Source organism: Haloarcula rubra (assembly GCF_019599465.1).
In the GTDB taxonomy this organism is placed as follows: Archaea; Halobacteriota; Halobacteria; order Halobacteriales; family Haloarculaceae; genus Haloarcula; species Haloarcula rubra.
This window is the reverse complement of sequence record NZ_RKLR01000003.1, coordinates 442,651-637,428: the sequence shown is the minus strand read 5'-3', so window position 1 is coordinate 637,428 and position 194,778 is coordinate 442,651. Positions and strand designations below refer to the sequence as shown.

General features: G+C 67.5%; 218 protein-coding genes, 5 tRNA genes, 1 rRNA gene and 2 pseudogenes (1 of these 226 only partly in view). 136 read left to right on the top strand and 90 right to left on the bottom strand.

Going from position 1 to position 194,778, the window contains the following annotated elements:
- Together rrf and EGH21_RS11655 are read left to right on the top strand one after the other, a co-directional pair.
- A 5S ribosomal RNA gene (gene rrf, locus EGH21_RS11660) occupies window positions 1-120 on the top strand; the annotation flags it as partial.
- A gap of 127 nt (window positions 121-247) precedes the next feature.
- Entirely contained in the window at window positions 248-631 is a 384-nt protein-coding gene (locus tag EGH21_RS11655) for a DsrE family protein (RefSeq protein WP_220618638.1), read from the top strand.
- On the opposite strand, the gene EGH21_RS11650 is transcribed toward EGH21_RS11655, so the two are convergent.
- The 4 genes from EGH21_RS11650 to EGH21_RS11635 all read right to left on the bottom strand — a co-directional run bounded on the left by EGH21_RS11650 (window position 632) and on the right by EGH21_RS11635 (window position 5,527).
- Window positions 632-1,402 (bottom strand): ABC transporter ATP-binding protein, encoded by a 771-nt coding sequence (locus tag EGH21_RS11650; RefSeq protein ID WP_220618637.1) that lies wholly within the window; start codon window positions 1,400-1,402, stop codon window positions 632-634.
- Window positions 1,393-2,199, bottom strand: coding sequence for an ABC transporter permease (locus tag EGH21_RS11645; RefSeq protein WP_220618636.1), 807 nt, complete (start codon window positions 2,197-2,199; stop codon window positions 1,393-1,395). The genes EGH21_RS11650 and EGH21_RS11645 overlap by 10 nt, the downstream gene beginning before the upstream one ends.
- 24 nt (window positions 2,200-2,223) lie before the next feature.
- The gene (locus tag EGH21_RS11640) at window positions 2,224-3,240 is read right to left on the bottom strand and encodes an ABC transporter substrate-binding protein (RefSeq protein ID WP_220618635.1); all 1,017 of its coding nucleotides are present in this window, start codon (window positions 3,238-3,240) and stop codon (window positions 2,224-2,226) included.
- A 181-nt stretch (window positions 3,241-3,421) separates the two neighbouring features.
- A complete protein-coding gene (locus EGH21_RS11635; RefSeq protein ID WP_220618634.1) occupies window positions 3,422-5,527 on the bottom strand; it encodes a beta-glucosidase in 2,106 nt (701 codons plus the stop codon).
- Window positions 5,528-5,618: 91 nt separating this feature from the next.
- Here EGH21_RS11635 and EGH21_RS11630 point away from each other — a divergent pair, with 91 nt between their 5' ends.
- The 4 genes from EGH21_RS11630 (at window position 5,619) to EGH21_RS11615 (ending at window position 8,985) form a co-directional block, all read left to right on the top strand.
- Window positions 5,619-6,458, top strand: a complete 840-nt coding sequence (locus tag EGH21_RS11630) for a VOC family protein (protein ID WP_220618633.1) — start codon at window positions 5,619-5,621, stop codon at window positions 6,456-6,458.
- Between the two features lie 126 nt (window positions 6,459-6,584).
- Entirely contained in the window at window positions 6,585-7,223 is a 639-nt protein-coding gene (locus EGH21_RS11625) for an alpha/beta hydrolase (RefSeq protein WP_220618632.1), read from the top strand.
- Window positions 7,224-7,289: 66 nt separating this feature from the next.
- Window positions 7,290-8,390, top strand: coding sequence for a DUF3179 domain-containing protein (locus EGH21_RS11620; protein WP_220618631.1), 1,101 nt, complete (start codon window positions 7,290-7,292; stop codon window positions 8,388-8,390).
- Window positions 8,380-8,985: a hypothetical protein gene (locus tag EGH21_RS11615; protein WP_220618630.1), complete on the top strand. Its 606-nt coding sequence runs from the start codon at window positions 8,380-8,382 to the stop codon at window positions 8,983-8,985. The genes EGH21_RS11620 and EGH21_RS11615 overlap by 11 nt, the downstream gene beginning before the upstream one ends.
- Here EGH21_RS11615 and EGH21_RS11610 read toward each other — a convergent pair whose 3' ends face one another.
- Window positions 8,986-9,414, bottom strand: coding sequence for a CopG family ribbon-helix-helix protein (locus tag EGH21_RS11610; protein WP_220618629.1), 429 nt, complete (start codon window positions 9,412-9,414; stop codon window positions 8,986-8,988).
- 127 nt (window positions 9,415-9,541) lie between these two features.
- Between EGH21_RS11610 and EGH21_RS11605 the strand changes: the two genes are divergently transcribed.
- Genes EGH21_RS11605 through EGH21_RS11585 form a run of 5 tightly spaced genes read left to right on the top strand, consistent with a single transcriptional unit; the run spans window position 9,542 to window position 15,467 of the window.
- A complete protein-coding gene (locus EGH21_RS11605) occupies window positions 9,542-10,726 on the top strand; it encodes a vWA domain-containing protein (RefSeq protein WP_220618628.1) in 1,185 nt (394 codons plus the stop codon).
- 52 nt (window positions 10,727-10,778) lie between these two features.
- Window positions 10,779-12,008 (top strand): FHA domain-containing serine/threonine-protein kinase, encoded by a 1,230-nt coding sequence (locus EGH21_RS11600; RefSeq protein WP_220618627.1) that lies wholly within the window; start codon window positions 10,779-10,781, stop codon window positions 12,006-12,008.
- A gap of 2 nt (window positions 12,009-12,010) precedes the next feature.
- Window positions 12,011-13,108 (top strand): PP2C family protein-serine/threonine phosphatase, encoded by a 1,098-nt coding sequence (locus EGH21_RS11595; protein WP_220618626.1) that lies wholly within the window; start codon window positions 12,011-12,013, stop codon window positions 13,106-13,108.
- A 48-nt stretch (window positions 13,109-13,156) separates the two neighbouring features.
- Window positions 13,157-14,227, top strand: coding sequence for a double zinc ribbon and FHA domain-containing protein (locus tag EGH21_RS11590; protein WP_220618625.1), 1,071 nt, complete (start codon window positions 13,157-13,159; stop codon window positions 14,225-14,227).
- Window positions 14,228-14,270: 43 nt separating this feature from the next.
- The gene (locus tag EGH21_RS11585; protein WP_220618624.1) at window positions 14,271-15,467 is read left to right on the top strand and encodes a zinc ribbon domain-containing protein; all 1,197 of its coding nucleotides are present in this window, start codon (window positions 14,271-14,273) and stop codon (window positions 15,465-15,467) included.
- On the opposite strand, the gene EGH21_RS11580 is transcribed toward EGH21_RS11585, so the two are convergent.
- Window positions 15,464-15,874 carry an archease gene (locus tag EGH21_RS11580; RefSeq protein ID WP_220618623.1) on the bottom strand — a complete coding sequence of 137 codons (411 nt, stop codon included), beginning with the start codon at window positions 15,872-15,874 and terminating at the stop codon, window positions 15,464-15,466. The genes EGH21_RS11585 and EGH21_RS11580 overlap by 4 nt on opposite strands.
- 52 nt (window positions 15,875-15,926) lie before the next feature.
- Window positions 15,927-16,583 (bottom strand): halocyanin domain-containing protein, encoded by a 657-nt coding sequence (locus EGH21_RS11575; protein WP_236035496.1) that lies wholly within the window; start codon window positions 16,581-16,583, stop codon window positions 15,927-15,929.
- 777 nt (window positions 16,584-17,360) lie between these two features.
- Here EGH21_RS11575 and EGH21_RS11570 point away from each other — a divergent pair.
- The 7 genes from EGH21_RS11570 (at window position 17,361) to EGH21_RS11540 (ending at window position 25,715) form a co-directional block, all read left to right on the top strand.
- On the top strand, window positions 17,361-17,669 hold the full coding sequence (locus tag EGH21_RS11570; protein ID WP_220618621.1) for a hypothetical protein: 309 nt from the start codon (window positions 17,361-17,363) through the stop codon (window positions 17,667-17,669).
- Window positions 17,670-18,133: 464 nt separating this feature from the next.
- A complete protein-coding gene (locus EGH21_RS11565; protein ID WP_220618620.1) occupies window positions 18,134-21,262 on the top strand; it encodes a molybdopterin-containing oxidoreductase family protein in 3,129 nt (1,042 codons plus the stop codon).
- Window positions 21,262-22,437, top strand: a complete 1,176-nt coding sequence (locus tag EGH21_RS11560; protein WP_220618619.1) for a 4Fe-4S dicluster domain-containing protein — start codon at window positions 21,262-21,264, stop codon at window positions 22,435-22,437. Before EGH21_RS11565 ends, EGH21_RS11560 begins: the two co-directional genes overlap by 1 nt.
- Entirely contained in the window at window positions 22,434-23,174 is a 741-nt protein-coding gene (locus EGH21_RS11555) for a TorD/DmsD family molecular chaperone (protein ID WP_236035495.1), read from the top strand. Before EGH21_RS11560 ends, EGH21_RS11555 begins: the two co-directional genes overlap by 4 nt.
- Window positions 23,171-24,244 (top strand): ethylbenzene dehydrogenase-related protein, encoded by a 1,074-nt coding sequence (locus tag EGH21_RS11550; protein ID WP_220618618.1) that lies wholly within the window; start codon window positions 23,171-23,173, stop codon window positions 24,242-24,244. Before EGH21_RS11555 ends, EGH21_RS11550 begins: the two co-directional genes overlap by 4 nt.
- Window positions 24,241-25,164, top strand: coding sequence for a HEAT repeat domain-containing protein (locus tag EGH21_RS11545; protein WP_220618617.1), 924 nt, complete (start codon window positions 24,241-24,243; stop codon window positions 25,162-25,164). Before EGH21_RS11550 ends, EGH21_RS11545 begins: the two co-directional genes overlap by 4 nt.
- Window positions 25,161-25,715 carry a hypothetical protein gene (locus EGH21_RS11540; RefSeq protein ID WP_220618616.1) on the top strand — a complete coding sequence of 185 codons (555 nt, stop codon included), beginning with the start codon at window positions 25,161-25,163 and terminating at the stop codon, window positions 25,713-25,715. Before EGH21_RS11545 ends, EGH21_RS11540 begins: the two co-directional genes overlap by 4 nt.
- Here the strand turns inward: EGH21_RS11540 and EGH21_RS11535 are convergent.
- A complete protein-coding gene (locus EGH21_RS11535) occupies window positions 25,682-25,999 on the bottom strand; it encodes a DUF6199 family natural product biosynthesis protein (protein WP_220618615.1) in 318 nt (105 codons plus the stop codon). The two genes, EGH21_RS11540 and EGH21_RS11535, sit on opposite strands and share 34 nt — an antisense overlap.
- Window positions 26,000-26,083: 84 nt before the next feature.
- On the opposite strand from EGH21_RS11535, the gene EGH21_RS11530 reads away from it, so the two are divergent.
- Window positions 26,084-26,557 (top strand): SRPBCC family protein, encoded by a 474-nt coding sequence (locus EGH21_RS11530; protein ID WP_220618614.1) that lies wholly within the window; start codon window positions 26,084-26,086, stop codon window positions 26,555-26,557.
- Here EGH21_RS11530 and EGH21_RS11525 read toward each other — a convergent pair whose 3' ends face one another.
- Together EGH21_RS11525 and EGH21_RS11520 are read right to left on the bottom strand one after the other, a co-directional pair.
- Entirely contained in the window at window positions 26,558-28,312 is a 1,755-nt protein-coding gene (locus tag EGH21_RS11525; protein WP_220618613.1) for a MutS-related protein, read from the bottom strand. It lies immediately after the preceding gene.
- 56 nt (window positions 28,313-28,368) lie between these two features.
- Window positions 28,369-29,193, bottom strand: a complete 825-nt coding sequence (locus tag EGH21_RS11520; RefSeq protein WP_220618612.1) for a cupredoxin domain-containing protein — start codon at window positions 29,191-29,193, stop codon at window positions 28,369-28,371.
- A 234-nt stretch (window positions 29,194-29,427) separates the two neighbouring features.
- On the opposite strand from EGH21_RS11520, the gene EGH21_RS11515 reads away from it, so the two are divergent.
- Window positions 29,428-30,051, top strand: a complete 624-nt coding sequence (locus EGH21_RS11515) for a zinc ribbon domain-containing protein (protein WP_220618611.1) — start codon at window positions 29,428-29,430, stop codon at window positions 30,049-30,051.
- Window positions 30,052-30,096: 45 nt separating this feature from the next.
- Entirely contained in the window at window positions 30,097-30,834 is a 738-nt protein-coding gene (locus EGH21_RS11510; RefSeq protein WP_220618610.1) for a sporulation protein, read from the top strand.
- 4 nt (window positions 30,835-30,838) lie between these two features.
- Here the strand turns inward: EGH21_RS11510 and EGH21_RS11505 are convergent, their stop codons facing one another.
- On the bottom strand, window positions 30,839-33,673 hold the full coding sequence (locus EGH21_RS11505; protein ID WP_220618609.1) for a DEAD/DEAH box helicase: 2,835 nt from the start codon (window positions 33,671-33,673) through the stop codon (window positions 30,839-30,841).
- Window positions 33,674-33,762: 89 nt separating this feature from the next.
- Here EGH21_RS11505 and EGH21_RS11500 point away from each other — a divergent pair, with 89 nt between their 5' ends.
- Together EGH21_RS11500 and EGH21_RS11495 are read left to right on the top strand one after the other, a co-directional pair.
- A complete protein-coding gene (locus EGH21_RS11500) occupies window positions 33,763-34,533 on the top strand; it encodes a creatininase family protein (RefSeq protein WP_220618608.1) in 771 nt (256 codons plus the stop codon).
- 69 nt (window positions 34,534-34,602) lie between these two features.
- Window positions 34,603-35,448, top strand: a complete 846-nt coding sequence (locus tag EGH21_RS11495) for a class 1 fructose-bisphosphatase (protein ID WP_220618607.1) — start codon at window positions 34,603-34,605, stop codon at window positions 35,446-35,448.
- A 6-nt stretch (window positions 35,449-35,454) separates the two neighbouring features.
- On the opposite strand, the gene EGH21_RS11490 is transcribed toward EGH21_RS11495, so the two are convergent.
- The 3 genes from EGH21_RS11490 to EGH21_RS11480 are packed head-to-tail and all read right to left on the bottom strand — an operon-like array spanning window position 35,455 to window position 39,201.
- On the bottom strand, window positions 35,455-36,204 hold the full coding sequence (locus tag EGH21_RS11490) for a metallophosphoesterase (RefSeq protein WP_220618606.1): 750 nt from the start codon (window positions 36,202-36,204) through the stop codon (window positions 35,455-35,457).
- A gap of 52 nt (window positions 36,205-36,256) precedes the next feature.
- The gene (locus EGH21_RS11485; protein WP_220618605.1) at window positions 36,257-37,921 is read right to left on the bottom strand and encodes a hypothetical protein; all 1,665 of its coding nucleotides are present in this window, start codon (window positions 37,919-37,921) and stop codon (window positions 36,257-36,259) included.
- Window positions 37,918-39,201, bottom strand: a complete 1,284-nt coding sequence (locus EGH21_RS11480; protein ID WP_220618604.1) for a Single-stranded DNA binding protein — start codon at window positions 39,199-39,201, stop codon at window positions 37,918-37,920. The genes EGH21_RS11485 and EGH21_RS11480 overlap by 4 nt, the downstream gene beginning before the upstream one ends.
- Before the next feature lie 235 nt (window positions 39,202-39,436).
- Here EGH21_RS11480 and EGH21_RS11475 point away from each other — a divergent pair, with 235 nt between their 5' ends.
- Together EGH21_RS11475 and EGH21_RS11470 are read left to right on the top strand one after the other, a co-directional pair.
- Window positions 39,437-39,895 carry a hypothetical protein gene (locus tag EGH21_RS11475; protein WP_220618603.1) on the top strand — a complete coding sequence of 153 codons (459 nt, stop codon included), beginning with the start codon at window positions 39,437-39,439 and terminating at the stop codon, window positions 39,893-39,895.
- Between the two features lie 48 nt (window positions 39,896-39,943).
- Window positions 39,944-40,618, top strand: coding sequence for a 2,5-diamino-6-(ribosylamino)-4(3H)-pyrimidinone 5'-phosphate reductase (locus EGH21_RS11470; RefSeq protein WP_220618602.1), 675 nt, complete (start codon window positions 39,944-39,946; stop codon window positions 40,616-40,618).
- 6 nt (window positions 40,619-40,624) lie between these two features.
- On the opposite strand, the gene EGH21_RS11465 is transcribed toward EGH21_RS11470, so the two are convergent.
- The 3 genes from EGH21_RS11465 to EGH21_RS11455 all read right to left on the bottom strand — a co-directional run bounded on the left by EGH21_RS11465 (window position 40,625) and on the right by EGH21_RS11455 (window position 42,596).
- Window positions 40,625-40,912, bottom strand: coding sequence for a DUF7545 family protein (locus EGH21_RS11465; protein ID WP_220618601.1), 288 nt, complete (start codon window positions 40,910-40,912; stop codon window positions 40,625-40,627).
- A gap of 56 nt (window positions 40,913-40,968) precedes the next feature.
- Window positions 40,969-41,445 carry an SRPBCC domain-containing protein gene (locus EGH21_RS11460; RefSeq protein WP_220618600.1) on the bottom strand — a complete coding sequence of 159 codons (477 nt, stop codon included), beginning with the start codon at window positions 41,443-41,445 and terminating at the stop codon, window positions 40,969-40,971.
- Between the two features lie 104 nt (window positions 41,446-41,549).
- Window positions 41,550-42,596, bottom strand: a complete 1,047-nt coding sequence (locus tag EGH21_RS11455) for an NAD(P)/FAD-dependent oxidoreductase (RefSeq protein WP_220618599.1) — start codon at window positions 42,594-42,596, stop codon at window positions 41,550-41,552.
- Between the two features lie 102 nt (window positions 42,597-42,698).
- Here EGH21_RS11455 and EGH21_RS11450 point away from each other — a divergent pair, with 102 nt between their 5' ends.
- From EGH21_RS11450 to EGH21_RS11420, 7 genes are all read left to right on the top strand, one after another.
- A complete protein-coding gene (locus tag EGH21_RS11450) occupies window positions 42,699-42,983 on the top strand; it encodes a DUF357 domain-containing protein (protein ID WP_220618598.1) in 285 nt (94 codons plus the stop codon).
- Window positions 42,984-43,062: 79 nt separating this feature from the next.
- Complete coding sequence (locus tag EGH21_RS11445) at window positions 43,063-44,007, top strand: DUF4397 domain-containing protein (protein ID WP_220618597.1); 945 nt, start codon at window positions 43,063-43,065, stop codon at window positions 44,005-44,007.
- A gap of 113 nt (window positions 44,008-44,120) precedes the next feature.
- A complete protein-coding gene (locus tag EGH21_RS11440; protein WP_166970906.1) occupies window positions 44,121-44,396 on the top strand; it encodes an ArsR/SmtB family transcription factor in 276 nt (91 codons plus the stop codon).
- A 54-nt stretch (window positions 44,397-44,450) separates the two neighbouring features.
- Window positions 44,451-44,756 carry a DUF8036 family membrane protein gene (locus EGH21_RS11435; protein WP_220618596.1) on the top strand — a complete coding sequence of 102 codons (306 nt, stop codon included), beginning with the start codon at window positions 44,451-44,453 and terminating at the stop codon, window positions 44,754-44,756.
- A gap of 206 nt (window positions 44,757-44,962) precedes the next feature.
- The gene (locus tag EGH21_RS11430; protein ID WP_425433303.1) at window positions 44,963-46,969 is read left to right on the top strand and encodes a DUF7282 domain-containing protein; all 2,007 of its coding nucleotides are present in this window, start codon (window positions 44,963-44,965) and stop codon (window positions 46,967-46,969) included.
- 164 nt (window positions 46,970-47,133) lie between these two features.
- Window positions 47,134-48,105 (top strand): transcription initiation factor IIB, encoded by a 972-nt coding sequence (locus tag EGH21_RS11425; protein ID WP_220618594.1) that lies wholly within the window; start codon window positions 47,134-47,136, stop codon window positions 48,103-48,105.
- Between the two features lie 98 nt (window positions 48,106-48,203).
- Window positions 48,204-48,383 carry a DUF7836 family putative zinc-binding protein gene (locus EGH21_RS11420; RefSeq protein WP_220618593.1) on the top strand — a complete coding sequence of 60 codons (180 nt, stop codon included), beginning with the start codon at window positions 48,204-48,206 and terminating at the stop codon, window positions 48,381-48,383.
- Here the strand turns inward: EGH21_RS11420 and EGH21_RS11415 are convergent, their stop codons facing one another.
- Window positions 48,384-48,788: a translation initiation factor IF-2 subunit beta gene (locus EGH21_RS11415; RefSeq protein ID WP_220618592.1), complete on the bottom strand. Its 405-nt coding sequence runs from the start codon at window positions 48,786-48,788 to the stop codon at window positions 48,384-48,386. It lies immediately after the preceding gene.
- Between the two features lie 188 nt (window positions 48,789-48,976).
- On the opposite strand from EGH21_RS11415, the gene EGH21_RS11410 reads away from it, so the two are divergent.
- Window positions 48,977-49,213, top strand: a complete 237-nt coding sequence (locus EGH21_RS11410) for a UPF0058 family protein (RefSeq protein ID WP_220618591.1) — start codon at window positions 48,977-48,979, stop codon at window positions 49,211-49,213.
- A gap of 75 nt (window positions 49,214-49,288) precedes the next feature.
- Here the strand turns inward: EGH21_RS11410 and EGH21_RS11405 are convergent, their stop codons facing one another.
- Complete coding sequence (locus EGH21_RS11405; protein WP_220618590.1) at window positions 49,289-49,732, bottom strand: DUF555 domain-containing protein; 444 nt, start codon at window positions 49,730-49,732, stop codon at window positions 49,289-49,291.
- A gap of 45 nt (window positions 49,733-49,777) precedes the next feature.
- Entirely contained in the window at window positions 49,778-50,758 is a 981-nt protein-coding gene (locus EGH21_RS11400; protein WP_220618589.1) for a DMT family transporter, read from the bottom strand.
- Between the two features lie 226 nt (window positions 50,759-50,984).
- Here EGH21_RS11400 and EGH21_RS11395 point away from each other — a divergent pair, with 226 nt between their 5' ends.
- Window positions 50,985-51,767, top strand: coding sequence for a helix-turn-helix transcriptional regulator (locus EGH21_RS11395; protein ID WP_220618588.1), 783 nt, complete (start codon window positions 50,985-50,987; stop codon window positions 51,765-51,767).
- A gap of 5 nt (window positions 51,768-51,772) precedes the next feature.
- Here EGH21_RS11395 and EGH21_RS11390 read toward each other — a convergent pair whose 3' ends face one another.
- Window positions 51,773-52,396, bottom strand: coding sequence for a uracil-DNA glycosylase family protein (locus tag EGH21_RS11390; protein ID WP_220618587.1), 624 nt, complete (start codon window positions 52,394-52,396; stop codon window positions 51,773-51,775).
- 113 nt (window positions 52,397-52,509) lie between these two features.
- Between EGH21_RS11390 and EGH21_RS11385 the strand changes: the two genes are divergently transcribed.
- Together EGH21_RS11385 and EGH21_RS11380 are read left to right on the top strand one after the other, a co-directional pair.
- Window positions 52,510-54,060: an acyl-CoA carboxylase subunit beta gene (locus EGH21_RS11385; protein WP_220618586.1), complete on the top strand. Its 1,551-nt coding sequence runs from the start codon at window positions 52,510-52,512 to the stop codon at window positions 54,058-54,060.
- Between the two features lie 2 nt (window positions 54,061-54,062).
- Window positions 54,063-54,365 carry a DUF8022 family protein gene (locus tag EGH21_RS11380; RefSeq protein ID WP_220618585.1) on the top strand — a complete coding sequence of 101 codons (303 nt, stop codon included), beginning with the start codon at window positions 54,063-54,065 and terminating at the stop codon, window positions 54,363-54,365.
- Window positions 54,366-54,371: 6 nt separating this feature from the next.
- Here EGH21_RS11380 and EGH21_RS11375 read toward each other — a convergent pair whose 3' ends face one another.
- Entirely contained in the window at window positions 54,372-55,292 is a 921-nt protein-coding gene (locus EGH21_RS11375) for an ADP-ribosylglycohydrolase family protein (protein ID WP_220618584.1), read from the bottom strand.
- 91 nt (window positions 55,293-55,383) lie between these two features.
- On the opposite strand from EGH21_RS11375, the gene EGH21_RS11370 reads away from it, so the two are divergent.
- Complete coding sequence (locus EGH21_RS11370; protein ID WP_220618583.1) at window positions 55,384-57,237, top strand: acetyl-CoA carboxylase biotin carboxylase subunit; 1,854 nt, start codon at window positions 55,384-55,386, stop codon at window positions 57,235-57,237.
- Between the two features lie 71 nt (window positions 57,238-57,308).
- Window positions 57,309-58,250 (top strand): biotin--[acetyl-CoA-carboxylase] ligase, encoded by a 942-nt coding sequence (locus tag EGH21_RS11365; RefSeq protein ID WP_220618582.1) that lies wholly within the window; start codon window positions 57,309-57,311, stop codon window positions 58,248-58,250.
- A gap of 21 nt (window positions 58,251-58,271) precedes the next feature.
- Here the strand turns inward: EGH21_RS11365 and EGH21_RS11360 are convergent, their stop codons facing one another.
- From EGH21_RS11360 to EGH21_RS11340, 5 genes are all read right to left on the bottom strand, one after another.
- Window positions 58,272-58,748 (bottom strand): universal stress protein, encoded by a 477-nt coding sequence (locus EGH21_RS11360; protein WP_220618581.1) that lies wholly within the window; start codon window positions 58,746-58,748, stop codon window positions 58,272-58,274.
- Between the two features lie 59 nt (window positions 58,749-58,807).
- Window positions 58,808-59,209, bottom strand: a complete 402-nt coding sequence (locus EGH21_RS11355; protein WP_220618580.1) for an SHOCT domain-containing protein — start codon at window positions 59,207-59,209, stop codon at window positions 58,808-58,810.
- A 36-nt stretch (window positions 59,210-59,245) separates the two neighbouring features.
- Window positions 59,246-60,268, bottom strand: a complete 1,023-nt coding sequence (locus EGH21_RS11350; protein WP_220618579.1) for an amidohydrolase family protein — start codon at window positions 60,266-60,268, stop codon at window positions 59,246-59,248.
- Between the two features lie 21 nt (window positions 60,269-60,289).
- Window positions 60,290-61,513, bottom strand: coding sequence for an HD domain-containing protein (locus EGH21_RS11345; RefSeq protein WP_220618578.1), 1,224 nt, complete (start codon window positions 61,511-61,513; stop codon window positions 60,290-60,292).
- A 72-nt stretch (window positions 61,514-61,585) separates the two neighbouring features.
- On the bottom strand, window positions 61,586-62,125 hold the full coding sequence (locus EGH21_RS11340) for a protein-tyrosine phosphatase family protein (RefSeq protein WP_220618577.1): 540 nt from the start codon (window positions 62,123-62,125) through the stop codon (window positions 61,586-61,588).
- Between the two features lie 160 nt (window positions 62,126-62,285).
- Between EGH21_RS11340 and cofD the strand changes: the two genes are divergently transcribed.
- From cofD to EGH21_RS11315, 5 genes are all read left to right on the top strand, one after another.
- Window positions 62,286-63,278, top strand: a complete 993-nt coding sequence (gene cofD / locus EGH21_RS11335) for a 2-phospho-L-lactate transferase (protein WP_220618576.1) — start codon at window positions 62,286-62,288, stop codon at window positions 63,276-63,278.
- On the top strand, window positions 63,278-64,024 hold the full coding sequence (locus EGH21_RS11330; protein WP_220618575.1) for a tRNA-dihydrouridine synthase: 747 nt from the start codon (window positions 63,278-63,280) through the stop codon (window positions 64,022-64,024). The genes cofD and EGH21_RS11330 overlap by 1 nt, the downstream gene beginning before the upstream one ends.
- Window positions 64,021-64,860, top strand: a complete 840-nt coding sequence (locus EGH21_RS11325; protein WP_220618574.1) for a triphosphoribosyl-dephospho-CoA synthase — start codon at window positions 64,021-64,023, stop codon at window positions 64,858-64,860. Before EGH21_RS11330 ends, EGH21_RS11325 begins: the two co-directional genes overlap by 4 nt.
- Window positions 64,860-65,444, top strand: coding sequence for a DUF447 domain-containing protein (locus EGH21_RS11320; protein ID WP_220618573.1), 585 nt, complete (start codon window positions 64,860-64,862; stop codon window positions 65,442-65,444). Before EGH21_RS11325 ends, EGH21_RS11320 begins: the two co-directional genes overlap by 1 nt.
- Before the next feature lie 142 nt (window positions 65,445-65,586).
- Window positions 65,587-65,778, top strand: a complete 192-nt coding sequence (locus EGH21_RS11315; RefSeq protein ID WP_166970859.1) for a 30S ribosomal protein S17e — start codon at window positions 65,587-65,589, stop codon at window positions 65,776-65,778.
- Window positions 65,779-65,826: 48 nt separating this feature from the next.
- Here the strand turns inward: EGH21_RS11315 and EGH21_RS11310 are convergent, their stop codons facing one another.
- Window positions 65,827-66,894 carry an Mrp/NBP35 family ATP-binding protein gene (locus EGH21_RS11310; protein WP_220618572.1) on the bottom strand — a complete coding sequence of 356 codons (1,068 nt, stop codon included), beginning with the start codon at window positions 66,892-66,894 and terminating at the stop codon, window positions 65,827-65,829.
- 61 nt (window positions 66,895-66,955) lie between these two features.
- Window positions 66,956-67,267: a hypothetical protein gene (locus EGH21_RS11305; protein ID WP_220618571.1), complete on the bottom strand. Its 312-nt coding sequence runs from the start codon at window positions 67,265-67,267 to the stop codon at window positions 66,956-66,958.
- A 197-nt stretch (window positions 67,268-67,464) separates the two neighbouring features.
- Between EGH21_RS11305 and EGH21_RS11300 the strand changes: the two genes are divergently transcribed.
- From EGH21_RS11300 to EGH21_RS11225, 16 genes are all read left to right on the top strand, one after another.
- Window positions 67,465-67,549, top strand: a tRNA-Ser gene (locus tag EGH21_RS11300).
- Between the two features lie 23 nt (window positions 67,550-67,572).
- Window positions 67,573-68,103 (top strand): 30S ribosomal protein S13, encoded by a 531-nt coding sequence (locus EGH21_RS11295; protein ID WP_220618570.1) that lies wholly within the window; start codon window positions 67,573-67,575, stop codon window positions 68,101-68,103.
- Window positions 68,103-68,615 carry a 30S ribosomal protein S4 gene (locus EGH21_RS11290; RefSeq protein ID WP_220618569.1) on the top strand — a complete coding sequence of 171 codons (513 nt, stop codon included), beginning with the start codon at window positions 68,103-68,105 and terminating at the stop codon, window positions 68,613-68,615. The genes EGH21_RS11295 and EGH21_RS11290 overlap by 1 nt, the downstream gene beginning before the upstream one ends.
- On the top strand, window positions 68,612-69,004 hold the full coding sequence (locus EGH21_RS11285) for a 30S ribosomal protein S11 (protein WP_166970851.1): 393 nt from the start codon (window positions 68,612-68,614) through the stop codon (window positions 69,002-69,004). Before EGH21_RS11290 ends, EGH21_RS11285 begins: the two co-directional genes overlap by 4 nt.
- A 3-nt stretch (window positions 69,005-69,007) precedes the next feature.
- Window positions 69,008-69,787: a DNA-directed RNA polymerase subunit D gene (locus EGH21_RS11280; RefSeq protein WP_220618568.1), complete on the top strand. Its 780-nt coding sequence runs from the start codon at window positions 69,008-69,010 to the stop codon at window positions 69,785-69,787.
- Window positions 69,788-69,890: 103 nt separating this feature from the next.
- Window positions 69,891-69,975 (top strand) — tRNA-Leu (locus tag EGH21_RS11275).
- Window positions 69,976-69,999: 24 nt separating this feature from the next.
- Window positions 70,000-70,350 carry a 50S ribosomal protein L18e gene (locus EGH21_RS11270; RefSeq protein ID WP_220618567.1) on the top strand — a complete coding sequence of 117 codons (351 nt, stop codon included), beginning with the start codon at window positions 70,000-70,002 and terminating at the stop codon, window positions 70,348-70,350.
- Window positions 70,347-70,784, top strand: coding sequence for a 50S ribosomal protein L13 (locus EGH21_RS11265; RefSeq protein ID WP_220618566.1), 438 nt, complete (start codon window positions 70,347-70,349; stop codon window positions 70,782-70,784). The genes EGH21_RS11270 and EGH21_RS11265 overlap by 4 nt, the downstream gene beginning before the upstream one ends.
- Complete coding sequence (locus EGH21_RS11260) at window positions 70,778-71,176, top strand: 30S ribosomal protein S9 (RefSeq protein ID WP_166970843.1); 399 nt, start codon at window positions 70,778-70,780, stop codon at window positions 71,174-71,176. The genes EGH21_RS11265 and EGH21_RS11260 overlap by 7 nt, the downstream gene beginning before the upstream one ends.
- A gap of 12 nt (window positions 71,177-71,188) precedes the next feature.
- Window positions 71,189-71,389 (top strand): DNA-directed RNA polymerase subunit N, encoded by a 201-nt coding sequence (locus tag EGH21_RS11255; protein ID WP_166970841.1) that lies wholly within the window; start codon window positions 71,189-71,191, stop codon window positions 71,387-71,389.
- Window positions 71,386-71,565, top strand: a complete 180-nt coding sequence (locus EGH21_RS11250; protein ID WP_220618565.1) for a DNA-directed RNA polymerase subunit K — start codon at window positions 71,386-71,388, stop codon at window positions 71,563-71,565. Before EGH21_RS11255 ends, EGH21_RS11250 begins: the two co-directional genes overlap by 4 nt.
- The gene (eno, locus tag EGH21_RS11245) at window positions 71,562-72,767 is read left to right on the top strand and encodes a phosphopyruvate hydratase (RefSeq protein ID WP_220618564.1); all 1,206 of its coding nucleotides are present in this window, start codon (window positions 71,562-71,564) and stop codon (window positions 72,765-72,767) included. The genes EGH21_RS11250 and eno overlap by 4 nt, the downstream gene beginning before the upstream one ends.
- Window positions 72,764-73,546 (top strand): 30S ribosomal protein S2, encoded by a 783-nt coding sequence (rpsB, locus tag EGH21_RS11240; RefSeq protein WP_220618563.1) that lies wholly within the window; start codon window positions 72,764-72,766, stop codon window positions 73,544-73,546. Before eno ends, rpsB begins: the two co-directional genes overlap by 4 nt.
- Before the next feature lie 108 nt (window positions 73,547-73,654).
- A complete protein-coding gene (locus EGH21_RS11235; RefSeq protein ID WP_220618562.1) occupies window positions 73,655-74,032 on the top strand; it encodes a DUF5518 domain-containing protein in 378 nt (125 codons plus the stop codon).
- Between the two features lie 54 nt (window positions 74,033-74,086).
- Window positions 74,087-74,467, top strand: coding sequence for a DUF5518 domain-containing protein (locus EGH21_RS11230; RefSeq protein WP_220618561.1), 381 nt, complete (start codon window positions 74,087-74,089; stop codon window positions 74,465-74,467).
- Between the two features lie 58 nt (window positions 74,468-74,525).
- A complete protein-coding gene (locus tag EGH21_RS11225; RefSeq protein ID WP_220618560.1) occupies window positions 74,526-75,863 on the top strand; it encodes a cytochrome P450 in 1,338 nt (445 codons plus the stop codon).
- Here the strand turns inward: EGH21_RS11225 and EGH21_RS11220 are convergent.
- Complete coding sequence (locus tag EGH21_RS11220; protein ID WP_220618559.1) at window positions 75,860-76,690, bottom strand: hypothetical protein; 831 nt, start codon at window positions 76,688-76,690, stop codon at window positions 75,860-75,862. The two genes, EGH21_RS11225 and EGH21_RS11220, sit on opposite strands and share 4 nt — an antisense overlap.
- A gap of 155 nt (window positions 76,691-76,845) precedes the next feature.
- Between EGH21_RS11220 and mvk the strand changes: the two genes are divergently transcribed.
- From mvk to EGH21_RS11185, 7 genes are all read left to right on the top strand, one after another.
- Window positions 76,846-77,829, top strand: coding sequence for a mevalonate kinase (gene mvk / locus EGH21_RS11215; RefSeq protein ID WP_220618558.1), 984 nt, complete (start codon window positions 76,846-76,848; stop codon window positions 77,827-77,829).
- Window positions 77,826-78,572 (top strand): isopentenyl phosphate kinase, encoded by a 747-nt coding sequence (locus EGH21_RS11210; protein WP_220618557.1) that lies wholly within the window; start codon window positions 77,826-77,828, stop codon window positions 78,570-78,572. Before mvk ends, EGH21_RS11210 begins: the two co-directional genes overlap by 4 nt.
- A 43-nt stretch (window positions 78,573-78,615) precedes the next feature.
- The gene (locus tag EGH21_RS11205) at window positions 78,616-80,007 is read left to right on the top strand and encodes a hypothetical protein (RefSeq protein WP_220618556.1); all 1,392 of its coding nucleotides are present in this window, start codon (window positions 78,616-78,618) and stop codon (window positions 80,005-80,007) included.
- Between the two features lie 266 nt (window positions 80,008-80,273).
- Window positions 80,274-81,620, top strand: a complete 1,347-nt coding sequence (locus EGH21_RS11200) for a ribonuclease J (RefSeq protein ID WP_220618555.1) — start codon at window positions 80,274-80,276, stop codon at window positions 81,618-81,620.
- A gap of 4 nt (window positions 81,621-81,624) precedes the next feature.
- Window positions 81,625-82,665 (top strand): geranylfarnesyl diphosphate synthase, encoded by a 1,041-nt coding sequence (gene idsA3 / locus EGH21_RS11195; RefSeq protein WP_220618554.1) that lies wholly within the window; start codon window positions 81,625-81,627, stop codon window positions 82,663-82,665.
- Window positions 82,666-82,727: 62 nt separating this feature from the next.
- Complete coding sequence (locus tag EGH21_RS11190; protein WP_220618553.1) at window positions 82,728-83,657, top strand: ArsA family ATPase; 930 nt, start codon at window positions 82,728-82,730, stop codon at window positions 83,655-83,657.
- A gap of 45 nt (window positions 83,658-83,702) precedes the next feature.
- Complete coding sequence (locus tag EGH21_RS11185) at window positions 83,703-85,436, top strand: glutamate--tRNA ligase (RefSeq protein WP_220618552.1); 1,734 nt, start codon at window positions 83,703-83,705, stop codon at window positions 85,434-85,436.
- Here EGH21_RS11185 and EGH21_RS11180 read toward each other — a convergent pair whose 3' ends face one another.
- Window positions 85,437-87,815, bottom strand: a complete 2,379-nt coding sequence (locus tag EGH21_RS11180; protein WP_220618551.1) for a PAS domain S-box protein — start codon at window positions 87,813-87,815, stop codon at window positions 85,437-85,439.
- Window positions 87,816-88,011: 196 nt separating this feature from the next.
- Here EGH21_RS11180 and EGH21_RS24695 point away from each other — a divergent pair.
- The 8 genes and pseudogenes from EGH21_RS24695 to EGH21_RS11145 form a co-directional block, all read left to right on the top strand.
- A pseudogene (locus EGH21_RS24695) lies at window positions 88,012-88,311 on the top strand (Hsp20/alpha crystallin family protein); the annotation flags it as partial.
- A 43-nt stretch (window positions 88,312-88,354) separates the two neighbouring features.
- Window positions 88,355-89,272, top strand: a complete 918-nt coding sequence (locus EGH21_RS11175) for an alpha/beta fold hydrolase (protein WP_220618550.1) — start codon at window positions 88,355-88,357, stop codon at window positions 89,270-89,272.
- 50 nt (window positions 89,273-89,322) lie between these two features.
- Window positions 89,323-89,652 (top strand): 4Fe-4S dicluster domain-containing protein, encoded by a 330-nt coding sequence (locus EGH21_RS11170; protein ID WP_220618549.1) that lies wholly within the window; start codon window positions 89,323-89,325, stop codon window positions 89,650-89,652.
- Window positions 89,653-89,801: 149 nt separating this feature from the next.
- Window positions 89,802-90,656 carry an electron transfer flavoprotein subunit beta/FixA family protein gene (locus EGH21_RS11165; protein WP_220618548.1) on the top strand — a complete coding sequence of 285 codons (855 nt, stop codon included), beginning with the start codon at window positions 89,802-89,804 and terminating at the stop codon, window positions 90,654-90,656.
- Window positions 90,657-90,658: 2 nt separating this feature from the next.
- Window positions 90,659-92,311: an electron transfer flavoprotein subunit alpha/FixB family protein gene (locus tag EGH21_RS11160; RefSeq protein ID WP_220618547.1), complete on the top strand. Its 1,653-nt coding sequence runs from the start codon at window positions 90,659-90,661 to the stop codon at window positions 92,309-92,311.
- The gene (locus tag EGH21_RS11155) at window positions 92,304-93,962 is read left to right on the top strand and encodes an FAD-dependent monooxygenase (protein WP_220618546.1); all 1,659 of its coding nucleotides are present in this window, start codon (window positions 92,304-92,306) and stop codon (window positions 93,960-93,962) included. The genes EGH21_RS11160 and EGH21_RS11155 overlap by 8 nt, the downstream gene beginning before the upstream one ends.
- Entirely contained in the window at window positions 93,962-94,321 is a 360-nt protein-coding gene (locus EGH21_RS11150; RefSeq protein WP_220618545.1) for a DUF8055 family protein, read from the top strand. The genes EGH21_RS11155 and EGH21_RS11150 overlap by 1 nt, the downstream gene beginning before the upstream one ends.
- Window positions 94,322-94,398: 77 nt before the next feature.
- A complete protein-coding gene (locus EGH21_RS11145; RefSeq protein ID WP_220618544.1) occupies window positions 94,399-95,130 on the top strand; it encodes a GNAT family N-acetyltransferase in 732 nt (243 codons plus the stop codon).
- On the opposite strand, the gene EGH21_RS11140 is transcribed toward EGH21_RS11145, so the two are convergent.
- From EGH21_RS11140 to tmcA, 3 genes are read right to left on the bottom strand one after another with little or no spacing between them, the layout of a single operon-like run.
- Window positions 95,127-95,291: a DUF8014 family protein gene (locus EGH21_RS11140; RefSeq protein ID WP_220618543.1), complete on the bottom strand. Its 165-nt coding sequence runs from the start codon at window positions 95,289-95,291 to the stop codon at window positions 95,127-95,129. The two genes, EGH21_RS11145 and EGH21_RS11140, sit on opposite strands and share 4 nt — an antisense overlap.
- Window positions 95,288-95,782: a DUF456 domain-containing protein gene (locus tag EGH21_RS11135; RefSeq protein ID WP_220618542.1), complete on the bottom strand. Its 495-nt coding sequence runs from the start codon at window positions 95,780-95,782 to the stop codon at window positions 95,288-95,290. The genes EGH21_RS11140 and EGH21_RS11135 overlap by 4 nt, the downstream gene beginning before the upstream one ends.
- Entirely contained in the window at window positions 95,779-98,028 is a 2,250-nt protein-coding gene (gene tmcA, locus EGH21_RS11130) for a tRNA(Met) cytidine acetyltransferase TmcA (protein ID WP_220618541.1), read from the bottom strand. The genes EGH21_RS11135 and tmcA overlap by 4 nt, the downstream gene beginning before the upstream one ends.
- A gap of 271 nt (window positions 98,029-98,299) precedes the next feature.
- Between tmcA and rpl7ae the strand changes: the two genes are divergently transcribed.
- The 5 genes from rpl7ae to EGH21_RS11105 all read left to right on the top strand — a co-directional run bounded on the left by rpl7ae (window position 98,300) and on the right by EGH21_RS11105 (window position 100,021).
- Window positions 98,300-98,662: a 50S ribosomal protein L7Ae gene (gene rpl7ae, locus EGH21_RS11125; RefSeq protein ID WP_220618540.1), complete on the top strand. Its 363-nt coding sequence runs from the start codon at window positions 98,300-98,302 to the stop codon at window positions 98,660-98,662.
- Between the two features lie 11 nt (window positions 98,663-98,673).
- Window positions 98,674-98,901, top strand: coding sequence for a 30S ribosomal protein S28e (locus EGH21_RS11120; protein WP_166970787.1), 228 nt, complete (start codon window positions 98,674-98,676; stop codon window positions 98,899-98,901).
- Between the two features lie 2 nt (window positions 98,902-98,903).
- Window positions 98,904-99,254 (top strand): 50S ribosomal protein L24e, encoded by a 351-nt coding sequence (locus EGH21_RS11115; RefSeq protein ID WP_220618539.1) that lies wholly within the window; start codon window positions 98,904-98,906, stop codon window positions 99,252-99,254.
- Window positions 99,254-99,718, top strand: a complete 465-nt coding sequence (gene ndk / locus EGH21_RS11110) for a nucleoside-diphosphate kinase (RefSeq protein WP_220618538.1) — start codon at window positions 99,254-99,256, stop codon at window positions 99,716-99,718. Before EGH21_RS11115 ends, ndk begins: the two co-directional genes overlap by 1 nt.
- A 63-nt stretch (window positions 99,719-99,781) precedes the next feature.
- Window positions 99,782-100,021 (top strand): glutaredoxin family protein, encoded by a 240-nt coding sequence (locus tag EGH21_RS11105; protein ID WP_220618537.1) that lies wholly within the window; start codon window positions 99,782-99,784, stop codon window positions 100,019-100,021.
- On the opposite strand, the gene EGH21_RS11100 is transcribed toward EGH21_RS11105, so the two are convergent.
- The 3 genes from EGH21_RS11100 to EGH21_RS11090 are packed head-to-tail and all read right to left on the bottom strand — an operon-like array spanning window position 100,012 to window position 102,310.
- Complete coding sequence (locus EGH21_RS11100; protein ID WP_220618536.1) at window positions 100,012-100,692, bottom strand: DUF7978 family protein; 681 nt, start codon at window positions 100,690-100,692, stop codon at window positions 100,012-100,014. The two genes, EGH21_RS11105 and EGH21_RS11100, sit on opposite strands and share 10 nt — an antisense overlap.
- A gap of 41 nt (window positions 100,693-100,733) precedes the next feature.
- Entirely contained in the window at window positions 100,734-101,144 is a 411-nt protein-coding gene (gene msrB, locus EGH21_RS11095) for a peptide-methionine (R)-S-oxide reductase MsrB (RefSeq protein ID WP_220618535.1), read from the bottom strand.
- 50 nt (window positions 101,145-101,194) lie between these two features.
- Window positions 101,195-102,310: an oxidoreductase gene (locus tag EGH21_RS11090; protein ID WP_220618534.1), complete on the bottom strand. Its 1,116-nt coding sequence runs from the start codon at window positions 102,308-102,310 to the stop codon at window positions 101,195-101,197.
- 139 nt (window positions 102,311-102,449) lie between these two features.
- On the opposite strand from EGH21_RS11090, the gene EGH21_RS11085 reads away from it, so the two are divergent.
- From EGH21_RS11085 to EGH21_RS11075, 3 genes are all read left to right on the top strand, one after another.
- On the top strand, window positions 102,450-103,484 hold the full coding sequence (locus tag EGH21_RS11085) for a YhjD/YihY/BrkB family envelope integrity protein (RefSeq protein WP_220618533.1): 1,035 nt from the start codon (window positions 102,450-102,452) through the stop codon (window positions 103,482-103,484).
- A gap of 141 nt (window positions 103,485-103,625) precedes the next feature.
- Window positions 103,626-103,781, top strand: coding sequence for a hypothetical protein (locus EGH21_RS11080; RefSeq protein WP_220618532.1), 156 nt, complete (start codon window positions 103,626-103,628; stop codon window positions 103,779-103,781).
- 261 nt (window positions 103,782-104,042) lie between these two features.
- Window positions 104,043-104,666 carry a plastocyanin/azurin family copper-binding protein gene (locus tag EGH21_RS11075; RefSeq protein WP_220618531.1) on the top strand — a complete coding sequence of 208 codons (624 nt, stop codon included), beginning with the start codon at window positions 104,043-104,045 and terminating at the stop codon, window positions 104,664-104,666.
- 307 nt (window positions 104,667-104,973) lie between these two features.
- On the opposite strand, the gene EGH21_RS11070 is transcribed toward EGH21_RS11075, so the two are convergent.
- The 14 genes and pseudogenes from EGH21_RS11070 to aroC all read right to left on the bottom strand — a co-directional run bounded on the left by EGH21_RS11070 (window position 104,974) and on the right by aroC (window position 113,920).
- Window positions 104,974-105,480, bottom strand: a complete 507-nt coding sequence (locus EGH21_RS11070) for an OsmC family protein (RefSeq protein ID WP_220618530.1) — start codon at window positions 105,478-105,480, stop codon at window positions 104,974-104,976.
- 112 nt (window positions 105,481-105,592) lie between these two features.
- The gene (locus tag EGH21_RS11065; RefSeq protein WP_220618529.1) at window positions 105,593-106,132 is read right to left on the bottom strand and encodes a hypothetical protein; all 540 of its coding nucleotides are present in this window, start codon (window positions 106,130-106,132) and stop codon (window positions 105,593-105,595) included.
- Window positions 106,133-106,948: 816 nt separating this feature from the next.
- Entirely contained in the window at window positions 106,949-107,167 is a 219-nt protein-coding gene (locus tag EGH21_RS11060; protein WP_220618528.1) for a hypothetical protein, read from the bottom strand.
- Between the two features lie 38 nt (window positions 107,168-107,205).
- Window positions 107,206-107,262, bottom strand: a pseudogene (locus EGH21_RS24690) (hypothetical protein); the annotation flags it as partial.
- 83 nt (window positions 107,263-107,345) lie between these two features.
- Window positions 107,346-107,419: transfer RNA gene (locus EGH21_RS11055), tRNA-Thr, on the bottom strand.
- Between the two features lie 30 nt (window positions 107,420-107,449).
- A complete protein-coding gene (locus tag EGH21_RS11050; protein WP_220618527.1) occupies window positions 107,450-107,917 on the bottom strand; it encodes a GNAT family N-acetyltransferase in 468 nt (155 codons plus the stop codon).
- A 46-nt stretch (window positions 107,918-107,963) separates the two neighbouring features.
- Complete coding sequence (locus tag EGH21_RS11045) at window positions 107,964-108,536, bottom strand: CBS domain-containing protein (RefSeq protein WP_220618526.1); 573 nt, start codon at window positions 108,534-108,536, stop codon at window positions 107,964-107,966.
- Window positions 108,537-108,743: 207 nt separating this feature from the next.
- Window positions 108,744-109,082: a DUF7344 domain-containing protein gene (locus EGH21_RS11040; RefSeq protein ID WP_220618525.1), complete on the bottom strand. Its 339-nt coding sequence runs from the start codon at window positions 109,080-109,082 to the stop codon at window positions 108,744-108,746.
- 72 nt (window positions 109,083-109,154) lie between these two features.
- Window positions 109,155-109,454, bottom strand: a complete 300-nt coding sequence (locus EGH21_RS11035) for a DUF5785 family protein (protein ID WP_220618524.1) — start codon at window positions 109,452-109,454, stop codon at window positions 109,155-109,157.
- A 116-nt stretch (window positions 109,455-109,570) separates the two neighbouring features.
- On the bottom strand, window positions 109,571-110,956 hold the full coding sequence (locus EGH21_RS11030) for a PGF-pre-PGF domain-containing protein (RefSeq protein ID WP_220618523.1): 1,386 nt from the start codon (window positions 110,954-110,956) through the stop codon (window positions 109,571-109,573).
- A gap of 214 nt (window positions 110,957-111,170) precedes the next feature.
- A tRNA-Ser gene (locus tag EGH21_RS11025) sits at window positions 111,171-111,254 on the bottom strand.
- Between the two features lie 40 nt (window positions 111,255-111,294).
- The gene (locus tag EGH21_RS11020; protein ID WP_220618522.1) at window positions 111,295-112,035 is read right to left on the bottom strand and encodes a hypothetical protein; all 741 of its coding nucleotides are present in this window, start codon (window positions 112,033-112,035) and stop codon (window positions 111,295-111,297) included.
- Between the two features lie 57 nt (window positions 112,036-112,092).
- Window positions 112,093-112,719 carry a uracil-DNA glycosylase gene (locus EGH21_RS11015; RefSeq protein ID WP_220618521.1) on the bottom strand — a complete coding sequence of 209 codons (627 nt, stop codon included), beginning with the start codon at window positions 112,717-112,719 and terminating at the stop codon, window positions 112,093-112,095.
- Window position 112,720: 1 nt separating this feature from the next.
- The gene (aroC, locus tag EGH21_RS11010; RefSeq protein WP_220618520.1) at window positions 112,721-113,920 is read right to left on the bottom strand and encodes a chorismate synthase; all 1,200 of its coding nucleotides are present in this window, start codon (window positions 113,918-113,920) and stop codon (window positions 112,721-112,723) included.
- 126 nt (window positions 113,921-114,046) lie between these two features.
- On the opposite strand from aroC, the gene EGH21_RS11005 reads away from it, so the two are divergent.
- On the top strand, window positions 114,047-115,117 hold the full coding sequence (locus EGH21_RS11005) for a DUF2891 domain-containing protein (protein WP_220618519.1): 1,071 nt from the start codon (window positions 114,047-114,049) through the stop codon (window positions 115,115-115,117).
- Window positions 115,118-115,135: 18 nt separating this feature from the next.
- On the opposite strand, the gene aroA is transcribed toward EGH21_RS11005, so the two are convergent.
- Window positions 115,136-116,422 carry a 3-phosphoshikimate 1-carboxyvinyltransferase gene (gene aroA, locus EGH21_RS11000; protein WP_220618518.1) on the bottom strand — a complete coding sequence of 429 codons (1,287 nt, stop codon included), beginning with the start codon at window positions 116,420-116,422 and terminating at the stop codon, window positions 115,136-115,138.
- A 75-nt stretch (window positions 116,423-116,497) separates the two neighbouring features.
- Complete coding sequence (locus EGH21_RS10995; RefSeq protein WP_220618517.1) at window positions 116,498-116,818, bottom strand: hypothetical protein; 321 nt, start codon at window positions 116,816-116,818, stop codon at window positions 116,498-116,500.
- A 244-nt stretch (window positions 116,819-117,062) separates the two neighbouring features.
- Between EGH21_RS10995 and EGH21_RS10990 the strand changes: the two genes are divergently transcribed.
- Window positions 117,063-118,238 (top strand): M24 family metallopeptidase, encoded by a 1,176-nt coding sequence (locus tag EGH21_RS10990; RefSeq protein WP_220618516.1) that lies wholly within the window; start codon window positions 117,063-117,065, stop codon window positions 118,236-118,238.
- A 10-nt stretch (window positions 118,239-118,248) separates the two neighbouring features.
- Here EGH21_RS10990 and EGH21_RS10985 read toward each other — a convergent pair whose 3' ends face one another.
- Entirely contained in the window at window positions 118,249-118,398 is a 150-nt protein-coding gene (locus EGH21_RS10985; RefSeq protein WP_220618515.1) for an FmdB family zinc ribbon protein, read from the bottom strand.
- Between the two features lie 200 nt (window positions 118,399-118,598).
- Here EGH21_RS10985 and EGH21_RS10980 point away from each other — a divergent pair, with 200 nt between their 5' ends.
- Together EGH21_RS10980 and EGH21_RS10975 are read left to right on the top strand one after the other, a co-directional pair.
- Window positions 118,599-118,766 carry a hypothetical protein gene (locus EGH21_RS10980; RefSeq protein WP_220618514.1) on the top strand — a complete coding sequence of 56 codons (168 nt, stop codon included), beginning with the start codon at window positions 118,599-118,601 and terminating at the stop codon, window positions 118,764-118,766.
- A 45-nt stretch (window positions 118,767-118,811) separates the two neighbouring features.
- A complete protein-coding gene (locus EGH21_RS10975) occupies window positions 118,812-119,021 on the top strand; it encodes a ribbon-helix-helix domain-containing protein (protein WP_166970745.1) in 210 nt (69 codons plus the stop codon).
- On the opposite strand, the gene EGH21_RS10970 is transcribed toward EGH21_RS10975, so the two are convergent.
- Together EGH21_RS10970 and EGH21_RS10965 are read right to left on the bottom strand one after the other, a co-directional pair.
- Window positions 119,022-119,432 carry a JAB/MPN domain protein-containing protein gene (locus EGH21_RS10970; RefSeq protein ID WP_220618513.1) on the bottom strand — a complete coding sequence of 137 codons (411 nt, stop codon included), beginning with the start codon at window positions 119,430-119,432 and terminating at the stop codon, window positions 119,022-119,024. It lies immediately after the preceding gene.
- Between the two features lie 61 nt (window positions 119,433-119,493).
- Window positions 119,494-120,174, bottom strand: coding sequence for a hypothetical protein (locus tag EGH21_RS10965; protein WP_220618512.1), 681 nt, complete (start codon window positions 120,172-120,174; stop codon window positions 119,494-119,496).
- A gap of 121 nt (window positions 120,175-120,295) precedes the next feature.
- Here EGH21_RS10965 and EGH21_RS10960 point away from each other — a divergent pair, with 121 nt between their 5' ends.
- Complete coding sequence (locus EGH21_RS10960) at window positions 120,296-120,988, top strand: VOC family protein (RefSeq protein ID WP_220618511.1); 693 nt, start codon at window positions 120,296-120,298, stop codon at window positions 120,986-120,988.
- Window positions 120,989-121,003: 15 nt separating this feature from the next.
- On the opposite strand, the gene EGH21_RS10955 is transcribed toward EGH21_RS10960, so the two are convergent.
- On the bottom strand, window positions 121,004-121,303 hold the full coding sequence (locus EGH21_RS10955) for a DUF5779 family protein (protein WP_220618510.1): 300 nt from the start codon (window positions 121,301-121,303) through the stop codon (window positions 121,004-121,006).
- A gap of 111 nt (window positions 121,304-121,414) precedes the next feature.
- On the opposite strand from EGH21_RS10955, the gene EGH21_RS10950 reads away from it, so the two are divergent.
- From EGH21_RS10950 to pfkB, 11 genes are all read left to right on the top strand, one after another.
- Complete coding sequence (locus EGH21_RS10950) at window positions 121,415-122,662, top strand: LeuA family protein (RefSeq protein WP_220618652.1); 1,248 nt, start codon at window positions 121,415-121,417, stop codon at window positions 122,660-122,662.
- 333 nt (window positions 122,663-122,995) lie between these two features.
- Window positions 122,996-124,759, top strand: coding sequence for a biosynthetic-type acetolactate synthase large subunit (gene ilvB, locus EGH21_RS10945; protein ID WP_220618509.1), 1,764 nt, complete (start codon window positions 122,996-122,998; stop codon window positions 124,757-124,759).
- A gap of 14 nt (window positions 124,760-124,773) precedes the next feature.
- Window positions 124,774-125,361, top strand: coding sequence for an acetolactate synthase small subunit (gene ilvN, locus EGH21_RS10940; RefSeq protein WP_220618508.1), 588 nt, complete (start codon window positions 124,774-124,776; stop codon window positions 125,359-125,361).
- Window positions 125,354-126,385 carry a ketol-acid reductoisomerase gene (gene ilvC / locus EGH21_RS10935; protein ID WP_220618507.1) on the top strand — a complete coding sequence of 344 codons (1,032 nt, stop codon included), beginning with the start codon at window positions 125,354-125,356 and terminating at the stop codon, window positions 126,383-126,385. Before ilvN ends, ilvC begins: the two co-directional genes overlap by 8 nt.
- Window positions 126,378-126,629, top strand: a complete 252-nt coding sequence (locus EGH21_RS10930) for a DUF7989 family protein (RefSeq protein ID WP_220618506.1) — start codon at window positions 126,378-126,380, stop codon at window positions 126,627-126,629. The genes ilvC and EGH21_RS10930 overlap by 8 nt, the downstream gene beginning before the upstream one ends.
- Window positions 126,626-128,047 (top strand): 3-isopropylmalate dehydratase large subunit, encoded by a 1,422-nt coding sequence (leuC, locus tag EGH21_RS10925; protein WP_220618505.1) that lies wholly within the window; start codon window positions 126,626-126,628, stop codon window positions 128,045-128,047. Before EGH21_RS10930 ends, leuC begins: the two co-directional genes overlap by 4 nt.
- The gene (gene leuD, locus EGH21_RS10920; protein ID WP_220618504.1) at window positions 128,044-128,688 is read left to right on the top strand and encodes a 3-isopropylmalate dehydratase small subunit; all 645 of its coding nucleotides are present in this window, start codon (window positions 128,044-128,046) and stop codon (window positions 128,686-128,688) included. The genes leuC and leuD overlap by 4 nt, the downstream gene beginning before the upstream one ends.
- 322 nt (window positions 128,689-129,010) lie before the next feature.
- Window positions 129,011-129,652: a hypothetical protein gene (locus EGH21_RS10915; RefSeq protein WP_220618503.1), complete on the top strand. Its 642-nt coding sequence runs from the start codon at window positions 129,011-129,013 to the stop codon at window positions 129,650-129,652.
- 76 nt (window positions 129,653-129,728) lie between these two features.
- Window positions 129,729-130,712 carry an isocitrate/isopropylmalate dehydrogenase family protein gene (locus EGH21_RS10910; protein ID WP_220618502.1) on the top strand — a complete coding sequence of 328 codons (984 nt, stop codon included), beginning with the start codon at window positions 129,729-129,731 and terminating at the stop codon, window positions 130,710-130,712.
- Between the two features lie 85 nt (window positions 130,713-130,797).
- Complete coding sequence (gene glpR / locus EGH21_RS10905) at window positions 130,798-131,559, top strand: HTH-type transcriptional regulator GlpR (protein ID WP_220618501.1); 762 nt, start codon at window positions 130,798-130,800, stop codon at window positions 131,557-131,559.
- A complete protein-coding gene (gene pfkB, locus EGH21_RS10900) occupies window positions 131,556-132,470 on the top strand; it encodes a 1-phosphofructokinase (RefSeq protein WP_220618500.1) in 915 nt (304 codons plus the stop codon). The genes glpR and pfkB overlap by 4 nt, the downstream gene beginning before the upstream one ends.
- A 6-nt stretch (window positions 132,471-132,476) precedes the next feature.
- Here pfkB and EGH21_RS10895 read toward each other — a convergent pair whose 3' ends face one another.
- Together EGH21_RS10895 and EGH21_RS10890 are read right to left on the bottom strand one after the other, a co-directional pair.
- Window positions 132,477-133,604: a hypothetical protein gene (locus tag EGH21_RS10895; protein WP_220618499.1), complete on the bottom strand. Its 1,128-nt coding sequence runs from the start codon at window positions 133,602-133,604 to the stop codon at window positions 132,477-132,479.
- A 2-nt stretch (window positions 133,605-133,606) separates the two neighbouring features.
- On the bottom strand, window positions 133,607-134,389 hold the full coding sequence (locus tag EGH21_RS10890) for a class I fructose-bisphosphate aldolase (RefSeq protein ID WP_220618498.1): 783 nt from the start codon (window positions 134,387-134,389) through the stop codon (window positions 133,607-133,609).
- Window positions 134,390-134,506: 117 nt separating this feature from the next.
- On the opposite strand from EGH21_RS10890, the gene EGH21_RS10885 reads away from it, so the two are divergent.
- The gene (locus tag EGH21_RS10885) at window positions 134,507-134,656 is read left to right on the top strand and encodes a DUF7557 family protein (protein ID WP_188995439.1); all 150 of its coding nucleotides are present in this window, start codon (window positions 134,507-134,509) and stop codon (window positions 134,654-134,656) included.
- On the opposite strand, the gene EGH21_RS10880 is transcribed toward EGH21_RS10885, so the two are convergent.
- Both EGH21_RS10880 and EGH21_RS10875 read right to left on the bottom strand, forming a co-directional pair.
- Window positions 134,653-135,099 (bottom strand): DUF5799 family protein, encoded by a 447-nt coding sequence (locus tag EGH21_RS10880; protein ID WP_220618497.1) that lies wholly within the window; start codon window positions 135,097-135,099, stop codon window positions 134,653-134,655. The genes EGH21_RS10885 and EGH21_RS10880 overlap by 4 nt on opposite strands.
- Before the next feature lie 72 nt (window positions 135,100-135,171).
- Window positions 135,172-135,567, bottom strand: coding sequence for an OsmC family protein (locus EGH21_RS10875; RefSeq protein ID WP_220618496.1), 396 nt, complete (start codon window positions 135,565-135,567; stop codon window positions 135,172-135,174).
- Between the two features lie 107 nt (window positions 135,568-135,674).
- Here EGH21_RS10875 and EGH21_RS10870 point away from each other — a divergent pair, with 107 nt between their 5' ends.
- Entirely contained in the window at window positions 135,675-136,565 is an 891-nt protein-coding gene (locus tag EGH21_RS10870) for an NAD(P)-dependent oxidoreductase (protein WP_220618495.1), read from the top strand.
- A 9-nt stretch (window positions 136,566-136,574) separates the two neighbouring features.
- Here the strand turns inward: EGH21_RS10870 and EGH21_RS10865 are convergent, their stop codons facing one another.
- Both EGH21_RS10865 and EGH21_RS10860 read right to left on the bottom strand, forming a co-directional pair.
- Window positions 136,575-137,294, bottom strand: a complete 720-nt coding sequence (locus EGH21_RS10865) for a metal-dependent hydrolase (protein WP_220618494.1) — start codon at window positions 137,292-137,294, stop codon at window positions 136,575-136,577.
- A gap of 57 nt (window positions 137,295-137,351) precedes the next feature.
- The gene (locus EGH21_RS10860) at window positions 137,352-137,612 is read right to left on the bottom strand and encodes a hypothetical protein (protein ID WP_220618493.1); all 261 of its coding nucleotides are present in this window, start codon (window positions 137,610-137,612) and stop codon (window positions 137,352-137,354) included.
- 81 nt (window positions 137,613-137,693) lie between these two features.
- Here EGH21_RS10860 and EGH21_RS10855 point away from each other — a divergent pair, with 81 nt between their 5' ends.
- A complete protein-coding gene (locus EGH21_RS10855; RefSeq protein WP_220618492.1) occupies window positions 137,694-138,803 on the top strand; it encodes a S1C family serine protease in 1,110 nt (369 codons plus the stop codon).
- Between the two features lie 11 nt (window positions 138,804-138,814).
- Here the strand turns inward: EGH21_RS10855 and EGH21_RS10850 are convergent, their stop codons facing one another.
- The 4 genes from EGH21_RS10850 to EGH21_RS10835 form a co-directional block, all read right to left on the bottom strand.
- The gene (locus EGH21_RS10850; protein WP_220618491.1) at window positions 138,815-139,303 is read right to left on the bottom strand and encodes a TspO/MBR family protein; all 489 of its coding nucleotides are present in this window, start codon (window positions 139,301-139,303) and stop codon (window positions 138,815-138,817) included.
- An 84-nt stretch (window positions 139,304-139,387) separates the two neighbouring features.
- Window positions 139,388-140,287: a DNA replication complex subunit Gins51 gene (locus tag EGH21_RS10845; protein ID WP_220618490.1), complete on the bottom strand. Its 900-nt coding sequence runs from the start codon at window positions 140,285-140,287 to the stop codon at window positions 139,388-139,390.
- Window positions 140,284-141,462, bottom strand: a complete 1,179-nt coding sequence (gene priS / locus EGH21_RS10840) for a DNA primase small subunit PriS (RefSeq protein WP_220618489.1) — start codon at window positions 141,460-141,462, stop codon at window positions 140,284-140,286. The genes EGH21_RS10845 and priS overlap by 4 nt, the downstream gene beginning before the upstream one ends.
- A gap of 39 nt (window positions 141,463-141,501) precedes the next feature.
- Window positions 141,502-141,981 (bottom strand): GNAT family N-acetyltransferase, encoded by a 480-nt coding sequence (locus EGH21_RS10835; RefSeq protein ID WP_220618488.1) that lies wholly within the window; start codon window positions 141,979-141,981, stop codon window positions 141,502-141,504.
- A gap of 90 nt (window positions 141,982-142,071) precedes the next feature.
- Here EGH21_RS10835 and EGH21_RS10830 point away from each other — a divergent pair, with 90 nt between their 5' ends.
- Genes EGH21_RS10830 through EGH21_RS10820 form a run of 3 tightly spaced genes read left to right on the top strand, consistent with a single transcriptional unit; the run spans window position 142,072 to window position 145,736 of the window.
- On the top strand, window positions 142,072-143,115 hold the full coding sequence (locus tag EGH21_RS10830) for a DUF502 domain-containing protein (protein ID WP_220618487.1): 1,044 nt from the start codon (window positions 142,072-142,074) through the stop codon (window positions 143,113-143,115).
- Window positions 143,116-143,139: 24 nt separating this feature from the next.
- Window positions 143,140-144,234 carry a DoxX family protein gene (locus tag EGH21_RS10825; protein ID WP_220618486.1) on the top strand — a complete coding sequence of 365 codons (1,095 nt, stop codon included), beginning with the start codon at window positions 143,140-143,142 and terminating at the stop codon, window positions 144,232-144,234.
- A 47-nt stretch (window positions 144,235-144,281) separates the two neighbouring features.
- The gene (locus EGH21_RS10820) at window positions 144,282-145,736 is read left to right on the top strand and encodes an RtcB family protein (RefSeq protein ID WP_220618485.1); all 1,455 of its coding nucleotides are present in this window, start codon (window positions 144,282-144,284) and stop codon (window positions 145,734-145,736) included.
- An 82-nt stretch (window positions 145,737-145,818) separates the two neighbouring features.
- On the opposite strand, the gene EGH21_RS10815 is transcribed toward EGH21_RS10820, so the two are convergent.
- Window positions 145,819-146,253: a type IV pilin domain-containing protein gene (locus EGH21_RS10815; protein WP_220618484.1), complete on the bottom strand. Its 435-nt coding sequence runs from the start codon at window positions 146,251-146,253 to the stop codon at window positions 145,819-145,821.
- 90 nt (window positions 146,254-146,343) lie between these two features.
- Here EGH21_RS10815 and EGH21_RS10810 point away from each other — a divergent pair, with 90 nt between their 5' ends.
- A complete protein-coding gene (locus EGH21_RS10810) occupies window positions 146,344-147,195 on the top strand; it encodes an eIF2B alpha/beta/delta subunit family protein (RefSeq protein WP_220618483.1) in 852 nt (283 codons plus the stop codon).
- Here the strand turns inward: EGH21_RS10810 and EGH21_RS10805 are convergent.
- Both EGH21_RS10805 and EGH21_RS10800 read right to left on the bottom strand, forming a co-directional pair.
- A complete protein-coding gene (locus EGH21_RS10805; protein ID WP_220618482.1) occupies window positions 147,192-147,386 on the bottom strand; it encodes a DNA repair protein RadA in 195 nt (64 codons plus the stop codon). The genes EGH21_RS10810 and EGH21_RS10805 overlap by 4 nt on opposite strands.
- A gap of 124 nt (window positions 147,387-147,510) precedes the next feature.
- Window positions 147,511-147,687 (bottom strand): hypothetical protein, encoded by a 177-nt coding sequence (locus EGH21_RS10800; protein WP_220618481.1) that lies wholly within the window; start codon window positions 147,685-147,687, stop codon window positions 147,511-147,513.
- 77 nt (window positions 147,688-147,764) lie between these two features.
- Here EGH21_RS10800 and EGH21_RS10795 point away from each other — a divergent pair, with 77 nt between their 5' ends.
- Window positions 147,765-148,778, top strand: coding sequence for a mechanosensitive ion channel family protein (locus EGH21_RS10795; RefSeq protein ID WP_220618480.1), 1,014 nt, complete (start codon window positions 147,765-147,767; stop codon window positions 148,776-148,778).
- Here the strand turns inward: EGH21_RS10795 and EGH21_RS10790 are convergent.
- Window positions 148,748-149,194, bottom strand: a complete 447-nt coding sequence (locus tag EGH21_RS10790) for a universal stress protein (protein ID WP_220618479.1) — start codon at window positions 149,192-149,194, stop codon at window positions 148,748-148,750. The two genes, EGH21_RS10795 and EGH21_RS10790, sit on opposite strands and share 31 nt — an antisense overlap.
- A gap of 32 nt (window positions 149,195-149,226) precedes the next feature.
- Complete coding sequence (locus EGH21_RS10785) at window positions 149,227-150,585, bottom strand: bifunctional metallophosphatase/5'-nucleotidase (protein WP_220618478.1); 1,359 nt, start codon at window positions 150,583-150,585, stop codon at window positions 149,227-149,229.
- A gap of 381 nt (window positions 150,586-150,966) precedes the next feature.
- On the opposite strand from EGH21_RS10785, the gene EGH21_RS10780 reads away from it, so the two are divergent.
- The 7 genes from EGH21_RS10780 (at window position 150,967) to EGH21_RS10750 (ending at window position 154,718) form a co-directional block, all read left to right on the top strand.
- Entirely contained in the window at window positions 150,967-151,206 is a 240-nt protein-coding gene (locus EGH21_RS10780) for a DUF5816 domain-containing protein (RefSeq protein WP_220618477.1), read from the top strand.
- Between the two features lie 78 nt (window positions 151,207-151,284).
- Window positions 151,285-151,593, top strand: a complete 309-nt coding sequence (locus tag EGH21_RS10775) for a DUF7116 family protein (protein WP_220618476.1) — start codon at window positions 151,285-151,287, stop codon at window positions 151,591-151,593.
- A gap of 24 nt (window positions 151,594-151,617) precedes the next feature.
- Window positions 151,618-152,151 carry a mechanosensitive ion channel domain-containing protein gene (locus EGH21_RS10770; RefSeq protein WP_220618475.1) on the top strand — a complete coding sequence of 178 codons (534 nt, stop codon included), beginning with the start codon at window positions 151,618-151,620 and terminating at the stop codon, window positions 152,149-152,151.
- Between the two features lie 86 nt (window positions 152,152-152,237).
- Complete coding sequence (locus EGH21_RS10765) at window positions 152,238-153,152, top strand: metal-dependent hydrolase (protein WP_220618474.1); 915 nt, start codon at window positions 152,238-152,240, stop codon at window positions 153,150-153,152.
- A 42-nt stretch (window positions 153,153-153,194) separates the two neighbouring features.
- Window positions 153,195-153,815 (top strand): hypothetical protein, encoded by a 621-nt coding sequence (locus EGH21_RS10760; protein ID WP_220618473.1) that lies wholly within the window; start codon window positions 153,195-153,197, stop codon window positions 153,813-153,815.
- Window positions 153,812-154,471: a DUF2238 domain-containing protein gene (locus EGH21_RS10755; protein ID WP_220618472.1), complete on the top strand. Its 660-nt coding sequence runs from the start codon at window positions 153,812-153,814 to the stop codon at window positions 154,469-154,471. The genes EGH21_RS10760 and EGH21_RS10755 overlap by 4 nt, the downstream gene beginning before the upstream one ends.
- A gap of 46 nt (window positions 154,472-154,517) precedes the next feature.
- Window positions 154,518-154,718 (top strand): dodecin, encoded by a 201-nt coding sequence (locus EGH21_RS10750; RefSeq protein ID WP_166970634.1) that lies wholly within the window; start codon window positions 154,518-154,520, stop codon window positions 154,716-154,718.
- On the opposite strand, the gene EGH21_RS10745 is transcribed toward EGH21_RS10750, so the two are convergent.
- The 7 genes from EGH21_RS10745 to EGH21_RS10715 all read right to left on the bottom strand — a co-directional run bounded on the left by EGH21_RS10745 (window position 154,715) and on the right by EGH21_RS10715 (window position 165,517).
- On the bottom strand, window positions 154,715-155,086 hold the full coding sequence (locus EGH21_RS10745) for a HesB/IscA family protein (protein WP_166970632.1): 372 nt from the start codon (window positions 155,084-155,086) through the stop codon (window positions 154,715-154,717). The genes EGH21_RS10750 and EGH21_RS10745 overlap by 4 nt on opposite strands.
- 62 nt (window positions 155,087-155,148) lie before the next feature.
- Window positions 155,149-156,417, bottom strand: coding sequence for a histidinol dehydrogenase (hisD, locus tag EGH21_RS10740; protein WP_220618471.1), 1,269 nt, complete (start codon window positions 156,415-156,417; stop codon window positions 155,149-155,151).
- A 48-nt stretch (window positions 156,418-156,465) separates the two neighbouring features.
- Window positions 156,466-157,740 (bottom strand): outer membrane protein assembly factor BamB family protein, encoded by a 1,275-nt coding sequence (locus EGH21_RS10735; protein ID WP_220618470.1) that lies wholly within the window; start codon window positions 157,738-157,740, stop codon window positions 156,466-156,468.
- Window positions 157,741-157,824: 84 nt separating this feature from the next.
- Window positions 157,825-159,858 carry a SpoVR family protein gene (locus tag EGH21_RS10730; RefSeq protein WP_220618469.1) on the bottom strand — a complete coding sequence of 678 codons (2,034 nt, stop codon included), beginning with the start codon at window positions 159,856-159,858 and terminating at the stop codon, window positions 157,825-157,827.
- Complete coding sequence (locus EGH21_RS10725) at window positions 159,855-161,171, bottom strand: YeaH/YhbH family protein (protein ID WP_220618468.1); 1,317 nt, start codon at window positions 161,169-161,171, stop codon at window positions 159,855-159,857. The genes EGH21_RS10730 and EGH21_RS10725 overlap by 4 nt, the downstream gene beginning before the upstream one ends.
- A complete protein-coding gene (locus tag EGH21_RS10720; RefSeq protein ID WP_220618467.1) occupies window positions 161,162-163,444 on the bottom strand; it encodes a PrkA family serine protein kinase in 2,283 nt (760 codons plus the stop codon). Before EGH21_RS10720 ends, EGH21_RS10725 begins: the two co-directional genes overlap by 10 nt.
- Entirely contained in the window at window positions 163,445-165,517 is a 2,073-nt protein-coding gene (locus EGH21_RS10715) for a PrkA family serine protein kinase (RefSeq protein WP_220618466.1), read from the bottom strand.
- A gap of 453 nt (window positions 165,518-165,970) precedes the next feature.
- On the opposite strand from EGH21_RS10715, the gene EGH21_RS10710 reads away from it, so the two are divergent.
- On the top strand, window positions 165,971-166,348 hold the full coding sequence (locus tag EGH21_RS10710; protein WP_220618465.1) for a DUF5820 family protein: 378 nt from the start codon (window positions 165,971-165,973) through the stop codon (window positions 166,346-166,348).
- Window positions 166,349-166,380: 32 nt separating this feature from the next.
- Entirely contained in the window at window positions 166,381-166,833 is a 453-nt protein-coding gene (locus EGH21_RS10705; RefSeq protein ID WP_220618464.1) for a UPF0179 family protein, read from the top strand.
- A 105-nt stretch (window positions 166,834-166,938) separates the two neighbouring features.
- On the opposite strand, the gene EGH21_RS10700 is transcribed toward EGH21_RS10705, so the two are convergent.
- The 3 genes from EGH21_RS10700 to EGH21_RS10690 are packed head-to-tail and all read right to left on the bottom strand — an operon-like array spanning window position 166,939 to window position 168,522.
- The gene (locus tag EGH21_RS10700) at window positions 166,939-167,727 is read right to left on the bottom strand and encodes a M14 family metallopeptidase (protein ID WP_220618463.1); all 789 of its coding nucleotides are present in this window, start codon (window positions 167,725-167,727) and stop codon (window positions 166,939-166,941) included.
- 55 nt (window positions 167,728-167,782) lie between these two features.
- Window positions 167,783-168,262, bottom strand: a complete 480-nt coding sequence (locus EGH21_RS10695; RefSeq protein WP_220618462.1) for a DUF309 domain-containing protein — start codon at window positions 168,260-168,262, stop codon at window positions 167,783-167,785.
- Window positions 168,263-168,303: 41 nt separating this feature from the next.
- Complete coding sequence (locus EGH21_RS10690) at window positions 168,304-168,522, bottom strand: hypothetical protein (protein ID WP_220618461.1); 219 nt, start codon at window positions 168,520-168,522, stop codon at window positions 168,304-168,306.
- Window positions 168,523-168,624: 102 nt separating this feature from the next.
- On the opposite strand from EGH21_RS10690, the gene EGH21_RS10685 reads away from it, so the two are divergent.
- The 4 genes from EGH21_RS10685 to EGH21_RS10670 all read left to right on the top strand — a co-directional run bounded on the left by EGH21_RS10685 (window position 168,625) and on the right by EGH21_RS10670 (window position 171,330).
- Window positions 168,625-168,708: transfer RNA gene (locus EGH21_RS10685), tRNA-Leu, on the top strand.
- A 297-nt stretch (window positions 168,709-169,005) separates the two neighbouring features.
- A complete protein-coding gene (locus EGH21_RS10680; RefSeq protein WP_220618460.1) occupies window positions 169,006-169,203 on the top strand; it encodes a hypothetical protein in 198 nt (65 codons plus the stop codon).
- A gap of 54 nt (window positions 169,204-169,257) precedes the next feature.
- Complete coding sequence (locus EGH21_RS10675; protein ID WP_220618459.1) at window positions 169,258-170,094, top strand: inositol monophosphatase family protein; 837 nt, start codon at window positions 169,258-169,260, stop codon at window positions 170,092-170,094.
- Window positions 170,095-170,181: 87 nt separating this feature from the next.
- A complete protein-coding gene (locus EGH21_RS10670; RefSeq protein WP_220618458.1) occupies window positions 170,182-171,330 on the top strand; it encodes a DUF63 family protein in 1,149 nt (382 codons plus the stop codon).
- 1 nt (window position 171,331) lies between these two features.
- On the opposite strand, the gene EGH21_RS10665 is transcribed toward EGH21_RS10670, so the two are convergent.
- From EGH21_RS10665 to EGH21_RS10650, 4 genes are all read right to left on the bottom strand, one after another.
- Complete coding sequence (locus EGH21_RS10665; protein WP_220618457.1) at window positions 171,332-171,484, bottom strand: hypothetical protein; 153 nt, start codon at window positions 171,482-171,484, stop codon at window positions 171,332-171,334.
- A gap of 82 nt (window positions 171,485-171,566) precedes the next feature.
- Window positions 171,567-173,279, bottom strand: coding sequence for a YcaO-like family protein (locus EGH21_RS10660; protein ID WP_220618456.1), 1,713 nt, complete (start codon window positions 173,277-173,279; stop codon window positions 171,567-171,569).
- 31 nt (window positions 173,280-173,310) lie between these two features.
- A complete protein-coding gene (gene tbsP / locus EGH21_RS10655; RefSeq protein ID WP_220618455.1) occupies window positions 173,311-174,129 on the bottom strand; it encodes a transcriptional regulator TbsP in 819 nt (272 codons plus the stop codon).
- Between the two features lie 209 nt (window positions 174,130-174,338).
- Complete coding sequence (locus EGH21_RS10650) at window positions 174,339-176,411, bottom strand: hypothetical protein (RefSeq protein ID WP_220618454.1); 2,073 nt, start codon at window positions 176,409-176,411, stop codon at window positions 174,339-174,341.
- Window positions 176,412-176,585: 174 nt separating this feature from the next.
- Here EGH21_RS10650 and glyA point away from each other — a divergent pair, with 174 nt between their 5' ends.
- The 4 genes from glyA (at window position 176,586) to EGH21_RS10630 (ending at window position 179,790) form a co-directional block, all read left to right on the top strand.
- On the top strand, window positions 176,586-177,833 hold the full coding sequence (gene glyA, locus EGH21_RS10645) for a serine hydroxymethyltransferase (RefSeq protein ID WP_220618453.1): 1,248 nt from the start codon (window positions 176,586-176,588) through the stop codon (window positions 177,831-177,833).
- Between the two features lie 89 nt (window positions 177,834-177,922).
- The gene (locus EGH21_RS10640) at window positions 177,923-178,354 is read left to right on the top strand and encodes a DUF2391 domain-containing protein (protein WP_220618452.1); all 432 of its coding nucleotides are present in this window, start codon (window positions 177,923-177,925) and stop codon (window positions 178,352-178,354) included.
- Window positions 178,355-178,413: 59 nt separating this feature from the next.
- A complete protein-coding gene (locus tag EGH21_RS10635; RefSeq protein ID WP_220618451.1) occupies window positions 178,414-179,307 on the top strand; it encodes a bifunctional methylenetetrahydrofolate dehydrogenase/methenyltetrahydrofolate cyclohydrolase in 894 nt (297 codons plus the stop codon).
- Complete coding sequence (locus tag EGH21_RS10630; RefSeq protein WP_220618450.1) at window positions 179,308-179,790, top strand: NUDIX hydrolase; 483 nt, start codon at window positions 179,308-179,310, stop codon at window positions 179,788-179,790. It abuts the gene before it with no gap.
- A gap of 6 nt (window positions 179,791-179,796) precedes the next feature.
- On the opposite strand, the gene EGH21_RS10625 is transcribed toward EGH21_RS10630, so the two are convergent.
- The gene (locus EGH21_RS10625; protein ID WP_220618449.1) at window positions 179,797-180,519 is read right to left on the bottom strand and encodes a DUF7117 family protein; all 723 of its coding nucleotides are present in this window, start codon (window positions 180,517-180,519) and stop codon (window positions 179,797-179,799) included.
- Between the two features lie 59 nt (window positions 180,520-180,578).
- On the opposite strand from EGH21_RS10625, the gene EGH21_RS10620 reads away from it, so the two are divergent.
- Complete coding sequence (locus EGH21_RS10620) at window positions 180,579-180,725, top strand: hypothetical protein (RefSeq protein WP_220618448.1); 147 nt, start codon at window positions 180,579-180,581, stop codon at window positions 180,723-180,725.
- Between the two features lie 221 nt (window positions 180,726-180,946).
- Here EGH21_RS10620 and EGH21_RS10615 read toward each other — a convergent pair whose 3' ends face one another.
- Window positions 180,947-181,234, bottom strand: coding sequence for an amphi-Trp domain-containing protein (locus EGH21_RS10615; protein WP_220618447.1), 288 nt, complete (start codon window positions 181,232-181,234; stop codon window positions 180,947-180,949).
- 211 nt (window positions 181,235-181,445) lie between these two features.
- On the opposite strand from EGH21_RS10615, the gene EGH21_RS10610 reads away from it, so the two are divergent.
- Window positions 181,446-181,721, top strand: a complete 276-nt coding sequence (locus EGH21_RS10610; RefSeq protein WP_166970575.1) for a PadR family transcriptional regulator — start codon at window positions 181,446-181,448, stop codon at window positions 181,719-181,721.
- Window positions 181,722-181,729: 8 nt separating this feature from the next.
- On the opposite strand, the gene EGH21_RS10605 is transcribed toward EGH21_RS10610, so the two are convergent.
- Entirely contained in the window at window positions 181,730-183,001 is a 1,272-nt protein-coding gene (locus EGH21_RS10605) for an AI-2E family transporter (RefSeq protein ID WP_220618446.1), read from the bottom strand.
- An 82-nt stretch (window positions 183,002-183,083) separates the two neighbouring features.
- Here EGH21_RS10605 and EGH21_RS10600 point away from each other — a divergent pair, with 82 nt between their 5' ends.
- Window positions 183,084-184,352 carry an MgtC/SapB family protein gene (locus EGH21_RS10600; RefSeq protein ID WP_220618445.1) on the top strand — a complete coding sequence of 423 codons (1,269 nt, stop codon included), beginning with the start codon at window positions 183,084-183,086 and terminating at the stop codon, window positions 184,350-184,352.
- Window positions 184,353-184,358: 6 nt separating this feature from the next.
- Here EGH21_RS10600 and EGH21_RS10595 read toward each other — a convergent pair whose 3' ends face one another.
- Window positions 184,359-184,691, bottom strand: coding sequence for a ribbon-helix-helix protein (locus tag EGH21_RS10595; protein WP_220618444.1), 333 nt, complete (start codon window positions 184,689-184,691; stop codon window positions 184,359-184,361).
- 115 nt (window positions 184,692-184,806) lie between these two features.
- Here EGH21_RS10595 and EGH21_RS10590 point away from each other — a divergent pair, with 115 nt between their 5' ends.
- The 10 genes from EGH21_RS10590 to EGH21_RS10545 form a co-directional block, all read left to right on the top strand.
- Window positions 184,807-185,736: an HhH-GPD family protein gene (locus tag EGH21_RS10590; RefSeq protein WP_220618443.1), complete on the top strand. Its 930-nt coding sequence runs from the start codon at window positions 184,807-184,809 to the stop codon at window positions 185,734-185,736.
- Between the two features lie 41 nt (window positions 185,737-185,777).
- Window positions 185,778-187,532, top strand: a complete 1,755-nt coding sequence (locus tag EGH21_RS10585; protein WP_220618442.1) for an alkaline phosphatase D family protein — start codon at window positions 185,778-185,780, stop codon at window positions 187,530-187,532.
- Window positions 187,533-187,577: 45 nt separating this feature from the next.
- Window positions 187,578-188,156: an NADPH-dependent FMN reductase gene (locus tag EGH21_RS10580; RefSeq protein WP_220618441.1), complete on the top strand. Its 579-nt coding sequence runs from the start codon at window positions 187,578-187,580 to the stop codon at window positions 188,154-188,156.
- 125 nt (window positions 188,157-188,281) lie between these two features.
- Window positions 188,282-188,914 (top strand): YIP1 family protein, encoded by a 633-nt coding sequence (locus EGH21_RS10575; protein ID WP_220618440.1) that lies wholly within the window; start codon window positions 188,282-188,284, stop codon window positions 188,912-188,914.
- 24 nt (window positions 188,915-188,938) lie between these two features.
- The gene (locus tag EGH21_RS10570; protein ID WP_220618439.1) at window positions 188,939-189,202 is read left to right on the top strand and encodes a hypothetical protein; all 264 of its coding nucleotides are present in this window, start codon (window positions 188,939-188,941) and stop codon (window positions 189,200-189,202) included.
- 65 nt (window positions 189,203-189,267) lie between these two features.
- Window positions 189,268-191,508, top strand: a complete 2,241-nt coding sequence (locus EGH21_RS10565; protein WP_220618438.1) for a DHH family phosphoesterase — start codon at window positions 189,268-189,270, stop codon at window positions 191,506-191,508.
- Between the two features lie 41 nt (window positions 191,509-191,549).
- Complete coding sequence (locus tag EGH21_RS10560) at window positions 191,550-192,041, top strand: cupin domain-containing protein (protein WP_220618437.1); 492 nt, start codon at window positions 191,550-191,552, stop codon at window positions 192,039-192,041.
- Between the two features lie 45 nt (window positions 192,042-192,086).
- Window positions 192,087-193,811: a cation:proton antiporter gene (locus tag EGH21_RS10555; protein ID WP_220618436.1), complete on the top strand. Its 1,725-nt coding sequence runs from the start codon at window positions 192,087-192,089 to the stop codon at window positions 193,809-193,811.
- A 106-nt stretch (window positions 193,812-193,917) separates the two neighbouring features.
- On the top strand, window positions 193,918-194,472 hold the full coding sequence (locus EGH21_RS10550; protein ID WP_220618435.1) for an FxLYD domain-containing protein: 555 nt from the start codon (window positions 193,918-193,920) through the stop codon (window positions 194,470-194,472).
- A gap of 81 nt (window positions 194,473-194,553) precedes the next feature.
- On the top strand, window positions 194,554-194,778 hold the 5' end (the start) of the coding sequence (locus tag EGH21_RS10545; RefSeq protein WP_220618434.1) for a tRNA uridine(34) 5-carboxymethylaminomethyl modification radical SAM/GNAT enzyme Elp3. 1,440 nt of this gene lie beyond the right edge of the window; the window shows 225 of its 1,665 coding nt (coding positions 1-225); its start codon is at window positions 194,554-194,556; its stop codon lies off the right edge, out of view.

The following is a 194,778-nucleotide window of genomic DNA, read 5'->3' as shown; positions in this document are numbered from 1 at the left end:
GGCGGCCATAGCGGCGGGGTTGCCTCCCGTACCCATCCCGAACACGGAAGATAAGCCCGCCAGCGTTCCAGGGAGTACTGGAGTGCGCGAGCCTCTGGGAAAGCTGGTTCGCCGCCACCATTCATACTCATATTCATTTCGAGCTTCGCGGAGAGATATCTCTCCGCGGGGCTCGTCGTCCTTGGGGAGCGGCCGCGCTGATGGCGGCGAGCGGAACGTTTTCGACTGTGGTCGGCCACGGCACGGTATGCCCGCGAATCCGACAGCACCGGCGACGGACGGTGGGACAGAGACACTCGGAACCATCGTGCACGTCCCCGAAGGCGACAGCACGTACGGGAAGCGAGCGTTCAGGAACGTCGAGAACCTGCTGGCCGACGAGACGCTGACCAGTGACGTCACCGTCGTCTGCAACGGTGGTGGGGTCGACCATCTACTGCGGTCGGCGCCGACCGCGACCAGTGTTCGGACACTCGTCGAGCGCGGGGTCGACGTGTGCGCCTGCCGGAACTCGCTCGATAGCGGCGGCTACGATGCCGACGAACTCGTCGACGGCGTCAGAGTCGTCCCGACGGCGATGGGAGAACTGACCAAACAGCAAGCGTCGGGGAGCGCCTACGTCAGGCCGTAGTCACTCCTGGATGAGGTCGAGGAGTCGCTGGTAGTGGGTCCCGAAGGCGTCGTCGGAGCGGTTCCGAGGCCGCTCGATATCGACATCGACGACCTCCCGGACGCGGCCCGGTTCTTTGGCCATGACGACGACCCGGTCGGCTAGCTTGACCGCTTCTTCGACGTCGTGCGTCACGAAGAGGATGGTCTTGCCCGTCTCGGTCCAGATGTCGAGCAGTTCGTCCTGTAGCATCTTCTTGGTCTGGGCGTCGACAGCGCCGAACGGTTCGTCCATCAGGAGCAGGCCGGGGTCGACGGCGAGGGCGCGTGCGAGGGCGACGCGTTGTTTCATCCCGCCGGAGAGGTCCCGTGGGTAACTGTCCTCGAACCCGTCGAGGCCGACGAGGTCGACGAGTTCCTGCACCCGTCGCCGGCGCTCGCCCGAGTCGACGGTGTCGGTCTTCTCGAGGCCGAAACCGACGTTTCCGGCGACGGTGCGCCACGGGAAGAGGTGGTACTCCTGAAAGACGAGTCCGAGGTCGGGGCCCGGACCGTCGACGGGGTCGCCGTCGAGTGAGACGGTCCCGTTCGTCGGAGCTTCGAGGCCGGCGATGATGCGAAACAGCGTCGTCTTCCCACAGCCGGACGGGCCGACGATGCAGACGAACTCGCCGGCCTCGACGTCGAAGGTCACGTCGTCGAGGGCCTGCACCGGACCCTGTGCGCTGTCGTACTGCTTCCCGACGCCGTCGATGCGGACCCGCGGCGTCTCGGTGGGGTCCTCTACCGCCATGCCAGCGCCCTCCGTTGGAGTGTGCGGAACGCCACGTCGACGAGCAGGAACATCAGACTCAACACGAGGATGTAGGTGATGACGACGTCGACCTGCAGGTTGTTCGAGGCGCGGAGGATGCGCCGACCGATGCCTGCGACACCGAATATCTCGGAAGCGACGACGAGCATCCAGCAACGGCCGATACCGGTCCGGATGCCGGTGGTAATCTCGGGGAGTGCGGCGGGGAGGACGACGGCCTTGATGAGTTCGAGGTCACCCTGGACGCCGAGACTGCGAGCCACGTCGAGGAGGTCCTCGGAGACGCCTTCGACGCCGCCGTAAGTCGCGTAGAAGTTGATCCAGAACGCGCCGATAGCGATGATGAACGCGGCCCCAGCGTGGTTGATGCCGACCCACGCGATGGCGAACCCGATGAGCGCCAGCGGGGGGACGGGCCGGAGTACGCGGACGACCGGCGACGTGAGGTCGTCGAGCAGCGGGCTCCACGCGAGGGCGACGCCGGCGGCGATACCGAGTCCCGTCCCGAAGAACGCGCCGGGGACCCAGTGGAGGGTGCTGTTCCAGAGTGCGGTCAGCATCCCGCCACTGGTGGCCTCCGTGTAGAACGTTGCGCCGACGGCGACGGGCGAGGGTAACACGTACGACGGTTGCGCGAGCGATGCGAGCCACCAGACGACGACGAACGCGAGGAGACCGGCGGTACCACGGAGCGCTCGCTGGGGGTCGATGTCGGCGAGCGCACCGGCGACGGTGTCGTCGGTGTGGTCGACTTCTTCGGTGACGTCGATAGCCATTGTGTGGTGTGTGAGTGAAGTCAGTCAGAGGCTGTCGTAGACGCTGTAGTCGAATATCTGGTCCAGTGACAGCTGTTGGTCTATCTGACCGTTCTCGTTGGCGAAGCGGGAGAATATCTTGGTTCCGTTCTCGATTTCGCGCGGGTCGGTGACGAAGTTCGAGAGGGGGCCCTGCAGGGCCGAGAGCGCCTGATCGGCGTCCATCCCGATACCTTCTTCGACGATGCTGGCGGTCGGTTCGGGGTTGGTCCGGATGAACTCCGTCGCTCGGACGTGCTGTTCGAGGAACTGGGTGGCGACCGCTGTGCCGCGGACGTCGTCGCTCATGAGCGTCACGGCGGCAGGCTGACCCGGCATAATCTCGCTCGCGAGTCTGAACGTCGAGACCGGGACGTTCGCTCGGTCGGCGCGGGTCGGCACCGGTTCCATGATGGACGAGCCGTCGATTTCGCCGTTGGCGATGGCCTGCCAGACGGCGTTTGCACCGTTGATTTCGAGGATGTCGACGGTCGAGGTGTCGACGCCCTCCTGTTGGAGCCAGTAACGCAGGAGGACGTCGGGCACCGACCCCTGTGGGAAGGTCCCGAAGCGGAACTTGCGCCCCTTCTGCTCTTCCCAGACTGCGAAGGCGTCGGCACCGTGTTCGTCCCAGAGGGCCTGTAAGTCCTCGTGCGCGAGGATGGCCATCGGTTCCTTGATGTTCGCGGCGGTCACCTTCGCCGGGATGCCCCGGTCGATGACGATCATCGAGGGGACGATACCGAACATCGCCACGTCGAGTTCGCCGCCCCCGTAGGCCTGGATAATGGCGGGGCCGTCGGTGAACTCCTGCCCTTCGATGGTCGCGTCCACCTCTTCGAAGTACCCCTCCTGTTCCATCACGAAGTACTGCAGGTCGGGGAAGATGGGCATGTAGGCGACCGAGAGCGAGTCGCGGCCACTGGAGCCACCGATACCGAGGCAGCCGGTCAGGCCGGCAGTCGCGGCGACGCCGCTTCCAGCGAGATACGCACGTCGAGAGAGTGTCGTCTGTTCAGTCACGAGTGCCGACGCTAGCGGCGTCGAACGCTTATGGGCAGAGACTCCGTCAAAATCGTCGGCCACTTCGAACGGCCGGACAGTCGTGAATCGCCGCTATTTACCGTCTCACGGCACTGAGACGGTTACCTATCGAAACTCTCCCGTCGTAGACAGGGGCAAAATACACCGGTAATTGTGTGGGCTACCCGCTCCGGTCGACGTCGACCGACGCTCGGACGTCGCCGGCAGACCGAGCGACGTCGACGGTGTAACGGCCGTCGTCGACGGTCCACCCGTGGCGCGAGTCGTATCGAGAGAACGCGAGTTCGTCGAGCGAGAGCGAGACGGTCCGGGACTCGCCGGCGTCGAGAGAGACGGACTCGAAACCACCAAGCTCCCGAACGGGTCGGTCGACACCGTCGACGTCCGGTGGGCGAACGTAGGCTTGGACCACCTCGCGGCCCGGTCGCTCGGCGACGTTCTCGACGCCGACCTCGACGGTGGAACGGTCGACCGCCACCGCGTCGCGGTACTCGAACGTCGCGTAGGAGTGGCCGTGGCCGAACGGGTACGTCGGGTCGACGCCCGTCGCGTCGAAGTGTCTGTACCCGACGAACAGACCCTCGTCGTAGTGGGCCACGCCGTCGACGCCGGGGAATCGTCGCTCGTCGCTCGTCGGGTAGGCGTCCTCGGGTGCGAACGTGACGGGGAGGCGACCACCCGGGTCACGGTCACCGTAGAGGACCGACGCGAGCGCCGTCCCGTCGGCCTGTCCGGGGTACCACTGTTCGACGATAGCCGCCACGTCGTCGCGCCACGGCGTCTCGACGGGGCCGCCCGAGCGGACGACGACGACGGTCCGGTCGTTCGCGGCGGCGACGGCCGAGACGAGTTCGTCCTGTCGGCCGGGGAGCGAGAGGGAGTCGCGGTCGCGGGCCTCCGTCGTCGCGTCTCGAACGACGACCACGGCCACGTCGGCGTCCGCAGCGGCGTCGACGGCGGCGTCCAGCGAGGGTTCGGTCGCCGGTGTGGTGCTCTCGTCGGCGTCGTGGCCGCTCTCGACGAACGGTAACAGGTCGAACAGCGAGACGTCTTCTATCTCTGGGACGCCGCGGGCGACGGTCACCGTCCCGCCGGCCCGCGTCTCGACACCTTCGGCCGGACTCACCGAGTGGAACGGCGTCGTCTCCGAGGACCCACCGCCGCCCAGTTTCGGTTCGTGGACGTGGGGGCCGACGAGGGCGACGTCTGTGTCGTCATCGAGTGGGAGGACGCCGTCGTTCTCCAGCAAGACCGTCCCGCGGGCGGCCACGCGCTCGGCGAGGTCGCGGTGGCGCTGGCTGTCGAGTTCGCCGGGTCGGTCCCCGTCCGCGAACAGTCCGACGCGGGCCATCTGCCCGAGGACGCGAACGACCATGTCGTCTAGTCGCTCGGGCGGGACCGTTCCCTCGTCGATAGCGGCGGCGAGCGGGGCACCGAACAGGCCCGCGTGGGTCGCGTCGGGGATGCCGTCGGGCCACTCGAACTCTTCTATGTCGCCGTCGTCGTCTTCCACCGGGACGCCCGGCATCTCCACGTCCAGTCCTGCGTTCGCCGCGCCGACGGTGGTCTCCAGCCCGTACCAGTCGGAGACGACGTAACCGCCGAACCCCCACTCGTCTTTGAGGACGTCGCCGACGAGACGTTCGTGGTCGCTCATGTGCGTCCCGTTCACCCGGTTGTAGGCGGTCATCACCGACCCGACGCCGGCCTCGACGGCGGCGCGGAACGGCGGGAGGTAGAGCTCTCGAAGCGTCCGCTCGTCCACGTCGGCGCTGACGGTCGTCCGGTGTGTCTCCTGGTTGTTGGCGACGAAGTGTTTCACCGTCGCGACGACGTCCTCGGACTGGATGCCGGAGACGAGCGCCCGGCCGACGTCGCTCGCGTGGACCGGGTCCTCGGAGAGGTACTCGAAGTTGCGGCCGCAGTGGGGGACGCGGACGACGTTCACGCCCGGTGCCAGCAGCGCGTCTTGGTCGTGGGCGCGCGCCTCGCGGGCCATCGCGGCGCCCTGTGCGTGTGCGAGTTCGGGGTCGAACGCTGCCGCCGTCGCGATGGAGGCCGGAAACGCCGTCGCACGCTCGCCCTCGGCACGGATGCCGAGCGGACCGTCGACCAGTCTGAACGGCAGGACGTCGAGGCGGTCGACACCGGGGAGATAGCCGGTCGCGGTCTCGGCCGGGTCCTCGGTACCGCGGACGAGCGCCAGTTTCTCGGCACGGTCCATCTCGGCGAGGAGTGCGTCGACGTCGGGTGAGGTCCGGACCATCGGATACCGGGTCGTCGGTCCGAAGCGGTAAAGCCGTTCGCACGTCCGCGCGCGGCACAATCGGTATCAGTCTCTCCGGCGAAGGGACAGTATGACGGACGAGACTGGGACGCTGCCGGACGAGACCGGTATCGGACGTGTCGCGCTGACCGTCGGCGACGCGAACGACACCGCCGAGTTCTACGAGACGGTGGTCGGACTGACGGTGCAAGCGCGGCGCGACGACCGGGTCGTTCTCGGTGACGGCGAGACGGCGCTGGTGGAACTCCACGAGGACCCGGAAGCGCCCGAACGGTCCCGGAGGTCGGCGGGCCTGTTTCACACGGCGTTTCGGGTGCCCTCGCGGGCCGCACTGGGGGACGCACTGGAGCGCGTCGACGCGGAGTGGCAACTGTCCGGGGCGTCGGACCACCTCGTGAGCGAGGCGCTGTACTGCCGTGATCCGGAGGGTAACGGCGTCGAAATCTACCGCGACCGGCCGAGAGCGGAGTGGAACGAGACGCCCGACGGCGGCGTCGAGATGGCGACGGAACAGCTCGATACCGCGGGAGTGCGAGCGGACGCGACGGGGGCGAGAACGGTCCCGGAGGGGACAGACGTCGGGCACGTCCACCTCGAAGTCACGTCGCTGGACGCGGCCCGCGCCTTCTACGTCGACGCGCTGGGGATGAACGTCCGGACGACGTACGACGGTGCGCTGTTTCTCGCCGCGGGGGACTACCACCACCACGTCGGCGCGAACGTCTGGAACGGCCGGACGGACCCGGCCAGTGGCCGCGGACTGGCGTGGTTCGAACTGGTCCTGCCGGACGCTGGGGCCGTCGAGGCGGCGACCGACCGACTCTCGGCCGCCGGGTACGAGGTGGCGTCGGCGGGTGAGGCGGCGACGGTGACCGACGACGACGGCATCACGCTTCGCCTCCGGGCCTGAACTGGTTGTGCCAGTGTTACCGGCTACTCAAGAGGACGGACGCGGTAACAGGGGTATGGCAACGAGGGCTGTACACGAGGCGGAGTGGCAGACGACAGACGCGGTCGGCGTCGCGGAGGGGCGGCGATGAGCGGGCCACATCAGGGCCAGCAACTCGTCACCGCCGGCACGCCGCTGGAGGAGGCGGACGCGGCGATGGTGCTCGTCCACGGACGCGGGGCGACGGCCCGGAGCATCGTCCAGATGGGCCAGGAGGTCCACTGGGACGGCCTCGCACTGCTGGCACCGCAGGCCGCCGGCAACACGTGGTACCCGAACTCCTTCCTCGCACCCGTCGAGGACAACGAACCGGGCCGGAGTTCGGGTTTGCAGGCCGTCGGCGACGCCGTCGAGACGGCCACCGACGCCGGTATCGACCGCGAACAGGTCGTCTTGCTGGGCTTCTCGCAAGGGGCCTGTCTCGCGAGCGAGTTCGTCGCCCGGAATCCGCGCCGCTACGGCGGCCTCGTCGCGCTGAGCGGCGGCCTCATCGGCGAGTCCGTCGACCCGACCGAGTACGAGGGTGACGTCGAACGGACGCCGGTGTTCGTCGGGTGTAGTGACGTCGACCCGCACATCCCGATAGAACGGGTCCACGAGACGACCGAGGCGTTCGAGCGGTTGAACGGCGACGTCGACGAGCGCATCTACGAGGGGATGGGCCACGGCGTCAACGAGGACGAACTCGACGCCGTCTCGGAACTGGTCGCCGACGTGCTCGACTGAGGCGTCAGCGACCCGGTTACTGGAGGCTCACCGCGAGGCTTTGAGCGATGCGCTCGTACACCGGGTATGGACACGACACGCCGCGAGTGGCTCCGCGCGGTGGGAGGCCTCGGCGTCGTCGGCGTCGCCGGCTGTAGCGGCACCGGTGGGTCCGGCGGCGCGGCCGAGGGAACCGACCGAACCGACAGTGAGACGGACGAGTCCACGTCGTCGGCCGGACGCCCACCCACGGCGGACCAGTCGCTGTACCTCGGCCACGACGTGGAGACGATATCGGACAACATCGTCAGCGGCGGCGTTCCGAAGGACGGCATCCCGGCCATCGACGACCCGACGTTCGGGCCGCCGGACGAGGCCCCACTCGACCCCGGCGACCCGGTGTTCGGCGTCGTCCGTGACGGCGAGGCGAAGGCGTACCCGCAGCGAATCCTCGTCTTCCACGAAATCGTCAACGACACCGTCGCCGGGGACCCGGTGGCGGTGACCTACTGTCCGCTGACCGGCACCGCACAGGGGTTCGAACGCGGCCCCGTGGAGTTCGGCGTCTCCGGCCGCCTCGTCAACTCGAACCTCACGATGTACGACAGAGGGACCGATAGCTGGTGGCCGCAGGTGCTCGCGACGGCCGTGCGCGGTCAGATGCAGGGCGCGACGCTGCAGGAGTTCCGGGTCGTCTGGACGACGTGGGAGGCGTGGCGCGCCGAACACCCAGACACCGTCGTCCTCACGGAGGATACCGGGTTCCAGCGACGGTACGGGACCGACCCGTACGGCAGCTACAACCCGAAGCGCGGGTACTACGCGAGCGACCGAACGCTGTTCTCGCCGCTGGAGTCGGACGGCCGGGCCGACCCCAAACGGGTGGTCGTCGGGACCCGGACCTCGGAGGGCGCACTCACGTTCGACAAGGAGACGGTGCTCGCCGAGCGCGTCCTGACTGGCGACATCGACGGCACCCAGTACGTCGCCGTCGCCGACGACGTACTCTCGACGGCGTACGTCTACGCGAACCCCGACGCGGTGACGGTGAAGGCCGTCGACGACGGCTACCGGGTCGACGGCGAGACGCACGCACCCGACGCGTTACCACTCGACCGGACACTCGCCTTCGACGGCATGTGGTTCGCGTGGGCGGGGTTCTACCCCGGGGTGGACTATGTCCGCTGACGTCGCCGCCGGGTCACAGTCGACGGTGACTCACGTCGAACGACTGGTCCGACAGACCGCCGTCGCAGTTCGCGGGGCGTTCTCCCGGCGCGACGGCCGCGTGACGTTCGCCGCGACGAGCGTGTCGTACCTCGTGGTGTACCTCGCCGGGTTGCGCCACCTCGGCCTCGGCCCGTGGGGGTTCGAGGTATCCGTCGTCGCAGACCCGCTGGCCCGGGCGACGCGACTGGTCAGCCCGTTCCAGTGGGAACCGGTTGCGCTGGTCGCCGCCGGTCCGGTCGAACTCCTCGTCTCGCCGCTGAACGTCGCACTCGGGGCGATACTCGCGACGCTCGTCGGCGTGAACCTCGCCGTCTCCGTGGTCGCTTACCGGGGTCCGAAAGCCTGCAAAATCGGGCCCGGTGCGGGAGCGGCCGCGGGGCTCCCGGGACTGCTCTCCGGGTTCGCCTGTTGCGGGCCGACGATACTGCTGGTGGTCGGGCTACAGGCCAGCGCCACCGTCCTCACGGTGTTCCAGTGGCTCGTCCCGTTCGCGGGGCTCGCGCTGGTCGGGACGTTGCTGTGGGTCGGGACGAAAGTCGACCCGGACGCCTGATCACTCGACGTCGGCGAGCGTCCCGAACTCGTCGACGGGGACCACCGAGTAGTCGATGTTCAGCGTGTCCTTCGTCGCGCGAATCTTCCCGACGAACGTCGAAATCTCTTCGAGGTCACCCTCCAGAACGAACAGTTCCATACAGCGGTGTTCGCCGACGTGGCTGTGGAAGTTCGATGCGACGAGCCCCTCGTGTTCGTGGCGCAGGCGCATCATCTTCTCCTCTACGGTCGTGGTGTCGTAGTCGAAGAGGACGGTGACGATGCCCATCAGTTCCCGCCCCTCCAGCCGCTTGTCCTCGAACTCGCCGAGCAGGTTCCGACTGGCCTCGCGGATAATCTCGCTCCGGCCCGTGTAGCCGTGCTCCTCCGCGAACTGGTCGATGCGCTCCAGTAGCGACTCCGGCATGGAGACACTGACGACGGTCATATATTAAACGAGCACCCAGTTCCTATTAAGGATTATCGAACGGGGCGGGAACCGACAAACTACGGCGTGTCGCCCGAGTTCACGGTGGGGAAAACTTATAATTAGGTCGTAAGACCCTCTTAACAGTATGACCGCCAACGTCGTGACCGACGTTAACCGGCCGTACGTCCCGGGGACCGGGGCGAAACTCACCGCCGAGATAGAGGTCGAGCCGGGACAGCAGGACGAGCGGCCGACGCGACAGATAGCGCTGTGTATCGACGCGAGCGGGTCGATGGCGGGCGACGAGATAGAGCGGGCTCGGTCCGGCGCCGAGTGGGTGTTCGGACTGCTCGAAGACGACGACTACGTTTCCATCGTCGCGTTCGACAGCGACGTCCACGTCGTGCTGGAGGCGACGCGGTGGGGCGACGTCTCCCGCGAGGCGGCGATGGAGGCGGTCGCCGACATCGCGGCCGGCGGCGGGACGGACATGTACCGGGGTCTCGCGGCGGCGGCGGAGTCGCTCCGGCAGCTCCCGGACGACGGCAACACCGCTCGCCGCGTCCTCCTGCTCTCGGACGGGAAGGACAACACCCACGACACGCCGGAGTTCGAGACGCTGGCCCGCGAGATAGACGGCGAGGGCATCCGCATCAAGTCCGCGGGCATCGGGAGCGACTACCGCGAGGAGACCATCCGGACGCTCGGGAGCGTCGCCCGCGGGGAGTGGACCCACCTCGACGCGGCCGGCGACATCGAGGACTTCTTCGGCGACGCCGTCGAGGAGGCCGGCACCGTCGTCGCTCCCGACGCCCGACTGGAACTGGACGTGGCCGACGGCGTCGAGGTAAGCGAAGTCTACCGTGCGCTCCCCCAGACACAGGAGGTCACGCCGGAGTGGGAAGCCAACACGACGGTCGTCAAACTCCCTGACCTGCTGGACCGCGAGACACAGCGGGTCGTCCTCAAGGTGCACGCGCCCGCCCGCGACATCGGACAGGAAGTCACGCTCGCGGACGTGACGCTGACCGCCGACGGCGAGACGGCCACCGGGGCGATAACCGTCGAGTACACCGACGACCCCGAGAAACTCGGCGAGCACAACGAGGAGGTCGACGTCGACCACCGGCAGACGGTCATCAAGACGGAACTCGGCAAGGGCAACGTCGCCGAGGCCCAGACCCAGATAGAGCGGATGACGCAGGTCCACGGCGCCGACACGGAGGCCGTCGAGGCGGCCGAACGCCAGACGGAAATCGTGATGGAAGGGGGGCGAGAGGAACAGAGCAAGGCGACGAAGATAGTCACCGACGAGGGCCTCCAGAAGTGACGGCGGCCTCGGCGGACGACGGCGGGCGAGGACCGACCGACGGACCGTGACCATGGCGTGGGAACCCGAACCCGGCGACGTCGTCGCCGGCCGCTACGAACTCGCCGAGTTCCTCGGCAAGGGCGGGTTCGCGAAGGCCTACCGTGCACTCGACACCCAGACCGGCGACGACGTCGTCCTGAAACACCCCAACTACAGCGAGTCACAGAACGACCGGAGCGTCATCGAGGAGTACTTCCAGAAGGAGGCCGAGACGCTCGAACGCATCGCTGCCGCGGGTGGCCACGAGAACGTGATGGCGCTGTACGAGACGGTCGAGGACCGCGGGACGCCGTTCCTCGTCGTCGAACTCGTCGTGGGCGGCATCGAACTCGACGAGGTCATCGAGCAACACGGCCCCGTCGACGCCGAACAGGTGCGACAGATAGGCATCGACCTCGCGGACGCGATGGGGTTCATCCACGAGAACGAAATCGTCTACAGGGACCTGAAACCGGAGAACGTGATGCTCACGCCCGACATCACGCCGACGCTCATCGACTTCAACACGGCGACGGGGTTCGACGCGACGGGTGACCCGTCGACGGGCAACACCGGAACGACGATTCTCGGCCCGTTCAAACCCAGAGAGGTCGCCGAAGCGAGTCGGACCGACGTCCGGCAGGGGCCGTGGTCCGACGTCTACTCCATCGGGAAGATTCTGCTCTTCCTGCTCAAGGGCAGTGTGCCGAAGAAAGACGGCGTCAACCCGCAGGACTTCGGCGCGGACTGCCCGGACGACCTCGCGGAGATAGTCGAGCGAGCGACGCAGTCGGACTATCGCCAGCGCTACCGGAACGCGACGGTCCTGAGGGACGTCCTCGAAGCGAGGGACCCGACCCCGCCGGCGACGGCGTCGGTGCGGTACATACAGGCCGACCAGCGGTTCACCGTCGAACCCGGTGACACCATCGGGCGGGCGGGAGCGACTGGGCCGCCGGCATCCATCACCATCGACGACCCGCAGGGCGAGTACATCTCCTCGGTGCAGGTCCAGTTCGACACGGAGGGCGACGACTGGTACCTCGTCGACCGGAGCCTCAACGGCACGTTCGTCCAGAAGGGGTCCGGATGGCAGCGGGTGCTGTGTGAAGCGGGACGTGAACGCCTCCGGAGCGAGGGCGAGGACCCGACCGACCGCCACGGCGACGTGCCGCCGGAGTCGATTCGGCTCCGGGACGGTGACCTCGTCTCGCTCGTCCACCCGACCTACGGCGTCACGTTCGAGTTCGACTCGGAGTAACCATGCGATACGCAACCAACTACGACATCGGCGACCGGAAGCGCGGACAGGGAATCAACGAGGACAGCCTCTCGATGACCGTCTTCGAGGAGGGTCACCGAGACGGCTATCGCGGGCAGACACGGCCACCTGTCGACGGCGGAGACGCGGGCGACGGGCAGGCCGAACGCCCTGTGAACCGCTCGGCCGGCGTGTTCGTCCTCGCCGACGGTGCCGGCGGCCACGACGCGGGCGACGCTGCATCCTACATCGCCACGACAGTCGTCGCCGAACGCCTCGCTCCCGTCGCCATCCGGGCGGTCAGGAGCCATCCCGACGGCTTCGACGTGGACATAGACCCCGCAGTCCTCCCGGACGTACTCGGGCCGGAAGACGTCCAGACGGCCGTCGAGAACGCCGTGGTGGAGGCTCACCGGGAGATACTCCGGTACGCCAGCGAGTCGGGTACCCAGTCGTACACCACCGTCGTCGCCGGCGTCTACGCCGACGGGAAACTCCACCTCGGGTGGGTGGGCGACAGTCGGGCCTATCTCGTCAACCACGCCCGCGAGGAGCTCGTCCGCCTCACGAAGGACCACGCCGTCGTTCAGGAGTGGGAGGACGCCGGCGAGATAGATTCCGTGGAGGCCCACGTCCACCCGAACGGCAACGAGATAACCCGGGCGCTCGGCGGGTCGGGCCACGAGGACCCCGACCGGGCGATGGTCGACGTGGACACCCGGACCGTTCGTCTGTTCGCCGAAGACACGGTACTGGCGACGAGCGACGGTCTCATCGACGCCCAGACGGACGCACCCGCTCTCTACGAGCAGTACGTCGAGGCGGAGAAATCCGAGGAGGCGGCCGAGACGGTCCGTGAGGCCGTCGTCACCGACGACGAGATTCGAGACGTCCTGCTCGATGCCGAGTCGCTCGACGCCGCCGCCGCCGAGTACGTCTCGCTGGCCAACGACCGCGGCGGGAAGGACAACGTCTCGGTGCTGCTGTTCGAGGACGACGCGCTCCCCGAGACGCCGAGTAGCGGCGGCTTACCGATACGGGCGGTCGACCCGGACGTGGACGTCTCCGACCGCGAGACGGTCATCATGTCGGAGGAGTGAGGGGGCAACTGTTTTCTTTCTCCCCGTGAAAACCGCTCACGAACGAGTATGTCAGACGCGAGCACCGGACAGACCGTAGAGTGCCCAATCTGTGGGGAGGCCTTCGACCCGACGGTCGCGGGTGGGTGGTGTACGAACACGGAGTGTGGCGAGTGGCAGTACACCGACGACGAGAGCGAGGCCGACGACGAGACGGCGGCCACCGACGACGGCGACGGCGACTTGCTCTCGGAGGCCACCGAAGCGACCGCGACAGACGAAGATACCGACGAGGCGGCAGAGGCCGGCGACGCCGAATCCGCAGCAGAGGCGGCCGAACAGACGCCGACGGACGACGCCGGAACCGAGGCGGCGACGGAGGCCGACCCAGCGACCGCAGAGGGCGACGCGGCCGCGGGGGAGGACGGTGCGAGCGAGACGGACGCGGAGGCAGCGGACGCGGACGAGACGACCGCTACCGACCACGCCCCGTCGACCATCGACTGTCCGGACTGCGGGACGGAACTGGACGCCGACGCGAACTTCTGTGTGGAGTGTGGGGCCGACGTCCGAGAGGTCGAACCGGCCGCCCCGCTCACCGAGTGTCCCAGTTGCGGCACCGACGTCGACGAGACGGACAGTTTCTGTGTCGAGTGTGGCGAGAACCTCGACGCCCACCGCAACGAGGGCGACGCGGGGGAGGACGACGAGACGGCGACCGACTCCCACAGCGACGACGCGGAGACTGACGCCCCATCCCAGACCGGCACGGCGGCCGAGGACGCCGTCGAAGCGCTCGAAGCGCAGTCCGACGACGAGAGCGGGTCGGACCCGGTGCCCGACTCGCTCGTCCTCGAGGTCCGCGGTCGGGAGATTCCCGTCGAGGACGGCGACACGGTCGGCCGCGAGGTCCGCGCGGCACTGACCGACGCCGGTCGGCCGGAGGACGAGGCGGTTCGCGTCCACCGCGAACACGTCCGGTTCGTCCGCGAGTCCGACGCCTTCTATCTCGTCGACCTCGGCGACAACCCGACCAGCCTGAACGGTCGAACCTTGCAGAAGGGCGACCGCGAAGCGGTCTCGCCCGGCGACGAACTCCAACTGTCCGGCGTCGCCACCGTCACGATTCGCGCGCCCTGACCGGACCACACGAACTAAGCCGCCCCTCGGAGATACCCCAGTAATGGCTGACGGCGTTCCAGTCGCGGAGTTTCGACGGTCGATTTCGTTGCTACGGAGCGAGTCGTGGGTGCTCGTCGGGGGAGTGGTGGGTGCCCTCAGTTACGGCCTCTGGGTACTCGCGACGGGGATAGCGGTCGGGAGCGCCACACCGGGGCTGGCGAACGGCGGTGTGACGACGGTCGGCGGCGCCACCGTGACCGGTCTGTCGGTGATCGGACTGGTGCTGTGGGTTCTCCTCCCTGCCACCGTCGTGTCCGCCCTCGCCGGCCGACGGTTCGTCAACGAACACGGGAACCTCGACAACCGGTACCGACTGGACCACCCGAGTCTCCTCCTCGCACCGCCGGGCTTGGTGCTGTTCGGGAGTCTGGCGGCGACGGTCACTACCGGGCGGTCGGCGGCGCTGACGGCGATAATCCTCGTCGCGAGCGTCCACTTGCTCGTCCGCACCGTCGCGTACGGCTACCGGGTCTACACGCTGTCGGTCCCGCGACTGTTCACGGCGTTGCTCGCCGCCGCCGTCGCGGCGCTGGCCGGTGGAGTGCTCGTCGCGGGGACGCTCATCTCCGACCTGAGTGCGACGGCACGCGGGCCGGTAGCGCGGGCGGGGGTACCGACGGTGGTCGAGACTGGCCTGACACTCGCCGATATGACTCCGGCCGACGCGCTGGCCGGTCTCGTCGCGGTGCCGGCACTCCTCGCGACGGCCTACCTCGCGGTCCAACTCGTCGCTGGAACCGCCGTTCGGATGCGGGCACCGCTGGCGAACCCGACGCGACGCCCGGGCCAGCGGTTCCCGATTATGCCCCCCGTGAGTCACGGCGACAGCGCCGAGAACCACGACGGGACTGCCGGCCACGGGACGGCCGGGAGCGACGCCGCCCCGGTCGGCGACGCGCCGTCGGAGACCGACCCCGACGCGGCGGCCGACGAGTCCGACGACGACCGCTCTCACACCCGGGTGTTCACGCCGGACGAACCCGCTCCCGGCGACAGTGACGCAACGACGGAGGTAGCGACCGTCGACGGGATGGCACCTGACGAGGACGGGACGGACGACGAGTGGGAGGACGATACGGCCGTGTTCTCGTTCGACCGCGAGGACTCGTCGCCGGACGCCTGTGACGCCTGTGGCGAGACGATAGCCGCGGACGCCGAGGTGTCGTTCTGCCCGAACTGCGGCGACCGACTGGACTAGACGTCGAAGACCACGTACGCCCGCCAGCCGTCGTCGGTCGCTTCGAGGGCCATCTCCGAGTACGTGACCGCCTTGACTTCGCGAGCGCTGACTGCCGAGAGCGGGACCCCCCGGGCGCTGGCCGCGACGCGCCACTCGTCGCCGCTACCACCGACCGTCGCGTCGTTGTCGACGGGGAGGACGTTCCGCACGTCTCGCTCGTATATCAACTGGTCGAGGTAGTCGAACAGCAGCGCCTCGCGCGACTCGGCGGTGACGGTCAGGTCGAACCGACTCCCCTCGTCGGGGACCGCGTCGCACATCGCGGCGGCGAGACCGTCGGCGATGGCGGCGAACGTCTCGTCTATCGTCTGGCCGGTCGCTTCGACGGCGACGTCCGCCGTGTGTTCTCGGAGGTCGAACGGCATCACTCGACTTTCGGGACGCCGGGGAGAAAGCGGTACGGGTTCGACCAGACCGTCAGCGGCGTCGGTCCATCTGGTTCGCCTTGCGCCGCATGAGTGCGGCGAAGGCCAGCGGCGAGAGGAACGCCATCGCGATGACGGCCGCGAGCGCGGTGACGGGGCCGCTGGCGGACCCCGTCCGGCCGCCGTCACCGCTCGTCGCGTTCCCACGGCTGCTCTCACTGTCGCCGCTCGCTGTCGCCGTCGCGGTACTGCCACCGCTACTGCCGCCCGAGGCCGACCCGACGACGACGGCGCCCTTCATCCCGAGCCCTGCGTGGGGTTCACAGACGTACTTGTAGACTCCTTCGCTGTCGAACGTGTACGAGTACGTCGTGCCCGCCTCCGAGACGAGGCCGCCGGAGTCGAGGGGGCCGTCGCCGTCGGAGACGACGTTGTGGCCGCCGCCCTCTCCGGTCCACGTCCAGACGACTTCGGTCCCGGGCGAGACGCGGACCGCCGCCGGGTCGAAGGCGAACGCGCCGCCGTTGCCCTCGGCACCGACGGTTATCTCGACGGTGTCCTGTCCCGTCTCGTCGACCGTGCCGTCGAAGTTCCCGACGCCGTCGAACCACCCGCCGTAGTCGGGTCCCTGCTGTGCCGATACCGTCGCCGTCGTAGCGCCCAGTGCGACCGCACCGGCAGTCGCCTGTGCGAACTGTCGTCGTGTCATCGAACCAGTCATGGGTGTGGTGTTGGACGACCCGGCGACCGGGTCACCGGTGACCGGTCGTCCCTGTCTGTGGGTCGGTTACAGACGGGGGTAAAAACTGAGGGGTGTTCTCAGCCGGTAGGAACCGGCGCGATGGTGTTCGAGACGGCGACTGCCCCAGCGTCCCCTGCCGACACCACACGGGATTCGACGACCACGGCGATTCGGTATCGTTCCCTCGACGGAACGAAACCGTGTCAATCGGTCACGAACGTACAATAGATTTAATATGTCACCTCCTGATGGTGTAGATACGTCACGCAGACCGACGAGGTGTTCACATGACCCGTACCACTCCTGCCCCGACGTCTTCGCCCATCGCACGCCGGCCGTTCGCCGGCGGGTGGGCCGCCGGACGCGGCATCGCTGCCGCGTATCCGGTGTCTCTTGCTGGGGGCTGGTGTGGTCGGGTGAGCGCCCGTCCGCTTCACCCCGCAGCGTAGGGGCACAGCGCCACCGTGGGACGGCCGTCCGGTCGCGCGGACACCCACTGCGGTGGAGCCTCGATTTCGAATCCCGACGTCGGCGACGCCGTCGAACGGCTCGACGGTCGCGTCGATTTCGCCGATACCCACGACGGTATCTACGTGGTGTCGGCCATCGACTGCCGCCGGTCGTCGGGAGTCACGCACCGTCACACAGACACGTCTCCACCGAGCGACGCGTCCGTCGCTCCTCCCGACGTGCTCGATTGGCGAGCCCCCGTCTCGGGGCCGGTTCGACTCCGGCCGTCGGCGTATGTCGCTCCATGCGACCGTCCCCGTCGACGCATCGGCCGACGTCTCGCTCCGGGTCCCCCGCGGCGGGACCGAAGACCTGGAGAGCGGCGTCGCCGCCGTCGTCGAGGGCGTCGACGGCGTCTCGGCCGTCACCGTCGACCGCGTGACCAGCGTCCGACCGACGTTCACCGACATCCGCGTGGACGCTGACCTGACCGTCAGCATCGCCGTCCCCGCGGACGCCGACCCAGAGACGGCGGTAGCCGACAGACTCGCCGACGGGTTCGGCATCACCTCGGTGAGCGACCTCACCGTCGAGGCGACCTGACGCGTCGCTCCACCCCTCGGTGCCCCCGCGTCCACTGGCGGACACCGGCACGGTCCGGGACCGGGTTCGACTCCCGGCGGGGGCGGAGGCACTATGCGACCTACGTACCTACTCGCCATCGCCGAACAGCGACGAGAACGGACGGATAGCGACGAGAGACGCCGACGCACCCGCCGTCGGTAACCCCGCGGGCTTCTGCGTATTCACAGTCAAACGACGGATACGAGAGACGTCGCCGCTCGACGCCGTGCCGCAAGAGCGGTAGCGCGACCCAGCGGAAAAACGACCGCAACATTGGGGCTCCGTGTGAACTGTCGTTCCACCCTTCCTAAACGATTGTCCCGGACGTATTCGCACCCGTTCCGAGCGTGCTGGAACGCGGCTCTCGATACAAGACGTCGATGTCCGTACCGACTGGTGATGTACACACGCCACCACCGACAGCGGAACTGGGGTGGTGCCCCGTGACACTGTCACGCCGTGACTTCCTGAGTGCGGCCGGTGCCGGTGCCATCGGCGCACTCGTCGGCAGTGGCTGGGGTGCCTCGCAAGCGACGGACCCGGTGACGAGCGTCGAGAACCCGCTCACGTCGTATCCGAACCGCGACTGGGAACAGGTGTACCACGACATCTACGCCTACGACGCCGTCGACTGGACGGTCTGTCACCCCAACTGCACGCAGTCCTGTGCGCTGAACTTCTACATGAAGAACGGCGTGCCGATACGCGCCGAGCAGGTGTACCACAACGAGGAGCCCTCTGTGGGGCCGTCGGGCTACGAGGACGCCGGCGTCAGCCAGAACTGGAACCCCCGTGGCTGTATGAAGGGACTGACGCTCCACCGGCGCACGTTCGAACCGTCCCGCATCAAGTACCCGATGGTCCGCAAGGGGTGGAGCCCGGACGACCCGAACCCCGAGGGCCGCGGCGAGGACGAGTTCGAGCGCGTCTCGTGGGACGAGGCCATCGACCTACTGGCCGAGAAGATGGCCTCGCTGGAGGACAACAAGCGGTTCCACGTCTTCAACGCCATCAAGGCCGACGGCCTGTTCACCCGCCACGGCGCGGGCCGGCGCCTCGCATCCGTCTTCGGCGGGTGTGAGTGGACGGAGTACGACTGGTACGCCGACCTGCCGCCGGGCCACGTCATCACCACCGGCTACCAGACGAGCGACGCCGACGCGGCCGACTGGCGCAAGTCCGACTACACCATCATCCAGGGGAAGAACCTCATCCACAACAAACTCGCGGACAACCACTGGTTCCAGGAGATGCGCGAGCGCGGCGGGGAGATGGTCGGCATCTACCCCGACTACTCGCCGACGGTCCAGAAGTGCGACCGGTGGCTCCCCATCCGGCCCGGCTCCGACCCGGCGATACCGCTCGGCGTCGCCCACGTCGTCATCCAGCAGGACCTGTACGACGCCGCGTTCATGCGGCAGTTCACGAGTCTGCCGTTGCTGGTCCGCGACGACGACGACAAGTACCTCCGCGCCCACGAGGTGTTCCCGGACCACAGCGAACCCGAGGGCGAGGAAGCGTGGGGCGAGTTCGTCGTCCTCGACCAGTCGGGAGACCCCGTCGCCGTCTCCCGCGAGGAGGTCGGCGAGGAGATGCCCGTCACGCCGACACTAGAGGCCGACACCGACCTCTCGCTGGCCGACGGGTCGACGGTCGGCGTCCGGACGGACTTCACCCGTCAGAAGACGAACGTGCTGGAGAACTACTCGCCCGAACAGGTCGAGGAGATTACGACCGTGCCCGCGGACGCGCTGGCGAAGACGGCCCGGGAGTTCGCCGCCGCCGAGAACGGACAGTGGTTCACCGGCGAGGGCATCAACCACTGGTTCCACGGCAACAGCGCACTCCAGCGCTCCATCTTCTTCGTCCAGTCGATGCTAGGCAACGTCGGCAAGCCGGGGTGTGGGTACTACAACTACTCCGGTCAGTACAAGATAGAACTGCTGGACGGCTATCCGCAGTACGTCAACCCCGACGGCCACTCGGCCCACGGGATGTACCCCGGCTACGCCCTCGCCTTCTTCGGCGGCGAGCGACTGGACCCCCACGAGATTCGCGGGGACTTCGACCGGGAACTGGACCTCGTCCCGCAGGGCGACGCCGAGGACCCGGTGATGCCGAAAGGAGCCGAGTCCTACACGATGTCGAAGCCCTCGGTCCTGTGGACGATGAACTGCAACCTCCTGAACCAGACGAAACACCAGGAGCACGTCATAGAGAACTTCGTGAAACACCCCGAGACGGAGAACGAACTGTTCGTCGTCTCGGACATGCACATGACCTACTCGGCCCGCCACGCCGACATCGTGCTCCCGGTGCCCTCGTGGCTGGAGTGTGACTACCCGGACATCACCGTCGGGCCGGAGAACCCGTTCGTCCAGATGGACCACGGGGTGATGGACCCGCTGTACGACACCAAACAGGACGGCGAGATAATCGCGCTGGTCGCCGAGCGACTCGACGAGAAGATTCCGCCGGAGGAGCGCCGCGTCGACTCCTACCGCGAGTACTTCGCGGAGTTCCTCGACGAGGACGGGGACGTGACCAACTACATTCAGGCGGCGTTCGACGCCGGCATCACCACCCAGGACATCGACGTCGAGGACCTCGAAGACGGCCCCGAGCGGTTGAACCTCAAGACCTACCCGCGAGTCCCGTTCTACTCGCAGATTCACGACGACCGACCGTTCTACACCAAGACCGGACGGATGGAGTTCCACAAGGAGGAAGACCGGTTCGTCGAACTCGACCGGGACGATTTGGACCACATCGAGAGCGTCGAGGGGACGCCGTACGAACCGAACGCGAAGTGGCCCGAGGCCGGCGAGGGGTCCAACGACCTCTACGAGGAGGGGTACCAGTTCTACTACAACACCCCCCACTCGAAGTACCGGACCCACTCGTCGTGGGGCATGACCGACTGGAACCTCGTCTGGTCGGCCCGTGACTTCGGGAGCGTCAGCGCCGACCCCGAGGGGACCGAACGCCTGATAGACGACTTCTCGTTCCCGGAGGGGGAGGGCGACACCAGCGACGCGCCGCCGCTGGGCGAGGCGTTCGTGGAGATGCACCCCTCAGACGCTGCGGATATCGGCGTCGAGAACGGGGACTACGTCCGCATCAGCGGCACCCGGGGCGACACCGTCGTGCGCGTGATGGTCAGCGAGCGCCAGCGACCCGGCGACGCCGGCGACATGGGCCAACTGACCATCTGGCACGGCTGGTGGCCCCAGCACTTCCCCGACGACGAGGCGTCAGAGGACGGCATCAAGGGGTTCAACGTCACGACGAACATCTGGCTGGACCCCGGTCAGGAGACCGACGACCTCGTCCACAAGGGCGTGTTCGGCGACCCGAACGTCTCCGACGTGGTCGACGAGGACGTCGCGTGGCACGGTGCGGAACTCGAACACGGCTACGAGGAGACGGTGTGGGCGCCGACGGGCGTCAACAGGGACGACCTCGTGACCGTCGAGAAGTACGAGGAGGCCGACTGGTGGCCCGGCGACGCCAGACGGGACGACCTGATGCAGGACTACATCGGCGGCAGTCTGCAGGGAGGTGGCAACTGATGGCGAAAACCTACAACCCACAACTCGGTCGCGAACAGCCCTACCCCTACGAACATCGCGAGGAAGAGCGGGACTACCACTGGGGGATGGTCATCAACACGAACCGATGTATCAACTGTAACACCTGCTCGTTCGCCTGCAAGTCGACGTGGACCAGCGGCGAGGGCGAAGAGTACATGTGGTGGATGAACGTCGAGACCGAACCTTACGGCGGCTACCCCATGGGATGGGACATGAAACTCCTCTCGGAACTCGAGGAGGACCAGACCATCTTCGAGGCTGCCGACGCCGACGAACAGGTCAAGGGCTACATCGCCCAGAAGGAGGCGTGGGAGTACCCGGCGCTGGGCGACGACCAGGCCCACGGCGAGTACCCCCGGGGCGACGTCGTCGAGTCCGACCTGGAGAACGACGAGTACCACGACATCTGGCAGTTCTACCTCCCGCGCCTCTGTAACCACTGCAAGAACCCCGCCTGTCTCGCCGGGTGTCCGCGACAGGCCATCTACAAGCGCGAGGAGGACGGCATCGTCCTGCTGGACCAGGAACGCTGTCGCGGCTACCGCCGCTGTGTGAAGGCCTGTCCGTATCACAAGCCGATGTACAACCCCGAGACGGGCATCACGGAGAAACCGGTCGGCTGTTACCCACGCATCGAGGAGGGGAACGTCCCGCGGTGTGTCTCCTCGTGTATCGGGAAGACGCGCTTGCACGGGAACATCAACCGCGGGCCCGACGCGGCGTCGCCCGGCGGCAACGCACCCGGCGGCCGGTCGCCCATCAACTACCTCGTCCACTCCGACGAGAAGGTGGCCCTGCCGCTGTACCCGCAGTTCGGGACCCAGCCACAGGTGTTCTACATGCCGCCGTACCACGTCCCGCCGGAGTTCCTCACGCAGATGTTCACGCCGAACACCGACCAGAAGCGCAACGACTGGCCCGGGTCGACCTACGAGGAGTCCGTTCGAATCGTACAAGAGCGGGTTCGAGACCCGAGCCACCACGTGCTTGGCATCCTCCAGTTGTTCGGCGCGACGACCCGCCTCGTCGAGACGTACACCGTGAAGGAGAACCGCGTGAAAGGGTGGGACCAGAACGGCGAGAAGGTCGTCGACATGCCCATCTACGAGGACATCGAGGTCCGCGAGGGCGAACAGTGGACGAACCAACCATGACGGGGGACAGCATGACCGACACGGACGTCGACACGACCGACCCGGCGTTCCACAGCGCCCGGGCGGCGCTGTACGCCGCCACGGCCGGGGCCTTCGTCTACCCCGACGAGGAGACACTGAGGGAGCTACAGAGCGAAGATGCCGTCGAAGGTATCGAGCAGGCCGCGGACCGACTCGGACTCGCGAGCGAGGCGGCGCGGTTCACCGCGGCCCTCGCCGACGCCGACGCGTCCGACCTCCAGTCGACCTACACCGACCTGTTCGGCCTGCCGACGGACGAGGGGACCTATCCGGTCGTTCCCTACGAAGGCAACTACACGGCGGGCGAGGAGATAGACAAGCAACAGCGTCGCATCGCCGCCGTCGTCGGCCTGCTGGAGACTGTCGGTCTCGAACCGAGCGACTCGTTCGGCGAACGGCAGGACCACGTCGTCACCGAACTGGAACTGCTACAGGTCGCCGCCGGTCAGCGAGCGGTCGTCGCCGACCGGGCCGACGACCCGAGCGAGAACGAGGTGGCCACGGAGATACAGGGCATCGAGGCGGCGGCGCTGGCGAACCACCTCGCGCCGTTCGTCCCCGCGATGGCTCACGACCTGCGGGAGACGACCGACTGTGAGGTGTATCTGGCCGCCGCCGACCTCGCGGAATCCCTCGTCGAGCTAGACGACGCGGTACACCCCGACCCGCCGACGCGGCCCGACGAACTGTCGCCGCCGGGGGTGACGGCGCGATGAGCGTCGCCGGCCCGCTCTCGCGACTCCGCCGCTCCGAACTCGTCGACGGCGAGGCGGCGGTCCGCTCGACGCTGGTCGCCGTCGTCGTGGCCGCCGGCGTCCTCCTCGCGCAGGGCGCGGTGGCCGCCGCGGTCACGAGCGGTGCGCAACCGACCGCACAGGTCGCGACCGCGCCGACCTCGCCGTCGGCGGCGACGTGGGACGACGCACCAGTTCGGACCGTCTCGCTCCAGAAACAGCAGATGGCGGTCCCCTACGGCGGGGGGTCGACCGACGAACTGGACGTGCAGGTGGCGACCAACGAGAGCCACGTCGCCCTCCGCCTCTCGTGGGTCGACCCGACCAGCGACGACGGCATCCGGTCGCCGCGCAACTACAGCGACGCCGTCGCCGTGATGGCCCGCGCCGGCGACCAACCGCCCATCACCATGGGGGCCACTGGCGAACCGGTCAACATCTGGTACTGGCGGTCCAGTTGGCAGTTCGGGAACAAGTCCTCGGAGTGGTCCGGCGACATGTACGCCTACCCGCACCCGGACGCCGAGACCAAGCCCGGCCGGGCCGCCGGCAACCCGCTCTCGCGGGCGGCCTACGAGAACTACGCGCAGAACTACTACGCCGAGGGGTACGGGTCACTGAGCCACGCACCCACACAGCCAGTGCAGGCCCGCGGCGAACGTACGGACGACGGCTGGGCGGTGACGTTCACCCGGAAGCGACAGACCGAGGGTCAGTTCGACGCGTCGTTCGACGGGTCCGAGACTGTGTATCTGGCCTTCGCCGTCTGGAACGGTAGCGCCGACGAGGTCAACGGCAAGAAGTCCATCACGTTGCAGTACTCGACGCTGGACGTCGAGAGCGGCGAACTGCGACCGCCCGAGAGCGGCGGGTCCGGTTCCAGCGGCTCCGGCGGGAGCGGCGCGTCGAGCGCCGGCGACAGTGGCGGAAGCGCCGGTAGTTCCGGTGGCGCCGGCGACTCCGGGTTCGGCGAGTTCGGTGGGATGCTCGGCACCGCCGTCTCCGCCATCGTCGCCTCGTGGCTCGTCGCCTACTGGAGGCTCGCACGATGACCTTAGAGGACTACCACAGCGCCCGCGACGGCGCACCGGCCGAGGACGAACGGTCCCTCCGCGAGTGTCTGACCGACCCGAGCCAGCGGCGCAGCGCCGCACTCGCGCTGGTCGACGTCGCCGAACGGGACGGCCTCGCGGACGAGACGGTCGACGCACTCTCCCGCGTCGTCACGGAGACGGGCGGGCCGGACACCAGACAGTTCGCCGTCGAGGCACTCGGGTTGGCCGGCGCGGGCGGCGACGCGATTCGGCGGGCGCTCGGCGACGACCACGAGTGGGTCCGCGCGGAGGCCGTCGTGGCGCTCTCCCGTGCAGCTCCCGACGACACCGACGCGCTCCGGGCGGCGCTGGACGACGACAGCGGGTGGGTTCGACGCAACGCGACCATCGCGCTGGGGAAACTCGGGGCCGTCGACCACGATCTGCTCGTCGACCGTATCAAGACCGACCCGCACCCGGCCGCGCGTGAGTACGCCGCACAGTTCCTCCCGGAGGTGGCCGAGGACACCGACGAGGCGGTTCGCATCCTCGCCGCGCTCCTCGCTCGCGAACCGAACGCCTACGTCCGGGCGAAAGCCGCCGACGGCCTCGGCGAACTCGCGACCGACCGCGCCGAAGAAGCGCTGGAGCGGCAGGGGCTGTCCGACCGGAGCGACGACGTGCGCCGGACCGCCCGCGTGGCCCTCGCGAACGCCCGCGGCACCGACCCCGAGGACATCGATATTCCCGGGCAGGGAGGCGACGAGTCCGCGCCACCGATGGCCGCTCCCCCCGGTGGGTCGGACGCCCCGAGTCCGGCGGACCCACGCTCGGGCCCGGACCACGACCAGCAGGGACGGCGAGACCAGCACCCGCCGAGCGGTCCCGGGCCGGCCCCGAGTCGTGAGTACGGTCACGACGGGGGTGGGCCGCGATGAGCGAGGCCGACGAGGCGGAGCCACAGCAGTCCGTGGCGCTGTCGATTCCGCCCGAGTACGCCGCGGAGTTCGTCGCCGAGGTGTTCGAGGACGCCGAGCGGTCGACCGACTGGCCGACCGTCGTCGACGCGTACGTGCCGTCGGCTCACCGCGAGGCGTGGGCCGAACTCACGGCGAGAGCACAGGTCACGCAGATTCTCGACCGCGCGGCCGCCTACGACGAGGAGACCGTCGAGGTTCTGGCGTCCATCCCGTCCGACGCGGACCGCTCGCACGCCGAGTCGCGATTCGACGAGGCGCTCCGACGGCGGCGCAACGCCGACGGGTTCCGGAACGCCGTCGCCGACGCCTACGCGTCGGGCCACGTCGGCGACGACGCACTCGTCGGGGCCGTCGAGGACGCGGGGTTCGAGACGGACACGATAGCCGAACGGGAGGAGAAACTGGAACTCGTCGCCGAGAAGCACGGCTTCGAGTTCAGACCCTACGGCGGGACGCTACTGGACGAGGACCGGTATCAGACCGACTCGTCCGACTCGGCGACCTGGTGACCGTCGCCGCGCTCGTCCTCGCTCTCGATTTCCACCGTCTCGACATCCTCGTCGGTGTCGAGGTCCCCCGCGAGCAGACCCGTGAGGCCGGTGACTAGCATCCCGACGCCGGCGATCCGCGTCGCTCGGACGTACCAGTCTTTGGGTTCGAGGTCACCGGGGTTCTCGTAGCCTGCGAGGAGGAACTTCGCGTTCAGTTTGATGGCCTGCCGCGGGAGAAACACGGCGAGCAGTCCCTGGCCGACCATCCACGCGTAACTGAGTGGGAGGAGTCGTCGTATCATCGGGTCCACGTTGGACCCACACCCACGTCAACCCCCGCCCCTACGAGCAGGGGCCGTTTTGTCCGTCGGAACCGTATCTGGCCCATGGCCGTCAGCACCGTCGACGACGTCTGGATAGCCGCACCGGTGTCGGAGGTGTTCGCGTTCATGGACGAACCGACCAATCAGGCCGCCGTGACGCCGAGTCTCCGGACGGCCGAACGTATCGAACGGCGTCCCAACGGCGGTAACCGTGCCCGCTACGTCTACCGGATGTTCGGGCTCTCGTTCGAGGGCGAGGTGGTGGCGACGACGTACGACCCGGACGACCGCATCGTCTACGAGATGCGCGGCGACCTCACGGGGACGATATCGTGGACCTTCACGCCCGAGGACGGGGGCACCAGACTGACCTACGCCGCCGAGTACGACGTGCCGGGGCCGGTGCCCGAGTTCGTCGTCGCGCCCCTCGTCAGGTGGTACAACCGGCGAGAGGTCGCGCAGTTGCTGGCCGACGTCCGGCGTCGACTGGAGGACGACGAGAGCGTCGACCGGCGGGCGGAGCGGGCGTCGCCCTGACTACTCACCCTCGGTCCAGAGCGCGTCCGAGAGGGTCCGCTGGACGGCCTCCTCGCCGACGGCACGGGCCAGCGTCTCGAACCCGCTCCGCTCGACGGGGTCGTTCGCGTTCGCGACGAGTCTGGAGACGATGAACTCCGGCGTGGACTTCCCGACGGTGCCGAAACGCGGTTGGTAGTCCACCAGCAGGTCGAGGTCCTGACTCAACCCCTCGGCGAAGATGCCGTCGGTGCGGGCCTCGTCGGGCAGTGGCTCGAGGTCCGCCGCGAGGTGGGTGACGAACACGCCGAGCGCGTCCCGGTCGACCGTCAGCGTGACGAGGCCGTGCAACAGGTTCGCCGCCGAGCCCGGTTCCGTGATGGCCTCGAACTCGTCGACGAGCATCAGCGCCCGGTCGCCGCCGGTCAACGGCGGGACGACCGACCGGAGCGTCGACTCGAGGACGCCCGCGTTGAACGACGCGTGCCGGCGGTGGAAGACGACGGTGTCGACCAGTCCGACCTCGGCGGCCTCGGCCGGGACGGGGAGCCCCATCTGCGCGAGCAGTTGGACCTGACACAGCGTCTCCAGCAGGGTGGTCTTCCCACCGGAGTTCGCCCCCGTGAGGACGGCCACCCGGTCGCCGCTGGGCGGGTCGTTCGCCGAGTGGACCTCCAGCGTGTGGTCGCCGATCGCGTAGGTGACCGGCTGGACGTCGTCCGTGTCGGCGAGCGCGAGGTTTCGGGCGTTGCGGACGGCGATGGTCTCGCGGTCGACGAAGGTCGGCCGGGTCAGTTCGTAGGCGATGGCGAACCGGGCCAGCGACACCCACAGTGCGATGTCGCCGACGGCGGTGACGGCGGCGTCGACGTCCGCACGCGCCGCTTCGAGGTCGTCTTCGAGGCTGTCGGCGACCGCCTGCTCCCGTTCCTCGACGGCGGTCCGGAGCGAGGCGCGCAGTTCCCGGAGGGCGGCGTCCACGAAGTCCCGTGCGTCGGTCGCTCCGCCGGGCATCGCGTCCCTGACCCGCGTGCCGTCGACGCCCGTCTCGTCAGTGACGTGCCGGACCAGCGCGTCCTGAAACTCGTCGGGGCGGCGCGCGCCCTCCTGTACCGCTTCGACCACGTCGGGCGTCGCCGCGGCGAGGTCCTCTATCTGGCCGAGTTGGGTCCGCAGGCGGTCGAGTTGTTCGTCCGCGCCCTCGCCCACGCGGTCGCCCTCGCCAGCGAGACCTGCGAGGGCGGCCCGAGCGTCAGAGAGCGCGTCGCCGTCGAGACTCGCGACCGCCTCGAACACCCCCTCGGAGACGCCCGTCTCTTTCAGTGCGAGCGCCGTCTCGACGGCCGCCCGTTCGCCACCGGTCTCGTAGCGTTCGAACGCGTCGAGGACGGCCTGCTGGTCGCTCTCCGAGAGGTCAGCCCACGTGTCGCGGGCCGCCAGTACGTCGTCGAGGCGGTCCGTCATCGCTTCCCGGGTCGGCAGCGGCGTCAGGACGCGAATCCTGTCGGCCGCGTCGGCCGTGACGGCGTACTCCTCGGCGAGGTCCAGCAGTTCCTTGTACACGTCGCGCGTGTCCCGGGTGGCCAGCAGGTCCATCGACTCGGCTCCCGTGGCCCGCCGGAGGATGCGTGTCGCCCGCCCTCTGGAGAGGCCGGCCGCCGTGAGTGTACGCGTGTCCGCCGACTCGATGGCTTCGACGGCCCGTTCGACGCCCAGTTCCTCGCTCAACAGGTCGGACGTCTTCGGGCCGATGCCCCAGTACTCCTCCAGTCGCATAGGCGGGCCGACGGACGGCCCGGATTTAGTCGTTTATCATGGCTCTCCGGGCCGTCTCACCCTTCGGACTCCCCGGACTGCGTCTGGTTGGCTTCGAGTGATTGCCAGTCGACGGTGCCCTCCTCGACGATGTCCGACGGCCGGAGCGACGGGTCGGTCAACGTCACGCGGGCGAGGCCGACCGGTCCGGCCCGCGGCTCGGCCAGATTCTCCGGGGTCGACGTCTCGAAGGGCGCTTCGGTCACGTCGCCGACGACGACGCGCATCGCCATCCCGAACCCTTCGTGGGGGGAACAGAGCATGTCGTACACGCCCGGCGTCTCGAAGGCCAGTAGCCACGTGTCCGAGACAGGCTCCGGGGGGCCGGCCTGCTGGTCGTCGCCCTGCCCGCCGGTCTCGGTCTGTCCACCGCCTTCACCATCGTCACCGCCGTCACCCTCACCCTCGCCGCCACCCATCTCCGACGGCGGCGCTATCTGGTCGTCGGCTATCGACCCGGGGCGCCACCCGAGCACTGGCGAGGAGTACCCCTCCACGCCGGTCGGCACTCGTCGTCGCATCCCGAAGCGAGGGTGATAGGCGACGACGTTGTGGTCGGGGGTCGTGAACACGAACTTCACCACGTCGCCGGGCTGAACGTGCAGGCCAGTCGGCTGATAGAAGAAGTCCAGCGGACGGTTCGGGTTCGTGGCCGGTACCTGGATACGGGTCTGGACTTCGTGCACGCTGTTCTGTCCGTCGGCCGTCTGTGAACCGTCGCCGTCCTGTTGACCGTCGTCGGCCTGTGCCGTCGCCGTCCCACCGATGCCGGACAGCAGCGCACCGCCACCGAGTGCCTTCATCACGTCTCGCCGCGAGGAGTCGGTCGGATACTGTCTCATAGTCGGTCGTCCACACTCGTTGTACTTTGTTACCAAGTCTACCGTGACAGGAGCCAGAGAACAAGGTCGCGTTACCCAGTCCTCTCGGTTCACCGCCCGACTCGAAAGCCAATCTTTGGCCTGATAGGGTCGTCATAGCCGGGCCCCGTCACGTCCGTCATCGGACTCACACGAGCGCCGAGGGTCGGTGTCCGCTCCGGACCACTCAAGCACCTCGCGGGGTAAGCGACCCGTATGGCCGACCGGTCCGAGGCCGGCGAACCGACATGTCCGGCGTGTGGGGCGCCGCTCGAGACGCTCACTGACGAGTGTTCGTCCTGCGGAGAGCGGCTGTTCACCGACGAGCAACTGACGCGACTGGACGAGCAGATGGCGGCCGCGTTCGCACACGAACGGGACGGCGCACCGGGCTGGGCGGTCGCCCTGACGGGACTGGCACTCGGCGTCGCCATCGCGCCGCTGGTGGTGTACACGGCCGTCATCGCCGTCGGCGGCCTGTCGCTCGCCGTGCTCGTCGGCCTCGCGCTCGCGGGCTGGTTGCTCCCCGCCGCCTACCTCGGACGGTTCCCCACGCCCAGCGCGGCGCTCGCCCGCGGCCTCTACCTCGTCGTCGCCGGCGTCGGGGCCGTCCTCGTCGCCCTCGCCTACGACGCGTCCACCGGTGGGACCTCGCTCGTCACCCAGCGAACCGGGCTGGTCGCGACGCTGCTCGCTATCCCCGCCATCGTCGCCGTGCTACTGGCCCGTCGCGTCGCGGCCCGGGCCGCGAGACAGGCCCGCGGCGAACCCGGACCGTTCCACGAGCGCGCCGGTATCGAACCAGCGGACGACGGCGACGAGTCCGACGACGCCCCCTGACTCCCACGAAGTTTATACCCGAAGGCGATACCACACTCGCTTGGCATGAAAGACGTGCTCTCCCGCATCGGAATTGGTTCCGCTCGCGTCGATACAGTCCTCCCTTCCAGTACGGTCCGCGCCGGCGACTCAGTCGACGCCGAAGTCCACGTCGAGGGTGGGTCGACCGATCAGGACGTCGACGCCATCTACTTCGCGCTGGAGACGGCGTACCGCACCGAGGAGGGGTACGCCGACGCCATCGTGGACAAGTGGCAACTCACCGAGCCGTTCACTATCGAGTCTAGCGAGGAACGGCGCTTCGAGACGACCATCGACGTCCCGCGGCGGACGCCCGTGACCGTCGGGTCCGTCGCCGTCGAGATAGAGACGGGGCTGGACATCTCGATGGCCGTCGACCCCGACGACGAGGACCGAATCGAGGTCCGGCCGACCGAGCGCCTGCAGGCCGTCTTCGACGCGCTGAAGAACCTCGGGTTCTCGCTTCGGTCCTCGTCCTGTGAGGCTCGTCCCGGTGGCGTCTTCGCCACCTCGGCGAGTTTCGTTCAGGAGTTCGAGTTCCGCCCACAGCGCGGCGAGTTCGCCGGCGAGGTGGACGAAGTCGAGCTAATCCCGGTGTACGACGAGGGCGGTCTGACCGTGCACATGGAAGTGGACCGGCGCGGTGGTCTGCTCTCGGAAGCCATGGACATGGACGAACGCCACACCTCCTTCACCGTCCAGAACGCCGACCCGTCGGCTATCGAACCGTCGCTGACGCAGGCGATACGCGACCTGAGCTAACTGCCTAGCCCCAGAACGACTGGGTTCTGGCGTACTCCCGTTCCTGTCGGAGGATGTCCCGGTAGAACTCGTCTTCGTCCTCCCGCAGGCGGTTGATGATGCGAGCGGCGTTGTGCGGCCCGACGCCGCGCGCGGCGAGGGCGACGACGGCCTGCTTGCCGTGGGTCTGGACGAGGGACCCGGCGCGGTAGGCGCGTTCGGTCATCTTCTCCTGTTCCGCGTCCTTCTCGTCGGCCCGCACCGCCGAGACCACCTCGTCGGCCCACGGGTTCAGCGCGGCGACGCGGGTCGACCCACACTTCGGGCACTCCGGTTGGTCGCGAACCCGGCCGACCTGCTGCTTTCGGTCCCAGTCCTTGCAGTGCAGACAGACGAGGAGGACCCGGTCGCTCTGGATGCGCTCCTTGACCGTCTGGATGACGCTGGCGTCGGCGTTCTCCGGCGAGAGGAGTTCCCGGCCCGACGAGCGACCGCCGAGGCCGACGGGCGTTCGCTCGGCCACCGTCTCCAGCGCCACCTCGCCGGACTGGAGGCGTTCCAGTAGCGTGGCCGTCGCCTCGATAGCGAGGTCCTCGTGTCGAACCTCTCGCAGTGCCTCCTCGTACATCGGGGTGTCCTCCAGTGCCGCCAGCAGTCGGTCCCGACCGAAGTCCGTCGACCCGCGGCCGCGCCAGCGCTTGAGCGACCCGAACTTGGTGGCGACCTGTGCGAGTTTGAACTTCAGCGCGTCGGCGTTCTTCAGGCTCAACTCCACCAGAGCGGGGATGTGGTCGGGGTCTGTCTCCTCCAGCACTTCGACGACGTCGCCGGCGGTGATTCGCCGGGGGACCTCCAGTTCGATGCGGTAGGGGTCCACCTCCATCGCGACGGAGGACCCGGCCCGCTGGCCGAGCAGTGCAGAGAGGATGCGACCCAGCGTCTCGTTGACCGTGTGGCCGTAACACGAGTTGACGACGACTTCGCGGCCGTGGAACTCCACGAGGACGGTCCCGTCGTCGGGAATCGGTCCTTCGTGGGTCTCCAGTTGCGAGAGGCCGTCGGCGACCGTCTCGTGGTCGCCGTCGTACCGGGCGGCGACGTGCGAGGCGACCGAGTCGACCGGTGCACCGTCCTTCAACTGACGCCCGGCCACGCGGCGCAACTCGCCCACTTCCTGTGCGACGGCCTGCGGCACCGGAATCTCGGACCCGGTCCACGACGGCACCTCGCCGGCCGGGTCCTCGATAGGCGAGACGGTCACCACTTCCTCCTCCTCGTCGATGTTGGTGATACGCCACATCTCGCCGCGCTGGACGAACACCTCCCCGGGCGTGGCGAAGTTGACGACGAAGCGCTCGTCTAGAGTCCCGACCTGCTGGCCCGACGCCACGTCTTCCACTTCGTAGGTGGCTTCGTCGGGAATCATCGAGAGGTTCTGGTAGAAGTACTGCCACGTGCCGCGGCGTTTCTCCAGCGTATCTCGCTCCTCGTCCAACCAGACGACGTTGTTCGCGGCCAGTTCCCGCACGACCTCTTTGAACTCGGCCTCCCCGAGGTCACGGAACGGGTGTGCGCGGGTGAGGACGTGGTAGGCCTCCATCGCGCGGACCTCGCCGGTGTCCATCACGAGGCCGGCTATCTGGTTGGCGACGGTGTCGAGGCTCCCGTCGTGAATCTGCGCGGGTTCGACGTCGCCGTCCTGGGCCTGCCGGGCGATAGCCAGCGCCTCCAGCGTGTCGTCGGCGTGGGTCGTGACGACGGTGCCCGAGGACACCTCGTCGCGGCGGTGGCCGGCGCGGCCGACCCGTTGGACCAGTCGGGACACCTGCCGCGGACTCCCGTACTGGACGACGTGGTCGACGTGGCCCACGTCGATGCCCAGTTCCATCGAGGAGGTACACAGCAGGGCGTCGAGTTCGCCGGCCTTGAACCGGTCCTCGACGTCGATGCGGGCCTCCTTCGAGAGGGACCCGTGGTGGACGCCGAGGTTCGTCCCGAGTTCCTTGAACCGCGACCCCAGCGCCTCCGCTGTCTGTCGGGTATTGACGAACACCAGCACCGACTCCTTCTCGGCTATCAGGTCGTCGATGTAGCGGACGTGGCTGGCCGTCTCGGCGTCGGTGACGAGTTCGCTGGAGAGGCGCTCGTCCCGGTCGGTCACCTGCGGACGGACCACCTCCACTTCGAGGCGACTGCCGATGTCCACCTCGACGACAGAACAGGGGCCGCCACCGGTGAGGAACCGGCCCACCTCGTCGGGGTCACCGACCGTCGCCGAGAGGCCGATGCGCTGGAACCGTCCCGCGACCTCTCGCAAGCGCTCCATCCCCACCGTCAACTGCGCGCCACGTTTGGCGGCAGCGAGTTCGTGCACCTCGTCGACGACGACGTGGTCGACGTCCTCCAGCGCTACGCGGAGTTTCGACCCGGTCAGCATCGCCTGCAACGTCTCCGGCGTCGTCACCAGCACATCCGGCGGGTCGTTCGCCTGTTTCTGTCGCTGGTAGTCGGTGGTGTCGCCGTGGCGCACGTCGACGTCGAGGCCGAGCGTCTCGCCCCACCACTCCAACCGTTCGCGCATGTCCCGGTTGAGCGCCCGGAGCGGCGTGATGTACAGCGCGCCGATGCCGAACCGGTCGTCGGCCTGCACGAGTGCGTCCAGCACCGGGAGCATCGCCGTCTCCGTCTTCCCGGTCCCTGTGGGGGCGACCACGAGGGCGTCGTCGCCGCGGGCGAGCGTCGGGATGGCCTTCCGCTGTGGCTCCGTCGGCGTCGTGAACCCGCGGTCAGAGAGGGCGGCCCGCACGTCGTCGCCCAGCGCAGTGAACGCGTCCTGACCCTGTGTCACCCCGTCGGTCATCGAGGCCGTCTAGCGACTACATCGGGTTAAACACGTTGTGACACGGACTGTCGCACACGTTGAAGACTCCGGGGCGCACACTACCGCGTATGTATCTCGCCGACGAGGCGTGGCCGGACCTCGAATCGTACTTCGAGTCGGAGTCGCTGGTGCTGGTGCCGCTGGGGTCGACCGAACAGCACGGCCCGCACCTCCCCGAGGCGACGGACCACCTCATCGCCGAGTCGTTCGCGCGGGCCGCCGCCGAGGACACCGGCTACCTCTGTACGCCGACCGTCAACGTCGGGGTCAGCCCCCACCACCGCCAGTTCCACGGGACGATGTGGGCCGACGCGCCCGCGTTCCGGGACTACGTCGAGAGCATCACCAGAAACCTCGCGTACCACGGCGTCGACCGCGTTATCTTCGTCAACGCCCACGGCGGCAACGTCGAACACCTCCGGGAGGTCGGCCGTCGCCTGCGGGACGACGGCACGATGTACGCCATCGAGTGGATGTGGGACGAGAGCATCACCGACCTCGTCGAGGAGGTGTTCGAGACGCCGGGGCCCCACGGCGGCCCGAAGGAGACGTCGCTCGTCCAGTATCTCGCCCCGGAGTTGGTCCACGAGGACCGCATCGAGGATGCACGGGACGGCGGCCTCCGCGAGTTCGACGAGTCGACCGGCCGAGTCCACGGCGCCCGCACCTTCTACGACGCCATCGACAACACCGAGAACGGCGTGCTGGGCGACCAGACCGACGCCTCGGCCGAGGTGGGCGAGGAACTGTTCGAGGCGGCCCTCTCGAACCTCTGTGGGCTCTGTGAGTGGCTGGACGACCAGCGATTCGAGGACCTGTTACCGAGAGACCACGTGTAGGCTTATGTCGCTGCCCCGACGACGTAGAAGCATGCTAATCGAACCTGCAGAGAGTGCGAGGGTGGCGCGATGAACACGCTGGACGCCATCGAGCGCGCGGTCAAGGACACGGCCCACTACGTCAGCAGCAACCTCGCGAACTACGCCGGCCGCTCGGGCACGGAGAACCCGAGCGGCGAGCAACAGGTCGGGGGCGACGTCTGGGCCGACGACCTGTTCTTCGACGCCCTCTCGTACGTCGACGGCGTCGGCGGCTACGCCAGCGAGGAACGGGAAGCCGTCGTCGACTGCGGCGAGGGCTACACCGTCGCTATCGACCCGCTCGACGGTTCTGCGAACCTCGCCTCGAACAACTCCGTCGGGACCATCGTCGGCGTCTACGACGGCGAGTTACCCGCGAGCGGGCACGACATGGTCGCCTCGACGATGGTGCTGTACGGTCCGTACACGACGATGACCGTCGCGCGCGAGGACCGCGACGTGGTACAGGAGTACCTCCTCCGGGACGGCCACAGCGAGCGCTGGGGCACCTTCACTCTGCCCGAGGAACCGGAAGTGGTCGGTATCGCCGGGAAGTACAACGAGCGAAGCGACTCGATGAACGAGTTCGCCCAGCAACTGTCACGGGAGCTCAAACTCCGGTACGGCGGTGCGACCGTCGCGGACCTCGCGCAGGTACTGGAGTACGGGGGGCTGTTCGGCTACCCGGCGACGGAGAGCTACCCCGGCGGGAAACTCCGCGTCCACTTCGAGGCCGCGCCGCTCGCGTACCTCGTCGAAGCGGCCGGTGGCGGGTCGACGGACGGCCACCAGTCCCTCCTCGACGTCGACCCCGACGGTCTCCACGCCCGGACGCCGACGTTCCTCGGGAACACGGAGCTTATCGAGCGGACAGAGAACGCGCTCGGCGAGTAGGGCGACTCAGACGCGCCGGTACTGCCCGAGACGGGTCCCGTCGAGCAGGAACGCTTCCGTGTCGGCCATCCCCTCCGGGAGGAACGGCGCGAGGAACGCCTGGCCCTCGACGTTGACCCACGTCCCGCCCGAGCGGTCGTTGAACGCCGGGAAGACGACGAGGTCCGCGCTCGTCTCGACGTCGACGCCGTAGTGGTCGGCGAACGGGTCGGCGATCAGCGACCCACGGAGCCACGCCTGCTCCTTGCGAGCGCCACCGACCTCGTCCTCTAACCGGACGACCGGATGTTCGTGGCCCATACAGACCACCGCGGCGTTCAGCACGTCGGGCGCGGGCCACGTGTGGCCGTGGGCGAACCCCACGTCGCCGATGCGGGTGCCGTGGCCCGGCGTCACCTCGACACCGGGTGCGACGTCGTCGAGGACGCCTTCGAGGTCGCCGTCGTGGTTCCCCTTCACGAGCGTCACCGGCACGTCGACGGCCTCGAACAGCGCCGCGAGTTCGTCGCGTTCGTCGTCGAACGGCGACCCGATGGCGTGCCCGAGGTCGCCGAGCACGACCAGTCGGTCCGCTCGGGACCGGTCCAGCAGCGACAGCAGTCGCTCGCGCCTGCGCTCGGCGGCGGACTGGAGTTCGACGCCGTCGTAGCGGAGGCCGGCCTCGATGCCGGCGTGATAGTCGGCGACGGCCAGCAGTCGCTCCCCGTCGGTGTCGACGGTCGCGGCCGGTGCGTCGGGGAGCGGTTCGACGCGCATCGCTGTCGGGTTGGCGACGACGGGAGAAAAGCGGCCCGCCTCGGCGACCGGTTCAGATGGGGGTTAGCTTGCCGTCGTCGGGTTCGTAACAGCGACCGCCCATCAGCGCGTCCTGAATCGCGTCCTCGACGGCGTCGGGGTCGGCACCGTACCGCTCGACGACGGTCGAGCGGACCGTCTCGCGGTCCGCGCCGCTCCCGTCGTTCAACTCCGTCATCACGTCCATGACGGCGTCTTCGAGGTCGACGTCCTCGGCGTCCGGTGTGTCGGCCGCGCCGGAGTCGTCGGGTGTCGTCTCGTCGGCCCCCGCGTCGGTCGCCGTCTCGGGCGTCTCCGCGGGCGCGTCGCTCGTCGCGGCTTCGGCGCCCGGTTCGACGGCCTCGTCGCCCGCCGGCGCACCGGGCGAGTCCGGAGAAGAGTCCGCGTCGGCGGCCCCGGCCGGAGCGCCGGACTCGGCGGCGTCGGCCAGTTCGTCGGGGTCCGGCGTGTCGATGTCGGCCTCGCCGGCGTCGTCGACCTCCGTCCCGCTCTGGAAGTCGGTGCCGTACTCCTGTTCTATCTCCTCGCGCTCGTCGTCGTCGAGTTCGAACTCGGTGTCGAAGTCGCCGACTGCGTCCTCGTCGGCCCCGACGTCGGTGGTCCCCGAGTCGGTCGGAGCCGTCTCGGCGGTCGGTTCGACGGTCTCACCCTCGTCTGTGGTCGCGTCCGCCGTGCCGACGCTCTCGCTTTCGGTCTCGAAGTCGCCGAGTTCGTCGTCGGCGTCCGCGCTCACGTCGGGCGACGCCTCGGTACCGCTGGTGGTCGCCTCGACTGGCTCACCGGACGCCTCGGTGTCGGTACTCGACGGCTCGCTGGCCGGAGTCGTCGTCTCAGTGTCGGCCTCGGTGGTCGCCTCCGTCGAGTCAGCCTCCTCGCCGACGGTGGCGTCGGTCGTCGCCGGTTCCGCGTCGGCGCTCGTCTCCGGTGCGACGCTGTCGGCGTCGAGGTCCGTCTCCGCGAGCACCGGAATCGGGTCGTCGGTGCCGTCGCCGGGCGACAGCGACAGCGATTCGGCCTCGTCGAGTTCGCCGGCGACGACCCGGGCCGCGTCCAGCGAGAGGTCGCGGACCGCTTCGAGGTAGTCGCCGGTCGTCCCGTAGTGGTCCAGCGCGAGGGTGATGCCCGCGGCCAGACTCTCGTCGACGCTGGACTCGACCAGCGAGGCGTGGAGTTCGTCGCCCGAACGCCCGGACTGCTTCGCGCTGGCCGTCGTCGCCACGCGGTCGATGGTCTGCTCGGCGGCCTGCACGACCCAGCGGTCCCGCGTGTCCGCGTCCACCTCGCTGATGGACTCGGGCCGGATAGAGGTGAACACGCGGTCGCCGTCCTCCGGTTCGAACGTTCTGGCCTTCCCGGTGACGGCGACGAACATCGGCGGGGTCGCCGATTCGAGGAACGCCAGCGCGTCCGGTTGGTACTGGCCCGCGTAGACCACGAACGGGCCGGTCGGGTCGACGATGCGGGCGCGCAGGACCTCCTCGTTGACCTGTTCTATCTCGGTGAGGACACCGACGACGAACAGGCGGTTGACCCGCGCGCCGGTCGGCGTGACGACGTAGTTCGGCGCTCGTTCTTCGTCGGATTCGGAGTACGAGAAGTCCGAATCGTCGAACTCCGCGGCGAACAGGCGGTGGGCCACCTCGCGGCGTCCGGGGCCACCGTCCTCGGACTCGCTCATGCGTCCACCTCCCGGAGGAGGGTGGTCGCACGCTCTGCCGGGTCGTCCTCGGACTCGGCGAACTCGCTGGCGTTGAGGTTGGCGCCGTACTCGTCGACCGAGAGCGACCCACGGACGACGTACTCGAGGCCGACGACGTGGTCGGCGATGCGGTCCGCGACGACCTCCTTGTCCATCGCGTCCCGAGCGTGTTCGCGGGCGTCCTCCAGGTCACCGCCGTAGATTCTGGCGGTGAGTTCGTCGTCTAAGATGACGGTGACGGTGGCGGTGCCGTCGTCGAGTATCGCTTTGGTCCGCAGGTCGTCTTCGCCCTCGACGGCGCCGTGGGAGCGACACTGTCCGTTCTGGATGACGCGGCCACACTCCGGACAGCGCTCGATGAGGCCGGATCCGTCGCGTATCTCGATGACGTTGCCTGCGAGTTCGACGTCGAACTGGCCGCCGCTCTCGACGGCCTCGCGAATCGACATCCGCGGGGCGTCGTCGGCGACTGCGACCGACTCCGAGAGGGGCGTCACGGTCGAGAACTCGGAGACGTTGACCGACGGCGCGCCACGGAACTCCCGGACGAACGTCTCCTCGATGCGGACCGACGCCCCTTCCTCGATGGCGTCGTGTGGCTCCCAGTCGGTGAAGGGGAGCCGGCCGGTCGCGTCGCCCAACACGCCGCTGAGGATGGTCGTCTCGCCGTCGCGGCCGTCGATGACCTTCTCCTCGCACTCGAGGACCTGCACCTCGACGGTGATACCGCGGTCGCCGGGTTCGAGGTCCCTGAGCGACGCCTCGCCGCCGACCTCGGCGTCGACGTCGAGCGTCTCGTCGACGACGCTGGTCTGGGTGCTGTCGCCGAGGTTGAGTTCGGGCTTGCCGTCCCACTCGCGGACGCCGGCGTTCCCGAACTGCATGGTCTGGCCGGGTTCGAGGTCGGCGCCGAAGCCGTCCCACGCGGTGTAGGAGATGGTGCCCGACTCGTCCGCGAGTTCGCCCTCGCGGATGACGTGCTGTTCGCCGTTGTACTGGATGGACCGTCGACCGGACGTGAGCACCACGGCGGTGACCGTCACGTTCGAGTCGTCGGTGGAGACCTCGCTGATGGCCTTGCTCGACGGGGTGCCGTCGCTCCCGCCGCCACCGCCGTCGCCGTACTTCCGTCGGAGGCTCTGTTTGGCCTCGTCCATCGGCACGGAGTACTCCACGAGGTTCTTCAGGTCGCGTCTGACCTCCTCTTTGTCGACGCCGAGGTCGGAGGCGAGTTCCTCGGCATGGTCTTCGAGAGACATCGAACGGGGGTTCGGCGGGGGCGTTGAAAAGGGTTTGTGGGCCGACGCGGTCGCGCCAGTCGTGTCGGCGAGAGACTACGTCGGCCGTTATTTTTATTGCTGATAATGCTCATCTCCGTCTATATGTCTCGAATATGCCGTCTGTGTGGCCTGAAAAGCCATTCTACACAATCTTTGGGCCAGTCGACGGCCGCTATCGTGGACTCTGAAACCGGCGCTCAGGGGGGTTCGTAGCGTGGGTGGCGTCTTCGGGTCCAAGCCGTCCGACGCACACGTCGTCTGGCGGAGCGGCCGGGACGACGACGGGAAGAAGCGCTTCGACTTCGAGTATCTGGAACTGTGGGCGGCCCACTTCGGCGTCGACTACGAGGAGTGGGAGCGAGTCGACCACGACCGCGGCGACGAACCCCGGAAACAGTACGCCTGCGTCTTCCGCTGGGCCGAGAGCGGCGGGCAGGAAGTGTCGCTGGGCGGCGAGACGTGGACGATGGGCGCCGCCGAGCGCCCCCGGACGTTCGTCGAGATAGACGAGGCGGGGATAGTCCGTCTGAAGGGGTGGACGAGCGAGACCACCGTCGACGTCGACGAACTCGTCCTCGACGGGACGACGCTCAGACTGCGGACCGCAGACGGCGACCGGAAGGCGCTCGACGTCGAGAAACTGGCCACCAGACCCGACGCGAACGTGACCTGAGTCCTCGGAACCGAAACCCGTTTCCTCTCTACTCGCCTGCCGTCTCGTATGTACGTGGTCGTCAACGCCGCGATGAGTGCCGACGGGAAGCTTTCGACCCGGCGTCGCGAGCAGATTGCTATCTCGGACCCCGACGACTTCGATAGAGTCGACCAGTTACGGGCCGACAGCGACGCGGTCATGGTCGGCGTCGGGACGGTACTGGCCGACGACCCTTCGCTGACCGTCGACGACCCGGACCGCCGCGAGGCCCGCACGGAACGCGGCGACTCCGCGAACCCCGCCCGGGTCGTCGCCGACTCGCGCGTCCGCACCCCGCCGGACGCGAAGGTACTCGACGGCGCGGCGGAGACGTACCTGCTCGTCAGCGAGGCCGCGCCGACGGACTTCGTAGAGGAGATGGAGGCCGCGGGAGCCTACGTCGTCGCCACCGGCGAGGACCGCGTCGACCTGACGACGGCGCTCGCGAAGCTGGAGGGGGAGGGCGTCGACCAGTTGATGGTCGAGGGCGGCGGGGAACTCATCTTCGGCCTGTTCGAGGAGGGACTGGTCGACGAACTCTCCGTGTTCGTCGGGCCGAAGATTCTGGGCGGTCGGGACGCGCCGACGCTCGCCGACGGCGACGGGTTCGTCGAGAAGTTCCCGGAACTGGACCTCACCGGCGTCGAACGACTCGACGACGGCGTCCTGTTGACGTGGTCGGTCGACGGTCGAACCGAGTAGAACGAGTCAGTGGTCGTGGCCGGTCATCTCGCCGAAGGAGGCGCCGAAGCGCTCCTCGAAGAGGTCGAGGGTGAGTTCCTCCAGCGCGGCTATCTCCTCGTCGGGTTCGCCCTGACTGTGGTGGACGGCGCCGTGGATTCGCTGGGCGAGACCGAACATCGCGATGTCGCCGACGACCTCCGGGTCCGTCTCGTCGGCCTCCTCGCGGAGGATGTCGAGCAGCCCGCTCGGGACGGTCAGTTCGTCGGTCGCGTCGTCGCCTTCGATAGTCAGCGTGACAGTGTCGTTTGCCATAGCGAGTCGTTCGCCCACCCGACGGAAGGGTCTGTCGGGTTCGTGTCCCTCGCGTGTCAGGCCGCGGCGCGGTCGGCGTCGTCTCCGGCCCCCACTGGCGACGTGACGCCAGATTCGACACGGGCCTTCAGTGTCTCGTTCATCGCCTCGAATCCGCTCTGGATGTCTCCCTCATCGAGGAGCAGACCGACGAGCAGGCCGGAGAAAGACTCGCCGTGGTGGAGTCGGGTGCGACCGTCGTCGAGGGCTTCCAGCCGGAACTCGTGACGGCCGTCGAAGAGGCCACGGACGCCCAGTTTGCCCAGCCACTCGAGGCGCTCGCCGGGAACAGCGGCCGTGACGCGGGGCGTGAACCCCATACCGCGGCCCTCCGGCGGTTCGATGCGGACGCTGAGGCGCTCACCCTCCGCGACGGTGCCGTCGATAGCTGTGACGAAGGGGTTCCACTCCGGGTACGCGTCGAAATCGGTCAGCGTGGCCCAGACGTGTTCGGGGCCCGCGTCGACGTCGATGGTGGTCGTGACGGTCTTCATAGACGGAGAGACGACCGCTGAGGGAATAAAGACAGACTGAGACGTGTCTGCACGTATGCCGGCTCGAAAACGGGAAGCCACAGTCGGTCGGGGAGCGGTGGTCCTCAGTCGTCCGCCGCTTCGGCGGCGGCCTCGGCCTCGTTCTCCGCTTCGGGGAGGTCTTCGAGGTAGTCGTCGGCGTCGATGGCGGCCTTACAGCCCATCCCGGCGGCGGTGACGGCCTGCTGGTAGTGGTAGTCGACGACGTCGCCGGCCCCGAACAGGCCCTCGACGTCGGTCGCGGTCTGTCCCCCGCCCTTGCCACCCTTCGCGACGATGTAGCCCGTCTCGTCCAGTTCGACGCCGGTGTCTTCGAGGTACTCCGTGTTCGGCGTGTGGCCGATGGCGATGAACACCGCGCCGACGTCGAAGTCGAACACCTCCGTCTCGTCGTCGTCCACCTTCTCGGAGGGGTAGCCCGACTCGTTGCGGGCGAGGGTGACGTGGTCGACGCCCTCCTCGGCGCTGCCGTGCATCTCCAGCACCTCGGTGTTGCGCATGATCTCGATTTCGCCCGACTCGACCTTCTTCTGGACCTTGTCTATCCAGTAGTCCTCCGCGCGGAACTCCTCGCGGCGGTGGGCGATGTAGACGGTGTCGGCGAACTTCGTGAGGAAGTGGGCCTCCTCCATGGCGGCGTCGCCACCGCCGACCACCAGCATGTCTTCGCCGCGGAAGAACGCGCCGTCACAGGTCGCACACGTCGAGACGCCGTAGCCCATCAGGTCGTCCTCGCCGGGGATGCCCAGCGTGCGTGCGCTGGCACCCGAGGCGGCGATGAACGCGTCGCAGGTGTAGACGTCGCCGTTGGTGAGTTCGACGCGGAACGGACGCTCGCTATCGTCGACCGACTCGACGACGCCGTGTTTCAGTTCGGAGCCGAACTGCTCGGCCTGCGCTTTCATCTCGTTGATGAGGTCCGGGCCGGAGATGCCCTCGGGGAAGCCGGGGTAGTTCTCGACTTCGCTCGTGAGCGTCAACTGGCCGCCCGGTTCGTCCCCTTCGAGGACGAGGGGGTCGTTGTTGCTGCGGGCCGCGTAGATGGCTGCTGTCAGGCCGGCGATGCCGGTCCCGGCGACGATAAGTCGGCGGTGTTCCTCGGTGTCTGTCATTACCCGTCTTACTCTATTGGACCGTATTTACCTTGCGCTGTCGTGGCGGGCGCGCACAGTCACGCCGACAGGCTTACACGCTCGCCGTCGCTCGCTCCGGCTATGGCCGCCGACATCGAGGAGAAGACCGACCGGTACGAGGGACTGCTCGCGGAGGCACTGGACGCCGCCGAGATAGCACCGCCCGAGGGGACGCCCATGCACGACGCCGCACTCGACTGCGAGGAGATGGCGTCGTCGTATCTCGAGGACGGCCGGCACTTCCGTTCGGAAGACGACCTCGTCAACGCACTGGCGTCGTTCTCCTACGGGCACGCGTGGCTGGACGCGGGCGCCCGCATCGGCCTGTTCGACGTGCCGACCGAGGGCCATCTTTTCACGCAGTGACCGGGCGGAACTGAAATTGGGTGAGTTTCTGGAAAGTATTTACCACGTATCAGTCCTCCGACCCTGACCGGGTCACAGTATGAGGCCAACACGACGTAACGTCCTGCGGAGTATCGCGGCCGGAACTGCTGCAGTAGCGGTCGGTACTGGGGTCGCAGTTGCGGACGACGACGAGACCGCAGACGGTGACGCGAAGGTGCGGGTCGCCCACGCGTCGCCCGATGCCCCGAACGTCGACGTGTTCGTGGGCGAGAACAAGGTCCTCGCAGACGTCCCGTTCACGGCCGTCAGCGGCTACCTCGAACTGCCGGCGGGCACCTACGAGGTCACTATCGCGGCCGCCAGCGACGCCGAGGCCCCCGACGAGGCCGAGACGGTGGCCTTCCGAGGCGAGGTCACTCTCGAAGGCGACGACTACACCGTCGCCGCCATCGGCGAACTGACGCCGGACGTGAGTACCGAGTCGTTCCGCCCGGCCATCTTCGAAGACACGCTCGGCGTACTGGACGAGGAGACCGGTCGCGTCCGAATCGTCCACGCGTCGCCCGACGCCCCCGCCGTCGACGTTCGCGTAGTGGACGACGACGGCGACACGGTGCTGACGCTGGCGGACGACATCGAGTTCGGCGAGGCCAGTGCGAACGTCGAGGCACCGGCCGGTACCTACTCCGTCGCGGTGTTCCCCGCTGGTGCCGACGAGACCCTCGACAGCGCCGTCTACGGCCCCGTCGACGTCGAGGTGCGTGCTGGCGAGGTCCTGACGGTGTTCGCAGAGGGCTTCCTGACGGCCGACCCCGAGTTCCAACCGGTGCTGGCCTACGAAGACGCGGCACCGTTCGGGGGAGGGCCGGGTGGCGACGGAGAAGCAGAAGGCGACGAGGAGGAAGAAGATGAAGAAGATGAAGCGGACGACGACGATGAGGATGAAGACGAGGAAGGCGAAGACGACGCGGAGGAAGCGGACGACGCCGGACGCGGGAAACCGGCCGACGCCGGACGCGGGTACGGTCGAGGCGACGACTGACTGGCTTTCGGGGGCCGCCAGAGTACCCCCCACACCGCTGTCGGTGCCGTGACCGGCGTTTCTGCCCTCACGGGTCGGTGGTTATACGTAGGCCCCAAGAGTTGGACACGACGATGGAGGCCGTGTTGTGGTACGTCTTGACGAGTACGCGGGGCGGAGCGAACCGTATCCGCATCCTCCGTGCGCTCGACGACCGGCCTCGGAACGCGAACAGACTGGCAGAGACGCTCGACCTCGACTACAAGACGGTCCGGCACCACCTCGACGTTCTGGAGGAGAACGACATCGTCACCGACAGCGGGGACGACTACGGCGCGGTGTACCTGCCGACCGACCGCACACGCAAGTACTGGGACACAGTCGAGGAGATAATGGAGACCGCAGAGTGACTATGGCTGAAATTGGGAAAGAGTATATCAGCGGCAATCTGAAAGGGTGGAGCAATGGTCGGTTGGATTGACGTCGCACGCGTCGCGGTGGCCGTCAACATGCTGTTACTGGCGGGACTCGTCTACGTCTGGGGGCGCAACTACTACGAACTCCGTTCGAAGCACACGCTCGGCCCCCTCGTGTTCGCCCTGTTCCTCTTCGGCGAGAACGCCTTCGCGCTGTACTTCTACCTGCTCGACCCGCTTCTGGCGGAGTGGTTCAGTACGGCGGTTCCCGACCCGGCGTGGCAGGCGATGGTCGTCCTACACGTACTGGAAGCCGTCGGCCTCGCAGTGCTCACGTGGACGACCTGGGACTGAGACCCGAGTGGCCGTCGGCGTCGCGGTTTTTACAAGTACCCCCGCCTCTCCTGTTCTCGCCAGCGTCCACCGCCGAGCCGACAAACCGCTACACGTGGGCGGGAGTGGGGTGCAAATTGGGTGACAGTCCGGTCGCAGTTCGGAAAATCCCTTTTCGTACGTCTCCGGTCTGACCGGGTATGCGGCAACGCATCCTGACTGCGCTGATAGCGCTCACCGTCCTGACGTCCGGTATCGCCGGCGTCGCGGCGGCCGAGACTGACACCGATTCCGAACTGGCACAGACCGCTAACGGGGCGAGCGTCACGTTCGCGAACCAGACGAGCGGCGGCGACACGGTCACGGTGGACTCGGTGACGCTACCCGACGGCGGGTACGTCACGGTCCACGACGCCTCGCTGAACGACGGGGCGGTCCTCGGCAGCGTCGCCGGGACGTCGACCTACCTCGGCCCGGGCACGCACGAGAACGTCACCGTGACGCTCACCGACGACGTGAGCGACGGGTCGTACGTCGCGATGGCCCACGAGGAGACCGACGGCGACCGGACCTACGAGTTCGTCGCCTCGAACGGCCAGACCGACGGCCCCTACACGACGGACGGAGACATCGTGCTGGACGGCGCGGACGTGACCGTCTCGGCCAGCGTCTCGATGAGCGACCAGCCGACCACCGGCGACAGCGTCGTCGTCGACCGCGTCGTCCTCTCCGAGGGCGGGTTCGTGACGGTCCACGACGCGTCGGTCACGGAGGGTGCGGTGTTCGAGAGCATCCGCGGCACCTCGACGTATCTGGGGCCGGGCGTCCACGAGGACGTTCGCGTCCTGCTGGACGAACCGCTGACCGAGAACGCGACGCTGGTCCCGATGGCGCACGTGGACACGAACGGCGACGAGGCCTACACCTTCGAGGAGAGCGAGGGGGAGGCAGACGGCCCCTACGCGACCGCTGACGGGAGCGCCGTCGTCGACACCGCGGCCGCGACGGTCACGGACACCGCACGGACGACCCTCGACGCGCAGGCCACCGGCGGCCACGCCGTCGTCGTCGAGAGCGTCTTCGTCCCCGACGGCGGGTTCGTGACGATTCACGACGGCACCGTCGCGGAGGGCGCGGTCTTCGACAGCGTCCGCGGCACCTCGACGCACCTCGAACCGGGCTACCACACCGACGTCGTCGTCACTCTCGACACGCCGGTCGAGAACGACACGACGCTGGTGGCGATGCCCCACCGCGACACCGACGACGACGAGACGTACGACTTCGTCGAGACGAGCGGCGAGGACGACGGCCCCTACACGGAGATGGGGAGCGCCGTCACCGACAGCGGTGCGGTCACCGTCTCCGCGGCCGTGACGATAGCCGACCAGTCGAGCGACGGGACCACCGTCGTCGTCGACCGGGTCGACGTCTCGGAGGGTGGCTTCGTCGCCGTCCACGACGCGACGCTGCTCGACGGCGCCGTCTTCGACAGCGTCGTCGGTCACTCCGAGTACCTCGAACCGGGCGTCCACGAGAACGTCACCGTGACGCTGGACGACCGACTCGCCAGCGGCCAGACGCTCGTCGCCATGCCCCACGTCGACAGCGACGGCGACGAGGCCTACACCTTCGTCGAGAGCGAGGGCGACGCCGACGGCCCGTACACCGCCGGCGGTGACGCCGTCGTGGACACGGCCCAGACGACCATCGAGGCCAGCCTCGCCTTCGAGTCCCAGACCACCGACGGTGAGACGGTCACCGTCGACGCCGTGACGCTGCAGGACGGGGGCTTCGTGACGGTCCACGACGCGTCGGTCACGGAGGGCGCGGTGTTCGAGAGCATCCGCGGCACCTCGGCGTACCTCGCACCGGGCACGCACGAGAACGTCACCGTGACGCTCTCGGACCCGGTCACCGAGAACACGACGCTGGTCCCGATGGCCCACCGTGACACCGACGGTGACGAGGCCTACACCTTCGCCGAGAGCGAGGGCAGCGCCGACGGGCCCTACGTCGCCGCCGGCAGTGCCGTCGTGGCCGTGGGCGACCTCTCGGTCGAGTCGGCGACGATGGACGACGAGTCGGCGACCGAGGACGCGATGACCGAGGAGCCGACGGCGACGGAGATGGAAGAGACGTCCACGACCGGCGGGTCCGGTCCCGGGTTCACCGCCGCCGTCGCACTGGTGGCGCTGGTCGCGACAGCACTCCTCGCGCGCCGGCAGGCTTAAGTACACGAGGATTCGCCCGTGTCACGACCTATCACGACTCCTTCGTGCGATTAGGTACCAAGAATGGCGACACATTTATATACTTGTCGAACTAACTATTGGTAAGAGATACCCGGCAAGGGTTCTTCAACATTACGCACCCGGCAGTCAGGGACACCCCAACCATGAGCGAAACAACGATACGAAATTCGACGGAGGAACAGGTTCAGGAGCGAGAGTTCGACGAGGAGACGACCGAACAGCAGGACGTCTGCCCGGAGTGTGGCGGGAACGTCACGACGGACACGGAACACGGCGAGACGGTCTGTCAGGACTGTGGCCTCGTCGTCGAGGAGGACAGCATCGACCGCGGCCCCGAGTGGCGCGCGTTCGACTCCTCGGAACGGGACTCGAAGTCCCGCGTGGGCGCGCCCACGACGAACATGATGCACGACAAAGGCCTCTCGACCAACATCGGCTGGCAGAACAAGGACGCCTACGGACGGTCGCTGTCGTCCAGCCAGCGCCAGAAGATGCAGCGCCTGCGCACGTGGAACGAGCGGTTCCGCACCCGCGACTCTAAGGAGCGCAATCTCAAGCAGGCACTCGGCGAGATAGACCGCATGGCCTCCGCGCTCGGCCTCCCGCAGAACGTCCGGGAGACGGCGAGCGTCATCTACCGCCGCGCACTGGACGAGGACCTCCTGCCCGGCCGGTCCATCGAGGGCGTCGCGACGTCGGCGCTGTACGCGTCGGCCCGCATGGCGGGGAGTCCCCGGTCGCTCGACGAGATGGCAGTGGTCTCCCGGGTCGACAAGATGGAACTGACCCGGACCTACCGCTACATCGTCCGCGAACTCAACCTCGAAGTCCAGCCGGCCGACCCGGAGCAGTACCTCCCGCGGTTCGTCTCGGACCTCGACCTGAGTGACGAGACGGAGCGGCAGGCCCGCGAACTCATCGAAGGCGCCCGTGACGCGGGGCTCCTCTCCGGGAAGTCGCCGGTCGGTCTCGCGGCCGCCGCGGTGTACGCCGCCGCGCTCCTGACCAACGAGAAGGTCACCCAGAGCGAAGTCGGCGACGTCGCGAACATCTCCGAAGTCACCATCCGCAACCGCTACAAGGAACTGCTCGAAGCCGAGAGCGTCCCGGCGTAGACGGCCCGTGCGGCCCCCTGACACGCCGTCCCAGTCCGAGGCAGGGGAGTGGGGAGACGCCAACCTTTTTCCACCCACAGCGTGTGTCAATATCACACATGGAGGAAGCGTACGTCCGGTTGCTCTGTCCCGAGTGTACGAAAGACTGGGAGTCGACGCCGAGCGAGTTGCCGACACACGACACGCTGTTTCACTGCCCGAACTGTCACGCGAGCCGACGGCTCGCCGAGTTCACACGAACCGACCGCGACCTGCAGACGCTGAAAGGCCTCCAGTAGTCAGCCGCTGGTGGCCGAGCGCGCACCGCACGCCTCACAGCGCAACAGCAGTGCGTCGCCCTCCCGTTCGAGTCGCGTGTCCGGCAGGCCACACTCCGAACAGCGGACGAACTCCTCGACGTACTCGTCGACGGCCGCCCCCAGTCTGTCGGCGTCGAAGGACCCGGTGAGTCGCGCCCGGCCGCTCTCGTCGATGTGTGCGCTCGTCCCCATCTCCGTCTGGAGGAACTGCAGGACGTGGTCCGGGTCACGTCCGAGTCGGTTACACAGCGACTGGAAGTTCTCCACGACGGAGACGTTCCCCTCCTGTCGGACCTCCGGGTCCGGTACCTCGAACCGTTCTGACGACCCCTCTATGTCGGGCGTCTCGGAAATCGCCCGGTCGAGCATATCGTCGTAGTCCATACGTCACAGTGGACGACCCGGCGTCAAAAATCTTTCAAACCCACCGACGCCGGTACCGGACAGTCGACACCCGGGACGCGAATTCGGCCGTCTGTGGCCTCTATCCTCACGTTTTATCATGTCGGGGTGGTGTGTTAACCAGCGTCAGAGTAGTACTATAACCCTCCGGTTTCTAGCAACGGGTGACCATGAAGAAGCAGGAGCTCATTCACCTTCACGGCCTGCTTGCACAAGTACAGAACCACTACGAACAGGACACCGGCTCGACAGTCGAACACGACGAGTACGCCGAACTCGGCGTGAAGCCGACGTCGATTCACAAGTCGAAGACAGACCACAAGGCCGCTGTCTTCGCTATCGCCGACGGAATCACCTCGGAGATGACCACCGAGGAGAAAGAGCCCGTTTCTGCCGCCGCCGACTGAATCTCTTACTCTTCCTCCAGCGACACCTATACCCGGTAGTCGCGTCGCTCGAAAACGGACTCCGTACGTCGCCGTCTACTCGTCGATGAGTTCCTCGAACTCGGGCAGTATCTCGTCGTCGCCCGTCTCCTCGTCGTCCGCTGTCGATTCCGCGTCCTCGGTTTCGTCGTCCTCGTCCTCGTCGGGAATCTCCTCTATCTCGACGACGTCCAGCGGGATGTTCTCCAGTCGCTGACCTATCTCCTTGCGCGCGATGCGGGCCGCGTGTTCGTCACGCTCTACGTTGAACACGGTCATCTCCAGTTCGAGCGCGACGAGGCTCTCGTCGGCGGCGATGAACGCAGGTTCCAACTCCTCACCGCAGTGTGGACAGCTCCGCTCGCCCATGTTGATTTCGACGTAGTTGAGGTCCGGGTTGAGCATGTCGCCGGTCTTCGAGATGGCGATTCGGACCGCTTCGTCGGCTGTGGCTACGTCGTAGACGGGGACGGCTGCCTCGACGACAACTCTGCAGTCCATACAGGTATGTTTGCTAGCCTATATAATGAAGGTTAGCCCGGGTCCTCAATCGGACTCGAACCCGGTCGCGTCCTCGCCGACACCGAGGGCGTCGGTCGACGCGGCGGCCTCCCGGGGAAGGCTGGTACCGAGTGCCGGCAGGGAGAGGGACTCGCTGCCCAGCACGACGAACCCGGCGAAGACGGTCAGGAACCCGACGACGGTGAACTCGGAGATGGACTCGCCCAGTAACGCCCACCCGCCGAGCGTCGAGACGACGGGAACCACGTAGAACACGAGGTTCGCGTGGGTCGCCCCCGCGTTGTCGAGCAGGCCGAAGTAGGCCACGTAGGCGATGGCCCCGGCGAAGACGCCGACGTAGAGGAGCGCGACGAGGGCCGCAGGGCCCCAGCTAACGGCGGCGACGGACTCGCCGGCCTGCCAGCTGAGCGTGTGACACAGACCCGCCGCGACGGGCAGGGCCCACGCCGTCCGGACGGTGCTGGAGAGGTCGCTGTCGCTCCAGCGGACGAGGACGCTTCCGAGCGCCCCGCTGACCGCCCCGCCGAACAGGAGCAGTTTGCCACCGCCGCCCCCGAACAGCATCGCGGGGTCGGGGTTGACGACCAGTCCGACGCCGAGCAGGCCGACGAGCAGACCGGTCGCGCCCCGCTTCGAGAGGCGCTCGTCGGCCAGCAGGAGCGCCGCGAACACGGGCGTCAGGATGGGGTTGAGGCTGAACACGATGGCGCCGACGGCGCTCGTAGCGTCCTGCTGTCCGACGAACAGGAACGCGTTCGTGAGTCCGAGTGCGAGCAGTCCCGTCGAGAGGACGCCCAGCGCGTCACTACGGCTCGTCGGGAGTAGGTCGTCCCGAGAGCGGGTGAGCGTCACGTAGCCGAGCAGTGCCACGGCGGCGACGTCGAACCGGAGCGCGACGAACAGGAGCGGCGGGAAGTGGTCGAGGCCGGCCTTCGCCGCGACGAAGGTGCCGCCGAAGAGGAGGCTGGCGGCCACGCCCAGGGCGAGCGTACGTCGTGACACCATCGTTACACCACCACCTCGTCGACGGAACGACCGGGGGCCGAGACACGCAGGAAAATCGCACAGAGCGGCTGTATCATCTTACTATCGGGTACGGGAGAGGGGCTTATAGTCTCGTTCAGAAAATCTTACACGACGGGAAAACCGCCACGCGCCGTGGCGCTCTTTCACGGGTTGCAATTCTTTCACGTCGCGAAACCGGTATCAGTGCGGCCCGGCAAACGCCGGTATGGACGCCACACTTTCCGAGATAGAGTTCCTCGCGCTCTCGCCGAACCGGGTCGCGGTGCTGGAACTCCTCGCCGACGACTGGCACACCCGGTCGGAGCTCGCCGCCGAGACGGGCGCGTCACAGGCGACGCTGGGCCGCATCCTCGGTGACTTCGAGGACCGCAAGTGGGTCCGCCGGACAGAGGGTGGCTACGTGGCGACGGCTACGGGGCGCCTCGTCGCCGAGGGGTTCAGAGACCTGCTGGACATTCTGGAGACGGAGCGGGACCTGCGGGACATCGTCGACTATCTGCCGACCGACGCGATGGACTTCGACCTGCGACACCTCGCGGACGCCACGATTACGACTCCGACCCAGACGCGACCGAACGCACCCCTACAACGGCTGCTGTCGCTGATGCGCGCGGCGGACGCGGTGACGGCGTTCTCTCACGCGTTCAACGACCAGAGCCTCTCTGTCGCGGCCGACCGGGCGGGCGACCAGCAGTTCCGCGCCATACTGTCGCGCAACGCCGTCGACGCACTCACCGGCGACGAGACGCTCCGCGGTCGCCTCCGCGCGCTCCTCGAGACGGAGACGGCGTCTGTCGGCGTCTACGACGGCGAGATACCGCTCGCGGTGACGATTGTCGACGACGTGGTGAACCTCCTCGTCCGGGACGAGCGCGGGGTGTTGCAGGCGGCCGTCGACACCGACCATCCGGCGGTCCACTCGTGGGCCGAGGCCCGCTTCGAGTCGTACCGCGAGGCGTCCACACCGCTCGAACCGACCGACGTCTGACCCGCTCAGCGGACGCGCCAGACGTCGTCGCCGGGCAGGAACCGTCCGAGTTCCGCTTCCTGCCGGTAGTCCGTCGCGAGGAGGGCCATGAGCGAGGCGACGAGTTCGGACTCGTCCTCGTCGGTCCACTCGACGGGGTCCTTGATGGGGTAGACGAGCCACCCGCTCCCCCGGACCTCCGTCGCGTGGAGCGCCTCCATGTCCACGTCGTCGGCCGGTTCGGCGGTCATGTTCGCGAAGACGTGCTTCGTCGCGCGTTCGCCGACCGGGAGCAGGACGTGGGAGGTGATGGCCCGGACCTCCGTATCGAACATCGGTTCGTGGTCCGCGTAGTCCTCCTCGTCCGGCACCCGGTCGCCACAGAGGAACAGGTACGAGAGGTACGTCTTGTCGACGGTCGGCGGCGTCCCGGCTTCCGTCAGGAGGCCCCCGTCGACGAGCGCGCGCTGGAGTCGCTCGGCGGCAGGGGTCCCGGTGAAAGGGATGCCCGACTCGCTGCCGCCGTGGACGCCGGGGTGGTCGCCGATGACGTGGAAGTCCGCGTTCGCGTCACCGTACCCCGGAACGAACGGCTCACACGGCGGCTGGAAGCCAAACGGGTTGTGCTGCGTTGCCGTGATGTTCTTCACGAGGGGAGCCTGGGCACAGGTCGGCAAAACTCCGACGGTCTCGGGCGGGCAACGCTTTTTTCGGATGCCCTCCACGGGACGGGTATGCTCAGGTCCGGGAGCCGTGATGTCGCGTGAGCCACGACGACCGCGTCGAGGACCTCCGCGAACGGAAGGCGGAGGCCGAACGTGGCGGTGGCGAAGAGCGCATCGAGGCCCAACACGAGAAGGGGAAACTCACCGCCCGCGAGCGCATCGACTACTTCCTCGACGACGGCACGTTCGTCGAGATAGACGCGCTGCGGGAACACCGCTCGACCAACTTCGATATGGACGAGAAGCACGTCCCCGGCGACGGCGTCGTCGTCGGCTACGGCGAGGTCGACGGCGAGCGAGTGTACGTCTTCGCCCACGACTTCACCGTCTTCGGCGGGTCGCTGGGTGAGGCCTTCGCCCAGAAGGTCTGTAAGGTGATGGACAAGGCCATCGAGAACGGTGCGCCCATCATCGGACTGAACGACTCGGCGGGGGCGCGCATCCAGGAGGGCATCGACTCGCTCGCGGGGTACGCCGACATCTTCCACCGCAACCAGCAGGCGAGCGGCGTCGTCCCGCAGATTTCGGCCATCATGGGGCCGTGTGCCGGCGGTGCCGTCTACTCGCCGGCCATCACGGACTTCGTCTACATGGTCGAGGAGACGAGCCACATGTTCATCACCGGCCCGGACGTCATCGAGACGGTCACCGGCGAGGAGGTCGGCTTCGACGAACTGGGCGGGGCGAAGACCCACGCCACCGAGTCGGGCGTCGCCCACTTCACGGCGGCCGACGAGAAGGCGGCGATGGACGACATCCGCTATCTGCTCTCGTACCTCCCGCAGAACAACGTCGCGGACCCCCCGCGCGTCGACCCGTGGGACGACCCGGAGCGACGCGACGAGACGCTCGTGGAGACGGTGCCCGACGAGCCACAGAAACCGTACGACATGGTGGACGTGATAGACGGGGTGTTGGACGAGGGCTCCTTCTTCGAGGTGGCCGAGGGCTTCGCCCGCAACATCGTCACCGGGTTCGCCCGGCTCGACGGCCACTCGGTCGGCGTCGTCGGCAACCAACCCCGAGTGAACGCCGGGACGCTAGACATCGACGCCTCGCGGAAGGGGGCGCGGTTCGTCCGCTTCTGTGACGCCTTCAACATCCCCATCCTCACGTTCGTCGACGTGCCGGGGTTCATGCCCGGCAAGGACCAGGAGCGCAACGCCATCATCAACCACGGCGCGAAACTGCTGTACGCCTACAGCGAGGCGACGGTGCCGCTGTTGACGGTCATCACGCGGAAGGCCTACGGCGGCGCCTACGACGTGATGGCCTCGAAGCACATCGGTGCCGACGCCAACTACGCGTGGCCGACCGCCGAAATCGCCGTGATGGGGCCACAGGGCGCCGTGAACGTCCTCTACGACGACGAACTGGCCGACGCCGACGACGTTGAGGCCCGCCGGCAGGAACTCATCGACGAGTACCGCGACGCCTTCGCGAACCCGTACACGGCAGCCGAGCGCGGCTTCGTCGACGACGTGTTAGAACCGCAGGACACGCGGCCGCGACTCGTCGAGGACCTCGACCTGCTTCGAGGCAAGCGAAGCGACCAACCGGACCGCAAACACGGGAACATCCCACTGTAACCATGGCTACCGATACCGCAGATACCGTCGACGGCGCGCTGGTGGCAGAGATTGCGGCCCAACTCCCGGACGCTTCGGTAGACGAGGCGGCGGCTATCGCCGTCGCCGTCGGCGCACACCTCACCGACCGTCAGCGGGCCGCCGCCGCCGCAGCGGCCGCGGCCGCCGCGGGCGGCGAATCGTGGGACGGCAAGGAGTGGGCGTTCTCCGAACGCGTCGAGGGCACGCAGAAGCGCCACGTCAGGGTCCGCGACGAGGCGCCGACGGACCCGTGGAGTGCGGCCGGTCGCACCGACCGGATGTGACGGCGCTCACCCGTCCACCGCCGTCAGACCGACGGCCAATCGCGAGAGTGTTTCGCTTCCTTCGAGGGCGTCGAGCCACGCCGCCGGAATCTCGTCGACGCCGAAGCGGGCGCCAGCGACGGCCCCGGCCACCGCGCCGACGGTGTCTGCGTCGCCGCCGTTGTTGACGGCAGAGACGACGGCCTCGCGGAACGAGTCGGCCGCGAGCGCGTGTCCCAGTCCCGCCTCCAGCGTGTCGACCACGTACCCGCTCACGGGGAGCGTCCCCGGGTCGCGGTCGGCGTCGGCCGCATCCGAGAGTGCCCCGAGGACGGTATCTGGGGGGTCCGTGGTGTGTTCGAGCAGGTGGTCCCGTGCCGTCTCGACGGGTGGGTCGCCGGCCGCCGCGGCCGCTATCGCGAGGTTCAGCGCGGCACAGGCGTGTGTACAGCGCGGGTCCCAGTGGGTGAGCCGCGAGGACGCCATACTCACGTCGACGAGGCGGGGCGGGTCGTCTGCGAAGGCGATACCGACCGGCGCACACCGCATCAGACTCCCGTTGCCCGCGTTGCGGCCTTCGGGGCTCCGCTCCCACACGTCGCGTGCGGCCCGTTCCCAGTCCTCGCCGGCGGCGACGCGCGAGAGGACGCGGTAGGTCATCCCGCCGATACCGGTGGGGTCGTCGCGGAACCACGCGACGAAGCGGTCGGCGGCGTCGTCAGGGTCCCACCCGTCTCTCTCGGTCAGTGACCGGGCCAGACAGCGCGCCATCTCGGTGTCGTCGGTGACGGCGCCCGCCGGGAGGCCGTGGGCGCCGTCGCCCAGCATCGCGTCGACGGTGCCGTGACGACGGCGGATACGGTCGGCGGACCAGCCCTCGACCGGTCGTCCGAGTGCGTCGCCGCAGGCGAGGCCGACGACCACTCCCCGAGCGGTCTGTTCGTCCATGCCCGTACATTCGCACGCCGCTCAGAAAAGAATCGTCGGCCGATTCGCCGCTCCGCATAGTTTTATGGGCCAACTCTCGGTATGGGGGGATATGTTCGACAAAGTACTCGTCGCCAACCGCGGGGAAATCGCGGTCCGGGTTATGCGCGCGTGCGAGGAGTTGGGCATCGGCACTGTTGCAGTCTACTCTGAGGCCGACAAGCACTCCGGCCACGTCCGTTACGCCGACGAGGCGTACAACGTGGGGCCGGCCAGAGCGGCCGACTCGTATCTCGACCAGGACGCTATCGTCGACGCCGCGAAACAGTCCGGCGCCGACGCCATCCACCCGGGCTACGGGTTCCTCGCGGAGAACGCCGACTTCGCCCGCAAGGTCGAACAGACCGAGGGGGTACAGTGGATCGGCCCGGCCGGCGACGCGATGGAGAAACTGGGCGAGAAGACGAAGGCCCGGAAGATAATGCAGTCCGCGGACGTGCCGATAGTTCCCGGGACCACCGACCCAGTCGACGACCCCGACGAAGTCGCCGAGTTCGGCGAGGAGCACGGCTTCCCGGTCGCTATCAAGGCCGAAGGGGGCGGCGGTGGCCGCGGGATGAAAATCGTCCACGACCCCGACGAGATAGCGGAGCAACTCGAGTCCGCCAAACGCGAGGGCGAGGCGTACTTCTCGAACGACTCCGTCTACCTCGAACGGTTCCTCGAGAACCCCCGTCACATCGAGATGCAGATAATCGCGGACCACGAGGGCAACGTCCGCCACCTCGGCGAGCGTGACTGCTCGCTCCAGCGTCGCCACCAGAAGGTCATCGAAGAGGGCCCGTCGCCCGCGCTCTCCGACGAGCTCCGCGAGGAAATCGGCGAGGCCGCGCGCCGCGGCGTCAGCGAGGCGGACTACTACAACGCCGGGACCGTCGAGTTCCTCGTCGAGGAAGACACCGACCGCGAACCTGGTGAGGTGCTGGGGCCGGAGACGAACTTCTACTTCCTCGAAGTGAACACGCGGATTCAGGTCGAACACTGCGTCACCGAGGAGATTACGGGCATCGACATCGTCAAGTGGCAGATTCGGGTCGCACAGGACGAGGAACTCTCTTTCGAGCAGGACGACGTCGAGATAGACGGCCACGCGATGGAGTTCCGCATCAACGCAGAGAACGCCGCGAAGGACTTCGCACCGGCCAACAGCGGGACGCTGGAGACGTACGACCCGCCGGGCGGCATCGGCGTCCGGATGGACGACGCGCTCCGGCAGGGCGACGACCTCGTCACCGACTACGACTCGATGATAGCGAAGCTCATCGTCTACGGGTCCGACCGGGACGAGGTCATCGAACGCGGGAAGCGCGCGCTCGCGGAGTACGAAATCGAAGGGTTCCCGACGGTCATCCCGTTCCACCGGCTGATGCTCACCGACGAGGAGTTCGTCGGTGGCACACACACGACGAAGTACCTCGACGAGACGCTGGAGAAGTCCCGCATCGAGGAGGCCCAGGAGCGCTGGGGCAGCGAAACCGAGGCCGCGGCCGACGAGGACGAGGAGGTCGTCGAACGCGAGTTCACCGTCGAGGTCAACGGGAAGCGGTTCGAAGTCGACCTCGAAGAGCGCGGTGCGCCACCTATCGACGTCGGCGACGTCGACGCCGCCGGCGGCGGCGACCGACCACAGCGCCCGGGTAGTGGCGGCGATTCCGACGGCGGTGGCGGCGGCGGGTCCAGCGCCGAGGGGCAGGAAGTGACCGCCGAGATGCAGGGGACCATCCTCGAAGTATCCGTCGACGAGGGCGACGAGGTGGAGGCGAGCGACGTGCTCTGTGTGCTGGAGGCGATGAAGATGGAGAACGACATCGTCGCCGAACGCGGCGGCGTCATCAACGACGTCGCCATCGGCGAGGGTGACTCCGTCGACATGGGCGACCTCCTGTTCGTCATCGGGTCCGAGTAGTCCCAGTCGCCGACCCGTCGGCGACCCGCCCGAGTGACGCCTTTTTCTCGGTCGCCGTCGAACCGACTGGCATGAACGAGACACGACACCGGGTCCTCGACGCGCTCTCGGCGGGTCCCGTCTCGGGACCGGCGATGGCCGAGGACCTCGGTATCTCGCGGTCCGCGGTGTGGAAACACGTCGAGGCGCTCCGGGAGGCGGGGTTCACGATTGCCAGCGACGACGCCGGGTACGAACTCGTCGAGATTCCCGAGTTCGGTGGGCCGGCCGTCGAGTACGGACTCGACGCTCCCTTCGACGTCGAGTACCACGACAGCATCCCGAGTACGAACGCTCGGGCGCGCGACCTCGCCGCGGAAGGTGCTTCGGACGTGGTCGTCCTCGCGGACGAACAGACCGGTGGCCGGGGGCGACTGGACCGGGACTGGGCCTCGCCGAGCGGCGGTATCTGGCTCTCGCTCCTCTTCAGACCCGACGTACCGATGGCCCACGCGCCGGTGTACACGCTGGCCGCCGCCGTCGCGGCGACGCGTGCCGCCCGTGAAGCGGGCGTCGAGGCGGGTATCAAGTGGCCCAACGACGTGCTCGTCGATGTCGACGGCGAGGAGCGGAAACTCGTCGGCATCCTCACGGAGATGGAGGGCGAGGCCGACCGCGTCTCGTGGGTCGTCGTCGGCATCGGCGTCAACGCCAACGTCGACCCGGAGTCGCTGCCGAGCGAGGCGAACCCGACGAGCCTCGAAGCGGTCCGCGGAGCGCCGGTCGACAGGCGCCTGTTCACACAGCGCCTCGTCGAGACGTTCGACACGCTCCGCCAATCCCCGGACTCCGTACTGGACGCGTGGCGCGAGTACGCGACGACGCTGGGCAGAGACGTCCGGGTTGAGACGCCGAGGGGTGTCGTCGAAGGCGAGGCCGTCGACGTGGAGTTCCCGGGGCGACTGGTCGTTCGGACCGACGACGGGCGGGAGACGGTCTCGGCTGGCGACTGCGAGCACCTCAGACGGGTGTAGGCGTCGGGGCCGACGCGGCGGTCAGTTCGTGACGCTGGCTTCCGGTTCGCGGTCGCCGCCGTCGGCGTCGGTGTCGCCGACCGGCACCGTCACGACCGGCACCGGCGACGACCGGACGACGCGTTCGGCGACGCTGCCGAGCAGGAGTCGGTCGATGCCACCGCGGCCGTGAGTCCCCATCACGACGGTGTCACAGTCGTTCTCGCGGGCGTACTCGACGATTCGCTTGCTCGGTGACCCCTCCTCGATAGCCGTCACCACGTCGAGGTCACCGGTCGTCGTCTCGAGGGACTCCAGTGCGAGTTCTCCTTCCTCCCGGAGCATCTCGGTGACGCCGTCCCACGTCGTCTTGACGGGGAGCGTGGCGTAGCTCCCCGTATCGACGACGTAGAGGCCGTGGACCTCCGCGTCGTGGAACTGAGCGAGTTCGACGGCGTGCGCCACGACCCGTGACATCCCCTCGGACCCGTCTGTCGGTACCAGTATCCGGTCGTACATGTCTAGAGAGACGGTGGCTGTGCGCTTAGTTATTTGCCAACTGGTACCACGGAACAGGGTCAGTTCGGTTCGGACTCGCGCTCCGGGTCACCGGTGTCGTCGGCCGTCTCGTCCATCACTCGCTCCAGTTCACGCTCTAACTCCGCCTCGGTGAGCGCGCCGTCCCGGTACTTCTCCGTCAGTCGGTCGACGGCGTCCTCGTCGGCGGCGGGGCCGTACTCGGACGATTCGACCGGTTCCGGCGTCGCCTCGCCGCCGAGGAGGGTAGACCCGGCCCAGTAGAGCGCGTAGCCGACGCCGACGACGAGGAGGGCGGTCACCAGCAGGGACAGGAGCGCCGCGAGCAGGTTCTGGAGGACGGCGAGCACTGCGGCGGCGACGCCGAGAGCGAAGAGCAGTGCGACACCGCCGAGGAGCACCCGACCGAGTGTGCCGAGGGCGCGGTCAGTGGTGGCGGACATCACGTTGCCCTTGCGGTCCGTGACCGATAAACGTGGTCACGCCTCGGGGACGACCACCTGTTCCACGTCGGCCGTCTCGGCGCGGCGGACGACCGCCCGGATGGGGTTCTGTGCCCCCGCGAGGTTGTCCGAGTCGCCGTCTAAGACGAGGAGACTGGCCGGTCGCCCCTCCTCGACGAGGCCGCAGTCGAGGCCGGCCAGTTCGGCGCCGTTGACCGTCGCCATCCGGAGGACGTCCCGCGCCGAGACGTCGTACAGTTTCGCGGTGAACTCCATCTCCCGGAACATCGACGGACTGTTGAGGAAGACGTTGTCCGTCCCCAGTGCCACCGTCGTCCGCTCGGCCAGTTCCTCGACCGGCGGCTTTCCGACGCCGGTGACGAGGTTCGACCGGGGGCAGACGGCGACCGGAATCTCGCTGTCGGCGACGCGTTCGAGGTGGAGGCGCTTCGCGTGGACCATGTGGACGAGGAAATCCGGGTCGAGGTCCAGCGCCGGGTTGATGTCCGAACTGTCCACCTCGCCGGCGTGGATGCCGAACAGTTTGCCGGCCTCGCGGGTCGCCCGGCGTTCCCGACCGAACTCGGCGTCGTTGGCGCCGCTGGCCCCGAATCCGTCGGCCATCTCCATCGCCTCGACCGTCTCGCGACCGAGGACGACGCTCCGGAGCGGCGAGTCGGCCAGCGCGGCGCGGATGGCCCGCACGCCCTCGACGCCGCCCTCGCGGAACTCGACGAACGCGCCGGTGCCGGACCGGTACATGTACGACAGCGACCGGACCATCCCCTCGACGAGTTCGGACCGGTCGGCCTGCCGGAGGAGGCGGTGTTTCAGGCCGTCGGGCGGCGCGACCAGTTCCTCCAGTGAGAGCCCCTCGCCCGCTTCCTTCGCGATGGAGTCCCCGATGTGGGTGTGGGCGTTGACGAACGCCGGGCAGACGATGGCGTCGCTGTCGACGCTGTCCTCCTCGATAGCGGCGATGTCGCCGTCTTCGACGACGACTCGCCCCTCGATGGGTTCGAACGCGCGGCCGCGGAGAATCGTCCCTTCGAGTATCATGTACTCCCCTCCACTCGATGCTCAGTTAAATTCGTCGAGGGTCGCGTGGATGCCGGGTCGGACGTCCCGCACCCGCGCCCCGTCTAAGTCGAGGCCGAGTTCCCGGATAGCGACGTCGCCGACGCGTTCGCTGTCGGACTCGGGCGCGTAGACTCCCAGCCGCCACTGGTCTCGCTGGGCGGCCCGGATGGCGTTGACGAGCGTCGACTGTTCGCCGAGGCGGCGCACCTCGCCGTTGACGAGGACGCGACTGCTCGACTCGGTCATCGACGGCTCCGAGGGGACGTCGAGGACCACCGAGTCGGGGTCGACGTTCGCGCTGTCGGCGATAGCGTGTTCCCACGCCCGGACGTCGCGGTGGTCGGCCCCGACCAACTCGTCGGGGACGGCGGTCCGTTCGGCCCACACGGACCGCTTGTAGAGGTCGCGCTCGCTCAGGCGACGGGCGTACTCGGCCGTCTCGTCGCACTGGCGCAGGCGGACGAGCAGGTCGGCGTCGTCCCAGCGACGCAGGTCCGAGGCCGTCACGTTCGTCGCGGTGAGGAGCCGTTCGGCCCCGCGGCGGAGCATCGACTTCGCGATGCGGGCGACGTGGTGGGCGTAGACGGTCGGGTTCATCAGGGCCCGCGCGAGCAACAGCGACTCGGCGGTCTGGACGTTCCCCTCGTCTAAGACGAGTTCGCCGTCGACGAAGCGCAACTCGCGGACCAGTCGCTCGTGGTCGATGGTGCCGTAGGGGACGCCGGTGTGGTGGGCGTCCCGGACGAGGTAGTCCATCCGGTCGACGTCGAGTTCGCCCGAGACCAGTTGGCCCAGTTCGCCGTCGCCGGCGACGAGGTCGGCCACACGGTCGGGGTTCAGACCGTGGTCGGTGAGTACGCGCGCCACCTCGCCGCGGTCCAGCAGGTCGTGGACGTCGTCGTGGTACTTCCCCGTCTTCCGGTGGATGACCGACTCGACGTTGTGACTGTACGGGGAGTGGCCCACGTCGTGGAGGAGGGCGGCGGCACGGACCCGCTCGGCCTGCTGGCCCTCGATGCCGAGGTGCGAGAGCGCACGGTCGGCCAGGTGGTAGACGCCCAGCGAGTGCTCGAAGCGGGTGTGGTTGGCCGACGGATAGACCAGCGTCACGGTCCCCAGTTGTTTGACCCCGCGGAGGCGCTGGACGGGCGGGGTCTCCAGCAAGTCGGCGGCGACGCCCTCGACCGCGATGTGGTCGTGGACGCTGTCCTTGATGGTGGTCATCGCTTGCGGGTTCGGGAGCCGTCGGCAAAACGGTACTGCCGGTGTCGAGTCCGATTCGACCCGCAGAGCGGGTCAGAGCCGCGCTACCGACCCGAGCAGTTCGAGGAGTTCCTCCTCGGTGGCGTCGCCGTGTTCGACGGCGTCCATCGGGTCCCGACCCATCTGCTGGACCGTCTTGATGGCCCGCCTCGGACCGTAGTCACGGTTGTAGACGAGCCACGCGGCCAGTACCTGTCCCGTCCGACCGATGCCGGCCAGACAGTGGACGACGGTGCGGGCCTCGGCGTCGATGGACGCCGCCAGAAACGGGACGACGTCCTCGTGGAGGGCGTCTGTCCCGACGAGTTGCTGGTCGGGGACGGGAACGTGGAGGACGTTCGACTCACCGAACTCGTCGACGTACCGCGCGACGTTCGACCCGGGCTCGTCCAGCTGGTGGCCGGCGAGGAGACAGCAGACCCGCTCCACCTGGCAGTCACGAACCGACTGTATCCAGTCCGAGAGGGCCGCATCGTGGCCGGCAGCAGTGTGCCACCCGGGGGCGCAGGCACCGAAGACGTACTCTTCGTCGGGGGCAGCGGGGGCGAACCTGTGGGCGTGAAGCTTACGCATGACTGCAGGTATCCGTCCTCTCTCCGGCCACGAACTTCAGTGTCCCCCCTCGGTTCTCACGACTGATTCTCAGTCGGTTGATACGACTGGCCGGGCCGTTCGCCGGGTGCTCTCGGGGGCAGGGCCACGTTTATAGGGTCGCTCACCCCTACGTCGCCGTATGGTGACGTTCCTCGCCGGCGGGACGGGCACGCCGAAACTCCTCGCCGGCGCCGACGACGTGTTCGAACCCGCGGCCACGACGGTCGTCGCCAACACGGGCGACGACGTGGAGTTGGGCGGTCACCTCGTCTGTCCGGACCTCGATACCGTCCTCTTTCTCGACGGCGGCGAACTCGACCGGGAGACGTGGTGGGGCATCGCCGACGACACCGCCGAGACACACGACGAACTCCACCACCTCGCCGAGGCCGCCGACCTCCCGACGGGTCCCCAGTACCTCCCTCCCGACGCGCAGACGTCGGGCCGCGACATCGCTCGCTGGCGTCGATTCTCCGGCGTCGCCGAGTTCATGCACATCGGCGACCGGGACCGTGCGGTCCACGTCACGCGGACCTCGCTACTGGACGCGGGCCACTCGCTGACAGAGGTGACGCGTATCCTCGCTGACGCCTTCGACCTCGACCGGACGCTGCTGCCGATGAGTGACGAACCCGTCGCGACCATCGTCCACACGCCACGGGGCCCGATGCACTTCCAGGAGTGGTGGGTCGGTCGGAACGGCGACCCGACGGTCGAAGACGTCGAGTTCCGCGGCGGCGAGACGGCGGCGGCCACCGACGCCGTCCTGACGGCCCTCTCGGACCCGGTGGTCGTCGGTCCGTCGAACCCCGTCACGTCGCTCGGACCGATGCTCGCCGTCGACGGCATCCGCGACGCACTCGCCGAGACGCCGGTGGTCGCCGTCTCGCCGTTCGTCGAGGACGAGGTGTTCTCCGGCCCGGCCGCGGACCTGCTGGCGGGCGTCGGCCGCGAGGCCAGTACCGCCGGCGTCGCCGAGAGCTACCCCTTCGCGGACGCGTTCGTCCTCGACACCGAGGACGGCACCGACCTCGACAGGCCGGTGGTCCGCACGGACACGACCCTAGACGGCCCCGAAGACGCCGACAGAGTCGCCCGCGCCGTCGCGGACGCTCTCGCGGAGGTGGCCTGATGTTCCGACCGCGGGTCGCGCTGGCGAGTCTCAGCGGTGAGGCGGACGCCGCGTGGGCACGCGCCGTCGAAGCGCACGTCGGCTGTGCCTTCCTCGGTGGTATCTCACTCGACGGGCCAACGCGGGCGGCCGCCCGCGAGATGGTCGACCGGGACCGATCCGAGTTCCTCCCCGACGACCCGATTGCGTTCGTCGACGCCCAACTCGCGGCGCTCTCGGACGCGCCGCTCCGTCCGGCGTTCAACGTTCGGAGTGCGTCGCCCGACCCGATAGCGCGTGCGGCCCGCGTCTGTCGGGCCCACGACGCCGTCCTCGAAGTGAACGCCCACTGCCGGCAGGACGAGATGTGTACTGCCGGTGCCGGCGAGTCGCTCCTCCGGGACACCGACCGACTCGCCGGACAGGTCGCCGCCGCGAGCGAGGCGGGGGCCGACGTCTCCGTGAAAGTCAGGACGGAAGTCGAGGGGGTCGACCTCGCCGAGGTGGCTCGCCGCGTCGAGGACGCTGGCGCAGACGCCGTCCACGTCGACGCGATGGACTCGGAGGCGGTCGTCGCCGAGGTGGCCGAGGCCACCGACTGCTTCGTCGTCGCGAACAACGGCGTCCGTGACCGTGCGACGGCCACGGAGTACTTCGAGTACGGCGCCGACGCGGTAAGCGTCGGGCGGGCGAGTGACGACCCCGACGTCCTGCGGGCGGTCAGGGCGACCGCAGACGACTGGTTCGGCCGCGAGGTGGTCCGATGAGCGAGCGGTCGACGGCCCAGAACGCCGAACTGGCGCTCCTGCTGGAGGTCAGCGGGACGCCGAAACCCGGGAACGTCGACCGGGAACGGGAGTACGACGATTTGCGGTTCGAGCACTTTCTCGCGGGCGCGGTGGGTGCGCGGCCGGGCCTCGACCGCGCGGCCGACGGCGAGCGAGTGGGCCGCGCGTTCGAGCGGGCGGTCGACGGCATGGCCGGCCAGTCGGGCGGCAACACCCAGTTCGGCGCGCTCTTGGTGCTGACACCGCTGGTCGCGGCCGCGAGCGAGGGCGATCCGACGCCGGAAGGGGTCGCGGACGTCGTCGGTGACACGACCGTGGCCGACGCCGCCGACTTCTACCGTGCCTTCGAACACGTCGACGTGGCCGTCGACGACCCGCCCGAGGGACTGGAACCGCTGGACGTGCGCCGCGGGAGCGACGCGATACCGACCCTGGAGGAGCGGGGACTGACGCTGTCCGACGTGATGGCCGAGAGTGCCGACGTGGACGGCGTCGCCGCCGAGTGGACGAGTGGGTTCGAGCGCGTCTTCGACGCCGCCGAAGGGATACTGGCCGGCGAGGGGCCCGTCGCGGACCGTGCATCGCGGGCCTTCCTCCGGTTGCTGGCCGAGGAGGTGGACACCTTCGTCGTCACGCGGAACGACCGCGAGACGGCCGCGGAGGTCCAGCGACGAGCGCAGGCGGTGCTGGACGGCGAGGAGGACGCGACGGAACTGGCCGAGGAGTTCGTCGCCCGCGACGTGAACCCAGGAACCACGGCGGACCTCGTGGCCGGGGCGCTGTTCGTCGCGCTGGAACGGGGGCTGGTCGTCTGATGGGCGAGACGGACTGGCCGGTCGCTCTCGGCGGGGTCACCGAGAGCGTCGTGACGACGCTCGGGCCGAACGACCTGTGGAACGTCGCGGCGCTCGGGGTGCAGGCGCCCGACGGCGACTACCCGGTGACGGCGACGACGTGGGGACGGACCCGGACGTGGCGGAACTTCCGGGACCGCGGCGAGGGGTACGTCCAGTTCACGCGGGACCCGGTCGACTTCGCGGAGGCCGCCCTGTCGGTCCGCGAGGAAGACGACCCCGTGTTGGACAGCGCCGACGCGTGGGTCCGGGTCGACGTCGACCGTCTCGACGAGGGCGAAGACGGTGACACGCAGTGGGTCGAGTGGGCGCTCCGTCCCGCGGAGAGCGCCGTCGAGCGACGCGTCGTGCCGACGACGAACCGGGGCCACGCCGCGGTGGTCGAGGCGACCGTCGCCGCCTCACGACTGGACGTCCCGGCTTACGACCGCGAGACGTTGCTCGATAGGCTGGCGTACTTCGAGTCCGTCGTCGAGACGGCCGGGAGCGAGCGCGAGCGAGTGGCGTTCGAGCGGGTCCGTGCCCTCGTCGACGCCGAGTGGTGACGGGTGCGTGACCCGACGAAATCGCCAGCCACCTCGGCCGAACACGCTCGAACGGACCGCTGGGACCCGTCCGAGTGATAACCGTTCGCGTCCCGGCGTGGAAGTCGAACCCTTTTTGAACGCCACCTAGCAAGAAACGCGCATGGCAATCAAACCCGCCTACGTCAAGAAGACCGGGACACTACTGATGGAGCGATACCCCGACGCGTTCGGTGCCGACTTCGAGCACAACAAGGACGTCGTCGAGGAGGTCACGAACATCGAGTCCAAGGGCGTGCGCAACCGTATCGCCGGCTACGTCACGCGCAAGTACAACAACCCCGTCGAAGCGTAACACGGTCTTTCTCTCTCTACTGCCCGTTCGGACAGCGGCAGCACTCTCCTAGCGTTCCGGCTCGGCTTCGGCGGCCCGGGAATCGGCCTGCCGCTTGCGGTGGATGACGCCCTGCATGTTCGCCGTGCGAGCGGCGATGTCGCGGAAGGCCTCGCCCGTCTCGTCGTCCTCGTCCAGCACGAGTGGTTGCCCGCTGTCGCCGCCCTCGCGCACGTCCGGGTCCAGCGGAATCTCGCCGAGGAACGGCATCTCGTTCTCGTCGGCGAACCGCCGGCCGCCGCCGCTCCCGAAGATGTCGTGCTCGCCGCCACAGTCCGGACAGACGAACGTCGACATGTTCTCGACGATGCCCAGCACGGGCGTCTCGTGACGGCCGAACATCCGCAGGCCCTTGCGAGCGTCGTCGAGGGCGACTTCCTGCGGGGTGGTGACGATGACGGCCCCGGAGACGGGGACGCGCTGGAGCATCGTCAGTTGCGTGTCGCCGGTCCCCGGCGGGAGGTCCACGACCATGTAGTCGAGCGACCCCCACAGCACGTCGTCCCACAGTTGGGTGAGCACGTTGTCGACCATCGGGCCACGGAAGATGACCGGGTCGTCCTTCCCGACGAGGAAGTCCATACTCATCAGTTTCAGCCCGTGCTTCTCGACGGGGATTATCTCCTCGTCCTCGGTGGCACGGGGCGACTCGTCGGCGTTCAGCATCCGCGGGACGTTCGGCCCGTAGATGTCGGCGTCGAATAGGCCCACCCGCGCGCCGAGTCGGGAGAGGCCGGCCGCGAGGTTGACGGCGACGGTCGACTTCCCGACGCCGCCCTTCCCCGAGGCGACGGCGATGACGTTCTTCACCTCGGGGAGCGGGTCCTCGTCCTCGGGCACGCCGCGGTCGACGCTGGCCGAGAGGGCCACCTCGCGGTCGACGTCCGAGAGCGCCTCCCGGACCTCGTTTGCGATGCTCGTCTCCGTCGGGGAGTACGGCGCGCCGAGCGCGAGGTCGATACGAACCTCGTCGTCTGTGACCTCGATGCTGTTGATGAGACCCAGCGACACGATGTCGTCGCCGAGGTCCGGGTCCTGGACGGTCCGGAGCCGCTCACGGACGTCGTCTTCGTTCATACCACCGGGTAGGCCCCCGAAGTGCGATAAGGATTGTGACAGAACTGCCGTTCGACGACGGTCACGGTCGCCGGAACGTGTACGCGACCGTCTCCTCGCCTGACCCGCCCTCGACGTGCAGTTCGCCGGCGTCGTGGTCGAAGACGAGGCGGTCGGCCGGTGCGTCGAAGGCGTGCAGTGGCATCCCCGTGGCGACGTGGCCGTCTGCGCCGACGGAGACGTACGTCGACCGGCTGAACTCGGCACTCAGGCTCCCGTCGTCGCGTTCGGTGACGTTCTCCGGACCGGCGAACCGTTCGAGGTGGCGCCGGACGGCCTCGCGGTCGGTCGGGTCGACCGTGGTCCCGCCGTCCGCGCGCGAAGTGTTCGTCATGTAGCCCGGTACGCACGCCAGTTGGGAAGCAGTTACGCCACCGCTCCGTGCGGGCCAATCACGTATGCGGCGCCGTCACGGGGCCAGAGCCTTCCGTTGCGTTTAAATACAACCCCGGAATAGTCACGGACAGACTCGTGTAGGGGGACCGGCCCCCGAGTCCGCGATGCCGCGGGCGCGAGTATCAGCAAGCACGTGTCGTGGTAGCCAAGCCTGGCCCAAGGCGCAGGGTTGCTAACTCTGTGGCGTACAGCCTCCTGGGTTCGAATCCCAGCCACGACGCTCACCCAACCGATTACCCATATATGAGTGCAGAAGACCCCAACGCGGGCGACGACGCGGATGCCGAAGAAGAGGAGGACATCCGCTATTTCGTCCGTATCGGACAGACCGACCTCGACGGTACCAAGTCCGTCGAGCGAGCACTGACAGAACTGAACGGCATCGGCCACCGCGCCGCCCGCATCATCGCCCAGCAGGCTGATGTGGACCGCCGCGCGGTGTTCGGGAAGCTCGACGACGACGTCATCGACTCCGTCGTCGACGCCGTCGAGAACTACGCCGACGAGGTCCCCGAGTGGATGACCAACCACCAGAAGGACTACTTCTCCGGTGAGACCACCCACGAGACCGGGAACGACCTCCAGCTCACCCGCCGGCAGGACATCAACCGCATGAAGATGATAGACTCCTACCGTGGGGTCCGTCACAAGCGCGGCCAGAAGGTCCGCGGCCAGCGCACGAAGTCCACCGGTCGTACCGAGGGGACCATCGGCGTCAACGTGGAGGCCATCAAGGAAGAGCAGGCTGAGGAAGCTGCGGGGGATGAGGAATAATGGCACTCGGCTCCAACACGAAGTTCTACGAGACGCCGAACCACCCGTTCCAGGGCGAGCGTATCGCCGACGAGAGCAATCTCCTCGGCCGCTACGGCCTGAAGAACAAAGAAGAGCTCTGGCGTGCCCAGTCCGAGCTCCGTGGCTACCGCCGCGAGGCCCGGAAACTGCTCGGCCAGACGGTCGAGACGGACGAGGCCGACGAGTTCCTCGCCCGCCTGAAGCGCTACGGCATCCTCAGCGAACAGGACACGCTGGACGACGTCCTGTCGCTCGACGTCACCGACGTCCTCGAACGCCGGCTCCAGACGGTCGTCTACCGCAAGGGCTACGCGAACACGCCCGAGCAGGCCCGTCAGTTCATCGTCCACGGCCACATCGTGCTGGGCGGCCAGCGCGTCACGCGCCCGTCGATGAAGGTGGAAGTCGCCGTCGAGGACACGGTCGGCTTCGACGAGAACAGCTCGCTTGCGGACGAACTGCACCCTGAGCGCGCGGAGGCCCAAGAATGAGCGAAGCAGAAAACGACGGCATCTGGGGCGTCGCACACGTCCACGCATCGTTCAACAACACCATCATCACCATCACCGACCAGACCGGCGCGGAGACGCTCGCGAAGAGCTCCGGCGGGACGGTCGTCAAGCAGAACCGCGACGAGGCGTCGCCGTACGCCGCCATGCAGATGGCCGAAGTCGTCGCCGAGAAGGCCCTCGACCGCGGCGTCGAAGGCGTCGACGTCCGCGTCCGTGGTCCCGGTGGGAACCAGCAGACCTCCCCCGGGCCGGGCGCGCAGGCGACCATCCGAGCGCTGGCACGTGCCGGCCTCGAAATCGGTCGCATCGAGGACGTCACGCCGACGCCGCACGACGGCACTCGCGCACCGAAAAACTCCGGATTCTAACCAATGACACAGGACTACGAGGTCGAGTTCGTCGAACGCGGCGAGCGGGAGTCGCTCGTACTGATTCGGGGCATCACGCCGGCCTTTGCCAACGGCATCCGCCGGGCGATGATCGCCGACGTCCCCACGTTCAGTATCGACACGGTCCGCGTCATCGAGAACACGAGCGTGATGTTCAACGAGCAGATCGGCCTCCGACTGGGGCTGGTCCCGCTCACGACCGACCTCGACGACTTCGAGGTCGGCGACGAGGTCACGCTGTCGCTCTCGGTGGACGGGCCGGCGACGGCCTACTCCAGCGACCTCGTCTCCAGTGACGGACTCGTCGAACCGGCCGACGACAACGTCCCCATCATCGACCTCAAAGACGGCCAGCGCCTCGAAGTCGAGGCCGACGCCGTCCTCGATACGGGGAAGGAACACGCCAAACATCAGGGCGGCGTGGCCGTCGGCTACCGACACCTCCAGCGAACCGAGGTCGTCGGCGAGAAGGGCGAGTTCGAGGACGAGGAGCCGAACATCCTCCGCGGTGTCATCAAGGAGGGTGCGGCCGAACACGCCGCCGTCGACGCGACGGACGGCGACCTCGTGTCGACCGACGAGTTCGGCAACGACCTCGCCCAGCGCTACCCGGGCAAGGAGGTCGAGGTCACCGACGTCGAGAACGCCTTCGTGTTCCACGTCGAGACCGACGGCTCGTTCACCACCGACGAACTGGTCCTGCGCGCGGTCGAGACGCTGCGTGACCGCGCGACCGAACTGAAAGACGCGGTCCAACTGTAACGCCACATGCTCCGAAACACCCCTTCGACGCCGATGACCGCCCGCCCCCCGAGCGCGAGGACCGAAGGGGTTTTTACGGGGCACGCGAAACGCAACAATGCGAGCAGGGATAGCCAAGTCTGGCCAACGGCGCAGCGTTCAGGGCGCTGTCCCGTAGGGGTCCGCAGGTTCAAATCCTGCTCCCTGCACTTTTCCTACAAAGGAGGAACTCTATGAGCAAGACGAACCCGAGACTCAGTAGTCTCATCGCCGACCTGAAGTCGGCCGCCCGCAACGCGGGCGGCAACGTCTGGGGCGACGTCGCCGAGCGCCTCGAGAAGCCACGGCGCACACACGCGGAAGTCAACCTCGGGCGTATCGAACGATACGCACAGGAAGACGAGACCGTGGTTGTGCCGGGCAAGGTGCTCGGCTCCGGTGTCCTGCAGAAGGACATCACCGTCGCCGCAGTCGACTTCTCCGGAACCGCCGAGAAGAAGATCGACCAGGTCGGAGAGGCTGTATCACTCGAACAGGCAATCGAAAACAATCCGGAAGGCTCCCACGTGCGGGTGATCCGATGAGCCTCGCAGAGTTCGACGCCGACGTCGTCGTCGACGCCCGTGACTGTATCATGGGCCGCGTGGCATCCGAAGTGGCCGAGAAGGCACTCGACGGGCAGTCCGTCGCCGTCGTCAACGCCGAACGCGCGGTCATCACCGGCCGCGAAGAGCAGATCACCGAGAAGTACAAGAAGCGCGTCGACATCGGCGCCGACAACTCGTACTTCTACCCGAAGCGCCCGGACGGTATCTTCAAGCGCGCCATCCGCGGCATGCTGCCCCACAAGAAGCAGCGCGGCCGCGAGGCGTTCGAGAACGTCCGCGTGTACGTCGGGAACCCACACGACGAGGACGGCGACGTCCTCGAAGGGACCTCGCTGGACCGACTGTCGAACATCAAGTTCGTCTCGCTCGGCGACGTGAGCGAGGCACTCGGAGCGAACAAGACATGGTAACGAACACGTCTGGCAAGAAGAAGACTGCCGTCGCCCGCGCGACTATCCGCGAGGGCGAGGGCCGCGTGCGTATCGACTCCCAGCCGGTCGAACTGGTCGACCCGGAACTGGCCCAGCTGAAGATGCTGGAGCCGTTCCGCATCGCGGAGGACGACCTCCGTGACGACGTCGACGTCGAGGTGTCCGTCGAGGGTGGCGGTGTCATGGGGCAGGCCGACGCCGCCCGAACCGCCATCGCTCGCGGCCTCGTCGACTTCACGAACGACGCGGAGCTCCGCGACGCGTTCATGGAGTTCGACCGCTCGCTGCTGGTCAACGACGTTCGCCAGTCCGAACCCAAGAAGTGGGGCGGCCCCGGCGCTCGGGCCCGCTACCAGAAGTCCTACCGCTGAGGTGATTCACGTATGATGGTACCGGTCCGGTGTTTCACCTGTGGTAACGTCGTCGGCGAGCACTGGGAGGAGTTCAAGGCCCGCACGCGCGAAGCCGAGGAGCCAGAGGACCCCGAGATGGTCCTCGACGAACTCGGCGTCGAGCGGCACTGCTGTCGCCGGATGCTCGTCTCGCACAAAGACCTCGTCGACATCGTCGCTCCCTACCAATGAACGCACAGGAAAGCCGATACGAGAAGGCCCGCAAACTCGGCGCGCGAGCGCTGCAGTTGGCCCACGGCGCACCCGTGCTCATCGAGACGGAGCACACCCAGCCCATCCTCATCGCGGCCGAGGAGTACGACGCTGGCGTGCTCCCGTTCACCGTCAGGCGAGGTGACCACAAATGACGCTAATCACCGACGTACGACTCCGCCGCGTCCTCGACTCGCGTGGGAACGCGACCGTGGAAGCCGACGTCCTCACCGAGAGTGGGGGCTTCGGTCGTGGCAAGGCACCGAGCGGCGCAAGCACCGGCGAGTACGAGGCCATCGAACTGCCGGCTCAGGAAGCAATCGCGAACGCTCGCGACGACGCGCTTCCGCGCCTCATCGGTGAAGTCCACGCCGGGAACCAGCGTGACGTCGACGCGGCGCTCCACGCCGCCGACGGCACGGACGACTTCTCCGGTATCGGTGCCAACTCCGCCGTCGCCATCTCGATGGCGGCCGCGAAGGCCGGTGCCGACGTGCTGGGCGCACCGCTGTTCCAGCACCTCGGCGGTACCTTCCGGGGCAACGAGTACCCGACGCCGCTGGGTAACATCATCGGCGGCGGCGAACACGCCGCGGACGCCACCAACATCCAGGAGTTCCTCGCGGCTCCGGTCGGCGCACCGAGCGTCGAGGAGGCCGTCTTCGCCAACGCCGCGGTCCACCAGGAGGTCCACGACATCCTGGCCGACCGCGACCTGCCCGCGGGCAAGGGCGACGAGGGCGCGTGGGCGCCCTCCGTCTCGGACGACGAAGCGTTCGAGATCATGGACGAGGCCGTCGAGACGGTCGCCGACGACTTCGGCTTCGCCATCGCCTTCGGCCTCGACGTCGCCGGCGCCGAACTGTACGACGAGGACGAGGACGGCTACGTCTACGACGACGGCGTGAAGTCCACCGAGGAGCAGATCGAGTACATCGCCGAGAAGGTCGAGGAGTACGACCTCGTCTACGTCGAGGACCCCCTCGACGAGAACGACTACGAGGCCTTCGCCGACCTGACCGACCGCGTCGGCGACCAGACGCTCGTCTGCGGTGACGACCTGTTCGTCACGAACGTCGAGCGACTCGAAGCCGGCATCAGCGTCGGCGCAGGCAACTCCATCCTCATCAAGCCCAACCAGATCGGGACGCTCACCGACGCGGTGGACGCCATCGAACTGGCGACCCGGAACGGCTACGAATCCGTGGTCTCTCACCGGAGCGGCGAGACGGAGGACACCACTATCGCACACCTCGCTGTGGCGACCGACGCCCCGTTCATCAAGACGGGCGCGGTCGGCGGCGAGCGCACAGCCAAGCTGAACGAACTCATCCGTATCGAGGACAACGCAGTATGAGCGGCAACGAAAAAGAGGGTCTCGACGCGTCCGAGTCCGACTTCGACCCGTCCGAGGAGGACGACGAAGCGGCCGACGCAGAGGCCGAGACGGCAGCCGAACAGCCCGCCGAGGCCGCGGAGGCCGAGGCAGAGACAACCGAGGACGAGGACGCCGGACCCCAGCTCGACGAGGACGTCATGCCCGACGAGCAGTCCGAGGCCGACCTCCTCATCCCCGTCGAGGACTACCTCGGCGCCGGTGTTCACATCGGGACCCAGCAGAAGACCCAGGACATGGAACGGTTCATCCACCGCGTCCGTGACGACGGGCTCTACGTACTGGACGTCTCGATGACCGACCAGCGCATCCGCACCGCCGCGGACTTCCTGGCCAACTACGACCCCGAGCAGATTCTCGTGGCGTCGTCCCGCCAGTACGGTCGGTTCCCGGCCGAGAAGTTCGCCGACGCCGTCGGCGCCCGTGCCCGCACGGGCCGGTTCATCCCCGGCACGCTGACGAACCCGGACTACGACGGCTACATCGAACCTGACGTCGTGGTCGTCACCGACCCCATCGGTGACTCCCAGGCCGTCAAGGAGGCCATCACCGTCGGCATCCCGGTCATCGCGATGTGTGACTCCAACAACACCACGTCGAACGTCGACCTCGTGGTGCCCACGAACAACAAGGGTCGCAAGGCGCTGTCGGTCGTCTACTGGCTGCTGGCCAACGAGACGCTCGACCGTCGCGGTGCCGAACCGTCCTACGGACTCGAGGACTTCGAGTCCGAACTCTGACGCGGGCGTTCGATTCTTCACTTTCTCGCCGGACCGCTCGCCAGTGACGACGCTCGCCGTCGACAGACGGCACAAGACATAGGACAGCCCGCGGTGTACCGGTTGCCGATGGCAGAACGAGACACCCTCCTCAACGCGGTCATCGGGGCCGTCGCGACGGCCGTCCTGAGTGGTTTCGTCCCCTTCGCACCGGTGTTCGGCGGCGCACTCGCCGGCTATCTCGAAGGCGGAGACAGAGACAACGGGCTCCGTGTGGGCGCCATCTCCGGCGTCATCGGGCTCGTGTTCACGTTGCTGGTGTTCGCCCTCGTGGGCGTGGTCTTCCTCGGCTTCCTCCTCGGTGGGATGCCGATGCGGATGGGGGCGTTCGGCCTCCTCTTCTTCGTCGTGGCGGCGGTGTTCGCCGCCGTCTACGTCGTGGGGCTGAGCGCGCTCGGCGGCTGGCTGGGCAACTACGTGAAGTACGACACCGACATCGGTACCTGACCGACGTCGGCGCACGCACTTATATAACACCGGCTGTCGACAGAACCAGACGAGATGCGCGAGACGCTGCGGGACGCCGGATGGGGTGCGCTGGTCACCGTCGGCCTCTCGTTCGTCCCGTTCTCGTCGCTGGTCGGCGGTGCCGTCGCCGCCAACAGACACGGCGGGGGGTACGCCAGCGGCCTGTGGCTCGGCCTGCTGGCCGGCGTCGGCGCCACGGTGCCGCTGTTGGCACTGTTCCTCCCAGCGCTGTACCTCGCCGGGGCGCTCGGGTTCGGAATCGCCCCGTCCTCGCCGGCCTACGGGCTCTTCCTCGCGCTCGTGTTCGCGTTCTTCCTCGCCTACACCGTCGGGTTGAGCGCCGTGGGTGGCCTCGGCGGGACGTGGGCAGCGCGACACACGGCGTGGAACCTCGACCCCAGTCGCTGGCTCTGAGGCCGCTACCGACTGGTTTGGCATGCGATTCAAGCGTGTCCAGCCCCAACGACGACCGATGGCAGAGACGCCGCCCGGACCGAAAGGCGAACCGCTGTTCGGCAGTAGCAGGACCTACGCCGACGACCCCTTCCGGTTCATCTCGACGCTGGAGAGCGCCTACGGTGACGTCGCCCGCTTCGACATGGGGCCGATGGATACGGTCATGCTGTGTGACCCGACGGCTATCGAGCGCGTACTGGTCTCGGAGAGCGCCCGGTTCCGCAAGCCGGACTTCCAGGGGGACGCGCTCGGCGACTTGCTGGGCGAGGGCCTCCTGTTGAGCGAGGGCGAGACGTGGGAGCGACAGCGGCGACTGGCCAACCCCGCGTTCTCGATGGCGCGACTCTCGGGGATGGCCGACCGCATCACCGGCCACGCCGAGGACCGTATCGCGGACTGGCGAGCGGACGACGTCGTCGACGTCGAACAGGCGATGACGCGGACGACGCTCGACGTCATCCTCGACCTGATGATGGGGGTCGAACTGTCCGAACAGCGCGTGCAGACCATCGAGGAGCAACTGATACCGCTGGGTCAGCGGTTCGAACCCGACCCGCTCCGGTTCGCCGCGCCGGAGTGGATGCCGATGCCAGACGACGCGGCGTTCGACAGCGCTGTCGCGACGCTCGACGAGGTGTTGGACGACATCATCGAGGTCCGCGAGGAGACGGTGGGGACCGACGAAGACGGGCCGATGGACTTCCTGTCGGTCCTCCTCCGGGCCCGCGACGACGGCGAGCAGTCGCCCGAGCAGTTGCGCGACGAGATGATGACGATGCTGCTTGCGGGCCACGACACGACGGCGCTGACGCTCACCTACACGTGGTTCCTCCTCTCGGAGAACCCCGAGGCCGAACGCAGAGTCCACGAGGAACTGGAGGCGGTGGTCGGCGACGAGCGACCCGGGATGGAACACGTCCGCGAACTCGACTATCTGGAGTGGGTGATTCAGGAGGCGATGCGCCTCTATCCCCCGGTGTACACGATATTCAGAGAGCCGACAGAGGACGTGGAACTGTCGGAGTACCCCGTCGACGCGGGGACGACGCTGATGCTGCCACAGTGGGGCGTCCACCGCTCCGAGCGGTTCTACGACGACCCGGAGACGTTCGACCCCGAGCGCTGGAAACCCGAGCGGGCCAAAGAGCGGCCCCGGTTCGCGTACTTCCCCTTCGGCGGCGGCCCACGGCACTGCATCGGCAAGCACCTCGCCATGCTGGAGGCCCAACTCATCGTCGCGACGACGGCCCAGCAGTACCGTCTGGAGTTCATGGGCGAGACGCCGCTGGAACTCATGCCGTCGCTGACCGCGCACCCGCGACAGGAGATGTCGATGCGGGTCCGGGAGCGTTAGGTAGGTGTCGAGGTGTCTTCGACCCGAATTTCGCGCTCGGCCGTGACGTGGCCCGCGACAGACAGCGTGACGGCCCCGTCTTCGTAGGCCGTATACTCCGTGTCGATGTCGAGCGAGGCCGTGATGCTGTCGCCAGCGGCGACCGACCGCTCGACGACGTGGGACTCGTCGTCGTCGGCAATCCCCTTCGTCGGCCAGTAGACCGCCGCGAGGAAGCGGCCGTCCGTCTCGGAGACGTTCGTCGCCGTCAGCGACACCGACAACTGCTCGCCCTGCGAGACGTTCTCCGGCGCGGTCAGAGTATCGAGTTCGAACCGTGGTGCCGGTGCCGCGAGCGTCTCGCGTGCGCGCTGGGAAAGCGGCCACGTGGTGCCGTCCTCCGAGCGACGAATCCGGGGGTTCGACGCCGACAACGGGGACGGAACCGTGAAGGCGACGTACGGTCGCTCGTGCCCGGCGATGGCGTGGTTCCGCGCGCCCATCGTCACGGGCAGCCCCTGCTCCCACGAGCCGTCGTCCGTCTCGAACGTGAACGTCACGTCACGGCCGTCGTCCACGCCCCGAACCGAGCCCACGACGTACTGTCTGTCGTCGCCGGTCAGGACGCCGCCGGACCCCATCGACGATTCGTAGGTGATGGCCTTCCTGACGACGACGTCCTCGACGGTGACGGGCACGTCCGTCCGGGACGACGTCGGCGAGTCGGTCCGCTGGTCGTCGGTGGCCGTCCCGGACGTCTCGCCCGGCGTCGACGGCGGTTCCGATTGGCACCCCGCGAGACCAGCGAGGCCGGTCCCGAGGGCGGCGAGTACGCGTCGGCGGTTCATACACCTCCGTTCTCCGCGCACCAGAAAGTGCTTTCAGATGGCTCAAAACTCAATCGTACCGTTCGCTCGGCGTGCTCCGCCCACGGGACGGGCGTGTCCACGTGCAAGAGATTGGCTCCGAAAACGCCTAACCCCCTCGCGCCACACGGGCGGGTATGGTCACGTCGAGCGCTCCCGGCAAGGTGTACCTGTTCGGGGAGCACGCAGTCGTCTACGGTGAGCCAGCGGTCCCGTGCGCCATCGAGCGCCGGGCCCGCGTGACGGCGAGGGAGATAGACGAGGGGCTCCGAATCCACTCTGAGGACCTCCAACTCGACGGGTTCACCGTCGAGTACGAGGGAGACGGGGAGGGACGACCCGACGTCGACGCGTCGGAACCTCTCCTCGAAGCGGCGATGGGGTACGTCAACGAGGCGGTGGCACAGGTGCGGGACGCGGCCGACGCGCCCGGCGCCGGGTTCGAGATTCGCATCGAGAGTGACATCCCGCTCGGAGCGGGACTCGGGTCCTCGGCGGCCGTCGTCGTCGCCGCCATCGACGCCGCCACCCGGGAACTTGGCGTCGAACTCTCCCCCGAAGCGATTGCGGAGCGGGCCTATCAGGTGGAGGCGGCCGTACAGGACGGCGAAGCCTCCCGAGCCGACACCTTCTGCTCGGCGGTGGGCGGGGCCGTCCGCGTCGAGGGGGAGGACTGTCGCACCGTCGACGGCGTCGGCAACCTCCCGTTCGTCATCGGCTACGACGGCGGCGCCGGCGACACCGGGACACTGGTCGCGGGCGTCAGGAGTCTCCGCGAGGAGTACGACTTCGCGGCCGACACGGTTCGCGCCATCGGCGACGTCGTCCGCGAGGGCGAGTCGGTGCTCGGGACCGACGACTACGAGACGCTGGGCGACCTGATGGACTTCAACCACGGCCTGCTGTCGGCGCTGGGTGTCTCCTCCCGGTCGCTGGACTCAATGGTCTGGGCCGCCCGCGACGCCGGGGCGATGGGCGCGAAACTCACCGGGGCCGGCGGCGGTGGGTGTATCGTCGCGCTGGACGACACCGAGGACGCGCTCACCGCACTGAAGTACACGCCGGGCTGTGAGTCGGTCTTCCGTGCCGAACTGGACACTGACGGAGTCCGGCAGGAATGACCGTCGTCCTCAAACTCGGCGGGAGCGTCGTCACTGAGAAGGACACGCCGGAGACGGTCGACGAGGACGCACTCGCCGCCGCCGCGGACGCCGTCGCGGCCGGCGACGACGACGTCGTCGTGGTTCACGGCGGCGGGAGCTTCGGCCACCACCACGCCGCCGAGTACGGGGTCAGTACTACCGAGGGCACCCACGACGTGGCCGGCGTACAGGCCATCCACGGTGCGATGACGCGACTGAACGACGCCGTCGTGGCGGCGCTGACCGAGCGCGGCGTCCCCGCCGTCCCGGTTCACCCCTTCTCGGCGGCCCACCGCGACGCCGACGGGGCGCTCACGCTCCCGACCGGGCAGGTGCGGACGCTCCTCGCAGAGGGGTTCGTGCCGGTGTTGCACGGCGACCTCGTCGCCCACGCGGGAGAAGGGGTGACGGTCCTCAGCGGCGACGAACTGGTGGTCGAACTGGCCCCGGCCATCGACGCCGACCGGGTCGGCGTCTGCTCGACGGTACCCGGCGTGTTAGACGAGGAAGGCGAGGTAATCGACCGTATCGACGCCTTCGAGGACGTCGCGGCGGCGCTCGGCGGCAGCGACACAACGGACGTCTCCGGCGGGATGGCCGCGAAAGTGCGTGCCCTGCTCGAACTCGAGAGCCCCGCCTCGGTGTTCGGTCCCGACGCGCTGTCGGCGTTCCTCGACGGAGACGCGCCGGGGACGACTATCGGGTCCCAACAGCGAGTGTGACCCCGTCGTAACCTATTTGACCGCTGTTGCTGATTGTAAATTCATGTCTGCTGTTAGCTTGCCCGACGTCTACCGCTACGGTGCTCGGTACGTCGGGTACGTCCTCGTCGTCGCTATCGTCGGTGGGTTGTTCGTCGGCATCGGCGTGGTCCTCGGTGCCTCGCCCAGTGCGTCGCCCTCCGTCACGACGAACCGAGCCATGCTCGGCGTCGCCGTCGCCGCCATCGGGGTCCTGCTCACGCTCTCGGGCGTGTTCGGACTCCTGCACAAACTCGTCGCCGACGCGACGATGGTCGGGACGGCCGCGGCCGTCGCGAAGACGGACGACGGGACCGTGCCGGCCCAATCAGCGGCACCCGACAGCGAGTCCCGAGAGGCGGGCGAGGACGGGGCGGCCGCTGGCGTAGCGGCCGCCGGTGCGACCGCGGAATCTCCCGACGAAGGCCGGACCGAGACGGCGGACGGAGAGTCCGACGAGACGACGGACGGCGACCCGCTCGAACCGACGGCAGAGACGGCCACGTCGGCCGAGACGGACCCCGACGGCGAGGCGGCCGAGACCGACGCAGTCGCCGAGGCGTCGCCGTCCGAGGACGTAGCGGAGACGGCGACGCCTGCCGAGGACGACACGGGTCGGGACGACGCGGACCTTATCGCGGCCGACGACCCGGCGGAAGAGCGCCCCGAACGCGAGGACGAGTCCGTGCCCGAACCGGCGGCGGAACCAGCGCCCAGTTCGGAGACCGAGGGGGACGACTCGTCGGCGTCACCCGACGAAATCTTCGGCGGGCCGGCAGACGACGCGGACACCCAGCCCCCGACCGAGGCCGCCGACGACTCGTCCGAGACGGTGAGCGAGCCCGAACCGGCGGCCCACAGTCCCCCGGCCGAGGAGTCGTCGCCAGACGGGGCCGACATCTTCGGCGGTCCGGCGGACGACGCCGAGGCGACGGACTCTACGGCTTCGGACCGACAGACCGGCGACGACGCACCGGCGACCGAACCGCAGGAGTGGTCGCCCCCGGACCCGTCGGAGTTTCAGGGGCCACAGCCCGCCTCGTCGGACGACGACCAGTCGGACGCGGCCGAGTCGATGGCGGCCGACGACCAGTCCACGACCGAGGCACAGACCGACTGGGACGAAGATTCCGAGACCGGACCGGACGAGCACGGTGACAGGACCGACGCCGACGGACCACGGACCGCCGACGACCTCTTCGGTGACACGGGAACCGAGGAGAGCGACGAGGACTTGTTCGGGAGTATCGAGTCCCGGGAGACGCGTGTCGTCGAGGACGACGAGGGGACAGCGGAGTCGACCACCGACGAGTTAGACGACGAAGACGACGACGCGACGCTAGCCGACGAAGGCGTCACTGGGTTCGACGTTGATTCGGACAGCGACCCACTCTCTGACGCGCTAGACGACGAGTGAGCGCCCCGGAACCCACATCGTTTTAAGAAGCGGGGTTGTAACTCCGCGTAACCGAGCGCACGGCCGCCCGCGGACCGCGGTTCGGCGGCCGGCAGACGACGGCTAGAGTCGTCGGGACGCGAGTCCCTTCCACTTCGGGCAGCGAGGCTACGGGTCTCCCCGGCCGGCCTCGACGCCCACGGGAATCGAGACGCCGCTTCGGCAGTTACCGTCGTCGCCAGCACCAACCGCGGGCCAGCGGACGGCTTTCACTCGGACCTACAACCATGGAAGTCGAAATCGCAACAATCGGCGGATACGAGGCAGTTGGCCGTCAGATGACGGCCGTCCGTGCAGGTGACGACGTCGTCATCTTCGACATGGGACTGAACCTCTCGAAGGTACTGATTCACGACAACGTCGAGACCGAGCGCATGCACTCGCTCGACCTCATCGACATGGGCGCTATCCCGGACGACCGGGTGATGTCCGACCTCGAAGGTGACGTGAAGGCCATCGTGCCGACACACGGCCACCTCGACCACATCGGCGCCATCTCGAAACTCGCGCACCGATACGACGCCCCCATCGTCGCGACGCCGTTCACCATCGAACTCGTCAAACAGCAGATCAAGGGCGAGGAGAAGTTCGGGGTCCAGAACGACCTCGTCAAGATGGAGGCCGGCGAGACGATGAACATCGGCGAGCGCAACGAACTGGAGTTCGTCAACGTCACTCACTCCATCATCGACGCCATCAACCCGGTCCTCCACACGCCGGAGGGGTCGGTCGTCTACGGCCTCGACAAGCGGATGGACCACACGCCGGTCATCGGCGACCCCATCGACATGAAGCGGTTCCGAGAGATCAGCCGCGAGGGCAACGGCGTCCTCTGTTACATCGAGGACTGTACGAACGCCGGCCGGAAGGGCCGCACGCCCTCCGAGTCCGTCGCGCGTCGCCACCTCAAGGACGTCATGACGAGTATCGAGGACTACGACGGCGGTATCGTCGCCACCACGTTCTCCTCGCACATCGCACGTGTGAAGTCGCTCGTCGAGTTCGCCGAGGACATGGGCCGCCAGCCAGTCCTGTTGGGTCGCTCGATGGAGAAGTACTCCGGGACCGCCGAACGACTGGACTTCGTCGACTTCCCGGAGGACCTCGGGATGTACGGCCACCGCAAGTCCGTCGACCGCACGTTCAAGCGCATCATGAACGAGGGCAAGGAGAACTTCCTGCCCATCGTCACCGGCCACCAGGGCGAACCACGCGCGATGCTCACCCGTATGGGCCGCGGCGAGACGCCCTACGAGCTAGACGACGGCGACAAGGTGCTGTTCTCGGCCCGGGTCATCCCGGAACCGACCAACGAGGGTCAGCGCTACCAGTCCGAGAAACTGCTGGGCATGCAGGGCGCCCGCATCTACGACGACATCCACGTCTCCGGCCACCTCCGACAGGAGGGCCACTACGAGATGCTGGACGCCCTCCAGCCCCAGCACGTCATCCCGGCCCACCAGAGCCTCGAAGGGTTCGCGCCGTACGTGGACCTCGCCGAGGACATGGGCTACAAGGTCGGCCGCGACCTGCACGTGACGCGTAACGGCAACATGATTCAGCTCACGGAATAACCACATGTCCGAAGGTTATCAGCAGGTCGAAGAAGCCATCCTCGCCCGCCGGGAGCGGGTCAACGAGGCCCTCCCCGAGGAGCTTCCAGTGACGCGGCCCGAGCATCTCTACGAGGCGACTCGCTACCTGCTGGACGCCGGCGGCAAGCGACTCCGGCCGACCGTGCTGTTGCTGGTCGCGGAGTCCCTGCTGGACGTCGACCCGCTCTCGGTCGACTACCGTGACTTCCCGAGACTCGACGGCGGGCAGGTCGACGTGCTCTCGGCGGCGCTGGCCATCGAGGTCATCCAGACGTTCACGCTCATCCACGACGACATCATGGACGACGACGACCTCCGCCGCGGGGTCCCGGCCGTCCACAAGGAGTACGACCTCTCGACGGCGATTCTCGCCGGCGACACGCTGTACTCGAAGGCCTTCGAGTTCCTGCTCGAGACCGGCGCCGCCCACGACAGGAGCGTCGCCGCCAACAAGCGTCTCGCGAAGACGTGTACGCGCATCTGCGAGGGGCAGTCGCTGGACATCGAGTTCGAACAGCGCGAGGCGGTCACGCCCGACGAGTACCTGGAGATGGTCGAACTGAAGACGGCGGTGCTGTACGGCGCCGCCGCCGCCATCCCGGCGACGCTGCTCGGGGCCGACGAGGAGACGGTCGAGGCCCTGTACAACCACGGACTGGACGTGGGCCGGGCCTTCCAGATTCAGGACGACCTGCTGGACCTGACGACGCCCTCGGAGAAACTGGGCAAGCAGCGCGGGTCGGACCTCGTCGAGAACAAGCAGACCCTCGTGACGTTGCACGCCCGCCAGCAGGGCGTCGACGTCGAGAACCTCGTCGACACCGACTCGGTCGACGAGGTGTCCGAGGCCGAAATCGACGAGGCGGTCGCGACGCTCCGCGAGGCCGGCTCTATCGAGTACGCCCGTGACCGAGCGCAGGAACTCGTCACGAGCGGGAAAGAGAACCTCGAAGTACTCCCGGACAACGAGGCCCGCGACCTGCTGGACGGCATCGCGAACTACCTCGTCGAACGCGAGTACTGACCTCACCGCCTTTTCACGCGGCCGACCCGAGCGTTAAGCCAGTCTGACACCTACGCGTAGCCGTGACTGCGTTCGTCCTCTACGGCGGCAAAGGCGGGGTCGGCAAGACGACCATCGCGGCGGCGACGGGGCTCTCGCTCGCCAGACGGGGCCACGAGACGCTCGTCGTCTCGACGGACCCGGCCCACTCGCTTGGCGACGCCGTCGAGACGACAATCGGTGGGGCTCCTGTCGAGATACGCGAGAACCTCTGGGGCGTCGAAGTCGACCCGCAGGCGGGCGTCGACCGCTACCGGGCGCTGTTCGAGGCGCTGGCCGAGGAGTTCTCGAGTGCCGGCATCCGCCTCGACGAGGACGAGATAACGGAGCTCTTCACCTCGGGCGTGATGCCCGGGAGCGACGAACTGGCCGCGCTCGAGGGGCTGGCGACGTACGTCGACGGCGACCGGTGGGACCGGGTGGTGTTCGACACCGCGCCGACGGGGCACACGCTCAGACTGCTGGACCTCCCGCGCGTCGTGGACCGGGGGATGCGGACGGCGCTGGACCTGCGCGACCAGGTCCGACGCAAGGTGAACACGACCCGGACGATGCTGTTCGGACCGATGGCGAGTCGTCGAGACGAGGGGCGCGACGACTTCGCGGCGATGCGCGACCGGATGGAGCGGGTCGGTGGAGTCCTCAGAGACCCCGACCGGACCGAGTTCCGCGTCGTCACGATACCGGAGACGATGGCGGTCCGGGAGAGCGAGCGATTGGTCGACCAGTTGCGCGAGTTCGAGGTGCCGGTGACGACGCTCGTGGTGAACAAACTGATCGAGGACGCGGGGGACTGCGAGCGCTGTCGCGGGAAACGGGCCGTACAGGAGGCGGCGCTCGAGACGCTCGGCGAGTCGCTACCAGACCTCGACCTGTGGACCGTCCCGGACGAATCCGGCGAGGTGACCGGCCTCGACGCACTGCGTCGGGTCGGCGCTCATCTCGACGTCTGACCGAACCCGACGCCGTTTTGGGGCCTCCCGCCGCACGCTTCGACCATGGACGACGCGTTGCGCCAGCGTATCGAGGAGGCCGCCGAGACGAACGCCCTCCTCAACGCGGTCAAACACGACAGCGAGGCACAGGTCGGGGCCATCATGGGGCCGCTCATGGGCGAGAACCCGAAGTTCCGGGAGTACGGCGACGAGATTCCGGGCGTCATAGCACCGGTCGTCGACCGAGTCAACGGCATGGACGCAGAGGAACGCCGCGAGCGTCTCTCGGAACTCGCGCCCGAGAAACTCGAAGAACTAGAGGCCGAGGACGAAGGCGAGGACCACCCGCTCCCCGACCTGCCAAACGTCGAGGAGTACGACACCGTGCGGATGCGCGTCGCGCCGAACCCCAACGGCCCGTGGCACGTCGGCCACGCCCGGATGGCCGCTGTCATCGGCACGTACAAGGAGCGCTACGACGGCGAGTTCGTCTGCCGGTTCGACGACACCGACCCCGAGACGAAGCGGCCGGACTTAGACGCCTACGACCAGATTCTGGACGCCATCGACTACCTCGGCTTCGAACCCGACGACGTGTTCAAAGCGAGCGACCGGGTCGAGACCTACTACGACTACGCCCGTGACCTCATCGACGCCGAGGGTGCCTACACCTGCTCGTGCCCGCAGGGGGAGTTCTCCGACATGAAGAACAGCGGCGAGGCCTGTCCGCACCGCGAGAAGGACGTCGCCACCGTCCACGAGGAGTTCGACGCGATGGTCGACGGCGAGTACGACAGCGGCGAGATGGTCCTCCGGGTCCGCACCGACATCACCCACAAGAACCCGGCCCTGCGTGACTTCGTCGCCTTCCGGATGATAGATACGCCCCATCCGCGCGAGGCGGCCGCCGACTACCGCTGCTGGCCGATGCTGGACTTCCAGAGCGGCGTCGACGACCACCTGCTGGGCATCACACACATCATCCGCGGTATCGACCTGCAGGACTCCGCGAAGCGCCAGCAGTTCGTCTACGACTACTTCGGCTGGGAGTACCCCGAAGTCGTCCACTGGGGCCACGTGCAGGTCGACGCCTACGACGTGCAGATGTCGACCTCGACCATCGCCGAGTTGATAGCCGAGGGCGAACTCGACGGCTGGGACGACCCGCGTGCGCCGACGGTGGCGAGTCTCGAGCGGCGCGGCATCCGGGGCGAGGCGCTGGTCGACGCGATGGTCGAACTCGGCACCTCCACGTCGAACGTCGACCTCGCGATGTCGTCGGTGTACGCCAACAACCGCGAGCTGATAGACGACGACACCGACCGCGCCTTCTTCGTCCGGGACAGCGAGGACCACGGCGGCCTCGTCGAGCGACAGATAGTGGGTGGCCCCGACGCGGGCGAACCACCCTACCACCCGGACCACGAGGACCGAGGCCGACGCGAGATTCCGGTCGCGGCCGGCGTCGCCGTCGAGGGCGACGACCTGCCGGGCCACGGCGAGCGAGTCTGGCTGAAGGGCTACGGCTGTGTCCGTCACACTCGCGACGCCTTCGAGTACGTCGGCGACGACATCTCGGCGGTCCGCGAGGAGGGCGTCGACGTGGTCCACTGGGCACCGGCCGACGGTCCCGAACTCCGCCTCCGGACGATGGACGGCGACGTGACCGGCGTCGCAGAACCGGGCGTGCTCGACTACGAGGCCGACGAGATGCTCCAGTTCGAGCGCATCGGCTTCGCTCGGATAGACGATATCGCGCCCGAGGGCGAGTCCGTCGCGTACTTCGCGCACCCCTGATCAGGTCGTCCGTTCCACGCCGGCGAACTCGAAGCGCGCGCCGCCGGACTCGCTCTCGGTGAGCGTCACGTCCCACCCGTGGGCGTCGGCGATGGTCTGCACGATGGCGAGGCCGAACCCGGTGCCGTCCGGCGAGGTGGTGTACCCCGACTCGAACACGCGGTCACGGACGTCGGCCGGGACGCCGACGCCGTCGTCCGCGACGTAGAACCCGTCGGGCAACTCGCCGACGGTGAGCGTGAGTGGAGCGTCTGTACCGTTCTGACCGTGTTCGACGGCGTTCCGAAACAGGTTCTCGAACAGTTCCGCGACGCGGTCGGGGTCACACTCAACCGTCGGTGAGGCGTCGACCGAGAGCGAGTGGCCCTCGGTCTGGACCGTTCGCCACGCTCGCTCGGCGAGAGCGCCGATGTCGGTGCGTTCGGTCGCGCCGATGTCGCGGCCCTCCCGAGCGAGCGACAGTGTCTTGTCGACGAGCGCCTCCATCCGTTCGAGCGCGTCCCCGGCCGCGTCGATTCGGTCGCGTACCGTCCCCGTCGCGTCGGCGCGGGCCAGTTCGAGGTTGCCAGTCGCCACCTGTAGCGGATTCCGGAGGTCGTGACTGACCAGACTCGCGAACTCGTCGAGGCGCTCGTTCTGGCGTTCGAGCAGCCGTTGCTGGGCCTTCCGCTCGCTGATGTCCGCGATGACGGAGACGGTGCCGACGACGGTGCCGTTCGTGTCGGTGATGGGGGCCGCCGAGACGGCGGCACTGAATAGACTCCCGTCCTCGCGTTCGAGTTCGGTTTCGTAGCCGGTGAGCCGGTTTCCGGACTGGACCTCCCGGTGACGCTCCATCAGTTCCGTCTCTCTGTCGTCGGGCACTATCGGGAGTGGTTCGCCGCGGACCGCCTCGGCGCGCCACCCGAACAGCGACTCCGCCGCGGGGTTCCAGACGTCGACGACGCCCTCGGTATCGTGGGCGACGATGGCGAGCGGCGACGCTTCGACCAGCGTCTCCAGGCGCTCGGTCGTCTGTGCCAGTTCCGACTCCATGGCCTTCCGCTGGGAGATGTCGCGGACGATGCCGACCCGGCCCGTCGCACCGCTGGCCAACTCCACCGCCGCGAGGTCGGCCTCGCAGGGCACCTCTTCGCCCGAGGCCGTAGTGATAGTGACCTCCGTCACCCCGTCGCCGTCCGTGGCCGTCTCGCCACCGGCGAGGACGGCGGCGAACGGACTGCCGACGAGGGCCGACTCGTCGTATCCCACGAGGTCGGCGAAGGGCGCGTTGTATCGAACGAAGTTGTCGTTCTCGTCGAGGACGTAGACGGGTTCGTTCACCGCGTCGAAGATGGTCTTGTACTGTGCGAGTCGCTGTTCGCGGCGCTTTCGTTCGGTGACGTCCCGGAGGACGACGAGGCGCCCGACGACGTCGTCGAACCGGTCGGTGAACGGCGACACCTCGACCTCGACGAAGCGGGGGTCGCCGTCGCCTGTGAGGGGAAGTTCTTGCCAGCCGGAGGCGTCAGGGTCGTCCCAGTCGAGGCCGTCCCAGCCGTCGACCACGTCGGCGATGTGCCGGCCTACGAGTGACTCGCTCTCGAACCCGAGCAGTCGCCGTGCGGCGGGGTTCGCGTCGCCGACGACCCCGTCCACGTCGAGAACGACTGCGCCGTCACCCATGTTCTCGACGATGGCCGCCTGCGCCGCCGGCACCGGGTCCAGTTTCTTGAACGTGTACAGACCGGCGGTGAGTGCCATCCCGGAGAGGCCCCACGCGAAGATGCTCGCGTCCTCCGGGAGATTGACGAAGAAGTTCTGCGTCAGCCCGACCGTCCACGGTGTCAGCGCGGCGACGAGGACGGCGGCGGACTGGGTCCGGTAGAGGTGGCGCGACCGGACGAACAGCCGAATCAGCAGAATCGTCCCGGCCAGTGCGGCGAGCAGTATCGTCACGGAGTGGAAGAAGAACAGCGTCGTCAACGTGGTCTCGCCCGCTTGCAGGAGCGACCCGGTCAGTCCCGTACTGGGCCACTCGGCGATGGTCACCGCCGGCGTGAGGAACCCGAGGGCGAGCAAGACGGGTTCGAGCGACAGGAGCCCGACGACACGGCGCGTCAGCGTCCGCTCGAACCCGGAGTACTGGAGTGCCGCGTAGAGCCAAGCGATGGCGGTGACGCCCTGTGCGACCGCCGAGACCATCGCCCACGGGAGTTGTGCCGCGAGCGTCGTCGCGACGATGTCGCGGGCGTACGCCGCCGCTCCCACCGCCAGAGCGAGGTGGAACACGACCATCGGCGTCCCGCCCGGGTCGCCCCGCTTGCGCCACGCGACGCCGGCAAAGAGGAGCGATATGACGGCCGTAGCGTACAGTGACGCCACGAAGAAGCCGTACATAGTCGACTACGGGTATGCGAAAAGACAACTTTGTTTTACCGGTCGAGATTCGGCGTCTCGGGGCGAAATGGTGCCGGAATGACGACACGAAGTCACTGAATTTGATATGTTACTTTGTAACAATGTATCGTGGTTATAAACATTTCTTCCGAACCGCGAACAAGCATCTAGTGAATCGAGGTGAACAGCGAGGGCACTGCCCACGACACCGAGTTCGTGGACGCGAGGACTCGACCTCCCGAGCCAACTGTTCGAGACAGGCAGCGACGACTACGAACTGTACGAGGAAGACGGCGAGTTCGTCCTCAGCGTCGAACTGCCCGGGTTCGGCGTCGGGGAAATCGACGTGACGTGGGACGACGGGATGCTGAACGTCGCCGCAGAGTACGAGGACGACGAGGACATCGCCGCGAGCTACACCAACGGTGTCCTCGAAGTCCGCCCGCCCGTCTCCGAGGGTGCCGTCGCCCGCGGCAGGCGCATCGAAACCGAGGGCGAACCCCGACGCGTTTTTATTCCAGCCGACCGCAGGACGAGACGTGACAGAGCGCGCTCCGACGACGGTCACCGTCGACCGGGACGTCCCGTTCCACGAGGCGGGCGGCGAGACGCTACTGCTGGACGTCTACGAGTCGACGGCCAGTAGCGGGCCGAAACCGGTCGCCGTCCTCGTCCGCGGTGGCGGGTTCACGGTCGGCGACAAGGGCGAGTTCGCCCGGCACGCTATCGACCTCGCGGAGGACGGCTACCTCGTCGTCGAACCGCAGTACCGCCTCGCACCCGAACACACCTTCCCGGCCGCACTCGTCGACGTGAAGGCCGCCATCGAGTGGTGTCGGTCGGAGGCGGACGCCTACGGCGCGGACCCACAGCGAGTCGTCGCCGTCGGCCACTCGGCCGGCGCGAACCTCGTGGTACTCGCCGCGGCGACGGCCGACGACCCGGCCCTCGAACCGGACCTCTACCCCGGCGCGTCCTCGGAACTGTCGGCCGTCGTCGGCTACGCGGGCGTCTACGACTTCCGGGCGATGGCGGAGACGGCGGCGGGAGACGAGGACATCGACAGACAGTACCTCGGCGGCGGCCCCGAGGAGGTCCCCGAGGCCTACGAACTCGCCTCCCCGGTCGCACAGGCCACCGTCTCCATGCCGCCGACGCTGTTGCTCCACGGCGAGGACGACGACGTGCTCCCGCCGGCCCAGTCGGAACTGCTGGCCCGGACGCTCGACCCGCTGACAGAGGTGACGTACGACCCGGTCCCCGGCGGTCACGCCTTCCCGTTCAACGGGGCGTTCTACGACGACGTCTACGAGCGGACCGCCGAGTTCCTCCAGCGACACGTCGGGACGACGGCGGACGTGGAGGGGGCGGGCGAACCCTCGCTGGACGAGGGCCTCGGCGGCGGCAAACCGCCCGGCGGTGGCCCGGCCGGCGGGCCGGACGACCCTCGTTTCTGACGTCGCCGGTCGAAAGTTTAAGTATCACCGCCGAGTGGTGTTAGATACCAATGGCCATAGACCCCGAGTTCGAGGACAACCGCGACGTGGTCGAACAACACGACGGCCACAACGTGTGGGGCCCCGTCGAGGAACCCGACACGCTGGGAATCCACGGCACGCACGTCGCCGTCGACTTCGACATCTGCATCGCCGACGGCGCCTGTCTGGAGGACTGCCCCGTCGACGTGTTCGAGTGGGTCGACACGCCGGACCATCCCGAGAGCGAAATCAAGGCCGACCCCGCACACGAAGACCAGTGTATCGACTGTATGCTCTGTGTCGACGTCTGTCCGGTCGACGCCATCGACGTCGACCCGGGCCGTGCAGGCCGTATATAACTCCAGTCCGAGACTTTTTCGCGACGCTTCCGTGCTCTCCAGTGGCGACGATAGGTGTCGGGCCTCCACGGAGACGTGTCACCCGTTATTGTGAACATACATTTATGTTCGACCCGGGATGAGGTACGTTGACGAGGGTCGTGACAAATATGCACACTGTAGTTCTGACAAAGGGCGTCCCCGACTTCCGCGAGGGGCAGGTGTCCTTCGACGAGGACGGTCACCTCGAACGGGGGAAGACGCCGACGGTGATGAACCCAAACGACAAGCACGCACTCAGGGCGGCGTTCCAGACCCGAGTGCGAAACGGCGGCCACGTCTCGCTGATGAGCATGGGGCCGCCGGGCTATCAGGAGGTGTTACAGGAGGGGATGCGCGACGTGTACGCCGACGACCTGTATCTCCTCTCGGACCGGGAGATGGGCGCGGCCGACACGTGGGCGACGGCGATGACCGTCGCCACCGGCATCGAGAACCTGGAGACGCAACCCGACCTCGTGTTCGCGGGGTTCAAGACCGCCGACGGGGAGACGGGCCACACCGGGCCACAGACCGCGTACTGTCTGGACTGGCCGATGGTCACTCACGTCGTCTCGCTGGACATCGACGAAGAGGCGGGGTTGTTGCGAGCGAAGCGACTGGTCGACGGCGACGTCACCGAGATAGAGACCGTCGAGGCCCCGATGCCGTGTTTCGTCGTCGCCGACCCGGAGTTCGAACCGACCTACCGGAAGGCCAGCCACCGTCTCGAACACAAGCAGTTGCGCGAGGAGACTCAGGAACGGGCCGAGGACTACGAGGACGTCCTGACGGTCTGGGACCACGAAGACCTGAACCTCGACCCGGACTACATCGGCCTCGACGGGTCGCCGACCATCGTGGCCGGCGTCGACCCCATCCCGAAGGCGCCCTCCGAACGCGAGGCGACCGTCGTCGACGGCGACGACCCGTCGTCGCTGGAACCGGTCCTCGACGAACTGACCCCGTTCGCAGCAGGTGACTGACCATGCCAGACATAGACCCAACAGAGCACGAGATAGCCGACCTCGGACCGAAGATCAAGGACGTCGACGACGCCGACGAGTTGCGCGAGATGCTGGCACTGGAGGAAGACGGCGAGGACCGCGTCCCGGTGAAGACGCTCATCGAGGACCGAATCGAGAAAGTCGAGGCCGAGGACGAGGGCGAACTCGACCCCGAGACGGTGGACCTGACCGAGATGACCGTCGCGGACATCGCGAACATGGTCCGGGACGTCGACGACGCCGACGTGTTGCGGGACATCCTCGAACGCGAACGCGAGGGGAAAGAGCGGTCGAGCGCTATCACGCAGATAGAGAACCGTATCGAGTCCGTCGAAGGGAGCGACGACGAGGGCGAGGACGTCGAGTACGTCCCGCCGGAGGAGAAGTATCCCGAACTCGACCACCCGACCAACGACAAGCAGTGGGTCGAGGGAACCGCCGGCGCGGAGTACCGCGACATGTGGGTGTTCTGCGAGACTCAGGCCGGCGAACTCGTCGACGTCTCGAAGGAGATGCTGGGGAAGGCCCGCGACCTGATGGACCAGTACAACGAGGACTACGACGCCGACGAACGCGTGGTGGCCGTCCTCCTCGGTGACGAGGCCGGCGACTACGTCGAAGACGTCACCGCCTACGGCGCGGACCTCGTCCTCTACCACGAGGACGACAGACTGGAACGGTTCCGCCACAAGCCCTACACCGAGATAGTCACGGACATGTCGCGGGCCGGCGGCGAACTCGCCAGCGAGGGCCACGAGGACGTCGACTGGAAGGACTACCACGAACCGCGGTACACGGTCTTCCCGGCGACGAACAACGGCCGCGACCTCTCGGCGCTCGTACAGGGGGCGCTGGACTCGGGACTCGCGTCGGACTGCTCGGGACTGTACATCGAGGAGGCGATGATTTCGAACCCCGCGAAGGTCGGCACCGCGGGCGACAAGAAGGAGTTCGAGCGCGTACTCCACATGAAGCGGCCGGACTTCTCCGGGTTCGAGTACTCGACCATCCTCTGTATCGACAAGCCCAACCGGGACTTCCACCCGCAGGGGGCGTCCGTGATTCCGGGCAGTTTCGAGATTCCGGACCCGGACTACGACCGCGAGGCAGAGGTCGTCGAGTACGAGATGGACCTCGACGACGAGTGGTTCGAGGTGGGCGTCACGGAGTTCGACCGCCTCTCGGGCGGCGTCGACCTCACCGGGAACGAGGTGGTGGTCGCCGTCGGCCGCGGCATCGGTGACGACCCGACGACGGGCATCGAACTCGCACTGGACCTCGTGGACGCCTTCGACGACGCCGACCTCGGCCTCTCGCGCGGCGTCATCACCTCCTCGTACGCCTTCGACAGCCACGTCGAGCAGTACGTCTCCGAGGAGCGCCAAATCGGTGAGAGCGGGCAGGTCGTCGAACCGGACGTCTACATCGCCGCGGGCATCTCCGGGGCCATCCAGCACAAGGTCGGCTGTGACGAGGCAGACACCATCGTCGCCATCAACACCGACCCGGAGGCCGACATCCGGGACTTCTCGGACTACGTCATCGAGGGCGACCTCTTCGAGGTGCTCCCGAGACTGACCGAGGCCGTCGAGAGGGGCGAACTGGCCGCGGCCGTGGAGGCGAGCGATGACTGACCACGAACGGTACGAGGCCGTCGTCGTCGGGTGCGGTCCCGGCGGGGCCGCCGCGGCGGCGAACCTCGCGCGCAACGGTGTCGAGACGCTGGTGCTCGAACGCGGCGTCGACGCCGGGTCGAAGAACGTCTCCGGGGGGCTCATCTACGCCGAGGAGTCGGCCCCCTACACCATCGACGGCCTGTTCCCCGACTTCCGCGAGGAAGCGAGCGAGCGCCCGGTCACCGAGAACTACATCCACAACGTGGCCGGCGACAAGGTGAAGACGTTCGACATCGGGGACCTGCACCACCACGACACGGCGTGGGCCGACTCGGTCCTCCGCCGTCGGATGGACTCGTGGCTCGCTCGGCGGGTGCACGAACTCACCCGCGAGACGGGCGGCGGGCTGCTGACCGAAGTCCACGTCACCGGCCTCCTCCGAGAGAAGGGTGAAATCGTCGGCGTCACCTGCGAGGAACTCGACCCCATCGAGGCCGACATCGTCGTCGCGGCCGACGGCGTCAACTCGGAACTGGCCCGCGACGCCGGCCTGATGGACTGGGAGGACCCCGACGAGTGGTTCCAGGGGGTCAAGGCCGTCGCGGAGATGGACCCCGACGTCGTCGACGAGCGGTTCGACATCGACGAGGACGAGGGCGAGGCACACCTGTTCTCGGGGGACCTGTTCGATGGCGTCCGGGGCGGCGGGTTCCTCTACACGAACGAGGCGTCGCTGTCCATCGGGACGGTGTTCCACCTGGACTCCATCGCCGAGGAACGCGCTGAACCGCAGGAACTGCTCGACAGTCTGCTGACCCACCCGCTCATGGCCCAGTGGCTGGGCGACGACTACCACGAAGTCGAGTACAGCGCGAAACTCGTGCCGGACTCGAAGAAGGCGGCGCTCACCGCCCCGCATCAGGACCGACTCGTCGTCGTCGGCGACGCCGCCGGACAGATGCAGGCACAGGGCCCCATCATCAAGGGGATGAACCACGCCGTCACGGCCGGAGCGCTGGCCGCCGAGGCGTTCGCCGACGCCCGCTCTCGGGGCGACCCGCACCGCGCCGGCGAGTTCTACGAGAAGAAACTCCACGACGAGGGTGTGATGGACAAACTCCGGCCGACCAGTTACCGGGCGGTCGGGAAAATCGGCGAACTCGGGCCGATAGACGGCGTCGCGAACGCCGTCGCGGAGTCGGCGGTCGGTCGCTTCGGCGTGCGCGCGGCGGAGGGACTGGTCGAACGGGCCTACAACTCGCCGACGCTCGTCTCGATGATTCCCGACACCAAACTCCCCTACGTCACGCTCCCGACGATACTCGGCGAGGAACTGGGCGAGCGCGTGACCGACGAGAACCACGTCCAACCGCCGGAACTCGACGACCGCATCGGCGACCTGACCTACGACGTGGGCGACCCGCACATCGAACTCGTCGACAACTCCTTCGAGGCGTCCGGCACCGCGGTGACGGCGTGCCCGGTCAGCGCGAAGGACTTCGGCGGCGGGTGTTACCGCGACGAGATGGTCCAGACCAACGGCCACGAGGAACACCTCGTCAGTCTGGACACCCAGCCCTGCGTCGAGTGTGGCACCTGCGCCGTCGTCGCCGACACCGACTGGGAACACCCCGCCGGGGGCAAGGGCGTCGAGTTCGAGCAAGGCTGATGAGCCACCAGTACCGCGACCGGGTTCGGGCGCTCGAACGCCGGGCCGACGAGGCCGCCGCGGACTTCGACCCGGACCCGCCCGACGAGGAGCGAGCGATGGCCCTCCTCAGGGAGGGCGTCGGCCCGACGGTGTCGCTGTACTGCGAGGCCCGGACCGGTGGACAGTGGGTCCGCTTCGACGAGGCGACGTTCGACCGGCTCGAAGCGACGCTGAACCAGTGGCTGGGGCTGTACGCCGCCTGCTACGGGGTCGACCTCGACGGGACCTACTCCGTCCGCACGGCCGCAGAACTGCTCGTGGACACCCACGACGTCCGCGACGTCGCGACGGTACTGACCGGCGTTCCCGACCGGTAAGCACCGACGTGTTCGGAAGTGTGTTCTCAGTTCCTACGTGACAAACAATTAAATACTGGTGTGTGGTAACAGAACCCATGGAGCTCACAGAGCCGCTGCAGTTCGACCACGTAGACCGACAGGACATCTACGAGTACGTCGAGTCCCACGGCCGCGTCGACGCCGAGAAGGTGCGCAACGGCCTGCAGATGGAGCCACGGCCGTTCGGTCACCACGTCGCTATCCTCCAGCGACAGGGGATGCTGGAGCGAGACGACGGGCGACTCCGCGTCGCCTACGAGGACGTGGCCGAACAGGAGTTCGAGACGGAGGAGGTGGAGTACACCATCCGACAGGCCCGGCAGGAAGACCTGAAAGGCCTCGTCGGGGCCATCCGCGCGGCCATCGGGAGCGGGGCCTACGTCGACGCGGAGACACTCGCCGACATCATCGACAGCGAGGGCGTCCTCTTACGGCACAACGAACTCGAGTCGCGCATCTTCTTCGTCGCCTGCGTCGACGACGACGTCGTCGGCTGGGTCCACCTCAAGCACCCGGAAATCGAGAAGCTCAGCCACACGGCCGAACTGACGCTGGGGACCCTCGTCCAGTACCGCGGGCAGGGCATCGGTTCGCATCTCCTCGAACGCGGCACCGAGTGGGCGAGAGAACACGGTTACGAGAAACTGTACAACTCGGTTCCGTCGATGAACCAGGACGCCATCGACTTCCTGCACGACCACGGCTGGGAGACCGAGGCCGTCCGCGAGGACCACTACAAGTTCGACGACGACTACGCCGACGAGGTGATGCTGGCGAAGGAACTCTAACGCCAGTCGTCCGCCGCCTCGTCGAGTGGCTCGGGGACGACGCCGTCCTTCTGTGCCCAGACGCGGGCGTGGGCGGTACAGACGAGCATGTTGTCGGACCACGGAACGTGTAGCTCCACCGCGGCCTCGTTCTCGCAGTCCGTCTCCTCACAGGTGGTCATACGAGCGCGACCACCAGCATCGTCACCAGTATCGACCCGGTGAGCATCGCCTGTACGACGCCGGAGGCGAGCATCCCGGCCGTCGTCACGAGTGCGGCTTTCAACCCCTTCCGGGCGTCCTCCTGCCGGTAGAACTCGACGGCGAACACCGTCGCGGCGACGCCGAGGACGATACCCAGCGGTCCCGTCACGAAGAGGAGGACCAGTCCGACGAGTCCGGCGAGGACGGCCGTCGTGTTCGAAGCGCCGCCGACGCGGGCGGCGACGGCCCCGCCGACGAAGTCGACGACCCACGTCAGCACGCCCACGACAGTCAACACGGCCAGCAGGAACACGCCGGGTTCGGTCGTGCCGGTCGCGAACCAGTACAGATAGACGCCGGCGAGCGACACCGGGGCACCGGGCATCTGTGGAATCAGACTGCCGACGACGCCGGCGACCAGCAAGGCGAACGCGAGAACGACCAACAGCAGTTCCAGTCCCGGCGTCATGTGTGTCGGTCCAGTTCCTCCTGTACCCACTCCTCGCCGTATAGCCGTGTCAATCTTTCGACGGCTCCGCCGAGTGCGCGCATGCACTGCCGGCGCGAGACGAAGTCGAGTTCCGCGGTCACCTCGTCCCACGGTCGGGCCTGCAACACCTTCCGGACGAGCAGTCGCTCCGCTCGGTCGCCGAGGGCGCTCTCGTCGTCCGGCGCGACCAGATGGCGCACCGTCAGCGCGCGGAACGGCGCGGGGTTCGTGTCGAGGATGGCGGCACCGCCCGGGACGCCGGCGACGAGTCGCCACTCCCAGTCGGAGAGGTCCGGGTCCGGCGTGGCGTCGACGGCCCGAAGCACCTCCCGAATCACGTCCGGGTCGCAGTCGTCCAGCGTGTCCGACAGCACCGCGGCGGCGCGGTCACAGAACCACCCGGCGTGCCGGGCCGCCAGTTCCGCGCCGGCCTCTGAGCAGGGGTCGACCATCACGGCCGAGTACTCCCCGCTGGTGTCGTTGCGCGAGGTGGAGAGGTGAACGGTGCCGTAGCCGTTCTCGCGCCAGAACCGGACGAGTTCCGGCGTCGCGCCGTAGCCCACGCCGACCCAGTCCATCGCGTCGCCGAACTCCGCGCGGACGTCTCCGAGGAGGCGCGACCCGAGGCCCCGCGACCGGACGGCGGCGTGGGTCGCGATGCGGAGGACTCGCTGGCCGACCGGAACCCCGGCGTCCTCGTCGCGCAACTGCGTCGTCAGCACGTCCGGCACCATGTTCCCGCGGATGCGCCCGCCCTCGTACATGGTCGCCCGCGTCTCGGCCGGGAGGCCGCCCTCCCGTGCGAGCAGTGCGACGGCGACGACGTGGCCGTCTCGGGTCAGCGCCCGCACCGAGAGGTTCGGGGCGTCGAGCAGTCGCGCGAGGTCGGCCGGTTCGGTGCGGTAGTGCGCCAGCACGAGCAACCCGAACACCTCCCGCAAGCGGTGCTCGTCGGCCAGCAAGTCCGCCGTCGATAGGCGGCGGTACTCGACAGTCTCCGGCGTGGCGTCGGCGACCAACTGGTCGACGGGTGGTCGGGCGTCGAGCAACAGCGCCCGGAAGGCCCACACCTCGACCGGGTCGGCGTCGGCGTAGCGGATGGGTGCCGTCATCGTCACGTCCGTCACCGTGTGGTCGCTCTCTGCGAGTCGGTCGCGGAACCGAACGGAGAAGCCGCGACCGGCCCCCTCGTAGCCGTGGACCGTCGTCGTGAACGCGACGGCCGGCGCGTCGAGCAAGGATTCGAGACGCCGGACGGGGAGCGCGGCGGCCTCGTCGACGACGACCACGTCGGGGTCCGCCGGCAGTTCGACGGCGACGGCCGGTTCCGCGAACCGTATCCGGCCGCCGTCCTCGCCACCGACGGCGAGTTCGTGGGGTGTCTCCGGCCTGTCTCGCTCCGCGTCGACCCCGAGCGTCTCGAACAGCGCCGCCGCACGGACGAACGCTTCGGCGGCGCTCCGGTACTGCGGTGCGGTCACGAGGACGTCCTTTCCGTCGAGTGCGAGGTTGGCCGCGGCCAGCCCCGCGGCGCTGGACTTCCCGCGGCCCCGGTCGGCCTCCACGACGACGGCGTGGCCGGAGTCCCGCAGCGACTCCAACGCGTGTACGGCATCGCGCTGGTCCCCCGTGAGACAGGCCTCGTACGTCGCCGGGCGGAAAGTGGTCTCGGCGGGCGGGGCCGGCGGGTCGGCCGGGCGTCGCGGCGGTGGGTCCGTCAGGCCGTCCGCTTCGACTGTCTCGCCGTCCGATTCGACGTGGACGATGGCCACGCCACGATGGGCCCGAAGCGTCTCGACCAGTCGTCGCCGGAAGTAGCCGGTCACGTCGTCCACGTCGAACGGTGGCACCGCCAGCGTCTCGTCGAAGGCGTCCCGTCGGTCGGGCCACTCGTCGAGCGCCGGCGTCAGGAGGACGAGGAGGCCACCCCCGTCGACGGCCCCGACGGCGGTTCCGAGCGCGTTCGGTCGGAGTTCGTCGTGGGCGTCGAGGACGACGGCGGTCCGGGTCCGGCCGAGTAGTTCGCCGGCGCGTGACTGTTCGTGTTGCTCGGAGTCTACGAACGAATCCGGGCCGAGCAGCGTCGTCTCGTCCCGGGCGACGCCGGCGGCGTCTAGGGCGTCGGCGGCACGGTCGTGGGTCCGCTCGCGGTCGCCTGCCAGCACGAGCAGTCGGCGCTCGTTCGAGCGGCGGGCTTCCGCGCGGAGCGACCGTGCGAGGTCCATACTGACGAGTGGCACCGGCGGAGGCATGGGCGTGACGGTTCCCTCGACCGTGGTCACGGACGGTCCCCGGACGATGGCTGTGCACCGCGTTCGCACGCCGTTTCGGCTTCGAAAGCGCTTTTAGGGCCGGTGGCACAGAATGGGGTACAGCCTGTGCCGGGTTGATGATGCTCCCAGCCCTTTTAGGACTACGCGCACCGCCGCGGTGCGCCGCGGGAACGCCCGCGACGGCGGGGGAGCCTGAGCCCGCGCGCAGGAGGTGACCATACAAATGCCAGTATACGTAGATTTCGACGTTCCGGCGGACCTCGAGGACGACGCCCTCGAGGCGCTGGAAGTCGCACGAGACACAGGCAGCGTGAAGAAGGGAACCAACGAGACGACCAAGGCCGTCGAGCGCGGCTCCGCAGAGCTCGTCTACGTCGCCGAGGACGTCCAGCCCGAGGAGATCGTCATGCACATCCCCGAGCTGGCCGACGAGAAGGGTGTCCCCTTCATCTTCGTCGAACAGCAGGACGACCTGGGCCACGCCGCGGGTCTCGAAGTCGGTTCGGCCGCCGCCGCCATCGTCGATTCGGGCGAGGCCGAGGGCGACGTCGAGGACATCGCCGCGAAGGTCGAGGAGCTTCGGTGAGGTGACGACGGATGAGTGCTGAGGAATCCGAAGGCAACGGCGCCACGCCCGCCGAGGTCATCGAGATCGTCGGCAAAACGGGGATGCACGGCGAGGCCATGCAGGTCAAGTGCCGCATCCGCGAGGGCGAGAACCAGGGGCGTATCATCACGCGCAACGTCCTGGGTCCCGTCCGGGAGGGCGACGTGCTCCAGCTCCGCGAGACGGCCCGCGAAGCCGACTCCATCGGGGGGCAGTAACGATGCCACAGACGCGCGAATGTGACTACTGCGGCGCGGACATCGAGCCCGGCACGGGCACGATGCTCGTCCGGAACGACGGCACGACCATCCACTTCTGCTCCTCGAAGTGTGAGAACAACGCCGACCTCGGTCGGGAAGCTCGCAACCTCGGCTGGACGGAGTCCGGCTACAACGCGAGCGGCGAGAAGCAGACCACCGAGGAGTCCGAGGCCGACGACGAGGAAGCGGCCGACGCCGCTCCCGACCTCGAAGCCGCCGAGGAGGAGGCCGAACCCGACGAGGCCGACGCGGACGACGCCGAGGACACCGAAGACGAGGACGAGGAAGAAGCCGAGGAGGCCGAAGCCTGATGTCCGACGCCGAGCGAACCTTCGTGATGGTCAAGCCGGACGGCGTCCAGCGCGGCCTCGTCGGTGACATCGTCTCCCGATTCGAGGACCGCGGCCTGAAGATGGTCGCCGGCAAGTTCATGCAGATAGACCAGGACCTCGCCGAGGAACACTACGGCGAGCACGAGGACAAGCCGTTCTTCGACGGCCTCGTGGACTTCATCACGTCCGGGCCGGTCTTCGCGATGGTCTGGGAGGGACAGGACGCGACCCGACAGGTCCGCAACATGATGGGCGAGACGGACCCCGCCGAGTCCGCCCCCGGCACCATCCGCGGTGACTACGGGCTGGACCTCGGTCGGAACGTCATCCACGGCTCCGACCACGAGGACGAGGGCGCGAACGAGCGCGAAATCGCGCTCTTCTTCGACGAGGAGGAACTCGTCGACTGGGACCAGGTCGACGAGACCTGGCTGTACGAGTAAGCGGGCGGTCCCTCGTCGCCGTCGACCACACGTTCTTTGCGTCTCGCTCCGCTAGAGCCGTCCGTGAGCCGAACGCTCTATCAACTGGACGGCTGTCCCTACTGTGAGAAAGTGGCCGACCGACTGGACGAACTCGGCGTCGAGTACGAGAGCATCTGGGTCGACGCACTCCACTCGGACCGAGACGAGGTCAAACGCGTCTCGGGCCAGCGCGGCGTGCCGGTCCTCGTCGACGACGAGTACGGCGTCACGATGGCCGAGTCCGACCGTATTCTGGAGTTCGCCGAACAGACCTACGCCTGAGCGCCCCGCCCGTACATCATCGCCGCGCCGATGGGCAAGAACACCATCGGGAACAGGAGAAAGAGGACGGCGGTGAAGTAAGGGTCCGGCTGCTGGCTGGCCGACCCGACGACGCCCTCGGCCGTCGTGAGGTCCCACCGCTGGACCAGCGTCAGCGCCCCGACGAGGCCGACGGCGAGGTAGCCGACGGTGAAACCGACCCCCACCAGCGCCGCCTCCCGGAGACGCCCACCGGTCGGGTTCGGCCGCCGTCGGCCCTCGAACAGGCCGCCGGCGACGGTCAACGCGACCATCGGAATCAGGAAGTAGACGACCGGGGGAACGCTCGCCCCGCCGCTGGCCAGCGCGAGGTAGAGGTCGTTCCCGAACGGCGACCCGGCTATCTGTATCGACGCTTTCAGCACTGTCGGGACGTGGTGGGCGTTGAAGAGGACGTGGGCGTACTGGACGAACACTGCCGCCGTCGAGTCGATGGCGGGCACGCTCCGGTCGACCGACGAGGGACCGACGACGAACAGCGCCGCGACGGCCAGATACTCGACGACGAAGGTGCCGAGAGCCGCCGTGCTCGCCTCGAGCCACGGGAACGTCTCGAGGGCCGGAGAGAGCAGGGGCGTGTCCTGTCCGCCTGTGTCGGCGACGCTGGCGTCGGTGTCGGGTTCGGTTGTCACTGCGTAGCGTCTCGTCGCCCGGAAGATGAGTCTGGTGGTGGTTACGCCTCGTCGGGTTCGAAGTCGAGCGCCGCGCCGTTGATACAGTAGCGCTTGCCGGTCGGTTCGGGGCCGTCGTCGAAGACGTGACCGAGGTGCCCCTCACAGGAGGCACAGACCACTTCTGTCCGGCGCATGCCGTGACTCTCGTCCAGTCGCGTCTCGATGGTCCCCTCGTCGTAGACGTCCCAGAAACTCGGCCACCCGGTCTCGGAGTCGAACTTCTCGTCGCTGTCGAACAGTTCGGCCCCACACCCGGCGCAGGTGAACACACCCGACTCCTTGACGTCCAGTAGGTCGCTGCTGAACCGCGGTTCCGTGCCGGCCTCGCGGAGGATACGGTACTCTTCCTCGGTCAGCATCTCCCGCCACTCCTCGTCGTTGTCCGGCAGCTCGCCCTCGTGTTCGCTCATGGGACGTTCTATGGGCTGGAGCGGCATAAGCCCACGTCGGCGGTCGGGGTTCAGTCGTCGGCTGTCGACGCTTCGCCGGGGCGTTCGTGGGGCGAAATCGTCGCCATCGGCGCGAGGAACCGCGCGGGGTCGAACGCCGTCAACCCGTCGTCGTCTGCGACCCGGCGAGGCCAGTCGGGATTCGCGAGCGCACTCGTCGCCAGCGTCACGAGGTCGGCCCCGTCGGCCACTGCCTGCCGGGCGGCGTCGGGGTCACCGAGGCCACCGTTGGCGACGACCACCGTCCCTTCCGTGACGTGTTCGACGGCGGCCTCGGCGAGCGTCGGGCCGTCGTCACCGAACGTGGGGCTGGTCGCGTCCGGTTCCGTCGTGTGGACGTAGTCCGCGCCGGCGGCGGAGAGGCGCTCGAAGAACACCGAGGCGGCGTCCTCGCCTTCGGGCCACGCGTACTCCTCGTCGGTCACTCGCGTCTGCGAGATTCGGACGCCGACGACGAAGTCGTCCGGGACGGCCTCGCTGACGGCGGAGACGACGGACTCGGGGTACCGGACCCGCGCTTCCGGGCCGCCGCCGTACTCGTCGTCACGTTGGTTCATGTCGGCCGCGAGGAACTCGTTGAGGAGGTAGCCGTTGGCGGCGTGAATCTCGACGCCGTCGAACCCGGCCTCGTGCGCGTTCGTCGCGGCGTCGACGAACCCCTCGCGAGCGGTGTCTAGGTCTGCCCGTGTCGCTCGCTTCGGCTCCGGGAACTCGCCGCTCCCGCCGTAGGCATCGGCTTTCTCGGCGTCGGGGCCGACGGTCGACGGTGCCAGCGTCGTCTCGCCGTCTACGTGAGGGTTCCCCTGAGTCTGTGCCCCGCCGTGCATCAGTTGAGCGACGACCGGTGCGCCGGCGTCGTGGACGGCCTCGGTGACCTGCGTCCACGCGTCGACGTGGTCGTCGGTGACCAGTCCGGGCTGGTTCAGATAGCCCTGACTGTAGGCGTCGTCGGTGTAGACGCCCTCCGTGACGAGCATCGAGAACCCGCCTTCGGCGAACTTCGCGTAGTACTCGGCCATCGCTTCGGTGGCCCGTCCGTCGGCAGTCGCGCTCACCCGCGTCATCGGCGCGAGCGCGACCCGGTTGTCGAGCGATAGCGTCCCCAGCGTCGTCGAGTCGAACAACATCCTGACCGGAGCTAATCGCGGTACGGCAATAACCGGCCGTTCGGAGTATGCCGAATCGTGCGTCGGCGTGCCGTGCGGCATTTGTGGGCAATTAGTCGCGGGACGCCGGCTATTTGCGCGGGGGCACCGAAGGCCGGCTATGCGAGTCGACGCCGCCCGCGGGACGGAGGTACTGCGGGCGATTATCCACGAGGCGAGGACAGAGAAGATAACGTTCATGGCCGGTTCTATCGCCTACCACGCGTTCCTCTCTATCCTCCCGCTGTTGTTGCTCGTCCTGACCCTCGTCCAGCGGACGCAGAACGTCGTCCTCCGCGACTCCGTCGTCGGCATCATGCGGGCCGTGCTGACAGAGCAGTCCAGCGAACTCATCCAGCAGGGGTTGACCGAGGCGGACGCCTCCGTCTCCCTGCTCGGCCTCGCGTTCCTCGTCTGGGGTGCGCTCCGTATCTTTCGCGGCCTCGACACCGCCTTCTCGGATATCTACGAGACCAGCAGCGAGAACACCTTCGGCGACCAACTGCTGGACGGGTTGCTGTTGCTCGCCACCGTCGCGGTCGCCATCGTCGGCGTCTCCCTCGTCGGAAACTTCGTCTCGGTATCGGGCGACGGCGTCCTCGGCACCCTGTTCCGGGGGACGACGACGGCCGTCGGCCTGTTCGTCGTGTTCTACCCGATGTACTACGTCTTCCCCGACACCGACGTCACGGTGGCCGAGGTAGTCCCCGGAACGGCCCTCGCTGCGGTCGGCCTCACCGTCGCACAGGCGCTCTTTACCACGTTCAAATCCGGCGGCGCCGGGTCCAACCTCGTCGCCAGCATCCTCGTCCTCCTGACGTGGCTCTACGTCGTCGGCCTCGTCGTGTTGCTCGGTGCCGTCGTCAACGCCGTCCTCTCGAACCGCTCCGCGGACGTCGACATCGCGCCGGTCGTCGGCGGCGTCACCGAACGGGCAACCGACGAGCACGCGGCCGTCGACCGTGCCGTGTTGCTGTCTGACCTCGACGGCCTCGCCGACCGGCTCGTCGACGGCGAAGAAGCCGTGACGATAACCGTCGGCGAGGAGACAATCGTGCTGGTCACGCCACAGACCGCCACCGTCGAGCGAGAGCCGAGCGTGTTCGGACTGGACGACTCGGTGGCGATGACACTCCGGTGGTGGCCCGACGACTGAACGGGTGGCAGTCCCGGAGAGAAGAGCCAGAAGTTCGCCGCGTCCCAAGAAACCCCTTCTCTGTCGTACAAGTGAGCCGGTAATTCGACGTTGTCCAGATGTCGATAGCACACGCGCCTGAGCGACGCACCCGCCATCGCGATGGACGATGTCGATATCGCCCTGTTCGACCTTCCGCCAGGTATCAACGACGGCGGTCCCCCACAGCCGTCTCGGTGTATCCTCGCGAACTCGAGCTATAAACTCAGTAGGGAGAAAAACCGCGACCTCACCGGGTTCGTAGCCGTCGGCCACTGACCGTTGATAGCCCTGATAGCCCTCCTCCTGCCCCGCAGTAAAGATGACAATGCCAACCACGTTCTAGGCCACGGGAACTATTAGCGAAATAAAACCGCCGACCAACTAATTCAGTGGAAACCTTCGCCATCGAACACAGAAAGCAACAATCATTGTAACCCGAACACCGTGACGAAGTCACTGACTACCCATCAATCGGCTCCAAGAAAACAAACGTATAACTATCGTTCATTACCCCAAACGTACATTTGTATTGGCCATATGATAGAATCTTACAGAAGCAGACGATCAGTGCTTAAATCGATTGGAGCCGGCGCTGTAGGCTGTCTAACTTGGACAGCTACCGCGAGTGCTGGCAACAACGACGATAGAGGCAACGGATACGGACGGGGCAACGGTATCGGTGCGTTCCTGAACGACGAAGCGGAGTGGAACGACGATCCCTGGGATGGTGGCATAGCCAATCGAACTGGTGAATCTGAAGTAGATATCTCGGTGGGTTCCTTCACGAATATCGATGCGCCATTCCCAGAAGAGCAGGGCCCCTTCGCATTCGACCCGCAGGTAGTCAAAGTGTCCCCTGGAACCGAAATCACCTGGCGGTGGGTAGCAGCGCATCACTCCGTGACGTCGTACAACGAAGCTGCCGGTGACCCGTCTGATCCGGCGACTACGGGTGACCATGGGATGCTCTTCGACGAGCATGCGGCAGCGCCGAACTCGTTCACGTACACGTTCGAGGAGAGTGGTACGTATCTCTACTTCTGCCATCCCCACGGCACGCCGTATCCAGCGTTCGATGCGTTCCTCGTCAAAATGGGGCTAGATCCTATCCGAGAAAATCTCTTTGGGATGCGGGGAGCAGTGCTCGTCACGGGGAAGTGACTGACCTGATACCGACGTCGCGATGCGGTAGTCGGTCCCGCTCTGTTCGGATCCTCTCTGTCGTTGGTAGCGCGATGTGGATATCGAAGTGCTCGGGAGCGATATTCCACTAAAGCGGTGACCACAGCGACGTCCCTCTGTTCCATCCACGCAAGCCACATCCTATCCCTTCACCGAGAGGCGTTCTCGATCGGCCGCCGGAGCCACGGCTCGAACGCGACGTCTCCCACGATGTCGTCGACTGGCCGACTTGTTCCCAGCCGATTCCTACCAACCGCCGCTGCCGACCTCCGCAGCCCAAACCCACCTACTCAAACGACCAGGCCGTCTCGATCGCGGGTGGCTCCGCCAGCGTCTGGTACACGACGCAGTATCGTTCGGTATACTTCTGGAGCGCGGCCTGCGTGTCCTCAGCGAGGTCGCCGTCGACAGACACGTCCAGACGGATACCCTCGAACCCGACCGGTGCATCCTCGTCGATGCCCAGTGTCCCGCGAAGATCGAGGTCTCCGCTGGCCTCCACACTGATGTCGGCGTTGACGCCGAAGTTCTCCGCTACGGCCTGTGCGGTCAACTGCGAGCAGGCCGCCAATGACCCCAACAACAGGTCTCCCGAACAAGCTGCCACACCGGGCCCACCCGCCCCCTCGTGGAGCTCTGCCTCGTAGATCGCTCGCCCGATATCCACGCTACAGGCCCGGACGTCGTCCTGCTCCTCACCGGTCGCGGTCAACGAGATCTGTGCTGCCTCCGGATTCTCCTCGTACTCGTTTTTCAACGGCTCCTGTTCTTCTTGCAAGTCAATGTCTGGCATGCCCGTCCGGAAGTTATTAGTACGCCAACATGATTCTTCCGTTCCGATTTCGATACGGACCGATACATCCACGACCTTCGGACCGACGGCTGAGTGCCGTCCTGCGTGAAGTTCACCGACGACGTCTCGCTGGTGTCGATGCCATCGGGCGAGTACCCATCGTGAGTTGCTCGGCGGCCGCCGCATCACGCTCACGGAGGTCGGCGGCCGTCACCCCCTCGTCCTCGCAACACCCACAGGGCCGCCGTGGCCCGTGCGGAAGCCGCTCGGGCCGCTCGCCATGCAGCCCAGGCCACTCTTCGCGCTGGTCCAGCCGGCGCACGATAGCCTCGCGCGGTTCCGCTGGGTCGACTGCAGAGTCGTAGCGGTCGTTCGCCAGTCGTCGTTCGACCGCTTCCCATGCCCGGACCCGGCGAATGATGTCGCTGCCGTCGATGAGCGAGAACACCATCCCAGCCGCGGTCGCCACAGCCCGATTCTCGACGACGCGTACCTGCTGGGCCCCGGTCCCCTCGTGGTCGATCTGGCGCTTTGCGGGGCGTGCCATGAGGTCCTGATCCAGCCACCACGCTGGGTCCTCGCCGATGCGCTCTGCAAGACCGAGACAACGCGACCGCTCGCCTGACTCGCCACTCTGGTGTGTCGAGGGCATCAGGCATCACCCGCCAAAGCGCCGCCGGCGTTCGACTCGACTCGGAACTCGGCAGCAGACCCGAAGCTCCCTCTCCAGAGCGATTTAAGCCGCTCATAATAACGTAATCCGCGTTCTCTAGGGACCGGTATGTTAGAATGGGCTGTAAGCGCCGTCGTCGTCTGGCTCGTCGGGACGATCCTTCTCTGTCTGTTTCTATACGGCGTCGGGGAAAATGGGGCAGACCACAGGCCCGACGGCTGAAGGTCCAACATCTACCACGCATCTCCCAGCACGTGTGGCCAGCCGAGTTTCGCGAGTGTGCCCTCGCGACGGTCGGTCTCGCGCCACCGTCCACGCACGTGTTCGTCCAAGAGCGACGCGGGGATCACGGCGACTGAGACCAACACCCGCTCGTCGCCGGGCGTCGTCGTCCTCGGCAGGTGCGAGTTTGTCGACGGCGACGACGACGAGGTCCTCGACGTCGAGGCCGATCGCCTTCGGACCGGTCAATTCTGCGGCGCTACGCATTGCCACTCTGCTTGTTCCGGTCAGTACCCGCAGCTAGGCTACGGACTTCGCTGGGTATCCGAAACTCCCCGGCCCCGTCACCACGTTTTTTGATACGGCGGCGGACGGTCCGAATGTCCAGTGCCTGGACCCAACCTACTGCAGTGTGCAATGTGTGGCTGGACGGGAGAACAGTCCGACCTCGACAGTACAAATACTGGCGCTGCCTGCCCTGCGTGCGGTGAGACGTTAGTCGACGAGTAAGGCCAGCCCCCCGGTCGTCGCGTCAGCGTTCGGCGAACGGTGGGCAGTCTCGCCAGACACCTGTCAACCGTCACACCGAACCGCGGGCTCTATGTCGACGTCGCCGAAGTGGCTCGCGTCGATCAGGCCGTAGTATGCCTCCAGTGGCTCACTGCCGACGTATTGGATCGTCGCCCACGGGGTTCGAAAGACGTTCTGACCGCGAAACTCCCGAACATCGCTCGGGATGAACAACCCGGACGCGTCGACGTGGGTCTCGCGGACGGCGTCGGGTTCACACACTCCGGGCTTCTATGGTGTTCGCCGTCGTTGCCCGAACGCACGCGATAGTACCGCGCAGAGACGTGTGCACCGCGGTTGTCACACAGCGGACTCACGCCTCGACACTTCCAGAAAGTCCCGCGGCAGAAGTCGACAGCTACGGGGGGTCACATGTCCCCGCTTCGAACACGAGGCGCTAAGCCAGGGGTGGGATTTGAACCCACGAACTCTCGATTACAAGTCGAGTGCTTGGACCACCCAAGCTCCCCTGGCGCTCGCGTTCGTCCGTTGCAGGGGGACTGTTTAGAGAGTATCGTTTTCGGTCGACTTCTCCAGTTCGATTCGGTGGGGGGCGTAGCCGTGGTCGGCGTAGAACTCGCGAGCCGATTCGTTCTCGGCCATCACCTCCAGTGCGACGACGTCGGCACCCTTCTCCGCTAGCGCTGCCTCGCCAGCGCGGAGGAGTTCGCTACCGATGCCCTCGCGGCGGTAGTCGGGGCGGACGTAGATGTTCTCGACGAGGCCGCGAGCGGTCCGTTGTTCGTACCGACCGCGCTCCATCGCGACCATGGCGAACCCGACGAGCGTCTCACCCTCCCGGGCCACGAGCAGTCCGTCGGCGACGACACGCTGGAGGACGGCTTCGCGTATCGCGGTCCGGTTCTCCGACGCGAGGAGGTGCGAGCCGTGCGCTTGCTGGTCGCCTGCGAGGTCGACCCACTGGTCGACGACGGCGTCCACGTCGGCCGTTGTCCCGAGCGTTATCTCCACGGCGTATCTGGGGCGTACGAGTGCAAAACAGTTCGTGCCGTGATCGTCAGACGTCTCGACAGTCGGTACACAGCAACTGGCCGTTGAACGACGCGAGATTGCGGGCGAAGGTCCCGCAGGCCGAGCAGATACCCTGTTCCTCGAAGGAGTCCTCGGCGGCCGTCGCGCTGTCCGTCGTCGCTCCCTGCCCGGTGGTCGCCATCTGGGCCTCCTGGTCCACTTGCTCGGTCGTCTCGCTCTCCAGTCGGGCGGTCGAGAGTATGTCGTGTTCGGTCAGCGTCCCGAGGGGGTCGCCGTCCTCGGTGACGAGTACCCAGTCCGACGACCAGGCGGCCATCTGGTCGCGCGCTTCCGGGAGGCGAGCGTCCGGAGAGATAGACGGCACCGACTCCGTCATCACTTCGCCGACGGTGGCCGATTCGAGGCTCCCTTCGGAGACGAGATAGCCGAGTACGTCCGCCTGTGTGATTACGCCCACGGGGTCGTTACCGCGCAGGACCAGTGCGGTCGTCTGGTCTTCCCGAACCATGAGTTCGGTCGTCTCGAGGAGATCGTCAGATTCGCTCGCGCCGACGTACTCGCGGTTCATCACCTCCCGTACGGAGACCGGGTCGTTCATGTGTGTCACTATCTGCCGAGGTGGCTAAAAGATACCTCCACCACGTTTATGTCATGCGGTACCGAAGACCAAGGCTAGTTCTCGGCGGCGGACGGGTCGTAGTACTGACCACCCGACTTCAGAACGGACAGACCGCCGTCCCATCCGGTAGTCCAGCCGACGGAGCAACCGCTGGGCGGTGTCTCTGAGGACGGTTCGAGCGGCGAGTCAGGCCCGTCCTCGCCCGACGATACCTCGCCGCCGGAGCTCTACGGTCCCGACCATCGAGTCGTACTCGACGACCCCTGTCGCCGTCAACTTCGGGATGTGCTCGGTGAACAGTTCCTCTCGCATCGCTTCCCGGTCGACGTCGCTGACCGCCGACTCCGGTACCCCTCGCCGACGGGCGACGACGGCCGCCGCGAGGTCGCCGACGACCACCGGGCGGTCGCGTTCGTCGAGAATCGACAGGGCAAGCCGACGACTGTCCGCTTCGAGCAGGTCGTCGACGACGGAATCGGGTAGCGCCGCCGGGTCCGAATCGTCGTCCGTGCCTCGTGTCGCCATAGTGGAGCGTACGACGGTCCCCTACAAGTATGTGTCGTGCACTCACACCACACAGAACATCTCCCCCGCTGTTCAGGCGTGTTCGAGTCGGTACGGCCACAGGTCGGCCTCACGGAGTGCCCGACCGAGGGCCCGGTGGAAATCCGGGAAGTCCTCGAACTCGTCCTGGTCGACGGACTCGAAGACTTCCTCGACGCTGACGACCGTCTCGTAGTCGATACGGACCGGGTGGTCACCGTACTGGTCGACGTACTCCGCGGCCGTGAGCGGGAAGTCCTCCTCCTCGTCTATCTTCTTCGCGAGGATAGCGTGTCCGTACTTCCGTCGGCCTTCGCTGCCCTCTTCGCCGTCTGGGTCGTGCGGCCAGTCCATACTGGACGCTGGGTACAGCGACACAAAAAGGATTGCTCTCCGGCGACCGCTCCGAAGCGACGCCGTTCCGCGGTCCGATTCGGCGGGGTTCCTGCAGTCGGGCCCCCCACTCGGCCTCACAGTTGGTCGAACCCACCGCTGTCGTTGCCGCCGCCCCCGCGGCGGAGTACCAACACGAGCCCGAAGAAGACGACCAGGGCGACGCCGATGCCACCAGCGAGGTAGACGGTGTCGATGCCCATCACCGTCGCGGGGACGCCCGCGGGAAGCGGGATGTCCGGACCGTCACCGGTCGCCGGGGTCTCCCCGGGCGTAGACTGACTGTCGGTGGACTCCGTGTCGGTCGCCGCCGACGTGTCGTCTGCGACCTGCCCTTCGGTGATGACGATGCTTCCGGCGTCCTCGTCGTTCAACGCAATCTCGTAGGTGCCGGCCGAATCGACGTCGTGAGAGAGGCGGAGGGTGCGCTCGCTCTCCGCCGGAATCGACACGGTCGTCTCGTTCACTCGTTCGCCGTCGACCACCATCGCACCCTCGTAGTCGCCGGCGACGCTCCCGTTGTTCCGCACGACGGCTTCGAGGACGAGGCGCTGACCGCTCTCGACCTGCGACGTGCCGAGCGACGTGTCTTCGACGGTGAACTCGGGTTCGATGCGGCCGACAGCGAACGTCGAGAAGTCCGTCGCCGTCGCTTCGTAGACGACGCTACTCACCCGCTCCTCGACGATTTCCGTTTCGAGTGGCTCCCACGCGGACCCGTTACGGTGGTACACGGTCACCTCGCTCTGTTCCAGCCCGACCGCTCGGAGCCGGGAGCGATTGAGCGAGAACCGGACCGTCGCCCGTTCGACGTCCGCCGTCGAGTCGACGGTGAAGACGCTGGCGACCGTCGCCGACCTGCCGGACGGGACCGCTACCGTCGCCGCTGCCGGGTCGGTGTACTCGACGATTTGCTGAGTGTAGGACGCCTCGCCCGTCTGGACCGTCCACGTCTCGACGGCGAACGAGCGGTTCGCCGCGTCCGGGAAGTCCAGCGTGTACGGTTCGTTCGTCGGCACCGACCCCGCACGGACCTCGACTGTCCGCTGGACGTCGTCGGTGCTCTGGACCGCCGCCGTCGCGCGCTGGACGTCGACGAGTCCGGCCTGGCGGTCGTTGACGGAGATTCTGTACGTCCCCGGCGAACTGAACGCCACTGTCTGGGAGACTCTCACAGACTCGTCGGCGGCGACCACGACCCGTTGTGAGGCGAACTCGCTGCCGTTGCGCTTGAACTCGAACGTGAACCCGCCCGACTCGTCGCCGAGGTTCTTCACTCGGGCGGTGACCGTGGCGTTCTCGCCGACGAGAACCGTCGACTCCTGTACGTTCGCGTTCGAGAGGTACATGCTCGGTGCCGCCGCCGCGGGTGTCGCGAGCGCCCCGGCGACGAGGAGGACGACGAGACTCACGGAAACACAGCGGTTCCGGACGTCCCAGTCTGACCAGCTATCTGGCTGCATCACGTCGTCCTGTCCCGTACCAGCGGCTTAAAACCGACCGGTCGTTACCACGGTTTTTTGACCTATCGACGCCGAAAAATACGCTCGGAGTACACGACGACAGCGAAGTGGTGGGGCCGGGACTCGGACCCGACACCAGACTTCACCGCGTTCGGTCTGCCACGACGTAACTCCCAGTTGCACCGCTCTTCGGTCACGGCCGTCCCCTCAGAAGCGGTGGGGCTGGGATTTGAACCCAGGAATCCGTGAGGATACCGGTTTTCAAGACCGGCGCAATAGGCCACTCTGCCACCCCACCGCAGGCAGTGCTAACGACCGACTCCTCTAAGGCCTATCGATTACTCGCGAACCAGCTCGGGAGCGCCGTCGCCGTCTCGCACGCGCAGGCCCAACTCGTCGACGAGTTCAGTCGTCCGTGGCGGCACCACGCGTCCGGTCCGGACACGGGCCCGGAGCAGGGGGACGACCGTCCGGAGGTCGGCCAGCGTCTCGACGACGGGGTTCGTCGGGATGAAGTCGACGCCGTGGTCGGCGTCGGCGGCCCGGTCGACGAGAGTCTCGACGGCGGGCGTGGTGTACGCCTCCTCGAAGTCAATCGGTTCGCCGAACCCGGCGTAGTAGACGCGGCCGTCGGTCGACGGGCCGAGGACGACGTCGCTCGAACGGAGTTTCATCGCGGCGCTGTCTATCTGCTGGCGGGCCAGCAGTGCGGCGGTGGGTTCGACGGCGGCGACGGTCGCCACGCCCTCGCGGTCCAGCAGGTGCGTGACCGTGTTGCCGACGCGGGCCGCGTAGGACGACCCGACCTGCACCTCGTAGCGCACGTCGTCGGGGTTCTGGAGGGCCTCGTCGAGCGGTTCTCTGACCGCCGCCTCGGGGTCGACGCCGTCGGGGGCCTGTTCTGGAGAGCGGTAGTTGACGAGCAACTCGGCGCCGCTGGCCTCGACGGCGCGACAGACGTCGCCGAGCATCGCGGTGTACAGTTCCGTGACTTCCCTCTCGTCCAGCAAGTCGCCGACGAGTTCGGGGAGGACGAACGTCTCGACAGGCGGGTCCGCGAGGACTGCGACCGTGGTCATGTCCGACTGTGTGACCGGACGGGGTTAGTCGGTTGCGTTCTCTGCCCTGCCGGGCGTCTAGCGGCCCCGCCGCCCCTTCGTCTGGCGGTAGTCCTGCCCGAGGACGTCGCTGAAGTGCTCCAGGAACGCCTCGCGTTCGTCGTCGGTCTGTTCGGCTGGCGGAATCATGGGCAGAATCTCGAAGCCACGGCCGCGGATGGTGGTCGCGTGTCGCTCCGCGACGTCTAACTCGTCCTCCGAGAGCGTCGTGTACTCGAAGGCCAGTTCTTCGAGGGGGCGCTGGCCGACGGGGAGCAGAATCTCGGGGTTTATCATCCGTATCTCGCTGTTGAGGTACGGTTCGCAGTTGACGACTTCCTCCTCGGTCGCCGGCCGGTCGGGGTGGCGACACCGGGTGACGTAGGTGAGGAAGGCGTTGTTCATCTCGGGTTCGGCGGCGTCGGGGTCCTCGACCATGTCGACGGCGTGGAGGACGTCGAGTAGTTCGCGCTCCGTCTCTCCGGTGAAGGGGATGCCAGACTCGTCAGCGCCCGCACTCGGCGAGTCGCCGAGGACGACGAACTCCGCGCCCACGTCGCCGTAACCGTGGACGACGTTCGCCCGGATGTCACAGAGTTCGGGGCAGTTCTGACAGTCCTCGTCCATCCCGAACGGGTTCGAGATGGACTCCTGATTGGCGTCCATGCTAGTCCTCGTCGACGGTCTTGGCGTGGGTCTCCGCGTCCTCGGGGTCGTTCTGCGGGCTGGACGGGTGGTAGTCGGTGTCGTACTCGCCGGGACGCCCGTCAAGGCGGTCCGGGTTGATGCGGCCGGCGAGGAGCATGAAGTCCAGTACGGTGCAGTACAGCATCGCCTCGACGACGGGGACGGCCCGCGGCGGCAGGACGGGGTCGTGACGCCCGGTAACGGTAATCTCTTTCTCCTCGCCCGTCTCCCAGTCGACGGTGGTCTGGGTCTTCGGGATAGAGACTGGCGGATGCCAGCTAACTTCGCCGTATATCGGCTGGCCCGTGGTGATGCCGCCCTGGATGCCGCCGTGGTCGTTCCCCTCCGGCACTGGGTTGCCGTCGTCGTCGAACGCCCAGTCCTCGTTGTACTCGCTGCCGGCCGTGGTCCGGGCCTCGCGGCCGATGCCGTACTCGAAGTCGTTGACCGCGGGGATGGAGTACATCGCCTGTGCGAGTCGGGACGGGAAACTGTCGAACCGCGGCGCGCCCAGACCCGACGGGACCCCGCGACACTCGAAGTAGATGGCGCCGCCGATGGAGTCACCCTCCGTCTGGTACTGGTCGGCCAGTTCGCGCATCTCCTCGGCGGCCTCGGGGTCGGCACACCGGACCTCGTTCTCCTCGGAGTGCTCCAGAATCTCCTCGAAGGTCACGTCGTCGGCCACCACATCGCCGATCTGGCAGACGTGGGCCTTGATGGTCACGTCGTAGTCGGACTGTTCTAAGACCTGCTTGGCGACGCCGCCGGCGGCGACCCAGTTGACCGTCTCGCGGGCCGAGGAGCGGCCGCCACCGCCCCAGTTGCGCGTCCCGAACTTCGCCGAGTAGGTGTAGTCGCCGTGGGAGGGCCGCGGCGCCGTGATGAACGGTTCGTACTTCCCCGAACGCGCGTCCTTGTTCTGGATGACCATCCCGATGGGCGTCCCCGTCGTGTAGCCGTCCTGCACCCCGGAGTTGAGTTTCACCTTGTCCGGTTCGCCCCGGGAGGTCGTAATCATCGACTGTCCGGGTTTCCGCCGGTCTAAGTCCTTCTGAATCTCTTCCTCGGAGAGTTCGACGCCGGCCGGGACGCCCGACACCGTACACCCCATCGCCTCCCCGTGCGATTCGCCGTAGGTCGTCATCCGAAAGAGACGACCGAACTCGTTGCCGTTCATTACGAATGTGTGAGGGACGGGGCCATTTGAACCTTGTAGATGCGGGCCACGGACCGGTGGACGACGCCGGTCCTCCCACGGTTCAGAAACCGTACCTTTCAAAACGGACCCAGCGGACGCGTCAGTATGGAACCGCTGGCCGACCTCGACCCCGAGACGGCCGTGAGTGGACACGGCGACTGGGTGGAGACGGACCTGCGAACCGCCCTCGCCCGCCACCCGCTCGACTGCGTCGACACGGAGTACCCGCACTACGTTCGAGACGTCGAGGGCCCGGACGACGTCCCGGAGCCCGCCGAGCAGCACCCCACGTTCCACGGCTGCTACGACTGGCACTCGGCGGTCCACAGCCACTGGACGCTCGTCCGGCAGTTGCGGGTGTTCGACGACCACCCCGTGGCCGGCGACATCGTGGCGACGCTCGACGAGCGGCTCACGCCCGAGAACGTCGCCGCGGAGGTCGACCATCTCGAGGCGAACCCCGGCTTCGAGCAGCCCTACGGCTGGGCGTGGCTCCTGCGTCTCGCGGCGGAACTCGAGCTGTCGACCCACGACCGCGCGGCCGACTGGCGGGCGGCGCTGCGCCCGTTGGAGGAGCTCGTCGTCGACCTGACCCACCGCGAGTACCTACCCGTCGAGCGACCCATCAGGGTCGGGACGCACGGCAACACGGCGTTCGCGCTCTCCGCGTTCCTGGACTACGCGCGGGTGACCGGCGACGACGACCTCGCGGACAGCGTCGCGACGACTGCCCGGCAGTGCTTCCGCGACGACCGGGAGTACCCACTGGCCTACGAACCGCTCGGCTGGGACTTCGTCTCCCCGGCGCTGACAGAGGCGGACCTGCTCCGGCGCGTCCTCGACGGCGACGAGTTCGCCGATTGGTTCGACCGGTTCCTGCCGGGGCTGGCGAGCGACCCCGACGGGGTGTTACCGGACCCAGTCGGCATCGAGGAGGAGGACGGCCTGTCCCTGCATCTCGTGGGCCTGAACCTGTCGCGGGCGTGGTGTCTGGCGGGGGTGGCCGAGACGCTCGAGGACCACCCGGCGGCGGATACCCTGTCCCAGCGCGCGGCCCGTCACGCCGAGAGCGGTATCGGGCGCGCCTTCACCGACGACTACGCCGGTGCGCACTGGCTCTCGTCGTTCGTGCTCTACCTGCTGACCCGCCACGACGGCGGCATCGCTCCGGAGTGAACGGGCGAGGAGACGCCCCTACCGCTCGACTGCCGCCCCGAGGTCCGACAGCACCTCGAAGAAGTTCGGGAACGAGACGTCGACGTGTTCGGTGCCCGTGACGGTGGTCTCGCCGTCGGCGACGAGGCCGGCGACGGCCAGCGACATGATGATGCGGTGGTCGGCTTTCCCGTCGACGGTCGCGCCGTGCAGGCTGGTGTCCTCGCCGTAGACGACCAGTTCGTCCTGTTTCTCCTCGACTTCGGCGCCCATCTTCGTCAGTTCCTCGGCCATGGCGCTCACGCGGTCCGTCTCCTTGTAGCGGACGTGTTCGGCGTCGGTGATGCGGGTGACGCCGTCGGCGGCCGCGCCGAGCGTCGCGATGGTCGGCAGGAGGTCCGGCGTGTCCTCGACGCCGACTTCGATACCCGACAGCGCCGACCGTTCGACGGTAATTTCGCCGTCCTCGCGGTCCCAGTCGAGCGTCGCGCCCATCCGGTCGAGGATGTCGACGATGGCGGAGTCGCCCTGTGCGCTCGGGAACGCCGAGGTGACCGTCACGGAATCGTCGCCGGCCAGCGCGCCCATCGCGAGCAGGTAGCTCATCGACGAGAAGTCGCCGGGGACGTGGTAGGTGCCGTCCGCCGGGTCGTAGGACTGGCCGCCGGCGACGGTGTAGCCGTCGTGGGTCTGTTCGGCGGTGACGCCGAAGTCCTCGAGGACTTCGAGCGTAATGTCGACGTACGGGGAGGACTTGAGTTCGGTCGTCAGGTCCACGTCGATGCCCGACTCCGTGACGGCGCCGGCCATCAGGAGGGCGGTGATGTACTGCGAGGAGACGTCGCCGGGGATGGCGACGGTGCCGCCGTCGATACCGCCGCCGACGACGAGGGGAGCCTGCCCGTTCGAGCGCGTGCTGTCGGCGCGCCCACCGAGTTGCCCGACGGCGTCCAGCAGGGGGCCCTGCGGACGTGAGCGGAGCGAGTCGTCGCCGGTGAGGACCGTCAGTTCGTCCTGTAGGGCGGCCGTCGCCGTCACCAGCCGCATCGTCGTGCCGCTGTTGGCGCAGTCGATTACGTCGTCGGGCGTCTCGGGGCGGCCGTCGAACCCTTCGACGGCGATGGCGCTCTCGTCGCTCCGGTCGACGGTGCCGCCGTAGGCGCTGACGGCGCGCATCGTCGCCTTCGTGTCGGCGCTGACGAGTGGGTCGTGAACCGTCGCGCCGCCGGCGTATCCGGCGGCGAGGATGGCCCGGTGCGTGTAACTCTTCGACGGCGGGGCCTGCGTGGTCCCGGCGACCGCAGACTCGCGTATCGTGACGTCCATGTCCGGGCGATTGCGGGCGGGCGACAAGAGGCTACCGCTCTGCGAGACCGAGCGAGAACGGACGTGAGGGCTCGTTCAGAGCCGAACCGCGCCGACGACGAACGCCACGAGCGGGACGGCGACGACGACGTGCAACGCGACGAGCACGGCCTGTCCGACCCCGGTGACCCCCAGACTGGGGGCGACGACGAGCACCGGCACGAGCATCCCGACGAACACGAGCGCCGAGACGGCGACGAAGTTACGGACCGGACGGTCGGTCAGGCGGGCGAGCGCGTCGACGATAGCGAGGACCACCAGCGCGACGACGACGGCCGTGAGGGCGCCGAGCGTGGTCCTGCGGGTGAGTTCACCGGCGCTCTGTGCCATCGGGTACCGCGACGTGATTGTCGCCATACCGACACTAGACGCTGCCTCAGTACTTATACCAGACACTGAGGGCGCGGTTACTGTGCGATTGTCACGCACTCACCGCCTCGACGGGGCGTGACGGTCTGTTCGATTGCCGTTCTATCGGATGCCATGCAGTAGAGTCGCTCGGCGGGGAGATTCCCCCGGGGCCCGCGTATCTGCGGGTTCGCCACCGCCACTGCTGGTGTGCGTCGGTAGCCCTTTGCCATCGCCGCCCGGACGCCTGCGTATGGACCCGGACCTCTCGGCACTTGACGAGTACCTCGACGAGACGGACACCGACGGGTATCTGCTGGACGCGGACTCGGAGGACTCCGACCAGTACTACCTCTCTGGCTTCGACGCGCCGGACCCGTTCGTCACGCTGTACGACGGGGAGACGCACCTGCTGTTCCCACGCAGTCTGGAGTTCGGCCGGGCGAAGCGTGAGGCACGCGCCGAGTCCGTCCAGCGCTACGTCGACTTCGACCACGCCGAACTGGTCGACGAGTACGGCTCGGACGAAGCCGTCTCGCACGTCCTCGCGAGGTTCCTCGACTCCTACGGCGTCGACAGCGTCGCCGTTCCGCCGCGGTTCCCGCTCAAGACGGCCGACGGCCTCCGGGCCCGTGGTGTCGAGGTGGCCGCCGACACCGACGGTGTCGTCACCGAGATTCGAGCGACCAAAACCGACGAGGAAGTCGAACACGTCCGCGTCGCCCAGCGGGCGAACGAACGGGCGATGGCCGCCGCCGAGGAACTACTCGCGGACGCCACCGTCGCAGACGACGGCACGCTCGAACACGACGGCGAGACGCTGACCAGCGAGCGCGTCAAAGAGGAGATAGAGGTGACGCTGCTGCGAAACGGCTGTTCGCTCGACGAGACTATCGTCGCCTGTGGGGCCGACGCCGCCGACCCCCACGACCGCGGGAGTGGCCCGCTGACGGCCGACGAGCCGATTATCGTGGACATCTTCCCGCGGGACAAGACGACGAAGTACCACGCCGACATGACCCGGACGTTCTGCAAGGGGACGCCGAGCGACACCGTCCGGGAGTGGTACGACCTGACGGAACGAGCGATGGACGCGGCGTTCGAAGCGCTGGAACCCGGCGCGACCGGCGAGGACGTCCACGACGCCGTCTGCGACGTCTACGAGGACGCCGGTCACCCGACGTTACGGAGCGACGACCGGACGGAGACGGGGTTCATCCACAGCACCGGCCACGGCGTCGGCCTCGACGTCCACGAACTCCCCCGTCTCTCGCCGAACGGCGGGGAACTCGAACCGGGTCACGTCGTCACTATCGAACCCGGCCTCTACGACCCCGACGTGGGCGGTATCCGCATCGAGGACATCGCCGTCGTCACCGAAGACGGCTACGAGAACCTCACGGAGTACCGAAAACGGCTGGTGGTGTAGGCGGGCAGTCCTACAACTGCTCCATCTGCCCGCCGCAGTTCGGACACGCGGCTTCCGGCAGTTCCGTCTGTTTCCCGCAGACGACGCATTCGTAGCCCATCTCGACCGCTTCGTCCGTGTCGTTCCCGCCGATGCCTGTGAGGCGTGAGAGGAGGCCCATTGGTGTCCTCCACGGTAACGTACCACGTGGATTACCAAAGTTCTTGTCACTGCAGCGTCACTCTGCGAATTAAACATGAACATTTATGATAGATGGGGCAAAAGGAGGTGGTAGCCTATGCTTGTACCCAAAGCACGCGCCGCACACGCACGCTCAGCCCACACAGACGACTACTCCAGACGACCCACACGACCCCCAGGATGACCACACGAATCACGACACCCACCGACGACGACGCGTATCCGACCACCAACCCCACCTTCGACGGCGCGCACCGGTCCGGTTCCGACCGCGCCCAGATGATGTTCTCACCGACCAGCTCCGCGACGGCCGGGCAGTTCGACACCGAAGCCGACGAGCCCCGCTGACGACGGGACACAACCGTTTTCCTGCCGGCCGGCATCCCTTCAGATATGGCCGAATACACGACCGTCTCGATACCGAAAGACCTCGCCGAACGCGTCGAGGGCACTATCGAGGGGACCAGTTTCTCCAGTACGTCGGACCTCGTCCGGTTCCTCCTTCGCAGTATCGTCGTCCAGCACCAGCGAGAGGGCGAACTGACCGAGGCCGAGTTTCAGGACATCGCCGACCAGTTGCGGGACCTCGGCTACCTGGAGTAGTCAGGCCAGCGACTCTTCGGGCGGTTCCACGTCGAGAACCGTCACGTCCTGTCTCCGGCCCGACCGGTCGAACGCGGCGAACGTCTCCTCCTCCCACGGCGGGATGGCGACGAACACCACCGCGTGCAGGTCGTCCGTCTTGCTGACGCCCATGTAGCCGTCGGGATGCGAGACGAACCGGCCGTGGGTCTGGCCGGCGGGCGTCCCGAGGTCCATCCCGAAGACGGCGTTGACCGACCCGCCCGCGGACGGGAGGTAGAAGTCCGTGAACACCGGCGTCTCGGGATCGAGGTCCGCCTCGGGCAGGTCCCCGGCCGCCGTGACAGCCAGCGATATCGTCACGTCGTCGGGCTCTGCCTCCCGCGCAAGCCGTAACAGCGTCTCGACGAGGCCGCGTGTGACGTATACCACGGTCACACTTGTCGCGGTGCGCGTATAACCCCGTCGCCGGCGAGTGCCGGCGTCGCCCGGCTCAGCCGAAGACGAGCGACTTGACGTTCTTCGCGTAGAGGCTCGGCGTCCGCGACCGAGACCCACGGAGCGCGTACGTGAGCGCCTCCGTCGCGTCCGCCATGATGCCGTGGCCGTGACCGACGAGCAGACGGTCCGGGTCCAGCCGCTCGAGTCTCGACGGCGGCGTCAGGCGGAGCATCGGGTGGACGCCCAACCGCTCGTCGCCGGCGAGGAAGTAGTCGGCCGTCCCGACCGCTTCTGGGACCACCAGCGTGTCGTCGTCGTCACCGTACAGCGCCGCTTCCTGCCAGACGGGGTTCTCGACGAGTTTGTGGACGCCGTAGTCGGTGCCGGGAATCTGCCGACGGACGCGTTCGACGTCGGCGTCGAGGTCGGACGCGACGCCGGACATCCACTCGGGGACGTACACCGGCACGTCGTGGCGGTTCGCGACGGCGGCGCTGTCGCGCTTGTGCCGGTCCAGCAGGACCGCGACGCCGGCCACCTCGTCGAACTCGGCGAACAGGTCGTCGATACCGTCGACGTCGACCGGGTCGACGACGACGACGCCCGCGTCGGTGTCGAGAGCGTGGCTCGCCCGTTGCATCGTCTCTTCCGGATATGCGAGCCAACTGGCGCCTCTGTCCCAGCGGTTCGTCTCCTCCCACCCTGTCGCCGACCCAGAACCTTTCATAGGCATACCGCATCGTAGGCCCTCGGTGTGGATAAATGCTCGAACTGCGGGTATCGAGCACACGGTGTCGGTCTCGGACCGACCGGGAGGACCGACAGTTTTGACCCTCGGCGACGAACGTCGTCGTATGGTCTCCCACCCGGAGTGGCTCACCCTCGAAGTGAAGTACACGGACCGGATGACGGCGTTCTACGACGCCTTCCTCGAGATGGACGTGGTCAGAGAGACCGAACAGTCGGCCGTGCTGACCGCGGGCGACACCGAACTCCGTCTGCGGTCGCCGGGGCCGGTCCCGCGCGGCGGCCTGCACACCCACTACGCGATGACGATTCCCGAATCGGAGTACGACGACTGGTGGGACCGCCTCGACGAGCGGTTCGACCTCGTCGAGGAGACGTTCGGCGACAAGCGCTCGCTGTACTTCTACGACCCCGAAGGGAACTGCGTCGAACTGGGCGAGCGTTCGCACGACGGCCACGGGGTCACCGGCCTGTTCGAACTCGTCCTCGAAGTCGAGGCCCTCGACCCCGCTGTCGAGTTCTACCGGACGCTCGGGTTCGAGATGGTCGACGACGGGCGCGACGCGGGCCGCGTGCGGTTGACGACGGGCGAACTGGACCTCGAACTCTGGTCGCCACGCCTCGGCATCGCCGACGCCCGGGGCGGCGTCCACGTCGACTTCGGTGTCGCCGCCGCGGACCCGAAGTCGGTCGCCCGCGAGGTGGCCGACGACGCGCTGGCGGTCACGTCCGTCGACGAGGGCGTCCGAATCCGGGACCCGGACGGGCACTACCTGACGCTCGTGAGCGAGGGGAACTAACCGCGAGAACGCGGCTCAGAGGCGGTCTGTGTCGATGCTGACGCCGGGCGGGGTGACGACGAGGAAGCCGCGGAAGTGCATCAGTTCGCCGCCGGACTCCTTGACCGGCCGGGCGAACCCCGACGCGAGTTCGTTCAGGTCGCCGTCGACGTTCAGGACGAGGACGACGCCGTTCTCGACCATCTCTAACCACTCGTCGTCCGCCGTCGACCCGTCGAGGACGCCGAGGACGACGCGGTTGCTCCCGCCCGCGTCGGCGTCGGCCTCCATCTGGTCCTCGACGGCCTGCAGGTCCAGCCCCTCGAAATCACTCATGCCCGCGTAGAGACGCGGCGACGGCAAAAATCCTCGGCCCGGCGTCTGACGCGTGGCATCCGCCGGGGGTGCCCGACCGCCCAGAACGACCCCGATGGACAAGTATAAATACTGGAAGTGTCCAGATATAGGTGCTTATGTCCAACAACGAGGGCACGTCGGAATCTCCGGCGGATCGAGTTCTTCCAGGGCACACTGGATTCCACGTCTGAGATAACAGACGCACGGATTTTCGACACCACGCTGCGTGACGGCGAGCAGTCGCCCCGCACGTCGTTCAACTACGAGGACAAACGCGAGATAGCCGCTGTACTCGACGAGATGGGGACCCACGTCATCGAGGCCGGGTTCCCCGTCAACTCCGACGCGGAGTTCGAGGCAGTGCGCGACATCGCCGAGTCCACGAACGTGACGACCTGCGGTCTGGCGCGTGTGGTAGAGAAAGACATCGAGGCGGCTCTGGATTCGGGTGTGGACATGGTCCACACCTTCGTCTCGACGTCGGACGTACAGTTGCAAGACTCCATGCACGCGACCCGGCAGGAGGCGCTCGACAGCGCCGTCGAGAGCGTCGAGCGCATCGTCGAGGCCGGTGCCGAGTGCATGTTCTCGCCGATGGACGCCACCCGGACCGACGAGGGGTTCCTCTTGGAGGTCATCGAGGCGACGTCCGAGGCGGGTGCGGACTGGATAAACATCCCGGACACGTGCGGCGTCGCGACACCGCGACGGTTCTACGACCTCATCGAGAAGGTCGACGGGCACACGGACGCCCGCATCGACGTCCACACGCACGACGACTTCGGACTGGCCTCCGCCAACGCCATCTCCGGTTTCGAGGCGGGTGCGAGTCAGTCGCAGGTGTCTGTCAACGGCATCGGCGAACGGGCCGGGAACGCGGCCTACGAAGAGGTCGTCATGACGCTGGAGTCGCTGTACGACGTCGACACCGGCATCGACACCACCCGTATCACGGAGCTGTCACGGCTGGTCGAGGAGAAGTCCGACATCCCGGTGCCGGCGAACAAGCCCATCGTGGGACGCAACGCCTTCTCCCACGAGAGCGGCATCCACGCGGCCGGCGTCATCGAGAACTCCGACACGTTCGAACCCGGCGTCATGACCCCCGAGATGGTCGGCGCCGAGCGCGAACTCGTGCTGGGGAAACACACCGGTGCACACTCGGTACGCGAGCGGTTGGTCGACGCGGGCTACGCGCCGACCGACGCCGAAGTGCGGGAAGTGACCCGCCGCGTCAAGGACTACGGCGCGGAGAAACAGCAGGTCACGATGAGCGAACTGGAGCGGTTCGCCACCGAAGTCGGCGTCGACGAGGAGACCGAGGAGGTCCGCGCGTAGGCCGATGACCGGACCTCCGGCCGCGACGAACAGCCACCAGCGGCGCGCAGTGTCGCGTGTTCGCGACCGGGACGTGCGCCAGCACCTCTCACAGAACGTTTATTACCCGTGGCAAACAGATTCTCGACGTGATGACAGCGCACGCTGGAGTTCGGGTTCGACCCATCGCCAGCGGCGCGGACCTTCTTCGCGACGTGCGTATTGTAGGGGCTGTATAGCCCCTCACACCTCACTTTCGTCGCCGGCCGTACCGACTTTCCACCACACAGCAGAGACGCCAGCTATGCACGCAGGACACACACCATCGCGACCGACACACGGGGGGACGACAGCATGAGCGAACGTGCGTCCGTTCCCGCGGAAGAGGAACAGACAGACGAGGAACCGACGGAGGAACAAGAACCGATCACCACGGGCGCGCAGTCCGTCGTCCGCGCGTTAGAGAACGCGGGCGCCGAGTACATCTTCGGCGTTCAGGGCGGCGCCATCATGCCCGTCTACGACGCGCTGTACGACTCGGACATCACCCACGTGACGATGGCCCACGAGCAGGGGGCCTCTCACGCCGCCGACGCGTACGGCATCGTCACCGGCGACCCCGGGGTCTGTTTCGCCACGTCGGGGCCGGGCGCGACCAACCTCGTGACCGGCATCGCCGACGCGTCGATGGACTCGGACCCCATGATAGCGCTGACGGGACAGGTCCCGACGGACTTCGTCGGCAACGACGCGTTCCAGGAGACCGACACCGTCGGCATCACTCAGCCCATCACCAAGGAGAGCTACTTCGCGAGCCACTCCGACACGGTCGGCAACGACGTCAGCGAGGCGTTCGCGCTGGCCGACGCCGGTCGACAGGGCCCGACGCTCGTGGACCTCCCGAAGGACGTCACGCAGGGCGAGACGGACGTCGAACCGGCGGCACCGAGCACGCCCGACACCTACGACGTGCCCGAGGAGGCCGACGACGAGGACGTGCAGGAGGCCGCCGACGTGTTGGCCGACGCCGACCGACCGGTCGTCCTCGCCGGTGGCGGCGTCATCAAGGCCGACGCCTCCAACGCCCTGCGGGAGTTCGCCATGGAGTACGAGATTCCGGTCATCACGACGATGCCCGGCATCGGGAGTTTCCCCGAGGACCACGAACTCTCGCTCGAATGGGCCGGGATGCACGGCACCGGCTACGCCAACATGGCCATCACGAACACCGACTGCATGCTGGCCATCGGGACGCGGTTCGACGACCGCCTGACCGGCGGCGTCGACTCGTTCGCCCCCGACGCCGACATCGTCCACGTCGACATCGACCCCGCCGAAATCAGCAAGAACGTCTACGCGGACTACCCGCTCATCGGGGACGCTCGCGCGGTCCTGCGCCAGTTGTTCGACGCGATGCCGCGCGCGCCCGACGTCGACGAGTGGCGCGAGCAGTGTCAGGACTGGAAAGACGAGTATCCGATGTCCTACGAGATGCCCGACGACGAACCGCTGAAACCGCAGTACGTCGTCGAGACGTTCTCGGACGTGACGCCGGACGACACAATCGTCTGTACCGGCGTCGGCCAACACCAGATGTGGGCCTCCCAGTTCTGGGAGTACACCGAACCTCGGACGTGGGTCTCCTCGCACGGTCTGGGCACGATGGGGTACGGCGTCCCCGCCGCAATCGGCGCGAAACTCGCCGCCCCCGACCAGGAGGTCGTCTGCTTCGACGGCGACGGTTCCTTCCTGATGACGGTCCAGGGGCTCTCGGTGGCGGTCCGGGAGAACCTCGACATCACCTACGTCATCCTCAACAACGAGGCCGTCGGGATGGTCCGCCAGTGGCAGGACGGGTTCTACGAGGGCCGTCGCATGGCCTCGGAGTACCCGTGGATTCCGCAGTTCGACAAACTCGCCGAGGCCTTCGGTGCCCGTGGCTTCCGCCTCGAAGAGGCCGACGACGTCGAGGACACGATTCAGGCCGCGCGCGACTACGACGGGCCGAGCGTCATCGACGCCCACATCGACCCCGGGGAGAACGTCTTCCCGATGGTCCCGAGCGGCGGTGACAACGGCTTGTTCGCACTGGAAGAAGACCATCTGGAGATGCTCTAACCATGACCGGAGGAATGCCAGGTCCCGCACCCGACGAACGGATGCGCCCCGAGGGCCGACGCAACTCGCAAGGGATTCGCGTCGACCCCGAGGCCGAAGTGACCCACGAACCGCGACAGGCGGTGCTGTCGGCGCTGGTCAAACACCGGCCGGGCGTGCTCTCGGAAGTGTCCGGGCTGTTCAGCCGTCGCCAGTTCAACATCGAAAGCCTCACCGTCGGGCCGACGAGTGAGGAGGATACGGCCCGGATGACCATCCTCATCGAGGAACCGGAACCGGGCATCGAGCAGGCCAAAAAGCAGTTGCAGAAGCTCGTGCCCGTCATCTCGGTGATGGAACTGGAGCCGGAAGCGGTCCGGCGCGAACTCGCGCTCATCAAGGTCGGTGGCGAGAAACCCGACGACGTCAACGCCGTCGCGGAGATGTACGGCGGGCAGGCCGTCGACGCCTCCACCGACTCGGTGACCGTCGAAATTACGGGTAGCAAGCAGAAGATAGACGCTGCCGTCGAGGCGTTCCGGCAGTTCGACGTGCAAGAGATAGTGCGGACGGGGGCCGCCGCACTGGAACGAGGCCCCAAGACACTCGACAAAGATGACTGACGAACTCACGACGACCGTCTACTACGACGACGACGCAGACGTATCGACACTCGACGACGAGACAGTTGCCGTACTCGGCTACGGTTCACAGGGCCACGCCCACGCGCTGAACCTCCACGAGTCCGGCGTCGACGTCGTCGTCGGCCTCCGGAAGGGCTCCGCGTCCCGCGAGGCGGCCCAGGACGCCGGGCTGCGGGTGGCCACGCCTGACAACGCCGCCAGCGAGGCCGACCGCGTCGTCCTGCTGGTGCCCGACACGGTCCAGCCGGCCGTCTACGAGGCCATCGAGGACGAACTCGACGCCGGCGACACGCTCCAGTTCGCCCACGGGTTCAACATCCACTACGGGCAGATAGAGCCGCCGGCAGACGTCGACGTGACGATGGTCGCGCCCAAATCTCCCGGCCACCTCGTCCGCCGGACCTACGAGCGCGGCGAAGGGACCCCCGGCCTCATCGCCGTCTACCAGGACGCGACCGGCGACGCCAAAGAAGAGGCGCTGGCCTACGCGAAGGGCGTCGGCTGTACGCGCGCCGGCGTCATCGAGACGACGTTCCAGGAGGAGGTCGAGACCGACCTGTTCGGCGAGCAGGCGGTTCTGTGCGGCGGCGTCACCGAGATGGTCAAGGCCGGCTTCGAGACGCTCGTCGACGCGGGCTACGCCCCGGAGATGGCCTACTTCGAGTGTCTGAACGAACTCAAACTCATCGTCGACCTGATGTACGAAGGCGGCCACATGGAGATGTGGAACTCCGTCTCCGACACCGCCGAGTACGGCGGTCTGACCCGCGGTGAGGAGGTCATCGACCGCGAGGGGATGGAGAAGATTCTCGAAGAGGTCCAGAACGGCGAGTTCGCTCGCGAGTGGATCAACGAGAACCAGGCCAACCGGCCCGCCTACAAGCAGTACCGGAACGCAGAACAGAACCACCAGATAGAGGAAGTCGGCGCCGGCCTGCGCGACCTGTTCGCGTGGGGCGAGGACGCCGGCGAGCAGAAAGAGGAAGCACCAGCAGATGACTGACAACGATACCGACAGCAACGACACGATGGGCGACGTGGATCACACGCACCCACACACGAACGACACCTTCGGCACCGCGTTCAAGCGCGGCCCAGCAGTGGCCGCCGACGGCGGTGCGCGTGACGCACGCGACGACGCCGAAGACGACGAGGAGACGATGGAGGACGTCGACCACGAGGCGCCCGGCGAGGGCGTCTCTCGTGCCTACGAGCGCGGTACCGAAGGGCGGGACGAGACAGTATGAGTGAAGGCACCCTGTACGACAAGGTATGGGACCGGCACAAAGTCACCACGCTGCCCAACGGGCAGGACCAGTTGTTCGTCGGCCTCCACCTCATCCACGAGGTCACCAGTCCGCAAGCGTTCGGGATGCTCCAGGAGCGCGGCCTCGAAGTCGCGCGACCGGACCTGACCCACGCGACGGTCGACCACATCGTCCCGACGGCGAACCAGGACCGCCCCTACGCCGACGACGCCGCCGAGCGGATGATGGCCGAACTCGAGGAGAACGTCCGCGACGCGGGCATCCAGTTCTCGGACCCGACGACCGGTGACCAGGGCATCGTCCACGTCATCGGGCCGGAGCAGGGCATCACCCAACCCGGCAAGACCATCGTCTGCGGTGACAGCCACACCTCCACACACGGCGCGTTCGGCGCGCTGGCGTTCGGTATCGGGACCAGCCAGATTCGCGACGTGCTGGCGACCCAGACCATCGCGATGGAGAAACAGAAGGTTCGCAAGATCGAGGTCAACGGCGAACTCGGCGAGGGCGTCGAGGCCAAGGACATCATCCTCGAAATCATCCGCCGTCTGGGTACCGAGGGCGGGGTCGGCTACGTCTACGAGTACGCCGGCGAGGCCATCGAGAATCTCGACATGGAGGGGCGGATGTCTATCTGTAACATGTCCATCGAGGGCGGCGCTCGCGCGGGCTACGTCAACCCCGACGAGACCACCTTCGAGTGGCTGAAAGACACGGACTACTTCCAGGAGCACCCCGAGAAGTTCGCAGAACTGAAGCCGTACTGGGAGTCCATCCGGAGCGACGAGGACGCCGAGTACGACGACGTCGTCGAAATCGACGCGAGCGAACTCGACCCCGTCGTCACGTGGGGGACCACGCCCGGACAGGGCATCGGTATCGACGACCCGATTCCGGCGCCCGAGGACCTCGCCGACGACAAACAGGACACCGCTCGACGCGCCCAGAAACACATGCGCGTCGATCCCGGCGAGTCGATGGAGGGGTACGACATCGACGTGGCCTTCCTCGGCTCCTGTACCAACGCTCGCCTCCCCGACCTGCGCCGTGCGGCCCGCATCGTCAAGGGCCGGCAGGTCGACGACGACGTGCGCGCGTTCGTCGTCCCCGGCAGTCAGCGCGTCCAGCGCGCCGCCGAGGAGGAAGGGCTGAAAGACATCTTCGAGGAGGCCGGCTTCGAGTGGCGTAACGCCGGGTGTTCGATGTGTCTGGGCATGAACGAGGACCAGCTAGAGGGCGACGAGGCCTGTGCCTCCTCGTCGAACCGTAACTTCGTCGGCCGGCAGGGCTCGAAGGACGGCCGCACGGTCCTGATGAACCCCCGGATGGTGGCCGCCGCGGCCATCACCGGCGAGGTCTCCGACGTACGCGACCTGAAGGAGGTGGCACTGCAATGAGCGACCCCACCGAGGAGATTCCCGAGGTCGACTACGTCGAGGGGACCGGTATCCCCATCCGTGGGAACGACATCGACACGGACCAGATTATCCCGGCCCGGTTCATGAAGGTCGTCACCTTCGACGGGTTGGGCGAGTTCGCCTTCTTCGACCTGCGGTTCGACGACGAGGACAACCAGAAGGACCACCCGATGAACGAGGAGCGGTTCCAGGACGCCAACGTCATGGTGGTCAACAACAACTTCGGCTGTGGCTCCTCCCGCGAGCACGCCCCGCAGGCGCTGATGCGCTGGGGCATCGACGCCATCATCGGCGAGGGCTTCGCCGAGATCTTCGCCGGGAACTGTCTCGCGCTGGGCATCCCGACGGTGACCGCCGACCACGAGAGCATCAACGCGCTCCAGCAGTGGGTCGACGACAACCCCGACGGCGACATCGAGGTCGACGTGGCGGCCGAGACCGTCCGGTACGGGGGCAACGAGATCTCCGTCTCCGTCGACGACGCGCAGCGACAGGCGCTCGTCGAGGGCATCTGGGACACGACGGCCCTGATGAAGGCCAACCGGAACGCCATCGAGGAGACGGCGGCGCAGTTGCCGTACCTCGACCAGACCCGGTCGGACGTCGAAGCGGACGATTGACTACGGAGCGTTTCGTCGCTTCGGCGCGAGCGTCCGGTTCGCAGAAGCGGACGATTGACTACGGAGCGTTTCGTCGCTTCGGCGCGAGCGTGTAGTCCGAACAGGCCGAGACTACCCTCGTATTGAACGGCGCCGTCACCGTTCTCGACAGTCGGCAGTAACGCCGGAATACTGCACGGCTCCCCGCTCGCTCGGTTCGCTGTACCCGGAGTTGGTACGCCGATACGCGACCGGCCTGCGGGTCGACACGCCGACGTCGCTCCACCCCTTTCCCCCGCCTTAGCAGACGTCTAACTAAACCCTGACCGACTAGACGAGCGCTATGGCCACGTTCGATGCCAAGCAGATGCAATCGCTGACAGGGCTTCAGGCCACGGCCCGGACGTTCCTCATGGTCGGGTTCACCGTCGTCGAGACACTGACGCTCGGGCTCTGGTTGGCGCTCGTAGAGGGGGCGCCGGTCATCTCTCGCCCGGCGGCTATCGGCCTCGCCGTGTTGACGCTCGGCCTCGTGGTCGAACACGTACTGACCGACGCCACCGTGAACGGCCTCTCCCTGTCGTTCCCGGTGACGCGCATCGCGGGCGTCAGCGTCTCCGAGGCACTGCTCTGGGGGCTCTGGTTGGGCATCGCCGACCAACTCGGCGGCGTCGACGGCATCCTCGTCGCTGGCGTCGTCCTGACGGTGTTGCTCGTCCCCCAGCACAGCGTAGAGGACAACGTCCTCCGCGGTGAGGCGCCGCTCTCCGAGACGCTCAACCTCGACACGGTCGGATTCAGCCTCGTCGAGGGTGTCGGCGCGACGGTGTGGCTGTTGCTCGTGTTCGAGGGCCAGCAGTTCACCGACCTGCTGGCGACGCTCGGATTCGGTGGCGTCGACCCGGCGGCGGTCGGTCTCGCGGCGCTCGGTGTGTTCTTGCTCGTCGAACACGACATCGGCGTGACGCTGGCCCGACAGGGCTGAGCACGACCACGGGACGCCGGCCGTCAGACGCCCGCGAACCGAACCACTTTCACCGAGTGCCCGCCTCTCGGCGCACATGACACACGAGATTGCAGTCATCCCCGGCGACGGTATCGGGCAGGAAGTCACGCCCGCCGCCGTCGAGGTACTGGAGGCGCTGGAGACGGTCGACTTCGACTTCGTCGAGGCCGACGCCGGCGACGCCGTGAAGGCCGAGACCGGCGAGGCGCTCCCACAAGAGACCCGTGACATCGCCGCCGACGCCGACGCGACGCTGTTCGGCGCGGCCGGCGAGACGGCCGCTGACGTCATCCTCCCGCTTCGCGACGTCGTCGGGTCGTTCGCCAACGTCCGGCCGGCGCGCTCGTACCCCGGACTGGACGCGGTCCAACCGGACACCGACATCGTGTTCATCCGCGAGAACACCGAGGGCGTCTACGCCGGTATCGAGGACGAAATCGTCGACGGCGTGACGACGCTGACCCGCGTCGTCACCGAGGAGGCCTCCCGCGACATCGCCGAGTTCGGCTTCGACTACGCGAAGCAGAACGACTACGACGACGTCACCATCGCGCACAAGGCCAACGTCATGCGCGAGACGGACGGCCTGTTCCTCGAAACCGCAGAGGCCGTCGCCGAGGACCGCGGTGCGGAGTACGACACGGCGCTGATGGACGCGCTGGCGATGCACCTCGTGATGACGCCCGAGGCGTACGACGTGGTCGTCTGCCCGAACCTCGCGGGCGACATGCTGTCGGACCTCGCGGCCGGTCTCGTCGGCGGACTCGGCCTGCTCCCGTCGGCCAACGTCGGCGAGGAGAACGCGCTGTTCGAACCAGTCCACGGCTCTGCCCCCGACATCGCGGGGGAGGGCATCGCCAACCCCTCGGCGATGATTCTCTCTGCGGCGATGCTACTGGACCATCTGGGCTACGACGAGGAGGGCACCCGCGTTCGCGACGCCGTCGAGACCGTCCTCGAGTCCGGGCCGCGGACCCCGGACCTCGGCGGCGACGCGTCGACCGAGGCGGTCACGGCGGCCATCGTCGACGAACTGTAGCGGTCGACCACGCCTTTTCGCGCACAAACGCACACCAGTCGATAGAAAGTGGTAAAACCGAAGCGAAACAATCACGGGAAACAGCATGCTCCCGGCCGAACGCAAGCGGACCATCGTCCAGTTAGTGACAGAGCGAGACGGCTGTTCGGTCGCGGTCCTCGCCGACGAACTGGAGTTCTCGAAGGCGACCATCCGACGTGACCTCCGTGACCTCGAAGCCGAAGGCCGCATCGAGCGGTCTCACGGTGGGGCCGTCCCGGCGTCGTCGGTCGGTACAGAACGGTCCTACGACCAGCGAGAGGTGGAGCGACTCGACGCCAAACAGGCCATCGCCGCGCGGGCCAGCGACGAGATACGCGACGGGCAGGTCGTCTTCTTCGACGCGGGGACGACCACCATGGAGGTCGCGCGCGCCGCGCCCGACAGCGGCTACGTCGCGGCGACCAACATGCCCGAACTCGCCATGGAACTCTCGAACCGGGAGGTAGAGGTCAAGTCGACCGGCGGGACGCTCCGGGCCCGGACGAAGGCGCTCGTCGGGCCGACCGCGGAGTCGTTCTTAGAGCGGACGAACTTCGACCTGCTCTTCCTCGGGACGAACGCCCTAGACGCCGAGGCGGGCCTGTCGACGCCGAACGAGGACGAGGCCGAGGTCAAGCGTCAGATGGTCGAACAGGCCGGCCGCGTGGTGCTCGTCGCGGACAGTTCGAAGTTCGGGGAGCGGAGTTTCGTCTCGTTCGCGGACCTAGACGACGTGGACATGGTGGTCACGGACGGTGACCTGCCGAGCGCCCTCGCGGACGCGTTCGCGGAGGCCGACGTCGTCGTCGAAGGAGTGAGTACATGATAGTCACAGTCACGTTCAACCCAGCAGTCGACCAGACGATTCAGTTCGACGAACCGATGACACCAGACCGCGTCATGCGGGCCACCGACGCGCGGTTCGACGCGGCCGGGAAGGGTATCAACGTCGCCCAGTATCTCACGGCGCTGGAGACGCCCTGTGTCGCGACCGGCGTCCTCGGCGGGTTCACGGGCGACTTCATCCGGGACGAACTCGCGGCCGACGGCGTCGAGACGGCCTTCGTCGACGTCGAGGGGACGACCCGGTTGAACACCGCCGCGATCGCCACCGACGCGGAGTACAAACTCAACCACGACGGCCCCGAGGTGGACGCCGCGGCCGTCGACGCCACCGTCGACCGGATTCGGGCGAAGGACCCCGACCAGGTCGTCGTCAGCGGCAGTCTCACGCCGGGCGTGTCGCTGGCCGACGTCGACGCCGTCGCCGCGGCGGGCGAGTGGGACACCGTGGTCGACATGGAGGGGCGCGCCCTCCGCGAACTCGACGAGCAGTACGCGCTGTGCAAGCCCAATCGCGAGGAACTCGGCGAGGCGACGGGCGCAGACGTCTCGACCGTCGAGGGGTGCGCCCGCGCGGCCGACGCGTTCCGTGACCGCGGGTTCGACCGCGTACTGGCGTCGATGGGCGGGGATGGCGCGGTGTTCGCCACCGGGTCGAAACTGCTGCACGCCGAGGCGCTGGACGTCGACGTGGTCGGCACGGTCGGTGCGGGCGACGCCCTCCTCTCGGGCGTCCTCGCGGCGTGGGAGGCGGGTGCCGACGACGCCGCGGCACTCCAGAACGGCGTCGCCGTCTCGTCGCGTCTCGTCGAACAAGCCGGGACGGCGGTGCCGTCGTTCGCGGACCTCGACGGGCTACGCGAACGAGTCAGCGTCCGAGAACTGGACGCCTGACCCGAGTCAGAACTTCTCGTCGTAGGTGTCGACGAACGACCGGACCTCGCCGAGCGAGGGCTGGTCGGCCGTGCGGACGAAGTGTCCAGCGACGGCGTTCCCGACGACGACGGCCGCCGCCGGCGAGAGGTCCGTCACGAGACCGAGGCCGAGGCCGGCGTTGAAGTGGTCGCCGGAACTCGTCGTCAGTTCGGGGTCCTCGACCGCCGGCACGGAGACGCTGTCGGTCCCGGCCGGGGAGACGACGACCGAGCGGTCGACGCCGTGGCCGACGAACCACGTCGGGTCGAGTGCCTCGTGGACGGCCTCGGCGGCCGCCTCGAAGGTTCGCTCGGCCTCGCCCGCGAAGGCGTCGGCCAGCACGCCCGTCTCGGCGCGGTTCGAGGAGACGACCACGTCGGTCACCGCGTCCAGCCGACCGATGGCGTCACGCCCCGCACGCAGGCGGTCGGCGTCGAGTTTCCGCACGTCGCCCGGGTCCACGAGGACGTGGCCCGGTGGGGACTCGACGTCGTCCCAGACGTCACGGAGGCCGTCGAGGATGTCGGGGAGGTTCGGCGCTTCGGACCAGTAACCCATCCCCAGCAGGTCGGCACCGTCGAGACGCTGGACCAACCGGTCGTGGCCGAACCGCTCGTCGAGGGCGGCCCAGTCCAGTCGCATCGTGTCGCCGATCTCGCTCAGCATCAGTTTGCCGTCGTCGAACTCGACGGCGTCGGTGACGCCGGGGGCACCCATCGAGTTGAGGTCGTACTCGCCGAACTCCGCCTCGAACGCATCGTGCACGGGGTCGCCGTACATCCCGACGAGCGTGGGGTCGAACGCCCAGGCCCCGAAGGCACGGGCGAGGTGGCAGGTGTGGCCGCCGGTCCGTCGACCGTTCTCGAGCCACTCGAACGTGAGGGAACTGTCGGCCGCCACCGAGTCGTCGACCCGTTCGCCGAACGCGGCTATCGTCGGCAGTCGCTCGTAGGTGTCCGGGTCGATTCGGTCGGCGACGACCTCTCTAACCCGGTCGAGGTAGCCGTCGAAGCCGAAGACGACCCGGCCACGGTCGACGGCCTCTGGGAGCGCCTCGGCGTCGGGGAACTGCTCGCGGGCGTCCGTGACCGCCCGGCGTGTAGCCTCGTCCATACCTACAGGACGTCGTCGGCGCTGGCACCCTCGAAGACGACCTCGTCGAGTTTGTCGAGGATGTCGTAGGGGTCGTCACGCTGCCAGACGTTCCGGCCGACGGCCAGCCCCGAGACGCCGACGTCCATACAGTCGGCGACGAGTTCGAGGAAGTCGCGGTCGGAGGTCTTCGACCCACCGGAGAGCAGGACGCGGTTGTCGGCGGCGGCGTCGACGGCGTGTGACATCGCCTCCTTGCTGCGTGGGTACTTCACCTTCGTGAAGTCAGCGCCCAGTTCCAGCCCGATGCGGGCCGCGTAGGCGATGATGTCCCGGCTCCGGTGTTCCTTGACGGCCTGCCCGCGCGGGTACGACCACATCGCGATGGGGAGGTCGTGGTCGCGGGCCGCCTCCTGTACCGGCCGGAAGTCCTCGAACATCTCGGGCTCCTTGTTCACGCCGGGGTAGATGGTGTAGCCGATGGCGTCGGCCCCGAGGTCGGCGGCGTAGTCGACCGACCAGTTGTGGGCGGAGTAGGGGTCGCCCATCCAGAGGTCCGACCCGCCGTTGAGTTTCGCGAGGAGGTTCACGTCGTCCTCGTAACTGGGGTAGTACGTCTCGGCGAGACCCTTGCCGACGGCGAGTGCGGTGACGGCGTCGTGGGTCGCCATCTCGAACACCTCACGGGGGTCGAGGCGCTCCTCGACGCCGCCGAACTGCTTCGGCCCGTGTTCGAGGCCGTGGTCGTGGGCTAGCACGAGCGTCTTGTCGTTGCGAACGAGCGGCGAGTCTGCTACAGGTCGCATATCGAAACGCTACCCAGAACGCACATTAACAGTTTTCGGTTGTGATTTTTTACTACTGTCCGAGTTCGTTTCTGCACGTCCCCGAACGTTAAGTGTCCGCGAGGGGAACCCGCGACCATGCCGACTGTCGAACTCGACGAGGACACGGTCCAGCGACTCGACGACCTGCGCGTCGAGGACGAGTCCTACGACGAACTGGTCACCGAACTCATCAACATCTACGAGGCCGAGGAACTCACGCTGTTTCACGGCGGCGACGAGTACTAGTCCGTCGCTTGCTTACAGATTGCCTGCCAGCGTCCGTTCGACTCCAGTTTCTCCTGTAACTTCTCGGCGTACCGCTGGGCGAGTTCCTCCGCTTCCTCGGTGTTCTGGTCCGCCCCGCCGCCGCCGAGTCCCAGTGCGTCCTTGACGCCGGAGAAGAGGCCGCCGCCACCGCCTCCGCTCCCGCCACCGCCGGACTGCTGCCCCATCCCGGGTTGCTGGTCGATGCGGTCGAGTTCGGGCATGATGCTCGGGAGTTTCGACGTGTCGGCCACGATGCGCGCCGTCTCGGGGTCTTCCGGACCCTCGATTTCGAATTCGACGGCCGTCATGACGAGGCCCCACTGTTGGCTCGAGAAAGAGGAGGCGGTGACCTGGTCGTTGAACAACCGGTCTACTTCCATCCGCTCCCCCGCGATGCGGTCCGTCCAGTCGTTGTCGCTCATGAGTGACCGTTGGCGGGCCTCTCCCATGAGCGTTTCCCGGCGACCAGAGTGATTCCGGGCCAGTCGGCGGTCTCAGACGCCGGACTCGATAGCGATGTCGGCGTGGAGTTCGTCGCGAAGCGCAGAGTGAACGTGACAGATGTCCTCGCCGAGTTCGACGATTTCCTGTTCGTCGTCGCCGAGGGATTCCTCGACTTCGACGTGGAACGCGATGGCTTCGAGGTCGTCGTCCTCGTCGAGGTCGGCCTCTACCTCGACTTCGACGGCTCCGATGTCGTCGTAGCCGTGTTGGTCGGCGGCCACGCGCAGGGCCGGGATGTAACAGGACGCGTAGTCCGCGGCCAGCACCTCGTTCGGCGACGGGCCGTCGTTGCTCAGGGCGTCGACGACGAGTTCCCACTCGCCGTTGATGACGCTCTCGGTCGTGTAGCCTTCCTCGCACGTGCTGGTGACTTCGATGTCTGCCATACCACTCGGAAACTCTCGGCCCGGCACCGTAAACGTTGTCCGATAGTGTTTCCGGCCGGTCGCGCACCGACACCGGATTGAAGCCGCTGCCGCCCGAACAGTCGCGTATGACGACCGTTGGCTTCATCGGTCTCGGCGCGATGGGAACGCCGATGGCGTGGAACCTCGACGACGCGGGGTTCGACGTCGTCGTCTACAACCGGACGACCGACGGCGAACAGCCGTTCGCCGAGGCGGGCGTCTCCGTCGCCGACTCGCCGAAACACCTGACCAGACGGTCCGACGTCGTCTGTCTCATGGTCAGCGACGGGGACGCCGTCGGTGAGGTGCTCGAACGCGACCTCGGGGTCTTAGACGGCCTCGACGAGGCGACGACGGTCGTCCAGATGAGTACCATCGCCTACGAGGAGACGGTGGCCGCCGCCGAACTGGTCGCGGCGGCCGGCGGTCGGTTCGTCGACGCGCCCGTCTCCGGGACCGTCGGGCCGGCCCGCGAGGGGACGCTGGTCGGCCTCGTGGGCGGCGACGAGGCGGCGGTCGAGGCGGTGCGCCCGGTTCTCGAAGCGATGTGTGACCCGGTCGTCCACTGCGGCGACGTCGGGCAGGGGACGAACATGAAACTGTTCGTCAACCTCCTGCTGGGGAACGCGATGAACGCGTTCGCCGAGGCGCTCGTGTTCGGCCGGGCGAACGGCCTCGACGTCGCCGACATGCGCACCGTCGTCGAGAACGGCGGCCTGCACTGTCCGCTGTTCGCCGGCAAGGGGGTGGCCATCGCCGACGGCGACTTCGAGGCCCGGTTCCCGGTCGACTACCAGTACAAGGACCTCTCGCTGGCGCTCGCCCGCGCCGGCGACGTCGGGGTCCCGCTCTCACAGACGGCCGCGGCCCGCGAGGCGTTCAGTGCGGCGCGTGCCCGTGGCTACGGAGACGAGGACATCGCGGCGGTCGTGAAACCGCTCGAAGAGGTGGCCGACGTCCGCGTCCGGGAGGACTGAGGACGGCGATTACAGGTCGTAGGACTCGTCGCCCTCGAGGACGACGACGTCGGTGTCGCTCCCGGCCGCTTTCACTTCTTTCACGAAGTCGTCCGTGTCTATCTCGATGGGTGGGAACGTGTCGTAGTGCATGGGGAACGCGGTGTCGACGTCTAGCCAGTCGACTGCGATGGCGGCCTGCATCGGGCCCATGGTGAAGTGGTCGCCGACGGGCAGTGCCGCGGCGTCCGGTTCGAGGTACGGGCCGATGACCTCGCGCATCTCGGTCATCAGGCCGGTGTCGCCGGCGTGGTAGAACGTCGTGGACTCCTCGTCGCTGACCTGTGTGGGCTTCGTGTCGGAGATGACGAATCCAGCGGGCATCCCGGCGCTCGTCCCGTACGAGGTGTCGATGCCGTTGGTGTGGTCGGCGCGGTGCATCGTGACGAAAGCATCGCCGATTTCGACGGTGCCGCCGAGGTTCATCCCCATGCCGCCGACGGCGTCGAACTCGCCGAAGTTGTCCTCGCAGTACTCCACGAGCTCCGGCGTCGCGACGAGGCCGCTCCCCTCGTAGCGGTCCACGTCGCCGATGTGGTCGGCGTGGCCGTGTGTCAGCAGGACGTAGTCCGGGTCCAGTTCCTCGGGGTCGGTGTCGGTGTGCGGGTTGTCGAAGAACGGGTCGATGAGCAGGTCCGTGTCGTCGACGCTGACGTGCCACGTTGAGTGGCCGTGCCATGTGAGTTCCATGAGTCGACCAGTGGTACTCGTGGCTCGCACTTAAGACTACACCGCAACTGATTACGGTCAGTCGAAGATAGTCAGCGTGGTCGGCTTCCCCTGTGCGTACCGAATCCAGCGACGCATGTGTCGGTTCAGTGCCCAGAAGAGGACCACGACCATCCCGACGAGCGTCGACAGCAGGACGACGCCGAGCACCATCGGTTCGTCAGTCGGAAGACCGAGGAGAGCGACGATAGTCCCGACCAGCGCCATCTCCATCGCACACCGAAGCCCCGGGAGGACGAAGCCGGGAGCGGGAGTCGAGTCCTGTGACGCGTCTGCCATACGTCCCATTTTGTAGCCGAGATATAGTAGTTTGTGCCCCCCGACCGTGGCTTTATTCGGTCGCTCTCCTAACACGTCGGTATGGCTAACGACAGACTCTCGCGCCGGGGGTTTCTCGGCGCTCTCGGGGTCACACTCGCCGGGGCAGCGGGCTGTCAGGCGCCGGGACAGGTGGACAGTTCTGCGGGGGCCGACACGAACTCCTCGTCCCAGTCCGCCCTCCAGCAATCTCAGCAGGCGACGCAGTCGAGCGGCAGCGTGTACACCGACGTCTACCGGGAGGTGGCCGATTCGGTCGTCTCGATTCAGGTCCTCTCCAACAGGGGCCGTGCCGCACAGGGGAGCGGCTTCCTCGTCAGCGACGAGTACCTCGTCACCAACCAACACGTCGTCGCGCCCGGCAGCGAGTACTACGTTCGTTTCGCCGACACCGGCTGGCGAGAGGTGTCGGTCGTGGGCACCGACGTCTACAGCGACCTCGCCGTACTTGAGACACAGAACGTCCCCGACGGCGTGTCGCCGCTCTCGTTCGTCGACGGCGACCCGGCGGTCGGCACCCGAGTCGTCGCCATCGGCAACCCCTTCGGTCTCTCGGGGTCCGTCTCGGAGGGTATCGTCAGCGGCGTCGACCGGACGCTCCGGGGCGCGAACAACTTCTCCATCGCGGATGCCATCCAGACGGACGCGGCGGTCAACCCCGGGAACAGCGGGGGCCCGCTCGTCGATCTGGACGGCAACGTCCTCGGGGTCATCAACGCCGGGGGCGGAGACAACGTCGCCTTCGCGATCTCGGCCGCACTCACCCGCCGCGTCGTCCCGGCGCTCGTCGAGGACGGCACCTACCGCCACTCCTACATGGGCGTCACGCTCCAGAGCGTCGACCCGCTCGTCGCGGAGGCGAACGGGCTCCGGCGTGCCTCCGGCGTCTACATCGACAGGATAGTCGACGGCGGCCCCTCCGAGGGCGTCCTGCAGGGCAGCGACGACAGCGAGACCATCAACAACACACAGGTCCCGGTCGGCGGCGACGTCGTCCGGCGGCTCGACGACACGCGCACGCCCACCCGACAGGCGCTCGCGACGTTCCTCGCACTCGAGACCAGCCCCGGCGACACCATCGACGTGACCCTCGTGCGCGACGGCCAGACGGAGACGGTCGAACTCGAACTGGGCCGGCGACCCCGGCCCTGAGCGGTCGGCCGTCAGTTGACGACGACGAAGCGGTAGTTCAGCACGGCGGCGAACGCCACCCACAGCAGGTACGGGACGAGCAGCAGGCCGGCCCGCCGACTGACCCGGGAGAAGGCGACGACGGTCGGTAGCAACAGGGCCAACAGGGCGAGGACGACGCCGAGCGCGAGCGTGAGGTCCTGCGCCAGGAAGAACGTCGGCGTCCACGCCACGTTGAGCGCCATCTGCGCGACGAACAGGCCCAGCGCGATGGTCCGGGACCGGCCCGCGTTCGCCCGCCACACGAGGTACAGCGCGACGCCCGCGAGCGTGAACAGCGTCGTCCAGACGACGCCGAACAGCCACGGCGGTGGGTAGATAGCTGGCTTGACGAGACTCTGGAACCACGCGGTGTCCGGGCCGCCGAGGGCGGCAGGGGCGGCCCCGACGACGTTGACGAGGACGACTGCCGCGAGCGCGCCGGGCAGGTCGCCGCGGCCGAGTGCCGTTTTCGTACTCATGAGGACCGATTCGACGGAGTGTGACGTATAGCTACGCCCGTCACTCGGCGACGGTTCCGGGCTCGAAGAAACGAGAGGGACTGCTCACTCCAGCGGTTCTGCGGCGTCCCGTTCGACCAACGGGTCGGCGTTGTCGGCCGGCAGCGTCACCACGTCGTCGGCCGAGAGGTCGTACTCGCGCTGGTCGACGCCGAATATCTCGCCCACGTCGTCGGTGATGCGGACGGTCTTTCTGGCCACGTCGTCGGCCTCGCTCTCGTCCTGCGTCTCGGTCGGCGGGGCGTCCTCACGGTCGGCGGCCACTGCGGCCTCGGTCGGTGGTCGGTCGGGGTCGGATTCCTCGGGCGGCGGAGTCGGGGCCTCGGGCGCGTCGTCGTCGCTCGGTGTCGCCGCCCCGTCCGACGAGTCGGTCCCGCCACCACCCATCAGGTCCGCGGCGTCGACGCCCGACTCCGCTTCGTCGGCGGTCCGCTGGGGGGCGTCGGGCGCTACGTCGGACGGCGGGGCGGGCGTCGTGTCCTCCGTCGCCGTGCCGGCGTCGTCGGCCGATGGCTGCGTCGTCGAACTCTCGCCGTCGCCGACGGCGCCGGTCGGCGCTTCGCCCGCGATGACGTCCAGGACGTGCTGACGGTTCTCCTTGATGGCCTCGACCATCGTCTCGAAGAGATGACGTTCCTCCTGTGTCAGGCCGTCGTCCTCCGTGGGCATGTCGGCGGCCGCGAGCGAGGCCATCTTGACGATTTTGCCGACCCGGCGCTCGTAGATGGCCTCGACGGTCTGCTCGGCGGTCTTGATGTCGTCGGTCAGACGGTTGACCTCCGGCGAGTCGAACGGGTCGTCCGCCCGGTCGGCCGCGCGCTCTCGCTCCTCGCGGAGCTGGTTGACGAACTGGCCGGCCTCCTCGTAGAACGTCGAGCGCAACTGCTGGAGCTGGTCGGTCTGGCGCTCGCGTGACTGGACCGATTGGAGTTCGTCGAGATTCATTCTGCTCCCTTCTCTGCGCGGCTGCGGGCCATGAGGAACACGCCCACGTGCTCTGGTACTGTGTGATTACCCGCCTCCACTGTAAAGCTATCCCCACCCAGTTCGACGAGGCCGCCGTCGGTCACCTCGACGGTAATCTCGTGGCCCCGGAAGGTGTCGGGCACGGCGTCGACCAGCGGGTCGAACGCGTCGAGCGCGTCGCGGTCGATGCGCTGGACTTCGAGGCCGCTCCCGCCGTGGAGCGACCCGGGCAAGCGGATGAGCCGGTTCGTGTCCGTCGTCACCGGTTCGTCGATGGGGGCGTTGTCGTTGGCCACCACCTCGTGGACCAGCACCTTCGAGATCTGGTAGAACGCCGAGTGGACGTCGATGTTGCCCGCGGCCAACTCGTCGTAGTTGGTCCGGGCGGCGTTGAGGGCGGCCGTCGCCTTCCCCTCGCCGATACCCTCGTACTGCTGTAACCGTTCGAGCGCGTCGGTGTCGTCCATCTCCAGCAACGCGTCGACCTCCGACATGATGTGGCGGTGGGCGCGCGCGCTCCACCCGCCTTCGGTGGTGAGCGTCCGCTTCTCGGCGGGGCTGGACCGGCCGGCGGTGCCGGCGACCGTCTCTATCTCTACCAGTTCCTCGAACTCCAGTCCGATGCCGCGGACGTAGTCGACTATCTCCCGTCTGGCGTCCCGTTCGAGGCCGCGTATCGACTCGTCGCGGACGTGGACGTGGTAGCCCCGGCCGCCCGAGAAGACGACGGTCAGGTCGTCGAAGTCGAAGTCGTCCTCCAGAAAGTCCAGGAGGCGGAGTAACGCGTCCTTGCACTTCGCCAGCATCTCGGCGTAGGTGTCCTCGCCGAGGACCACGGCGGGGAGGTGGTCGGCGTCTAAGTCGAAGACGAGGTCCGAGGAGCGCCACCCCTTCTCGCTCATCGACGAGGCGCTCGGGTCGTCGTAGCGGCCTGCAGAGAAGTAGACGTGTCGCGGTTTCTTCCGACCGAGGAAGTCCTCGATGTCGCCGAGGTCGAGCAGCGAGCGGTGGCGCACCATCGTCTCTCCGGGGCCTTCGGTCCACGGGATGAAGCCCCACTCACGCTCGTTGGCGGCCGGCGGCGGCACTATCGACGCGCGACGGTAGTGGTCGCCGAAGCGGCCACGGAGATACTCGAGGGTCCGCGCTTCCATCGGTGACTCGGTTGGGGGGACCCGTTCAAAAGGGTTCTCCTACCCGCGCAGGAACTTCGACAGTTTGTCGGTTATCGAGTCGTCGCCGAGTTTGAGGTAGTAGGCGTCGCCGCCGTCCTCGTAGTAGTTGTCGATGCGGCGGCGCGTCTCGAAGCCGATGTGCTTGTAGAAGCCCAGCGCGGCCTCGTTCGTCGAGCGCGCGTGACAGGTGACGCTGCCGTAGTCCTCGGCGACGCGGGCGACGAGTCGCTTCCCGAACCCGTGGCCGCGGTAGTCGTCGTCGACGGCGAGAAAGAGGATGTAGCCGTCCCGACGCACGGCGGCGAAGCCGACGAGACGGTCGGACGAGCGGTCGAGATAGAGGTAGACCGTCGAACGGCGGTAGGCGTTTCTGAAGAAGCCTCGCCGCTGTCGGAGCACACCGTCCGCCTCCCGGATGGTCTCCTTGAGTCGCCACGCGTCGTCGACGTACTCGTCGCTCCCCCGGTCGACGACCCGTGTTTCGATGTTGACGCTCACTGCCACTCAGGTAGTAGCGGCACGAATATAATTCCACCGCCCGACACGCTGACGTACAACTTTTTCCGATTGCCTGCCGTGTTCGCTGGCATGAGAGATAGGCGGCCCCCGAGTCGCGTCTCCCCGACGGCGGTCCGAACGACGGCACGGCAGGCGGTCATCACCGGGTTCGCGCTGACGATTCCGCTGCTCGTGACGCTCCTCATCATCGGGTTCGTCGTCAACGCGCTCTCGAACGTGCTCGACCCCATCGTCGCGTTCACCTTCCAGATGACCGGGTCACAGATTCAGCCCTCGGAGACGTCGCCGGTCCTCCTGAAGGTACTCGCACTCCTCGTCCTGTTCGCCGGCATCGTCTCCATCGGGTTCGTCGCCGAACAGCGCTCGGGCAACGGCCGCATCGAGTCTGCCTTCGACGCGACGATGAAGCGCATCCCCGGCGTCGGGTCGCTGTACACGAGTTTCGACGAGATGAGCGACATGTTGCTGGACAGCGACACGCAGAGTTTCAAGGAGGTGGTCCTCGTCGAGTACCCGACCGAGGGGTCGTTCACCGTCGCCTTCGTCACCGCCAGTACGCCCGAGAGCATCGAGGAAGCGACGGACAACGGGGAGATGGTGACGCTGTTCATGCCGATGGCGCCGAACCCGGTGATGGGGGGGTACGTCATCCACGTCGAGATGGACCGCGTGTACGACGTCGACATGACCGTCGAGGAGGGCATCCGCTCTATCGTCACGAGCGGCGTCGCCATCGGAGAGGGGTCCGTCTCGACGCCACTGGGCGCGCACGAATCGACGGCCAGTGCCGGCCACCCCGCACAGGCGCAGTACCAGCCCTCCGGCGCGATGCGCGAACCGATGCCGGAGACGGACTTGCCGGATCGGGAGGCCGCGTACAGCGAGAACATGGACCCCGAACACGCGGAGACGCCGGAGGCGATGGCACGCCGGCAGGACGTGGACGAGACCGTCGCCAGCGACGCCGACCGCCCCGAGGACCTCGAACGGGGTGACGGGACGCTCGGCGACGAGCGCAACCACCCGGCCGACATCCACTCCCCAGAGGGAACCGTCGGCCCGGACGCGGGCACGCCACAGGACCTCGAGCGTGACGAGGAGGAACAAGATTAGGTGTCTCGTGGCCCAAGCCCGGGTATGCAACGCCGTTCGATAGTCACGGGGGTTCTGTTTGGGGTCGCTGTCGTCGCCGGCAGTCGGCCCGCCGCCGCACACGTCGACTACGTCACGGACGGGCCGGGCGCGGCACTCGACGCGCTCGCGTTCCTCGTCGACGTCCTCTCGAACCCGGTGAACGCCGCCATCTTCGGCGTGTCCGGACTCGCGGGCGTCGTGGGCCTCACCGCGTACCTCTGGGTCCGCCCGACCATCACCGACATCGTCATCCTGCGGGAGAAACTCGCCGGCTACGCCGACCTCGTGCCGTGGATGCTCCGACTCGCCGTCGGACTTCCACTCGTCGGTGCGGGCTTTCAGGGGTACCTGTTCGCGCCGACGGTCACCTTCGACCCGAGCGCGAACCCGCTCGTCAGGGTGCTGTTCATCGGCCTCGGCTTCTGTATCCTGTTCGGACTGGCGACGCGCATCGTCACCGCAGTCGGCCTGCTCACGTACGTCTGGGCGCTGACCGTCGACCCGGGCGTCGTCCTCGCGATGGAGTACGTCCCGGCCTTTCTCGCGTTGCTCGTCGTCGGTGGCGGCCGACCGAGCGCCGACGACATGCTACAGGAAGTCGCGAGCACCGAGGGGACGTACTACGGTCGCGTCGACCCGGTCCACCACCTGAAGGCGTTCTTAGACGACGTGACCGACCCGTTCCGCCCGTACGTCCCGACCGTGTTGCGGGTCGGGATGGGCGTCGCGTTCGTCTATCTGGGCCTGTTCCAGAAACTCGCCGAGCCGGGGAGCGGCCTGCTGGTCGTCGAGAAGTACGACCTGACGGCCGTCGTCCCCGTCGACCCCGGCATGTGGGTCGTGGGTGCGGGCGTGACCGAGATACTGGTCGGCCTCGCGCTGATAGCCGGGTTCTTCACCCGGGGGGCGGCCGCCGCGTCGTTCGTCCTGTTCACGACGACGCTGTTCGGGTTGCCCGACGACCCGGTGTTGGCCCACATCACGCTGTTCGGGATGGCCTCGGCCGTCTTCACGATGGGGGCCGGGCCGCTCTCGTTCGACCACTGGTTCGGTCGGCCGGCCGTCGCCGAGGAGGAACCGGTCGTCCCCGCCGACTGACCGGCCCCGGCCATACACATTTGGGCGTCCGCGGCGGACGTTCACACATGGTGACATACGACGCCGGTTCGGTCACGCTCGAACAGGTTCGGGAGTACGTCTGGGAGATTCCCCCGACGGACGGGATGCGCGTGCCGGCGCGAGTTCTGGCGAGCGAGACGCTGCTCGACGAGATTAGCGACGACAAGACACTCGAACAGTTGCAGAACTCCGCCCACCTCCCCGGCGTGCAGAAGCACACGCTGTGTATGCCGGACGGACATCAGGGGTACGGCTTCCCCGTCGGCGGCGTCGCCGGCATCGACGCCGAGGACGGGTGTATCTCGCCCGGCGCAGTGGGCTACGACATCAACTGCGGGGTGCGCATGCTGACGACGCCGCTCGAATACGCCGACGTACAGGGCCACGAGGCGGAACTCGTCGACCGCCTGTTCGCGGCCATCCCCTCGGGACTGGGCGGCGGCGGCGTCTACGAGGGGTCTGTCGAGGACGTCGAGGCCATCCTCGAACGCGGGATGGACTGGGCGCTGGAACACGGTTTCGCCACCGAGGCCGACCTCGAACACTGCGAAGACGAGGGGTACCGCCCCGAGGGCGACGCCAGCGTCGTCTCGCAGAAGGCCAAGAACCGGGGGAAAGAACAGGTCGGGTCGCTGGGGTCCGGCAACCACTTCCTCGAAGTCCAGCGGGTCACGGACGTCTACCGCGAGGAGGTGGCGACGGAGTTTGGCCTCTCGCCGGACCAAATCGTCGTCCTCGTCCACTGTGGCTCGCGGGGCCTCGGCCATCAGGTGTGTACGGACTACCTCCGGAAGATAGAGCAGCGCCACGGCAACTTGCTCGCCCAGTTGCCCGACAAGGAACTCGCCGCGGCACCGGCGGGGTCCCAACTGGCCGACGAGTACTACCGAGCGATGTGCGCGGCCATCAACTTCGCGTGGGTGAACCGCCAACTCGTCATGCACCGGACCCGGGACGTGTTCACCGACCTGTTCGACGTCGACCGGGCGGACCTCGAACTGCTGTACGACGTGGCCCACAACATCGCGAAGAAGGAGGTCCACGACGTGGACGGCGAGGACCGCGAACTGTACGTCCACCGGAAGGGGGCGACGCGGGCCTTCCCTGCCGGCCGGCCCGAACTCCCGGACGCCTACGCCGACGTGGGCCAACCGGTCATCATCCCCGGGAGCATGGGCGCCGGCTCGTACGTCCTCCGCGGGGGCGAGAACTCGCTGGCCGAGACGTTCGGGTCGACGGCCCACGGCGCCGGACGGCTGATGAGCAGGACGCAGGCCAAACAGGAGTACTGGGGCGAGGACGTTCGCGACGACCTGCGGGACCACCAGCAGGTTTACGTCAAGGCCCAGTCTGGGGCGACGGTGGCCGAGGAGGCCCCCGGCGTCTACAAGGACGTCGACGAGGTCGTCCGGGTGTCGGACGCGCTGGGCATCGGTGACCGCGTCGCCCGAACCTTCCCCGTCTGCAACGTCAAGGGCTGATACGGATCGTCGTAGTCTCGTACCGGTATCGCCTGCACCGGTACGGCGATCACCGGTACACAGCTCCGACAATCCGTATGACTCACCCGCCGCTCCACTCGTCCAACTTCGTCCGGTTGCCGCTCCGGTTGTAGTAAATCTCGATGGTGTCTCTCGCGCTCACTCGCTGGCCGTAGGCGTTGCCACTGCTCAACTGTGCGATGTCGCCAGGTTCGACCATCGAGGTGTTGTTCCGGTTCGCGAGTTGCGCCCACGTCACCGTCTTGCTCGGTCCCTCGAACTCGATGTTCCCGGCTTCGAGCGCGTCGCCGCGGCTGTGGGTCACGAGGAGGAGTTCGTTCTCACCGACGTAGTCGTAGGTGAAGTTCGCCTGCGGCCCGGCGCTGCTGTCCTCGTCGACGACGAGGACGTTCAGCCCCACGATGGCCGTCACGAAGATGGTCAGGAAGACGAGCACACCGACGCCTATCGACTCCGACATCCCCACCGTATCCCCGCCGAGACTGCGGCCACCCATTGCCTGTCGGCCACATGGGTGGACGGCGTTAAATGCTGTTCGGCTCCCCGGAGGGGAAAGCACATATCGATCCGGGTCACAGCCCCCCACATGATAGACGAGACGGTCGAGGAAATCGAGGAGATGCAGACACACAGTTCCTCGACGGTGGCGATGAAGGCCGCGAAGGCGTTGCGCACGCTCACGGACCGCGAGTTTCCGACCGTCGAGGAGTACCTCCGGACCTTGGAGCGCAACAGCAACGCGCTCCGTCGGGCCAACCCGTCCCACGCGTCGCTGCACACCACGCAGATAGAGATAGTCGAGGCCGTCACCGACGCCGATCCCGAGGACGTCGCGACCGCGAAGCGACTCACCGAGGAGGCCGTCGAGGCGGCCGTCGACGAAGTCGAGTACGCCAAAGAGCGTGCGGCGGCGCGCGCGGCGGACCTCATCGCCGACGACGAGACGCTGTTGACACACGACTTCTCCTCGACGGTGTTGAACGCCATCGACGACGCACTGGAGGCCGGCCACACCTTCGAGGTGTACACCACCGAATCGCGCCCGCGGTTCCTCGGCCGAAAGATGGCCCGCAAGCTCGCGGAGCGAGACGGGGTGGACGTGACGCTCGTCGTCGACAGCGCCGCGGGCCACTACCTCTCGGAGTGTGACCGCGTGCTCGTCGGGATGGACTGTATCGTCGAGGACACGCTGTACAACCGGGTCGGCACCTACCCCATCGCGACGGCCGCGAACGACACCGGCGTCCCGATGACGGTGGTCGGCGCGGACGCGAAGTTCGTCGACGGCGCGTTCGCCTTCGAGAACGAGTTCCGGTCGCCGGCGGAGGTCCTGCGGGAACCGGCGGAAGGGTTCGACGTGGCCAACCCGGCGTACGACGCGACGCCGACGTCGCTGCTCGACTCTGTCGTCACCGACGAAGCGATACGGGAGTACTAGCGGTCGCTCACGACCGCCTGGCAGTCGGGACACCGGCGAGTCCGCGTGTCGCCGCGCCAGTCGACGTGCCAGTCGCCACCCATCGGGCTCTCGTGGCCACAGGCCGGGCAGAACAGCACGCCCTTCGAACGGCGGTGGGGCGACCGCTGTCTGTCAGCGGCGTCCACCGGGTGGGTTTCGATGGTAGTCATCGACTCTAGGGAGGGGCTGGAGCGGGAAGTATTTGTTGGCAATCTGTTTAATTGTTTACCGAGAAACGGACGAGTATGGTTCACAGGGGTGTGCTACTGACCGATTCGAACATCTATGACGAACTTACATGTACATTCGGTCGTCCGGCACCGACTCTTCGTCGGCCGCCTCCATTCGCTCGGCGAGCGCCCGGTACTGGGCCTCGACGGTGGCGGCGAACGACGCCAGCGGTTCGGTGTCGACGTCCGGCGGTTCGGCGGTCAACTCGAAGTGCGGACGGGTCCTGTCGGCTGACTCCATACTGTCGTCCTCGTCTGCTGCCGTCTAATCGGTTTGGGAGGGGAACGTTTTTCTCGTGGGACCGTTCACTCTGTGCCATGCGTCCCGGTCACGTCGTGTTGTTTCAGGCTCCGACGGCGTCCCCCACGCCGACGGCCGCCGAGGCGACGCAGTCGCTGTTCTCGTGGCTCCCGTTCGAGGTGCCGGTGTGGGCGGCCCAGCTCCTGACGTCGCTCCTCGTCATCGCACTCGCCATCGCTGCCTCCCGCCTCCTCGTCCGCTTGCTCGGCCGGCGCGTCGCACAGCGGTTCCGTCGCCCCAGTCTGACCCGGACGGTCCTCCGGGGCATCCGGGTCGGCGTCTACGTCTTCGCCCTGCTGACCATCATGGGTATCTACGGGCTCGGTATCGGGGATATCGGTCTCTCGGTGGCCGTCTTCTCCGCCGTGGTGGGTGTCGTCGTCGCACCTATCGTCGGGAGCTTCATCTCCGGCGTCTTCCTGCTGGCCGACCAGCCCTACGAGATAGGCGACATGATAGAACTGGCCGACCGGGGCCAGCGCGGGTTCGTCGAGGACATCACGCTCAGGCACACGAAAGTCTTCACGCTCGACAACACGTTCCTCGTCATCCCGAACGGGTCGATGCGGGACCGCGACGTCGTCAACTACTCCGCCGAGGACCCACGGACCCGTCTCTCCCTGGACGTACTGGTCACGTACGAGAGCGACATCGGCGAGGCTCGCCAACTCGTCGAACGAGCGGCCAGAGACGTGGACAACGTCATCGAGGGCGGCCCGAACATCCGGGTGGGCGCGGCCCGCTACCCCGCCGCACCGACGGCGTACATCAACGAGTTCGCCGACCACGGCGTGCTCCTGACGCTCCGCTACTGGGTGACGGAGCCGTACAAACTGCTCACGGCACGGTCGAAGGTCCAGACCAACGTCTGGGACGCGCTGGAGGAGGCCGACGTGGAGATAGCTTACCCCCACTCGCACCTGTACTTCGACGAGACGAGCGGCGAGATGCAGGTGTCGCTGTCCGAGGACGACGCCGCGCGGAGTCCGCCGCCCGACGCTCAGTTCCCGGGTGACCGCGACGCGGAGTAACCCGGGGGCTTGCTGTCGGGACTGACCGTGACGACGTCGCAGTCCAGTTCCTCTCGGAGGAAGTGCTCGATGTCGGGATCGTCGACGAGACGCCGTATCATCGACCGCCAGCGACTCACCTGCTTCGAGCCGATGACGACGACGTCGGCGTTCTGCGCGGCCACTTCGTCGAGAATCGTCTCCTCGACGAGCATGCCCGACCGCACGACGTACCGTGTCCGGGGGAGGTGACCGAACTCCCGTTCGACGGCGCTCTTCAACTGGGACCGCGAGACGTTGTGGCTGTTCTGGTAGAGGTTGACGTGGAGAACGGTGAGGTCCGCGTCCCCTTCCTCGGCGACGCGGATGGCTTCTGCCAGCGTGGCACGCGAGTTCTCGGAGAGGGGATACCGGACCGGGACGACGACCTGTGGCATCGCTGAACGGTTCGGCGTCGGGCGGTAAAACCCTAGCGACGGACCACGCGCCCGGTCACCGACGGGTCGATGCCCTCGCTCCGAGCGTAGTCGGCCAGCACCTCGTACTGGAGCCCACCCACGTCGACGCGGTGGGCCCCGGTGAGGACGGGGAACTCGACCGGCGTGTGGAGCAGGTAGTCCGTCGTCGCGACGGTGTAGGTCGCCTCGGGGTCGACCGGCTCGCCGCCGACGTGAAGCCGTTCGACGGTCCGACTCTCGCGGTCCCAGACGACTTCGAGGCCGCTGAGGTGGGCGTTCCACCAGTCAGGCTCGCCGTACGGGACGACCTGCCCGCTGGCCTGCCGGCAGAGCGTCCGCAGTTCCGCGCCGGTCACCTCGGCGACGACCACGGGTTCCTCGAACGGCACGACGGAGACGAGGTCGGCGACCGTCACGTCACCCGACAGCGGCGTCTCGTCCTCGCGCACGCCGCCACCGTTCTGGAGGCCGACGTCGGTGTCCATGGCCCACCGATAGGCGTCTGCGACGACGTTCCCGATGCGACTCTCGCCGCCGTACGTGTCCATCCGGTCGCGGGAAATCGGTTCCTCGACGGTGGCGACCGTCTCGTTCAGTCCCGTCTCGGCCAGTCGGGCTTCGATGGCCGACGAGACGCGCTCGTCGGGCGCCGCGTCGTCGACGGTCCTGAACTCGGCGGTGGGTTCGGAGCCGTCCAGCGCCACTGTGACGACGCTGTGGCCGTTCGACCCGGGCCGGGCCAGTAGGGTCCCGTCGACGCGTTCGATGCGTCGCTCGTGGACGTGGCCGCCGAGAACCACGTCGACGTCGGTCCGGCGGGCGAGGTCGTCGTCCGCTCGCCCGAGATGGGAGAGCACGACCACGTACTCGGCGCCCGCGTTCCGCAGGGCCGCTTGGGCGTCGGCCACCGCGTCGAACGGGTCGGTGAATGTCAGCGGTTCGGCGGCGGGGCTGGCGTCGCCCGTCTCCGGTGCCGTGACGCCGACGAAGCCCACCCGTGTGCCGGCCACCTCGCGGACGGCCCACGGCGCCGTCTCCTCGGCGAGGAACCGCCCGTCACCGTCCCGGACGTTGGCGGTGAGCCACGTCTGTGGCGACGCCTCGACGACGGCCCGCGTGGCGTCGAGGCCGTGGTCGAAGTCGTGGTTGCCGAACGTCTCGAACTCGGGGTCGACGGCCGAGAAGAGGTCGAGCGCCTGTCGCCCGTTGGTCACCAGTGAGAGGACACCCGGCGCGGTGTTGTCACCGGTCCCGACGAGCAGCGCGTCCGGGCCGTCGAGCGATTCGAGCGTGCCGGCCAGCCGACCGATTCGGTCGGGGTCGTCGTAGGCGTTCTCTACGTCCGAGTAGTGGACGAGGCGGGGACCCATCACTCTCAGTAGCGTGACAGAGCGACAAAGCCGTTCCGCCGTGGGTGACCGGGCCGCCCGAGATTGCGAACTGGTAGGGCAGTTACCATTTCCCGAGAGCGTTATGAACCCCTACACTGTACCGTCCTCATGGATGGGTCGAACCCCAGAGGTGACGGTGAGCCAACTATTTGTCGCGGCTGTAAAGACGCGTTCAGGTTGATAAGCGTCCTGCCACTCGCCGGCGAGTTACAGTACTGTCCGACGTGTTTCGAGGCGTACCTCGACCGATGACGTAGCGACCCCTCGACGCCACGAGTGACGCGGAACCGGTATCGGGAGTGACCGCGCCTCGCCGTCGACTACCGCAGTGATTTAGCCGCTGGGTCTGCACACTCCGGTATGGACGCACGCGACGGTCCGGACGGGACGACGCTGTACGTGGACCGCGAGGACGGCGACATCGGCACGAAGGGCCCCTTCTACGTCGTCTACCGCGACGAGGACAGAGACCGCCGCTGGGGCTACTTCTGTGGCAACTGCGAGACGTTCAACAACGCGATGGACTCGATGGGTCGCATCCGCTGTAACGACTGCAGCAACCTCCGGAAGGCCGAAGAGTGGGACGCGGCCCACGAGTAACGCCGCGACGGCCGCTCTCGTGTCGTCTGATTGTCGAGTGGGAACGTTTATGCTACCCCCACTGGTAGACGGTGACAGATGGGGGCCGTTACCACATCACTCGGCGAGCAGGCCCAGTCGATATTCGACGATATCGGGTACACCGTGTCGCGCACCGACAGTGGATTGCGGGCAGAACACAAGTGGCGCGTCGTCCGAGTCACCGTACTCGAAGACGACGAGACGCTACCGGAGACAGGTGACATGCGTTGTTTCGTCACGTGGTCCTCGGAAGCGACGGCACTCGGCAGACGTCTCACACGGATGGACGTCGAGTACGAGTGGGCGGTCATCGGTGTCCGGGAGGACGGCGACTACGACATCGTCCGTCCCGGGACCAGTACTTAGTGACGCCCCTGCCGACGTAGGGGCGTGCAGACGAATATCGTCGCCGACGCGCTCGAACAGTTCCTCACGGACGTCCAGACGGTCCTCCCGGACCTGATAACTGGACTCGTCTTTCTGGTCATCGCGGCCGTGACTATCAAAGTCGTCATGTTCGCGGTGCGAGCGATACTCGAACAGGCGCTCCCCGGTGAGGCCCCGGTGTATCGGCAGTTCATCGCGACTATCGTCCTCGTCTTCCTCTGGTTCGGCGTCGCGCTCTCCTTCCTCTCTATCGTGGGCCTCACGCTCGTCGCCGCGTCGCTGGGGACGGCGACCGGGTTCCTCGCACTGGGTGTCTCCTACGCGCTCTCGGGCATGATCGCCGACGCCGTCGCTGGCGTCTACCTACTCCGGGACCCGGACTTCAACCCCGGCGACACCGTCACCGCGGGCGACACGACGGGGGAGGTGACGGCTATCGAACTCCGGAAGACTCGCTTCGACGTGGAGGGCGATACGGTGGTTCGAGCCAACGCGGACATCGAGAAACGCTGGACGAAAGTGTCCGACGACGCCTGAATCGGGTAGTGGAGGCCTACCCCTGCGTGTGGTTGTACACCCGTTGACACGCGATACTTAAGAGTGTCGACGTCGAAGGAGAGCACATGTTCGTGGGGCATGCCCTGCTGGCGTTCGCCATCGTGGCACTCGGGGCGAGACGACTGGACGTGCGCCCGAAGCGTGCGCTCCAGCTCGGCTTCGTGGGCGGCCTGTTCGCCGCCGTGCCCGACGTGGACGTGGTGTACGCACCCGTCGGACTGTTGCTGCGCTCCGTCGAGACGGTCGGCCCGGACGTGTTCTGGGAGACGGCCAACGTCATCCACCGGGGCCCGACCCACTCGCTGGTGCTGGGTGCGGTCCTCGCCGTCGCCGTCGGCCTGTGGGCGCTCGGGACCCGGCCCGCCAGAGCCGCGTCGGTGTCGCTCCTGACGCTCCTCGTCGCCGTGGCGGCCGCGGTCACCGGGAGCGTCGGCGCCGTCGTCGTCCTCGTGTTCGTCCTCTCCGGCCTCTGTGTCGGTGTCGTGACCCAGCGTTTCGACCTGCGACCGCGGACGGTGTTCGCCGTCGCGTTCGTCGGCCTGCTCTCACACCCCTTCGGTGACCTGTTCACCGGGTCGCCGCCGGCACTGCTGTACCCGTTCGACGTGGTGCTGGTCGCGGAGCGAATCGCGCTCCACCCCGACCCGACGGGGCACCTGCTGGCGGCGTTCGCCGTCGAACTGGGGGCGGTGTGGCTGGCCGTCTGGACGTACGCCCGCCTCACTGGTGTCCGCCTGCCCGCGCTCGTCAACCCGCGGGCGTCGCTGGGCGCCGGGTACGCCGCCGCGGCCATCATGCTCCCGGCGCCGACGCTGGAGCAATCCGCCCACTTCGTGTTCAGTGTCCTCGCCATCGGCGTCGTCGGTGCCCCGGTCCGGCCGTTCACCCGCGGCGTCGACGCACTGGAGGCCCTCGTCACCGGACTGGCGGCCGTCACCGTCGCGGCGCTCGCGTACGCTCTGGCGTACGGCGTGCTCTGACCTGCCGATAGTGTTTTCCACGCAGGGGCGTACCAGACGGACATGAGTCCCGACGTGACCGAGTTGTTGCGCGACCGCAAGGCGAACGCCGTGTTGAGTTGGGCCGTCGTCGCGATACTACTGGTGGTGGTCGTCGGCAGCGCGCTCGGCGCCCAACCCCTCTGGGCCGCCTTCGCGGCCGCTGTCGCCGCCCTCGCGCTCCTCCCGCCGACGTTACTCTGGAACCGGGACGCGATGCTCCCGTGGGAGATACTCTTCCTCGCCGCCCTCCCGGTCGTCGGCCGTCTGTTCGCGACGGTGCCGGTCACCGGCAACCTCGCGACGTACCTCTCCGTCGCGGCCATCGCGCTCATCGTCGCCGTCGAACTCCACGTGTTCACCCCGGTGAAGATGACGCCGCGGTTCGCCGTCGTCTTCGTGGGCGTGACGACGATGGCCGCCGCCGGCGTCTGGGCCGTCGTCCGCTGGACCGCCGACCAACTACTCGGGACGACGTTCATCTTAGACCCCGCGCTGACCGAACACGCCATCGAGCGCGCACTCATGTGGGAGTTCGTCGCGTCGACCATCGCCGGCGTCGGGGCCGGCGTCATCTTCGCCTACTACGTCCGGCAACAGATTGGGACGGCCCGGGTCCCCGAGGAGGTGCAGCCCGACCTATGAGGATTCGGGACTACCTCGGTATCAGTTCGCGCCGACAGCGGCAGGCCTCCCGAGCGATGACGTTCGCGATGGTCGGTATCCTCGCTATCGGTATCGAGCGCGGCAGCACCGGCGTCATCGTCAACACCGGGGTCGGTCTGTTGGTGACGCAACTGCCGACGGTGCTCGAACGAGACTTCGGTATCACGCTGGACCCCGCACTCACGCTGTGGATAACGTCGGCGGTGTTCCTCCACGCCGTCGGTGTCCTCGGTCTGCCGGGGTCGGAGACGAACTTCTACGCCGGCATCTGGTGGTGGGACCACGTCACGCACGCCCTCTCCTCCTCTATCGTCGCCGCCGTCGGCTACACGACGGTCCGGGCAATCGACCGCCACTCAGAGGAGATCTACCTCCCGCCCCGGTTCATGTTCGTGTTCATCCTGTTGTTCGTGATGGCGTTCGGCGTCTTCTGGGAGGTCATCGAGTTCACCATCACGCTGGTCGCCGAGGCGTCGGGGAACGACACTATCCTCACCCAGTACGGCCTCGGCGACACGATGCTCGACCTCGTCTTCGACACCGTCGGTGCCGTCGTCGTCGCCGTCTGGGGCACGGCCCACCTCACCGACGTCGTCGGCTACGTCGAGGGGTGGCTGGAGACGCGAACCAGCTAGGCCGACCGTAGCTTTATGTCCTAACCGTGTGATTCGTTAGCACGCTATGGTGTTCAAGAAAATCACACTCATCGGAACGAGTTCGGAGAGCTTCGACGCGGCCGCCGACGACGCCATCGAGCGTGCGGAGGCGACGCTGGACAACCTGAAGTGGGTCGAAGTGGACGAACTCGGCGTCGAGATAGCGAGCGTCGAGGGTCGCGAGTACCAGGCAGAGGTGACGGTGGCGTTCGAACTCGAAGACTAGGTCCGGAACGACTCGCCGCAACCGCATTCGCTGACGACGTTCGGGTTCTCGACGTGGAACCCGGCGCCCTGCAGTCCCCCTTCGTAGTCGAGTACCGACCCTTCGATGTAGTCGATGCTCGCGCCGTCTACGAACACGCGCAGGCCGTGGCGTTCGTAGACGGTGTCGTTCTCCTCGGGTTCGTGGTCGAAGCGCATCCCGTAGGAGAGGCCGGCACAGCCGCCCTGCTGGACGAACAACCGCAAGCCGGCGACGTCCGTGTCCATGTCCTCACTCTCTAGGAGCGCTATCGCTTCCTCGGCGGCCTCCTCGGTGACGCCCACGTCCTCGCCTCCGAGTTGTGGTTCGCCGTCGACGGTACTGCTCATACAGTTAGATGTGCGTCCGACCGTGTTAACCCTGACGCCGGTCACGGCGTTCGCGACGCGCGCTACTCGAACCGCTTCCGCACGCTCTCGGCGTGCGCTTCCAGCCCTTCGGCCTCGGCGAGGGTCGTAATCGTCTCGCGCAGGTCGCCGAGCGAGTCCTCCGAGAGGCGCTGGACGGTCGTCGACCGGACGAACGTGTCCACTGAGAGGCCGCCGGTGACCCGTGCGGCGCCACCTGTCGGGAGGACGTGGTTCGTCCCGGCGGCGTAGTCGCCGGCCGCGACGGGGCTGTACGGGCCGAGGAAGACGGAGCCAGCGGACGGAATCCGGTCCAGCAGGGCCTCGTCGTCCTCGGCCTGTATCGAGAGGTGTTCGGCGGCGTACTCCTCGGCGAAGAGGACGGCTTCGCTCATGGAGCGAGCGAGGAAGACACCGGAGGCGTCGTTGTCCAGTGCCCCCCGAATCACGGATTCGCGGTCCCGTTCGGCGGCCTGTTCCTCGACAGACTCGGCTACCGCGTCTGCGAGGTCGGCGTCGTCGGTGACGGCGACGACGGAGGCGTTCTCGTCGTGTTCGGCCTGTGCGACGAGGTCCGCTGCGACCAGTTCCGGGTCGGCCTCGCCGTCGGCGACGACCATGATTTCGGAGGGGCCGGCGAGGAAGTCGATGGCCACGTCGCCGCGCACCTCGGCCTTCGCGGCCGTGACCCAGCGGTTGCCGGGGCCGACGACGATGTCCGTCGCGGTCACCGTCTCCGTGCCGTACGCGAGGGCGGCGATGGCCTGCGCGCCGCCGACCTGATAGACTGCGTCCGCGCCGGCGACGTGGATGGCCGCCAGCGTGACCGGATTCACTTCGTCGGCGGGCGGCGTGGCGACGGCGACGTGTTCGACGCCGGCCACCTTCGCGGGGATGACGCCCATCAGCGCGCTAGAGGGGTAGGCCGCCGTGCCGCCGGGAGCGTAGACGCCGGCGCTGTCGAGCGGTCGGAACCGACGGCCGAGTTCCCGTCCCTCGAAGTCCTCGCGCCAGTCCTCGGGCACCTGTCGCTCGTGGAACGCCCGGACGTTCTCGGCGGCGTCCTCGATGGCCGCGCGCACGTCGTCGTCTATCTCCTCGTAGGCGCGCTCTGCGGCGTCGGTGATGTCGACGTTCCCGACTTCGACGTCGTCGAACTCGCTGGCGAACCGGCGGAGCGCCACGTCGCCCTCTTCGCGGACCTGTCCGACGATGTCGCGGACGTCGTCCCTGACCGCGTCGACGCCCGCATCCCGGTCGAACAGGGCCGACCGTTCGTCGGGGCCGAGGTCGGCGACACTGCGTACGTTCATACACGCTCAACGTGACGGGCGGAAAAACGGGTTTCCCTTCGTCGGTGCTCAGGGCGTGACGGCGAGTACCGTCTCGTCCTCGCCGGCGAAGGCGTGCGAGTCACCGACCGAAAGGCGGGTGAGCCTCGACTCGGCGGCGAACGACCACGCCGTCTCGCCCGTGTCGGCGTCGAGTGCGAGGACGTGCCGGTCCCGGTCGTCCTCGCTCGCCGAGCGCTGTATCACCAACTGACCGTCGAGCAGACCGGACGGGCGGGCCAGATACGCGTCCACTGGCGTCTGCCACGCTACCTGTCCGTCCGACAGTGAGATAGCGGCGGCCTCCTCGTTGACGACGTACAGCGTGCCATCGGCCACTGGCGCGTCGTAGACGGTCGCGCTCACGTCGGCGCTCCACCGGACCTCACCCGTGGCCGGGTCGAGGCTCGCCACCGAGTCGCCGGCCACGAGCAACTGGTCGCCGACGGCCTGTGTCGTGTACGCGTTCCACTCCTCGAACGTCCACCGTCGCTCACCCGCCTCGGCGTCGATTCCGTGAACGGTCGGTTGCCGCGGATCCTCGGCGCTCACGAGGGCGACGGTGTCGCCCACTACGGAGAGGGTGCGGTACTGATACTCCGGTATCGAGTACTCCCACGCGACGGTGCCGTCCCTCTCGAAGGCGTAGAGCCTGCCGTAGGCGGGGACGTACACGCGCTCGTCGGTGATCAGGCCGCCCCTCGGGTCGCCGATCTCGACGGCCCACTGTTCGGTCCCATCGGCGAGTGAGAGCGCGTACAGCGTCTGCCCCGAGGACTGGACGTGGTCGTCCGCGGTGGCGACGAATGCGGTGTCGCCGTCGGCGCCGACGACGTCGAGCCACCAGTCCGTCGGTGAGAACGTCCACCGGCGCTCGCCGGAGTCGGCGTCGATCGCGTGGAGCGTGTGAGCGGCGTTCAGCCCCTCGGCACCCGCCACGGTCAGTACCGTCTCCCCGGCGAGGACCGGCGCGTTCTGAACCGTCCGTTCGGCGTCGTACGTCCACTGTTCCGTCCCGTTCGAGGGGGACAGCGCGGCGACCGTCCCGTCCTCCGTCCCGACGTAGACGCTGTCGCCGGCCGGCGTCGGTGTGGTGACGACGGGCGCCCGGAGCGAACGGGTCCACGCGACGTGGTCGGCCGACGCGTACCGGTCCGTCTCGTCGGTCGGCGTCGCCGACTCGTCGGTGCTGTTCGACGACCCCGTCGCCGGGTCGTCGGTCGTCGGATTTTGGCTTCCGTCGGTCAGACACCCGGCAACGCCGGTGGTCGCCGCGAGTGCGAGGAACGCGCGTCGAGAGGGCATACGCTCCTCTCCTGTCGAGAGTGGTACATACTTTCTGGACGGTTCGACGAGGATTTGAGTGACCCGAGGGGTGTGAAAACGGCCTCAGGCGAGCCACTCGTCGGGCTTGGTGTTGTAGTCGATGTCCGTCGCGGCGAGGTGTTCGACCTCGCTCCACGGCACGTCCTCCACGACCACGTCGTCGCCGTCGTACCGGAGGCGCTTGCCGACCTCCTCCGGTTCGGGTTCGCGGTCGCGGCGCTTCGCCACCTCGATGTCGTGGTCGTCGAACTCCTTGACGATGGTCAGCAGGTTCACCGGCCGGCCCCAGAGTTCGAACACCCGCTTCAGCACTGCCGTAGCCTGACTGCGGTCGAGCATCACGCCGTTGTACTGGTGGGCCAGCAACAGTTCGTTGCGGTTCTGGTAGTTGCCGTCTTCGACGACCACCGTGGGTTTGCCGAAGTTGGTGAAGTTGAGCATCAACTTCTTCTTGACGTCGGCGTGGTCCGTCGAGGTGACCCGGTAGTCGCCCGAGGCGTGGGTGTACTCGTAGGTGAAGTAGTCGTTGTCGTCGACGAACTCCTGCGTGAGGAACTCGTCTAAGAACGTCACGTCGTTGTGGCTCTCGCGAATCTCGCGCATCCGCTCCCAGCCCCGGGTGTAGTCGACGTCTGCCAGCGCCTCGGCGACACTGTCGTAACGCGAATCGTCGAACATGTAGCGGGAGACGCGCTCCAGTTCCTCCTGTCCGACCCGCGAGACGAACCCGCGGTACTGTGGCTTCACCAGCGAGTAGTGGCGCTGGGCCAGTCCCTCGTAGGTCAGCACCTTCCACGGGTACTGTTCGACGTCGAACTCGCCGTCCCGGGCCGCTTCGAGGCCCTCGGCGTCGACGCGCGGGTCGTCGGGGTCGAGTTCGTCGAGGTGCCCCGCCACGTCGCGGAGCCACACCGGCGGTTCGAGGTGGTCCTGCACTTCCGAGAAGTCGACCACGTCGCCGAAGGTGCGCCACGTGACGCCGTCGACCCGGAGCAACCGCTCGACCACCTCGCGGCGGTTCTCGGTGTTCTCGACGTACTCCCATATCTCCATACCGAGTTTGTACGGGTTCAGCCCCGGCGACCCCAGCACCTGGGCCATGTGGTCGGCGTAGAGGACGAACTCGTCGTCGCCGGCGAAGCGCTCGCCGGTCATCATCAGCGACTCCCAGTACGCCGCCCAGCCCTCGTTCATCACCTTCGTCATCTTCTGGGGGGCGAAGTAGTACGCCTCGCGGCGCAACATCTCGAGGACGTCCTTCTGCCAGTCGGTCATCTCGACGGCCTTCGCGGCGTCCTCGTCGTAGGCCATCCCGTGCTTGCGGAGGAACCCGAGCACGTCCTTGTCGGGTTCGGCCGGGAAGGAGACGCCCTCGCCGTCGTCGTCCTGTGCGTCTAGCCACTCGTCGTCGAACACCTGTCGCTTGACCTCCTCGGAGAGGTCGAGTTCGTCCAGTTGCTCGGTGACGTCGACGCCCTCGATGTCCTCGAAGTGCTCCTCGGCCGTCTCGACCGGGCTGTACGGCTGATGCTGGTCGATGTTGTCCTCCAGACAGAGGACGTGGTCGACGAACCGCTCGACGGCCCCGCGCTCTATCTCGGGGTCCTGCATGTACTCCCGGATGGCGTCGGCGTGTCGGGCCAACATTCCGGCGGCGTCTGGGCCTCTGTCACGGCCCTCTTCGTCCGCCGACCGGGGCGCGCCGTCGCTGAACATCTTGAACCACCGGTTGTTGGCGAAGAAGTCGGCGTGGGCCTCGACGTGGGTGATGACCGCCTTCTGGTCGGACAGCGTGTTCGACTCCTGTAAGAAGGCGTGGGACGGGTCGTCGTTGTTGACGATCTCGAAGGCCTTCCCGCCGAGGAACTGCCCCTGCTTCTGCTGGCGGTCGTACTGCATGCCCCAGCGCCAGTGCGGGTACCGCTTCTGGAACCCGCCGTAGGCGATGAGTTCGTTCATCTCGTCGTAGTCGACGACCCAGTAGTTCACCGGGTACGGTGAGAGGCCCAGTCGGCGGGCGAGGTTGCCCGCCTCCCGGACCGGTTCTTCGAGGTCGTCGGCGATGCGCTGTTTGGCGAATCTGTCGTCGGTGCTCATCCGTTGTCCTCCGTACTCAGTATCTCGTAGATAGCGTCGACCACGTCGTCGGGCGAGGAGACGTAGGCGACGGCGACGTTGTCGCTGTCGCGGAACGTCCGCTCGACCTCCTCGGCGTGGGTCGCGTTGATGGCGTTCCCGCTCGGTTGGGTCTCCACGTAGGCGTGGAGGTTCGCGGGAATCTGCTCCATCAGGGGGATGACCTTCTCCTCGGTGTCGTTCGAGGAGTTCTCGCTGTCGCCCGCCGCGAAGACGTACCGGTTCCACTCGCTCCACGGGTACTCCTCCTCCAGTCGCTCGGCGGCCAGTTCGTACGCGCTGGAGATGCGGGTCCCGCCGCCCGAGCGGATGCCGAAGAACTCCTCGCGTTCGACCTCCCACGCGTCGGCGTCGTGGGCGATGTAGACGAACTCGGCGTTGTCGTACTTGCCCTGCAGGTACCAGTCGAGCGGCGTGAACGTCCGCTCGACGAGTTCGCGCTTCTTCTGGCGCATCGACCCGGAGACGTCGCGGATGTTGACCACGACGACGTTCTTCTCGCGCTCCTCGACGATTTCGGGGTAGCGGTAGCGCTCGTCCTCCCGGCGGAACGGAATCTCGTCGACGCCCTCGCGACGGATGCGCGTCGGCGCGTCGACTTCCTCGACGTTCGCCTCCATCTCCTCGATGGTCTCCCACGACCCCCGCTCGCTCGACGGGACGTCCTCGTAGGCGTCCTCTATCCACGCCTTCGAGACGGGGATGTTCTTCTCGCGGGCCCACTCGAACACGGTCGCGGGCCCCCAGCCGTCGACTTTCAGCGCCTCGCGGACGTAGTCCTCGTCGAAGTCCATCGCGAGTTTCCGCTTCAGCCCCTTCTTGAACAGGCGTTCGAAGTCCAGCGTCGAGGAGGGGCCGGTCCGGGTGATGTCGGTGAAGTCTCCCTCCTTCTCCTCGATGACCTTCTTGCCCTTCGGTTCGAGGTCCAGTCCGAGTTGCTCGTCGAGTTCCTTCGCGAACTCCTCGGGGTCCATCTCGTAGTACTCGTGTTCGCCGCCCTCCTCGCCGGGTTCGCCGTCCTCGTCGCCGTCGTCGCCCGGCTGGGGCTGTGGTTGTCCGACCGGGTCGCCCGGTTCGGCACCGTCACCCTGCCCGACGCCGCCCTTGTCGCGCTGGTCGTAGGCGAACTCCGGGAGGTCGACGATCTTGATGGGGATGCGTACCTCGTCGCCGCGGGACTGCCCCAAATCGCCGTACTGGATGAACTCCGCGAGGTCCTGCCGGCGCTCCTCGCCGACCTCACGGTACCGTTCGAGGTCGTCTTTCAGTCCCATCGGTAACTCACCTGATTCATGACGTGCCGGCTGGTCAGTTCGGCCGCGGCCTCGCTGTAGCCGTGCATGTCGACCATGTTCTCGATAGTCATCTCCTTGAGTCGGGCCGTCTCGGTCCCCGACGGCGGTTCGTCCCACTGCCGGGGGTCGAAGTCCTCGAAGGTCCGCTTGACGTCGTCCCAGTCGTGACTCCCGAGGACCGTCTTGATGACCGGAATCTCCTTCGGGGAGACGTCGCCGACGCGGAACTCCTCGTCGCGGCGCTGCCACGCGTGGCGGTTCAGCGCCGTGATTATCTTGTCCGTGCGGAACGCTTCGACGGCCTCGTCCGGGTCGTCGTCGTCGTAGTTCTCCTCGTCGAACCGGCCGAGGTGCTCTATCTCGAACACCTTCATCTTCAGCGGGTCCGGGTCGACGTACTCGCCGCGTTCGTTCTCTATCTGGTCGTCGGAGGCCCACGCGTAGACGTGTTCGATGTACTCCTCGACGGTGGCCTCGTCGACGCGCTTGTCCCGCATCATCGCGTCTAACACGTCACGTTCCTGTTCGCCGAAGACGTGGTTCTTCACGGGGACGACACGCTCCTCGTACTCCGTGGCCTCCGCCGCCGAGAACACCGGTGCGTCGCCCATCCCCTCGGCGACGGCGTTCAGCACGTCTCGGGGCATGATGACGTGCTCGACGGGCAGGTCCGGGTGGTGGCGGTCCTGCGTCTCGTGGAGGAGGTCGGCGACTACGTCACGGACGTAGGTCACGGGGATGCCGTGGTCGCCGTCGTGGTCGGTCGTCTCCAGGTCGTAGTCGTCGATGTCGATTCGCTCGTCGCCCTCCATCAGGTACCCCCGGTCGAACAGGAGCGCCTTGTCCACGAGGTCCAGTCCGTTGGGGACGTTCGAGGCGTCGAGTCGCGAGACGACGGCGTACAGTGCCGCGGCCTCGATGGTGTGGGGGGCCAGTTCCTTGTCCGTCGCCGTCTCGACGTCGTCTCGCACCGAGACGGTCACTGGCTCCTGAATCCACGTCTCCAGTTCCTCCCACGAGTCCGGGTCCCAGACCGCCGTCTCGTTGGTCAACTCCCGCCGGAGCAGTTGGGCCTCCAGCGAGAGGTTCGTCAGGTACGTGAACTCGTGCTTGTCGAGGCGGCGCTTCAGCGCCTTCAGTGGGTCCTGCCCCTCCCGGTCGGCGTGCTGGTTCAACTGCGCCTCGAGGTCGGGGTTCGAGATGATGACCAGTTGCGTGTCGACGTCCATCCCGATGCCCTTGTCCAGTTTGACGCGGCTCTCGTCGGGCACGTTCAGCAGTTTCTGGAGCAGGTCGGCGTGCTGGGCGGCGTCCTCGACCACCGTCAGCAGGCCGTTACCCTGCGAGAGGACGCCGTCGTAGGAGAACGCCTGCGGGTTCTTCCGGCCCCGGGAGTCCAGTTCGCGGAGCATCCCGTGCATCCACGACCCGACCAGTCGCTCCTTGGGCGTCCCCTCGTCCTCGGAGTGGAGGACGCCGATGCCGTGGCCCACGTCGACGACGAAGTTCTTCACGCGGAGGTGCGCGGGGTCAGTGACCGCCGAGAACAGGTCCTCGCTCCCCTGCCGGCGGTACTGCTCTTCGAGGTAGTCGTAGGCCTCCCGCGAGAACGGGTCCAGTTCCCCGTCGACGTGAATCTCGATGTGGTCGTCGAGTCGCTCGTTGATGTCGGCCACGAGGTCCGCACGCACGTCCGGCGGGAACACCGTCAGCGGGTGGACCTGTACCGGACTCTCGTACCAGTCGTCCTCGTCCTCGACCGGCACGTCGCCGTAGGTGAGGGCGCTGTCGCTCCCGCCCGCCCCGGCGACGTTCCACTCGACGGTGTAGCGCCGTCCCTCCGGCGTCTTCGAGTACTCCCGGAGGCCGTTGATGAGACAGCGCTTCAGTTCGGACTTGCCCGTCGCGGTCGGGCCTTCGAGCCAGACTATCTTCTCGTCTTTCCCGCGCCCCGCGGCGATAGAGCGAAGGTCGTCGACGAAGGCGTTCAGCACCTCCGTGTTGCCGAGGATGGCGTGTTCGCCGTCGTTGTACGGGTCGTCGAAGAAGCGGTAGCGCTCCTTCTCCTCGCCCTCCTCGATGACCGTACGCGTGCCCGCCGCCTCGATGGCCGCGAGCATGTACTTCGAGGCGTGTGCGGCTATCTCGGGCGTCTCGAGGACGGTGTCGACGTACGCAGCGAGGCTCATCGGCGCCTCGTAGGTGGCGTCCAGCGAGTCGTCCGCCCGGCCGATGTACTCCTCGCCGCTCATCTAATCCTCCATCTCGCTCTTGGCGACCTCCGCACCGGCGAACTCGAGCACTTCCTTGGCGCCCTCCTCGGAGTAGCCCTGCTCCATCAGGGCGTCTATCCACTGGTTGCGCTCGTCGTCGTCCATCTCGCCGCTGGAGACCAGCGCCGAGAAGTTGATGTTGTGTTTCTTGTCTTCCCAGAGTTTGCGCTCCAGTGCGCGGCGCAGTCGGTCGTTGTCCTGCGGGTTGAACGTGTCACCCTCGCGCGCCCGGCGGGAGACCCAGTTGGACACTTCCTGTCGGAAGTCGTCCTTTCGGTCTTCTGGCAGGTTGAGTTTCTCCTCGACGGAGCGGAGGAACTGCTCGTCGGGTTCCTGCTCGCGGCCCGTCAGTTCGTCCTCGACGGTGTCGTCGTCGATGTACGCCATGACGTGGTCCATGTACTTCTCGCCCTGCCGCTGTATCTCGTCCATGTCGTAAGCCAGCGCGTGGCGCACGTCCTCGATGGCCCGCTCCTTGTACTCCTCGCGGACGAGTTCGAGGAACCGGTAGTACTGGTCGAACGACTCCTCGTCGATGGAGCCGTGGTTCTCTAAGTTGCCTTCGAGGTGGTTGAACGTCGTCAGCGGCGAGAGGAACTGGCGGTCCCGGTGCATCGAGTCCATGATGGCTTCGGCTATCTCGTCGCCGATGAACCGCGGCGAGACGCCGTCCATCCCCTCGCCGATGTCGGCCGTCGTCGCCGCTTCGTCCCGGAGTTTCTTGACGTCGATGTCGTCGGCCTCGTCTATCTCGCCGTTGTAGGCTTTGGCCTTCTGGACCAGGTCGACGGACTCGGTATCGGGTTCCTCGATGCGGGTGAGGACGCCGAATAGCCCGGCCATCTCCAGCGTGTGGGGTTCGACGTGGATGTCCGGGAGGTCCGCGTTCCGGAGCATCTTGTTGTATATCTTCGCCTCCTCCTCGTACTGGAGGACGTACGGGAAGTCGATGCGCTTCGTCCGGTCGTTGAACGCCTCCATCTTCTCGTCGCCCTTCTTGTCCCGGTACTCGGGCATGTTCGTCCGGCCGACGATGACCTGGTCGATGTCGATTCGCGGGTTGTTCTTCGGCTTGATGGTCTGTTCCTGACTGGCGTGCAGGAAGTCGTAGAGGAACTCCCGCTGGAGTTTCAGCAGTTCCTCGCCGGAGAAGATGCCGCGGTTGGCGTTACAGAACGCCCCGGAGTAGTCGAACGCACGCGGGTCGCTCTCCCCGTAGATGGCTATCTTCGAGTAGTTGACGTCGCCGGTCAGTTCCGTCTCGTCCTGGTTCTTCTTGTCCTTGGGTTCGAACGTCTCGATACCCTGTCGCTGGTTCTCGTCGGCGACGAACCGGATTATCTCGACGTGGTTCTCCAGCACGGCCTGCAGGTCGTCGCCGTAGTTCGCCAGCAGGCGGTCCATGTAGAACTCCGAGGCCGGGTCGAGGGCCTGTTCGTTCCGGATGGTGTAGGGGGCGTCGAGTTCCTCGTTGATGTCCTCGATGACTCTGTCTCGCTGGTCCTGTGGGAGCAACACCATCGGGTCCTGATTCATCGGCGACCGAACGACGTCGTCTGCGGGGTCCTGGTCGCCGATGACGTCACAGAGGTTGGTCCAGCGGAACGTGTACATCCGCCCCTCGTCGCGGCGGGTGTAGTCCTCGTAGTAGCGGCGGACCTGCCGGTCGAAGTCGGACTTCCCGGACCCGACAGGACCCAGCAGGAGTTTGATACGCTTCTCCGGACCCAGTCCCCGCGCGCCGGACTTGACCTTGTTGACGAACTCGTGTATCGCCTCGTGGACCTCGCGGCCGTAGAAGGTGTTCTCGCCGTCGTGGAGCGGGTCTTCGCTCGCTATCTCGTACTCGACGACGCCGGCGTCCTCGTCGTAAGAGGTCCCGTAGTAGTCGAACATGTCAGCCACTCGCTGGTGGGCGTTACGGGCGATTCGCGGCTCGTCGTACAGTTGGTCGAGATACCAGTCGAAGCTCCGGGTCGTCCGGAGGTCGGCCGGTATCGTGTCTTGGTACTCCTTGCTCAGCGCTTCCAGTGTCTCTTTGTTCTTGCTCATGCTAACTCGGTGAGTTCGGCACGCGATGGCACGGTGCCGTGCGGGGCCACCGTGTCGGACTCAGTACACCGGTGCCACCAACTGCCGCTCCGTGCGTGCAGGCGGGCGGCCGCGTTAGGACCCGGACTTGCGGGTCGGTGGTCGTACCATGCCATGTGTGCAGTGGCCGGGTGGTCGCGGGGACGGTCCCACCCCAGTGGTAACGGGTGACAGTGGGTTACTGTTTCCGATACTATTTAACACATGAGTGCTTCAACATTAAGAGCCTTTTCCCGGTACCCATATAACGCCGGGTTTTTCCACCCCGGATTCGCGACGTAACACGGGGACGGCATCGCTAAGGTAAGAGTTCACACGAGGGCGATTCCCGCAGTCGTTTATAAGTAACCGCGCGAAAGCGAGCGACGCGTCGGTAGTCGATAGAGTATTGCCTGCCGAGACGAAGCCGTCGGTATGGACCTCGACGGACTGGCCGACGACTGGACGGTCTGGAACGAGACCGAGGAGAAACTCGTCCTCGCCTATCGGCCGGACGTCTTCGACAGCCACGACTTCCCGGCGCCCTGTCTCCCGACGATATACCTCACACGGGGCAAGCGGACACGGCGACCCGGCCTCGACCGGACCGGTGAGGACTGGTACGTCACGCTGTACCTGGAACCCGAGGTGGACCGCGACGCCGAGACCTTCGCGGACCGGGAGGCCGCCGTCGCTGCCGCCGTCGACATCGCGAACCGCTTCGCGTCCGGCGAGTTCGACTACCGCGCGCTGTACCAGATTCCCCGGGACGACTACCTCGACGAACTCGACGACCTGACCGGTCGGTCCTGACCCTTAAATTCCGTCCGGGTCTAGTCCTCGGCATGACCACTGTCACGCTCGTCGGGACGCGCCTCGCGGAGGTCGGCGAGGAGTTCGTCTATCACGGCGAGGCCGACGGCTGTGCTGGCTGTCCGTACCGGACCCAGTGCCTCAACCTCACGCAGGGCCGCCGCTACCGCGTCACCGAGGTCCGCGAGAGCGGGCAGACGCTCGACTGCGCGGTCCACGACACCGGCGTCCGCGCCGTCGAGGTCGAACCCGCGCCGATTCGCGCGAACGTCCCGACGAAAGGTGCCTACGCCGGCAGCAACGCGTCGCTTGCCGGACCGTGTCCACACACCGAGTGTCCGAGCCACCAGTACTGTGAGCCGATGGGCGCCGAGTTCGACGAGGAGTACCGCATCGAGGAGGTCGTCGGCGACCCGCCACACGACTACTGTATGCTCGACCGCGACCTCACGCTGGTGGAGTTAGACGCCCCCGACGACGCGTGAGCGACGCGTCCCGGTCCGGGACCGACACCGCACCGTTCGGTCGCACGAACTCCGTCTAGAACGACCGACTCGGCAGTCCGCCGGCCGACAAAGTGACGGCGTCGCTCAGTCGAGGACGCCGACGTGGTCAGCCGTGTAGCCGAAGACGTCCTCGTACCCCTCCGCGGAGAGGAGAATCGGGTGGAACGGTTCCTCGGCGAGGACTCGTTCGCCGTCGGCGGCGGCGATAGGGTCGCCGGCCGCGAGTCGCTCGAAGTTCCGGGCGTACACCTCGTACTCCTCGGCGGCGGCCTTCGGTATCGGGTCGCCGAGTTGGAACACCGGGAGTGACTCCGTCCGTCTCGTCACCGGGTCGTCGGTGACGCCCGTGGCCGCGAGGAACTCGCGGATGACTCGTTCGGCGTTGGCGGCCGCCTCCGGCGACCCCTGATAGCCACACTCCACTTCGATGGCCGACGGAACGACGGAGAAGATTCGCCCTTCGTTGGCGCCTTTGGTCATGACCACGGCGTCGACGGAGAGTTTCGGACAGACCTCCCGGGCGAGCGGCGTCAGGTCGTCGACGAGCGCGAACATGCCGTCGTAGGACTGAGTGGAGTGCAGCGACAACACGGTACAGCCCCGCAGTTCGGCGGCGAGGTCGGCGGCCAACCGGTCCTCGTGGGCCTCGCTCTCCGGGTCACCCGGGAACGCACGGTTGAGGTCCGTGTCGAGGTATCGCTCGCCGGCGGCCAGCGCCTCCTCGTTGACCACGACGAACTTCACTGGACGGGAGACGGTCGGGGGGTCCGCGAGGACCGCTTCGATACCGTCCCGACCACACGGCTCGTCGCCGTGGATACTGCCCACGATGGCGACGTCCGGTTCTCCCGCACCCAGTTGTTCCACTCGCATTCAGTCTTGGGTGTGGGCCCCGCCCATTAGAGTCGTGTGGATTCGGCGCGAGCGGTCAGTCGAGGTCCTCGGCGAACGCGAAGTCGGCCTCGTCGGCGACCGGGTAGCCGCCGTCGAGTCGTATCTGCCACCCTTCCAGCACGCTCGGGTCCTGCAGCGCGTTCGTCACCGTCGTCCGGACGTCCAGTAAGTCGACGCCATAGTAGTCGTTCGGAACTCCGCGGAAGTACTGGAGCGACGTGCGAAACAGCGACCGCATCCCCTCGTCGTCCTCGAAGTCGAAGTGTTTGTACGCGCCAGCCGCCACCTGCACCATCCCGTGGAGGAACTTGCTCTCGGTCGACCCGCGGCCGTAGTTGTACCACTCGTCCTCGAAGCAGTCGTGGGACTCGTGGAACTCGGCGGCGTTGTACAGGCGGACGCCGTGGACGACGGCCCGCCGGAGCGTCGCGTGCTCCCACTGTCCGTCGGCCCGCCACCCGGCCGGGTCGCCGTCGGGCGGGGCGACGCTCGGGTCACGCGTGTGTTCGTCCATAACCCGTCGTACGTGACCTGCATGGGTCAATCCACCGGTCCTCAGAGCTCTCTCCCACACTCCGGACAGACGCTGTCGGAGGCCGCCGTCGAGTGGTGACAGCGCGGGCAGACGACGGCGTCGCTCGCCGATGCCGGGTCGTGGTACTCGCCGGTGTCTCGGACCGTGTAGACGACGATAGCGGCGAGGAGCAACGCCAGAAGGACACCGACGACCGGGAGCGCCCCGCCCATCTGGAGCGGGGTCGCGAGAGGCGCCATGCCGGTTCTCTCTCGGCCCACGCTGTTAGGCGTTTGCCCGACGCCCGCGTTCCGTACGACATTTATACCACACCGCCGTCAGAGCCGATGCGAGCAACGCGTGCGAGGGTAGCCAAGCCAGGAAACGGCGGCGGACTCAAGATCCGCTCCCGTAGGGGTCCAAGGGTTCAAATCCCTTCCCTCGCACTGTTGGACCGATACGGTCCCTCGCACACAGTGCCGGAAGACTCGCACGGAGCGGTCTTCCCTCGCAAACTCTCGGAACCACGCCCGCCAGCGGCGGCGCTTGACACCGGCCACAGAGCCACGGCGCTATCGGTCGGGACCCGACGGGTGGACTGGTCCGTGGCCGGCGTCGACGACGTGTCGGTAGGTCGCCGCTACGGGAGCTAGTCCGTGTATTCGCCTCGCCCGACTATCGGTGTCTCAGCCGATTTCTCACATATGGGTACTTTTATACGGGAACGTGAGTTAATGACTGTCATGGCTACCGACCAGTCCGACGGTTCAGGTATCCGAGTGCCACCGCTGGAGAACACGGCGTTCTTCTCCATCGAGGCGGACGACGACTACGTTCGCATCGAGCAATCGCTCGGGAACCAGGTACTGTACACGCCAGAGGAGGCCCGGGACATCGCCCACTCCATCTTGGACGCCGTCGACGAAGCCAGCGACGAGTAACCTCCCTTTTCCTGAAACCGAGGTGGTAAGTCCCCGGCACTGCCAGCCCCGGGCATGCCAGATGCACACCACCGTGCGGCGCTCGCGGAACGCGCCGCCCGGGCCGGGGGCGTCGTCGCACGACAGGCGTTCCGCGGCGACCTCGCCGTCGAGACGAAGGCCGACAAGAACGACCTCGTGACCGAGGCCGACCGCGACGCACAGAGTCAGGTCGTCGCGACGGTCCGCGAGGAGTTCCCGAACGACCCGTTCGTGTTAGAGGAGGACGTCGTCACGCTGAGCGGGCCGGAGACGGGCGAGACGGACCCGGAGGTACTCGACGCCGTCCCGGCGAACGGGCCGACGTGGGTCGTCGACCCGATAGACGGCACCGCCAACTTCGTCCGTGGGAACCGGACGTGGGCGACGAGCGTCACCGCCGTCGAGGACGGCGACCCGGTCGGGTCGGCGACGTACATGCCCGCAGAGGGCGACCTGTTCGCCGCCGGACCGGAGAGCGCGACGCGGGACGGCGCGACCCTCTCCGTGAGCGAGCGCACCGACCCCGAGACGTTCGCCGTCGCGCCGGTCGGCTGGTGGGACCGCGACGACCGGACGGAGTTCGCCGACCTGTGTGGCGCCGTCGTCGAGCGGTTCGGCGACATGCGCCGCATCGGGAGCTTTCAGGCGACGCTGGCGTACGTCGCCGACGGGGCGCTGGAGGGGGCCGTCTGTACGAACCCGAACCACCCGTGGGACACGCTGGCCGGCGTCCACATGGTCCGACAGGCCGGCGGGACGGTGACCGACGCCGACGGCGAGCGCTGGCGCCACGACAGCGACAGCCTCGTCGCCTCGAACGGCGAGGCACACGAGGAACTGGTCGCGGCGGTGTCGGAGACCCTCGCCTGAGCGCCGTCGCCGACCCGGCGGGCCGGTGTCGCGGCCCGTACGCACGCGACCGGAAACCTGAAACCGACGCACGCCGCTCACTCGCCCATGAACACGTTCGAGCAGGTCGTCGACGAGTACGGGGCCGGGCGGCTCTGGGTCGCCTCGTTCGTCGCCATCCTCGCGGTCGGCTTCGGCGCGGTTCTCGCGTTCCCGCGAGCCGTCTGGGACCGATTCCTCTGGCACTACTTCTGGGGACCGGTGTACGCCGACGCGAAAGCCGCGAGCTGTGCGGTGATGACCGACGGCGGTCCGGAACCGCTGTACGAGGGGTGTACCGCCGCGGTACAGCAGGGCCGCATCGTCGCCGAACCCGGCTACACCGTCGTCTCCGAAGTCGGCTACATGCTGATTCTGGTGTACATGCTCGTCGGCGTCTATCTCCTGCTGGACCGACTGGAGATAGCCGAGGACCCGAAACTGTACTTCGCGTTCGTGCCGTTCATGCTGCTGGGTGGCGCGCTCCGGACCGTCGAGGACGCCACCGACCGCGCGCTCGAAGCCGGGTTCGCCCCCATCGTCGAGTACCCGCTGAGTTCGCTCATCATCAGCCCGGTCATCTACGGGACGCTGTTCGTGATGACCCTCGTGACGCTGGTCGTCTGTCTCAGACTCGACCGGGAGGGGTACGTCGAGAGCTACTACCGGTCGACTGCGGCGGTCGGGAGCGTCCTCGTCGTCGTGACGCTCCTCTATCTGACCGGCGTCGCGACGACCACGGAGTACTCGACGCTGTACCCGTCGGTCCTGCTCACGACCGTCGGGCTAGCGACGGTACTCGCGTACGGCCTGTATCGCGCCTTCGAGTCGTTCGCCCCCGAGGTCAACGACGGCACCGGCTACATCGGGCTGGTCGTCATCTGGGGGCACGCCATCGACGGCGTCGCGAACGTCGTGTTGGCCGACTGGCTGGACGTGCTGAACGTGCCGCTGACCTACTACCCGAAACACCCGGCCAACGCGTTCATCATCGCGACGACCGAGGCGCTCCAGCCCGCCGGTCTGACCGCCGCTATCGGCACGTCGTGGCCGTTCCTCGTCGTGAAACTCGTGGTCGCGTCGCTCGTCGTCTGGCTGTTCAACGACGAGTTCCTGGACGAGAGCCCGCGCTACGCGTTGCTGTTGCTGGTCGCCGTCACCGCGGTCGGTCTCGGACCGGGGACGCGGGACATGCTGCGGGCCACGTTCGCCATCTGACTCAGAACTCTCGCAGCGCCGTCTCGGGGTAGTGTCGGACCCCGCAGTTCGGGCACTCTGCGACCGCGACCGGCGACCCGTCGGCCGCCGTCGTCTCGACGCGCACGAGGTCGTGTCCGCACTCGCTACACGGGAGGTCGAACTCGGTTACCATGCTGCTTCATGTCCAGTGCTATCGACTGGCACACGTCGATTACTGACGCGGTTCTCCGTATTAAACGACCCGGTGGGTCCGGTCAGGGGAACGGGTGGTGGTCCCGGTCCAGTCGTGGCTCGAAGCCGAGGTCCGTCGGCACCGTCTCCGCCCGGTCGCCGAAGTAGCTCTCGTCGAAGAACAGCGGTTGCGCGGTCGGACAGAACGCTCGGACCGCCTCGAACCCCATCAGTTCGAGGTCAGGCGTCGTGAGGCGACTCGCGTACGGGGTCAGTCCAGCGTCCAGCGCGCGGTCGACCAGTTCGGCCAGTTCGGCGTCGCCGGTCGGGACCGAGTCCGGGCCGACGCTCGAGAGGGGCACGGCCGTCTCCGTCTCGGTGAGCGACGCGGCCGCTTCGGGACGGTCGGCGTACCACCCGATTGCGCCGTCGGCGTCCGCGGCGTCTTCCGGTCCCATCCCGCGCAGTTCCATCCAGTTCTGGAGCGCCTCCTCGAGCGCCCCGGCCGCCGCCTCGGCCGGGTCGAGCCGCGCCGACGTGCCCAGCGCGAACTTCGGCCACGCCTCCCGCTCGAGAGCGACGGCGACCACTGGCACGTCGACGTCCTGTGTCAGCAACAGCGCGGTCACCTTGAGGTCCTCCGAGCGCGCTCGGCGCCGGAGGGTGTCGAACGGGCCGTCGTCCTCGACGACGACTTCCAGCGGGTCGTACGAGGAGTACCACGAGAGCATCGCCGCGTCGCGTTCGACCACCTCGTAGAGGCCCGAGAGGAGCGCGTCGGTCTCCGAACTCCCGAGACCGAGTCCCGTCGTCGTCGCCGGTCGAACGGCGCGGGACGGCGGCGGGTAGACGACGACTTCCGCCGGCGCGAGGCGCTGGGCGCCGGTGTCGAGATTCTCGGCCGGTACCCACGGGACGTCGGCGTCGCCGCCCCACGCCCCGTCGTCGGGGGCGACGAACTCCGTCGGGTCGAGGCTCTCCGACACCGTCTCGCTGGTCCCCGAGGCCATCGCTGCCGCCCGGTAGACCCCGGCGGCGTACCGTTCGTAGCTCTCGCCCAGCGCCTTCATGAACGCCGAATCCCAGTCTCCCGCGACGCCGGCGGCCTGCTGGGGGGCCGTCACGTCGCTGAACCGGGCGGTCTCCGTGAGTTCCGCGAGGTAGTACGGCGCCGGGAACGACTCGGCCTCACCCACGTTCCGGACGACACCGACTCGCTCGTCGAGGCCGGCCTCGGCGCGCGACAGGGCCTCACGCTCGTGGTCGCGGGGGCCGGCGTGAGTGAGCGTCCATCGGTCGTCTGCTCGACACGCACATCCCGGGACTGGGAGGAACTGTCGCTCGGTGTAGGGCAGTTCGAGTACCGTCCCGACGACGACGCCCTCGCCGACCAGTGCGCGTTCCACACGCCGCCCGGCGACGGCGCCGGCGAACCGTTGCGTGCTGGCGGCGGGAGCCTCTGCGGGGTCGGATTGCTGGTCGACGTTCGACCGCACGCGTTCGGTCAGGCAGTCGTAACAGCCGCTCTGAGGGCCGAACCCGGTGACGGCGGCGTCGACCACGGGGACGCCCCCGACGCCACCGAGTTCGACGGCGACCCACGGCGTCCCCGTCGCTCTCGCTCGCTCGTTCGCGGTGTCGAACAGGTCGGCCGTGACCGGTCCGACGACGACACTCAGGTCGGCGTCGTCGGTGAGCGGGTCCGCCGACCGGGTCACGTCCGCCGGCGTCTCCGACAGCGCCGCGACCAGCGATTCGACGGCCGGCCCGCTCCCGACGACTTCGACAGTACTCATGCCCGGGCAAACACAGAGGGGGCGGAAAAACCTATGCGGCCAGCAGACTCTGTGCGACCGTCGCCAGTTCGTCGGCGTCGGCGTCTTCGAGGCGTTCGTCCCCGAGCATCAGGCGGAGGCGCGGCCGCCCGACGTCGATAGGGACCTTCTCGGTGTCGATGAGCCCCATGTCCTCGAGTTTGGTCTTCGTCCGGGAGAACGTCGCCTTGCTCGCGAGGCCGACGTCTTCGCCCCACTTGCTGATGTCGTACAGCAGTTCGCCGTTCTTCGCGGCCACCAGCAGGCTGATGGTCACTTCGTCGAGTCCGTCGCCGTCGCCACGGGCCGTCGCCAGCGACCCGAGGACGCTGTCGAAGTCGTTCGCGGTCGCTTCGCCGATTTCGCTCTCCAGCGTGCTACGGACGGTGGAGATGGGTGGTGTCCGGAGAGAGTACGCCTCGGCCGCCTCCCACGTGGTGTCGTAGTAGTCGTACGCCCCGTCGACGAACTCGCCGTCGTCGGTCCCCAGGCCGCCGACGGCGTCGCCGATGGTCACGAGCGCGTACACGGTGTCGGCAGTGACCGCGACCGAGTGCGTCGGTACGTCCGACAACAACCGCATCGTCAGGTCGTCGCTCTCGACGAGGTCCGCGGCCGTGCTCGCCACCAGGAAGTCGTCCATGACGTCTTTCAGGGCTCGCTCGTCTGCCAGGAGCCGTACCTCCGGCGGGGTTGTCTGTTCGTCCAACGTCGTCACGAGTGCCGAGATGGTGTCTCGGTCCGGGTTCACGACGTACACCGGACCGTCGGCGCCGTCGAACACCGACGATAACATCGCTCCGACGTCGTCGTTCAGTAGGGTTGCACTCATTGTCCAATGTATGTATTGTGTCTTGTGACATTTAATTTCATCGGCCGGTCGGAGTTGAATTCTCGCACACGACCGCCACAGGCACCTTCCAGACAGCTTAAATATATGTTCCGGCCTAGCTATCAAAAACGAAACTAGAAGGCAGTACGGGGCCGACGTTCCGGCGTCTACCGGCCGACTAGTGACCCGTCGTGATAATCGCCGGGGTGCTACGCCGACGTGCGCAGTCGGGTCGCGAGGTCACGGGACCAGTGGAACCCGCCGTCGAAGATGACCGGCACCGAAACGGAGTCCAGCGTCTCGACGAACGTCTCCTCGGTGACCGTCGTCTCCGTTCGCCGGCCGTTGAGCGCGACTTCGCCGTCGAACGGGAGCGTGTAGCCGTCGCCCGCGTGTGTCGTCACCACTTCACAGACGAGGTCGTACCCTGACGCCGATTCGCGCACCCAGACGACGACGGGGTCGGTCGGACTGGGTAACAGCGCGTACGTGCCGTCACCGACCACCGCGTAGTCGTGCCCCATCACGATGCGACGCCGGGCCAACTGGAGGGCTCGCTGGATGCTGAATCCGTTGCTCAACAGGCGAGCGAACGCCGTCCCGACCAGCGCCGCGTGCCGGTCGAGGACGTCGTTGAACGTCACCGCACCGGCCACCGCCCCACAGTCGACGAGGTTCAGCCCCTCCTCGTACGAGCCACAGGCGTTGAGGAAGAAGGTCCGGGTCCGCGAGCGCGACACCTCGCTGGCCGAGAGGTTGCCGTCGGGACACCGGAGGCCGGCGTCGTCGCAGTGGCCGACGAAGTGGACGAAGTCGTTCTCGGCCTCGAACACCGCGGCCAGTTCGGCCGTCGTCAACGACTCGCTGACCGTGACGTCCATCGGGAGGTCCGCCGCGCGATAGATGTCCGTGACCGTCCCCTGTTCGTCGCTCATCTGGGAATCGTTCAGTACGACCGTGACCTGCATCCGGTCGTTGTCGCGGTGCCGGAACCGATACCGGTTCTCGTAGGCCGTCGTCGTCGTCTTGAACGCGTCGATTGGCGTCCCCGGCGCGAGCCACCCCTGCACGCGACCCCGCTCCCCACGGGGGTCGAGGACGGACGACTGCTGTGTACTCCCCCGTGTCGGATAGGCGTCCGAGAGCGTCCGGTCGAGGAGGTCACGCCGGTCCAGTTCCGCCCCCTCGGAGAGGTAGACGAGGCTCAGTTTGTCGAGCAGGAACGGCAGACAGCGCGCTCGTCCGAGCGAGGGGCGGACGTGCGTCGAGAGGTGCCACTCGGGAGCGGCGTCTCGAACCCTCTCCGTCGGGGTCGAGAGATACCGCTCCAGTCTGCCCGCGGGCGACAGCGCCCGGACCGATTCAGGGTCGAGTGAACACGCCGCCAACACCTCCGGGGCGGACTCGGGACTCATCCGACGGACGAGACAGTCGAGGTAGAAGACCTGTCGGAGCAACGATGCGACGTCGTCTTGCAACGCCGGGAGCGGACTGAACTCGTGTCTGACGTCGGTCCCCGACGCAATCAGCACGGGTCGGTCCCGTTCCTCGACACACACCTCCGCTCCGAGGTAGTACGCCAGCGGCGCCGCGACGAACACCGACTCGACGCTCTCGGGCAGACGCAGTTCGATACCGGTCGCCGGCCGGTTGTCCTCGATAGCGCCGGGGACCGACGCCGTGTCGCCGGTGGTCAAGAGCGGCGGGTGGTCCCGCTGGTCGGGATGTGACCGTGAGGGACTGGTGGTGTGGTGCGCGGCGCTCAGACAGGACACGCCGGTCGCGAGTCCGTCGACCGTGTCGGGGACCTGCACGCGAGGGAGCCCGGTGGTCGTCTCCCCGAAGCCGACGGTGACGGACTTCGACTCCCACAGCGAGAGGCCGGTCCCGTCGTCGGTCGGCCGCAGCGACGCCGGGCCGTCGAACCGGACGTACAGACGGACGGCGTCGCTGGCCAGTGGGTCGTCGGCCGCGGCGACCGGCGTCGTCTCGGTCGTCCCGCTCAGGAGAAACGACCCGGACGGGAGTTCCGAAGCGCTCGCGAGCGTGTACTGGGCATCGCAGTCCAGTGCCGTCACGGTGACGTCGTCGCACGGGACGTGGAGCCGTGCCGCCTCGCCGCTGTAACACTCCGCTGTCGGTCGCGGTATCGCGTCCTCGCACCGCTCCCGGCAGTTCGCTAACTGTTCGACCAGTGCTGTCGAAGACACTGTCTCCTCGTCGCCGACAGATGCGAGGTCAGTCCCACCAGAACTCGCATCCGCCACCCCCCAGGTGACCATGTGGTAGCCACTGTGTCCTTATGCATTATATACATACTGATGACTGGAGTCCCGTCATCGACCGACACCGGTCGGTCGTGCTCGCGAGGGGCCCCCGTGTGCCGGTCCTGTCAGTCGGTGGCACGCTCTCGGGCAAAGGGTAGATTATTGACGGGCGGGTCCCGAGGGTGGCACATGACCTACGACACCGTCCGCGAGACGGACCCGGCCGTCGCAGACGCCCTCGAAGGCGAGCGTGCCCGCCAGAACGATACGCTGGCGATGATCGCAAGCGAGAACCACGTCTCCGAGGCCGTCATGGAGGCCCAGAGTTCCGAACTCACGAACAAGTACGCGGAAGGCTACCCCGGCGAACGGTACTACGGTGGCTGTGAGTTCGCCGACGACGTCGAGGAACTGGCCATCGAACGAGCCAAAGAGCTGTGGGGTGCCGACCACGTCAACGTCCAGCCCCACTCCGGGTCGCAGGCGAACATGGGCGTCTATCTGGGCGTCCTCGAACCGGGCGACAAGATACTCTCGCTGGATTTGACCCACGGCGGCCACCTCTCGCACGGCCACCCGGCGAACTTCGCCGGGCAGGTCTACGAGGTCGAGCAGTACGAGGTCGACGAGGAGAGCGGCTACATCGACTACGAGGGGCTCCACGAACACGCCGAGGAGTACGACCCGGACATCATCGTCTCGGGGTACTCGGCGTACCCGCGTGAGGTCGACTTCGGGCGGATTCAGGAGACGGCCGACGCCGTCGACGCCTACCACCTCGCCGACATCGCCCACATCACCGGCCTCGTCGCCGCCGGCGTCCACGAGTCCCCGGTCGGCGTCGCCGACTTCGTCACCGGGAGCACGCACAAGACCATCCGCGCGGGCCGCGGTGGCATCATCATGTGTGACGAGGAGTACGCCAGCGACATCGACGCGGCCGTCTTCCCCGGGTCGCAGGGCGGTCCCCTGATGCACAACGTCGCCGGCAAGGCCGTCGGCTTCGGCGAAGCGCTGGACCCCGAGTTCGAGACGTACGCCGAACAGACCGTCGCCAACGCGAAAGCGCTGGGTGACCGACTCAAGGAACACGGTCTGGACCTCGTCTCCGGCGGCACGGACAACCACCTCGTGCTGGTCGACCTGCGGCCGTCGCATCCCGACACCACCGGCAAGGAAGTCGAGGAGAGCCTCGAAGAGGCAGGCATCGTCCTGAACGCCAACACCGTCCCCGGCGAGACGCGCTCCGCGTTCAACCCGTCGGGTATCCGCGCCGGGACGCCCGGCCTCACGACGCGTGGCTTCGACGAGGACGCCTGCCGCGAGGTCGCGGACCTCATCTACGAAGTGGTCGACGCGCCCCACGACGACGACGTCGTCGCCGATGTCAGTCAACGCGTCGACGAACTCACCGACGAGTACACCCTCTACGACTGAGCGGCCTCGCTGACGGCACGCCGATTCTTTTTCCTCTCTCGCCCTGAGCCGACCCGAACCTGTAAACGGCTCCCCGAGGTGGGTCGGGTATGCAACTTCGAGAGAGCCACAAACTCGCGGACACGGCTCAGCAGATCGTCGGCGGGTTCCTGTTGTCGGGCCCGTTCGTCGTGACACAGGAGGTGTGGGCGCTGGCCCGGAACATGACCGTCTACAACAGCCTCTTTCTGGTCGCCGTCGTCATAGCCATCGGCTACGGGGGGCTGTACGGAGCCGACACTAGCCGCGACCCCACTCGGGAAGCCGCCGTCGTCGGCGTCCCGATCCGGTTCATCTCGGTGATGGTCGTGGCCTTCGGCTCGGTCGGGACTCTCGCGTTCGCCATCACCGCGCCGGACCTCTTCCTACCGGACCTGTCACCGATAAAACGGCTGGTGGTCACGTCCCGCGTCCTCAGCGTCGGCGCGGTGTTCAGCGTCGTCGGCGCGGTGACGACCGACAGCCTGTTCCGGACGGAGTAGGCGGCCCCGGCGGCCGCCGGATAGTGACACTTTTGCCGACCGCCGTCGCCAATCCGGATATGACCGAGATTATCGACGGCGACGCGGTGGCCCAGTCGGTACGCGACGACCTCGCGACGGCCATCGACCAACTCGCCGACGCGGGCGTCCAGCCATCGCTGGCGACGGTTTTGATGAGCGACGACCCGGCCAGCGAGACGTACGTCTCGATGAAGCAGGACGACTGCGCTGAGGTGGGCATCGAGGCACTCGACATCGACATCGACCCCGACGCCGACGCGAGCGAACTGTACGACACCATCGCCGACCTGAACGCCGACGACGGCGTCAACGGCATCCTCGTCCAGATGCCGGTGCCAGACCACGTCTCCGACCGCGAGGTCCTGCGGGCCATCGACCCGGTGAAAGACGTCGACGGCTTCCACCCCGAGAACGTCGGGCGACTGGTCGCCGGTGACGCCCGGTACAAGCCCTGTACGCCCCACGGCATCCAGAAACTCATCGAGTCCGCCGGCGTCGACACCGAGGGCAAGGACGCCGTCGTTGTCGGCCGCTCCGACATCGTCGGCAAGCCGATGGCGAACCTCCTCGTCCAGAAGGCGCCGGGCGGCAACGCGACGACGACGGTGTGTCACTCCCGGACCCAGAACCTCGCCGAGAAGACCCGAAACGCCGACATCCTCGTGGCCGCCGCGGGCGTCCCCGAGATGATAGACGGCGACATGGTGGGCGAGGGCGCGACGGTCGTCGACGTGGGCATCAACCGCGTCGAGGCGGACAACGACAAGGGGTACGAACTCGTCGGCGACGTCGACTACGAGAGCGCGAAAGAGGTCGCGGGGGCCATCACGCCGGTCCCCGGCGGCGTCGGCCCGATGACGCGTGCGATGCTCCTGTACAACACGGTGAAAGCCGCGGGACTCCAGCACGACGTCGACGTCGACCTGCCCTGAATGCCCTCGCTCGCCGCCTTCGAGGACGACGGCGTCTACACGCGACGAGTCACCCGAACGGTCGAGACGGACGCGTTCGAGGCGTTCCGACGACGCGTCGAGGACGGACTGGCGTGGGGCGTCGGCGCACTCGTCGAGGACAGCGCGGACCGTCTCCTCCTCGTCTACGAGGACGAGACGTGGAAGCTCCCGGGCGGCGGCGTCGAACCCGACGAGAACCGGCGGGCGGCACTCGTTCGCGAAGTGCGCGAGGAGACCGGCGTCGGCGTGACGCCGGACGAACTGCTCGCGGTGACCGAGGTGACGCTGACCGACGGCGGCCGCGAGACGCAGTTCCACTTCGGTACGTACCGAGCGGCCCCGGGGGACACGACGCTCGCGGCGGACCCGGGACTGGACGGAGAGGCTATCGAACGCGTCGAGTGGCGGGGGTCGGTCCCCGAGAACTGTCTCGACTACGACCTGCTCCAGCGCTTTCGCTGACCGGCCTCAGAGCGCGTCGCCGTCGAGTCCCGACAGCCAGTTGTCGGCGGTGACGAACGCGCTCTCGTCGCCCTCGCCCACGAACCGTCCGAGGTCGCGGGCGGCGTGGAGCAAGCGATTCGCGTTCGCCGGGTCGACGTCGCCGTCCAGCGCCTCTACGCGCTTGCGGTGGTCGCGGATACGTCCGGATAGCTGGCGGCCCTGTTCGTTCGGATGGTCGTCGAGATACTGACGGACGTCGGACTGGTAGCGCTCGACGGCCGTCGCCATCGCGAGGCCGAAGGCCGACCGTAGTTCCGTCGGCACCTCGTCGGCACCGGGCCGGTCACCGTCGTCGGCCCCGCCGAGCAAGTCGAGGAAGTACAGTTCGGCGTCGTCGCTCGGACGCATCTCGTTCGCGACGTCGCTCGCGACGTACTGGAGTTCGACGGCAGCGACGTACGTCTCGTCCAGTGGCTTGAGGGTGCCGGTGTCGATGAACCCTCGCTTGCGGGTGTACTCACGACAGGTCTCGGCGGCGGCACTCGCGACGTCGTCGAGCGGGGCCTCGTCGATACGGTTCCGTACCGGTGTCAGGTCGAGCGAGACCGGTGCGTCGGTGTGTTCGGTCCGTTCGTCGACGCCGACGCTGTGGACGCTCCCACAGTCGGGACAGGCGATGCTGCCGGTGTCGTAGTACGACCAGCGGGCCCCACAGGACCGACACTCCCGGTCACCGCGAATTTTCATACGAGACACTGCGCTCGCCGGCCTCAAGTTTGTTCCGCGACCGGTTCGTACGCGTACCCATGCGTTCGGAATCCGAAGTGCGCGAGCAGTACGAGTTCCTCGCCGAACAGTTAGAGAGCGACGAGATGCGCCACGAACGCGTTCGGATGATGTTCACACACTACAAACGTGCACTGGGGTGGGTGCTCGAAGAAGAACACATCTGAGTGCGATTTTTACACGCCTCTAACGTTCGGTAACTAACACCAACGAGGCGGTGCCGGTACTTTTAAGTTCATCACCCTCATTCTGTCAAACGACGCTTCGCTTGGAGGGCCGAAGCGTCAGCGGGGACCAATTCAGGGCGGCAAGCGGTCGCGTTTTTCGCGACCGCTTTCCACTTACTTCGCTACACGACGTCGAACAGTCGTCGCCATCGCGCTCGCGATTACTCGATGTGTAACTCACCGGTAGCCGCGTCCTCGCCGGACGCGTCCTCGGGCCACTCCAGTTCGACTTCGATACTCAGTTCGCCGGGCCCGTCGGCGGGGCCTTCGCGTTCGGCTTTGACCTCGAACTCCACCTCGGCGGGCGGGTCCAGCGACACGGACTGGCCGCCGGCACTGAGCGCCACGTCGCCGCCAGCCGCGACGGAGTCGGCGAGCGACCGCAGGTAGTCGGCGACGGCCGCTCGGCTCATTCGCTGTTCCGTCTCGAACAGAATCTCTTCTGGCATACGCGTCCTACGTGTCGCGACCAAATAATATCGTCGGCATCACCTTCGACGGTATGATGTAATGCTGACTCGAAATCCCCGAACCACGATTCTGTATCTGAGGCGCCAGATAGTGGGGATACTTCGACCTATGTGGATGACAGCGGACCGAAACCCTCCGATTCGACACATTTAAGCGATTTAGACAATAAAGTATAAGTAGACCGTATCGATGCACGACCTGACAGGCTTCCAGCGTGACCTCCTCTACGTTATCTCGGGCCGAGAAGAGCCACACGGCCTCGCGATAAAGGAGGACCTCGAGGAGTACTACGAGAAAGAGATTCACCACGGCCGGCTGTATCCGAACCTCGATACGCTGGTCGACAAGGGCCTCGTCGAGAAGGGCCAACGTGACCGCCGGACCAACTTCTACACGCTGACACGGCGCGGCCGGCGCGAAATCGACGCTCGGCGGGACTGGGAAGACCAGTACGTCGACCTCTGAAACCGGTCCTAACTGACGTCGGGGTCGTCGGACCCCGTCGGTGGTGGCGTCGTCTCGGCCGGCTTCGACGTCGCGGTCTCGTCTTCGCTACCTGTCTCTGCGTCCGTCTCTGGGTCGCCGACCTCCTCTCCGACGAGGTTCGTCGGGTCGACCGCCCTCGGTCGAATCGGTTCGCCTTCGACGAGTTCCGGCAGGACGAACCGGGCGAACTGCACGACGAAGACCAGTATCATCGGCGCGAGGAAGATGCCGTACCAACCGAAGAGGAACGGCCCGAGAACGTACGCGAACATCAGCGTCCCCGTGTGCAGGCCCGCTTTGACCTCCGCGTCGCTGTCGCGTGCGCCGAACCGGCCGATAGAGAACGACTTGCCACTGGAGACGTACGGCCGGACGAGGAGGTCGGGGATGGTGTCGACGACGACGAACGCGACGCCGGTGAAGAGCGCGACGAACCACCACTCGCCACCACCCAGTGCCGTCTGCACCCCGAGGTAGGCGGCCATCGGGACGTAGACGATTTTCATCCCGATGATAGGGATGAGGCTCGCAGCGCCGGCGAGCAACCCGGTCAGGGCCGGGTACGGGACAGCCGTCCCGGCCGGCGCGACCACGTCGACGAGACTGAACGAAATCGCGCCGATGGCGCCGGTGACGATGGCGTTGAGGATGTTGCCGTAGAACACCTTGTGGAAACTCCGGTCGACCTCGTGGAAGTACCGGTCCAGGACGCCGCGGTGGTCGAGGAAGTCCTTGGCCCACTCGGCGAGTCGCGGGCCGTCGCGGAGCAAGTAGAACGCGACGGCGAACATGACGAAGACGTGGACGAGTCCGGTCCCGACGAACCCGAGGTAGTTGACGAACTGGCCGAGCGTATCGAGGACGGTCCCGGGCCCGGCGGCGTCCGAGAGCAACGCCTGCGGGTTCTGGACGAGTTCGGAGACGTCGAGGTACGGTTCGACGAACGAGGCGTAGGGACCGAGGTCAGCGGTGTCTGCGAACCGTTCGAACTCCTGCAACGCGATGGCGATGGTGTAGTACAGCAGGACGATGACGGGGAAGGCGAGCAGGAACAGCGAGAGTAGCGCCGCGAGCGTTCGCTGGCGCACCCGGCGGTAGACGCGGCGGTAGAGCGGACGCGTCGCGTAGTAGAGGAAGATACCGAAGACGAACGTCCCGACGAAGGTGTAGAGGACGAACAGGAGCGTGGCCGCGAGAACCGTCCCGAACGCTATCCAGAACGCTCGTGGCCAGTCTACGTCCACGTCGTACTGTGCCATTACATCCGATTTCACCCCGGCCCGCAAAAAGGTGTTCTGTCGCTGACCCGAATACTTTAGGCGCCGACCGAGTAGCCGTACCGTGAGCGTTCCGATACAGTTGTCGTCGTTTCCGGTCGATACGGCCGTCCTCAGAATCCTCTTAGCGGGCGCGCTGGGCATGTTTCTGGGGCTAGAGCGAGAGTGGTCACAGAAGACGGCGGGCATCCGCACGTTCGCGCTCATCAGCCTGCTCGCCGCCGTCTTCACCATCGTCGGTCGGGAGGCGCTCCTCGTCGTCGGCGGCGTCCTCGTCATCGTGCAGGGCGTGTTACTGGCCGTTCAGGGCCTCCTGCAGGAGGAAGAGACGCTCTCGATGACCACCTCCGTGTCGATGCTGGTCGCGTACGGGGTGGGGGCACTCGTCGCCGGCGGCTACATCCTCGAAGGCGTCACCGTCGCCGTCCTCTCGTCGCTGTTGCTCGTGCTCAAGCGGGAACTCCACAGTTTCGCGTGGGGACTCTCCCGGAAGGAGCTACGGGCGGCGACGGAGTTCGCCATTCTGGCGTTCGTCATCTATCCGCTGTTGCCCGCCGACCCGGTGGCGGTGCCCGGCGACTTGCTGGACATCACCGTCGAACTCCGCGTCATCTGGCTGATGGTCGTGTTCGTCGCGGGCATCGGCATCGTCAACTACGCCGTCGTCCAGAGCTACGGTGGTCGGGGCATCGCCATCACGGGCTTCTTCGGCGGCCTCGCCTCTTCGACGGCCGTCGTCGGGACGATGCTCGACCACGTCAGACAGCGGCCTGAAGCCACGTCGTACGCCGTCGCGGCCATCCTGCTGGCCGACGCCGCGATGGCCCTGCGGAACCTCCTCATCGCCGTCGTGTTCTCGTTCGAGCACGGCCTGCTGCTGGCCGCCGTCGTCCCGCTCTCGGCCGTCATCGTCGGGAGCGTCGTCGTCGCCGCCTACACGGCCGACTGGACCGAGACGGTCGACATGGAACTGGACAGTCCGTTCTCGTTGCAGAACGCGCTCGCGTTCGGCGGCGTGTTCCTGCTGGTCGTCGTCGTCGGCGGCGTCGCCAGCGCCCGGTTCGGCACGGCGGGGCTGTACGTCACGTCGGCGCTGAGCGGCCTCGTCTCCAGCGCCGGTGCGACAACCTCTGCGGTCCTCCTGTACCGCGGCGGCGCTATCGGCGAACAGACGGCGATGGTGGCGATTCTCGTCGCCACGGCCGCGAGCATCCTCGTCAAAGCGGCGCTCACTGCACCCGGGTCGAACCGGCAGTTCGCCTCCCGCGTCGCGCTCTGGAGTTCGGTCGTGCTGGGGGCGGCGAGCGTCGCCGCGGTCGCGATGCTCCTCTGAGGTCGCTCAGAACTGGTAGCGCCGGTCGTCGGGGTCGCCCTGTTGCTGTGGGAACTGGTTCCCGCCGGTCATCTCGTCGAAGGTCATCCCAGAGAGGTACTCGTCGTAGGTGGCGTCGTAGCCGGAGCGGAGGTGGAAGTCCAACTGGCCGCGGTCAACCATCGACTGGAACAGCATGTGGACCGCCCGGTGGACGAGTTCGTCGGGGTCCTCGGGGTCGAGAGCGACCGACAGCATCGCCAGTTCGTTGCGCGTCTCGCCGTCGAGCGAGACGGCTAGCTCCTCGCCGAACTCGGCGTACTGGTCCTCGACGTCGTCCTGAAGGTCTTCGAGGGTCACGTCTGGAGGCAGGCACACCGAGCGGAAACCCCTTGCGACTCGACCGGAGAGCGCCCCGTCGACGGACCGACCGTAACCACCACACACAAACCGGAACGGACCCAACGAAGGTGCAATGAGCGACCAGTCGGCGACAGACGCCGAGCACCTGCCGCCGGACCTCGACCGAGTCCAACGGGCGCTCGTCGAGTGGTACGAGGCCGACCACCGCGAGTACCCGTGGCGGCAGACCGAGGACCCCTACGAGATTCTCGTCTCGGAGGTGATGAGCCAGCAGACCCAACTCGACCGCGTCGTCAGCGCGTGGCGGGACTTTCTGGAGCAGTGGCCGACCGTCGACGACCTCGCGGCCGCCGACCGGGGCGACGTGGTCGGGTTCTGGACGAGGCACTCGCTGGGGTACAACAACCGCGCGAAGTACCTCCACGAGGCCGCTCGCCAGATCGTCGAGGAGTACGACGGCGAGTGGCCCCGCGACCCCGAGGGTCTCTCCGAGTTGATGGGCGTCGGTCCCTACACCGCCAACGCCGTCGCCTCGTTCGCGTTCGACAACGGGGACGCCGTCGTCGACACGAACGTCAAGCGCGTGCTGTACCGCGCCTTCGACGTGCCCGACGACGACAGCGCCTTCGAGACGGTCGCCGGGCGACTCATGCCCGAGGGCGAGTCGCGAGTCTGGAACAACGCTATCATGGAACTGGGCGGCGTCGCCTGCGAGAAGACGCCGGCCTGCGACGGCGCGCAGTGCCCGTGGCGCGAGTGGTGTCACGCCTACCAGACCGGCGACTTCACCGCCCCGGACGTACCCACCCAACCCGAGTTCGAGGGGAGTCGCCGGCAGATGCGGGGCCGCGTCGTCAACGTCCTCGACGAGTACGACGAACTGGCGCTGGACGACCTCGGCCCCCGCGTCCGCGTCGACTACGCGCCCGAGGGCGAGTCCGGCCGGGAGTGGCTTCGGGACCTCGTGACCGACCTCGCCGACGACGGCCTCGTCTCGGTCGACGACGCGAACGGGGAGACGACCGTGGCGCTCGACCGCTGACACCCGAAACCGGCATACTGACTCGCTCCGTACGACCGTCCATGTCGGGGGAGCGCGGACTGGGCGGCCGAGACGAACCGTCGCGGAGCACCGACGACCACGCGGAACTGCTGTCGGAACTGGACTCGCACGACCTCGCGCTGGCGATGGACCTCGTGGAGTCGGGCGACGCCGACGCCCTCGACGTGGCGGGCGGCGACCCGGACCCGGTGTTCCCCCAATCGGTCGCCAGCGGCGGACCGACCGAGACGGGCGTCATCCTCTGGACGCGCGTCTCGCCCGACCGGTTCGACCCCGAGATGCCCCTCGGCGTCGAGGTGGCCACGGACCCCGACTTCGAGGACGTGGTGTACGGCGGCGTCGTCACGGACGCCGACCGCATCCGGGCCCACGACTACACGGTCAAAGTCGATCTGGACGGGCGTCTCGACCCGGACAGCGAGTACCACTACCGGTTCGTCTACGACGGCGTCGCCTCGCGGACGGGCCGCTGTCGGACGCTCCCGCGCGCCGACGACTCGCCCGAGTCGCTCCGACTGGCCGTACTGGCCTGTCAGAACTACCTCAACGGCTACTTCCCGGCGCTGGGCCACGTCGCGGAGGAGGACGTCGACTTCGTCGTCCACCTGGGCGACTTCATCTACGAGTCCGACGACGGTCACTTCAAAGGGCTGGGCTCCTACGAGTACGAGGGTCGGGACCTGTCGCTGCCGAGCGGCTACGACCGTGTACACACGCTCGAAGACTACCGCTACCTCCACCGGACCTACCGCTCGGACCGGTTCCTCCAGCGAGCGCTGGAGTCCCACACGCTCATCGCCGGCTGGGACGACCACGAGATGGTCAACGACGTGTACTGGGACTCGCGGACGAACGCGCCGGCGGGCGACCACCCGCGCGGCGACGACCCGCAGTTCATGACGGAACTCGTCGCCGACGCGATGCACGCGTGGTGGGAGTACATGCCCGCCCGCGTCGAGTACGACCCCAACGGCGAGTCACTGCAAGACCGGTTCGTCCTCTGGCGGTCCATCGAGTTCGGTGACCTCGTGACGCTGGCCCTGACCGACGAACGCCTGTTCAGGGACCCGCCGCGCGAGGCCATCCCGACGCCGGACAACGTCGGTCCCCACCGGGAACCCCCCGGGCGGACGATGCTCGGCGACGAACAGCGCGAGTGGCTGATAGAGACCATCACCGAGTCGGAGACGACGTGGTCGGTGTGGGCCGACGAGGTGCTCACCATCCCGTTCCGCCTCGGGTCCGGCCCGCTGTCGGTGTATCCGGTGCAGGGCGGGTGGGACGGCTACACTCGCGAGCGCCAGCGCATCTCGGAGGCCGTCGGCGCCGCCGACGTGGACAACTACGTCACGCTGACCGGTGACATGCACTGCTACGTCGCCGGCTACCAGCAGACGTCCTACCCCGGTCGCGTCACGGGCGGCGAGGGCGTCGCACAGGGCGACCGCATCGGCGTCGAGTTCATGACGCCGGCCCTCACGTCGCTCAACGCCGCCGAGGCACTCCACCTGACTCGGGGGCTTCGGGGCCGACTCACCGAACCGCTCCTCACTAGACTGGTGACGGCGATGAACCCCCACATCGAGTTCTTCGACAGCCACAACTGGGGGTACTCGGTCGTCGAGTTCACCCGCGAGGACTGCACCTACGTCGGCTACGGCGTCGACAAGACGGTCGACTCGATGGACGCCGAGAAGTCCGTCGTCGCCGCCTACCGCGTCCCCGAGGGCGTCGTCAATCTGCAGGACGTCACCGAGCAGTATCGCGACGGATAGTACGGTTCCGCTACCCCTTTACTGGACGCGGCTCTGTCTCTACGCATGTCTCGACCTCACGTCGTCGGTATCGCCGGCAGCCTCAGAGACGCTAGCTACACGCGCGTCGGCGTCGAGCGCGCCCTCGAAGCGGCCAGCGAGACGGGCGCGACGACCGAACTGCTCGACCTCCGGGAGTTCGACCTCCCCGTCTTCGACGCCGACGACCGGGAGGCCGGCGACGCACTCGCACTCACCGACGCGGTACACGAGGCCGACGCCATCCTTCTCGGAACGCCGGTCTACCACGGGTCGTACTCCGCCCCGCTGAAGAACGCGCTCGACTACTGCGGGTTCGACGAGTTCGAGAACAAGACCGTGGGACTGCTCGCCGTCGCCGGCGGCGGGTTCCCCATCACCGCGCTGGAACACCTCCGGTCGGTGTGTCGCGCGCTGAACTGCTGGGTCATCCCGCACCAGGCCGCCATCCCGCGGGCCAGAAACAGCGTCGAGAACGGCGACATCGTCGACGCCGACGTCGAGGAACGCGTCGCCACGCTCGGCGAGGAGGCGGTCCAGTACGCGAACATCGAACCCGACCCGCCGTGCTTCGAGAGCACGGAGAACGTCGGCGCAGGCGATTAGTCGCGACGCGAGCGCGTGGGCGAACCGCGAGCGCCTATGTCGAAGGTGCGAACGACAGACGGGGAGGGCGACGTTAGCGGGGCCGACTCGCAACCGTCTTACTCGCCCAGTCGCTACACCGAGTCGTGACACAGTGGGTCGAGAACCCGACGGGCGGGCGCGACAGGGGGCCGAGTGCGCTGGTGCGCGCGTGGGCCGAGGTTCTGGTCCGCCCGCGACGGTTCTTCCGGACCGGCGTCGCGCCCGGCGACCAGGCGCCGGGCCTCGTGTTCGCCGCGGTGGTCGTCCTCCTCGAGGAGGCCAGCCGGTTCCTCGTCGTCGACCTCGCGCGCCGTGGCCTCGTCTCGACGGGTCCGTTCCCGTACCCCGCTATCGGCGAGTTTACCCCGGGCATCGCGGTGCTGGCGCTTCTCGGCATCGTCGTCTTCGTCGCGCCGGCGACGGTCCACCTGACGGCCGCGCTCCAGACGCTCCTGTTGCTGCCGGTCGCGCCGGACCGCGGCGGTGTCAGCGAGACGGTGCAGGTGATGTGCTACGCGATGGCGCCGTGTCTGCTGGCCGGCCTGCCGTCACCGGAACTGCGGGTACTCGTGACGGCGTGGGGCGCGGCGCTGTACGTCGTCGGGACGGCAGTCGTTCACGACCTCCGAGTCGGCATCGCGGCCGTCGTGGCCGCCCTCCCCGCCGCTATCGTCTTCGGGTACGGGTTCCGCGGGTTCGACGCCGCCCGCCGCTTGCTCGCGAGTAGTGGGTTTTAGGCGTCCGCCGCGCGCAGTACCGGCATGCTCAGTCTCGACATCGAGCAGTTCATGCTCGAACTGAAAGACGGCGCGTTCAAGAACGTCGGCCCGTCGAACAAGCAGGCGACGGTCAAGATGTACGACGTCGAGGGCGTCGACGTTCGCGAGTACGGTGACAAGCGAGTGAAACTTGCCTTCGAAGACGAACAGGGTAGCGAGATAGAGGTCGCGCTGTTCCCGGAACAGGCCAGAGCGGTCGCTGAGGGGCTCGAACTGCTGGAATCCGAGAGCGAGATGTTCGACTGAGAGAGGTCCGCACTCTCGGGCGTAATTCGACAACAGTTTTAGGCCCGAAGCGCTTCGTCCGGGCAATGGGTTCGTGTATCATTTGCGGCACGTCTGTCGAAGGACGCATCTGTGACCTCCACGAGGAGGATGCCGTATTCGAGTTCAGAGGCACCAGTCCCGACCAGCTATCGGTCGGTCGATACTACCGCGGCAGCGTCGACGGCTTCGCCGAGTTCGGCGTCTTCGTCGACATCGGTGACAGCGTCACCGGCCTCCTCCACCGGAGCGAACTGGACCGCCGTCTCGACTCCCTCGACTGGGACTCGGGCGACGAGGTCTTCGTGCAGGTGAAGAACGTCCGCGACAACGGTAACGTGGACCTCGGCTGGTCCATCCGCCAGTCCGAACGCGAGTTCCGCGGCGTCCTCGTCGACGACCCCGACGTGGGCCACTCGACGCTGCTCGAAGACGAGGCAGAGGAGACCGCCGAACAGTCGGGAAACGCTGACGGGGACGAGGGGTCGCCTCAGTCCCCCGACGCGTCCGAGACGGTCGAACAGACCGGTGAGGACGAGTCTGCTACGGCCGAGCAGGCCGCTGACGACGAGACCAGCGCGGACACCGAGACGAGTACAGAGACGTCCGCCGGAGCCGTCAGTCAGACCGGCGACGCCGACCGCGTGAACGGTGCGGGGTCGGTCGGCCAGACGAGCGACGACACCGAGGCCGAGAGCGTCCCGTCGAGCGGCGGTGCGGCCGCCGTCGTCGAAGCCGACGAACAGGACGAGGAAGCGGCCGCCGAGGACGCCGAGGCCGAACCACCGTCCGTCGTCGCCGTCGCCGCCCTCGACGACCACGTCGGCGAGGACGTCCGACTGGAGGGCGAGGTCGTCGGCGTCCGCCAGACCTCCGGGCCGACCGTCTTCGAACTGCAAGACGAGACCGGCACCGTCGACTGTGCGGCCTTCGTGGAAGCCGGCGTCCGCGCCTACCCGGACGTCGAAGAGGGCGACGTCGCCCGGTTCGAGGGCGAAGTCCGCCGCCGACGCGGCGAGATTCAGGTCGAGACCGAGAGCCTCACCGTCCTCGAAGCCGACGAGCGAGACGCCGTCGAACAGCGACTGGCCGACGCGCTGGACGACGAGGCCCGCCCCGACGCCGTCGACCCCCTGACGGACGACTCGACGGTCGAGGCGCTCTCCGAGGACCTCGTCGAGGCGGCCACCCACATCCGGAAGGCCGTCCTCACGGACCGTCCGGTCATCGTCCGGCACGCCAACACCGCCGACGGCTACCTCGCCGGGAGCGCGCTCGAACGCGCGACCCTGCCGCTGGTCACCGACCAGCACCGACGGTCGGACGCCCAGTACCACTACTTCGACCGGCGACCGCTCGAAGGCGGCGTCTACGACATGGACGACGCCACGAAGGACACGACGACGATGCTCGACAACCGCGCGCGCCACGACGAGACGCTGCCGCTGTTCGTCTTCGTCGCCGCCGGCGGTACCCGCGAGAGCCTCGACGGCTTCGAACTCCTGAACGTCTACGGCGCGCCGACCGTCGTCATCGACGACATCGACGTTGACGGCGCCGTGACCGACGCCGTGGACGCCGTCGTCTCGCCGAGTCTGGCCGACGCGCCGGACACGACGGCGACGGCGCTGGCCGCGAACGTCGCCGCCCACGTCAACGACGACGTGCGCGGTGACCTGCGCCACCTGCCCGCCGTGAGCGTCTGGGAAGGCGTCCCCGAGTCGTACCTCGACGCCGCCAGCGAGGCCGGCTACGACGAGACGGCCGTCACGCAACTGCGCGAGGCCGTCGCGCTGGAGGCGTACTACCAGTCCTACGAGGACAAGCGCGAACTCATCACCGACCTCGTGTTCGGTGACGACGAGGACGACGTGGGCGGCCTCGCCGGCCACGTCGCCGAGCAGTTCCGCGAGAAGGTCGACGAGGAGGTGTCGACGGCCCGCGCGAACGTCGACGTCCAGACCGTCGGCGACAGCGAGATAGCCGTCCTCGACACGGACGCGTTCTCCCACCAGTACGAGTTCCCGCCGGAGACGCTCCTGCTGGACGAACTCCACCGCGAGATGCGCGACGCGGTCGACGCCGTCGTCGGCGTCGCGACGGACACGCTGTACGTCCGCACCGACGCCGACGTGGACCTCCACGACCTGTCCGACGCCGTCGCGGAGGCAGTGCCGGAAGGCGGCGTCGCCACCCGAAGCGTCCGCGAGGGCTCCATCCGCTACTTGGCCGGCGAGCAGTCTGCCGTCCTCGAGGCGACGCTCGCCACGCTCAGCGACGACCTGTAACGACAGCGAGATTTTTCACCGGGGCGGCCGGAGGGGCGACTATGCCCGACGGCCCCGTCAACGTCGACGACGTCGAGTGGACCGACTACGACCACGGCCAGCGCGCGTTCAGACGCAAGCAACTCGCCCCCGCCGCCGGCGGGGAGGAACTCGGTGCGAGCCTGTACGACGTCGCGCCCGGCAAGCGCCTGTGGCTCCGACACTACCACGAGGGCAACGAGGAGGCGATATTCGTGCAGGAGGGGAGCGGGACGCTCAGGTTGGGTCCGGACGCCGACGAACACCGTCTTGGACCCGGCGACTACGTCGCGCTCCCGGCCGGCGAGGAGTCGACCCACGAAATCGAGGCCGGCGACGACGGGCTCCGGCTGCTCATGGTGTCGACGATGCAGGAACCCGACATCACCGTCTATCCCGACAAGGACATGGTGGGGCTGTACGCCGGCGCGGCCCCCGGCGGCGACAGCGACGAACGGAGCATCTCGACGTATCTGGACCTGCACGCGGAGATGGCCTACTGGGACGAGGCGTAGAGGGACGGGCCACTGTTTAACAGGCCGACGCCGCAATCCAGCCCAATGGCAACCGGTGGTATCTCCGTCCCCCTGTTGGCCGACCTGCTCGCGGTGTTCATCATCGCGGCCGGCGTCGGCATCTTCGTCGCGAAGGTCGGTCGCTTCCCGTACACTATCGCCCTGCTCATCGCCGGGTTCGTGGCCTCCGTCGTCGGCGTCTCGGTGCAGATAGAGCTCTCACACGACCTGATTCTGCTCGTCTTGCTGCCGCCGTTGCTGTTCGAAGGGGCGGCGACGACGGACCTCGAACGGTTGCGTCGGAACGTGGTCCCGATACTCCTGTTGGCCGTCGTCGGCCTGCTGGTCTCGGTCGGACTGCTCGGCGTCGTCGGGGCCCGCGTCTTCCCCGGGTTCGACCTCCTGCTCGCGCTCCTGTTCGCCGCCATGATACTGCCGACGGACCCCGTCTCCGTGCTGGCGCTGTTCGAAGAACTCGGCGCGCCGGACCGCCTCGCGACGCTCGTCGAGGGCGAGAGCCTCGTCAACGACGGCGTCGGCGTCGTCGTCTTCTCCGCGCTGCTTGGCTACGTCGGCAGTAGCGCCGACGGTGGCGCGGGGGCGTCCGAGTTGTTCTCCCCCAGCGGACTCGGGACGCTGTTTACCGACATCGCGCTGGTCTCCGGCGGCGGCCTGCTGGTCGGGCTCGCCGGCGGCGTCCTCGCGTACTCCGTGATGGCGTCGCTCGACGACCAGATGACCGAGATTATCCTGACCATCATCCTCGCGTACGGGGCGTTCCTGCTGGCGGAGCACTACGCCGCCGACGTGCTGGGCTTTCACCTGTCGGGCGTCATCGCCACCGTCGTCGCCGGGCTGTTCGTCGGCAACCGCGGCGCCGAATCCGCGATGAGTCCACAGACGAAGATAGCTATCTTCAACACGTGGGAGACGGCGGCGTTCATCGTCAACACGTTCATCTTCCTCATGATAGGCGTGACGACGCCGGTGGGCAGTCTGCTGGACAACGCCCACCTCATCCTCGTCGCGATACCGCTCGTCCTCGCGGCCCGTGCCGCCGTGGTCTACCCGCTCTCGGCCGTCGCCAACCGCTTCACGAACCCCACGGTCCCGCTCGACTACCAACACGTGATGGTGTGGGGCGGGCTACACGCCTCGATTCCCATCGCGCTCGTGCTGGGCCTGCCGCCGTCGACGCCGCTCCGGTCGGAACTCCGGGCGATGGTGTTCGGCGTCGCGGCGTTCTCGCTCGTCGTACAGGGCCTGACGATGTCGAACCTGCTCGACGGCCTCGGCATCGTGACAAAGAGCGACGCCGAAGAACTGTACGAACTGCTCACCGGCCGCGCGCGGGCCGTCGACGCCGCGCTGTCGGCGGTCGAAGAACTCCACGAGAACGGCGACATCCCGCAGGACGTCTACGACGACTTCACGACGGAGTACCGAGCGGAGAAAGACCAACTCAATCAGGCCATCGCGACGCTGATGGGCGAGAACCCGGAACTGCGAGACGAGCAGATTCTGGCCGGCGAGCGCCGCATCCTCCAACGGGAGAAGAGCGTGCTGATGGACGCGGTGCGGAACGGCGTCGTCTCCAGCGACGTCGGCGAGGAACTGATAGAGGAAGTCGACATCAAGCTAGACCGGGTGCAGGAGGGCGAACGGACCGTCTCCGAGCGAGGGGAGGGGTACGAGGAGTTCTGGCGCCAGCGAGCCGAGGAGTTCGGTCTCGGTGTCGGCGAGTCGGAGTCGTCCGAGGGCGGTGAGTGACCGACGTTCGTCGGCGAGTCGCGACTCCGTTCTCTCGGACCGAACCTTGCACGCGCAAGCCGTAGTCGTACCACTCGGGAACCTCGATACGGGGACGGATTCACAGATGCCGAACCGACGAAACTTCATCAAGACGGTCTGCGGGACGGCTGTCGCGATCGGTCTCGCTGGCTGTTCGGACGACGGTAGCGGTGGTGAGAGCGGCGATTCCGGCGACGGGACGCCCACGGACACGCGAACGCCGACGGCGACGGAAGCCCGGACCACGGAGAGCGACATCGACCAGACGTTCGACCCCGTCAACATGTCGGGTGACTCTCCGGAGCAAATCGCCGAGGGCGTGAACCTGCTGAGTCACACGGTGTACGAGACGTCGAACGGCGTGGGCGTCACGGGCGTCGTCGAGAACGTGGGCGACGTGACGTTCACCGAGGTGGTGGCCACGGTCACGCTCGTCGACGAGAGCGGCCGCGTCGCCGAGTTCGAAGACACCAGCGCCGCGGAACTGGACGAGCTGAGTCCCGGCCTCCAGTGGCGGTTCTGGATACCGTTCGAGGGCGAGGAACTCACCAGCGAGATGCGCTACGAGATCGACGTCGCGGTAGAGCGAGCGGACCCGACGGCGACGCCGGGCACGGAGACGAACACGACCGAGTCCTGAACCGGGGCCACGCCACCCGGACGACTGATTCGCGAGAGCGACACGCTTATTCGCGCGAGACGACGACTTCGGACAACAGCGATGAGCACGGAGACGCCGGACCCAGAGGAGACGGAGGCCTTCCAGCAGGTGTGTGCGGAGCTGGTCGACCGCATCCTCGCCGGCGAGGTGGAGCGCGACGAGGTGGAGTCGGCGAAGATAGACGTCTGTCGGGAGTTCTCGGCGCCGAAGGTGCCCCAGAACTCCGAACTGCTCGACTACGCCCCACAGGAACACCGGGAGGTGCTGGAGGAAGTCCTCCAGCGC

Coding starts and splice junctions, on each gene's coding strand:
- EGH21_RS11655 (WP_220618638.1), top strand. CDS start 248: ATGCCCGCGAATCCGACAGCACCGGCGACGGACGGTGGGACAGAGACA.
- EGH21_RS11650 (WP_220618637.1), bottom strand. CDS start 1,402: ATGGCGGTAGAGGACCCCACCGAGACGCCGCGGGTCCGCATCGACGGC.
- EGH21_RS11645 (WP_220618636.1), bottom strand. CDS start 2,199: ATGGCTATCGACGTCACCGAAGAAGTCGACCACACCGACGACACCGTC.
- EGH21_RS11635 (WP_220618634.1), bottom strand. CDS start 5,527: ATGGTCCGGACCTCACCCGACGTCGACGCACTCCTCGCCGAGATGGAC.
- EGH21_RS11630 (WP_220618633.1), top strand. CDS start 5,619: ATGACGGACGAGACTGGGACGCTGCCGGACGAGACCGGTATCGGACGT.
- EGH21_RS11625 (WP_220618632.1), top strand. CDS start 6,585: ATGAGCGGGCCACATCAGGGCCAGCAACTCGTCACCGCCGGCACGCCG.
- EGH21_RS11620 (WP_220618631.1), top strand. CDS start 7,290: ATGGACACGACACGCCGCGAGTGGCTCCGCGCGGTGGGAGGCCTCGGC.
- EGH21_RS11615 (WP_220618630.1), top strand. CDS start 8,380: ATGTCCGCTGACGTCGCCGCCGGGTCACAGTCGACGGTGACTCACGTC.
- EGH21_RS11610 (WP_220618629.1), bottom strand. CDS start 9,414: ATGACCGTCGTCAGTGTCTCCATGCCGGAGTCGCTACTGGAGCGCATC.
- EGH21_RS11605 (WP_220618628.1), top strand. CDS start 9,542: ATGACCGCCAACGTCGTGACCGACGTTAACCGGCCGTACGTCCCGGGG.
- EGH21_RS11600 (WP_220618627.1), top strand. CDS start 10,779: ATGGCGTGGGAACCCGAACCCGGCGACGTCGTCGCCGGCCGCTACGAA.
- EGH21_RS11595 (WP_220618626.1), top strand. CDS start 12,011: ATGCGATACGCAACCAACTACGACATCGGCGACCGGAAGCGCGGACAG.
- EGH21_RS11590 (WP_220618625.1), top strand. CDS start 13,157: ATGTCAGACGCGAGCACCGGACAGACCGTAGAGTGCCCAATCTGTGGG.
- EGH21_RS11585 (WP_220618624.1), top strand. CDS start 14,271: ATGGCTGACGGCGTTCCAGTCGCGGAGTTTCGACGGTCGATTTCGTTG.
- EGH21_RS11580 (WP_220618623.1), bottom strand. CDS start 15,874: ATGCCGTTCGACCTCCGAGAACACACGGCGGACGTCGCCGTCGAAGCG.
- EGH21_RS11575 (WP_236035496.1), bottom strand. CDS start 16,583: ATGACACGACGACAGTTCGCACAGGCGACTGCCGGTGCGGTCGCACTG.
- EGH21_RS11570 (WP_220618621.1), top strand. CDS start 17,361: ATGTCGCTCCATGCGACCGTCCCCGTCGACGCATCGGCCGACGTCTCG.
- EGH21_RS11560 (WP_220618619.1), top strand. CDS start 21,262: ATGGCGAAAACCTACAACCCACAACTCGGTCGCGAACAGCCCTACCCC.
- EGH21_RS11555 (WP_236035495.1), top strand. CDS start 22,434: ATGACGGGGGACAGCATGACCGACACGGACGTCGACACGACCGACCCG.
- EGH21_RS11550 (WP_220618618.1), top strand. CDS start 23,171: ATGAGCGTCGCCGGCCCGCTCTCGCGACTCCGCCGCTCCGAACTCGTC.
- EGH21_RS11545 (WP_220618617.1), top strand. CDS start 24,241: ATGACCTTAGAGGACTACCACAGCGCCCGCGACGGCGCACCGGCCGAG.
- EGH21_RS11540 (WP_220618616.1), top strand. CDS start 25,161: ATGAGCGAGGCCGACGAGGCGGAGCCACAGCAGTCCGTGGCGCTGTCG.
- EGH21_RS11535 (WP_220618615.1), bottom strand. CDS start 25,999: ATGATACGACGACTCCTCCCACTCAGTTACGCGTGGATGGTCGGCCAG.
- EGH21_RS11530 (WP_220618614.1), top strand. CDS start 26,084: ATGGCCGTCAGCACCGTCGACGACGTCTGGATAGCCGCACCGGTGTCG.
- EGH21_RS11525 (WP_220618613.1), bottom strand. CDS start 28,312: ATGCGACTGGAGGAGTACTGGGGCATCGGCCCGAAGACGTCCGACCTG.
- EGH21_RS11520 (WP_220618612.1), bottom strand. CDS start 29,193: ATGAGACAGTATCCGACCGACTCCTCGCGGCGAGACGTGATGAAGGCA.
- EGH21_RS11515 (WP_220618611.1), top strand. CDS start 29,428: ATGGCCGACCGGTCCGAGGCCGGCGAACCGACATGTCCGGCGTGTGGG.
- EGH21_RS11510 (WP_220618610.1), top strand. CDS start 30,097: ATGAAAGACGTGCTCTCCCGCATCGGAATTGGTTCCGCTCGCGTCGAT.
- EGH21_RS11505 (WP_220618609.1), bottom strand. CDS start 33,673: ATGACCGACGGGGTGACACAGGGTCAGGACGCGTTCACTGCGCTGGGC.
- EGH21_RS11500 (WP_220618608.1), top strand. CDS start 33,763: ATGTATCTCGCCGACGAGGCGTGGCCGGACCTCGAATCGTACTTCGAG.
- EGH21_RS11495 (WP_220618607.1), top strand. CDS start 34,603: ATGAACACGCTGGACGCCATCGAGCGCGCGGTCAAGGACACGGCCCAC.
- EGH21_RS11490 (WP_220618606.1), bottom strand. CDS start 36,204: ATGCGCGTCGAACCGCTCCCCGACGCACCGGCCGCGACCGTCGACACC.
- EGH21_RS11485 (WP_220618605.1), bottom strand. CDS start 37,921: ATGAGCGAGTCCGAGGACGGTGGCCCCGGACGCCGCGAGGTGGCCCAC.
- EGH21_RS11480 (WP_220618604.1), bottom strand. CDS start 39,201: ATGTCTCTCGAAGACCATGCCGAGGAACTCGCCTCCGACCTCGGCGTC.
- EGH21_RS11470 (WP_220618602.1), top strand. CDS start 39,944: ATGTACGTGGTCGTCAACGCCGCGATGAGTGCCGACGGGAAGCTTTCG.
- EGH21_RS11465 (WP_220618601.1), bottom strand. CDS start 40,912: ATGGCAAACGACACTGTCACGCTGACTATCGAAGGCGACGACGCGACC.
- EGH21_RS11460 (WP_220618600.1), bottom strand. CDS start 41,445: ATGAAGACCGTCACGACCACCATCGACGTCGACGCGGGCCCCGAACAC.
- EGH21_RS11455 (WP_220618599.1), bottom strand. CDS start 42,596: ATGACAGACACCGAGGAACACCGCCGACTTATCGTCGCCGGGACCGGC.
- EGH21_RS11450 (WP_220618598.1), top strand. CDS start 42,699: ATGGCCGCCGACATCGAGGAGAAGACCGACCGGTACGAGGGACTGCTC.
- EGH21_RS11445 (WP_220618597.1), top strand. CDS start 43,063: ATGAGGCCAACACGACGTAACGTCCTGCGGAGTATCGCGGCCGGAACT.
- EGH21_RS11440 (WP_166970906.1), top strand. CDS start 44,121: ATGGAGGCCGTGTTGTGGTACGTCTTGACGAGTACGCGGGGCGGAGCG.
- EGH21_RS11435 (WP_220618596.1), top strand. CDS start 44,451: ATGGTCGGTTGGATTGACGTCGCACGCGTCGCGGTGGCCGTCAACATG.
- EGH21_RS11425 (WP_220618594.1), top strand. CDS start 47,134: ATGAGCGAAACAACGATACGAAATTCGACGGAGGAACAGGTTCAGGAG.
- EGH21_RS11420 (WP_220618593.1), top strand. CDS start 48,204: ATGGAGGAAGCGTACGTCCGGTTGCTCTGTCCCGAGTGTACGAAAGAC.
- EGH21_RS11415 (WP_220618592.1), bottom strand. CDS start 48,788: ATGGACTACGACGATATGCTCGACCGGGCGATTTCCGAGACGCCCGAC.
- EGH21_RS11410 (WP_220618591.1), top strand. CDS start 48,977: ATGAAGAAGCAGGAGCTCATTCACCTTCACGGCCTGCTTGCACAAGTA.
- EGH21_RS11405 (WP_220618590.1), bottom strand. CDS start 49,732: ATGGACTGCAGAGTTGTCGTCGAGGCAGCCGTCCCCGTCTACGACGTA.
- EGH21_RS11400 (WP_220618589.1), bottom strand. CDS start 50,758: ATGGTGTCACGACGTACGCTCGCCCTGGGCGTGGCCGCCAGCCTCCTC.
- EGH21_RS11395 (WP_220618588.1), top strand. CDS start 50,985: ATGGACGCCACACTTTCCGAGATAGAGTTCCTCGCGCTCTCGCCGAAC.
- EGH21_RS11380 (WP_220618585.1), top strand. CDS start 54,063: ATGGCTACCGATACCGCAGATACCGTCGACGGCGCGCTGGTGGCAGAG.
- EGH21_RS11375 (WP_220618584.1), bottom strand. CDS start 55,292: ATGGACGAACAGACCGCTCGGGGAGTGGTCGTCGGCCTCGCCTGCGGC.
- EGH21_RS11370 (WP_220618583.1), top strand. CDS start 55,384: ATGTTCGACAAAGTACTCGTCGCCAACCGCGGGGAAATCGCGGTCCGG.
- EGH21_RS11365 (WP_220618582.1), top strand. CDS start 57,309: ATGAACGAGACACGACACCGGGTCCTCGACGCGCTCTCGGCGGGTCCC.
- EGH21_RS11360 (WP_220618581.1), bottom strand. CDS start 58,748: ATGTACGACCGGATACTGGTACCGACAGACGGGTCCGAGGGGATGTCA.
- EGH21_RS11355 (WP_220618580.1), bottom strand. CDS start 59,209: ATGTCCGCCACCACTGACCGCGCCCTCGGCACACTCGGTCGGGTGCTC.
- EGH21_RS11350 (WP_220618579.1), bottom strand. CDS start 60,268: ATGATACTCGAAGGGACGATTCTCCGCGGCCGCGCGTTCGAACCCATC.
- EGH21_RS11345 (WP_220618578.1), bottom strand. CDS start 61,513: ATGACCACCATCAAGGACAGCGTCCACGACCACATCGCGGTCGAGGGC.
- EGH21_RS11340 (WP_220618577.1), bottom strand. CDS start 62,125: ATGCGTAAGCTTCACGCCCACAGGTTCGCCCCCGCTGCCCCCGACGAA.
- cofD (WP_220618576.1), top strand. CDS start 62,286: ATGGTGACGTTCCTCGCCGGCGGGACGGGCACGCCGAAACTCCTCGCC.
- EGH21_RS11330 (WP_220618575.1), top strand. CDS start 63,278: ATGTTCCGACCGCGGGTCGCGCTGGCGAGTCTCAGCGGTGAGGCGGAC.
- EGH21_RS11325 (WP_220618574.1), top strand. CDS start 64,021: ATGAGCGAGCGGTCGACGGCCCAGAACGCCGAACTGGCGCTCCTGCTG.
- EGH21_RS11320 (WP_220618573.1), top strand. CDS start 64,860: ATGGGCGAGACGGACTGGCCGGTCGCTCTCGGCGGGGTCACCGAGAGC.
- EGH21_RS11315 (WP_166970859.1), top strand. CDS start 65,587: ATGGCAATCAAACCCGCCTACGTCAAGAAGACCGGGACACTACTGATG.
- EGH21_RS11310 (WP_220618572.1), bottom strand. CDS start 66,894: ATGAACGAAGACGACGTCCGTGAGCGGCTCCGGACCGTCCAGGACCCG.
- EGH21_RS11305 (WP_220618571.1), bottom strand. CDS start 67,267: ATGACGAACACTTCGCGCGCGGACGGCGGGACCACGGTCGACCCGACC.
- EGH21_RS11295 (WP_220618570.1), top strand. CDS start 67,573: ATGAGTGCAGAAGACCCCAACGCGGGCGACGACGCGGATGCCGAAGAA.
- EGH21_RS11290 (WP_220618569.1), top strand. CDS start 68,103: ATGGCACTCGGCTCCAACACGAAGTTCTACGAGACGCCGAACCACCCG.
- EGH21_RS11285 (WP_166970851.1), top strand. CDS start 68,612: ATGAGCGAAGCAGAAAACGACGGCATCTGGGGCGTCGCACACGTCCAC.
- EGH21_RS11280 (WP_220618568.1), top strand. CDS start 69,008: ATGACACAGGACTACGAGGTCGAGTTCGTCGAACGCGGCGAGCGGGAG.
- EGH21_RS11270 (WP_220618567.1), top strand. CDS start 70,000: ATGAGCAAGACGAACCCGAGACTCAGTAGTCTCATCGCCGACCTGAAG.
- EGH21_RS11265 (WP_220618566.1), top strand. CDS start 70,347: ATGAGCCTCGCAGAGTTCGACGCCGACGTCGTCGTCGACGCCCGTGAC.
- EGH21_RS11260 (WP_166970843.1), top strand. CDS start 70,778: ATGGTAACGAACACGTCTGGCAAGAAGAAGACTGCCGTCGCCCGCGCG.
- EGH21_RS11255 (WP_166970841.1), top strand. CDS start 71,189: ATGATGGTACCGGTCCGGTGTTTCACCTGTGGTAACGTCGTCGGCGAG.
- EGH21_RS11250 (WP_220618565.1), top strand. CDS start 71,386: ATGAACGCACAGGAAAGCCGATACGAGAAGGCCCGCAAACTCGGCGCG.
- eno (WP_220618564.1), top strand. CDS start 71,562: ATGACGCTAATCACCGACGTACGACTCCGCCGCGTCCTCGACTCGCGT.
- rpsB (WP_220618563.1), top strand. CDS start 72,764: ATGAGCGGCAACGAAAAAGAGGGTCTCGACGCGTCCGAGTCCGACTTC.
- EGH21_RS11235 (WP_220618562.1), top strand. CDS start 73,655: ATGGCAGAACGAGACACCCTCCTCAACGCGGTCATCGGGGCCGTCGCG.
- EGH21_RS11230 (WP_220618561.1), top strand. CDS start 74,087: ATGCGCGAGACGCTGCGGGACGCCGGATGGGGTGCGCTGGTCACCGTC.
- EGH21_RS11225 (WP_220618560.1), top strand. CDS start 74,526: ATGGCAGAGACGCCGCCCGGACCGAAAGGCGAACCGCTGTTCGGCAGT.
- EGH21_RS11220 (WP_220618559.1), bottom strand. CDS start 76,690: ATGAACCGCCGACGCGTACTCGCCGCCCTCGGGACCGGCCTCGCTGGT.
- mvk (WP_220618558.1), top strand. CDS start 76,846: ATGGTCACGTCGAGCGCTCCCGGCAAGGTGTACCTGTTCGGGGAGCAC.
- EGH21_RS11210 (WP_220618557.1), top strand. CDS start 77,826: ATGACCGTCGTCCTCAAACTCGGCGGGAGCGTCGTCACTGAGAAGGAC.
- EGH21_RS11205 (WP_220618556.1), top strand. CDS start 78,616: ATGTCTGCTGTTAGCTTGCCCGACGTCTACCGCTACGGTGCTCGGTAC.
- EGH21_RS11200 (WP_220618555.1), top strand. CDS start 80,274: ATGGAAGTCGAAATCGCAACAATCGGCGGATACGAGGCAGTTGGCCGT.
- idsA3 (WP_220618554.1), top strand. CDS start 81,625: ATGTCCGAAGGTTATCAGCAGGTCGAAGAAGCCATCCTCGCCCGCCGG.
- EGH21_RS11185 (WP_220618552.1), top strand. CDS start 83,703: ATGGACGACGCGTTGCGCCAGCGTATCGAGGAGGCCGCCGAGACGAAC.
- EGH21_RS11180 (WP_220618551.1), bottom strand. CDS start 87,815: ATGTACGGCTTCTTCGTGGCGTCACTGTACGCTACGGCCGTCATATCG.
- EGH21_RS11170 (WP_220618549.1), top strand. CDS start 89,323: ATGGCCATAGACCCCGAGTTCGAGGACAACCGCGACGTGGTCGAACAA.
- EGH21_RS11165 (WP_220618548.1), top strand. CDS start 89,802: ATGCACACTGTAGTTCTGACAAAGGGCGTCCCCGACTTCCGCGAGGGG.
- EGH21_RS11160 (WP_220618547.1), top strand. CDS start 90,659: ATGCCAGACATAGACCCAACAGAGCACGAGATAGCCGACCTCGGACCG.
- EGH21_RS11155 (WP_220618546.1), top strand. CDS start 92,304: ATGACTGACCACGAACGGTACGAGGCCGTCGTCGTCGGGTGCGGTCCC.
- EGH21_RS11150 (WP_220618545.1), top strand. CDS start 93,962: ATGAGCCACCAGTACCGCGACCGGGTTCGGGCGCTCGAACGCCGGGCC.
- EGH21_RS11145 (WP_220618544.1), top strand. CDS start 94,399: ATGGAGCTCACAGAGCCGCTGCAGTTCGACCACGTAGACCGACAGGAC.
- EGH21_RS11140 (WP_220618543.1), bottom strand. CDS start 95,291: ATGACCACCTGTGAGGAGACGGACTGCGAGAACGAGGCCGCGGTGGAG.
- EGH21_RS11135 (WP_220618542.1), bottom strand. CDS start 95,782: ATGACGCCGGGACTGGAACTGCTGTTGGTCGTTCTCGCGTTCGCCTTG.
- tmcA (WP_220618541.1), bottom strand. CDS start 98,028: ATGGACCTCGCACGGTCGCTCCGCGCGGAAGCCCGCCGCTCGAACGAG.
- rpl7ae (WP_220618540.1), top strand. CDS start 98,300: ATGCCAGTATACGTAGATTTCGACGTTCCGGCGGACCTCGAGGACGAC.
- EGH21_RS11120 (WP_166970787.1), top strand. CDS start 98,674: ATGAGTGCTGAGGAATCCGAAGGCAACGGCGCCACGCCCGCCGAGGTC.
- EGH21_RS11115 (WP_220618539.1), top strand. CDS start 98,904: ATGCCACAGACGCGCGAATGTGACTACTGCGGCGCGGACATCGAGCCC.
- ndk (WP_220618538.1), top strand. CDS start 99,254: ATGTCCGACGCCGAGCGAACCTTCGTGATGGTCAAGCCGGACGGCGTC.
- msrB (WP_220618535.1), bottom strand. CDS start 101,144: ATGAGCGAACACGAGGGCGAGCTGCCGGACAACGACGAGGAGTGGCGG.
- EGH21_RS11090 (WP_220618534.1), bottom strand. CDS start 102,310: ATGTTGTTCGACTCGACGACGCTGGGGACGCTATCGCTCGACAACCGG.
- EGH21_RS11085 (WP_220618533.1), top strand. CDS start 102,450: ATGCGAGTCGACGCCGCCCGCGGGACGGAGGTACTGCGGGCGATTATC.
- EGH21_RS11080 (WP_220618532.1), top strand. CDS start 103,626: ATGGACGATGTCGATATCGCCCTGTTCGACCTTCCGCCAGGTATCAAC.
- EGH21_RS11075 (WP_220618531.1), top strand. CDS start 104,043: ATGATAGAATCTTACAGAAGCAGACGATCAGTGCTTAAATCGATTGGA.
- EGH21_RS11070 (WP_220618530.1), bottom strand. CDS start 105,480: ATGCCAGACATTGACTTGCAAGAAGAACAGGAGCCGTTGAAAAACGAG.
- EGH21_RS11065 (WP_220618529.1), bottom strand. CDS start 106,132: ATGCCCTCGACACACCAGAGTGGCGAGTCAGGCGAGCGGTCGCGTTGT.
- EGH21_RS11045 (WP_220618526.1), bottom strand. CDS start 108,536: ATGAACGACCCGGTCTCCGTACGGGAGGTGATGAACCGCGAGTACGTC.
- EGH21_RS11040 (WP_220618525.1), bottom strand. CDS start 109,082: ATGGCGACACGAGGCACGGACGACGATTCGGACCCGGCGGCGCTACCC.
- EGH21_RS11035 (WP_220618524.1), bottom strand. CDS start 109,454: ATGGACTGGCCGCACGACCCAGACGGCGAAGAGGGCAGCGAAGGCCGA.
- EGH21_RS11030 (WP_220618523.1), bottom strand. CDS start 110,956: ATGCAGCCAGATAGCTGGTCAGACTGGGACGTCCGGAACCGCTGTGTT.
- EGH21_RS11020 (WP_220618522.1), bottom strand. CDS start 112,035: ATGACCACGGTCGCAGTCCTCGCGGACCCGCCTGTCGAGACGTTCGTC.
- EGH21_RS11015 (WP_220618521.1), bottom strand. CDS start 112,719: ATGGACGCCAATCAGGAGTCCATCTCGAACCCGTTCGGGATGGACGAG.
- aroC (WP_220618520.1), bottom strand. CDS start 113,920: ATGAACGGCAACGAGTTCGGTCGTCTCTTTCGGATGACGACCTACGGC.
- EGH21_RS11005 (WP_220618519.1), top strand. CDS start 114,047: ATGGAACCGCTGGCCGACCTCGACCCCGAGACGGCCGTGAGTGGACAC.
- aroA (WP_220618518.1), bottom strand. CDS start 116,422: ATGGACGTCACGATACGCGAGTCTGCGGTCGCCGGGACCACGCAGGCC.
- EGH21_RS10995 (WP_220618517.1), bottom strand. CDS start 116,818: ATGGCGACAATCACGTCGCGGTACCCGATGGCACAGAGCGCCGGTGAA.
- EGH21_RS10990 (WP_220618516.1), top strand. CDS start 117,063: ATGGACCCGGACCTCTCGGCACTTGACGAGTACCTCGACGAGACGGAC.
- EGH21_RS10985 (WP_220618515.1), bottom strand. CDS start 118,398: ATGGGCCTCCTCTCACGCCTCACAGGCATCGGCGGGAACGACACGGAC.
- EGH21_RS10980 (WP_220618514.1), top strand. CDS start 118,599: ATGACCACACGAATCACGACACCCACCGACGACGACGCGTATCCGACC.
- EGH21_RS10975 (WP_166970745.1), top strand. CDS start 118,812: ATGGCCGAATACACGACCGTCTCGATACCGAAAGACCTCGCCGAACGC.
- EGH21_RS10965 (WP_220618512.1), bottom strand. CDS start 120,174: ATGCCTATGAAAGGTTCTGGGTCGGCGACAGGGTGGGAGGAGACGAAC.
- EGH21_RS10960 (WP_220618511.1), top strand. CDS start 120,296: ATGGTCTCCCACCCGGAGTGGCTCACCCTCGAAGTGAAGTACACGGAC.
- EGH21_RS10955 (WP_220618510.1), bottom strand. CDS start 121,303: ATGAGTGATTTCGAGGGGCTGGACCTGCAGGCCGTCGAGGACCAGATG.
- ilvB (WP_220618509.1), top strand. CDS start 122,996: ATGAGCGAACGTGCGTCCGTTCCCGCGGAAGAGGAACAGACAGACGAG.
- ilvN (WP_220618508.1), top strand. CDS start 124,774: ATGCCAGGTCCCGCACCCGACGAACGGATGCGCCCCGAGGGCCGACGC.
- ilvC (WP_220618507.1), top strand. CDS start 125,354: ATGACTGACGAACTCACGACGACCGTCTACTACGACGACGACGCAGAC.
- EGH21_RS10930 (WP_220618506.1), top strand. CDS start 126,378: ATGACTGACAACGATACCGACAGCAACGACACGATGGGCGACGTGGAT.
- leuC (WP_220618505.1), top strand. CDS start 126,626: ATGAGTGAAGGCACCCTGTACGACAAGGTATGGGACCGGCACAAAGTC.
- leuD (WP_220618504.1), top strand. CDS start 128,044: ATGAGCGACCCCACCGAGGAGATTCCCGAGGTCGACTACGTCGAGGGG.
- EGH21_RS10915 (WP_220618503.1), top strand. CDS start 129,011: ATGGCCACGTTCGATGCCAAGCAGATGCAATCGCTGACAGGGCTTCAG.
- EGH21_RS10910 (WP_220618502.1), top strand. CDS start 129,729: ATGACACACGAGATTGCAGTCATCCCCGGCGACGGTATCGGGCAGGAA.
- glpR (WP_220618501.1), top strand. CDS start 130,798: ATGCTCCCGGCCGAACGCAAGCGGACCATCGTCCAGTTAGTGACAGAG.
- pfkB (WP_220618500.1), top strand. CDS start 131,556: ATGATAGTCACAGTCACGTTCAACCCAGCAGTCGACCAGACGATTCAG.
- EGH21_RS10895 (WP_220618499.1), bottom strand. CDS start 133,604: ATGGACGAGGCTACACGCCGGGCGGTCACGGACGCCCGCGAGCAGTTC.
- EGH21_RS10890 (WP_220618498.1), bottom strand. CDS start 134,389: ATGCGACCTGTAGCAGACTCGCCGCTCGTTCGCAACGACAAGACGCTC.
- EGH21_RS10885 (WP_188995439.1), top strand. CDS start 134,507: ATGCCGACTGTCGAACTCGACGAGGACACGGTCCAGCGACTCGACGAC.
- EGH21_RS10880 (WP_220618497.1), bottom strand. CDS start 135,099: ATGAGCGACAACGACTGGACGGACCGCATCGCGGGGGAGCGGATGGAA.
- EGH21_RS10875 (WP_220618496.1), bottom strand. CDS start 135,567: ATGGCAGACATCGAAGTCACCAGCACGTGCGAGGAAGGCTACACGACC.
- EGH21_RS10870 (WP_220618495.1), top strand. CDS start 135,675: ATGACGACCGTTGGCTTCATCGGTCTCGGCGCGATGGGAACGCCGATG.
- EGH21_RS10865 (WP_220618494.1), bottom strand. CDS start 137,294: ATGGAACTCACATGGCACGGCCACTCAACGTGGCACGTCAGCGTCGAC.
- EGH21_RS10860 (WP_220618493.1), bottom strand. CDS start 137,612: ATGGCAGACGCGTCACAGGACTCGACTCCCGCTCCCGGCTTCGTCCTC.
- EGH21_RS10855 (WP_220618492.1), top strand. CDS start 137,694: ATGGCTAACGACAGACTCTCGCGCCGGGGGTTTCTCGGCGCTCTCGGG.
- EGH21_RS10850 (WP_220618491.1), bottom strand. CDS start 139,303: ATGAGTACGAAAACGGCACTCGGCCGCGGCGACCTGCCCGGCGCGCTC.
- EGH21_RS10845 (WP_220618490.1), bottom strand. CDS start 140,287: ATGAATCTCGACGAACTCCAATCGGTCCAGTCACGCGAGCGCCAGACC.
- priS (WP_220618489.1), bottom strand. CDS start 141,462: ATGGAAGCGCGGACCCTCGAGTATCTCCGTGGCCGCTTCGGCGACCAC.
- EGH21_RS10830 (WP_220618487.1), top strand. CDS start 142,072: ATGAGAGATAGGCGGCCCCCGAGTCGCGTCTCCCCGACGGCGGTCCGA.
- EGH21_RS10825 (WP_220618486.1), top strand. CDS start 143,140: ATGCAACGCCGTTCGATAGTCACGGGGGTTCTGTTTGGGGTCGCTGTC.
- EGH21_RS10820 (WP_220618485.1), top strand. CDS start 144,282: ATGGTGACATACGACGCCGGTTCGGTCACGCTCGAACAGGTTCGGGAG.
- EGH21_RS10815 (WP_220618484.1), bottom strand. CDS start 146,253: ATGGGTGGCCGCAGTCTCGGCGGGGATACGGTGGGGATGTCGGAGTCG.
- EGH21_RS10810 (WP_220618483.1), top strand. CDS start 146,344: ATGATAGACGAGACGGTCGAGGAAATCGAGGAGATGCAGACACACAGT.
- EGH21_RS10805 (WP_220618482.1), bottom strand. CDS start 147,386: ATGACTACCATCGAAACCCACCCGGTGGACGCCGCTGACAGACAGCGG.
- EGH21_RS10800 (WP_220618481.1), bottom strand. CDS start 147,687: ATGGAGTCAGCCGACAGGACCCGTCCGCACTTCGAGTTGACCGCCGAA.
- EGH21_RS10795 (WP_220618480.1), top strand. CDS start 147,765: ATGCGTCCCGGTCACGTCGTGTTGTTTCAGGCTCCGACGGCGTCCCCC.
- EGH21_RS10790 (WP_220618479.1), bottom strand. CDS start 149,194: ATGCCACAGGTCGTCGTCCCGGTCCGGTATCCCCTCTCCGAGAACTCG.
- EGH21_RS10785 (WP_220618478.1), bottom strand. CDS start 150,585: ATGGGTCCCCGCCTCGTCCACTACTCGGACGTAGAGAACGCCTACGAC.
- EGH21_RS10780 (WP_220618477.1), top strand. CDS start 150,967: ATGGACGCACGCGACGGTCCGGACGGGACGACGCTGTACGTGGACCGC.
- EGH21_RS10775 (WP_220618476.1), top strand. CDS start 151,285: ATGGGGGCCGTTACCACATCACTCGGCGAGCAGGCCCAGTCGATATTC.
- EGH21_RS10765 (WP_220618474.1), top strand. CDS start 152,238: ATGTTCGTGGGGCATGCCCTGCTGGCGTTCGCCATCGTGGCACTCGGG.
- EGH21_RS10760 (WP_220618473.1), top strand. CDS start 153,195: ATGAGTCCCGACGTGACCGAGTTGTTGCGCGACCGCAAGGCGAACGCC.
- EGH21_RS10755 (WP_220618472.1), top strand. CDS start 153,812: ATGAGGATTCGGGACTACCTCGGTATCAGTTCGCGCCGACAGCGGCAG.
- EGH21_RS10750 (WP_166970634.1), top strand. CDS start 154,518: ATGGTGTTCAAGAAAATCACACTCATCGGAACGAGTTCGGAGAGCTTC.
- EGH21_RS10745 (WP_166970632.1), bottom strand. CDS start 155,086: ATGAGCAGTACCGTCGACGGCGAACCACAACTCGGAGGCGAGGACGTG.
- hisD (WP_220618471.1), bottom strand. CDS start 156,417: ATGAACGTACGCAGTGTCGCCGACCTCGGCCCCGACGAACGGTCGGCC.
- EGH21_RS10735 (WP_220618470.1), bottom strand. CDS start 157,740: ATGCCCTCTCGACGCGCGTTCCTCGCACTCGCGGCGACCACCGGCGTT.
- EGH21_RS10730 (WP_220618469.1), bottom strand. CDS start 159,858: ATGAGCACCGACGACAGATTCGCCAAACAGCGCATCGCCGACGACCTC.
- EGH21_RS10725 (WP_220618468.1), bottom strand. CDS start 161,171: ATGGGACTGAAAGACGACCTCGAACGGTACCGTGAGGTCGGCGAGGAG.
- EGH21_RS10720 (WP_220618467.1), bottom strand. CDS start 163,444: ATGAGCGGCGAGGAGTACATCGGCCGGGCGGACGACTCGCTGGACGCC.
- EGH21_RS10715 (WP_220618466.1), bottom strand. CDS start 165,517: ATGAGCAAGAACAAAGAGACACTGGAAGCGCTGAGCAAGGAGTACCAA.
- EGH21_RS10710 (WP_220618465.1), top strand. CDS start 165,971: ATGGACCTCGACGGACTGGCCGACGACTGGACGGTCTGGAACGAGACC.
- EGH21_RS10705 (WP_220618464.1), top strand. CDS start 166,381: ATGACCACTGTCACGCTCGTCGGGACGCGCCTCGCGGAGGTCGGCGAG.
- EGH21_RS10700 (WP_220618463.1), bottom strand. CDS start 167,727: ATGCGAGTGGAACAACTGGGTGCGGGAGAACCGGACGTCGCCATCGTG.
- EGH21_RS10695 (WP_220618462.1), bottom strand. CDS start 168,262: ATGGACGAACACACGCGTGACCCGAGCGTCGCCCCGCCCGACGGCGAC.
- EGH21_RS10690 (WP_220618461.1), bottom strand. CDS start 168,522: ATGGCGCCTCTCGCGACCCCGCTCCAGATGGGCGGGGCGCTCCCGGTC.
- EGH21_RS10680 (WP_220618460.1), top strand. CDS start 169,006: ATGGCTACCGACCAGTCCGACGGTTCAGGTATCCGAGTGCCACCGCTG.
- EGH21_RS10675 (WP_220618459.1), top strand. CDS start 169,258: ATGCCAGATGCACACCACCGTGCGGCGCTCGCGGAACGCGCCGCCCGG.
- EGH21_RS10670 (WP_220618458.1), top strand. CDS start 170,182: ATGAACACGTTCGAGCAGGTCGTCGACGAGTACGGGGCCGGGCGGCTC.
- EGH21_RS10665 (WP_220618457.1), bottom strand. CDS start 171,484: ATGGTAACCGAGTTCGACCTCCCGTGTAGCGAGTGCGGACACGACCTC.
- EGH21_RS10660 (WP_220618456.1), bottom strand. CDS start 173,279: ATGAGTACTGTCGAAGTCGTCGGGAGCGGGCCGGCCGTCGAATCGCTG.
- tbsP (WP_220618455.1), bottom strand. CDS start 174,129: ATGAGTGCAACCCTACTGAACGACGACGTCGGAGCGATGTTATCGTCG.
- EGH21_RS10650 (WP_220618454.1), bottom strand. CDS start 176,411: ATGGTCACCTGGGGGGTGGCGGATGCGAGTTCTGGTGGGACTGACCTC.
- glyA (WP_220618453.1), top strand. CDS start 176,586: ATGACCTACGACACCGTCCGCGAGACGGACCCGGCCGTCGCAGACGCC.
- EGH21_RS10640 (WP_220618452.1), top strand. CDS start 177,923: ATGCAACTTCGAGAGAGCCACAAACTCGCGGACACGGCTCAGCAGATC.
- EGH21_RS10635 (WP_220618451.1), top strand. CDS start 178,414: ATGACCGAGATTATCGACGGCGACGCGGTGGCCCAGTCGGTACGCGAC.
- EGH21_RS10630 (WP_220618450.1), top strand. CDS start 179,308: ATGCCCTCGCTCGCCGCCTTCGAGGACGACGGCGTCTACACGCGACGA.
- EGH21_RS10625 (WP_220618449.1), bottom strand. CDS start 180,519: ATGAAAATTCGCGGTGACCGGGAGTGTCGGTCCTGTGGGGCCCGCTGG.
- EGH21_RS10620 (WP_220618448.1), top strand. CDS start 180,579: ATGCGTTCGGAATCCGAAGTGCGCGAGCAGTACGAGTTCCTCGCCGAA.
- EGH21_RS10615 (WP_220618447.1), bottom strand. CDS start 181,234: ATGCCAGAAGAGATTCTGTTCGAGACGGAACAGCGAATGAGCCGAGCG.
- EGH21_RS10610 (WP_166970575.1), top strand. CDS start 181,446: ATGCACGACCTGACAGGCTTCCAGCGTGACCTCCTCTACGTTATCTCG.
- EGH21_RS10605 (WP_220618446.1), bottom strand. CDS start 183,001: ATGGCACAGTACGACGTGGACGTAGACTGGCCACGAGCGTTCTGGATA.
- EGH21_RS10590 (WP_220618443.1), top strand. CDS start 184,807: ATGAGCGACCAGTCGGCGACAGACGCCGAGCACCTGCCGCCGGACCTC.
- EGH21_RS10585 (WP_220618442.1), top strand. CDS start 185,778: ATGTCGGGGGAGCGCGGACTGGGCGGCCGAGACGAACCGTCGCGGAGC.
- EGH21_RS10580 (WP_220618441.1), top strand. CDS start 187,578: ATGTCTCGACCTCACGTCGTCGGTATCGCCGGCAGCCTCAGAGACGCT.
- EGH21_RS10570 (WP_220618439.1), top strand. CDS start 188,939: ATGCTCAGTCTCGACATCGAGCAGTTCATGCTCGAACTGAAAGACGGC.
- EGH21_RS10565 (WP_220618438.1), top strand. CDS start 189,268: ATGGGTTCGTGTATCATTTGCGGCACGTCTGTCGAAGGACGCATCTGT.
- EGH21_RS10560 (WP_220618437.1), top strand. CDS start 191,550: ATGCCCGACGGCCCCGTCAACGTCGACGACGTCGAGTGGACCGACTAC.
- EGH21_RS10555 (WP_220618436.1), top strand. CDS start 192,087: ATGGCAACCGGTGGTATCTCCGTCCCCCTGTTGGCCGACCTGCTCGCG.
- EGH21_RS10550 (WP_220618435.1), top strand. CDS start 193,918: ATGCCGAACCGACGAAACTTCATCAAGACGGTCTGCGGGACGGCTGTC.